This is a genomic window from Hymenobacter setariae, from assembly GCF_007713685.1.
GTDB lineage: Bacteria > Bacteroidota > Bacteroidia > Cytophagales > Hymenobacteraceae > Hymenobacter > Hymenobacter setariae.
The window spans coordinates 284,345-515,030 of sequence record NZ_VMRJ01000003.1 but is presented as its reverse complement, the minus strand read 5'-3'; the positions used below and the strand labels follow the sequence as shown (position 1 = coordinate 515,030).

General features: G+C 58.1%; 172 protein-coding genes and 2 tRNA genes (2 of these 174 cut by a window edge). 102 read left to right on the top strand and 72 right to left on the bottom strand.

Annotation, left to right across the window (positions count from 1 at the left end; translation table 11 throughout):
• Both FNT36_RS13155 and FNT36_RS13150 read left to right on the top strand, forming a co-directional pair.
• Window positions 1-177, top strand: partial view of a DnaJ C-terminal domain-containing protein gene (locus FNT36_RS13155; RefSeq protein WP_144848325.1) — the 3' portion only. The gene continues 774 nt to the left of window position 1, outside the view; the window shows 177 of its 951 coding nt (coding positions 775-951); the start codon falls outside the window, past its left edge; its stop codon occupies window positions 175-177.
• An 81-nt stretch (window positions 178-258) separates the two neighbouring features.
• Window positions 259-585, top strand: a complete 327-nt coding sequence (locus FNT36_RS13150) for a hypothetical protein (RefSeq protein WP_144848323.1) — start codon at window positions 259-261, stop codon at window positions 583-585.
• Window positions 586-600: 15 nt separating this feature from the next.
• Here FNT36_RS13150 and FNT36_RS13145 read toward each other — a convergent pair whose 3' ends face one another.
• The 5 genes from FNT36_RS13145 to FNT36_RS13125 all read right to left on the bottom strand — a co-directional run bounded on the left by FNT36_RS13145 (window position 601) and on the right by FNT36_RS13125 (window position 3,992).
• The gene (locus FNT36_RS13145; protein WP_144848321.1) at window positions 601-1,344 is read right to left on the bottom strand and encodes a ZIP family metal transporter; all 744 of its coding nucleotides are present in this window, start codon (window positions 1,342-1,344) and stop codon (window positions 601-603) included.
• A gap of 130 nt (window positions 1,345-1,474) precedes the next feature.
• Complete coding sequence (locus FNT36_RS13140) at window positions 1,475-1,834, bottom strand: hypothetical protein (protein WP_144848319.1); 360 nt, start codon at window positions 1,832-1,834, stop codon at window positions 1,475-1,477.
• A gap of 46 nt (window positions 1,835-1,880) precedes the next feature.
• Window positions 1,881-2,507, bottom strand: a complete 627-nt coding sequence (locus FNT36_RS13135; protein ID WP_144848317.1) for a YcxB family protein — start codon at window positions 2,505-2,507, stop codon at window positions 1,881-1,883.
• 101 nt (window positions 2,508-2,608) lie between these two features.
• Entirely contained in the window at window positions 2,609-3,478 is an 870-nt protein-coding gene (gene nadC / locus FNT36_RS13130; protein ID WP_144848315.1) for a carboxylating nicotinate-nucleotide diphosphorylase, read from the bottom strand.
• Between the two features lie 109 nt (window positions 3,479-3,587).
• On the bottom strand, window positions 3,588-3,992 hold the full coding sequence (locus tag FNT36_RS13125) for a DUF4783 domain-containing protein (RefSeq protein ID WP_144848313.1): 405 nt from the start codon (window positions 3,990-3,992) through the stop codon (window positions 3,588-3,590).
• Between the two features lie 150 nt (window positions 3,993-4,142).
• Here FNT36_RS13125 and gpmI point away from each other — a divergent pair, with 150 nt between their 5' ends.
• Together gpmI and FNT36_RS13115 are read left to right on the top strand one after the other, a co-directional pair.
• Window positions 4,143-5,678 carry a 2,3-bisphosphoglycerate-independent phosphoglycerate mutase gene (gene gpmI, locus FNT36_RS13120; protein ID WP_144848311.1) on the top strand — a complete coding sequence of 512 codons (1,536 nt, stop codon included), beginning with the start codon at window positions 4,143-4,145 and terminating at the stop codon, window positions 5,676-5,678.
• 80 nt (window positions 5,679-5,758) lie between these two features.
• Window positions 5,759-6,355: a hypothetical protein gene (locus tag FNT36_RS13115; protein ID WP_144848308.1), complete on the top strand. Its 597-nt coding sequence runs from the start codon at window positions 5,759-5,761 to the stop codon at window positions 6,353-6,355.
• A gap of 13 nt (window positions 6,356-6,368) precedes the next feature.
• Here the strand turns inward: FNT36_RS13115 and FNT36_RS13110 are convergent, their stop codons facing one another.
• From FNT36_RS13110 to prfA, 3 genes are all read right to left on the bottom strand, one after another.
• Window positions 6,369-6,791, bottom strand: a complete 423-nt coding sequence (locus FNT36_RS13110) for a secondary thiamine-phosphate synthase enzyme YjbQ (RefSeq protein WP_144848306.1) — start codon at window positions 6,789-6,791, stop codon at window positions 6,369-6,371.
• Window positions 6,792-6,875: 84 nt separating this feature from the next.
• Window positions 6,876-8,435 (bottom strand): hypothetical protein, encoded by a 1,560-nt coding sequence (locus tag FNT36_RS13105; protein WP_144848304.1) that lies wholly within the window; start codon window positions 8,433-8,435, stop codon window positions 6,876-6,878.
• 225 nt (window positions 8,436-8,660) lie between these two features.
• Window positions 8,661-9,731: a peptide chain release factor 1 gene (gene prfA, locus FNT36_RS13100; protein ID WP_144848302.1), complete on the bottom strand. Its 1,071-nt coding sequence runs from the start codon at window positions 9,729-9,731 to the stop codon at window positions 8,661-8,663.
• Between the two features lie 156 nt (window positions 9,732-9,887).
• Between prfA and thrA the strand changes: the two genes are divergently transcribed.
• The 5 genes from thrA (at window position 9,888) to FNT36_RS13075 (ending at window position 17,082) form a co-directional block, all read left to right on the top strand.
• Window positions 9,888-12,338, top strand: a complete 2,451-nt coding sequence (thrA, locus tag FNT36_RS13095) for a bifunctional aspartate kinase/homoserine dehydrogenase I (protein WP_144848300.1) — start codon at window positions 9,888-9,890, stop codon at window positions 12,336-12,338.
• A gap of 120 nt (window positions 12,339-12,458) precedes the next feature.
• Window positions 12,459-13,397: a homoserine kinase gene (locus FNT36_RS13090; RefSeq protein ID WP_144848298.1), complete on the top strand. Its 939-nt coding sequence runs from the start codon at window positions 12,459-12,461 to the stop codon at window positions 13,395-13,397.
• Window positions 13,398-13,519: 122 nt separating this feature from the next.
• Window positions 13,520-14,812 (top strand): threonine synthase, encoded by a 1,293-nt coding sequence (gene thrC / locus FNT36_RS13085; protein WP_144848296.1) that lies wholly within the window; start codon window positions 13,520-13,522, stop codon window positions 14,810-14,812.
• A gap of 86 nt (window positions 14,813-14,898) precedes the next feature.
• Window positions 14,899-15,594, top strand: a complete 696-nt coding sequence (locus tag FNT36_RS13080) for a c-type heme family protein (RefSeq protein WP_144848294.1) — start codon at window positions 14,899-14,901, stop codon at window positions 15,592-15,594.
• Between the two features lie 222 nt (window positions 15,595-15,816).
• Window positions 15,817-17,082 (top strand): protoporphyrinogen/coproporphyrinogen oxidase, encoded by a 1,266-nt coding sequence (locus FNT36_RS13075; protein WP_144848292.1) that lies wholly within the window; start codon window positions 15,817-15,819, stop codon window positions 17,080-17,082.
• A 118-nt stretch (window positions 17,083-17,200) separates the two neighbouring features.
• Here FNT36_RS13075 and FNT36_RS13070 read toward each other — a convergent pair whose 3' ends face one another.
• Window positions 17,201-17,686: a hypothetical protein gene (locus tag FNT36_RS13070; protein ID WP_233635889.1), complete on the bottom strand. Its 486-nt coding sequence runs from the start codon at window positions 17,684-17,686 to the stop codon at window positions 17,201-17,203.
• Window positions 17,687-17,898: 212 nt separating this feature from the next.
• Here FNT36_RS13070 and FNT36_RS13065 point away from each other — a divergent pair, with 212 nt between their 5' ends.
• The gene (locus tag FNT36_RS13065; RefSeq protein WP_144848288.1) at window positions 17,899-20,211 is read left to right on the top strand and encodes a patatin-like phospholipase family protein; all 2,313 of its coding nucleotides are present in this window, start codon (window positions 17,899-17,901) and stop codon (window positions 20,209-20,211) included.
• A gap of 44 nt (window positions 20,212-20,255) precedes the next feature.
• Here FNT36_RS13065 and FNT36_RS13060 read toward each other — a convergent pair whose 3' ends face one another.
• The gene (locus tag FNT36_RS13060) at window positions 20,256-21,203 is read right to left on the bottom strand and encodes a glycoside hydrolase family 43 protein (protein ID WP_144848286.1); all 948 of its coding nucleotides are present in this window, start codon (window positions 21,201-21,203) and stop codon (window positions 20,256-20,258) included.
• Window positions 21,200-21,922 (bottom strand): alpha/beta fold hydrolase, encoded by a 723-nt coding sequence (locus tag FNT36_RS13055; protein ID WP_233635888.1) that lies wholly within the window; start codon window positions 21,920-21,922, stop codon window positions 21,200-21,202. Before FNT36_RS13055 ends, FNT36_RS13060 begins: the two co-directional genes overlap by 4 nt.
• Before the next feature lie 443 nt (window positions 21,923-22,365).
• Here FNT36_RS13055 and FNT36_RS13050 point away from each other — a divergent pair, with 443 nt between their 5' ends.
• From FNT36_RS13050 to FNT36_RS13020, 6 genes are all read left to right on the top strand, one after another.
• On the top strand, window positions 22,366-23,001 hold the full coding sequence (locus tag FNT36_RS13050; protein ID WP_144848282.1) for an RNA polymerase sigma factor: 636 nt from the start codon (window positions 22,366-22,368) through the stop codon (window positions 22,999-23,001).
• Between the two features lie 278 nt (window positions 23,002-23,279).
• Window positions 23,280-23,936, top strand: coding sequence for an endonuclease III (gene nth, locus FNT36_RS13040; protein WP_144848280.1), 657 nt, complete (start codon window positions 23,280-23,282; stop codon window positions 23,934-23,936).
• Between the two features lie 230 nt (window positions 23,937-24,166).
• Window positions 24,167-24,913 carry a hypothetical protein gene (locus tag FNT36_RS13035; protein ID WP_144848278.1) on the top strand — a complete coding sequence of 249 codons (747 nt, stop codon included), beginning with the start codon at window positions 24,167-24,169 and terminating at the stop codon, window positions 24,911-24,913.
• A 78-nt stretch (window positions 24,914-24,991) separates the two neighbouring features.
• Window positions 24,992-27,784, top strand: a complete 2,793-nt coding sequence (locus FNT36_RS13030; RefSeq protein ID WP_144848276.1) for a TonB-dependent receptor — start codon at window positions 24,992-24,994, stop codon at window positions 27,782-27,784.
• On the top strand, window positions 27,784-28,977 hold the full coding sequence (locus FNT36_RS13025; protein ID WP_144848274.1) for a DUF4249 domain-containing protein: 1,194 nt from the start codon (window positions 27,784-27,786) through the stop codon (window positions 28,975-28,977). Before FNT36_RS13030 ends, FNT36_RS13025 begins: the two co-directional genes overlap by 1 nt.
• 46 nt (window positions 28,978-29,023) lie before the next feature.
• On the top strand, window positions 29,024-31,423 hold the full coding sequence (locus tag FNT36_RS13020) for a hypothetical protein (RefSeq protein ID WP_144848272.1): 2,400 nt from the start codon (window positions 29,024-29,026) through the stop codon (window positions 31,421-31,423).
• A gap of 131 nt (window positions 31,424-31,554) precedes the next feature.
• On the opposite strand, the gene FNT36_RS13015 is transcribed toward FNT36_RS13020, so the two are convergent.
• Complete coding sequence (locus tag FNT36_RS13015) at window positions 31,555-32,217, bottom strand: SOS response-associated peptidase (RefSeq protein WP_144848271.1); 663 nt, start codon at window positions 32,215-32,217, stop codon at window positions 31,555-31,557.
• Window positions 32,218-32,352: 135 nt separating this feature from the next.
• Complete coding sequence (gene glgP / locus FNT36_RS13010; protein WP_144848269.1) at window positions 32,353-33,996, bottom strand: alpha-glucan family phosphorylase; 1,644 nt, start codon at window positions 33,994-33,996, stop codon at window positions 32,353-32,355.
• Window positions 33,997-34,216: 220 nt separating this feature from the next.
• Between glgP and FNT36_RS13005 the strand changes: the two genes are divergently transcribed.
• The 3 genes from FNT36_RS13005 to FNT36_RS12995 all read left to right on the top strand — a co-directional run bounded on the left by FNT36_RS13005 (window position 34,217) and on the right by FNT36_RS12995 (window position 39,542).
• The gene (locus FNT36_RS13005; protein WP_144848267.1) at window positions 34,217-36,109 is read left to right on the top strand and encodes an alpha-amylase family glycosyl hydrolase; all 1,893 of its coding nucleotides are present in this window, start codon (window positions 34,217-34,219) and stop codon (window positions 36,107-36,109) included.
• A gap of 8 nt (window positions 36,110-36,117) precedes the next feature.
• Entirely contained in the window at window positions 36,118-37,911 is a 1,794-nt protein-coding gene (locus FNT36_RS13000) for an alpha-amylase family glycosyl hydrolase (protein ID WP_144848265.1), read from the top strand.
• 209 nt (window positions 37,912-38,120) lie between these two features.
• Window positions 38,121-39,542: an MFS transporter gene (locus FNT36_RS12995; RefSeq protein ID WP_233635887.1), complete on the top strand. Its 1,422-nt coding sequence runs from the start codon at window positions 38,121-38,123 to the stop codon at window positions 39,540-39,542.
• Between the two features lie 141 nt (window positions 39,543-39,683).
• Here FNT36_RS12995 and FNT36_RS12990 read toward each other — a convergent pair whose 3' ends face one another.
• From FNT36_RS12990 to ruvX, 3 genes are all read right to left on the bottom strand, one after another.
• Window positions 39,684-40,634 carry a zinc dependent phospholipase C family protein gene (locus tag FNT36_RS12990; protein ID WP_233635886.1) on the bottom strand — a complete coding sequence of 317 codons (951 nt, stop codon included), beginning with the start codon at window positions 40,632-40,634 and terminating at the stop codon, window positions 39,684-39,686.
• Window positions 40,635-40,830: 196 nt separating this feature from the next.
• Window positions 40,831-41,454: a peptide deformylase gene (locus FNT36_RS12985; RefSeq protein WP_144848261.1), complete on the bottom strand. Its 624-nt coding sequence runs from the start codon at window positions 41,452-41,454 to the stop codon at window positions 40,831-40,833.
• Window positions 41,451-41,870, bottom strand: coding sequence for a Holliday junction resolvase RuvX (ruvX, locus tag FNT36_RS12980; RefSeq protein ID WP_144848259.1), 420 nt, complete (start codon window positions 41,868-41,870; stop codon window positions 41,451-41,453). Before ruvX ends, FNT36_RS12985 begins: the two co-directional genes overlap by 4 nt.
• A gap of 442 nt (window positions 41,871-42,312) precedes the next feature.
• On the opposite strand from ruvX, the gene FNT36_RS12975 reads away from it, so the two are divergent.
• Complete coding sequence (locus FNT36_RS12975; protein WP_233635885.1) at window positions 42,313-43,983, top strand: S41 family peptidase; 1,671 nt, start codon at window positions 42,313-42,315, stop codon at window positions 43,981-43,983.
• Between the two features lie 79 nt (window positions 43,984-44,062).
• Here FNT36_RS12975 and FNT36_RS12970 read toward each other — a convergent pair whose 3' ends face one another.
• A complete protein-coding gene (locus FNT36_RS12970) occupies window positions 44,063-44,797 on the bottom strand; it encodes a hypothetical protein (RefSeq protein ID WP_144848255.1) in 735 nt (244 codons plus the stop codon).
• A gap of 285 nt (window positions 44,798-45,082) precedes the next feature.
• The gene (locus FNT36_RS12965; RefSeq protein ID WP_144848253.1) at window positions 45,083-46,639 is read right to left on the bottom strand and encodes a hydroxymethylglutaryl-CoA reductase; all 1,557 of its coding nucleotides are present in this window, start codon (window positions 46,637-46,639) and stop codon (window positions 45,083-45,085) included.
• A gap of 322 nt (window positions 46,640-46,961) precedes the next feature.
• On the opposite strand from FNT36_RS12965, the gene FNT36_RS12960 reads away from it, so the two are divergent.
• The 4 genes from FNT36_RS12960 (at window position 46,962) to FNT36_RS12945 (ending at window position 52,360) form a co-directional block, all read left to right on the top strand.
• Window positions 46,962-47,777: a phytanoyl-CoA dioxygenase family protein gene (locus FNT36_RS12960; RefSeq protein ID WP_144848251.1), complete on the top strand. Its 816-nt coding sequence runs from the start codon at window positions 46,962-46,964 to the stop codon at window positions 47,775-47,777.
• A gap of 94 nt (window positions 47,778-47,871) precedes the next feature.
• Complete coding sequence (locus FNT36_RS12955) at window positions 47,872-48,657, top strand: SDR family NAD(P)-dependent oxidoreductase (RefSeq protein ID WP_144848249.1); 786 nt, start codon at window positions 47,872-47,874, stop codon at window positions 48,655-48,657.
• A 645-nt stretch (window positions 48,658-49,302) separates the two neighbouring features.
• Window positions 49,303-49,845 carry a TetR/AcrR family transcriptional regulator gene (locus tag FNT36_RS12950; protein WP_144848247.1) on the top strand — a complete coding sequence of 181 codons (543 nt, stop codon included), beginning with the start codon at window positions 49,303-49,305 and terminating at the stop codon, window positions 49,843-49,845.
• Between the two features lie 331 nt (window positions 49,846-50,176).
• Window positions 50,177-52,360, top strand: a complete 2,184-nt coding sequence (locus FNT36_RS12945) for a bifunctional alpha,alpha-trehalose-phosphate synthase (UDP-forming)/trehalose-phosphatase (protein ID WP_144848245.1) — start codon at window positions 50,177-50,179, stop codon at window positions 52,358-52,360.
• Window positions 52,361-52,446: 86 nt separating this feature from the next.
• Here FNT36_RS12945 and FNT36_RS12940 read toward each other — a convergent pair whose 3' ends face one another.
• On the bottom strand, window positions 52,447-54,231 hold the full coding sequence (locus FNT36_RS12940; RefSeq protein ID WP_144848243.1) for a glycoside hydrolase family 15 protein: 1,785 nt from the start codon (window positions 54,229-54,231) through the stop codon (window positions 52,447-52,449).
• 184 nt (window positions 54,232-54,415) lie between these two features.
• On the opposite strand from FNT36_RS12940, the gene FNT36_RS12935 reads away from it, so the two are divergent.
• Window positions 54,416-55,816 (top strand): MATE family efflux transporter, encoded by a 1,401-nt coding sequence (locus FNT36_RS12935; protein ID WP_144848241.1) that lies wholly within the window; start codon window positions 54,416-54,418, stop codon window positions 55,814-55,816.
• A gap of 100 nt (window positions 55,817-55,916) precedes the next feature.
• Here FNT36_RS12935 and FNT36_RS12930 read toward each other — a convergent pair whose 3' ends face one another.
• Window positions 55,917-56,621 carry a phosphatase PAP2-related protein gene (locus tag FNT36_RS12930; RefSeq protein ID WP_144848239.1) on the bottom strand — a complete coding sequence of 235 codons (705 nt, stop codon included), beginning with the start codon at window positions 56,619-56,621 and terminating at the stop codon, window positions 55,917-55,919.
• 350 nt (window positions 56,622-56,971) lie between these two features.
• Between FNT36_RS12930 and FNT36_RS12925 the strand changes: the two genes are divergently transcribed.
• Window positions 56,972-58,282 (top strand): amidohydrolase, encoded by a 1,311-nt coding sequence (locus FNT36_RS12925; RefSeq protein WP_144848237.1) that lies wholly within the window; start codon window positions 56,972-56,974, stop codon window positions 58,280-58,282.
• Window positions 58,283-58,448: 166 nt separating this feature from the next.
• On the opposite strand, the gene FNT36_RS12920 is transcribed toward FNT36_RS12925, so the two are convergent.
• Entirely contained in the window at window positions 58,449-59,222 is a 774-nt protein-coding gene (locus FNT36_RS12920) for a hypothetical protein (protein WP_144848235.1), read from the bottom strand.
• A gap of 134 nt (window positions 59,223-59,356) precedes the next feature.
• Here FNT36_RS12920 and FNT36_RS12915 point away from each other — a divergent pair, with 134 nt between their 5' ends.
• From FNT36_RS12915 to FNT36_RS12905, 3 genes are all read left to right on the top strand, one after another.
• Complete coding sequence (locus FNT36_RS12915) at window positions 59,357-62,149, top strand: 4-alpha-glucanotransferase (RefSeq protein WP_144848233.1); 2,793 nt, start codon at window positions 59,357-59,359, stop codon at window positions 62,147-62,149.
• A 496-nt stretch (window positions 62,150-62,645) separates the two neighbouring features.
• Window positions 62,646-71,843 (top strand): beta strand repeat-containing protein, encoded by a 9,198-nt coding sequence (locus tag FNT36_RS12910; protein WP_144848231.1) that lies wholly within the window; start codon window positions 62,646-62,648, stop codon window positions 71,841-71,843.
• 437 nt (window positions 71,844-72,280) lie between these two features.
• Complete coding sequence (locus FNT36_RS12905) at window positions 72,281-80,830, top strand: Ig-like domain-containing protein (RefSeq protein WP_144848229.1); 8,550 nt, start codon at window positions 72,281-72,283, stop codon at window positions 80,828-80,830.
• 83 nt (window positions 80,831-80,913) lie between these two features.
• Here the strand turns inward: FNT36_RS12905 and FNT36_RS12900 are convergent, their stop codons facing one another.
• Window positions 80,914-81,399, bottom strand: coding sequence for a hypothetical protein (locus FNT36_RS12900; protein WP_144848227.1), 486 nt, complete (start codon window positions 81,397-81,399; stop codon window positions 80,914-80,916).
• 257 nt (window positions 81,400-81,656) lie between these two features.
• Here FNT36_RS12900 and FNT36_RS12895 point away from each other — a divergent pair, with 257 nt between their 5' ends.
• On the top strand, window positions 81,657-82,577 hold the full coding sequence (locus FNT36_RS12895; RefSeq protein ID WP_144848225.1) for an NAD(P)/FAD-dependent oxidoreductase: 921 nt from the start codon (window positions 81,657-81,659) through the stop codon (window positions 82,575-82,577).
• 9 nt (window positions 82,578-82,586) lie between these two features.
• On the opposite strand, the gene FNT36_RS12890 is transcribed toward FNT36_RS12895, so the two are convergent.
• A complete protein-coding gene (locus FNT36_RS12890) occupies window positions 82,587-84,140 on the bottom strand; it encodes a CotH kinase family protein (RefSeq protein ID WP_233635884.1) in 1,554 nt (517 codons plus the stop codon).
• A 381-nt stretch (window positions 84,141-84,521) separates the two neighbouring features.
• Between FNT36_RS12890 and FNT36_RS12885 the strand changes: the two genes are divergently transcribed.
• Window positions 84,522-85,649, top strand: a complete 1,128-nt coding sequence (locus tag FNT36_RS12885; protein WP_144848221.1) for a metallophosphoesterase — start codon at window positions 84,522-84,524, stop codon at window positions 85,647-85,649.
• 41 nt (window positions 85,650-85,690) lie between these two features.
• On the opposite strand, the gene FNT36_RS12880 is transcribed toward FNT36_RS12885, so the two are convergent.
• Window positions 85,691-86,074: a hypothetical protein gene (locus FNT36_RS12880; protein WP_144848219.1), complete on the bottom strand. Its 384-nt coding sequence runs from the start codon at window positions 86,072-86,074 to the stop codon at window positions 85,691-85,693.
• 122 nt (window positions 86,075-86,196) lie between these two features.
• Here FNT36_RS12880 and FNT36_RS12875 point away from each other — a divergent pair, with 122 nt between their 5' ends.
• Window positions 86,197-87,498 (top strand): MFS transporter, encoded by a 1,302-nt coding sequence (locus FNT36_RS12875; RefSeq protein ID WP_144848217.1) that lies wholly within the window; start codon window positions 86,197-86,199, stop codon window positions 87,496-87,498.
• Between the two features lie 69 nt (window positions 87,499-87,567).
• On the opposite strand, the gene FNT36_RS12870 is transcribed toward FNT36_RS12875, so the two are convergent.
• Window positions 87,568-88,608 carry a LacI family DNA-binding transcriptional regulator gene (locus FNT36_RS12870; RefSeq protein WP_144848215.1) on the bottom strand — a complete coding sequence of 347 codons (1,041 nt, stop codon included), beginning with the start codon at window positions 88,606-88,608 and terminating at the stop codon, window positions 87,568-87,570.
• A 225-nt stretch (window positions 88,609-88,833) separates the two neighbouring features.
• Between FNT36_RS12870 and FNT36_RS12865 the strand changes: the two genes are divergently transcribed.
• From FNT36_RS12865 to FNT36_RS12815, 11 genes are all read left to right on the top strand, one after another.
• The gene (locus tag FNT36_RS12865) at window positions 88,834-89,427 is read left to right on the top strand and encodes an RNA polymerase sigma-70 factor (protein ID WP_144848213.1); all 594 of its coding nucleotides are present in this window, start codon (window positions 88,834-88,836) and stop codon (window positions 89,425-89,427) included.
• Window positions 89,428-89,595: 168 nt separating this feature from the next.
• The gene (locus FNT36_RS12860) at window positions 89,596-90,927 is read left to right on the top strand and encodes a GDSL-type esterase/lipase family protein (protein WP_233635883.1); all 1,332 of its coding nucleotides are present in this window, start codon (window positions 89,596-89,598) and stop codon (window positions 90,925-90,927) included.
• Window positions 90,928-91,151: 224 nt separating this feature from the next.
• The gene (locus tag FNT36_RS12855; protein WP_144848209.1) at window positions 91,152-92,174 is read left to right on the top strand and encodes a FecR family protein; all 1,023 of its coding nucleotides are present in this window, start codon (window positions 91,152-91,154) and stop codon (window positions 92,172-92,174) included.
• A gap of 28 nt (window positions 92,175-92,202) precedes the next feature.
• Window positions 92,203-95,646 (top strand): SusC/RagA family TonB-linked outer membrane protein, encoded by a 3,444-nt coding sequence (locus FNT36_RS12850; protein ID WP_144848207.1) that lies wholly within the window; start codon window positions 92,203-92,205, stop codon window positions 95,644-95,646.
• A gap of 23 nt (window positions 95,647-95,669) precedes the next feature.
• Window positions 95,670-97,145 (top strand): RagB/SusD family nutrient uptake outer membrane protein, encoded by a 1,476-nt coding sequence (locus FNT36_RS12845; protein ID WP_144848206.1) that lies wholly within the window; start codon window positions 95,670-95,672, stop codon window positions 97,143-97,145.
• Window positions 97,146-97,372: 227 nt separating this feature from the next.
• Entirely contained in the window at window positions 97,373-98,797 is a 1,425-nt protein-coding gene (locus FNT36_RS12840; protein WP_144848204.1) for a glycoside hydrolase family 30 protein, read from the top strand.
• A 93-nt stretch (window positions 98,798-98,890) separates the two neighbouring features.
• On the top strand, window positions 98,891-100,381 hold the full coding sequence (locus FNT36_RS12835) for a glycoside hydrolase family 30 protein (protein ID WP_144848202.1): 1,491 nt from the start codon (window positions 98,891-98,893) through the stop codon (window positions 100,379-100,381).
• Between the two features lie 168 nt (window positions 100,382-100,549).
• Window positions 100,550-101,998 (top strand): glycoside hydrolase family 30 protein, encoded by a 1,449-nt coding sequence (locus FNT36_RS12830; protein WP_144848200.1) that lies wholly within the window; start codon window positions 100,550-100,552, stop codon window positions 101,996-101,998.
• Between the two features lie 137 nt (window positions 101,999-102,135).
• Complete coding sequence (locus tag FNT36_RS12825; RefSeq protein WP_144848197.1) at window positions 102,136-102,843, top strand: GDSL-type esterase/lipase family protein; 708 nt, start codon at window positions 102,136-102,138, stop codon at window positions 102,841-102,843.
• Window positions 102,844-102,966: 123 nt separating this feature from the next.
• Window positions 102,967-104,277, top strand: a complete 1,311-nt coding sequence (locus FNT36_RS12820) for a glycoside hydrolase family 5 protein (protein WP_233635882.1) — start codon at window positions 102,967-102,969, stop codon at window positions 104,275-104,277.
• A gap of 29 nt (window positions 104,278-104,306) precedes the next feature.
• A complete protein-coding gene (locus FNT36_RS12815) occupies window positions 104,307-105,353 on the top strand; it encodes an alpha/beta hydrolase (RefSeq protein WP_233635881.1) in 1,047 nt (348 codons plus the stop codon).
• 4 nt (window positions 105,354-105,357) lie between these two features.
• Here the strand turns inward: FNT36_RS12815 and FNT36_RS12810 are convergent, their stop codons facing one another.
• The 6 genes from FNT36_RS12810 to glmM form a co-directional block, all read right to left on the bottom strand.
• The gene (locus tag FNT36_RS12810) at window positions 105,358-106,398 is read right to left on the bottom strand and encodes a ComEA family DNA-binding protein (protein ID WP_144848190.1); all 1,041 of its coding nucleotides are present in this window, start codon (window positions 106,396-106,398) and stop codon (window positions 105,358-105,360) included.
• Between the two features lie 114 nt (window positions 106,399-106,512).
• A complete protein-coding gene (locus FNT36_RS12805; protein ID WP_144848188.1) occupies window positions 106,513-107,535 on the bottom strand; it encodes a hypothetical protein in 1,023 nt (340 codons plus the stop codon).
• Between the two features lie 51 nt (window positions 107,536-107,586).
• Complete coding sequence (locus tag FNT36_RS12800) at window positions 107,587-108,621, bottom strand: hypothetical protein (RefSeq protein WP_144848186.1); 1,035 nt, start codon at window positions 108,619-108,621, stop codon at window positions 107,587-107,589.
• A 217-nt stretch (window positions 108,622-108,838) separates the two neighbouring features.
• Complete coding sequence (locus FNT36_RS12795) at window positions 108,839-109,504, bottom strand: hypothetical protein (RefSeq protein WP_144848184.1); 666 nt, start codon at window positions 109,502-109,504, stop codon at window positions 108,839-108,841.
• A gap of 83 nt (window positions 109,505-109,587) precedes the next feature.
• A complete protein-coding gene (locus FNT36_RS12790) occupies window positions 109,588-110,730 on the bottom strand; it encodes a cysteine desulfurase family protein (protein WP_144848182.1) in 1,143 nt (380 codons plus the stop codon).
• Between the two features lie 87 nt (window positions 110,731-110,817).
• Entirely contained in the window at window positions 110,818-112,212 is a 1,395-nt protein-coding gene (gene glmM, locus FNT36_RS12785) for a phosphoglucosamine mutase (protein WP_144848180.1), read from the bottom strand.
• Between the two features lie 125 nt (window positions 112,213-112,337).
• Between glmM and mazG the strand changes: the two genes are divergently transcribed.
• The 9 genes from mazG (at window position 112,338) to FNT36_RS12740 (ending at window position 120,887) form a co-directional block, all read left to right on the top strand.
• A complete protein-coding gene (mazG, locus tag FNT36_RS12780; protein WP_144848178.1) occupies window positions 112,338-113,177 on the top strand; it encodes a nucleoside triphosphate pyrophosphohydrolase in 840 nt (279 codons plus the stop codon).
• 287 nt (window positions 113,178-113,464) lie between these two features.
• Window positions 113,465-114,352, top strand: a complete 888-nt coding sequence (locus FNT36_RS12775) for a MotA/TolQ/ExbB proton channel family protein (protein ID WP_144848176.1) — start codon at window positions 113,465-113,467, stop codon at window positions 114,350-114,352.
• A gap of 196 nt (window positions 114,353-114,548) precedes the next feature.
• Window positions 114,549-115,181: an ExbD/TolR family protein gene (locus FNT36_RS12770; protein WP_144848174.1), complete on the top strand. Its 633-nt coding sequence runs from the start codon at window positions 114,549-114,551 to the stop codon at window positions 115,179-115,181.
• A 75-nt stretch (window positions 115,182-115,256) separates the two neighbouring features.
• Window positions 115,257-115,745 (top strand): ExbD/TolR family protein, encoded by a 489-nt coding sequence (locus FNT36_RS12765; protein ID WP_233635880.1) that lies wholly within the window; start codon window positions 115,257-115,259, stop codon window positions 115,743-115,745.
• Entirely contained in the window at window positions 115,742-116,593 is an 852-nt protein-coding gene (locus FNT36_RS12760) for an energy transducer TonB (protein WP_233635879.1), read from the top strand. The genes FNT36_RS12765 and FNT36_RS12760 overlap by 4 nt, the downstream gene beginning before the upstream one ends.
• 317 nt (window positions 116,594-116,910) lie before the next feature.
• The gene (locus tag FNT36_RS12755; RefSeq protein ID WP_144848170.1) at window positions 116,911-117,762 is read left to right on the top strand and encodes an energy transducer TonB; all 852 of its coding nucleotides are present in this window, start codon (window positions 116,911-116,913) and stop codon (window positions 117,760-117,762) included.
• A gap of 151 nt (window positions 117,763-117,913) precedes the next feature.
• Entirely contained in the window at window positions 117,914-118,180 is a 267-nt protein-coding gene (locus tag FNT36_RS12750; protein WP_144848168.1) for a hypothetical protein, read from the top strand.
• Between the two features lie 58 nt (window positions 118,181-118,238).
• Window positions 118,239-119,183: a PstS family phosphate ABC transporter substrate-binding protein gene (locus tag FNT36_RS12745; protein ID WP_233635878.1), complete on the top strand. Its 945-nt coding sequence runs from the start codon at window positions 118,239-118,241 to the stop codon at window positions 119,181-119,183.
• A 72-nt stretch (window positions 119,184-119,255) separates the two neighbouring features.
• Window positions 119,256-120,887, top strand: a complete 1,632-nt coding sequence (locus FNT36_RS12740) for a tetratricopeptide repeat protein (RefSeq protein ID WP_144848164.1) — start codon at window positions 119,256-119,258, stop codon at window positions 120,885-120,887.
• A 58-nt stretch (window positions 120,888-120,945) separates the two neighbouring features.
• Here the strand turns inward: FNT36_RS12740 and FNT36_RS12735 are convergent, their stop codons facing one another.
• From FNT36_RS12735 to FNT36_RS12665, 15 genes are all read right to left on the bottom strand, one after another.
• Complete coding sequence (locus tag FNT36_RS12735; protein ID WP_144848162.1) at window positions 120,946-121,998, bottom strand: RluA family pseudouridine synthase; 1,053 nt, start codon at window positions 121,996-121,998, stop codon at window positions 120,946-120,948.
• Between the two features lie 107 nt (window positions 121,999-122,105).
• Window positions 122,106-124,733: an MGH1-like glycoside hydrolase domain-containing protein gene (locus FNT36_RS12730; protein ID WP_144848160.1), complete on the bottom strand. Its 2,628-nt coding sequence runs from the start codon at window positions 124,731-124,733 to the stop codon at window positions 122,106-122,108.
• A gap of 200 nt (window positions 124,734-124,933) precedes the next feature.
• A complete protein-coding gene (locus tag FNT36_RS12725; protein WP_144848158.1) occupies window positions 124,934-125,584 on the bottom strand; it encodes an OmpH family outer membrane protein in 651 nt (216 codons plus the stop codon).
• A gap of 56 nt (window positions 125,585-125,640) precedes the next feature.
• Complete coding sequence (locus FNT36_RS12720) at window positions 125,641-126,327, bottom strand: OmpH family outer membrane protein (RefSeq protein ID WP_144848155.1); 687 nt, start codon at window positions 126,325-126,327, stop codon at window positions 125,641-125,643.
• Between the two features lie 151 nt (window positions 126,328-126,478).
• A complete protein-coding gene (bamA, locus tag FNT36_RS12715) occupies window positions 126,479-128,995 on the bottom strand; it encodes an outer membrane protein assembly factor BamA (RefSeq protein ID WP_144848153.1) in 2,517 nt (838 codons plus the stop codon).
• Between the two features lie 16 nt (window positions 128,996-129,011).
• On the bottom strand, window positions 129,012-129,758 hold the full coding sequence (locus FNT36_RS12710; RefSeq protein WP_144848151.1) for an isoprenyl transferase: 747 nt from the start codon (window positions 129,756-129,758) through the stop codon (window positions 129,012-129,014).
• A gap of 95 nt (window positions 129,759-129,853) precedes the next feature.
• The gene (gene porG, locus FNT36_RS12705; protein ID WP_144848149.1) at window positions 129,854-130,618 is read right to left on the bottom strand and encodes a type IX secretion system protein PorG; all 765 of its coding nucleotides are present in this window, start codon (window positions 130,616-130,618) and stop codon (window positions 129,854-129,856) included.
• 35 nt (window positions 130,619-130,653) lie between these two features.
• Complete coding sequence (locus FNT36_RS12700; protein ID WP_144848147.1) at window positions 130,654-131,547, bottom strand: DUF6089 family protein; 894 nt, start codon at window positions 131,545-131,547, stop codon at window positions 130,654-130,656.
• Window positions 131,548-131,679: 132 nt separating this feature from the next.
• Window positions 131,680-132,582: an NAD kinase gene (locus tag FNT36_RS12695; RefSeq protein WP_144848145.1), complete on the bottom strand. Its 903-nt coding sequence runs from the start codon at window positions 132,580-132,582 to the stop codon at window positions 131,680-131,682.
• Window positions 132,583-132,618: 36 nt separating this feature from the next.
• Complete coding sequence (locus tag FNT36_RS12690; protein ID WP_144848143.1) at window positions 132,619-134,199, bottom strand: POTRA domain-containing protein; 1,581 nt, start codon at window positions 134,197-134,199, stop codon at window positions 132,619-132,621.
• Between the two features lie 9 nt (window positions 134,200-134,208).
• The gene (locus FNT36_RS12685) at window positions 134,209-134,886 is read right to left on the bottom strand and encodes a CBS domain-containing protein (protein ID WP_144848141.1); all 678 of its coding nucleotides are present in this window, start codon (window positions 134,884-134,886) and stop codon (window positions 134,209-134,211) included.
• A 121-nt stretch (window positions 134,887-135,007) separates the two neighbouring features.
• On the bottom strand, window positions 135,008-135,811 hold the full coding sequence (locus tag FNT36_RS12680; RefSeq protein ID WP_144848139.1) for an alpha/beta fold hydrolase: 804 nt from the start codon (window positions 135,809-135,811) through the stop codon (window positions 135,008-135,010).
• A 28-nt stretch (window positions 135,812-135,839) separates the two neighbouring features.
• Window positions 135,840-136,451 (bottom strand): anthranilate synthase component II, encoded by a 612-nt coding sequence (locus tag FNT36_RS12675; protein WP_144848137.1) that lies wholly within the window; start codon window positions 136,449-136,451, stop codon window positions 135,840-135,842.
• Between the two features lie 65 nt (window positions 136,452-136,516).
• Window positions 136,517-137,038: a CvpA family protein gene (locus FNT36_RS12670; RefSeq protein WP_144848135.1), complete on the bottom strand. Its 522-nt coding sequence runs from the start codon at window positions 137,036-137,038 to the stop codon at window positions 136,517-136,519.
• 84 nt (window positions 137,039-137,122) lie between these two features.
• The gene (locus tag FNT36_RS12665; RefSeq protein WP_144848133.1) at window positions 137,123-137,587 is read right to left on the bottom strand and encodes a GatB/YqeY domain-containing protein; all 465 of its coding nucleotides are present in this window, start codon (window positions 137,585-137,587) and stop codon (window positions 137,123-137,125) included.
• Between the two features lie 302 nt (window positions 137,588-137,889).
• Between FNT36_RS12665 and FNT36_RS12660 the strand changes: the two genes are divergently transcribed.
• Window positions 137,890-138,609: a pyridoxine 5'-phosphate synthase gene (locus FNT36_RS12660; protein WP_144848131.1), complete on the top strand. Its 720-nt coding sequence runs from the start codon at window positions 137,890-137,892 to the stop codon at window positions 138,607-138,609.
• Between the two features lie 230 nt (window positions 138,610-138,839).
• Window positions 138,840-139,859: a hypothetical protein gene (locus FNT36_RS12655; protein WP_233635877.1), complete on the top strand. Its 1,020-nt coding sequence runs from the start codon at window positions 138,840-138,842 to the stop codon at window positions 139,857-139,859.
• An 87-nt stretch (window positions 139,860-139,946) separates the two neighbouring features.
• Here FNT36_RS12655 and FNT36_RS12650 read toward each other — a convergent pair whose 3' ends face one another.
• From FNT36_RS12650 to FNT36_RS12620, 7 genes are all read right to left on the bottom strand, one after another.
• The gene (locus tag FNT36_RS12650; protein ID WP_144848129.1) at window positions 139,947-140,327 is read right to left on the bottom strand and encodes a hypothetical protein; all 381 of its coding nucleotides are present in this window, start codon (window positions 140,325-140,327) and stop codon (window positions 139,947-139,949) included.
• Between the two features lie 92 nt (window positions 140,328-140,419).
• Window positions 140,420-140,992 carry a hypothetical protein gene (locus FNT36_RS12645; protein WP_144848127.1) on the bottom strand — a complete coding sequence of 191 codons (573 nt, stop codon included), beginning with the start codon at window positions 140,990-140,992 and terminating at the stop codon, window positions 140,420-140,422.
• A 79-nt stretch (window positions 140,993-141,071) separates the two neighbouring features.
• Window positions 141,072-142,454: an OmpA family protein gene (locus FNT36_RS12640; protein ID WP_144848125.1), complete on the bottom strand. Its 1,383-nt coding sequence runs from the start codon at window positions 142,452-142,454 to the stop codon at window positions 141,072-141,074.
• 463 nt (window positions 142,455-142,917) lie between these two features.
• The gene (locus tag FNT36_RS12635) at window positions 142,918-144,489 is read right to left on the bottom strand and encodes a DHA2 family efflux MFS transporter permease subunit (RefSeq protein ID WP_144848123.1); all 1,572 of its coding nucleotides are present in this window, start codon (window positions 144,487-144,489) and stop codon (window positions 142,918-142,920) included.
• A 100-nt stretch (window positions 144,490-144,589) separates the two neighbouring features.
• On the bottom strand, window positions 144,590-145,720 hold the full coding sequence (locus tag FNT36_RS12630; protein ID WP_144848121.1) for an HlyD family secretion protein: 1,131 nt from the start codon (window positions 145,718-145,720) through the stop codon (window positions 144,590-144,592).
• Window positions 145,721-145,809: 89 nt separating this feature from the next.
• Window positions 145,810-146,199, bottom strand: a complete 390-nt coding sequence (locus tag FNT36_RS12625; RefSeq protein ID WP_144848119.1) for a universal stress protein — start codon at window positions 146,197-146,199, stop codon at window positions 145,810-145,812.
• Between the two features lie 101 nt (window positions 146,200-146,300).
• A complete protein-coding gene (locus FNT36_RS12620; RefSeq protein ID WP_144848117.1) occupies window positions 146,301-147,686 on the bottom strand; it encodes a TolC family protein in 1,386 nt (461 codons plus the stop codon).
• A gap of 193 nt (window positions 147,687-147,879) precedes the next feature.
• Between FNT36_RS12620 and FNT36_RS12615 the strand changes: the two genes are divergently transcribed.
• From FNT36_RS12615 to FNT36_RS12580, 8 genes are all read left to right on the top strand, one after another.
• Window positions 147,880-150,045: a sigma 54-interacting transcriptional regulator gene (locus FNT36_RS12615; RefSeq protein ID WP_144848115.1), complete on the top strand. Its 2,166-nt coding sequence runs from the start codon at window positions 147,880-147,882 to the stop codon at window positions 150,043-150,045.
• Window positions 150,046-150,096: 51 nt separating this feature from the next.
• Window positions 150,097-150,795, top strand: coding sequence for a hypothetical protein (locus tag FNT36_RS12610; RefSeq protein ID WP_144848113.1), 699 nt, complete (start codon window positions 150,097-150,099; stop codon window positions 150,793-150,795).
• Window positions 150,796-150,856: 61 nt separating this feature from the next.
• Window positions 150,857-152,065, top strand: a complete 1,209-nt coding sequence (locus tag FNT36_RS12605) for a PQQ-dependent sugar dehydrogenase (RefSeq protein WP_144848110.1) — start codon at window positions 150,857-150,859, stop codon at window positions 152,063-152,065.
• 157 nt (window positions 152,066-152,222) lie between these two features.
• Window positions 152,223-153,620 carry a DNA repair protein RadA gene (gene radA / locus FNT36_RS12600; RefSeq protein ID WP_144848108.1) on the top strand — a complete coding sequence of 466 codons (1,398 nt, stop codon included), beginning with the start codon at window positions 152,223-152,225 and terminating at the stop codon, window positions 153,618-153,620.
• A 187-nt stretch (window positions 153,621-153,807) separates the two neighbouring features.
• On the top strand, window positions 153,808-155,382 hold the full coding sequence (locus FNT36_RS12595) for a TlpA family protein disulfide reductase (protein WP_144848106.1): 1,575 nt from the start codon (window positions 153,808-153,810) through the stop codon (window positions 155,380-155,382).
• 127 nt (window positions 155,383-155,509) lie between these two features.
• Entirely contained in the window at window positions 155,510-156,535 is a 1,026-nt protein-coding gene (locus FNT36_RS12590) for an SPASM domain-containing protein (protein ID WP_144848104.1), read from the top strand.
• A gap of 124 nt (window positions 156,536-156,659) precedes the next feature.
• Window positions 156,660-157,256, top strand: coding sequence for a helix-turn-helix domain-containing protein (locus tag FNT36_RS12585; RefSeq protein ID WP_144848102.1), 597 nt, complete (start codon window positions 156,660-156,662; stop codon window positions 157,254-157,256).
• Window positions 157,257-157,391: 135 nt separating this feature from the next.
• On the top strand, window positions 157,392-158,366 hold the full coding sequence (locus FNT36_RS12580) for a hypothetical protein (RefSeq protein ID WP_144848100.1): 975 nt from the start codon (window positions 157,392-157,394) through the stop codon (window positions 158,364-158,366).
• A 105-nt stretch (window positions 158,367-158,471) separates the two neighbouring features.
• Here the strand turns inward: FNT36_RS12580 and FNT36_RS12575 are convergent, their stop codons facing one another.
• The 6 genes from FNT36_RS12575 to rsmI all read right to left on the bottom strand — a co-directional run bounded on the left by FNT36_RS12575 (window position 158,472) and on the right by rsmI (window position 163,633).
• On the bottom strand, window positions 158,472-158,813 hold the full coding sequence (locus tag FNT36_RS12575) for a hypothetical protein (RefSeq protein ID WP_144848098.1): 342 nt from the start codon (window positions 158,811-158,813) through the stop codon (window positions 158,472-158,474).
• Window positions 158,814-158,917: 104 nt separating this feature from the next.
• The gene (locus FNT36_RS25475) at window positions 158,918-159,109 is read right to left on the bottom strand and encodes a FeoB-associated Cys-rich membrane protein (protein WP_233635876.1); all 192 of its coding nucleotides are present in this window, start codon (window positions 159,107-159,109) and stop codon (window positions 158,918-158,920) included.
• A 64-nt stretch (window positions 159,110-159,173) separates the two neighbouring features.
• Window positions 159,174-160,232 (bottom strand): TlpA disulfide reductase family protein, encoded by a 1,059-nt coding sequence (locus FNT36_RS12565; protein WP_144848096.1) that lies wholly within the window; start codon window positions 160,230-160,232, stop codon window positions 159,174-159,176.
• 26 nt (window positions 160,233-160,258) lie between these two features.
• Window positions 160,259-161,077: an inositol monophosphatase family protein gene (locus tag FNT36_RS12560; RefSeq protein ID WP_144848094.1), complete on the bottom strand. Its 819-nt coding sequence runs from the start codon at window positions 161,075-161,077 to the stop codon at window positions 160,259-160,261.
• 128 nt (window positions 161,078-161,205) lie between these two features.
• A complete protein-coding gene (gene lnt, locus FNT36_RS12555; protein ID WP_144848092.1) occupies window positions 161,206-162,930 on the bottom strand; it encodes an apolipoprotein N-acyltransferase in 1,725 nt (574 codons plus the stop codon).
• Window positions 162,878-163,633: a 16S rRNA (cytidine(1402)-2'-O)-methyltransferase gene (rsmI, locus tag FNT36_RS12550; protein WP_144848090.1), complete on the bottom strand. Its 756-nt coding sequence runs from the start codon at window positions 163,631-163,633 to the stop codon at window positions 162,878-162,880. Before rsmI ends, lnt begins: the two co-directional genes overlap by 53 nt.
• A 168-nt stretch (window positions 163,634-163,801) precedes the next feature.
• Here rsmI and FNT36_RS12545 point away from each other — a divergent pair, with 168 nt between their 5' ends.
• From FNT36_RS12545 to tatC, 6 genes are all read left to right on the top strand, one after another.
• Window positions 163,802-164,323 carry a hypothetical protein gene (locus tag FNT36_RS12545; protein ID WP_144848088.1) on the top strand — a complete coding sequence of 174 codons (522 nt, stop codon included), beginning with the start codon at window positions 163,802-163,804 and terminating at the stop codon, window positions 164,321-164,323.
• A 91-nt stretch (window positions 164,324-164,414) separates the two neighbouring features.
• Window positions 164,415-164,585, top strand: a complete 171-nt coding sequence (locus FNT36_RS25470; protein WP_233635875.1) for a hypothetical protein — start codon at window positions 164,415-164,417, stop codon at window positions 164,583-164,585.
• Between the two features lie 52 nt (window positions 164,586-164,637).
• On the top strand, window positions 164,638-164,850 hold the full coding sequence (locus FNT36_RS12540; RefSeq protein WP_144848086.1) for a hypothetical protein: 213 nt from the start codon (window positions 164,638-164,640) through the stop codon (window positions 164,848-164,850).
• 97 nt (window positions 164,851-164,947) lie between these two features.
• Complete coding sequence (locus FNT36_RS12535) at window positions 164,948-165,655, top strand: metallophosphoesterase family protein (protein ID WP_144848084.1); 708 nt, start codon at window positions 164,948-164,950, stop codon at window positions 165,653-165,655.
• Between the two features lie 81 nt (window positions 165,656-165,736).
• Window positions 165,737-167,044, top strand: coding sequence for a serine hydroxymethyltransferase (locus FNT36_RS12530; protein WP_144848082.1), 1,308 nt, complete (start codon window positions 165,737-165,739; stop codon window positions 167,042-167,044).
• Between the two features lie 91 nt (window positions 167,045-167,135).
• Window positions 167,136-168,020, top strand: a complete 885-nt coding sequence (gene tatC, locus FNT36_RS12525; RefSeq protein ID WP_233635874.1) for a twin-arginine translocase subunit TatC — start codon at window positions 167,136-167,138, stop codon at window positions 168,018-168,020.
• A 112-nt stretch (window positions 168,021-168,132) separates the two neighbouring features.
• On the opposite strand, the gene FNT36_RS12520 is transcribed toward tatC, so the two are convergent.
• A complete protein-coding gene (locus FNT36_RS12520) occupies window positions 168,133-169,560 on the bottom strand; it encodes a hypothetical protein (RefSeq protein WP_144848080.1) in 1,428 nt (475 codons plus the stop codon).
• 187 nt (window positions 169,561-169,747) lie between these two features.
• On the opposite strand from FNT36_RS12520, the gene FNT36_RS12515 reads away from it, so the two are divergent.
• From FNT36_RS12515 to FNT36_RS12425, 19 genes are all read left to right on the top strand, one after another.
• Window positions 169,748-170,164 carry a ribosome-binding factor A gene (locus tag FNT36_RS12515; RefSeq protein WP_144848077.1) on the top strand — a complete coding sequence of 139 codons (417 nt, stop codon included), beginning with the start codon at window positions 169,748-169,750 and terminating at the stop codon, window positions 170,162-170,164.
• 76 nt (window positions 170,165-170,240) lie between these two features.
• Entirely contained in the window at window positions 170,241-171,050 is an 810-nt protein-coding gene (locus tag FNT36_RS12510) for a class I SAM-dependent methyltransferase (RefSeq protein WP_144848074.1), read from the top strand.
• Window positions 171,051-171,188: 138 nt separating this feature from the next.
• Window positions 171,189-172,421: an ABC transporter permease gene (locus FNT36_RS12505; RefSeq protein WP_144848072.1), complete on the top strand. Its 1,233-nt coding sequence runs from the start codon at window positions 171,189-171,191 to the stop codon at window positions 172,419-172,421.
• A gap of 109 nt (window positions 172,422-172,530) precedes the next feature.
• Window positions 172,531-175,530 carry a DEAD/DEAH box helicase gene (locus tag FNT36_RS12500; RefSeq protein WP_144848070.1) on the top strand — a complete coding sequence of 1,000 codons (3,000 nt, stop codon included), beginning with the start codon at window positions 172,531-172,533 and terminating at the stop codon, window positions 175,528-175,530.
• Window positions 175,531-175,538: 8 nt separating this feature from the next.
• Window positions 175,539-176,633 (top strand): AAA family ATPase, encoded by a 1,095-nt coding sequence (locus FNT36_RS12495; RefSeq protein ID WP_144848068.1) that lies wholly within the window; start codon window positions 175,539-175,541, stop codon window positions 176,631-176,633.
• The gene (locus tag FNT36_RS12490) at window positions 176,630-177,250 is read left to right on the top strand and encodes a hypothetical protein (protein WP_144848066.1); all 621 of its coding nucleotides are present in this window, start codon (window positions 176,630-176,632) and stop codon (window positions 177,248-177,250) included. The genes FNT36_RS12495 and FNT36_RS12490 overlap by 4 nt, the downstream gene beginning before the upstream one ends.
• Window positions 177,251-177,462: 212 nt before the next feature.
• Window positions 177,463-178,776, top strand: coding sequence for a hypothetical protein (locus FNT36_RS12485; RefSeq protein ID WP_144848064.1), 1,314 nt, complete (start codon window positions 177,463-177,465; stop codon window positions 178,774-178,776).
• Between the two features lie 15 nt (window positions 178,777-178,791).
• Window positions 178,792-179,202, top strand: coding sequence for a hypothetical protein (locus FNT36_RS12480; protein ID WP_144848062.1), 411 nt, complete (start codon window positions 178,792-178,794; stop codon window positions 179,200-179,202).
• Between the two features lie 100 nt (window positions 179,203-179,302).
• Window positions 179,303-180,787 (top strand): hypothetical protein, encoded by a 1,485-nt coding sequence (locus tag FNT36_RS12475; protein ID WP_144848060.1) that lies wholly within the window; start codon window positions 179,303-179,305, stop codon window positions 180,785-180,787.
• 175 nt (window positions 180,788-180,962) lie between these two features.
• Window positions 180,963-184,424: a hypothetical protein gene (locus FNT36_RS12470; RefSeq protein ID WP_144848058.1), complete on the top strand. Its 3,462-nt coding sequence runs from the start codon at window positions 180,963-180,965 to the stop codon at window positions 184,422-184,424.
• Between the two features lie 171 nt (window positions 184,425-184,595).
• On the top strand, window positions 184,596-185,975 hold the full coding sequence (locus FNT36_RS12465; protein WP_144848056.1) for a DUF5320 domain-containing protein: 1,380 nt from the start codon (window positions 184,596-184,598) through the stop codon (window positions 185,973-185,975).
• A 105-nt stretch (window positions 185,976-186,080) separates the two neighbouring features.
• Window positions 186,081-187,571 carry a hypothetical protein gene (locus FNT36_RS12460; RefSeq protein ID WP_144848054.1) on the top strand — a complete coding sequence of 497 codons (1,491 nt, stop codon included), beginning with the start codon at window positions 186,081-186,083 and terminating at the stop codon, window positions 187,569-187,571.
• A gap of 3 nt (window positions 187,572-187,574) precedes the next feature.
• A complete protein-coding gene (locus FNT36_RS12455) occupies window positions 187,575-188,276 on the top strand; it encodes an OmpA family protein (RefSeq protein ID WP_144848052.1) in 702 nt (233 codons plus the stop codon).
• A gap of 19 nt (window positions 188,277-188,295) precedes the next feature.
• Entirely contained in the window at window positions 188,296-188,736 is a 441-nt protein-coding gene (locus FNT36_RS12450) for an SRPBCC family protein (protein ID WP_144848050.1), read from the top strand.
• Window positions 188,737-188,823: 87 nt separating this feature from the next.
• Window positions 188,824-190,017, top strand: a complete 1,194-nt coding sequence (locus FNT36_RS12445; protein ID WP_144848048.1) for a class I SAM-dependent rRNA methyltransferase — start codon at window positions 188,824-188,826, stop codon at window positions 190,015-190,017.
• Window positions 190,018-190,056: 39 nt separating this feature from the next.
• Complete coding sequence (gene crtD / locus FNT36_RS12440) at window positions 190,057-191,559, top strand: 1-hydroxycarotenoid 3,4-desaturase CrtD (RefSeq protein WP_144848046.1); 1,503 nt, start codon at window positions 190,057-190,059, stop codon at window positions 191,557-191,559.
• An 81-nt stretch (window positions 191,560-191,640) separates the two neighbouring features.
• Entirely contained in the window at window positions 191,641-192,309 is a 669-nt protein-coding gene (locus tag FNT36_RS12435) for a carotenoid biosynthesis protein (RefSeq protein WP_144848044.1), read from the top strand.
• Window positions 192,310-192,562: 253 nt separating this feature from the next.
• Complete coding sequence (locus tag FNT36_RS12430; RefSeq protein ID WP_144848042.1) at window positions 192,563-193,147, top strand: arylesterase; 585 nt, start codon at window positions 192,563-192,565, stop codon at window positions 193,145-193,147.
• 181 nt (window positions 193,148-193,328) lie between these two features.
• The gene (locus FNT36_RS12425) at window positions 193,329-193,619 is read left to right on the top strand and encodes a circadian clock KaiB family protein (RefSeq protein WP_144848040.1); all 291 of its coding nucleotides are present in this window, start codon (window positions 193,329-193,331) and stop codon (window positions 193,617-193,619) included.
• Here FNT36_RS12425 and FNT36_RS12420 read toward each other — a convergent pair.
• Entirely contained in the window at window positions 193,616-193,912 is a 297-nt protein-coding gene (locus FNT36_RS12420) for a YidH family protein (RefSeq protein WP_144848038.1), read from the bottom strand. The genes FNT36_RS12425 and FNT36_RS12420 overlap by 4 nt on opposite strands.
• A 91-nt stretch (window positions 193,913-194,003) precedes the next feature.
• Window positions 194,004-195,746, bottom strand: a complete 1,743-nt coding sequence (locus tag FNT36_RS12415; RefSeq protein WP_144848036.1) for a sensor histidine kinase — start codon at window positions 195,744-195,746, stop codon at window positions 194,004-194,006.
• Window positions 195,747-196,194: 448 nt separating this feature from the next.
• On the opposite strand from FNT36_RS12415, the gene FNT36_RS12410 reads away from it, so the two are divergent.
• The 7 genes from FNT36_RS12410 to FNT36_RS12380 all read left to right on the top strand — a co-directional run bounded on the left by FNT36_RS12410 (window position 196,195) and on the right by FNT36_RS12380 (window position 207,063).
• A complete protein-coding gene (locus FNT36_RS12410) occupies window positions 196,195-196,764 on the top strand; it encodes an RNA polymerase sigma factor (protein ID WP_144848034.1) in 570 nt (189 codons plus the stop codon).
• A gap of 268 nt (window positions 196,765-197,032) precedes the next feature.
• Window positions 197,033-198,055, top strand: a complete 1,023-nt coding sequence (locus tag FNT36_RS12405) for a FecR family protein (protein WP_144848032.1) — start codon at window positions 197,033-197,035, stop codon at window positions 198,053-198,055.
• A gap of 36 nt (window positions 198,056-198,091) precedes the next feature.
• Window positions 198,092-201,571 (top strand): SusC/RagA family TonB-linked outer membrane protein, encoded by a 3,480-nt coding sequence (locus FNT36_RS12400; protein WP_144848030.1) that lies wholly within the window; start codon window positions 198,092-198,094, stop codon window positions 201,569-201,571.
• Between the two features lie 18 nt (window positions 201,572-201,589).
• Window positions 201,590-203,059, top strand: coding sequence for a SusD/RagB family nutrient-binding outer membrane lipoprotein (locus FNT36_RS12395; protein WP_144848028.1), 1,470 nt, complete (start codon window positions 201,590-201,592; stop codon window positions 203,057-203,059).
• Between the two features lie 160 nt (window positions 203,060-203,219).
• The gene (locus FNT36_RS12390) at window positions 203,220-204,506 is read left to right on the top strand and encodes a DUF5689 domain-containing protein (protein ID WP_144848027.1); all 1,287 of its coding nucleotides are present in this window, start codon (window positions 203,220-203,222) and stop codon (window positions 204,504-204,506) included.
• 114 nt (window positions 204,507-204,620) lie between these two features.
• Window positions 204,621-206,120 carry a calcineurin-like phosphoesterase C-terminal domain-containing protein gene (locus FNT36_RS12385; protein ID WP_144848025.1) on the top strand — a complete coding sequence of 500 codons (1,500 nt, stop codon included), beginning with the start codon at window positions 204,621-204,623 and terminating at the stop codon, window positions 206,118-206,120.
• A gap of 70 nt (window positions 206,121-206,190) precedes the next feature.
• Window positions 206,191-207,063, top strand: coding sequence for a glycerophosphodiester phosphodiesterase family protein (locus FNT36_RS12380; protein WP_233635873.1), 873 nt, complete (start codon window positions 206,191-206,193; stop codon window positions 207,061-207,063).
• A gap of 111 nt (window positions 207,064-207,174) precedes the next feature.
• Here the strand turns inward: FNT36_RS12380 and FNT36_RS12375 are convergent, their stop codons facing one another.
• The 7 genes from FNT36_RS12375 to FNT36_RS12345 all read right to left on the bottom strand — a co-directional run bounded on the left by FNT36_RS12375 (window position 207,175) and on the right by FNT36_RS12345 (window position 221,815).
• On the bottom strand, window positions 207,175-208,998 hold the full coding sequence (locus FNT36_RS12375) for a glycoside hydrolase family 13 protein (protein ID WP_144848021.1): 1,824 nt from the start codon (window positions 208,996-208,998) through the stop codon (window positions 207,175-207,177).
• 92 nt (window positions 208,999-209,090) lie between these two features.
• Window positions 209,091-210,479, bottom strand: coding sequence for an alpha-amylase family glycosyl hydrolase (locus FNT36_RS12370; protein ID WP_144848019.1), 1,389 nt, complete (start codon window positions 210,477-210,479; stop codon window positions 209,091-209,093).
• A gap of 22 nt (window positions 210,480-210,501) precedes the next feature.
• A complete protein-coding gene (locus tag FNT36_RS12365) occupies window positions 210,502-211,563 on the bottom strand; it encodes a SusE domain-containing protein (RefSeq protein ID WP_144848017.1) in 1,062 nt (353 codons plus the stop codon).
• 145 nt (window positions 211,564-211,708) lie between these two features.
• Entirely contained in the window at window positions 211,709-213,319 is a 1,611-nt protein-coding gene (locus FNT36_RS12360; RefSeq protein WP_144848015.1) for a RagB/SusD family nutrient uptake outer membrane protein, read from the bottom strand.
• Between the two features lie 21 nt (window positions 213,320-213,340).
• A complete protein-coding gene (locus FNT36_RS12355) occupies window positions 213,341-216,382 on the bottom strand; it encodes a SusC/RagA family TonB-linked outer membrane protein (RefSeq protein WP_144848013.1) in 3,042 nt (1,013 codons plus the stop codon).
• A gap of 459 nt (window positions 216,383-216,841) precedes the next feature.
• Window positions 216,842-218,314, bottom strand: a complete 1,473-nt coding sequence (locus FNT36_RS12350) for a DUF6377 domain-containing protein (RefSeq protein ID WP_144848010.1) — start codon at window positions 218,312-218,314, stop codon at window positions 216,842-216,844.
• 309 nt (window positions 218,315-218,623) lie between these two features.
• Window positions 218,624-221,815 (bottom strand): GH92 family glycosyl hydrolase, encoded by a 3,192-nt coding sequence (locus FNT36_RS12345; protein WP_233635872.1) that lies wholly within the window; start codon window positions 221,813-221,815, stop codon window positions 218,624-218,626.
• 513 nt (window positions 221,816-222,328) lie between these two features.
• Here FNT36_RS12345 and FNT36_RS12340 point away from each other — a divergent pair.
• Both FNT36_RS12340 and FNT36_RS12335 read left to right on the top strand, forming a co-directional pair.
• Complete coding sequence (locus tag FNT36_RS12340; protein ID WP_233635871.1) at window positions 222,329-224,488, top strand: PAS domain-containing sensor histidine kinase; 2,160 nt, start codon at window positions 222,329-222,331, stop codon at window positions 224,486-224,488.
• 43 nt (window positions 224,489-224,531) lie between these two features.
• Window positions 224,532-224,942: a response regulator gene (locus FNT36_RS12335; RefSeq protein ID WP_144848004.1), complete on the top strand. Its 411-nt coding sequence runs from the start codon at window positions 224,532-224,534 to the stop codon at window positions 224,940-224,942.
• A gap of 427 nt (window positions 224,943-225,369) precedes the next feature.
• Here FNT36_RS12335 and FNT36_RS12330 read toward each other — a convergent pair.
• Both FNT36_RS12330 and FNT36_RS12325 read right to left on the bottom strand, forming a co-directional pair.
• A tRNA-Leu gene (locus FNT36_RS12330) sits at window positions 225,370-225,452 on the bottom strand.
• Window positions 225,453-225,533: 81 nt separating this feature from the next.
• Window positions 225,534-225,609 (bottom strand) — tRNA-Gly (locus FNT36_RS12325).
• Window positions 225,610-225,860: 251 nt separating this feature from the next.
• On the opposite strand from FNT36_RS12325, the gene FNT36_RS12320 reads away from it, so the two are divergent.
• The 6 genes from FNT36_RS12320 to FNT36_RS12295 all read left to right on the top strand — a co-directional run bounded on the left by FNT36_RS12320 (window position 225,861) and on the right by FNT36_RS12295 (window position 230,185).
• On the top strand, window positions 225,861-226,862 hold the full coding sequence (locus tag FNT36_RS12320) for a fatty acid desaturase (protein ID WP_144848002.1): 1,002 nt from the start codon (window positions 225,861-225,863) through the stop codon (window positions 226,860-226,862).
• A gap of 96 nt (window positions 226,863-226,958) precedes the next feature.
• A complete protein-coding gene (locus tag FNT36_RS12315; protein WP_144848000.1) occupies window positions 226,959-227,522 on the top strand; it encodes a fasciclin domain-containing protein in 564 nt (187 codons plus the stop codon).
• Window positions 227,523-227,693: 171 nt separating this feature from the next.
• Window positions 227,694-228,281 (top strand): energy transducer TonB, encoded by a 588-nt coding sequence (locus FNT36_RS12310; protein ID WP_144847998.1) that lies wholly within the window; start codon window positions 227,694-227,696, stop codon window positions 228,279-228,281.
• A 27-nt stretch (window positions 228,282-228,308) separates the two neighbouring features.
• Window positions 228,309-228,851, top strand: coding sequence for a hypothetical protein (locus tag FNT36_RS12305; protein ID WP_144847996.1), 543 nt, complete (start codon window positions 228,309-228,311; stop codon window positions 228,849-228,851).
• A gap of 95 nt (window positions 228,852-228,946) precedes the next feature.
• Window positions 228,947-229,393: a putative signal transducing protein gene (locus FNT36_RS12300; protein ID WP_144847994.1), complete on the top strand. Its 447-nt coding sequence runs from the start codon at window positions 228,947-228,949 to the stop codon at window positions 229,391-229,393.
• 75 nt (window positions 229,394-229,468) lie between these two features.
• Entirely contained in the window at window positions 229,469-230,185 is a 717-nt protein-coding gene (locus FNT36_RS12295) for an SDR family oxidoreductase (protein ID WP_144847992.1), read from the top strand.
• 121 nt (window positions 230,186-230,306) lie between these two features.
• On the opposite strand, the gene FNT36_RS12290 is transcribed toward FNT36_RS12295, so the two are convergent.
• Window positions 230,307-230,686, bottom strand: partial view of an alpha/beta hydrolase family protein gene (locus tag FNT36_RS12290; RefSeq protein WP_144847990.1) — the 3' end only. Its footprint extends 1,129 nt past the window's final position; 380 of the gene's 1,509 nt are visible here — the last part of the coding sequence; its start codon lies off the right edge, out of view; the stop codon is at window positions 230,307-230,309.

Sequence of the window (230,686 nt, the reverse complement as noted above, 5' to 3'; positions counted from 1 at the left end):
GAAAGTGCCAATGGTACTCGGCTGCGACTACGCGGCAAAGGATTTCCAGTCTACCGCCAAGAAGGCAAATTTGGTGACCTATACCTGCGCCTCAATGTGCAGCTTCCGCAAAACCTGACCGAACAGGAAAAAGAACTTATCAAACAGCTGGCTCAGCTACGCGGCGAGGAGATTTAGCCTGAGCGACTAGCTATTCATTGTCAAGGCCTTGCACCGCAAGCTCAGTCATTAATAGCTACCAATTAATTAGTAGATGCTATGGAAACCCACGTATTAGTGCTCACTTTTCAGGAAGTGGATACCCGTTATGGGCTAGGCCGGGCCGAGCTAAGTCAGTTCTTAGAGCTAGGGCTACTGAGGCCCGCGCCCGCGCCCGACTCTATCGAGGTAGAAGAACCAGATGAACTGCTGCCACGCCTAGCACGTCTGCACCACGGCCTAGGGCTGGCCCCCGAGGCAATAGATGTAGTAATGCTGATGCGCCAGCGCGTGCTGAGCCTGCAGGCGGCCTTGGCGCGCGAAACGGCTCGGGCACGGCAGCTCGAGCGGTTTTTGCTAGGGGGCGGACCCCTACTCGACGAGTAGGCGCTGGCTAAACGCCTAGGCGCTGCTGACGCCTAGCGCCAGCAGCAGCCCTCCTAGGGTGGCCCCCAGCTTAGGCCAGTTGAGACGATGCTCGGGGCTGGTTTCGAAAAGGATGGTGGTCGAAACGTGCAGAAAAGTGCCGGCTACAAAGCCCAGCAGTGCTGCGTAGGCCTCGCCGCTCAATAGCTGGCGCAGCACCACGTAGTTACTGAAAAGCAGCCCCACTGGTGAGGCCAGCGCAAACAGCAGTAGCCACGGCCACACCCGCCCAAATGAGCCAAGCCGCAGGCGCAGCAACGTAGCCAGCGCCACAGCCGCCGGAATGTGGTGCAGCGCCACACCTAGCACTACAGCGTAGAAGTTGCGGCCGACCTCGCCGCTAGCTCCGCTTTTGACGAGGATGCTGCCTTCGAGCAGCGAATGAACCACCAGCGCTCCTAGCAAGAGCAGCGGCACGTGGCCCCGCTCTTGCGCGCCCGGTGCGTGCACGTGGCCGTGTTCGATGCCTTCAGAAAATACTTCTAGCAGGAGCTGCCCAAAGAACCCAGCCAGCACCCAGTGGCCTACCTGGTGCGGATGCGCAGGCAGCAACACCAAGGCTTCGGGCAGCAAATGCGTGATGGTAAGCGCAAATAAATAAGCCCCGCTAAAAGCAAGCATTGGCTTGAGCCACTGAGCAGTGCGCGTAGCAGGCACTACTCCTACCAGTGCGCCCGCCCCTAGCACCGTCGCGGTCAAGAGTAAAATAGCAACCCACATAAGTGACTAAACACACGAAAGTGCAACAATGTTGTGAGTCATTCTACAACACTGTTGCACTTTCAGTATCGGAACATACGGCATAAACTGCGGCTTGGGCCAGCAGGTTGCCCTAGGTACCCAAATCAGGCTATTCGCCGTGCTTCTCGTTGCTTTCAGCTTGCGATGACGTGCCGCTGTTCACGCTCTTCTCAGCGTTCTCGGGCTTGGTGTCAGCACTCATCACGGCACCAGCTTTGGGTGCGGCGCGGCGGGTCAAATTGCCTTGAAGCACTTTGCTGGCTGGTTCGCCAATAGGGTCGTGCTTAGGGTCTTTTGTTTCGCTGAGCGAGGGAGTCTTATCGTCGTCGTAGTCTTCGCTTACGCGGGTGCCGGGGGGCACCGTATCGAGCGACACTTTTTGCTCGGGGCGCCAGTCAGACGGCTCGCTGCTGCAAGAGGCGAGGAAAAGCAAGGCAGCGGGGGCCAGCAGGAGAAGCGGCTTTTTCATAAAGCAGGAAATAAACTTGAAACTCTAATCTAGGTCAGGAAATATTCTACGCAGCTGGTGCGCCATCGACCAACAAATTTTTGCGGCGTAGCAGGGCATCGAACAGTTTACGGTCGTTGTCGTTATTAAACAAACGCAAGGGCAAATGTAAAAACACTGGCACGTCGAACGTGCGCGCCAGCCATTGCCGCCAGGGGCTCAGTTCGGCAAATGCCTCCTCCGGCGTTTTGAGGTACAACAGATACGCATCGGGTTCGCGGCGCACCCGCGCAATTTGGTCCCAGGGCAGGGCCATGGCGCGCTGCTCACTTTGGCGCATAATGAGTTGGCGCTGGTCCATCTCATAGTTCATGCGCTCAAACAGGGGCTTGCTTTGCTCCATTTGGGTAATGCCTGTAATCTGGGCTGAGCGCAGCAGTACATAAATAACTGTGAGCACCACGCTCAGCAACAGCCACCACCACGAGTGCCAGATAATGGCCGGCAGCAGCCCTACCGCAAACGGAATAGTGGCGTACCACCACTCCTTGCGCCACACCTCACCCATCGCGATACGGGTGTAGACATTGGTATCAAACTGATATTTTTTGGTTTTAATGGTGCCGGGCGCGGGCTGCTGCACCTGCTGCTGGCGGTAGCCGCTGCCACCGCCACGTTGGTTGGGTTGGTTCATTTTTAATGGTTAAGTGTTAATGGTTAATTGTTAATGACTGCTAAAGTGCTTAATCGTCAAGATATTCATTGACAATTAACCATTAACACTTAACCATTACGCTAATAGGCTTTTAAACTTAAATCGAGGCTGCCGGCTGAGTGCGTGAGCGCCCCAACCGAAATAAAATCAACGCCCGTGGCGGCCACTTCCGCAATGGTTTGCTCGGTGATGCCGCCGCTGGCTTCGAGGGGCAGGCGACCAGCCACTAGGGCCACGGCCTCGCGCAGTTGCTCGGGGCTCATGTTGTCGAGCATGATGCGGTCGATGCCACCGGCGTCGAGGGCTTGCTGCACCTCGCCTAGGGTACGGGTTTCGACCACGATGGGCAGGTGGCGCCCCGTGTTTTGCAAGTAGGCATGCGTGGCCTGCACGGCCTGAGCGATACCACCAGCGTAATCGACGTGGTTATCCTTGAGCATAATCATGTCGAAGAGCCCATAGCGGTGGTTGACACCGCCACCGATAAGCACCGCCCACTTCTCGCAGATACGGAAGTTAGGCGTCGTTTTGCGGGTATCGAGCAGGCGGGCCTTGGTGCCGGCCAGCAGGCTGGTGAGGTGGGCCGTGTGGGTAGCAATGCCGCTCATACGCTGCATGCAGTTGAGCACCAGCCGCTCGGCGGTGAGGATGCTACGGGCCGGGCCTTCTACTGTAAATGCCTTATCGCCGTGGCGCACGCGGGCGCCATCTTCGAGTAGCACATTTACTTGCAGCGCGGGGGCTACTTCCTTGAAAATCAGCTGGGCCAGCGCTACGCCGGCCAGTACACCCTCGGCCTTCACCAGTAGGTGCGCCCGGTTGTAGGCAGTAGCTGGAATGGCAGCCAGCGACGAATGGTCGCCGTCGCCTACATCTTCAGCCAGCGCCGTGCGGATGAAGGTAGTCAGCGCCTCGGGCGTGAGATACGGAGCGGGAAAGGCAGTTTGCACACCGCAAAGGTACGCCTAGGCTACCCTGCAATACGAACCTCTACGAGACCTTCTAAAAGAGACTGGGAAGGAGCCCAAACATACCTGTTCGAGCTCCTTCCCAGCTGTATTACTCTTTGGTGAAGTCGATTTTGTCGATGGCCGGCGTGCTTTTATTGGCTTTGAGGCCGATAAATACCCGATAGGTGCCGTTGCGCCCAGTGTAGCGGCCTACGGCGTAGGGTGTACCATCGGGGCCGGCACCTTGGTGCACAATATCAAACTTGCCAGCCGCGTTCTTCGCAAAAAAGTTTTTGAGTACTAATTCGGTTTGGGTAGCGTTCATGTTTTGGCTGTCGCCATCGAAGCCAACCTCTACCGAGGGCGCTAAGTATTGCGCTAGGTCGTGCGAAGAACCGCTGGCGATAGCCGACCGCACAGCGTTCAGCTGGTCGCCGCCTTGGGCCTGGATAGTTGCCGTACCGGCCAGTAATAGCCAGCCGCACATCAATAATTTGGTAAAAATTAATCTCATAGTAACAAGCTCTGCCAAGGGGTCAAATGCCTGTGTCTTGGCATAAAGCCAAAACTATGCCAGCAAACGGCATTTTGTCGCATTTCCGAATAGAGCCGGGGCCTCGTACGCAGCGTAGGGCCTTCGGGGTGCGCCGCGTACTTTTGCGGCATGAACAAGCAGGTCTTACTAGTTATTTTAGACGGGTGGGGCATCGCCCCAAATACTAGCGCTTCGGCCGTTGACCAAGCGCAGACGCCATACTACCACGGGCTATTGCAACGCTTTCCGCACAGCACCCTTCAGGCCTCGGGCGAGGCCGTGGGGCTGCCCGATGGCCAAATGGGCAACTCGGAGGTAGGCCACATGAATATTGGAGCCGGCCGGGTGGTGTACCAAGAGCTGGTGCGCATTGGCAAGACCATTCAGGAGCGTAAGCTAGGCCAGATTCCGGCCCTGAAAAATGCGCTGGACTACGCCCGCGAAAACAATAAGCCTTTCCACCTCATCGGCCTGCTGTCGGATGGCGGGGTGCACTCGCACATCGACCACGTGAAGGCACTCTGCACCATCGCCCACGAGGCAGGCGTGCACAAGACCTTCGTGCATGCCTTCACCGATGGCCGCGACACTGACCCCAAGGGCGGTGTGCACTATGTAAACGAGCTAGAGCAACACGCCGAGCGCACGGGCGCCAAGATTGCCTCTATCGTGGGCCGCTACTACGCTATGGACCGCGACCAGCGCTGGGAGCGCGTGAAAGTGGCCTACGACCTGCTGGTGAACGGCGTGGGCACGCCCTCACAAAACCTGATTCAGAGCATTCAGGAGCAATACAAAGAGGGTGTGACGGACGAGTTTCTGAAGCCTATCGTGAAAATCGGGGCTGATGGCCAACCGCTAGCTACCATTAAGGATGGCGATGTGGTGCTGTGCTTCAACTTCCGCACCGACCGGGGCCGCGAAATCACGGAGGCGCTTACGCAGCAGGATTTCAACGCCTACCAGATGCACCGCCTCAACCTGCGCTACCTCACCATGACGACGTACGATGCGACGTTCCAGGGTGTGACAGCGATTTTTGAGAAAGACAACCTCGACAACACCCTAGGGCAGGTGCTGGCGGCACACGGCAAGACGCAGATTCGCATGGCCGAAACCGAGAAGTACCCGCACGTGACGTTCTTCTTCTCGGGGGGCCGTGAGCTGGAGTTTGAGGGTGAAAAGCGCATTCTGCGAGCTTCACCCAAAGTGGCGACCTACGACCTGGCGCCTGAGATGAGCGCCTACGAGCTGCGCGACGCCCTAGTGCCAGAATTGCAGCACAATACGGCTGACTTCGTGGTCGTCAACTTTGCCAACCCTGACATGGTAGGCCATACTGGCGTATTCGAGGCCGTAATAAAGGCAGTAGAAACGGCCGATGCCTGCGCCCGCGACGTGGTAGAGGCTGGCCTGGCCGCTGGCTATGCCTGCATCATCATCGCCGACCACGGCAATGCCGAGTACATGCGCAATGAAGATGGCTCGCCTAACACGGCGCACACGACTAACTTGGTACCTTGCATCTTGGCCGCCGATGGCTACATCGGCGGCTTGGCCAATGGTAAGCTCGGCGACATTGCCCCAACAGTATTGCAGCTGATGGGCGTGCCCCAGCCTGCTGAGATGACCGGCCAAAGCCTCCTGCGCCCCGCTGCCGACTAGGCCTTGAACAAAACAATGCGTTTTTGATTTTCCTGAGTGTCCCGCAATGTCGAAGCACAGTGCGGGACATTCTTTTAGCTATGAGTTGTAGAACTGGTCTTTTTTTATTTATTGGCGCCGCACTGGCCCTAGGTGGCTGTGGCGACGGCCCCACTGCCCCCGACCCGGCCGCGCCTGGGGCGCCCCGGCCGGCTGGCCCCTACTTCGATGTGCGGGGCCTGCTCGATGCTCAGGTGCAGCAGCTCACGGCCCGCCACCCCAGCGTAACTAAGCACGTAGCCCTGCGCGGTGGTACCCCCGAGACCGTGCAGGTGCCGCAGGTGAAGTGGTCCGACGAGCTCCAGATTTTTTACCAAGCCGACATTAACAAGGCCGCGTTGCGCGGGGCCTACCGCCTCGACTCGACCACCGAGGCCAGCGGCGCCACGCGCCGCACCTACACGGCCCAGCCCGGCCACCCCAATGCGTCGGTCACGCGCCTTTCGGTGCTGAGCGCGGGCGGCCAGCCGCAAGAGCTGGAGGCCACCCTGCGGCAAGACAACGTGTTGTTCTCGGGTCAGAAAGCCTTGCGCCTGAGCTTACAGCAGGGTCAACTGCGCTCCTACGAAGTACGCGGCACCCAAAAACTAATATTCTTCGACACCTTGCGCTACCAGACCCAAGCGCAGGTGCAGTAGCCGACCTAGGGCGCTATTCGCCCATGAGTGTGGCTACTACCCAGCGGCGGCCACCGTGGCGGCGGTGCTCGCCCAGACACAGACCCTGCCAGGTACCCAACAGCAGTTGCCCGTTGGCGATGGGCACCGTCACCGAATTGCCGAGCATGGCTGCTTTGAGGTGGGCCGTCATGTCGTCAGGCCCCTCTAGGGTATGTTGGAAGTACGGCGCATTGTCAGGCGCTAGGCGCTTAAAATATTCCTGAAAGTCACGCCGCACGGTGGGGTCGGCGTTTTCAGTGATGAACAGGCTAGCCGAGGTGTGCTGAATAAAGAAGTTAGCCGTGCCCGTGCGTAGGCCTTCGAGCTCAGGTAGCTCGGCTAGTAGTAGGTCGGTGATAAGGTGAAAGCCTTCGGCCACGGCGGGCAGCCGCAGGCGTTTTTGAATGTAGCGCATAGCTGAATAGGTAGTTGGCGTACTAGGTAATGAGCATGTTAGCATCCGGCAGGACGCTCATTACCTAGTACGCCAACTATCCAATTATTTAGTGGTTTGGTAAGCACCTAGGGCGGGCTGGGCATCTGGGCGCGGAAGGTTCAGCAGGTCGCGCGGGAGCAGGGGCTGTACCTTCTGAGCGCCACGATTAACACCGGGCGAAGTAATATCCAAGCGGTAATCGCTGCTGCGGCCGGCACTAACACTCTTGAACCTAGGGTAATTATAGGTATACGTGCCAATCAAGTTATTCAGGCTGGGCTGCGCCAGTCCTGGCTTATCGGGCGCATTGGTAGTAGCGGCGTAGAGCTGGGTAGCAAGCATAGTATTTTGAATGCTGACGCCTGCGCTATATTCATCGTAATTTTCCAGGGACAGTTCGTCGCGATTAGAGCCCCAGACTATGGAATTTTTTAGGCTTAGCGTCAGACCCAGAACTTTGGTTTTACCGTCGGCGGACGTGTTAGAAAAAGTGAGGGAGGCCGTATTGCGCACACTCGTGATGGCTGGGTAGTTCGCAATAGTGCAGTAGTTAAGTGAATACTCGCCGCCCCCGGTACCTAGCAGCGCATACTCGTAGCAATCGCTGAGCAGTGTATTTTCCATCGTTACCTTACCGCCTACGCTCAGCACGCCGGCCCCATATTCGAGGCTGCTCTTGCTACCGGCAAAGCTGACATCGGCGCCCGAGATGTAGCGGATAACCGAGTTTTGCAGCAGCACATCGGGCCGCGGGCTTGCATTAGTAGGGTTGTAAACTAGCACGCCCACTGCAGCATTCTGAATTTGCGCGTAGCGAATGATATTGCCGTGGCTGCTGGCATCCAGTACAATGCCCGTCCACTGGCCCGGAGCGGTGGCGTACAGCGCCTCGCCGCTGCGGTCGCCGCCGAAGCGCACAATATTAGCGTTAGTGGCTTTTACCGTATCGGTCGCTGCCGTGCCGGGCGCGTAGTCAGCAGGGCTATTCACGAGTAGCGTACCCCGCACAATGAGCGCCGCCCCGGCGTGGGCGTACACGCGGGTGCCGGGCTTGAGGCGCAGCGTACTACCTGCTGGTACTACCACACCTCTGTACAATACATGCGGGCGGTCGTTGGTCCACGTTAGGTTGCCGGTAAGCTGCGAGCCATCGTGCAGGTAAATATTCTGCCCAAACGAGCGCAGCAGCACCTGCTGGTCTTGGCCATTGGTGCGGAAATTCAGCTTTTCCTCTAGCACGTAGTCCTTTGGCGAACCATTCTGGCCGTTATCAGGCAATTTGGCGCGAACCAAAATCAGCAAGCTATCCTGCCCCCTGATAAAAAGATTGTTGGCTGTTTGCTTCAGGTCGCCGTTGATAAGCAACGTGTAGGCGGACGCGGCGGGCTTTTCGAGGCTAATAAGGTCCACGTTGACACCCTTAGGATTGCGGTTATATACCCACAGCCGCTTCGTAACGGTGCGCAGGGTGGTAAAAACCGTGTCAAACTTTACCGTATCAGCCGAAAACTCTAGCGCGCCGCTCATCTGCAACTCCTCCTCACGGGGCTTGCAGCCGGGCATCGTCAGGCTAAGGCCAGCGCTGAGTAATAGCAGGACGGGGAATAGTAGCTTTTTAAACATCAGAAACGCCTAGAGTAAAGGCCAGCAATCAAACGCCTCAAAGCCAACGATAGTGCTCGCACAAAAATGTCATGCTGAGCTTGCGAAGCACTTTCTCACTTCTAAGCCAGAAACTCAGCCGGGAGAAGATGCTTTGCAAGCTCAGCATGACAAACGTTAAAAAAGCCGACCTAAGCAGTCAGCCAGCGAAGCTGGCATATCTGCGCAATCCGCTAACTCTGTGATTTATTCGGCGCCCACTTTCAGGCGCTCGGCGCTTTCGGCGAGGCGCAGCTGCTCCACAAAGTCGTCGATGTTGCCGTCCATTACGCTAGGCAGGTTATACACGGTGTAGCCGATGCGGTGGTCGGTCACGCGGCCCTGCGGGTAGTTGTAGGTGCGGATTTTGTCCGAGCGGTCGCCGCTGCCAATCATACCCTTGCGGATGGCACCTTCGGCTTCGTTTTTCTTGGCTAGCTCTATCTCGAAGATGCGCGAGCGCAGTACTTGCAGCGCCTTGTCGAAGTTCTTGAGCTGCGATTTTTGGTCCTGGCACTGGGCCACGATGCCGGTCGGAATGTGCGTGAGGCGCACGGCCGAGTAGGTCGTGTTTACCGACTGGCCGCCGGGACCCGACGACATGAACAAATCCTTGCGGATATCATTCATATCCAGCTCGATATCAAACTCCTCCGCCTCGGGCATTACCACGATAGAAGCTACCGACGTGTGAATGCGGCCCTGGGTTTCGGTGGCTGGCACGCGCTGCACGCGATGCACACCCGACTCAAACTTGAGCTTGCCGTACACGTCCTCACCCTTCACGGCCAGCACGATTTCCTTGTAGCCGCCGGCGGTGCCTTCCATGGCGTCTACCAGCTCCATTTTCCAGCCTTGCTTTTCAGCGAAACGCAGGTACATACGCTGCAAGTCGCCAGCGAATAGTGAAGCTTCGTCGCCGCCCGCGCCGGCCCGAATTTCCATAATAACGTCTTTGGAATCGTTCGGGTCCTTCGGAATCAATAAATCTTTTATCACCCCTTCGAGGCGCTCGGCTTCGGGCTGAAGCTCGTCGAGCTCGGCCTTGGCCATCTCGCGGAAGTCCTCGTCTTTTTCGGTCGAAATAACTTGGCGTGCGCCCTCTATATTACTGAGCACCTGCTGGTAAGCGCGGTACTCCGTCACGATTTTGCCTAGTTCCTTATATTCTTTATTCAGGCTCTTGAAGCGCTTCATGTCGCTCATCACGTCGGGCTGCATGAGCTCGTGGTTCACGTTGTCGTAGCGCTCGCGGATGGCTTCGAGTTTATCCAGCATTTTGTGGTCGGAAAAAATAGTCAGTAGTTTGCAAAGATACGGCTCGGTAACAACGTCCTTTGCGGTCGGCGTTCCGCGCCAATTGTTTACGCTGGTTTAGCCTCGCGCTGAGCCTCTAGTGCCTGGCGGGCTACGGCCAATCGGGCGGTCGATTTTATGCAAGTTCTGAAGTTCGGCGGCACGTCGGTTGCCTCGGCCGAGAATATCGAGAAGGTAATTGCCATCGTGACCCGCGCGCTGGCCCACGGACCAGTGGTGCTGGTCGTATCGGCCCTAGGTGGCACAACCGACGCGCTCATTAGCGCCGGCCGCGCAGCCGCCAGCGGCGATGAAAGCTTTCGCCAAGCCCTGCGCCAGCTCGAAGCCCGCCACTTCACTGCTGCCGAGCAACTCCTCCCCTCTTTCGAGGCACAGGCCGAAATTCAACCCTGGCTCACGGCCCAGTTTACGGAGCTGGTACTGCTGGCCGACGGCATTTTTGCCCTAGGTGAACTCTCGCCGCGCACCCTAGACCGCCTGATGAGCTACGGCGAGCTGCTATCGTCGCGCCTCGTAGTAGCTGCCTTGCAAGCCCGCGGCGTGGCCGCCGCCTGGGCCGATAGCCGCCAACTCATCCGCACCAACTCGCGCTTTAGCATGGCCCTGCTCGAGGAGGTAGCCACCGAGCAGCTAGTAGCTGACTTCCAAGCCAAAACTACCGAAAACCTGTGGGTGGCACCCGGCTTCATTGCCGCCGATGCCGAAGGCCACACCACTACCCTAGGGCGGGGCGGCTCCGACTACACGGCCGCTATCCTGGCGGCGGCCCTAGGTGCCGAAAAGCTCGAAATCTGGACCGATGTGAGTGGCATGCTCACCGCCGACCCGCGCCTGGTGCGCTCGGCGCGGCCCATTGCGCGCATCAGCTATGAGGAGGCAATGGAACTGTCGCACTTCGGCGCCAAGGTGCTATACGCGCCCACGGTGCAGCCGGTGCGCCAGCGCGGCATCCCGATGTGGATTAAAAACACGTTTGCGCCCCAAGATTATGGTACGCTGGTGGAGGTGGCCCCGCCGCCGAGTATCGGCGTGGTGCGCGGCCTATCGAGCATCGGTAATCTGGCGCTGCTTAACCTAGAAGGCAGCGGCATGGTGGGCGTACCGGGCTTTTCGGCGCGGCTGTTTGCAGCGCTGGCGCGGGCCCGCATCAACGTGGTGCTCATCACGCAAAGCTCGTCGGAACATTCTATCTGCGTGGGTGTGAACGAGGGCGACGTGCCCGCCGCTCAAGCCGTGGTTGATGAGGAATTTGCCGCCGAAATCGCGGCCGACCGGCTAGAGCCATTGCGCCCCGAAACCGGCTTGGCCATTGTGGCCCTGGTGGGCGACATGATGCGCAACCACCCTGGCATCAGCGGACGCTTGTTTAGTGCCCTAGGGCACAATGGCGTGAACATCCGGGCTATTGCGCAGGGCGCGAGCGAGCGCAATATCTCGACCGTAATTCGGGCCGCCGACGTGCGCAAGGCCATTAATGTGCTGCATGAGGAGTTTTTCGAGGCCACGTACAAGCAGGTCAACCTTTTTATCCTAGGTCCCGGCAACGTAGGCGGCAAGCTGCTGAGCCAGCTGGCGCAACAGCAGGAATACCTGCGCGACAAGCTGGCCCTCGACCTGCGCGTGGTAGCCATCGCCAATAGCCGCCACTGCTTAGTGAGCGACGAGGGCGGCCTCGACCTCACCACTTGGCCCGAAGCACTGGATAAGGCGCCTGCCTTATCGCTGCCAGAGCTGACGCAGCTCATCATTGATAAAAATCTGCGCAACAGCGTATTCGTGGACGTGACGGCTAACCCGGCCGCCGCTGACCAGTATGCCCCGCTGCTGGCTAAGAGTGTGGCTGTGGTAGCCTGCAATAAGGTAGCGGCCTCGGCAGCCTACGCCTCGTACCGCCAGCTTAAGCAGCTAGCCCGCGACTTCAACACCAAGTACCTGTTCGAAACCAACGTGGGCGCTGGGCTGCCGGTTATCGGCACGCTGGCCGACCTCACCCGCAGTGGCGACGTGGTGCGCCGCATGCAGGCCGTGCTGTCGGGCACGCTCAATTTCGTGTTTAATAACTACGATGGTACCCGTCCCTTTGCCGAGGTGGTGGCGCAGGCCCAAGCTGAAGGCTACACTGAGCCCGACCCGCGTCTCGACCTCAACGGCTCAGACGTGGCCCGCAAAATTCTCATCCTAGCTCGCGAAGCCGGGCAGCAATTGGAAATGAGCGATGTAGCTAACGAAAGCTTCCTGCCGGCTTCTTGCCTCGAAGGCGACGTGGCGGCCTTCTATAAAGAGCTGGCCGTACACGAGCCGCATTTTCGGGCGCTCTACGATGCAGCGGCCAGCCAAGGCAAGCGCCTCAAGTTTGTGGCCCAGTACGCCGACGGCCAGGCTTCAGTGGGCTTGCAGCAGATAGCTCCTGGCCATGACCTCTACGAGCTACGCGGCAAAGACAACGTGGTACTTTTCTACACCGACCGCTACCCCGAACAGCCGCTGGTGGTAAAGGGCGCTGGTGCAGGTGCCGAGGTCACGGCCTCGGGTGTGTTTGCTGACATCATTCGGGCTGCCAGGCTGTAATCCGAAAACGCCTGTCATTGCGAGCGCAGCGAAGCAATCGCACCTAGCCAGTACTAGAACGGCTCGTCCTGATGCGATTGCTTCGCTGCGCTCGCAATGACAAACGTGCTTATTACGCTCATGTCTCTCCCCTCTTCCGTCACGGTGCACGCGCCGGCCACCATTGCCAACGTCGGCTGTGGCTTCGACGTGCTAGGCATCTGCCTCACGGCGCCGTATGACACGGTGCGCCTTACGCGGCGCGACCAGCCGGGTCTCGTTATCCGGCACCTCGACAACTACGACCTGCCCACCGACCCCTACCGCAACGTGGCCGGCGCCGCCTTGCTGGCGCTACTGCGCGAGGTGCCCGAGCCCATCGGGTTTGAGGTAGAGATTACGAAAGGCATTCGGCCGGGTAGCGGCATTGGTAGCAGTGCCGCCAGTGCCGCCGGTGCTGTAGTAGCCGCTAATGCCTTGCTGGGTAACCGCTTCGACAACAAGAAGCTGGTAGACCTAGCCATGTATGGCGAGGCCGTAGCCTCGGGCGTGCGCCACGCCGATAACATCGCGCCGGCCGTGTGCGGCGGCTTTACGCTGGTGCGAGCGGTGCAGCCGGTGCTCGATGTAGTGGCCCTGCCAGCCCCGCCGCTGTGGGTGGCGGTGGTGCACCCGCAGTTTGAGGTCAAAACTCGTGAAGCCCGCGCCGTACTACCGACCCAGGTGCCGCTCTCATTGGCTGTGCGCCAGTGGGCCAACGTGGGTGGCCTAGTAGCTGGCTTCCTCACGCATGATAGCGAGCTTATTAGCCGAGCCCTCGAAGACTACATTGTGGAGCCAGCGCGGGCGGCTCTCATCCCTGGCCTAGCCGATGCCAAGCAGCGGGCGCTGGCTGCAGGGGCCCTAGGGGGTGGCATTTCGGGCTCTGGCCCTTCCATCTTTATGCTAAACCAAAACGAAGCTACAGCACACGCCGCCGCCGAGGCCATGGGCCGCGTGTACCAGAAAATGGGAATCGAGTTCCACCTGCACGTGGGGCCCATTGCGAGCGAAGGCGCCCGGGTGGTGTCAGTTAATTAAAGCACAAACGTCATGCAGAGCGTAGCGAAGCATCTCGCGTGGCGCAGTAATTAATACATCAGTAACGGCGCGGGCGAGATGCTTCACTGCGCTCTACATGACTAACGCCTTTCTAAAGTACCATGCTTTACTATAGCCTCAACCGCCAGTCACCGCCCGTCGATTTTCGCACGGCTACCATTGCCGGGCAGGCACCGGATGGCGGCCTGTATTTTCCCGAAAATATTCCGAAGTTCTCGGCGGAGTTTCTGCGCGATTTGCCGCGCCTGTCGCAGGCCGATATTGCCTGCGAGGTGATGCGGCCCTACGTGGGCGATACCATCCCGGAGGCCGACTTACGCCGCATCTGCGCCGAAACGGTCAATTTTGAATTTCCGCTGGTGCCGGTGACCGAGCACATTAGCTCGCTGGAGCTGTTTCATGGGCCGACGCTGGCATTTAAGGACGTAGGCGCCCGGTTTATGAGCCGCTGCCTAGGGTACTTTTCGCAGGGCGAAACAGCCCCGGTAACGGTGCTGGTAGCTACCTCCGGCGATACGGGTGGGGCCGTAGCGCACGGCTTTTTGGGCGTGCTGGGTGTAGAGGTGGTTATTCTGTACCCTTCGGGCAAGGTGAGCCCGCTGCAAGAATTGCAGCTCACGACCCTAGGGCAGAATATTACGGCGCTGGAAGTCGAAGGCAACTTCGACGACTGCCAGCGCCTAGTGAAGCAAGCTTTTCTGGACGAAGGCCTGACCAGCCGCCGCACCCTCACGTCGGCTAACTCTATCAACGTGGCCCGTTGGCTGCCGCAGCAGCTGTATTATCTCTTTGCCATGCAGCAATGGGCGCCCGCCGCGCCGCCGGTGGTAGCAGTGCCCAGCGGCAACTTCGGCAACCTGTGCGCTGGGCTACTGGCCCACGCCTCGGGGCTGCCGGTGGGCCACTTCATTGCGGCGTGCAATGCCAATGACGCCGGCGCTGAGTACCTGCGCACAGCCATCTTCACTCCTAAAACGGCCGTAGCGACCATTTCCAATGCCATGGACGTGGGCCACCCCAGCAACTTTGTGCGCATCCTGGAGCTGTTCAAGCACGAGCACGCCACCATCAGCCAGCTACTGAGCGGCTATACCGTGAGCGATGCTGACACCAGCGCTACTATCCAGCGGGTGCAAGCTGAGCATGATTACCTGCTCGACCCGCACGGCGCGGTGGCGTTTTTTGCGCTTGAAAACTACTTGCGCGAGTACCCGGCTGCCGCCGGCTTCTTGCTAGCCACAGCGCACCCGGTCAAGTTTCCGGAAGTGGTTGAGCCGCTCATCGGCCGCAAGGTAGAGCTACCCTCCGCCCTGCATTACCTTCTAGAGAAGCCCAAGCAAAGCGTACCGCTAGCGCCGAGCTACGAGTCGCTGCGCGAGTGGCTGCTCCAATAACCCAATACGTGGCTTGGGCTACCAAGCCCGAGCTACTATTCTACTAATGCCGCAACCTTCGGGGGGCCTCAGCAGTTGGCAGCAGTATGATTTTGTCGAAAATCAATCTGACCTATGCCCTAGGGCTACTGCTGGCGCTGGCTTCCTGCCGGCCCGACCAAATAAACCATTTGCCTGGCACCAAGCAAATAGCTGAGGAAACGGCCAACTGGGAGGTTAAGCGCATCACACCTAACGACTTGCTGCACGCCACGCGCTGGGCCGGCGACTCGCTCACGGCATACGCTGACACGCTGCTGCGCCGCACCCTCGCCCGCGAACTGGCGGCCGGTGGCGTGGCCAAAGCCGCCAATTTCTGCCGCCCGCAGACTTACCCGGCCGTTGACTCGATGGCGCGCAAGTGGCGCACCAATCCGCGCCGGGTAGAGTGGCAGTCCGGGGCCGCCGGACCCACTTCGGCAGCCGTGACGGCGGCGGGCTTGCAGCCCGATACGCTGCGCCTCATCGGCCGCCCGGCCGCCGATACCTTTTACTACCAGCGGCCAATTGTGCTGCGCAATAACCTGTGCCTGCGCTGCCACGGCCAGCCGGGCCGCGACCTCACCGCTGCCGAGGCCAAGCTGCTGCAAGCCCAGCACCCTGGCCTACGCGCCGTAGGCCGGCAAACCGGCCAGGTCCTAGGTGCCTGGCAAGTGACGCTGGAGCGCGATGGGGTGGCTGAGTTTTACACCTTGAAAACGCGCAAGAAGTGGAAGGAACACAAGATGCCTAAGCTTTTTTAAAAGCTGCAAGGATTATCTCGCTCCCCCAAGTGCCCCACGTAGCTGTGCTAGTGCAGCCCTGGCCTATACTACGCCCACTAAGCAACGTTGCTATTGGTGTACCGCACTTGTGTAGAACTGTTTTTTTCGTCCTAGGTAGCGCTTTTTGCGTAGGTAGGCCACCGGCAGTAGTAGCTGGCCGCCAGTTGGTGTGTGTTTGTTGGTGAATTTGTTTTTAAGCTGATGCCTGAAGAGTACCCTGTTATCATCATTGGCGCCGGGATGGCGGGCCTGGCCTGTGCCAATTGGCTGCACCGCGCGGGGCGCTCGTCGGTGGTGCTCGAAGCGGCTGATGCCGTGGGTGGGCGTGTACGTACCGACGTGACGCCGGATGGCTTTCGGCTCGACCGCGGTTTTCAAATTTTGCTAACTGACTACCCCGAGGCGCGGCGCATGTTCGACTACGGCTCGCTGCGGCTCAAAAATTACGAATCGGGCGCAGTAATTCGGCTCGCCAATGGCAAGGAAACTGTACTGGAAAACCCTATGCGCGTACCGCTGGCTGCTTTTGCGGCCCTAGGCTCGCCCATTGGCACCTTTTCAGACAAAATGCTCATTGCCAAATTTGTGGCTCAGCTGCAAGGCCAATCGCCTGAGCAGTTACTAGCTCGCCCTTCCGAAACGACGCTGAGCTTTTTACGACATTATGGGTGGAGCGAGCAGATTATTGATAGCTTCTTTCGGCCCTTCTTCGGTGGGGTATACCTCGCCCGCGACCTAGGCACGGCCAGCAATTTCTTTGCTTTCGTGTTTCAACAGTTTTCGCGCGGTAATGCCGCCGTGCCAGCCCTAGGTATGCAGCAGTTACCCGAGCAGTTGGCTGCCCGCCTACCGGCCGGTACCGTGCGCCTGCATACGCCCGTGGCGGCAGTACTGGAAGGCGGCCGCGCTGTGCGCCTCGCCTCGGGCGAAACCCTGCGCGCGGCTGCTACCGTGCTAGCTACCGATGGGCCAGCGGCCGCGCAGTTGCTCGGCGAAGAGGCTGGAACCGCCCCGGCAGCCCGGGCCACCACCTGCACGTATTTTACCACGGCGGGGGCGGCACCCAGCCACGGGCGCCGGCTGCTTCACCTAAACGCCGCCCCTAATACGCTGGTGCACAACGTAGCCTTTCCGACCGAAGTCAGTCCCGAGGTGGCACCTAGTGGCCAAGGGCTTATCTCGGTGAGTACCCATGGCGAGCACGGCCTCAGCGACGAAGACCTCACGGCCCGGCTCCGCACCGAGTTGGCCGCGTGGTTTGGGCCCACGGCGGCGCTATGGCAGCATGTGCGCACCTACCATATTCCGCAGGCTTTGCCCGTGTATGGCCCCGGCCAGCCACCGCAGCAGCCGCTGCGCCTGGGTGAGACGCTGCTGCGCTGTGGCGACTGGGTGTCTTATCCTTCGCTCAATGCGGCCCTAGGCACAGGCCGGCAAGCTGCCGAAATGCTGTTGAGCCAAGCATAGCCACACGGCTTTCTTCTGCCCGCAGCACGCGGGCAGGAGTTGTTTGCTGGTTGAGAGTGCAAAGCAGACAGTAGTGGTTTGCCTCAAGGCTGCGTGTAAGGCACGACCTAGGCGAAGGCTACTCGGCTTTCTTGCGGGCCTTCTTGGCGGCGGTCGTGTTGGCTACTACGTGCTCGCCGGCTTTGGAGCCTGCTTTCTTCTTATCATTGGTTGCCTTTTTCTCTGCATCACTTAGTTCATCCCAGGCTTTGTTGGGTAGGTAGCGGGTGGTGCCACTGGCACGCCGAGCGGGCTTGCCGTCGGCCGTTTTCCAGTCTTGCTTGGTCCACTCCTTCAGGTCTTTTTGCTTGGAGTTAGGGTGGCGATTGATGTAACCACCACCAGCTTTTTGGTAAGCCAGCGTAAGGAGCTGCGACTTGCGCGCGCTCCAAGTACCGGGCTCTCCACCCTTGGAGGCGGCGCGAATTTCATCTTTTAGCCGCTCGCGAAGGGCGGGGTCGGAGTACGTATTTTCGAGGGTGCGCCGGCGGGCTGCGGGCCGAGTTTTGGTACGTTTGCGGGCCGGAGTGCTACTGGCGTCATCGGCAGGGGTTGGAGTCTTCATCAGGGAGGCCATTAGAGTAGAACGTATAAAGAACGCAGCTTAAGCTGAGGAGTTGCTTCTAGCTGATACTTTTGCCTAGATGTTTAACTCTAATTATCAATTTGTTAAACAAATACTCGATATAGTAGCTCCTGCAACTGGCCTCGCGAGCAACTACCCTTTCGGTTCCGGCGTAAGGCGCGAGGGCCACTAATATACTAATAAATTACTATATGATAAAAGTACTACATTTCACCTTTTGCGTACTGCTGTTGCTACTAGGTTGCCCGACCTCGCTACGCGCCCAAAAAGTGGGCCTAGTGCTGAGCGGTGGCGGTGCCAAGGGGCTGGCCCACATTGGGGTGCTCAAGCAGCTTGAGGCGAATGGCATCCCGATAGATTACATTATTGGCACGAGCATGGGGGCTGTAGTAGGCGCCATGTACTCGGCAGGCTACTCGCCACGCGAGATTGAGCAAATTGTGCTTTCGCCCCAGTTTCAGTACTGGGTATCGGGCAAGCAGCTTCAAGACAAAACCTTCAACTACCTCACTGCCGAACCCGACCCTTCGGCGCTGCGGCTGGGTGTGGCTATCGACTCGGCGCTGCGCGCCCGTGTGGTGCCCAACCTAGTCAATGACATCAACCTCAACCTAGCCCTGGCCCGGCTGCTAGCCCCCGCCGGCGCCACCTGTGGCTACAATTTTGACAAGCTCTTTGTGCCTTACCGCTGCTTGGCAGCTGAGATTTTTACGCGCACGCAAGTGGTGCAGAAGGGTGGCAACCTAGCCGATGCCGTGCGCAACTCCATGGCTGTGCCGCTGGCCTTCCGCCCCATTCGCAACCCCGACGGGCGCTACCTCTTCGATGGCGGCATCTACAACAACTTTCCCACCGATGTAATGCGCCGCGAGTTTCAGCCCGATATCATTATTGGGGTTAATGTGGGCGATGTGGCGTTCGAAAAATACCCTTTTAAGAAGGACGACGAGCTACTAACCAATGCCTTGGTATTCCTAGGCGCCAACGTGGCCGACACCACCAGCGTAGGTCGCAATGGTATTTTTATTCAGCCCAACCTAGAGGGTATCGGGGCCACCGACTTTGACCGAGCGCGCACGCTCATCGGGCGGGGCGACACGGCCACCCAGCGCAAGCTGGCCCTGATTCGCCAGCGCATCGGCCGCCGGGTCGATACCTTGGAGTTGCAACGCCGCCGCCTGGCTTTTCAGCAGGCGGCGCCCACGCCGCGCTTCGTGCAGGTGCGGGTGCAGGGCCTGCGGGCTGACCAGAATGGCTACGCCGAACGGTTTTTTCGGCGCAGTGGCTCCACCTATAACCTAGACGACCTAGAAGAGGGCTACTATCGCCTGGCCGCCGACGACTACTTCCGCAACATCTACCCGCGCATACGCTACGATGCGGCGCAGCAGGGCTACGTGTTTTCGGTCGATGCGCAGCAGAACAACAATGTGGCCGCTGAGGTGGGCTTTGCGCTCAGCACGCGGCCCATCGACAATCTATACTTTGGTATCGAGTTTAAGTACTTGCGCAGCCTGCTCTACTCGGTGGGCGCCAACGTGAGCCTAGGGCGCTTTTACAACGGCGCGCAAGGCAATTTCCGCATCAATGTGCCGGGGCGCGTGCCCTTCTTTGTGCAGCCCCAAATCACCTACAACCAGTGGGACTACCAGAACACGGGCGGCTTGCTGGGGCGCGACGTGCTGAACACCCAAGTGCGGCAGCAAGACACCAAGGTAGGCGGCCAGATTGGCATTTCGCCTCGCTACCGCGCTCGCGTGGCACTCGACCTAGGGGCGTTTTACAACGTTGATAACTATTCGAATACCGCGGAAATCAACTCGACCGACGTGCTAGCACGCACCTCCTTTAAAGGTGGCACGGCGGCCGTACGCTTTGCCCGCAACTCGCTCAATCGCAAGCAGTACGCCGTAGCGGGTCGCCGCTATGTGGTCAGTCTGCGTGGCGTAACGGGCACCGAAGCTTACACGCCGGGTACTACCTCGCTGCTGCAAACCGAGGCCAGCCGCCACCACGACTGGCTACAACTGCGGGCAGCCTACGAGCGCTACGTGCCACTGCGGGGTGAAAAGCAAGCTTGGGGCTACTTTGGTGAGCTAGTAGCCAGCAGCCAGGGGCGCTTTCTCAATTACCGCTCGTCGCTGACTAGCGCGCCAGTATTTACGCCGCTGGTCGATTCGCGCACGCTGTTTCTGGACCACTACCGCGCGCCGCGCTATGTGGCTGTGGGCCTCCGCTACAACCAGCCCATATTCGGCAACTTCGAGTGGCGCTCAGAGATTTATACGCACGTCAACTTCAACCCCTTTGAAGATGTAGACCAATTGGCCGAGTTGCGCCGTGGCTTCAGCCGCCCCTACCTCACTGGCTCGACGGGCCTCATCTTCACTACGCCCGTGGGCCCGCTGGCCGTGCACGCCACCTACTACGACGACCCGCACCACCGCTTTGCCGTGTATGGGCACCTAGGGTACATTTTATTCCGCAGCCGCTCGCTAGAGTAAGGATGTTCACCGGCAGTGATTACTCTCATCACCGGCTACCCTAATTACCCATTAACAAATGGCCAGCCGTCTTCGGTATAGTCTACTTTGCTCAGCAGCATTACGCGCCGTGAGTAGCCTTGCTCATCATTAATGGCGTCGAAAGTGGGCTGCTGGCGGTCGATGGCGTGGTAGAGCAGCCAGTCCTGGCCGCTAGGGTCCGTAATGAGCGAGTTGTGGCCCGGCGCCTGCCACCGCTCGTTTTCGGTGAGAATAGTACCCGCGGTGCCCGTGGCTTGAGCCAGCGTTTGATAGGGGCCGGTGGCGTGGCGGGCCCGGGCCACCAGCACGGCGTAGCGAGCATCGGGGCCACAGCAGTTATCGCCTGAATAGAACAGGTAGTACCAGCCTTCACGGTAATGCACCCAGCTACCCTCGATGAGGTGGCCATAGAGCGCCGGGTCGCCGGGCGAGCGGGTTTCTACTATCACTTGCGCCACCGAGTTTTCGGCGAAGCCTAGGCCATCGGCGGCCAACTCTTGTACCCGGAGCGGCCCAAAACCGGAGCCCCAAAACAGCAGTTGCCGCCCATCGGCGGGGTCCACGAAGCGCATGGGGTCGATATTTTCGAAGCCCGGCCCACCTGCCAGCAGCGGCTGCCCACTATCTACAAAGGGGCCTTCGGGTCGGTCGGCCACGGCTACGCCTAGGCACAGGCCAGCGGCCGGGTCATTAGGCTGCGCCGAGTAGTACATCAGGTAGCGGCCATCGGGGTGGCGGCTCACATCGGGCGCCCAAAAGCGCTGGCTGGTGGCGGCCCAGTCGGGCTTGGTGGGCATAGCCTCACCTAGGTACTCCCAAGTAATAAGGTCGAGCGAACGCGCTACCTGGAAGTTTAGAATCTGGCCCGCGCGCTTGGTTTGGGTAGCGTAAGCATAGTAGTAGCCATCGGGCGCCCGCAGCACGCTGGGGTCTGGGAAATCGGCATCGAGGACCGGGTTGTGGTAAGTCATGCGAGAGCGAGCTTTAGTATAGCGTCCCGAACCACATCAGGAGCTTCGAGGGGTAACAAGTGGCCGGCTTCCGGCACCACCACCAGCGGCGAGCCAGCGGGCAGCAGCGGTAGCGTTTGTTGCTGCTGCGCGGCCAGCGGAATGGCATGGTCGGCATCGCCCACCAGCAAGCAGCACGGCACCTGAATAGCGGGCATGAGGGCCGAAATATCTTCTTTCGAGCCGTGCTCTAGCCAAGCATCCCAGGCCGCCTGGCTGGTGCGGAGGTTATCAGCGATAACCTCTTGCCGCACGGCCGCCGATACTGGACGAATCATGATTTTGGTCGCCGTCTTTTCGGCTTCGTGGCGTTGACCATAGGCTGCCAGGCTCGCCTTTCGGTCTTCGTCGCTGATGGGCTCGGGCGTAGGTGGCGAGGGTGACAGTAGCACTAGGCCACGCAGTCCTACCGGCTGGCGCGCGGCCAAAGCCAGCGCGATTTTACCGCCCATGCTGTGCCCAATCAGTACGTACTCTTCTAGGTTGTGCGCCGCTACTAAGCTGGCTACCCAGTCGGTATAAGCGCCCACCGAGTAGTCAAAGCCTGCGGGCGCTGCCTGTGCTCCAAAGCCCGGCAGGTCGGGCGCTACTAGCGAAGTGCCAGCTGGCAACTGGCTTTGTAAGTGGTTGAATTCGTGGCCGGCGCCGGCCCAGTAGTGAAGCGCGAGGTACGTAAGCAAAGCTAATGCAGCTCCTAGGCTCCCGACCTGCCGGGGCCTGGGCCTACTGTCTATACGCGAGCTTAGGGCAAGCGGCTATTTAGGTTAAAATAGGCATTGTAATTAGCGACAGAGTGCTTAACTTGCACTAGCTATGCCTAGGCACCTAGGTAATAGCGGAAGCGATTACCTATTGACTACTAAGCCAACCGAGCAGTGCGCTCCGGGCTGGCCGCTGGCCCCACTGGGGCAAGTAGTTAATGCTTCGAGTAGCTTTGCCGCTACCGCCGCTTTCAAAAAGAATATTTTTTGCCTGCAAACTACCGCCCTTGCATAACTCGCGGCTAGGCTGCTACATTTGGCTCGATTATCGCGGGCTTCATCTCCTGCTCACTCCCTTCTTTTTTACCCTTAGCTGCATACTATCGACCTAAGCTCTACGTTCTCCTAACCCGTAGTCCTTTATGGAACCCATGCAGCCGAGCGATTCCGCGCTCATCGCCCTTTATTTGGCTGGCCACGAGTCGGCCTTTGCCCAGCTGCTCCAGCGCCATCAGGCGCGGGTCTTCACGACTATACACCTCGTCGTGCGTGACCAGGACGTCGCCGATGACCTCACCCAGGATACCTTCATTAAGGCCATCCACACCCTCAAAAGCGGGCGCTACCAAGACGAAGGCAAGTTTGCCTCGTGGCTCTGCCGCATTGCCCATAACTTAGCCATCGATGCCTTCCGGCGCGCAAAAAGAGCGCCCCAAACGAGCCTCGATGACAACATCGGGCTAGCTAATTCGTTACACCTATCAGAAGAGCCGGCCGACGATATACTCGGCCGCGAGGAAAGCCATGCGCAACTGCGTCAGCTCATTCAAGAGCTACCAGCGGCGCAAAAGGAAGTGCTACTCATGCGCCATTATGGCGATATGAGCTTTCAGGAAATTGCCGACGCAACCGGCGTCAGCATCAACACGGCCCTAGGCCGGATGCGCTATGCGCTAATCAATTTGCGGAAGAAAATGGCCGCACATTCCCTTTTGTATGATACAAACATTACCCCACCCGACGCTGCTTCGCTACGTGTACAACGAATTGCCAGCTGACGAACAACATGAAGTCGAAGACGCGCTGCTGCACGACCCCGAGTTGGCAGTAGCGTGTGCCGATTTACTCCTTGCGCAACAAGCGCTTAACGGCCTAGCCCGCGAACCTAAAGCATCTACCACCGCTAACATTCTCCAATATTCGCGAACATTTTTACGCTAAATCACTTACGGGAAGTGCGCTAATTACGGCCTCGCAACTACGAGTGCCTACCTGCTTGGCAGCGTAGGCATCGTATGTTGGCGTGCGTGTAGTTTGCGCACTTTTTGCATTAGGTATGACTCGCCCCGAACGGTTTCGCCGGTTTCTCGACTATTTCACCACGCATTACCCCGAGCCGCGCACCGAGCTGGCCTACCGCAACCCCTACGAGCTCATTGTGGCCGTAGTACTAAGCGCCCAGTGCACCGACAAGCGCGTGAACCAGGTGATGCCCGCGCTGCTAGAGCAGTTTCCGACTGCGGCCGAGCTAGGTGCGGCCTCGGCCGAGGATATTTTTCCGTTTATCCGCAGCGTTTCGTACCCTAATAACAAAGCCAAGCACTTGGCCGGCTTAGGTAAGCTGCTCACCGAAGAATTTGGGGGAGAGGTACCCAGCACTATTGGGGAGCTACAGCGCCTGCCGGGCGTGGGCCGCAAAACGGCCAACGTGGTAGTGTCAGTTATCTACAACCAGCCCGCCATGGCCGTAGATACCCATGTATTTCGGGTATCGCACCGCCTAGGGCTGGTGCCCAAAACGGCCACCACGCCGCTAGCCGTGGAGAAAGGCTTGGTGAAGTACACGCCGCAGGAGCTGATACCCAAGGCCCACCACTGGCTGATTTTGCATGGCCGCTACATCTGTGTGGCGCGCACGCCCAAGTGCAGCGTGTGCCCGTTCACCGATTTTTGCGCCTACTATCAGAAGCTTGCGCAGGCACAACCCATGTAGCCAAGCTAAGCCAATAGCATAGGTACCCACTAGCTATCAATGCAATTGCTAATTAGGTAATTGTGGCAGAAGCTTTTTACTTGGTCATAACCCTAGTAAGACCTAGGACATGCATAGCGGCTACGTACTAACCGTGAGCTTTCTGTGAATATATTGCGCAGTCAGTTTTAGGAGGCCGCCCTAACTGGGCAAAGCTAAAACATGGCAATCCAGCCTTTTTTAGCTTTTGCATGATGCACCGATTACTGTGTATGGTCGCCTGCTGCCTCGCTTTGGCTTGCCCCTATCATACGCGGGCGCAGGCCCCAGCCACCGCCGACTCGATGGCCCTAGCCGCCGCGGTGGAGGCCGCTACGCAGCACTACACAAAGGCTACGCAAGCGGAATCGGTATTATTCAGCGGTCCTGAGTACGTAGACCCTACCAAGCCGGGCGCAATTGGGCACCAGTTCTTTGAGAGCGCTGAGCCGCGGCTTGGTACCGTTACGTATCGCAACGCTTACTTTCAGCAAGTGCCGCTGCGCTACGACTTGGTGCTCGACCGGGTGGTGCTCACCTACCCTAACCAGGTGGCCAACATCATGCTGGTTCCGGAAGCGCTCACTGACTTCTCTATTCAAGACCGGCACTTCATTCATGTGCTAGGCGACTCCTCGGCGAGCGCCCTGCTGCGCACTGGCTTTTATGAGCTGCTACAACCAGGGCCGGTGAACCTGCTGGCCCGCCACGTCAAATACCTGCAGCAAACCACCGACAACCAGAGCCTGGTCTTCAAGTTCAGACAGATTGATAAGCTTATTGCCCGCTCGGGTAGCACCGCGGTAGAAGTAGGGCGCCTGAAAGACCTGCTAGCCCTGCTGCCAGCCCATCGAACTGAGGTGCAGCGCTACGCCCGCCAGCAAAAACTACGCTTTTCGGCTGCACAGCGCGAGGCGTCGGCCCTGAAAGCCCTCCGCTACTACTACACCCTGCCCTAGGCACCAGCCCTCGGCCGCCCCTGCGCGGGCAGCCGAGGGCTGGTGCCTGTGGTTTTCTGCTCTTCCTGTTTGCTTGCTATGACCCGACTTTACTTTGGCATTTTGCTGGCTGGACTACTGGCTAGTAGCTACCCTACTCTCGCTCAGCAAGGCTCGCCGTCTATTAGCGGTGACTTTCGCAACCTGCGCTTCGAGCAGTTTGCGCAGCGTGTGGAGGCCCAGACGCCTTATCGCTTCTACTTCAACCCAGCAGCGCTAGACAGTGTAACGGTGCAGGTGCAGGCCAACGAGTTGCCGCTAGTAGCGGTGCTGCGGCAAATTTTCGAGCATTCTTCGTTACGTTTCGCCATCGACGAGGCTACCAATCGGGTATTCATTACGCCTGAGTACCCGCTGCAAACGCGCCTGCCAGATGAGTTTTTTCAGGCGGCGCCGGTCAGTGGCAGCCCGCCGCCTGCTATTGCCGGAGGAGGCCAGGCGCCAGCGCGCACCGGGCGGCCCGCCGAAATGGGCACGTCTGAATTTAGAATATATGAGATAGGACCGCGGCAGGCGGCACCTCCTGGCAACCGAGCTACGATAACGGGTGTGGTACGCACCAGCAAGGAGCCCGTGCCGGGCGTAGCGGTATTTATAGATTCCCCGAACATCGGCACGGCAACCGATAAGGAAGGGGCATACTCGCTTACGCTGCCGGTGGGCCGTTATAATCTCAACATCCGTGGCCTAGGTATTCGCCCCACGCGCCGGCAAATCTGGGTGCACGCCAGCGGTCGCCTCGACCTAGAGGTGCTATCTGACGTGACTTCGCTACGTGAAGTAGTAGTGCAGGGTCAGAAAGAGGGCAATGTGCGCGGCATGCAAATGGGCGTGCAAAAGCTAGATATTAAGGTTATCAAGCAAGTGCCGACGGTATTCGGCGAGGCTGATATCCTGCGCGTGGTTACGGCGCTGCCCGGCGTAAAAACTATTGGCGAGGGCAGTACGGGCTTTAGTGTGCGCGGCGGCGGCACCGACCAAAATCTGGTGCTATTTAACGGCGCCACCATCTATAACCCGGCCCACTTATTCGGTTTCTTTTCGGCCTTCAACCCCGATGCGGTGCAGTCGGCCGAACTGTACAAAAGTGCCATTCCGGTGCGTTACGGCGGGCGCCTAGCTTCGGTGCTAGAGATTGAGGGGCGTGAGGGCAACCGCAAAAAGTTTGGCGGCTCGGGTGGCATTGGCCTGCTCACTAGTCGCCTGGAACTGGAGGGGCCGCTGGGCCCACGCACTCAGGAAGACGCGCCTGCCAAAGGTTCGTTTTTGGTTAGTGGCCGCACTTCGTATTCTGATTGGCTGCTGCACCAAGTACCTAGCCCTACCCTCAAAAACAGCGCGGCTTCCTTCTACGACCTGAGCGCTTACCTCACCTACGACCTAGACGACAAAAACTCGCTTTCAGCTACTGGTTACTTCAGCCACGACCGGTTTCGACTGGCCAGTGATACCATTTATGAGTATCGCAACACGGCCGCCGCGCTTAAGTGGAAGCATACCTTTAGTCCACAATTGGCGGGCACGCTTACGGGCACCTACAGTCGCTACGGCTTCAACCTGAAGACGACGCGCAACGAATATGCAGCTTCCACCTTCGACTATAGTATCAACCAAGCGGCGGTGCAGGCTGATGCCAGCTATCTGTGGCACGCTAAGCATACGCTGGACTTCGGGGCCAGCACGCTGCTTTATAACACCGCCCCCGGCAACCAGCAACCCCTAGGTAGCTCGTCACTGCTACTGCCGACCATCATTCAGCATGAGCGGGCCTTGGAAAGCGCCGTATATGCGGCCGACCGTTTCGACATCAGTCCTCGCTTTGCAGTCGTGCTGGGGCTGCGGTATTCCTTTTTCCAAGCCCTAGGGCCCCGCCAAGTACGAGATTACATTGCAGGCCTGTCGCGCAGCGAAAGCACCGTCACCGGCACTACCGACTACAGCGGTGGCCAGGTACTGGCCAACTACGGAGGCCCCGAGTGGCGCTTCTCGGCCAAGTACGAGCTAACGGCTACTTCGTCGGTAAAGGTCAGCTACAACCGCACTCGGCAATATGTGCATCAGCTTACCAATACTACCGTGGTATCGCCCACCGATAGCTGGAAGCTGAGCGACAAATATATCCGGCCGCAAGTGGGCGACCAGGTAGCCCTAGGGTACTATCACAACTTCAAGCGCAACACCGTCGAGTTTTCGGTAGAGGGCTACTACAAACGCATCCAAGACTTTCTGGATTATAAAGGCGGTGCCGTGCTGCTGCTAAACCCGCACCTCGAAACCGATGTGCTCAATGCCAACGGCCGCGCCTACGGGGTGGAAGTGCTGCTACGCAAGAATGTAGGCAAGATAAATGGCTGGCTCAGCTACACCTACGCCCGCTCGCTGGTACAGGTAAACACGGCTACCGACCAAGTGAATGGCGGCAACTGGTACCCGAGCAACTATGATAAGCCGCACGATGTGACGCTGGTAGGTAATTACCGCTTTTCGCGACGCTTCAATACCTCGCTCAATTTTAACTACAGCACGGGCCGCCCCATTACGCTACCGCTAGCCAAGTACTACATCGATGACGCCTACCGGGTGTATTACTCAGACCGCAATGCCTATCGGGTGCCCGACTACTACCGCGTCGATTTCGCCGTCAACTTCGAGAGCAATCACCGCATCAAGAAGCTGGCGCATAGCTCTTGGACTGTTTCCATCTATAACCTGACGGGCAGGCGCAATCCGTACTCGGTTTATTTCCAATCGACGGGCGGACAGATTAAGGGCTACAAGCTTTCCATTTTTGGGCAGCCCATCCCTACGCTCACTTATAACTTCCGCTTCTAATGCGTATTGCGCCTGCTTCTGCCCTGCCTATTCGCTTAGCCACTAGCCTACTGCTGCTAGCCCTAGGTAGCTGCATCGACTCCTATACTCCCGATGTCATTAGCGCGCCCACGAGTTACTTAGTAGTGGATGGCTTCATTAATGGCAATGGGGCTACCCGTATCAAACTTTCACGCACGCAGAACATCGCTACCACGGCCGCCCCGACGCCCGAAGCCAAGGCTACGGTCTACATACAGAGCGCGGCGGGCGCCCGCTACACCATGCGCGAGCGTAGCCCCGGCTTCTACCAGTCCGACAGCCTCACACTTAGCCCAGGTCAGTACCAAGTGCGTATCAGCACGGCTGGCACCAGCCCCGCCACTTACGAGTCGGCGCTGGTGCCACTTAAGGTTACGCCGCCTATCGACAACCTAGGGTGGCGGCGCACGGATAATGAAGTGCGGGTGCTGCTAAATACCCACGATGCTACCCAGCAGACGCGCTACTACCGCTGGAAATTTGCCGAGACTTGGGAGTTTAACGCTGCTTATAAGTCTTCGTTAGAATACTATCCTGATATAGATGAAATTGGTGGGCGCACTACGCCAATTTACACGTGTTGGCGCACTGAGCAGCCAACAACCATCAAGCAAGCCACCTCCCTACAGCTCAGCCAAGATGCGCTGGTCGACCACATCTTGCTAAGCTTTTCCGACCGAGCCGAGCGCATCAGGATTCGTTACAGCGTGCTCGTCATGCAGTATGCCCAGACGGCCGACGAGTTTGCTTATTACGAGCAGCTGCGCAAGAACACCGAGGCCATTGGCACCGTCAACGACCCCTTACCCGTACAGCTTACTGGCAATGTACACCGCACTGGCACCGCCACTACTGAGCCCGTGCTAGGATATGTAGGAGCCCACACGGTGCAGCAACAGCGACTTTTTATCAATCGGGCTGAGCTATCCCTTCCCAGTGATTGGGCCTTCGACTCACCTTATGCCAGCTGCAAGCTCGAACCAGAAGTTCTAAGTCAGTACAGGCCACCCCTTTCGTATCCTCATACTTTTACTTTTGCCGATTCCAACTACGTCCCTGTTTATCCCTACGTTAACCCAGAAACTGGGGCGTTGGATGGCTACTATGGTTCTACACGTGAGTGCGCAGACTGCCGGGCGCGCGGCAGCATCACGAAGCCCAGCTTTTGGTAGTTGACCTTGAGCTTGCTACTTACTCCACTTTCTTTTTCGTGAACTAGTGCGCTTCTCTTCTATCTCGCGATTGCTCAAAGCCAGTGGCTTTGCGTTGGTGCTGCACCTAGGAGCTGCCGCGCTTGGCTACGCCCAGCCGGCTGACCCGATAACTGACCTGAGCCAGCGCTTTCAGCAGTATAGCCGCCAAGCGCTGACTGAGCAGCTGTATCTGCACCTCGACCGCCCCGCCTATGTGGCCGGCGAGACGCTGTGGTTCAAGGCCTATGCGGTAGATGGTACCTACCACCGGCCGCTGTCTTTGAGCAAAGTGGCGTACGTAGAAGTGCTGGATGCTGCTCAGCGGCCGGTGCTGCAAGCTAAAATCGGGTTGGTGCAGGCTATGGGTCAGGGTTCATTTGAGCTACCAGCCGAGCTAGCTACGGGGCGCTACGTAGTGCGCGCCTACACCAATTGGATGAAGAACGCCGGGCCTGATTTCTACTTTCAATGCCCCATCACGGTCGTAAACACCCAGCAAGCGTGGCCAACAACGGCCCCCATGGCCGGCCCGGCTTATGATGTGCAATTCTTCCCCGAAGGTGGGCAGCTGGTGCAGGACTTGCAGGGGCGGGTAGGCTTTAAAATCACCGACCGGCAGGGCCGCAGTGTGGCTGCTAGCGGCACCGTAGCCACAGCCAGCGGGGCCACGGTCGCTACCTTTCAAACGCTGCGCAATGGCCTAGGTAGCTTTTTGCTTACTCCTAGCGCCGCGGGCGGGGCCTACACGGCTACAGTACGGCTGCCAGGCGGGGCAGTCATCACCAGCAAGCTGCCCGCCGTGGCCGAGCAAGGCTTTGCGCTGCGCGTGACCGACAAAAGCCACACCGAGCTCTCGGTGGCAGTGCAGGCCAAGCAAACCCGACCTGCCGAGCCGCTGCGGCTGCTGGCCCATACGGACCAGCAAGTGGCAGTAGCCGCCGAAGCAAATCTGCTCAATGGTCGGGCCACCTTCACCATCAACAAGCGGCAGCTGCGACCGGGCATCACGCACCTTACACTATTCAGTGGCCGGCAGCCAGTGGCCGAGCGGCTATACTTTCGGCGTCCTACTCCATCTCAATTGCTAGCGGTACAGGGCAGTGCTTCTACCCAAGTAGCTGGCTTGCGCAGCCAAGTGCAGCTAAAAGTGAGCACCGCCCGACCAGCCGCACTCTCGCTGGCCGTGTATCGCCTCGATTCGCTGGCCACCAGCACACCGGCCGACATTAGTAGCTACTTGCTGCTGGCCGCTGACCTAAGGGGCTTCATCGAAGATGCCGGCTACTATTTGCGCGACTCGAGTGCGGTAGCCGACCAAGCGGCCGATAACCTGATGCTGACGCAGGGCTGGCGACGCTTTCGCTGGGATGACGTACTCGCTGGCAAGGTCCCCGCTGTAGCCTACCCGCCCGAGGTTAACGGCTACCTGCTACAAGGGCGAGTGCGCCAGAGCACGGGAGCCCCCGCGCCGGGCATTCCCGCTTACCTATCGCTGCCAGGCCACTCGTTCTGGTTTAGCAGTGCCACCAGCCATGCCGATGGGCTAGTGCAGTATGAGCTACCCCAAGCCTATGGACTGCGCAAGCTGGTGCTCCAAACCAATCCGGCCCTCGACAGCACTGTTCGCGTCGAGCTGCTAAGTCCCTTCACGGTGGGAGGTGGCCCGGCTGCACCCGGCCTGCCACCGCTCACGCGCCGCTGGGCTACCTCACTCAATGAGCGCCTATTGCAGGCGCAAGTGCAGCAAGCTTTTCCGACGTCGCCACGCTACACAGCCGTTCCGCTCGATACGGTAGCCTTCTATGGCCGCGCCACCGAACATTATCGCCTCGACGACTATACGCGCTTTCCTACGCTCGAAGACGTGATGCGCGAGTACGTGCCCGGCGTGCTGGTGCGCAAGCGCAAGGATGGCTTTCACTTCCTGGTAACAGACCGGCTACGCCACTTGATATTGCAGGAAAATCCGCTTACACTGCTCGATGGCTTACCGGTTTTTGACCTCAATCAATTACTGGCCTTCGACCCGCTCAAAATAAAAACCCTTGATGTGGTAGATAGCCGCTACCTCAGCGGGCAGCAGATGTTTGAAGGCGTCGTAAGCTTTAGAACATATAAAGGCGACCTAGCGGGCTACCCCCTCAATTCGCGCGCCTTACTCGAAGAATACGAATTGCTACAGGTACCTCGCGAATTTTATGCCCCGCGCTACGATACCGAGGCCCTGCGGCGCAGCCGCCTGCCCGACCTGCGCAACTTGCTCTACTGGAACCCAGCCGTGAACCTAACGGCCAACAACCCGCAAACGCTGGATTTTTTCACCTCCGACCAAGCTGGCCGCTACCTAGTGGTAGCGCAGGGCATGACTCCTGATGGGCACCTAGGTAGCACCAGCTTTGCCATTGAGGTGAAACCCGCTCTATAAGAAATTAAAAAACATCTGTCATGCTGAGCTTGCCGAAGCATCTCTACCGCTTCCTCCAACGGTGCGGTAAGGATGCTTCGGCAAGCTCAGCATGACAGACGTTTTGATTATACTTCAAAGCTTTCGTTATCCTAGGCCGCTACCAATACCTCCGCATCATTGTGGGCCGGCGAGTTTACTCGGGTGGTAATGGCGTATTCGCGCATCAAATTCGTGTTGTAGGGCACTAGCAATTGCTGGTGTTGTGCCGCGCTCAGGTCGTCGGCCAGCCAGGCGTGCTCGGCTTCAGGGCCGGGCAAAATAACGGGCATGCGGTTGTGGAGCTTGGCCATCAGTTCATTGGGCTCGGTGGTGACGATGGTAAACGTCGGGTGCACCTCGCCTGAGGCTTTATCGACCCACTCGTCCCACAGCCCGGCGAAGGCGAAAGGCTCCTCACTTTTCAGCAGAATGCGGTGCGGAATCTTACCCCGCTCGGTGGCCTGCCACTCGTAAAACGAATCGGCCAGCACTAGACAGCGCCGCCGCGCCAGCAGCTGCCGGAAGCTGGGCTTTTCGCCTAGGGTCTCGGCGCGGGCGTTGATAGGCTTGGGGCCGCCAGCCGGGTCGCGGCTCCAGCCCGGCACCAAGCCCCAGCTCACGAGCTGAATCTGGCCGGGGGCGGCGTTGGTAATAATGGGCAGCGCCTGCGCAGGCGCGGCATTATAGTTGGGCGCGGGCGCAGCGGCTTCTTTCGCGTTGAAGCGCTTAGCTAACCCAGGCGCGGGGGTAATAACGGTGTAACGGCCACACATAAAATTGTCATGCTGAGCCTGCAAAGCATCTTGTCACGCTTTCAACGGCATCGATTAGTTTTTCTAACGTTTGCCTGGCGTGACGAGATGCTTTGCAAGCTCAGCATGACAGTTTTTGAGCACTAGCTCAGCTACTTATTTATAGAGCTGCTCGTAGTACTCCTTGGCCATGCGGCCGCTCTCGAAGGTGGGTTCTACATCCTTCATCGCCGCTTTGCGGATTTTGGTGAACTGCTCGGGCTTGTCATAGTAGAGCGCCACGGCCTTTTCGAGCACGTTATACAGTGTGTTGGCCTCGATGGTGTCCTTCTCGTTTTCGGGCAGCTTTTCGTCGGCGTGCTCGATGATAAAGCAGTTCTCGCCGTCCTTGGCAAACTCCGGAATCCAGCCGTCAGCAATGCTCACACTCACGCAGGCGTTCATGGCGGCGGTCATGCCGCTGGTGCCGCTGGCCTCGCGGGGGTAGCGCGGGGTATTTAGCCACAGGTCGGAGCCTTTTTTGAGCTCGGCGCTCAGGCCTAGCTCGTAGCCGACCAGCACGGCGCAGCGCTTCAAATCCTTAGTGGTCTTGATGATATTGTTGAAAATATCAATCGCGCCGAAATCCTTCGGGTAGGGCTTGCCGGCCCAGATGACCTGCACGGGGCGCTCGTCGTTAGTCACGAGCCGCTCAAATTTCTCAAAATCACGCAGGATGAGGTCGGCGCGCTTGTAGGCGGCAAAGCGGCGGGCCCACACGATGGTGAGTACCTCGGGGTCGAGCAGCGTGCCGGTCTGGTCGGCCACGGTCTTGAACAACTCCTTTTTCAACTCCTTTTTGCGAGCCAGCAGGGCGGTATCATCCTTGCCCTTGGCAGCGGCGGCCAGCTGTGGGTCGCGCCAGTAGGTGCCATTTTGGGCGTTGGTGATGGAGATGATGGGGCAAATGCCTTCGTAATGGCCCCACATTTCGTTGGCCACGCGGCCGTGGACCTTGCTCACGCCGTTGGCTTTCTTAGCAAAGCGCAGTGCGGTGAGGGTGTAGTTGAGCGAGTCGCCCTCTACGCGGGCGGCCTGGCGCACCTCTTGCTCGGGCACGCCGCAGAAGAATGACATCTTCTGGAGCAGCGCCATCGGGTGCTCCTCGTTGCCGGCCAGCTCGGGCGTGTGGGTTGTGAAAACCAGGCGCTTCTGCACCTCCTCTAGGTTGCGGCCGTGCTTCTCGTAGAGGTAAAACGCCAGCGGCAGGCCGTGGCCCTCGTTGAGGTGGTAGATGTCAGTTTGGCGACCTAGGACGTCGAGCAGCTTGCCACCGCCGATGCCCAGCAGCATGCTTTGGGCCACGCGAGCGGCCGTGTCCGGGTCGTAGAGGTGGTGCGAAATGGTGCGCGAAATGAAGTCATTCTCCTCAATATCAGTGGTGAGGAAGAACATGGGCGCCGTGCCAAACGTCTCGGGCGCCAAGTACAGCGCCTTCACGTGCACCTCGGCGTCGTGGATGATGATGGGGAACACGATGCCCGTGTCTTGCAGAAAAGAGTAGTTCTTCTCGATAAAGGCCGGCTTCATGGTCTGGTCGGCATCGCGCACCTGGTCGTAGTAGCCGTAGGTCCACAAAATGCCGATGCCGATGAGGTTTTGCTTGAGCTCGTAGGCCGAGCGCATGTGCGAGCCGGCCAAGAAGCCTAGGCCGCCCGAGTAGCTTTTGAGGGCTTGGTCGAGGGCAAACTCCATCGAGAAGTACGCAACGGGCGTTTTGTACTTGGCGGCCGGTGCAGGGGCCTTAAACTGAAATGCCATAGGGAAAGAATGAAGCAGGTAGCAGCCTGCCGGTTAGGGGTGTTGAAGGATGCAAAGGAAAGCTTTGGGCAAGCTTCTGCGCCTACGTATAGATTGGGTTTGGCGACGCAAGTACGGGCAAAAGTTGTTTTCCGAAAACGATTCCGAAGCGGCTTGACGTACTTTGCCGGGCGGCTAGCTGCCTGGCCGATTATCTTTTGCTTCTCTATTTCCCTACCCCATGTCCCAGCTTTCTTCCTTGTTGCGCACGGCTGCCCTGGCCGCCTGCCTGCTGCCCACCCTGGCGCTGGCCAGCGCCCCGGCCCCTAGCCCCACTGCTGCCCCCACCCGCCCCGCCGCTAAGGCCGCGCCCATCACCCGCATTGACCCTACCAACTGGTTCGTGGGCATGAAAAACCCTAAGCTTCAGCTACTGGTGAACGCGCCCGGCATCGCCAGCAATCAGGTGAGCTTAGCCACTTATCCCGGCGTCACGCTCGATGGGTTTGAGAAGCTCGAAAGCCCCAACTATTTGGTGGTAAACCTTACCATTGCGCCGCAGGCGCAGCCCGGCCAGCTCAAGCTTCAGTTTAAGGGTAACAAAAGCTTTACCTATAACTATGAGCTTCGCTCGCGCAACCAAGACCCGGCGCGCGTGCAGGGCCTCACGCAGGCCGATTTTATTTACTTCCTGATGCCCGACCGTTTCTCGAACGGCAACCCCAAAAATGACGTGGTGAAGGGCACTCGCGCCCCGCGCATGAGCCGCGACTCAATGTACGCCCGCCATGGCGGCGACCTCAAGGGCATCGAAAATCACTTTGCGTACATTAAGCAGCTGGGCGCCACGGCCATCTGGCCTACGCCTATCATCGAGAATGATATGCCCAAGGCGAGCTACCACGGCTACGCAGTGACCGACTGCTACAAGGTGGACCCACGCTACGGCACCAACCAAGAGTACGTGCAGTTTGTAAAAAATGCGCACAACCAGGGGCTTAAGGTGATACAGGACATCGTGCTTAACCACTGGGGCAGCTACCACCATTTGTTCTTGGACAAGCCGGCGGCCGACTGGTTTCACGCTTTCCCCTCTTTCACGCGCTCGAACTATAACGCCTACCCCCTCAACGACCCTTACGGCTCGCAGCGCGACCGCCTGCTCGAAAACGACGGCTGGTTTGACACCACCATGCCCGACGTCAACCAGAGCAACCCGCTTGTAGCTACATACCTCACGCAGAACTTCTTGTGGTGGGTCGAAACGACGGGGCTCGACGGCTACCGCATTGATACCTATCCTTACTCGGAGCCTAAGTTCTTGATGGAATGGGGCAAGGCTATTCAGGATGAATACCCTAAGCTAGCGCTGTTTGGCGAGGCTTGGGAGGGCACGGAGGCCGAGCAGGCCTACTTTGCCCAGAACATTTTTCCGCCCGTCAATGGCTTCAAGTCGAACTTGCCGGGCGTGCTTGACTTTCAAATATGCTTCGGCATTAGCGATGCGCTGAATAGTGGTGACCTCACCAAGCTCTACCGCTCCTTGCAAGGCGACTGGATGTACGTGGACGCCACGCGCAACGTGCCCTTCCTCGACAACCACGACATGAGCCGCTTCTACTCGGTGATTGGCGAAGACTTTGCCAAGTTCAAGATGGGCATTGCTTGGCTACTGACCCTGCGCGGCACGCCGCAGCTCTACTACGGCACCGAGGTGCTGATGAAAAACTTCTCGGACCCCGATGGCAAGGTGCGCGAGGACTTCCCCGGCGGCTGGGCTGGCGATAAGAAGAACTACTTTGTGTCGCGGCCAGGCCAGGCGGGCGAGGCCTTCGACTACGTGAGCAAGCTAGCGAACTACCGTAAATCGCACCCGGTGCTATCGAGCGGCAAGCTCATGCAGTTTCTGCCGCAGGATGGCGTGTACACCTATTTCCGGTACAATGACGGGGAGTGCGTAATGGTTATCGCCAACAATACCAAGGAGGAGAAAACGGTGGACGGCACACGCTACGCAGAACGTACGCAGGGCTTTTCGACGGGCACCGAAGTGGTGAGCGGGGCCGTTATTTCCGATTTGAAGACCTTGAAGGTGCCGGCACACACGGCTTGGGTGGTAGAATTGCGTAAGTAGACCCTACTATGAGATTTTTCACCTTGGCGGCCGGCTTACTGCTGGCCGCTTCAGCCTCTCCGCTCGTGGCCCAAACTCCTAACAACCCGAATACCACCGACGAAACCCCAGTAGATAATAAACTCATTATCTACCAGATGTTACCGCGGCTTTTCGGCAACAAGGTAGCCCTCAACAAAACCTACGGCACTATTCAGGAAAACGGCTGCGGCAAGTTCAACGACATCAACGACCTGGCGCTGACCAAAATCAAGGACCTAGGCGTGTCGCACGTGTGGTATACCGGCGTGCTCGAACACGCCACCATGACGCCCTACCCCGGCCTACCCGCCGACGATGCTGATGTGGTGAAAGGCCGCGCCGGCTCGCCCTACGCCATCCGCGACTACTACAACGTGGACCCCGACCTGGCTACCACGCCCCAAACCCGCCTCGCCGAGTTTGAGGCCCTCGTGAAGCGCACCCACGCCCACGGCCTCAAGGTGATTATTGACTTCATCCCCAACCACGTAGCTCGCTCCTATAAGTCTACTTCCAAGCCGGCTGGCGTGGTAGACCTAGGCGCAAAAGACGACAATACCAAGGCCTTCGCGCCTAACAACAACTTCTATTACGTGCCTGGCAAGCGCTTTGGAGTGCCGGCTGGCTACCAGCCCCTAGGTCCCCTGCAAGGCCCGCGCGAGGATGGCAAGTACAATGAGTTTCCGGCCAAAGCCACCGGCAATGATGTATTTACGGCCACGCCCACCGTCGATGACTGGTTCGAAACTATCAAGCTCAACTACGGCGTCGATTACCAGAATGGCCGCAAAACCTACTTCGAGCCGGTGCCCGATACCTGGCTCAAGATGAAAGACATCCTAGTATTCTGGGCCAAGAAGAATGTTGATGGCTTCCGTTGCGACATGGCCGAGATGGTCCCCGTCGAGTTTTGGGCCTGGGTTATTCCGCAGCTAAAGCAGGTACGGCCCGGCATCGTCTTCATCGGTGAGGCCTATAATCCCAGGGAATACGGCACTTACTTCACTAAGGGCCACTTCGATTTTCTCTACGACAAGGTGGGCCTCTACGACGGCCTGCGCCGCCTGATGCGCCAGGAAGGCACTACCGAGGACATCACTCACGTCTGGAAAACCGAAAGCCGCGGCTACGGCTCGCAGATGCTGCGCTTTCTGGAAAACCATGACGAGCAGCGCATTGCCTCCAAGGAATTTGCTACCGACCCGCGCCGCGCTGTCCCGGCCATGACGGTGTCGGCCACGCTAGGCTCGGGCCCGGTGATGCTCTACATGGGCCAGGACGTGGCCGAGCCCGCCCATGGTGTACCCGGCTTTAACACCGGCGACGGCCGCACCACGCTCTTCGACTATTGGGGTATGCCCGAACACCAGAAATGGATGAATCAGGGCAAGTTTGACGGCGCTAAGCTCAGCCCCGCTCAGAAGCAGTTGCATGACTTCTACAAGCGTCTGCTCACGCTGGCGGGCAGCAGCGAGGCCATCCGTGAGGGTCAGTTCTACGAGCTGCAGGATGCCAATAACCTCAGCAAGGAGTACGACCAGCACAAACTCTACGCCTTCGTGCGCTACACGTCGGGCCAAAAGGTGTTGGTAGTGGTCAATTTCAGCGATACCCAGACCTACCACCCCACCCTGCTACTCCCCGATGAGGTGCAGCAGCGCCTAGGCCTCGACCCCAAGCACTCACACACCTACCGTGACTTGCTGAATGGCGGCGAACCCAAAACCGACCTCAAGCTGAGCTTGGCTCCGCTGGCGGCTATGGTGTTAGAAATCAAGTAATATCTGTCATGCTGAGCGCAGCGCAGCGGAGTCGAAGCATCTTGTGTGGTGTAGCAAAATCAAACGAAAGGGTTTACCGCACCACGCAAGATGCTTAGACTCCGCTGCGCTGCGCTCAGCATGACAGATACCGTTAAGGCCATTTTCTGAATCGATTTCGGTGCTTACCTTTCTAGACTAAATATCCCACCCTACCCCCGTTTTTTCCAATGGCAGGCTCCGGCGTCACCATCGATAACCCTCATTTGCGGGCTAAGCCGCGCCTCAGCTTCTGGCAAATCTGGAACATGAGCTTCGGCTTCCTAGGTATCCAGTTTGGCTTTGCGCTGCAAAACGGCAATATGAGCCGCATCTTCGAAACGATGGGTGCGCAGGAAGACAAGCTAGCCTTTCTCTGGATAGCGGCTCCCACCACCGGCCTGCTAGTGCAGCCCATCATCGGCTACCTCTCCGACCGTACTTGGAGCCCGCGCTGGGGTCGGCGCCGGCCATTCTTCTTGATTGGAGCCATCCTTGCCTCGTTGGCGCTCATTGTGATGCCGCACGTTTCGGCGCTGTGGATGGCGGCCGGCATGCTCTGGATTATGGACTCCAGCATCAACATTTCAATGGAGCCTTTTCGAGCGTTAGTGGGCGACTTGCTACCTAGCAATCAGCGCACGGCAGGCTTTGGCTTCCAAACGTTTTTCATTGGTATTGGCGCAGTAGTAGGCTCGTTGCTGCCTTATATCTACACCAACTGGCTACACTTCTCCAACGTCGCGCCCGCCGGCCAAATCGCGCCCTCGCTTAAATACGCTTTCTACACTGGCGGCATCGTGTACTTCATCGCCGTAGCTTGGACGGTCTTCACCACCAAGGAATACCCGCCGGTAGACATGGCTGAGTTTGAAGCCGAAAAGCGTCGCACAGCCGGTTTCTGGAATGGGGTGAAAGAATCGTTTGCTGGTATTGCCGATATGCCCCGTACGATGCGTCAGCTAGCTGTCGTGCAGTTCTTTAGCTGGCTGGCTTTGTTTTCGATGTGGATTTATGCCACGCCTGCCATTACCAGCCACATTTACCACACCAGCGATACCACCTCCAAGCTGTATAACGAAGGCGCCGACTGGGTAAACGTCTGCTTCTCGGTCTATAACGGTGTTTCGGCCCTGGCCGCGTTAGCGCTGCCCGCGGTGGCCCGCGCCACCAGCCGTCGCGTCACGCACCTCATTTGCCTCACGGCGGGCGGCCTAGGGCTGATTTCGATTTACTTCATTCAAAACCCGCAAATGCTGCTGGTTTCAATGATTGGAGTCGGTATCGCCTGGGCTAGCATCCTCTCGATTCCCTACGCCATGCTGGCCGGCGCGCTGCCCTCTAATAAGATGGGTTACTATATGGGGGTGTTCAACTTCTTTATCGTACTGCCCCAGATGCTGGCCAGCGTCACCTTAGGCTTCTTTACCAAGCAGGTTTTTGGCGGTAACTCGGCCCTTACGCTCGTCCTAGGTGGCTGCTCGATGATACTTTCGGGTCTACTCACTCTGCGCGTACACGACGCTGATGACATCCGCCTGCCCAACAACCTAACGCCCGCCGAGAACCTCGCTTACGAAGCTTCGCTAGCCGACGCCAATCCGAACGTATAAAACTATTGTCATGCAGAGCGTAGCGAAGCATCTCGCGTGGTGCAGTAATCAACAATGTTTGCAGACGTCGGCACGCGAGATGCTTCACTAGCTCAGTATAACAATCACACAAAAAGCGCTGGCCCACTGGCCAGCGCTTTTTTATTCCTCGTGGCCTGGAATGGCAATCACCGGCGCGGCCGCCGCTTCCCGGCGTTCCTGCTCTATCGCCAATTGCTCAGCCTCCGAGGGCTGCTGGTCCATTTCGGTCAGGTCGGGTTGGCCGGCATCGACCCAGCAGGTATACCAGAAGGCCCCAATGAGCCGCGCCGCGTAGCGCAACTGCCGCTCTACCTGCCCATTGAGCCGCTGATGATACGCCTGGCTAAACTCGCGCGAGTAAGTACGGATGGTCTGCCGTCCGCGCTGCTCGTAGCCATATTTACGGTCCTCGGTGAGTTCGGTCGTAAGCTGACGCTCTATCGTAAACACCGAGTCGAGGGCCGCGTGGGCGCGCTCTATGGCTAGCCAAGCGGCTTCGGTAGGATTGTCGAGGTAAGGCGCCGGGCCGGTCAGCAGGTCGTAATTCATCCCATTTAGCTCGGGTAGGCGTGACTCCCAAAGCGCATGGATACCGCGCTGATTGGTAAATTGGCCGTTATAATTACGAGTAGTATGCAGGGGCACGCAGGCATCGGCCACATAGTGCCCTAGGTCGGCCGACAGGTGCAAAATACGGTCAGTGTCGCGGTCACGAAAGGCGGCCGTGAGTTGGCCTTTCATACGGGCCACCTGCCAGGGCACGATGCCGTGACGCAGCAGCGAGTCTTCGCCACCCACCAGCGCCACCGCGTCGGCATAGGCGCGCGGCAGGCCGCGGCCGTGGCGCGTGAGGGCGCTATCGCCGTAGGCATCCACGTCCAAGAAGTGGCGCGGGGCCTCAGTGGGCACCACCGTACGGCGCGAGTCGGGTCGCGTGGCATTGTTGGTCAGGTAATCGATGTTAGCTTTAAAAAACGGCAGCATCTCGGGCGGCAGCGTGTACACCGCCAGCCGGTTGAGCAGCCGGTGCCCGTAGAAGCCCCAAGCGCGGACCGGGCGAGGCAAGCTCAAAAACAATCCTAATAATAAAAGCCAGTGGTAGCGGTTCTTCACGCTACTAAATTACGCGCAGCACTCAGGCTTACAATGCGTTTCTCAGTCTTACTCCTACTTGCTACTTCGCAAGCCGCGTAACCGGTAAAACGCAAAAAACTGGCATACCCCGAAGGATATGCCAGTTTTGCTGACCTAGGAGCTTGCAGGGCGCTTAGCGCCGTCCGCTGGCCGGAAATTTCATACGGTAGTCGTGCCGCACATCTCCCTTGCTGATACGAGCGAGCTTGCCCTTCAGTAATTGCTTTTTAAAGGCCGACAGCTTGTCGGTGAATAATATACCTTCTAGGTGGTCGTACTCGTGCTGGATGATGCGGGCGGCCATGCCGCTGAAAGCCTCCTCATGCAATTGGCGGTTCTCGTCTTCGTAGCGCAGCACGATGTCGGGGCAGCGCATTACATTTTCGCGCACGCCTGGTATGCTCAGGCAGCCTTCCTCGAAGCCCCACTGCTCGCCGGTTTCGCTCAGCATTTGGGGGTTGATAAATGCGCGCTTCACGGGTACCTCGGCTGGGGCAGCCTGGGTAGCGGCATCAAGCGGCTCGGTAGTCGATTCGTCATCATCTTCGGGCTCTACCATGGGGGTCGAGTCCATCACGAACAACCGAATGCCCTTGCCAATCTGGGGTGCGGCCAGGCCCACGCCGCTGGCCGAGTACATTGTTTCAAACATATCCTGCACTAGCTGGCTCAGTTCTGCAGCAGGCAGGTCAGTGGGCAGGTCTTTGGCGCGGGTCTTTAGTACCTGGTCGCCCACGGCAACAATTGGATAAATCATTGGCTTAAAGGTGATTCTAGAAAAGACTGAAGAATAATGGTCGCGCTCACTTTATCGACCATGGCTTTGTCTTGGCGGGCTTTACGGCCGAGACCACCCGCTAGCATAGCCTGCTTAGCTAGTCGTGAAGTAAAACGCTCGTCCATTTCGTGCACGGGCACATCGGGCAGCTCGCGGCGCAAGCGGCGCAGCAGCCCTACCACGGCGCTGGTCGAGTCGGTAGGCTCGTTGAGTAGCGTGCGCGGCATGCCTACCACAATGGCCCGCAGCGGCTCGCGCTGATGGTAGGCCAGCACAAATGCCACCAAGTCCTTGCTGTGTATGGTGTCGAGCGGCGTGGCAATCATGCCAAGCGGGTCCGTGACGGCGAGACCCACACGCTTGTGGCCGTAATCAATGGCGAGGGTGCGGGCCATGCCGAAAAGAGCAAAAATAGAAAATTGCGGCTACTACTAGCCTCTTGCAAAGATACGGCGGCTGGCTGCCCTAAGCGCCGACGGTAACTCTATGGCCAAGGTAAATGCACAACAATTTGCGCCTTTTAATCCAGCAAGAAAAAGGCTGTGACATTGATTGACCACAGACTGCACATTATCCATTTTTTATAATTAAAATCATATAATAAGCAGTCAAATTCTTCAATACATTACAGCACTTGAATTGAATTTTTAGCCAATAATTAAGTGTAAATTGCCACTTACCCAGAAAATCATATCACTAATCACATAAACAAGTATAACACCAATCACACCTATAGTAAGGCCTTAAAAATTATATTAGTTTTGATATCAGGCTCGTCCCAACTGATTGATTTAACACTACAATTTCACCCTTCTCATGGCCGCTTTGCCGCCAGTTTTGCCTCCTTCGCAGCGCTCAGCTACGGCGCCATCCCTACGTCCTTTTGGCGTACGGTGGCGCTGGGCACTGCTGCTGATGCTGGCATTTGGCAGCGGTCTGCTGGTGGCTAGCAATCCATTTAGGCCCTCGTCGGAAAACCCGGCAGGCACGGCACGAGCCTACCTGCGCTTCAAGGAAATTTTGAGCTATGTAGACCGCGACTACGTGGACTCGGCCGACACGGAGGGCCTCACGGACTACGCCGTAGCGCGCATGCTCGAAAAGCTTGACCCCCACTCGGTCTACTTGCCCGCCAACGAACGGGAAAAGGCCGATGCTTTTCTGAAAAGCAGCTTCGAGGGGGTAGGACTAGACTTCTATTTTTTCCGCGATACGGCCACTGTGTCATCGACCTTGCGCAGCGGCCCAGCCGAAGAAGCTGGCGTGCGCCTAGGTGACCAACTTCTACGTGTGGGTACCAAAGAAGTAGCCGGCGCGCACCTCACCAGTAGCCAGCTCACAGCGCTGCTGCGCGGCGCTCGCAGCAGCGCCGTAGTATTGACCGTGCAACGCCCCGGCCAGCCCGAGCCACTGAGCTTTACCGTGATGCGCCGCCGCTTACCCAACCCCTCAGTGGAGCCTGGCACTGTGCTAGCCGACCAGCAGACGGGCTACCTCAAGATTAATCGCTTCGCGGGCAGCACGTACGATGAATTCAAAAAGGAACTTGATGGCCTCCGTCGCCAGGGCATGACGCGCTTGGTGCTTGACCTGCGTGGCAACCCCGGTGGCTACCTAGACCGGGCCACGCGCATGGCTGATGAGTTTATTGCGGGTTCGCGCAAGCTGGTGTATACCGATGGCAAGGGCGAGCAATATGACACCCAGACCTATGCCCACGTGCCTGGCGACTGGGAGCAGGGCCCGCTAGTTGTACTAGTAGACGAGAATAGCGCTTCGGCCGCCGAGGTGCTGGCCGGTGCCCTGCAAGACCACGACCGTGCTTTGCTGGTGGGTCGCCGCACCTTCGGTAAGGGCTTGGTGCAGCAGCCCATCGCGCTGCAAGATGGCGGCGAGCTGCGCCTCACCATTGCCCGTTACTATACGCCCGCTGGCCGCTGCATCCAAAAGCCCTATGGCCGCGATGCTGCTGCCTATCAGCACGAGTTGGCCGAGCGCGAGCGGCGGGGCGAGCTTACCTCGGCCGATAGCATACCAGTAGCCAAGGAGCTGCGCTTTCTTACCGACCACGGCCGGGCAGTGTACGGCGGCGGCGGTATTGTGCCCGATGTATTTGTGGCGCGCGATACGGTGCAGAACTCTGCTTATTTCACGCATCTCTGCCGCCGCGGCGTGCTGCGTGCCTATGCACTGGCCTACTACCAGCATCACAAGGCTGCACTAGCCGCGTTGCGCCCAGCACAGTACCAAGCCTCTTTTCAGCTTGCCGATGCCGAGCTAGCAGGCGTGGGGCGCCTAGGCCAACTGGCAGGCTTGCCAGCGGGCGGAGCGGCCCTGCGGCGCTGTGCCCCGCTAGTGCGACACTTCATCAAGGCCTACGTGGCTCAGAGTGTCTATGGCTCCGAAGCGGCCCGCGCTGTGTTGCGCGAAGACGATGCCGAGCTGCAGCAAGCGCTGCAAGCCGTGAAGGACGACACTGCGCTTGTAGCTATTCTACAGCAATCCTAATAGCTACTTCTATTGATAGCTGCTAGTGGTACCTAAGGCATGCTACTCAGCGCATTGCACTGAGAAGTCTAGGTCACCTTTATTCTTGCACCACGGCGATGCGGTTATAGTAATCGAGTAGCCGGGCTACATCATCTGCTTGCTCAAAATGCAGGTTGTAGAGCATAGCGTAGGCTCGCACCTGAGAAGCACGCTCGCCACACAGTCGCAACACAGCCGTCTGGTTTAGCTCGAGCGGACGGAGCGGCGCGGCCTGGTCGTAGCCAGGACCGGCCAACAACTGAGCGGGGGTGGTAGCTGTGGCGGGTAGCAGCGCCAGTACCAGCGGGCCAGTATCAGTGCAAGTCAAGCTTTCTACGGCCTCGCGGCGAGCGCCCCAGTAGCCCATGCGTACTAGCCGCGTTCGAAAGCGACGCTTACCTAATGGGGCTGCCGGGCGACGTAGCGCAAGAGCTAAGTCAGCAGGCAAGTCAGCTGTTTCGGGGTATAACTCCCGAATTTCGCGGCGCGTTGCCATCTCAGTGCTGTCTGCCTGTGCAAAAAGCTCAGCAACTAGCGAATCCTGATGGGCTTGGTCAGCTTGCTGGGCAGCTAGCTGGTAGTCACCTACCAAGCGCAAGCTTCCTAGCTCACGCACGTGTAGCGTGATGCCGCCCTGCGGCTTGCTAGTAGGAGCTTTTACCGGACGGGCAGGAGACGCACTGATTTTAGAAGTGCTACGCCCAGTTTTGGTCTGCTTGGGGTGTTCGCTGGCTGCGCTTGCCTGCAAGCCTACCCCGAGCGTCAGCAGACCAGCAAGTAGAAATCGAAGCATAACAGCCAATAAAGTGAAGCACAGTGCGACAGAGTGCTTCAAAATTAGGCAGTTAATAGCAATTTTTTGCGATAAATAATAAGATTTACAATAGAATTATATCTAAACCTACTTGTCCTAAATTTAGGAAAGAGAGTTAAAATATTGATTAGGCACCTACTAACTGCGCCTTATCCAGCATGCGTTAGCCTTATGTATATCAAATTAATGCTATGAAAAAATTAGCTGCCATTTAAGCAGTTAGCGTGCTTTGGCAGTGCATGGCTCGCTTACCTAAGCCTAGGCCTATCGGTTACGCCCGTACTGCTCGTGGCTGCTTACCCAATCGCTGCTCGAAATAGCGGCTCCTAAACTCAGCTCACCAGCTAGCACTACGCCGGCCACTATCTCAGCGAATTTATTTACTGTGCCTTGACCTACGCAGCCTAACATGCGCAAGCATTCGTTTTGGGTAGCGAGGCCCGTGCCGCCGCCGTAGGTCGCTACAATGAGCGAGGGAATAGTGATGTTCAGATACAAGTCCCCCTCCGGAGTTACTTCAGAATACAGCACCCCCGCCGACGACTCGCTGACGTTGGCCACGTCTTGACCAGTGGCGATGAAAAGGGCCGTGATGCCATTGGCCGAATGCGCTCCGTTGTTGTTAGCCCCCGACAAAAACGCCCCTACGTTGCTAACCTGCCCGTGATAGGCTAGTTGCTCAGGCGTCACGCGCAGGCGCTGCTGTAAAATGTCGCGCTTCACGGTTGCCTCCGCCACTACGCGTTTACCCCGGGTGCGCATTACGTTGATTTGCGAGGCCTTTTTGTCGGTAGCGAAATTTGACTCAAGGTAAAAGTGCCGAATGGGCGCCCCTGGGTAGTGCTCCAGAATCCAGGAGCAGGCGGCAAAGGTTGCGCGCCCTACCATGTTTTGTCCCGCCGCATCGCCGGTCGAGAAGTTAAAGCGTAGGTAGGCAAACTTGTTACTTAGGTACGTATCAATGTATTGAAGCTTGGCAATGCGCGAGGTGCTTTCTGCTTCGGGCCGAATCTGCGGCAGGCTCTCGGCCACCCAACGCCCAAAGTCACGCGCGCCGCGGGCATCGTCAAACACGAATACGGGCGCCCGCTGCATAGCATCGCCAATGACGGTGCATTTCACGCCCCCGCACAGATTGAGGGCTTGCATGCCGCGGTTATAGCTCGCCACTAGGGTGCCCTCTGTGGTAGCCAGCGGAATCAAGAACTCGCCTTGCGCGTGCTCGCCATTTACCAGCAGCGGGCCGGCTAGGCCTACTGGAACCTGGGCCACTCCTACAAAGCTCTCGCAGTTGCCCTGCAAGTCATGCGGGTCAAAGGAATACTGTTTTAAATGTTTGTACTTCTGACCTGTAAAATCTTCCGCAAACTGCTGCCGGGCCTGAATAGCCGCGGCCGCATAGTCATCGCCTTCGACTCGCGGAATACGCACGCGGCCATCTTGGCTTGCAATGGCATCTTCCACTTCTACGCTCAGCTCGCCAAATGCATCAGTGCTGAATTGCACCCGCAGGCGGTGCATGCCTGCCGCCAAGGGCGGCGTAGCCAGCGAAAACGTTAGCACCTGCCCTACTGGTAGGTTGAGCGACCCATCAGCACCTAGGTCAGTGGCCGGGCGAATATCGCCCCCGCCTAGGTCAAGGCGAATATTAGCCGCGGGCACTACTGTATCATCTAGCCGTACCTGCTCCACCTTCATTAAGCGCACCGTATCGAGCCGGTTTTTGATGCTAAAGGCTACCCCGGCGCCATCGGGCTGATTGTGCAAGCTACCGCGAGTATATAATAGCTTCAAAAGCATCGGGCTTGGCGTGAATACCATAGGTGCAGAGGAGTAAGCGGGACTGGAGAAAAAGGCAGATGAAAGACGAACCTAGTGGCCTAGTTGGCCAGACTAAGTCGGTCAACTACGCAATTTTTAGCGATACAGACCAGCTAATGAAAGGTGAATACTAAAAGATAGCAGTTTTTACTCAAAATAAAGGGGCCACTGACGCAACTCTGGCGACCCCTCACGGTTAATAGGCATCTTATGTAGCATTCATTGGCTTTCACTTCACCCGCTAGCCACTAGTCGGGCCGTATCTTTGCCTTTTCAATTGACTTTTTCGACGGCGAACTACTCGCTGGCGGCATGTCCCCATATGGCGTCTTTATCCGATTATCCCCGCTTCACCCTCGGTGCCGAATTAACCCAGGAGCAACGGGCTTTTTTTGCTAAATACGGGTTTTTGCACTTCCGCCCGTTTGCTTCGCCCGACCAGGTGCAAGCCTATCTAAAAGCTACCCAGGATGTGCAGCAAAACTGGCTGACTAACAAGGTAGAGAAGGTAAACGGCGTGCCCATCAAGTATGGCAAAGACGTGGATGGCTCGCCCATTGTACAGCGCTTCGCTTTTGCATCGCAGCACAGCGCCGTGCTGCACGAGCTGCTACAAGACAAGCGTTTTGAAGCTCTGTTTCCGCTGCTCGAAACTCCTGGGGGCCGAGTAGGTGAGAACGAGCGCGACGGCTTGGTGGTCAACCACTATGTTAACGTCGAAGGCTCTGAGTTTTCGCAAATGGGTTGGCACACCGACTCGCTGCGCGATGTATTCTATGGCAAGCGCATTCGGCCCATGCTCAACGTTGGCCTGCACCTAGATGGCACCAAAGCCACCAATGGTGGCCTGCGCGTCATTCCGGGTACGCACCGCCAAGGCATTGGCAAGATGCTCTTCCGCAAGAAGTATTACAAGGACGTGTACTACGACCCCAATGAAGTGGCGGTAGAAACCGAGCCCGGCGACCTCACCGTGCACGACGGCCGCATGTGGCACCGCGTGGCGCAGTCACCGCTGGTAGGCCCCGAGTCGCGCCGCCGCGTTATGTATGTACCTATTATTGGTGGCAAATACCAGCCCAAGAGCGAGGAAAGCCCCACCCCCTTCTATTTGCGTTTTTTACACCTAGTAAAATAAGAAGCAGGTCTAACAAGGAGTGGGCGTAATGCTGTTCAGCTAACCAGAACAGCGTTACGCCCACTCCTTGTTAAACCTGCTTCTATTATCTCTTATGCCTACTGCTCTTATCACCGGCGCGTCGCGCGGCATTGGCCGCGAACTGGCCCTAGGTCTAGCCCAACGGGGCTATGACCTGCTGTTGGTGGCTCGCTCCGAAAATCAACTGCAAGCACTGGCCCAAGAGGTGCAGGCCACCCACCAGCGGCAAGCCCATATACTAGCCCTCGACCTAACTGAGCCCACTGCCGCGAGCCAAGTAGCTTCTTGGACTAGCGAACATGCTCCTGGCGGGCTTGCTGTGCTGGTAAACAATGCGGGCTACGGCCTATGGGGCCGCTTCGAGCAGCTAAAGCTGGAAGAGCAACTCAATATGTTGCAACTCAACCTCACGCTGCCAGTGCAACTTACTTATGCACTGCTGCCCTACTTGCGGCAGGCATCTCGCGCATACATTCTCAATGTGGCGAGCACGGCTGCTTATCAAGCGGTGCCCTCACTTACGGTGTATGCAGCTAGCAAGGCATTCGTACTAAGCTTTAGTCGGGGGCTGCGCTATGAACTGAAAGACACAAGTGTTTCTGTTACGTGCCTGAGCCCAGGGGCTACTACTACCGACTTCACTAGCCGTGCAGGCATGGGCGCCGAGCTGCAAGCCGTGGCTAATAAAGTATCAATGACGCCAAACGCTGTGGCAACAGCTGGCCTGCAAGCGCTTTTTGCCGGCGAGGCCGAGTTTATTCCTGGTGTGCTCAATAAGGTATCGGCGGGCCTCACAGGGGTAGTACCGAAAGGTATTGTAGAAAAAATAGCAGCAGGTATCTACGAAAAATATTTGTAAGCCCTCGCTCACTAGCTTAAAGCCCAGCGCGTATCTCACATGAGATATGCGCTGGGCTTTGTTATGAATTATTTTCTTTGCAATATGACAAAATTTTATACGTAAAATTATTTATTTGATTTACAATTACTTAATGTTAAAAATAATTAGTGAGTATCCACTTACTAAAAAATAGTAAGCTAACACTTACCCATATCCCAATTTCAGTCGTAATATTGCTCCCACTAACGGCTAGGGCCTCCCACCCAGCTAGCCGACACACTCTCTTCTACACTCTACCGGTCGTTGTTCCCACCCCGCCCGGACACACTTCTCACACTGATTTATTCGGTCGTTGCTCCCACCCCGCCCGAATGCGATTTTTTGCACACTCTCTGTTCTAGTCATCCGGCCGTTGTTCCCACCCCGCCCGGACGCACAACTTCTGCACTGGCACCTAGCTGCTAGCAGACACTGAAAGTTGCTCAGCCGGCCGATTTGGTTTATCCAAATCGGCCGGTTTCCGTTTAAGCTCTCTCGCCTAAGAAACGCGGCATGCCGCCTACTTTAAGCACATCTGCGTATTCTTGCCGAACTTGCACCCGAATTACTAAGTTTTGAGAGTTAGCTAGGTATTCACCAGCGCTCTTCTCTAGCATTATCCCCATGATTACCCGCCGCCAACACATTGCCAACGTGGCGTTGCAGCTGTTTGGGGAGAAGGGTTTTGACAATACTTCGACCCAGGCCGTTGCAAAAGCAGCCGCCGTATCGGAGGCCCTGATTTTCAAACATTTTGGTTCTAAAGACCAGCTCTTAGATTTCATCATCAAGAGCGGTTACCAGCGTATTATCGAGCACAACCGGGGCGGTATGCTCGAAACCGACCCGCTCGCCTTTATTCACAGCGTTATCGACCTGCCCTATAAGATGGTGCAGGAAGAGCCTTACTTCTGGAAGCTGCAATACCGCCTCGCCGACTACGAAACCGCGCGCCAGCAGCACGAGCGCTTTATGCGGCCCGTGCCAGCCCGCTTGAAAGCAGCCTTTGCGCAACTCGGCTACGCCGACCCGGAAAAAGAAACGCAGCTACTGCTGCTACTCATCGAAGCGCTTTGGAAAATAGAGGCTAATAAAACGGACGAGCATGTGCGCGACATGCTGGAGTTCATTAAGCGCAAATACCAGACGCAAGTATCTGCTAGCTAGCAATTCGGCTGGTTGAAGCAGTAATGCTGGGTTAGACGCTCTGTGCTGATTGACTTAAGCCGTTTACTTGGTTGGTAAACAACCTAGGGCTTCGCTTCTTGCGAAGTGTCGAGAAGGAGCTATTTGAGAGGTGGATTAGGTAAATACATGCTGTGAAAACAGCTTGAATTAGTGCGTTTGGGATTGAGGTCAAAAAGTAGGTTTTACCTCTTTTAGCGAGCTGCTTACTAGCAGCTCGCAGCGGTAGGCATAGGAAGTAGGGGTAAGATAAAAATGCCTTTTTGGTGAATTATCCCGTAGACCCAGGGGTTTACTATCCTTTGCCTTACTTATGTCGCGTACCTTAATTGTCTCTAATCGCCTTCCTACCAAAGTCCTGCGCACCGATGAGGGCCTCACGTTTCAGCCCAGCGAAGGTGGGTTGGCCACGGGGCTAGGTTCTATTTACCGCCAGGGCGACAACTTATGGATAGGCTGGCCGGGGCTATTTGTGCAGGACGAGTCAGAAGAAGAACACATTCGCACCGAGCTACGGGCTGACAACATGGCCCCGGTGTTCTTAACCGAAAATGAAATTCGGGATTTTTACGAGGGCTTCAGTAATTCTACGCTCTGGCCTACCTTCCACTACTTCAGCGAGTTTGCCACCTACGAGCAGAGCCACTGGGAAGCCTATGTAGCCGTAAACGAGAAGTTTTGCGAGGCTGTGCTAGCCGAAGCTGGCCCAGAAGACACTATCTGGGTGCACGATTACCAGCTGCTATTGCTGCCCGAAATGCTGCGCAAGGCGCGGCCTGAGGCGGCTATCGGCTTCTTTTTGCACATCCCTTTTCCCTCTCAGGAAATTATTCGGGTGTTGCCTTGGCGTAGTGAGCTACTACGCGGCATGCTCGGGGCCGACCTCATTGGCTTTCATACCTTTGGCTATCTGCGGCACTTTTTAAGTGCGGTATCGCACCTCCTAGGGCTATCGGCCCAGAACGGACAGATTGATACGCCCACCCGCTCGGTGCGTGTCGACGCCTTCCCAATGGGCATTGACTACCAACGCTATGCCTTAGCGGCAGCTTCAGAGGAAGCCAAAAAGCACGTAGAAGAATATAAGGAGGCGATGCGCGACACTCGTGTCATTCTCTCCATCGACCGGCTCGACTACACCAAAGGCATTGCCCAGCGCCTACGGGCTTTTGAATTGCTGCTACAGCGCTACCCCGAGTGGCGTGGGCAAGTGAGCCTCGTGATGCTGGTAGTGCCCTCGCGCGACCAAGTACCACAATATGCTTCTCTTAAAGAGGAGATTGACGAACTGGTAGGCCGCATCAACTCGCAGTACCGCACTATTGGGTGGAACCCAATTCTGTACTTCTACCGCTCGCTGCCGCTGGAGGAGTTGGCCGCACTCTACCGCTTGGCCGAAGTAGCTCTGGTAACGCCCATGCGCGATGGCATGAACCTAGTGGCTAAAGAGTTTATTGCCAGCAAACTTGACCAGCATGGAGTGCTCATTTTGAGCGAACGCGCCGGCGCCGCCCGCGAGCTGTCGGATGCCATTCTTATCAACCCTACCGACATCAACCAGTTGGTCGAGGCCCTACACGATGCCCTCGTGATGCCTGAGGAAGAGCAAGCTACTCGCCTCAAGGCGATGCAAGCGCTAGTGAAGCGCTACAACGTATTCTCCTGGACCAAGCTGTTTATGAACCAGCTGGCTTACACTAAAATGAAGCAACACACCCTCGCCACCGAAATGCTGACGGCCAGCGCCACTACCCAACTCCTAGCTGACTTTAAGGCGGCGGCCGGCCAGCAACGATTGCTGTTGCTCGACTACGATGGCACACTGGTACCATTCCACCCCAACCCGCAGTTGGCCCGGCCCGGCGAAGAGTTGCGCCTGTTGCTACGCGCCTTGAGCGAGCTGCCTGACACGCGGGTGGTCATCATCAGCGGGCGCGACCGCACTACGCTCACTAATTGGCTCGGCGATTTACCCCTCGATTTTATTGCTGAACACGGCGTATGGCTGCGCACAGCGGGCGAAGACTGGCAGCTCTTCCAGCCCCTGCGCAACGACTGGAAGCGCGAGATGCGCCCGGTGCTGGAGCTATATGTGGCCCGTACCGCCGGCTCCTTTATTGAAGAGAAGGACTACTCGCTGGTGTGGCACTACCGCCGCGCCGATGCCGACCTAGGCGAGGTGCGCGCCCGCGAGATGATGAGCCACCTTTCGTTCATGACCGCCAATACCGACTTGCAAGTACTAGAAGGCAATAAGGTAGTCGAAATTAAAAACGCGGGCCTCAACAAAGGCACTGCCGCTGCCCGCTGGATTGAGCGCTATGCCCCAGCCTTTGCGCTGGCCCTGGGCGACGACCGCACCGACGAGGACACTTTCCGGGCTATGCCATCAGAGGCATACACGGTGCGCGTGGGTACCGATGCCCGCTCGCTGGCGCGCTTCCACTTGGCCGCGCCCAGCGATGTGCGGCAGTTGCTGCGCAAGCTGCTAAGCTAGCCCTGCCCTAGGTAGGCAATACACAAAAAAGCCGTGCGAAATCTATTTCGCACGGCTTTTTTGATGAAAGCTGGTGGCTTGGGTTTTTAGCTCACGAAGTTGGGACGGTCTAGCTTTTTGGCAATGCGGTAGGCGGCGTTTACCAAGCCCACGTGGCTGTAGGCTTGCGGGAAGTTGCCCCATTGCGAGCCAGTTTTGGCGTCCACGTCTTCTGAAAGCAGCCCTAGGTGGTTGGCGTAGGAGATGAGGTGCTCAAACTCCCGAATAGCATCGTCGAGGCGACCCACGCAGGCTAGGGCCTCTACGTACCAGAACGAGCAGATGAGGAAGGTTGTCTCGGGCGTGCCAAAGTCGTCGGGGTGGCGGTAGCGGTAGAAAAGGCCTTCGGGCGTTTTCAGCTCTTTTTCTAGCTCCACGAGGTGGTGCTTGGCTTTTTCGGAAGCCGGGTCGAGGTAGCCCATCGTAATGAGCTGGATGGTGCTAGCATCGAAGTCGGTCGAGCCGATGGCGTTGGCGTAGGCACCACGCTCAGCGTAAAAGCACTGCTCGATGCGGCTTTCGGCCTCTTGCAGCAGGCGCGTGGCAAACTCTTCTAGGAGTACGTCGCCGTGCTGGCGGGCCACCTGGCGGGCAGCGTGGCTGCCGGCCCAGTGAAAGAGGTACGTGTAGCAGTGCTTCTGGGCAATGTGCCGGAACTCCCACAGGCCTGCATCGGGCTGGTCCATAGTGGCCTCGATGAGGCGCAGGCACTCTTCCACCAAGCTCAGTGGCACGGCCCGCTCGGGGTCGCGAAAGCGGCAGTCGGTGTACAGCGGCAGCAAGGCCACTAGCACCTGGCCATATACGTCGTTTTGGATGTGGGTGTAGGCATCGTTACCGATGCGCACGGGCTGGTTGCCTAAGTAGCCGGCCAGCGGCAGTTCGGTTTCGGTGAGCGTGGCCTGCCCCCCAATGCCGTACAGCGGCTGGTACTTGCCCACCACCTTGGTCGAAATGTTGGCGATGTATTGGAAATACCGCTCAATCTCCTCAAAGTGGCCGATGTTGTTGAAGGCCGTGAGGGTGTAGTACGTGTCACGCATCCAGCAGTAGCGGTAGTCCCAATTGCGGGTGCTGCCGGGAGCTTCAGGTAGGCTGGTAGTGCTGGCCGCAATGATGGCGCCGGTGTCTTCGTACTGGTGAATCTTGAGAGCCAGCGCCGAGCGGATAACTTGGGTCTGGTGGAAATTGCCAATACTAGTGCTCTTCACCCAGTTGCGCCAATAGCCTTCGGTATTGAGCAAGAAGCGCTCGGCTGTGCTTTCGAGGGGCGCTTCGAGGGGTGCGCCATAGGTGAGCACTAGGTACTTGGTTTCGTTGAGGGCGAAGTCTTCCTCATCGAGCACGTAGGTGAGCGGAATATTAGTGGTGAGGCGAATTTCCTCTTCCAGCCCCAAAAAGGCGATGTGGTTGGAGCTGCGGCGGCGCGTCAGCTCTTGCTCGCCGTACTGGCCCACCGGGCGGCAGGCCACCCGCACGCGGGGGGCGCCGGTCAGTGGCTCCACTTTACGAATGAGCATCAGCGGTTTATAATACCGCTCGTATTGCAAAAAGCGCGGGGCAAAATCAGTAACGCGGTAGCTGCCCTCGGGCGTAGTAATCGTCGTGCTGAGCACGTTGGTGTTGGTGAGGTAGCGCTGCTCAGACGTAAAGTTTGCGTCTACTGGCTTGATGCTGTATTCGCCACCTTTCTGCTCGTCGAGCAGCGGGCCAAATACAAAGCTGCTGTCGAAGCGGGGCCAGCAAAGCCAGCGCACGGCCGTGTCGGTGCCGATGAGAGCTAGAAAGGCGCAGTTGCCAATCACGCCCATGTCATAAGTGTGCTTTATCATACGAAAGGAGGAGCCCCGGCTACGCACCGGGCTGGTAGTAGCGGGGTGTACCCCATTCAGGCGGCCGGGGTTATACCTAGGGCTCACTAGCGCGAAGCAAAATTCCGCTGCTCAGCGCGCCAGCTCTATCCAGCCTTTGCTCCGAGGCAGCCTGGCCGGGGCGTATACCGTAGTAAGAGGGCTTATGAATCCTACCGCCGCTCGCCCCAGTCTTACCGAAGGCCCCATTCTAAAATCGCTGCTCACGCTGGCCCTGCCCATTGTGTTTGGCAACCTGCTCCAAACCGGCTACCAGCTCGTAGATGCCTACTGGGTGGGCCGACTGGGGGCCAATGCAGTAGCCGCCGTGGCGGTGTGCTTTCCCATCAACTTCCTGCTGGTGGCCCTAGGCTCGGGGTTTTCGGTGGCCGGCTCGGTGCTAGTAGCCCAAAACTTTGGAGCGCGTAACCTGAAAATGGTCAACCACGTGGCAGCGCAGTCGCTGGTGCTGGAAACGGCGCTGGCGCTGGTACTTACGGTGGGTGCCTACGCGGCATCGCCGCTCATTCTGCGCCTTTTCGGGGTGGGCAACGATATTTTTGATTTGGCCAATTCGTTTCAGCGAGTGCTGATGCTGGGGCTGGTGTTCAACTTCGGCTTCCTCATGTTTCAGGCCCTGATGCGAGGCGTGGGCGAGGTGCGCATTCCGCTCTACATCAACATCGGCACGCTAGCGCTCAATTTCGGGCTCGACCCGCTCTTTATTGATGGTTGGGGGCCAGTGCCCGCCTTCGGCGTGGCCGGGGCAGCATGGGCCACGCTTACGACTCAGGTGCTGAGCTTTGGCATCGGCCTAGCGGTATTGCTGCGTGGCAAGTCGGGCATTCAACTCAGCTTTCGCGGTTTTCAACCCGACTGGGCGCTTATGAGCCGCTCGGTGCGGCTAGGCCTACCCTCGTCGGTCGACCTCTCGGCCCGCGCCCTCGGGCTGTCGATGATGACGGGGCTGGCCGCGGCCTTCGGCACTACCGTGCTGGCTACGTATGGCATCGGCTCGCGCATTCTGGCCCTAGGTATCATTCCGGCGCTGGGCATCTCGCTGGCGTGCTCTACGCTGGTGGCCCAAAACATCGGGGCCCGCAACCTGCCTCGAGCCCGCCAAACGGCCAACTATGCCATTGGGCTCAGCTTTACGGGCCTGCTGCTGGTGGGGGCGGCCGGGTGGCTGGCCGCCGAGCCGCTGGTGCGCTTCTTCTTGAAGGGCGATGAAGCCGTGACGCGCGACGCTGTAGAGTTTGTGCGCATTGCGGTGGGTAGTCTGTGCTTTACGGGGGTGCAGCAGTGCATCTCGGGTGCGCTGCGCGGAGCTGGCAACACCCTAGGGGCCATGGTACTGACTATTATTGGGGTGTGGGGCCTACAGTTTCCGGTGGCATGGTATCTATCACGGCATACGGCACTGGGCTTCCACGGCCTCTGGTGGTCGTTTGTGGTAGCCAATGTGCTGTCGGCGCTGCTAGCCGCCGTGTGGTATCTACGCGGCCAGTGGCTACGCGAAAACCTCACTCCCGCCCCGGCCCCCGCACCCGTAGCGGAACCGGCCTAGGGAAGCTGGCATCATTGAGTCGCGTTAAAAAAAGAACCGCCGGATAGCAGTGCTATTCGGCGGTTCTTTTTTTTCGTCTTTCACGCTGCCTAGGTACTACCTAAGCGCGGGTTTCTGCAGCGGGCCGCACTACAAACCCAGCCGCCCAGTAGGCCAGCCAGGCAAAGAAGGGCGCGGCCAGAACATCGTAGCTGTAGTGTACGCGCTGCACCAGCACCAACAAGCCCACTAGCACGGCCGCCACAGCTAACGCCCCACGCCACCAGCGCCCGCGCACGGCCAAGGCCAGCAACACTACCGTGGAAGTGTGCCCCGAGAAAAATAAGTCTTTGGTGATGGCCTCACTGGCATTAGTATGGAACACGAGCGCCAGGAAGGGGTCAGGCATGGGCAGCAAGTCGAGTGGCGGAACCAGCGGCACCAGCCAGATAGTGGACATGCGCAGCACCAATAGAAAGAGATAACCCCACAAGCCCCGTAAAAACAGGTGCGGCTGGCGCGTTAGCCAGCCCATGGCGGCCAGCACGCTGCCATACATAAGCGCGAACACCGGCACGGCCACGTCGTGGCGCGGCACCAGGGCCAGCAGTGGGTCGGTAGCCACCGCCCCAGGCCTCTGCTGAATATAGAGAAAGAAGCCTGGCACTAGCGACAGCAGCACCACAAACAGCAAGGCTAGCACTAGCCAGCTGCGCCGAAACGCGGGCTGCGCCAGGGCCTGCCCCCAGTGGCCGTCGTCTACCGCCGGCGAGCCAGCTGGAGTGCGAGCGAGCGAACGAGTAGAAACGAGCGGAAAAACACGCATAACGCTGTCGATAAAAAGAGCCGAACCTCTATTGAGCCTGCAAAAATAAGCACCATCCTAGCCCCGATGGCAGCCAGGGTATAACAAGCCGCTGCAAAAGCAATGTTCCGGCCAAGTTATTTTTTAGTTAGGCTTACGAAGCTATAAGGCTAGCTGCGTGGCAGCTACCAGCTTTTTGCACTAAGTGCCTAATAATGCATTGCGATTTCTAGAATAGACCTGGCGCCCCTTGGAAGAGCTGGCTGGTACGCCACCCAGCGCCAAGGTTAAGCTGCACTAAGCACGACGCGGCTGGACCCAAAATTCGCTACCCATTTTTACCCTAGGCGGCTAGCCGTACCTTGGGAGCCATGAAACACGCGTTACCTACTCTGCTAGCTGGCCTAGGGCTACTAGCCACTGCCCCCGCCGCCCGCGCTCAGCGCGCGCCTCTCGATGCCCGCATTGCCCAGCTGGCCGCCGCCGAGCAGGCCAAGGTGGTGGGCTGGCGCCGCGACCTGCACGAGCACCCCGAGCTCGGCAATGAAGAAAACCGCACGGCCGCCCTCATCGCGGCTCAGCTCAAAGCCCTAGGTATAGAAGTGCAAACTGGCGTGGGCCGCACCGGCGTAGTGGGCATTTTGAAGGGCGGCAAGCCCGGCCCCGTAGTGGCCCTACGCGCCGATATGGATGGCCTGCCCATCACGGAAAGCACCGGCCTGCCTTTTGCCAGCACCGTCAAGACTACCTACCTAGGGCAGCCCGTGGGCGTGATGCACGCCTGCGGCCACGACACGCACGTGGCCATGCTGCTGGGCGCTGCCGAGGTGCTGAGCCAGCTCAAAAAAGACCTACCCGGCACGGTCAAATTTATTTTCCAGCCCGCTGAGGAGGGCTCGCTGCCCGGCGTGGTAGGTGGGGCCAAGCTGATGGTGCAAGAGGGTGTGCTCGAAAACCCCAAGGTGGAGGCCATCTTCGGGCTGCACATCTGGGCGTCGGCGCCGGTAGGGCAGCTGCAATACCGCCCCAGGGGCGAAATGGCCAGCTCTGACCGCTTCAGCATCAAGGTTATTGGCAAGGGCAGCCACGGCGCCAAGCCTTGGAGCAGCATCGACCCGGTAGTAACGGCCGCCGAGATTATCACGGCTCTGCAAACCATCGTGAGCCGCCAAACCGACCTTACCCAAGACGCCGCCGTGGTCACGGTGGGCACCGTGCAGGCGGGCGTGCGCTACAACATCATTCCGCCCGATGCCACGCTCAGCGGCACCATCCGGGCCTTTAGCCCCGACACGCAGCAGCGCATCTGGGCCGCCATCAAGCGCACTGCCAACGGCATTGCGGCGGCCAACGGCGCCACTGCCGAGGTCGGCATCGAGCCCTACGTGCCCGTCACTTTCAATGACCCGGCCCTCACGGCCCGCATGCTGCCCACCATGCAGCGCGTGGCGGGGGCCAAGAACGTGGTCGAGATAAAGGCCGTGACCGGCGCCGAGGACTTTGCCTGCTATCAGGAAAAAATACCCGGCCTATTTGTGTTCCTAGGTGGCACCGCACCCGGCACCGACCCCGCTACCGTAGCCGACCACCATACCGCCGGCTTCAAGGTCGACGAGAGCGCTTTCCCGCTAGGCGTAAAAACGTTGGCTACGCTGGCCGTAGACTACTTGACCAAAAAGTAGCGCAGTCCTTGTTGCCTAGGTTAGGCAGCCGCAATGGTTAATAAAACCGAAGCTCCGTCGGGGCGACCCACATATTTAGTGGGGTCGCTCCGACAGAGCTTCGGTTTTATCTGTAACTAACTGCCGCTATGCAGCTATCCTGCCAGCTGAGCTTAGGCTAGTCTTTTTAATCAAAGTGCACAAGCGGCTTACCCTTCTTTTTGTAGAAAGCATACTCAATTTTGAGCGCGCCGGTCATGAAGCTATCAACCGAGTTGGGGTTGCCACGCTGGCTGATACCGTCAAGCAAGTCGGAACTGGTGAAGTAGTACAAGCCTTCTAGCGTAAAGTAGAGCGAGCGGCTGGCACGTAGCGTAATCCCAGCGCCCACAGGCAGCACAGCTGCCACGCCCGAGAACGTAGCTGTGTTGTTGCCCTCGGCGACTAGCGGCACCGTGCTACCGAGCACCACTTGCGCCGGGGTGGGGTTGTAGACCATACCTCCTACGCCCGCCTGCAAGAAGGGCTGCCACGTGGTGGAGCGACGGTTGGGCCCTAGGTACATGCTCTTGTCGGCTAAGATATTATAGCGCAAGAATGTCGTCAGCAACGCATTAGTACCCTCAAAGCGATAGCCGCGGTCGGGGTATTGGTCTACGGCCTTGAACTTGACATACCCTAGGTCGGCCCCGAAGGTGAGGTGTGGGCTGAGCGTGCGCACCAGTCCTAGGCTCAAACCCAGGCGCAGGGTATTGTCGCGTAGCCGGCCGGTGAGGTCGCCGTTGTAATTGGCTAGGTTGAAACCGAACGCCAAGCGCGTGGGCAGCCGGCGGTAGGGCTGGTGGCTGGGCGTGTAGAAGTGGCGGGGCGGACGGTAGTCGGCCGGCGCGGCCTGGGCCGGGGCCGATAGCCCCGCCGCTAGGCTGCCGCTCAGCAGCGTGGCAAGTACAAGACGAATCATATACAAAAGTAGGAGGATAGACCCCGCAGCCAGTGGCTACGTAGGCAACTTGCTGCCCCATACGGCGCGCCCGCTCTGGTAGTTGGGCCCCGGGCTGGGGCAGTATCTTGCGCTCCTTACTCTGGTTTGCCTCAATGACTGTTCACTTTTCTCTCCCTTACCGCACTACCTACGGCCAGCGCATGGTGCTGTGCGGCTCGCTGCCTGCGCTGGGCCACTGGGAGTTAGCCCAGGCTCTACCCCTGCACTACGACGAAACTACTACTCGCTGGAGCGCCGAGGTAGAGGTACCCGCCGAGGCGGCCGCGGCCCCTATTTCGTATAAGTATGTGCTACTATTTGAGGGCGGTGGCGCCGTGTGGGAGTGGGGCGATAACCGCACCCTAGCCCTGCCTGCGGCCGGCTACGAGCACCTAGACGTGCGCGACTACTGGCGCGCGCCCGCCCAAGACGACAATGAGCTGTTTACCTCCGCCTTTACCAAAGCGCTCTTTCGCCGCCCCGCCCCTACTGCGCCGGCCGCCAAAATAGCCGCTACTAAGGTTGCTAAGGGCAAAAAGAAAGCCGACCCTATTCTAGCAGTGGCCGCCGCCCCAGCCACCAGTTTGCGTTTGCGCCTAGCCGCGCCGCGCGTGGCTACGGGGCACCAAGTATGCGTGCTAGGCTCTGACCCCGCCCTAGGGGCCTGGGACCAAGGCCCGGCCCTGGTACTGTCGGATGCCGACTACCCTTACTGGCAGGCCGACGTAACCCTACAACACCCTGAAGCTGAGCTGCAGTATAAGTACGGCATTTGGGACCCGACCACCCAAACCGTAGTGCAACTCGAAACCGGCGACAACCGCGTGCTGCCTGCCGGCAGTGCTGCCCCCGGTACCCTGCACGTGGCCGATGATGAGGGCTTCCGCTACGCTGCTGGGCCTTGGCGCGGGGCAGGCGTGGCGCTGCCTGTATTCTCGCTGCGCAGCGAGCAGGGCCTAGGCGTAGGCGAGTTTCCCGACCTGAAGCTGCTCATGGACTGGGCTGCCAAAACCGGCATGAGCGTGGTGCAGGTGCTGCCTATCAACGACACTACGGCTACCCATACCTGGGTCGATTCGTACCCTTACGCGGCCATTTCGGTGTTTGCGCTGCACCCGCAGTACCTGCACCTCGAAGGCATTGCTAAGCTCAAAGACAAGAAGGCGGCCGCCGAGCTAGCTCAGTTGCGCCAAGAGTTTAATGCTAAAGACTTCGTGGACTACGAGCCAGTGATGAACGCCAAATGGAAGTTCTTGAAGCTGCTCTACCAACAGGAAAAAGCCAAGTTCTTGGCCGACCCGGCTTTCCACAAGTTTAAGGTAGAGCAGGGCTCGTGGCTGATTCCGTACGCAGCCTTCTCAGGCCTGCGCGACCGGTTTGGCACCGCCGACTTCCACGAGTGGCCGCAGGAGTTCCGGGCACCCCACGGCCTAGAGCAACTGGTAGATGAACACGGGCCGGACTTTGATGAATTTGGCCTGCACTTCTTCACGCAGTTCCACCTCGACCGGCAGCTGACCGACGCCGTGAACTACGGCCGCGAGCGCCACGTGGTGCTGAAGGGCGACTTACCCATCGGCATCTACCGCCACTCGGTCGATGCTTGGACGCAGCCCGAGCTCTACCACATGGACCAGCAGGCCGGCGCCCCGCCCGACGATTTCTCGACCACCGGCCAAAACTGGCGCTTCCCCACCTACAACTGGGAGCGCATGGCCGAGGACAACTACGCCTGGTGGAAGCAGCGCCTAAGCCACCTGGCGCGCTACTTCGACATGCTGCGCATCGACCATATCCTGGGTTTCTTCCGCATTTGGGAAATGCCGGCCAACTCGGTCGAGGGGCTCCTGGGTCACTTCTCGCCCGCCCTGCCGCTGCACCGCGACGAGATTGAGCGCCGCCTAGGGTGGTTCAACTATGGCCGCCTGTGCGAGCCCTACATCCGGTGGCACCTGCTGGAGCGCACCTTTGGCGGCGATGCCCAAGCGGTGTTTGACGAGTTTATGGTAGCCGACGAGTACGGCGCCATTCAGCTGCGCCCGCACGTGGCCAGCCAGCGCCAAATAGAGACCTACATCGATGAGGAAATCAAGCTGCACTTTGAGCGCGAAGATTTCTTGTTGCGCGTGCGGCCGGGCTTGTATCACTTCGTCAATGAGGTGCTCTTCTTGCCGGCTGGCAATGACTATTTCCACCCGCGCATCACGCTCCACAAGTCGGATAGCTTCCGGGAGCTCGACGGTGACGAAGCACGCCGCCGGCTCTACGATGACATCTATGTTGACTTTTTCTTCCGCCGCCACGAAGAGTTTTGGCGCGAGCAGGGGCTGGTAAAGCTGCCACCCGTGCGCTACGCTACTAACATGCTCATCGCGGGCGAAGACCTAGGGATGGTACCCGCCTCGGTGCCCGGCGTAATGAAGCAACTCGGCATGCTGGGCCTCAACATCCAGCGCATGCCTTCCAACCCCGAAACGGAGTTTGGCCACCCTGCCGATGCACCCTACCTATCGGTAGTGAGCCCCGGCAGCCACGATATGAGCACCCTGCGCGGCTGGTGGGAAGAAGACCGGGTGCGCACGCAGCGCTTTTTCGAAACTACCCTAGGGCACTGGCGCCAGTTAGCGCCCTACTACGCCGAGCCGTGGGTCATTCGCGAAATCATCGCGCAGCACCTTGCCTCACCGGCTATGTGGGCCATCTTCCCGCTGCAAGACCTGCTAGCCATGGACAACCACCTGCGCCGCGCTAACCCCCACGATGAGCAAATCAACGTGCCTAGCAATCCCCAGCACTTTTGGAAGTACCGCCTGCACATTACCCTTGAAGAGCTTAATGATGCAGCTGGCCTCAATGAACCCCTACGAGCGTTAGTGGCCGAGAGCGGCCGTAGTCACACCTACTAGTTCCTCGCTGCTCCTTCTTGTAAAGAGGCTACCCCCTAGGGGGTAGCCTCTTTTTTTATGGTATAAGCCATGGGCAGCATTTCTTATAAGATGCTCGTCTGCTTAATTAGAAGTTTTTATAAAAATAATTATAATCATTGCCCTCTTCACATATCATTCCAATTTTTTTCTGTTTTATTGCTTTTCTTGTATTATGCTGAAATAATATTCACTAAATAAAATATGACAAAAGTCATTTATGCATTTTAACTTCATCATTAACACATAATCATTTTACTGATTTACAAATATTTGTTATACATTATTTCATTAGCCATGAATTAATAATTTAATTAATAGAGTAAAATTCCAGATTCTGTACTCAACATATTTTATCACTTATTAGGACACAAGCGTTTAATTTTGCTTTACTTACTGGGCATTATAAGCGCAGCACCTGACTAGCAATACTCCATTTTATACATTTTCCAATTCTACCCTGTCCTAACGCATATTTATGAGACCAGTCCTACGAATAGGCGCCTTGCTGCTCGGCTGGGTGGCCTTTAGGCCACCCACCGCACAGGCCCAAACATGCACCACTGCGGCGGTCAACTTAGACTACCGCCTTTCTGCCTCCACGAACACCTATATAAGCGGCGATTGGCGCAACCGAGCCAGTGCGCCCGCACCAGACGCCACATCGGCTACGCGGGTGAGCACGACCTACACCTCCAACGATAACAATAGCATGCTGACCACAGACCTAGTCAATGGTCAGACGCTAAGCTGGAGCACGCAGTATACCTCCTCAACCAATAACACCTCTACCGTAACGTATACATTCTCGCGCCCTGTAACCAACGTTACCGTGCGGGTGCAAGACATTGATGCGGTCTTCAACCCTGCTTCGGGGTTTCTTATCGTCACACCGAGCAGCGGCTTCACTGATGAGGTACAGTTTACGGGAGCTAATGGCACAACGCCGGTAGTACCTACCCTAGCCAAGGCTAACACAAGCACCAAGTACACTGCCATTGCGGGTAATACTGCCACGGGTATTGTCGCCGACGGTAATAACGCTACCACCGACGATGCTACAGTTATTGCTACCTATTCCTCAGCGGTTACGTCTATCACGCTGCGCTACCGCAACCTGACAACGGCGTCCACCATCAGCGGCCAGGCAGTGGGCATAGATAATATTAGCTGGTGCCGCATCACGCCTACGGCCAGCCCAGTAACGACGACTACAGTAGCCAGTTCGGCTACGCAGTCGAGCATCCGCAGCCTAAATGGCACTGCCGATGGGACGCTGTCCTACCAGGTAACTTCGCTGCCTGCTAACGGTACGCTATTTTACAATTCTACGGGTACGACCTACGTTCCCGTGACTGTAAACCAGACCTTGACGGCGGCCCAGGCTGCCTCGCTGCGTTATACGCCTAACCCAAACTTTACGGGCACTGCTACTACTTTCAACTATCGGGCTAAGGACGACGCGAACCTGACTTCGTCCACGGCAACTTACACCATTCCGCTGCAGTACGTAGCACCTTGTGGCACGACAACCAACACGCTAGACTTCACCTCACGCGCTGCTGGCGAAGACTGGAAAACTCACACGGCGCTGGCCGTGCCTACCGGCGCGACCACGACCATCAGCTCGGGTAACTACACCAGCGCTAACACCACGACTTCGACGCTACAAACTGGCAACGCCAACTCGGCCAGCCTAGCCTGGAACAACGACTTCTCGACCACCAGCGGCACTTCGTCGGTGACCTTCACCTTCTCGCGTGAAGTGTCCAACTTCACGACTCAGGTGCAAGATATTGACGCGGCAGCTGGCTCTTTTGTCGACGTAGTAACCTTTGCCGGTGCCAACACAGCGGGTACTAACGTAACCCCCTTCCTATCGGTAGCCAACCCCAGTGCGGGCGTGGTGACGGTGAGCGGTGCCACGGCTACCGGCCAGACTGCCACTAACAGCACCGTCGACGGCACGGTGACGGCTTATTTCCCAAGCCCCATCAAGACGTTGACTATTACCTACGCCAGTGGTACAGGCGCTGCTGCAAACCCCGCCGCGCAGCTTATCGGCATCGATAACATGAGCTGGTGCCGCCTCCCCCCGACGGCTGTTGGCGTGACCACAGCCACGGTATCCAGCACCGCTACGCAGGCCAGCATCAGCAGCCTAAACGGCTTGGCCTCCGACGGCGGCACTATCACCTCGTATCTCGTTACGAGCTTACCCGCCAATGGCTCGTTGCTATATCTCACTGCAGGTGGCACCTATGCTCCCGTGACTGCGAACCAAACGCTGACGGCTGCTCAAGCTAGCTCGCTGCGTTACACGGCTAACCAGGCCTTCACTGGCGCTAGCACCACCTTCACATTTAAAGCAATCGACGAAGCCGGCGCTAGTTCAACCAATACGGCTACTTACACCATTCCGCTGCAATACGTAGCGCCTTGTGGCACGGCAACCAATACGTTTGCCTTCGGCTCGCGTCCTACTAATGAGGACTGGAAAAACCACGCGGCCCTAGCAGTACCCACCGGTGCCACTACTACGATTAGCTCGGGTAGCTACACGACTAGCGCTACCACTACCTCGGTGCTGCAAGTAGGTACAGTCAACACTGTTGCTACCCTAGGGTGGAACAACGACTACTCAGGCACAGGGCGCACCTCGTCGGTAACCTTCACCTTCTCGCGTGAAATATCTAACTTCACTACGCGCGTGGTGGACATCGACGGCGCGGCCGGCAGCTTTATCGACGTAGTAACTTTCGCCGGCGCTAACGCAGCGGGCACTAACGTAACCCCCTTCTTGTCGGTAGCTAACCCTGACGCGGGCGTGGTAACCATTAATGGTGCCACGGCTACCGGCCAGACGGCTACTGAAAGCCCAGTAGATGGCACGGTGACGGCTTATTTCCCAAGCCCCATCAAGACACTGACCATCACCTACGCCAACGGCGTGCCGACCTCCGTGGCAGACCCTGGCAACCAGATTATTGGCATTGAGAACATGAGCTGGTGCCGCCTCGCCCCGACGGCTGCACCAGTGACTGTAGCTAATATCTCGAACGGCACTACTACTCCGGTGCCCATCAGCAGCCTAAGCGGCTCAGCACCCGATGGCACGATAAAGTCGTACACCATTGGTGCCCTACCCCCAGCTACCCAAGGCGTTTTGTACCTGAATGGTAACCCGCTGAGCGCGAATAGCACGCTGACACCGGCACAGGCTTCCCAATTGGCATTCCTGCCCAATGCTGCGTACGCAGGCCAAGTCACGTTTACTTACCTAGCTACCGACGACGCTAACATCGCGTCAAACAACGCCACTTATACCATTCAGGTGGTGGCAAGCCCACCTCCTGCAGCTTGCGCTAGCCCTGGCAAAGACCTAACGACCTTCTCGGCCGTGCCGAACACCTACTATCCTGGGGTAACGGCCACGGCTGGCAGCACCCAGCTAAGCGTAGGCGGGCTACGCAACGGCGGCAACACCACGACGATTGCCGCCAACGACCTGCTGCTGGTTATTCAAATGCAGGGCGCTGACATCAACAACAGCAACTCGGACAGCTACGGCGACGGCGTAGCCGGCGGCGGCGCTAGCGGCAACCTGACGACCAACTTCACGGCTGGCCAGTATGAGTACGTAGTGGCTACCGGCCCAGTAAGCGGTGGCATAGTCAACATTGCCTCGAAGCTGGTGAACAGCTACACCACCTCGGCGGCTGGCACTGCTACGCAACGAAGCTTCCAGGTAATACGCATTCCGCAGTATTCCAACCTGACCTTAACGGCTAACGTGGCCCCCCCGGCTTGGGACGGCAGCACTGGCGGTATTGTAGCTCTCGACGTAGCCGGCACCCTGAACTTTGGCGGCAAAACCATCGACGTTTCTGGCCTAGGCTTCCGCGGCGGTGGAGGACGCACGCAGGCTACGGCAGCGGGTAACAATACCGACTACGTAACCATAACGACTGCCAACGCCCACGCCCAGAAAGGGGAAGGTATAGCTGGTACTCCACGCTATGTGAACGTACCGACCACTCCTAACAATGCGAACACCAATGCCACTATTGACACTGGTATCGAAGGCTATGCGGGCGGCCCTAGCGGCCGTGGTGCGCCAGGCAATGCCGGCGGCGGTGGCAATAACAATATAGACAACAGCGGCGGCGGCGGCGGTGCCAATGGTGGCACTGGCGGCCGTGGTGGCAACAACTTCGCCGGTAACCAGGCTATCGGTGGTGAGCCAGGTGCTAGCTTTAGCGCAGCCGCTAGCTCGCGCCTAGTAATGGGCGGCGGCGGCGGCGCTGGCACCACTAATAACGCTACTGGCACGCCCGGCAATGGCTTCGCTAGCAGTGGAGCAGCGGGTGGTGGCATTGTGCTATTGCGCGCAGGTACTATCACGGGCACGGGTAGCATCCTGGCCAATGGCGGCAATGCCAACAACAACACGGTCGACGACGGCGGTGGCGGTGGTGGGGCTGGTGGGGCCATCCTCCTCACAGCCCGTAGCACTAGTTCGCTCAGCCTGAGCGCTAATGGTGGCGCTGGTGGCAACACTAACCCGGCTACCAACTCGGGCCCCCACGGCCCAGGTGGTGGTGGTGGTGGTGGCATTATTTTCACCACCAGCGGCGTAACTGGTACACTTAGCGCCACTGGTGGCGCCAACGGCACTACAGTGGACACGAACGGCAACCGCATTGCCTTCGGTGCGGCCACTGGCCTAGGTGGTATTACCAACACGGGTATTAGCAACAGCATTGCAAGCAGCACGGCAGGTGCCGACTGCGTAGCCGACGTATCGACGACCATCACTGGCCCCACTACCCTCACGGCAGGCCAGGCTACTGCTCCCTTCACGGTTACGTTTGCCAACAATGGCACGGGCCCGGCTAGCACCGTGACCCAGCGCGTGACTCTACCCACGGGCGCCGGCCTCACGGCAGCGCAGCGCGCTACTATCGTGGCGGCTTATCCCAATGCAACCTTCTCCACGACTGGTACGGGCGTTACTGCTGCTACAATCATCGACTTTGGCACGCTGAATCAGCTGGCGAGCGGGGCTTCGTTCTCGTACTCGTTCGCTTATACTGCACCGGCCACTGCTACCACCACGGGCTCGATTGCGACTATTAGCAACACCACAACGACCACTCCAGAGCTTGGCTTGACGGCCAACAACACGTCGTCGACCTCTTCGACTGTGGCGCCTGCTGCCGACGTAACGGTGGCCCTTGCCGGCCCTACTACGCTCAATGCGGGCCAGCCCACTGGTACCTTCACGGCTACCTTCACCAACCAAGGCCCGAGTACTGCATCTACTGTTACCCGCATCGTGACGCTGCCTAGCGGCGCTACGGTTTCGGCCACGCAGCAGACAACTATCAAGGCGGCTTACCCGAATGCTTCTTTTGCTACGCCGGGCACCATTGATTTCGGCTCGGTCAGCTCGCTAGCCAGCGATGCTAGCAGCGTCGTTTCGTTTGCCTTCACGGCGCCCTCCGCTACGGGGGCCTCGACCCTAGGTGGCAGCACCAGCACTACCACCTCTGAAGGTGCTAACAACGCTCCAAACTCGACTTCTCTGGCACTGAACACGGTAGCGACTGCGGATGTAGTGGCTGCCATCGGGGCCAGCGCTACTGCCACGACGGGCACGTTCACGGTGACCTTCAGCAACAACGGCCCGCAGACGGCAACCGGCATAGTTCGCACTGTGCAGCTGCCCGCCGGCCTCACCGACGTGACGCTCTCGGACAACAACGCTTCTTACAACCCAGCTACCGGCCTAGTGACTTATGCTTCTTCGCCAGACCTAGCAACGGGTACCTCGCAAGCTACGACCATCACTTATACGCTGACGAGCAGTGCTACGCCAGCCGCCGCTACGGCAAACATCAGCACTACGACCAACGAGGCCGGCCTAACCGCCAACAACACGACTACGGCCGTAATGCCCGCCCAGTTTGACCTAGCTACGACCCTCACCGGGCCTGTCACGACCATTGCGGGCTCGCCCACTGTGCTGTACGTAACCACGACCAACAATGGCCCCAACAGCGCGCCATCGGCTTCGCAGACTATCAGCATTCCCTCTGATGCGCCCCTCACCAACGTGTATATCACCAACGGCGGCACTTACGTCTACAACGCTACGTCGAAGGTTGGTACTGTCACGTTCCCCGCGCTGACCAACCTGCCCGGTGGTGAAACGGTTACCAATAGCATCAGCTTTGGGGCCCCAGCCAGCAACTTTGCACCCTCGGCACAGGTAGCCATCGCGACTGGTGACGCTAACACGGCCAACAACACGGCCTACCTCAACGGTAGCGCTACCAGCTCGTCGGTAACCGTAACGGGAGCTACGCTGGCTAAAACCAACGAGACCACGACCATCACGGCCGATGCTACCATCGTGAGCGCAGGCTCCGTGGTTACCTACACGGTGCAGTCGTTCAACAACGGCTTCCTCAATACTCCGTCGGTGAACAACGTGGCAGAGCAGGTACAATTGCTGCCTGGCCTCACGCCTACTACGCTCACAGTAGGAGGCGTCAACGGGACGCTGCTCAACAACATCATCACGTTTGCAGCACCTCAAGGCACAACTACCTATAACACGCTAACGGGCTTGCTCACTTACCCAGTGCTAGCCACGCAAGCCAGCGGCAGCTCGTTTACTTACGACAAAATTGCCGTGACGGTACCCGCCCATGTTGGCAACAACGGCCAGATGATGGCTACTGCCTCGGTAAGCACCGCTAGCAGCGACCCCGTACCGGCCGACAACACCTCGTCGGTAGTGGTAAAAGTGCTGACGCCAGCTGACCTCACGTCGAGCCTCTCAGGCCCCAGCGTTACTGTTGCCGGCCAGACAGCTAGCTACACGGCTACGTTTAGCAACCTAGGTACGGGCTCGGCTACTTCGGTAGTGGAGACGGCTCAGCTACCCGCTGGCCTCACCAACGTGCTCGTGCAGGATGCCAACGGCAACGTAATTACCAACGCCTATGACCCAACTACGGGCCTGGTTACCTTCCCAGCCGTGGTTAACGCCCCTGCTGGCAGCAGCCAGGTATACAGGGTCTCGTTTGCGGCACCAGCCCAAAACTTCTCGGTGAGCAGCTACATCAGCAGCGGCAATACCGATAATGCGACAAACAACAACACGTCGCTGGTGCGCACTATGGTGAGCCCCACTTCCGATGTTGCCGTGTACCTGAGTGGCCCAGCCACAGCCGTAGCCGGCAATGCCGTGACCTACGCCGTGACGGCCATTAACAACGGCCCCAACACAGCCAGTGCCGTGCAAACGACGTTGCAGCTACCCGCCGGCCTCACTGGTACGGGCACAGTTGTCACCAATCCTGATGGCAGCAGCAACAACGGGGTTATGCTGAGCGGCGGTAGCACCTATAATGCCACTACTGGCCTAGTAACCTTCGGCAGCATTACTACGCTACCCGCTGGTGACAGCCGCGTGAACTTGGTGACCTTCCTCATGCCTAGCAACCCGACCAATGGGCAAATAGGCGGTACGGCCTCGATTTCGACCAGCAGCACGGACATTGTAGCGAGCAATAATACCTCGGCTATCACAACCGATGTAGCCCCCGCTACTTCCGATGCCGCTGACCTCGTAACGAACATCATTCCTCCGACTTCGCCTGCTACGGCCGGCACGACGGTCTCTTATGAACTACGCTTCCGCAACAACAGCTCGACGACACCGGCTATCAAAGTAGCACCGACTGCCTACCTGCCCGCCGGCCTGAACAACGTAGTGGTGACCACTGTAGTCAACGGCGCTACGGTAGTAGTACCCAACGCGTACAACAGCGCTACTGGCCAAGTAGTACTGCCCGTCATCGACAGCCAGGCACCAAGCAACCTGACCTCCTATTTCGTTAGCTTGACGGCTCCGGCCAATTCCTTCGTGATTTCGGCATCGGCGGTGTCATCTAACACCTCTGACCCCAACCCTGCCAACAACATCCAGAGCAACCAGGTGAATATCACCCCGGCTTACGATGTGGTAACGACGGTAGCTGGTCCTGCTTCGGCGCAGCCGGGCAGCATCAACACCTACACGGTGACTACGACCAACAATGGCCCTTCGACTTCGTCGACCACGGCCAACAGCACTACCCAGACGGTGACGGTGCCCGCCAACTCGGTTGTGGACGGCCTACCCACTGGGGCGACCTATGACAAGAGCACGGGTGTAATTACCTTCCCAGCCATCAGCGGCCAAGCTGCCGGGGCCAACGGAGCCGTGACCAATACGTTCACGGTAGTGATGCCCGCCACGGGTAGCCTGCCGCTCACGGCCAAGGTTACTGCCGTCGGCGAGACCGACCCTACCAACAACAGCTTCACCCTGACTACCGCCCCAGCCAACCAGGCCCCGGTGGCGCAGAACGTGTGGAACACGCTGCAAAGCGCCCGCGGCAACACTGCCAACCAGCAGGCGCCGGCTGGCCTGCTCATCTCGCCGCTCAATGCAACGGATGCTGATGGCACCATCAGCAAGTACACGCTGGTGAGCCTACCCGACCCAACGCAGGGTGTGCTTTACCTCAGCAATGGTACTCGCGCTTCTGTGGGTGATGTGCCAGCCAATGGCTTGTACTTCGCGCCTTTCGCTGGTTACGTGGGCAATGCCACCTTCACCTTCCAAGCCGTCGATAACGGCTCGGCTGTGAGCAACATTGCGCTGTACACCATTCCGGTAGCACAAGACCAAGCTTCGACCTACGCCACGTATAACTCGGGCAAGAGCACCTACGCCGCTGGCGAAGTACTGGCCCAAGCCATTGACCCCAACGCGGCTGTGTACAACAGCAATGGAGCCATGTACGATGCAGCAGGTGTGCAGCAAGCTGGCGCCAGCAATGGTGTATCGAAAGCCGTACTCACCTCGGGCACGCTGCCCTCGGGCGTAGTGCTCGATGCCAACACTGGCCGTATCTACGTGGGCGACGTCACTTTGCTGCCGCAGCTAACGCAAGCCACCAGCTACGCGCTGCAGGTAACGACGACTGACGCCAACGGCGGCAACACGGTGGTACCCGTAACCCTCGTGCTCGGGGCCACTCCGCTACCCGTAACGCTGGTTGACTTTACGGCTAAAGCAGTGAGTAACCGCGATGCCCTACTCAACTGGGCTACCGCTTCGGAAACGCGCAACGACCACTTCGAAGTAGAGCGTAGCTTCGACGGCACGCACTTCATCAAGATTGGCCAAGTAGCCGGCCACGGCACTACTACCGCAGCTAGCACTTACTCTTTCACCGATGCTAACGTAGCTACCCAAGCTACTGGGGCCGTGTACTATCGCCTGCGCCAAGTAGATATCGATGGAATGGCTACCTACTCGCCGCAACGCACGGTTAGCTTCTCCAAAGCAGTACTGGCTAAGCTTACACTGTTCCCCAACCCAGTGCAGAGCCGCACTACCCTCGACCTGAGTGCGCTGGCAACTACTACCTCGGTAAACGTCCAACTGCTCGACGCTACTGGCCGCCAGGTACGCACCTGGACGCTCCTAGGTGGCGTAGCCCAGCCCTTAGAGCTAGCCGATGTGGCCAGCGGTAGCTACCTGCTTGTAGTTACCGGCCAGCAGCCCGACGGGTCTGTGTTCAAGCAGACGCTGCGCCTGACTAAGGAATAGGGTTTTCCAACAACTAGAAAAGGTCCTTCTCTTTTGGGAAGGACCTTTTTTTTAGGCTTTGCGTGGCTTGGTGCTCAGCCCCAACCTAGGCGGTATTACGCCAGCCTTTACTGCTAGCCTGACATGGGAATAACCTAACAGATGCCGGTACGCTGTCCGCTAATGGCGAGCAGCGCTACGAAGAACAAGCCATATTACTAAATTATAAATTTCATCAGAAAAATACACAAAAAATTATTTAAAATATTTATTAATAAAATACAAAATAAAAAGTTTATAAATTAAACTTAGATACCTATATACAGAGTAAAATAGTGTTTTTACAGCGTTTTTAGCACTACTCGAGGAAATTGAGTTGGTAATTGTTCAATTGCCAACCTACTTTTGCTAAAGTGACATTAATCATATTCTATTCTTTTAATCCAGTTTAGCCCCTTATGACACCACTCCTACAACGCTGGTCTTGGGCCCTAGGGCTGTTGACCGTAGCCTGGGTAAAGCCCGATGTGGGCTGGGCCCAGCAGTACCTTGGCAATAACCTGGTAACAAATGGTAATTTCAGTGCGCAGTCTGCGGGCACCAACATTGCGGCTGGCAATGATTTAGGTGGCTGGCGAAGCTCACGCGTATATTCCGGCAGCGGGCGCGATGCGGCCGAAAATCAGCCAGCAGGTCAAACTGGCACGGCTACTTACCGCACGGGCAGCACGCTGCTGCAAAGACCATTTCCGGGCGACGCGGCTAATGGCATAGCCGCTAGTAATTCGTGGCTGCTGTATAATGGCAACCTAGGGGTAACTACCGCTACTGCTACCACTACGGCCATTGTGTCGAGCTTCATCTGGTACCAAGACATCCAGCTTGTGGCCGGCTACTCGTACGTCTTTTCTTATTACGCATCGAATGCACTGAACCCTACTTTATCGGGTAAGGCGCTGCCGACGGTGAACTTCCGCATTCGCAATGCGGCTAACAACGCTAATCTAGCCAATTTTGGGGGTACTACCTTCAGCGAAGAAGCAACTACCAACGGTCAGGCTGATACCTGGCAGCGAGTGCAGTATGTTATTAGCGGAACTGCTACTGCCACCTACGCTAATACGGCAGGTTCTAACACGCTTCGCTTTGTGCTAAGCGACGGCAGCACGACGGCTGCCACCGACGGGGGAGATGTTGGCCTTACGGGCCTCTCTGTGCGCCGCATCAACCAGCTGCCTAGGGGACAGCAAACAGCCCCTACAGTATTTAGCCGACAGGGTATTGTGCAGTTGCCCACCCTACGCGCCGACGACCCCGACCCCGACGGCTCGGTGGTGTCGTATAAAATAAAAGCGCTGCCGCCGGCTTCGCAGGGCGTATTGCTGCTAAATGGCTCGCCGGTGCGCACCAACCAAGTGCTGACGACTGCCGAGGCGGCTGCCCTAAGCTTTAATCCCAATCAGAATTTCTCGGGCAACGCGCTGTTTACCTATACAGCCACTGACAACGTAGGCGACGAGAGCCTCGACCTGAACTATGGCATTCCGATGGATGCCAACGCCTGCAACACGCAGTCGGTATTCAGCTTTGCGAGCCGCCCGCTAACCGAAAACTGGTCTGCGGCACAAGCGGCCACGATTGATGGCATCACTATCAGCAGCGCTTATACGGGCCCTAGTCTTGCTCCTACTGCCTTGTCATTGGTTATTTCGGATGAAACCGGCAATGACCCTGCCACGGCGCAGCCGGGCAAAGGCCTAGTGTGGACGGCTGACTACGCCAACGATGCCACACGCGCAGCAGCCAACCGTCAGTCGAGCCTGAAATTTACTTTCACGGATGCTGTAACGAATACCTCGCGGTTCCTGAACAACTTTACCATCGTCGTGGGTGACCTCGACCGCGCTTCTGCTGCTGGGGCTACCACGGTATCTGGCTTCGTTGACCAAGCTATTTTTAGCGGCACCAAGGCCGACGGCACTATCGTAACGCTTACGGCTGCCGACGTAACCGCTGCCCCTAATGTCAACGCCCTCACCGGCACTAATACTGTCACTGGTATTGGCAACTCAGGCAGCCCGGCGGGCAACCTAGTACTGGCATTTCCGGTGCCAGTACGCGACGTAACTATCACTTACACCAACGCGCAAGCGGTTGACGACCCCGCCAATCAGGCTATCACCCTGCTGAATCTGTCGTGGTGCGGCGAGGCCGACCTGGCCACTACTCTCAGCGGTCCGACCACAGCAGCTGCCGGCCAAACGGTATTTTACTATGTTACTACTACCAACACTGGCCCGCGCACGACCAGCAGCGCCAGTACCACCATTACGCTGCCTGGCAAGCCTGCCGCCTCTACGGTGAATGTGCCCAACGGCACCTACGACGCCAGCACTGGCATCGTCACGTTTAATACCACGACCCTAGCTCCTGGCAATTCGTCGGTCAACTACGTGAGCTTCGTGATGCCTGCGGGTGTTACATCCTTCACGGGCAAGGCACAAAGCAGCGCCCTCGAAATCGACAACACGGCCGCCAACAACGACGGCTCGGCCGCCAATGCCAACGTGACTACCACTGTGGGCGCTACCGGCGCACCTGGCACAGTTCTAAGCTGCCCCCCTAGCCCAGGCAAGGACGGCACGGTGGCCTCGCTTACGGCGGCACCCAATACATATTTCCTGCCTAGCGGTAACGCAGCAGCAAATCAGAAAACCATCGGCATCAGCGCGACGACCCTAAGCGGCACGGGCGTGGCCAATGGCGGCTCGCCGCTGGCACCAGGCGACCTGGTGCTCATCATACAGATGCAGGGGGCGGCCATCTCGGCAGCCAATGATGATACCTATGGCGACGGCGTGGCCGGCCCCTCGGCCAACGGCAACACGCCAGGCACCACCTTCACAGCAGGGCGCTACGAGTACGGCGTAGTGGCAGGTACTACCACCATTACACCCGGTACTGCCGGCACCCTCACGCTGCGTGATAACCTGACCTATGACTACACTCAAGCCAATGCCACGGCTACGCAGGGACAGCAGCGCTACCAGGTTATCCGCATTCCGCAGTACACGGCCCTTACCCTAGGCAGCAACATCGCCCCCCCGGCCTGGAATGGCCAGCTAGGTGGCGTGCTGGCTCTTGATGTAGCTGGCCCCATGAACTTCAACAACCGCACACTCGATGCTTCGGGCGCAGGCTTCCGCGGCGGCGCAGGCCGCAGACTGGGCGGCACGGCCGGCCTGAGCAGCGCTGACTATCGCTCCGTTAACACCTCGAATGGTGGCAAAGGTGAAGGTACAGCTGGCACCCCCAATTATGTAGCTACTTACAGCGCCAACGGCGCAGCTGGCACGCTCATAACCACGGGTAGCAGCTACCCTAGCGGCGACAACGGCCGTGGTGCCCCCGGCAATGCGGGTGGTGGCGGCACCGATGGCCAGCCCACGGTTAATGACCAAAACACTGGCGGTGGCGGTGGCGCCAACGGTGGCCGTGGTGGCCGCGGTGGCAACTCCTGGGCTAGCAACTTGGCTGTGGGCGGCGAGCCTGGCGCGGCCTTCCCATTAGCTAGCAGCTCGCGCCTAGTACTGGGTGGCGGCGGCGGCGCAGGCGGCACCAATGATGGCACCGGCAACGACGGCACCGGCAATGCCTTTGATGGCCTGGCCAGCAGCGGCGCCCCCGGCGGCGGCATCGTGCTAGTGCGCACCGGCTCGGTAACGGGTGCGGGTAGCATCGTAGCCAACGGCTACAATGCTGACAATAGCGTGGCCAACGACGGCAGCGGCGGCGGCGGCGCGGGCGGCACTATTTTGCTAACGGCTCAAAACCCGAACACCCTAGGTAGCATAAACCTGACTGCTACGGGCGGCACTGGCGGCACCAACTCTGGTGGCGGCGTGGCCCACGGCCCTGGCGGCGGCGGAGGCGGCGGCTTCATCGTTACCAACGGCCCAACGGCTAGTGCCACGGCAGTGGCTGGCACTAGCGGTATCACGTTTGGCAATGTTCCTTTCGGCGCCGAAACTGGCACTGTAGGCGTGGGCAACTCGGCTATTAGCAACAGCATCGCTGGCTCGGCAGCCAATGCCAGCTGCGTGGCCGATGTAGTTAGCGTCATTACAGGCCCAGCTACGGCTACAGCCGGTAGCACGGTAAACCTGAGCGTTAACTTCTCGAACTACGGTGGCATCACGGCTACGGGACTTTCAGCACGAGTGTCACTACCTGCTTCCCTGCTGCTGGCCAACATCACCGCACCAGGGGCTACCATCACGGGGGGAGGCACGGGTCCTTATATTCTTTCCTACTCGGCGCTCACCTCGCTAGCAGTGGGGGCTAGTCAGTCGTTCCCAATTTCTTATACAGTACCGCTTACCGGCTCAGCCAATATTACGGCTACGTCAAATATCACGACGGCTTCTCCCGAGCCTTACACAGCTAACAACCCGTCTTCTATCGTGACGAACATCGGCAACTACGCCGATGTAACGACGACCATCACTGGCCCGGCCTCGGTAAACCCTGGCCTACCCACAGGCGACTTCACAGTGAATTTCACCAACACTGGCCCGAACGTAGCCCAAGGTATCACGCAGTCAGTAACGCTGCCCAGCGGGGCTAGCATCACGCCGACACAGCTCTCGGCATTGCAGGCCAAATACGCTAGTTCGCCAGTTACAATTGCCTATAACACCAACACGCGAGTCCTGTCGTTCACGCTCAACACTACTCCTCTAGGCAACACTTCACTAGCTGCTGGTTCTACTAACTCGTACAGCTTCCCTATCACGGCATCGACTACGCCGGGTAGTGCAGGCATCACGAGCAACGTAGGCACTTCTACAACGCAAACTACCACTGGCGCCGCTGGGGCTGGCGCGCAACCTGATGCCGCTACGTACAACTTCAGCGTTGCACCGCTGGCTGACCTAGTGGCTACCATCACCAACAATGGCACGGCTACCGTGGCAGCTGGCGGCACGGGCACCTTCGTGGCCACCTTCACCAATAGTGGCCCAAGCGCAGCCGACAACGTGACCCCAACCGTACAATTGCCCGCTGGCCTCGCCAATGTGACTTTCGCCGGCCTAGTTGGCAGCTATGACGCTACGACTGGCGTAGTCACCTACCCCACCACGACCACCTTGGCGTCGGGCAGTAACCTGGCTTCGACCATCCGCTTTACCATGCCCAGCAGCCCGGTAGTGGCCGCCGCCTCGGTAAATACGGCTTCCAACGAAGGTCCCTATACGGCCAACAACACGGCAACTGCTACTATCAGCAGCTCATCGAACTTCGACGTGACTACGACTATCACCGGGCCGTCTTCGGCCGCGCCCGGCACGTCGGTTACGCTGAGCGTATTGACCCAGAACGTCGGCCCCGGCGTGGCACCCAGCACTACTCAGACGGTCGTGATTCCGGGTGTGTACACTAGCCTCTACGTAAGCAACGGCGGTACCTTCTCGAACAACGGCACGAACACGACGGTCACCTTCCCGCCGGTGCTCGGCTTGGCCAGCGGCGCCAACGTGAACAACACCATCACGCTGACTATGCCCGCTGCACCGGTTAATAACATCACGGCCAGCGTGGTGGCAGCAGGCGAAACCAACTCTCTGTCTAACTCAGCTTCGGCCAGCATTGGCTCCACAGCCGCGGCCACGGGCAATGTGAACCTGTATGCTACCATTGCGGCAGCTACGGCCGATGCCCCCACCACGACCCTCACGGGCCCAGTGGCACCCGGCACCACGCTGCAGCTCAACATCATGACTGGCAACTACGGCCCGACCGTAGCCGCTAACTCGGTAACTCAGGTAGCCCTGCCCGCCGGCCTAAGCGGCGTAGTACCTAGCAACGAAGGCACGTACAATGCCACCACTGGTATTGTCACCTTCCCAGCCATGGGCAGCCTGGCCCAAGGCGCTTCGATGAACTACACCATCCAGCTGCCAGCTCCGACCAGCGGTCCGCTGGTGCCGGTAGTGAGCATTACCTCAACTGCCCCCGAAACGGTAGTAGCCGACAACGTAGCCTCGACTAAGGTTGATATCTTCTCCCTCACCGATATGGCTACGTCGATAAGCGGCCCGATTGCTCCCACGGCCGGCCAATCGGCCACCTACGCTGTGACGACCACCAACAATGGCCCCACGCAGGCCGCAGGTGTAGTGCAAACTGTAGAACTGCCTGCTGGCTTGTCGTCGGTAACCTTAACGAATGCCAACGGCGCAGCCATTACGCTGCCCGCCGGTGCCTACAACGCTACTACTGGCTTGCTCACGCTACCCACGGCGGCCGTAGCCGCTACCCAGCCGGCCGGTGCTTCGGTGCTTACCTATGTGACATTCACGGTACCCACCAGCATGGGCTTCCCCGTGACGGCGGCCGTATCGACGACCTCGCAGGAAACCGTTGCGACCAATAACGTGGCTACCCTCACGACTACCCCAGCCCCAGCGGCCGATGTAAACGTAGCCCTGAGCGGCCCGAGCACCACGGCACAAGGCAATGTGGTAACCTACACCGTAGCTACTACCAATGCTGGCCCTTCGGTGAACCCTAGCTCGACTACCACGGTGCAGCTGCCCTTAGGTCTAAGCAACGTGCAGGTGAGCGGCGGTGGCTCGTATAACAGCAGCACCGGCGTGGTGACCTTCCCAGCCCTGACCGACCAAGCCGCGGGCGCTGCAGGTGCTGTCAGCAACACCATCTCGTTTGTAGCCCCTACGACTACGCCCCTCACCGTGACGGCCCAAGTGGCCGTGACGCCTGCCGGCAACGACCCGAACCTGAACAACAACTCGGCTACCGTGAACACCACGGTTAACCCTTCGAACACCAACCTGCTCGATGAGTCGACGACCATTGCGGCTACTGTGGGAGGTGCGGCGGTAAGCACTTCTAACCCAGTAGTAGCTGGTGGCGCTGTCACCTTCACTGCTACGGCTACTAACACCAACTTGGCGGGCACGCCGAGCACAGCTGCTACCAATGTAGCCGTGCGCTTGCAGCTACCAGCTGGCCTCAACCCAGCCAATGTGATACTAAGCAATGGCAGCTACGACCCGGCCACCGGAGTAGCCACTTTTAACACCCTAGGCAGCCAAGCAGCGGGTGCAAGCAACAGCTTCACGGCCACCATCAACAACGTACCCGGCAACGCTACTTCGCTCGTGGCAGCCTCCTATGTGAGCACTACGAACAGCGACTCGAATCCGAATAACAACGTGGCCCCCATTACGCTGCCCTTTGCGCCGCGTGCCGATGTGACCACGACCCTCAGTGGCCCGAGCACCATTGCACCCAACTCGTCGGCTACGTACTTCGTGACGACCCGCAACGTAGGCCCTTCGGCGGCCAGTGCCGTGAATACCACGGTGCAGCTTCCCGCTGGCCTGGTTGGGGTGGTAGTGAGCGGTGGCGGCAGCTACGATGCCAATACTGGCCTCATTACCTTCCCCACCGTAGCTAGCTTGCCTGGCTACTCGGGCTCGGCTGCCGCTAACACGGCTGCCCAAGCGCTGGAGTACACTATTACGATGACGGCCCCAAGCACCATCACGAGCTCGGCAGGGTACACTATCACGAGCACAGTGAGCACGGCCACCACCGAGCTTGCTACTCAGGCACCGAACACGGCTAGCCTCACAACCACGGCTGCCAACCAGCCGCCCGTAGCCAGCAATATTGTGAACTCGCTACAAACGCCCGAAGGCAACACCGCACAGCAGGCACTTATTTCGCCGCTGCAAGCCACTGACCCCGATGGCAGCGTAAACAGCTATACGCTCACTAGCCTGCCCACGAGCGGCACGCTGTACTACAACAGCGGCAGCACGTACACGGCTATCACTAGCGCCAACCTACTCGGTGGCACCTCGCAGCTCAACCTGACGCCCACCCAGGCGCAGACGCTGAAGTACACGCCGGCCACCGGTTTTGCAGGCAACGCCTTCTTCAACTACTTGGCTACCGACAATGGCACCCCAGCGCTGGCCAGCACGCCGGCTCTTTATACCATTCCGGTTGGAGCCGACAACGCAGCTGTGTACGCTAATACGCCTGTGAAGGCATCGGCCGCCACCTATGCTGCCAACGATGTCATCTCTTTTGTAACGGACAACAACGGCGCGCTGTACAACGCTAGCGCACAAGTGTACAACACCACCAGCGGCAACCTGCAAACCGGGGCTGCCAATGGGATAGCCGCCGCTACTTCGACCGGGGTATTCACCAGCTCGCAGTACAACTACATCACCAACCTCTCGCAGCTGGGCCTGGTGCTGAACGCTACTACAGGCCAGATACAGGTGCAGACGCCCAGCAGCCTGCTCCCTGGCACGTACACCCTGAACATCACGACCACCGACCAATACAATGGCATCACCACACAGCCAGTTACCTTCACCATCGGCGGCACGCCGCTGCCAGTAGTATTGGTTGATTTTGGGGCACGGGCCGTGCAGCAGCGCGATGCACTGCTCAGCTGGTCTACCGCTTCAGAGGTTAACAGCGCTTACTTCGAAGTAGAGCGCAGCTTCGATGGCACCACCTTCGCGGCCATTGGCCGGGTAACGGCGCAAGGCACCAAAGCGGCGGCCAGCACCTATACCCTCACCGATGCGGGCGTAGCTGCCAAAGCTACTGGCGCAGTGTACTACCGCCTGCGCCAAGTAGACCTCGACGGCACGGCCACCTATTCGCCCCAGCGCACGGTGAGCTTCGCCAAAGTAGCCACTGTGAGCCTGAATGTGTACCCCAACCCCGTGGTTGACCGCACGACCCTAGACCTGAGCCAGCTGCCCGCCGCAGGCACTTTCCAGGTACAGCTGCTCGATGCTACCGGCCGCGCAGTGCGCACTTGGGCCCTAGGTGGTGGCCAGCTTCAACCTCTGGAACTAACCGGCCTAGCCAGTGGCTCTTACCTGCTCGTGGTAGCAGGCACGCAGCCCGACGGCTCACCCCTACGCCAGGCCCTGCGTCTGACCAAGGAGTAAGCTACCGGCAACGACCTAGGTACTAAAAAAGGCCCTTCCCGCTCGGGAAGGGCCTTTTTTGTTTAGGCGGGTAGCAGTATGAGCTATTCGGTCTCGTCGAAGCGCTGCGCCATCATAGTAGAGTTGCGCCGCTGGCGGTGCTTGCCCTTAGCCAAGTTATCGGGGTTGGTAGGCAGCAAGGCCATGCTACCTAGGTAGGCTTGTGCCTGAGGTGTCTGCTCCAGCTTGCGGTAGTCGCGCAGCTGACTCGCTGATAACAGCTTGCCTAGCACTTGGTCGAGCTGCTGGGCCTCGGTAGCAGTCAAGTTGGGCGTTTCGGTAGCAATGCCATTCACCGCCAACACATTCAAGTAGTTTACTTCCTGGTCGAGGTAGGTGCGTAACAACGATGACTGCTCGGGGGCGAGCTTTAGCTTGGTCTGGCACAGCTCCGTGAAGCGTTCAGCGCTGGCCTGGGCGTTGGGGGCGGGTGTAGCCGCGCGGCCAGCTTGCGCTAGGGCGGGCGTAGCCCACGCCGATGCACTCACCAACAAGCCCGCCAGCAAACGGCGGTACAGTATACTGCTCATATTTCGTAGGATTTAGAGTGGGAGGGTTAGGCTTGAACTGGCCACATGAGCAATAAGTTGCCTGCTTCCTATTCCTCCTCCAATAAGTACCAGTGCGCCCCTGCCACCTAGTGCAGCCCACGTCGATAACCTAGGCTGCTCTGTGAGCTAGTGCCAGGCGGCCAATGAGTTTTTTAGCACGCTTCGCAACCCCCGGCCGGCGTTTGCCAGTTTAACGAAGCAACTACTTACTTAGCTCTAAATAATTATACCCACTTATGCATAGTGACTATGACGTGCTCGTCATCGGTGCGGGCAGCGCCGGGCTGAGCGCGGCCCTCACCCTCGGGCGCTGCCGCCGCCGGGTGTTGGTAGCCGATGGCGGCCCCACTCGCAATGCGCCATCGGGCGCCGTGCACAGCTTTTTCTCTCGCGATGGCATTCGGCCGGCCGCATTGCTGCATATTGGGCGCGAGCAGCTGGCGCCATACCCTACCGTCGAGGTGCGCGAGTTCAAAATCACGGCCCTTACTAAACTGGCCCAAGGGTTTGAAGCTACTGGTCAAAATGGCCAGGGGCACCCTACCAAGGCTACGGCGCGGCGGGTACTGCTAGCTACCGGCGTCGACGACGTACTGCCGCCGCTACCGGGCTTTCGCGAGCTGTGGGGCAGTAGCGTGCTGCACTGCCCCTACTGCCATGGCTATGAAGTGCGCGACCAGCCGCTGGCCGTATATGGCCAGGGCAAAGCGGTAGCGGGCCTTGCGTTACTCATCAGCCGCTGGAGCGCCGATGTGATAATTGTCACCAATGGCCCCGGCCACCTTACCGATTATGCCCGGCAGCGGCTGCGCCGCCAGGGTATTGTAGTACGCGAAGAACCCATTGCACGGCTGGTAGGCACGGCCCGCGGCGGCCTGCGCTGCGTCGAGTTTACCGATGGTAGCTACATCGAGCGCAGCGCTTTGTTTCTGCACCCGCCGCAGGAGCAACGCAGCACGTTGGCCGCCGACCTAGGGGCGCGCCTTACTGGCAAGGGCGCCGTCTGGGTCGATAAAAATGCACAAACCACGGTGCCCGGCCTCTATGCTGCCGGTGACATGGTACCCGGCCAGCAGCAAGCGCTACTGGCGGCCGCTAGCGGTAGCAAAGCCGCCATTTGCCTCAACGAAGGCCTAACCCGCGCCGAGGTAACCTAGGCCAAGCACCTAGTTGCGCACCAGCTTCTCGGTGGCCACAAAGTTTTCACCCTTCACCAGCACCAAGTACAAGCCCTTGGGCATCCGACTGATATCTAGCCGGCTTACCGGAGTGCGGGCAGTGGTTTGCAGGGCCACGCGGCCGCTCACGTCTTGAATGCTAATCTCGTAAGTGGCGGCGCGGGCTTCTATTGTCAGGTAGTCATTAGCCGGATTAGGATAGCACTGCACAGCGGGGGGCGCTTGCTTGCTCGGCGCAGCGCTCAGTAGGGCACATTGCTGGCTAAAGACCCCATCTAGGTAGTCTAGCCGCCGAGTAAGCCAGTCAGCAGTATAAGCTAGTTGCTTATCATCGTAGTTATAGCCCGACCACACCGCGTGCTCGCGCTGATACACACCGTTGGTACGCAGGTAGGTATTATTGGCCACAAACTTGGCCATAATGTAGTCGGACGTGAGAATGGTAGTGCGCAACTCGGCCCACCGGCGGGCCAGCACGCTACGAAAGCCCGAGGGCGAGCAATCCTGATTTAGGCGCTTGTAAAAGCCATTTGTTACGATATCGTTGGTCGTGTTGTCGTTCAAACCCATCCAGTTATTCCCAAATACGCCATCCAAATCCCACGGCACGTAGAAGTAAGGCTCGCCAGCATTGTACTTGGCAATGTACAAATTTTTGCCATAATTATCAGTTGCCCGTAGTACATTCATAAAAATGTAGTAGTCAACGGCATTCTGCAAATCAAATTTGCCTTGATACTGCTTCACAAAGTCAGCATCTGAGCTTTTTTCAACGAAGCGAACAAAATCATACAAATTCTTCCAATCTGTATACTCTTCGGGATGCTTATATTCAAAACCGCCCCAGTTAGGACTGTTATTATCAAAATCTGGCAGTGAGGTAAAAAGAACAGCGCCATCCCAATATGCGCCCTTATATAATTCCCCTTTAATTGTGTTTGTATATTTTTTTAGCTTTAATTGCTTTTTATCAATACGCTCTCCTATTGTATAAATACCTTTATACTCATCGTTCACAAATAATTCAACGTAAGCCATCGCTATGCCATTCTTAGCGGCAGGCTCTTTGTCTTTGTAGTACAGCTGGCTCATTTCCTGCCACAGCTCGTTGGCTACCTTGCTGTTAGCGCGCATGGGCTCATTGAATAGCGCTTGCATGTTCCACTTGTTGTCGGTGCGCATGCCCAGAAGCTGCATGTCCCGATTAGTATTGCCCACTGTATCGGCCCAGAAGCTGAGCTCATACGATTTTTTGGGATAGTTCTGCGAATTGCCACCTCGCACTTCAATACCTAGGTTGGAGCTGGTTATAGTTCCGTTTGCTTCCGACATCGTGAACGTGGCGTACACGCTAGGAGCATCCACAATGGCATATTTAGTAGTTATAGTCACAACGGGCAGCTTGGTGAAATACACCGTGTAGGCCGTGTTGGCATACTCAACTACATAGGAGTTCTCTGTGCTTGTTATTGGGCTATTATCTACTAGGCTATATTTCTTATCTAGAATAAGCTCGCTGCTGCCTTCGGTGCCAGCAGCCAAAATTTCGTCGACAGGCTTGTTTATTACTATCAAGTGGTGCTGCTCATCTACATGATAGAAGCTCGGAGCTACTACTATCTGAGTGCCACTACATTTATTAATCGTTTTAGCTACACTACCTAAGGCTGACCCAAGAAAAAGGAAAGAAACTATTGTACATTTGAAAGTAAATGAATGCTGCATGTTTGTTTTCGATAATGATTAAGTAGGAGAATTCGAACGACTTATATTTCAGATTATTTATTATTTTTATTCTAAATAAGTATTTACTCTTAGAGTAACAAATTATAATTCGGCTTCAAAATTCGGCTTTAATTGCGAGCTCAACTAATTTATTTTGTTAATACTAGCCGATTTACCTAATTTCATTTGCAAATCATAATGCGCTATACATTATATCCTATTTTCGCGAAACTTATAGGGACACTTTGCCTGAGTCTAATAGCTACTGCAGGCTACGGGCAGCGCTTTGCCGCTATTGGCGATTACGGGTTGGCTGGTCCAGCCGAGCGCGATGTGGCCGACCTAGTAAAGAGCTGGAACCCGGATTTCATTATCACGCTGGGTGACAACAACTATGACTTTGGTGACTCGACTACCATCGACCGCAACATTGGCCAGTATTACCACGCCTATATCTATAAGTATCGGGGCCGCTATGGGCCAAGTGCCTCTACTAATCGCTTTTTCCCGTCGCTCGGCAACCACGACTACTACACTCGCAACGGCGAGGCCTACCGCGACTACTTCACGCTGCCCGGCAATGGCCGCTACTATGACTTTGTGCGGGGCGACGTACATTTCTTTGCCCTCAATAGCGACCCGAAGGAGCCCGACGGCATCAGCGCTACATCGGGGCAAGCACAGTGGCTACGTGCCGGACTGGCAGCCTCCACTGCTCGCTGGAAGGTGGTGTATTTTCACCATGCGCCCTATTCGTCGGGGCCACATGGCAATACGGTGGCCCTGCAGTGGCCCTTCCAGGACTGGGGCGCCTCGGTAGTACTGACAGGCCACGAACACATCTATGAGCGCCTATTGGTAGACGGATTTCCATACATTATTAACGGCCTAGGGGGGCGTAGCATCTACCCTAAAGGCCCCAAGCAGCTACCCGAGAGCCAGCGGTTATTTAATGGTGACTATGGCGCCATGCTCCTCGCGGCCACGCCCGACAGCCTGACCATGCAGTTTTTTACCCGCAAGCAGGTGTTGGTTGATACCTACGTGCTGCACCGCACCATTAGCACTAGCCCCCAACTCTACACGGCCACCCCCAATCCCTTCCTGGATTTTACGAGGCTGGAATACTCGCTGCCCAGCCCTACCCAGGTACAACTGCGAGTGCTGAATATGCTGGGGCAGGAGGTGGCACGCTTGCACCAGGGCCTGATGCCCGCCGGCTGGCACCGGCTGGAGTGGCAGCGCAATGGGCTCGCGCCGGGCTTGTACTATGTGCAGCTGCTAGGCCCTGGTTTTTCGCAGGTAACGCGCGTAGTAGCCTTGTAGCACTATAGTAAAGTAGTCGCGGCCGAGCCCTAGGTGGCAGTCTAGCTAGCCAGCCACGCATAGGCGGCGGCTTCGTCCATGAATGTAGCCCGCTGGCAATCGGCCTCGGCGGCCGACACCATCGCCGTGACAGGCTGCTGCGCTCGCAGCGGCGACACCAGAAAGGCCAGCCGCACGGGGGCCGCGTAGCGCCCGCGCAGCGAGGGCGCAAACTCGCGGCTAAACCAGGCATTGACTACGGGCTCGATGACGTCTTCGCGGCGGCGCAGGTCGAGCAGCCACTGACTGCAATGCACTTCGTCGGCCGCTGCCCTGATGGCGAGGTAGCCGCTCTGCAGCTCGGCGGGCGTAACCTCGCGCTGCCAGCGCGCAATCACTAGCCCTAGGTCGGGGCGATACACGAGGGTGAGGCCAGGAGCTAACATAGGCGGAACAGTAATGCGCCGCGTGGCGGCTACTGCGCAAGATAAGTGGCCGGCGGGCTTGGCAGGTGCATACTTTTGCTCGGGAAGGTGGTTTACTTTTTTTGCCTTCTGCTTTGCTGCCCATGAGCCCGACCACACCGGACCCTACCCCACACGACCCCTACGCCGCGCTGCGCATTCCTGATTTTCGCCGCTACATATCCGCCCGCGCCCTATTTTCGGTGGCCACTCAAATTCAGGGGGTGGTCGTGAGCTGGCAGATTTTTAAGCTCACCAACGACCCACTGGCCCTAGGTCTCATTGGGTTGGCCGAAGCCATCCCGAGCATCACCGTTTCGCTTTATGCTGGGCACGTGGCCGATTCGGTGCGGCGCAAGCGCATCGTAGTGCCAGCGGTGCTAGTGCTCTTTTTGTGCGCCGTCACGTTGTGGTGGCTGGCGCACCCGGCGCTAGCGGGCGTGCTCGCAGGCGGCCGCCTGCACCTCGATGCGCTGCACGCCACGGTGGTGTGGCCGCTATACTTAGTCATTTTTGTGAGCGGCATTGCGCGGGGCTTTATGGGGCCGGCGCTATTTTCATTTATGCCGCAACTGCTACCTAGCCGCGACGTGCTGGCCAATGCCGTAACCTGGAGCTCGACTACCTGGCAGGCGTCGGCGGTGCTAGGGCCGGCCATTGGAGGGCTACTGCTGCACCGCAGTGTCGAGTTTGCCTATGGCGTCGATATGGTCATGGAGGGCTTGGCGCTGCTGTTCTTTATCAGCATTGCCAGCCGCGAGTTGCCGCCCATCGAGGGCGAAAAGCTGAGCATGGGCGAAAGCATTACTAGCGGTATCAAGTTTATTTTCAACAACCAGCTAGTACTAGCTGCCCTGTCGCTCGACATGTTTGCAGTGCTATTTGGCGGAGCGGTGGCGCTGCTGCCTTTCTTTGCCGAAAACATCCTGCATGGCGGCCCCGACGCATTTGGCTACCTGCGTGCAGCCCCGGCAGTGGGCTCGGTGCTGATGGCCATCTTCCTCACTTTCTCGCCCCTCAAAAAAGGCGCCGGTCGCAAGATGCTGTGGGCCGTGGCAGGCTTTGGGGCGGCCACGGTGGCCTTCGCGCTGTCTACCAACTTCTACTTCTCGATGTTCCTGCTCTTCTTGACCGGGGTGTTTGATTCGGTGTCAGTTATTGTGCGTCAGACGCTGGTGCACACCTACACGCCCGAGTACATGAAGGGCCGCGTGTCGGCCGTGAACAGCATATTCATCGGCTCGAGCAACGAAATTGGCGCCTTCGAGAGCGGCACGGCGGCCAAGCTCATCGGCACCGTGCCGAGCGTTGTCTTTGGCGGGCTCATGACCATGCTGGTGGTGGCTATCACGAGTTGGAAGGCCGACCAGCTACGCAAGCTGGAAATGGGCGCGGGGAAGAAATAGGTTTTTCAAGGAGCCATTAACAAGGAGCAGCGAGCAGCCTAGGTATTATAGGCGGCTCGTTGCTCCTTGTTAATTATTTACTTTTTTCGACGACTCGCGCACCAGCAGCTTGGGCTTGAGCACTACGCTGGCGGCGGGGGCGGCGCGCCTAGGTTCACGCTGTATCATTTGGAGCAGCAGGCGCACGGCGGTTTGGCCCATTTGGCCGCAGCACTGGTCTACGGAGCTGAGCTGTGGCTCGGTAAGCTCGGTGAAAGCTTCGTTGCTGAAGCCTACTAGGGCTACGTCTTGGGGCACGCGGCGCTTGTGCTTTTTCAGTACTTGCAGCGCCCCCACCACGGCCAGGTCGTTGGAGGAGAAGATGGCATCAAAGGGCACGCCGCTTTTGAGCAGCTGGCGCGTGGCCTGGGTACCGCCGCGCTGGTTCATCTCGCAGATAATAGAGAGGGCTTCGTCGGGCACCAAGCCGTGGGCCTGCAAGGCATCGAGGTAGCCTTGGTGGCGGTTTTTGTGAATGCCTAGGTGTTGCTCGCCACCTAGGTGTGCAATGCGGCGGCAGCCCTGCTCTATGAGGTGCGTTACGGCTTGGTAGGCGCCTTGGTAGTCATCGAGCACCACGGCCCGCACCTGCTCGCCCTCGAAACCCTCCACTGCCCGGTCGAAAAAAACTAAGGGTACCTGCTGCGCCCGCACCTGCTCGAAATGCCCAAAATCTTGCGTTGTCTTGGCCAGCGACACTAGAATGCCTTCGACCTGCGCATTCATAAAAAGGTCGAGGTGCTGGCGCTCTTGGTTTACGTCTTCGTTCGACTGGCAGATGAGCACTTGGTAGCCGGCTTTGCTGGCCGCTACCGTGATGCCGTGCACCACTTCGGGGAAAAAGTGTCCTTGAATGTGCGGCACCACCACGCCCAGCATGCGGCTGCGGCCCCGGCGCAGAGCGGCGGCCAGTTGGTTAGGCTGGTAGTGCAGCTCGGCCGCTAGGGCGCGCACGCGCTCTTTGGTAGCTTCACTTACGTCTTTGTGATTAGATAAAGCCCGCGAAATAGTAGACGGCGATAGCTTCAGCGCAGCCGCTAAGTCGGTGATAGATGCCCGGCGGTTAGCCATGAGATAGGAGTAATAAGCGGAACAGCCACGTGCTCAGTTCACAAGCGGGGGTAGCCAGCGGCCGCCGCCCAGGCCCAACTGGCTAGTATACGCAAGCTACTGGTAAGGGCGGCAATTTAGCCCGGGTAGCGGTCCGACCAGCAGGTTTTTAATGTCCTGGTCAGTACCTTTCGGATACTTTTTGGTTAAGAAAATACGTCTTTTTGGTATTTCCAAACCTTCCCGGTGGAACTAGCGCGCGATTTTGCTGAGTCAGACTATCTGCGCCGTCTCAAGCAAGACGACGAGCGGGCGTTTGACGCGCTTTTTCGGCACTACAGCGCCCTAGTTTATCGCTTTGCCTACAGCTACCTCAAGTCGCGCCCGGCTGCCGAAGAGATTGTGCAGGAGTGTTTTATCAAAATATGGGAAAAGCGGGCGCAGCTCCGCGACGACTTGCCGCTGAAGGGCTACCTCTTCACCACGGCCCACCACGCGGTGCTCAATGAGCTGCGCCGCGACCAGCACCACCTACGCCTGCACGGCCAAGTAGCGGCCGCCGCGGGCCCAGCTAGCGTCGCCAACGAGGTCGAGTATCAGGAGATGGAAGCGCTCTACCAGGCAGCCCTCGAACGCCTACCACCCAAGCAGCGCGAGGCATTTTTGCTAAGCCGGCAGCAGGGGCTTTCCTACCCTGAGATAGCTGAGCGCCAAGGCGTATCAGTAAAGACGGTAGAAGCCCACATGATGCAGGCGCTCAAAACCATGCGCTCGTATTTCCGGCTGCACGGCGGCGGTATCCTAGGTCTGCTGCTAACGCTAGCGGTGGGCAGCCGGTAGTAGCTAGTGTAGCTTGGGCCCTGCGCGTTCGAGTGCAAGTCCAGCAAGCAGCCTCGTGGACACAGCCTTTGTCAATGTACCTAGGCGCGCCATGTCCGCGCGCTTGTGCTCACAGCGCCGCGCCAGCACTGCCACTTAGCTACCTTGCCTTACCAGATGCCTTTCTCTATGCCCAAACTCCTGCCACTTCTTCTGCTCGCCCTAGGTACCCAAGTGAGCCACGCTCAGGCGCCAAGCCCAACCACTCCCGCTACGACATTAGCGCCCAGCGACTTGAAGATAGTGTATTTTGGCTCGTCGGTGCCATTTGGGCAGGGTGCTACTGGCAAGTATGGCTACCCCAGCCGCTACAGCGCCCTGCTGGCGCAACGCGCCAAAGCAGGCCTAGGGGCACCCTGGACCACAGCCAACATCAGCATTCCGGGCGACAACACCCCTAAGGTGCTGGCGCGCTGGGAGCGCGACCTGCCTCCGCAGCAGGGGCGCTACGTGGTGTACGCCCTCGCCCTTGGCAACGAAGGCATTCACGAAGGGGGCCAACCCAAGTTCGACCAGTTTAAGGCCAACATGCAGGTGCTCCTAGCGAAAGCGCGTGCGCAAGGCATGGTGCCGGTTGTGACCAATAGCTATACCCGCAACGACTACACCGCTGAGGACTACGCCTTTATTCAGCAAATGAACCTGCTGCTGCACAGCTGGGCCGTGCCCACCGTGAACCTGCTTGGGGCCGTAGACGACGGCCACGGCCGCTGGGCCGCCGGCTACTTCGACGATGGCCTGCACCCCAACGACCTAGGCCACGCCGAGCTCTTCCACGCCTGGGTGCCCTCGCTCTTTGATGCCCTGCGGGCAGGCAAACCGCTACCTAAGCGGCAAGCTACGGCGGGTCTGTCGCTGGCGGGGGGCGCGCTGCGCTTGGTGCCCGAGGCACTGGTGCATCCGTTCACGCAGGTTGTCAGCTTTCGCGCCAAAGCGCCTGGCACCCTGCTTACGCTACAAGACAGCACCAATACGGGCCGCCTCAGCCTAGGTGCGCAGGGGCAGCTTATCTATACCTCGGCTAAGGCTGGCCGGCTCACTAGCACTGCGCACGTGGCTGATGACAAGTGGCACCAAGTGGCCCTGACGCACTATTTCGCCCGCGGCGAAACCTTGCTGTACCTTGATGGCAAGCTGGTGGGCCACCTGCCCGAGCAACTCCGCACGCGCCAGCTCACCCTAGGGGGCAGCCAAGCCCCGGCCGGCGCCCAGTATCGCAACTGGCTCTTTTACCGCTCGGGAATGAACGAGGCCGAGGTGCGCGCCCTCGCTGCCGACTCGTTGCTTAAATCGAGCTTGGAGCTGTACGCTCCCCTCAATGGCCGGGCTGCCCTGCCCGCGCAGCTCGCCAACTTGGCCCAAAGCACCAATGTGCTGGTGCGAGTACCTAGCCCGGCCGCAAGCCCGGCACGACGTATTAACACCCGGCGCACGGCCCCGGCCAAAACGACTACACGTTAAAAAGCGGAACCGCATACAGACCGGACGCATATTTTAATGCGTTGATAGCTACACGCTTAATAAAAATTTAATTTTTTTATGGGTTCAGACTAAGGGGGGAGGCCGGGCGGCAGTGTAGTACTGCAAACGATTGTTGCCTTGGGGCATAGCCCTAGGCAGGTAAAAAGTGTAGCTGCACCGAGCAGCGCTGCCTTTTGCTTGCTTGCCGCCCCGCCAAACTGCCTATGAGCCCAGCCATTACGCAAGAGCTATTTACTGCCTACGTGCAAGGCACCGCCTCGGCGGCCGATGCGGCCACCGTGCGCGCCTGGTTGGCCCAGCCTGCTAACCAGCTGCTGGCGCAGTACTGGATGAGCCAGCACTGGGAAGAGCTAGATGCTCAGCCCACAGCATTAGCCGATGAGCCCAACTTTGAAGCCCTGCTCGGCCAAGTGCACGGGCGGCTGGGCCTGGGTCAGTCGCGTCGCCTACCCGTGGCGGCACCAGCCTGGCGGCGCTGGGCGGCGGCGGCCGCTGTGGCTGGCACTGTGCTCGGTGGCGGAAGCTGGTGGCTCTATAACCAGCGCCCAGCTGCGGCCCCAGCTCAGCAAATTGCCACGGCCTATGGCCAAACCCGCACAGTGCAGCTGCCCGACGGCTCGAGCGTAGTACTCAACGGGCACTCGACGCTGCGCTACCCCGCTACCTGGGCCGCCGGCAAGCCTCGCGAGGTATGGCTCGATGGCGAAGCCTACTTTTCGGTGCAGCACCAGGCTGACAACCAGCGCTTTTTGGTGCACACCACGGCGGGTTTCAAGGTAGAGGTTCTAGGTACCAAATTCACCGTATCGCGGCGCCGTGACCAAGGCCGGGTGGTGCTACTATCGGGCAAGGTGCGCGTGCACTTCGATAACCGCCAGCAACCCGACGTGATTCTGAAGCCCGGCGAGTTGGTCGAAACCCGTGAGGTACAGCCGGCCCAGCCCGTGGTGACGGCCTACCGCGCCGTGCACACCGCCCCCTACGCCAGCTGGAAAGACGCGCAGCTGGTGCTCGACGAAACCTCCATTGCGGAATTGGCGACCCGTCTGCAAGACACCTACGGCCTCGAAGTAGTGGTGGCCACGCCCGAACTCAACCAGCGCCGCGTGACGGGCACCGTGCCCGTGCGCGACCTCACCGTGCTGCTGCAATCGCTAGAAGAAATTTTCCACCTACAAGCCACCCGGCAAGGCAACCGCCTGACCTTGACCGAACAAGCGAAGTAATTAAGACCTTTTTCCCCACCCTTCCCTTATGAACAAACCCCTTACCTACCTCGGGTGGCCAGTGGCACGCCCGGCGTGCCTAGCGGCTAGCGTAGCGGTGCTCCAGTTGCTGAACACCCCAGCGCACGCCCAGTTTTTGGCCGTGAACTCGATGCACCAGAGCGAGCCCACCGAGGCGCCCACTACTGCTAAGTCGGTACCCCTCAAGTCGCTGCTCAAGCAGTGGGAGAGCGAGTACCACGCCACCATTTTCTACGAAAGCGAGGTGGTAGACAACAAGCGCGTGGTAGCCCAGCCCACCGCTGGCTCGCTGGCCGAGAAGCTGGCTGCTGTGCTGCCCCAGGTATCGCTTCAGTTTAAGGAGCTGCGCGACAACTACTTTGTGGTGACTAGCCGGCCTGAGCAGGCACCTAGTGCTACGGCGGCAGCTACTATGGCACCGCAAAACGTGCCCGTATCGGGCCGCGTGACCGACCCCAAGGGCGAACCCCTGCCCGGTGTTACGGTGCTCGTAAAAGGCACCACCACTGGCACCTCGACGGGTCCCGACGGCAGCTTCTCGCTGAGCGTGCCTGAGAATAGCACATTGGTATTTAGCTCGGTGGGCTTTAAAACCCAGGAGCTACCCATCACAGGAGCTACTAGCACCATCGCTATTCGCCTCAGCGACGACCAGCAGGCCCTCAATGAAGTAGTAGTAGTGGGCTACGGTACCCAGACCCGCCAGGACCTGTCGACCTCGGTGGCCTCGGTAGGCAGCCAGGCGCTGGCCCGCCAGCCGGTAGCCGGCTTCGACCAGGCCTTGCAGGGCCAGGCACCGGGCGTACAGGTAGCGGCGCCCTCGGGGGCACCGGGGGCTGGTATTTCGGTGCGCGTGCGCGGCAACGCTTCGCTGAACCTAAACGGCTCGCCGCTGTACGTGATAGATGGTGTGCCGGTACTGCCTGACTACCAGCAGGAAATATCGGTAGGCAACCAGCGCCTCAACCCGCTGAACTCGCTTAACCCCAATGACATTGAGAGCATCGACGTGCTGAAGGATGGCGCCGCGGCGGCCATCTACGGCGTGCGGGCGGCCAACGGTGTAGTAGTAATTACGACCAAGCGCGGCAAGGTGGGCCAAGCACAAGTAGGCCTGAGCGTATACTACGGCGTGCAGAAGCTGCGCAAGAAGCTCGACGTGCTGAACTCGCAGCAGTTCATCCAAGAATACAACGAGATACAAACCAATGCCGGCCTGGCTCCGGTGAGCGCCACCGACCCACGCCTGCAAAGCAACACCGACTGGCAGGATGAGGTGTACCGCACGGCCAGCCTCCAAAACTACCAGCTCAACGTGAGCGGCGGCACCGAGAAAACCCGCTACTACGTGGCCGGCGGCTACTTCAACCAGCAGGGTATCAGCCAGAACTCGGGCTTCGACCGCTATAACTTCAAGATTAACCTAGAGCAAACGGTAAGCGAGCGCTTCCGCATTGGCACCAACCTCAACTTGAGCCGCACCCATACCAACGGCAGCGTGCGCTCGGAGCTGGCCCTAGGTAACTCGGGCACGGTGCTGGGGGCGCTATCGCAGATTCCGAACATTCCGGTGCGCAACGCCGACGGAACGTACGGCGTGAACCCGCTCAACCAGTCGGACAACCCAATAGGCAACCTGCTTGAAACTAACAATCAGGCTATTGTTTACCAAGCTATTGGTAACATCTACGGCGAGTTTGACATCCTGAAAAACCTGCGCGTGCGCTCGTCGCTGGGTATTGACTTCCGCACCCAGAACGAAAACCAGTTTATCAGCCGCAACTACCCCGGCACCACTAACGCCGACGCCTCGACGCGCGGCTCGGCCCGCACGGCAAGTAACCAACAAGTTATCTGGCTGAACGAGAATACGGTAACCTATACACCTAACCTTGGCGACAAGCACCACCTGACACTGTTGGCCGGTGAGTCGATGCAGGCTTCGAACCGCTTTACGTCGGGGGCCGAAACGCGCGGCTTCGTGTCGAATGCTGTGCCATACCTCAGTTCGGGGGCCACGGTTGTAGGCATTCCGGGCAGCTACGCCGATGAGTGGGCACTACTGAGCGTCTTTGGCCGCGCCAACTATGACTACGATGGTAAGTACTTGTTTTCGGCCAGCTTGCGTGGCGACGGTACCAGCCGCTTCATCGACAAGTATAAGTTTGGGTACTTCCCGGCTGTGAGCGCCGCTTGGCGCATTTCGAAGGAAAGTTTCTTTCCGCAGAGCGGCCCCGTATCGGACCTGAAACTGCGTGCCAGCTTCGGCGCCAACGGTAACCAAGAGATCTATACCTACCAGCGCTTTTCGCGCTACACGACTTCGGGCGTAAACTACCAGGGCGGCGGCTCGGCCATTGTGGGCGGCGTAACCCAAAGCGATATCGGCAACAATGACCTGCGCTGGGAAACTACCTACCAGTACAACGCGGGCGTGGATTTCAGCATGTTCGACAATCGCCTGACGCTGACTGTAGACCTCTACAACAAGCAAACTAGGGACCTGCTGCTCGCCGTGCCAATTCCGGTGAGCACGGGTGTTGGTAACTTGAGCGTGACGCAGAACATCGGGAAGATTCAGAACCGCGGCCTCGAAATCGGGCTGGTGACGACTAACGTGCAGGCGCAGAACAACGGCTTTGGCTGGACCACGAACTTCAACGTGAGCGGCAACCGCAACAAGATTCTGGACCTAGGCACGCAGGTGACGGGGGCAGGCGAGACATCAGCACGCAACATCATTTACGGGTCGAGCATTTCGCAGACGGGCCAACCGCTGGGCGCATTCTACGGCTACGTGATGCAGGGCCTAGTGCAATCAAATGCTGAAGGCCAGAACCTACCTACCCAAAACGGCAACCGGCCGGTGGCGGGTGATGTACGCTTTGCGGACCTCAACGGCGACGGGGTAATTAATGACCAAGACCGCGCTATCATTGGCAACCCCAACCCTAAGGCGTTTGCGGGTGTCACCAACAACTTCTCGTATAAGGGCGTCGAGCTAAGCGTGTTCTTCCAAGGGCAGTTTGGCAACCAGATTTACAACCAGACGCGCCAGATTCTGGAGTCGCAGTCGGACCCGCTGAACCAGAGCACCCGCGTGCTGAACCACTGGACAGCCACTAATACGAACACCGACATTCCGCGCCCGGTGCGCAACGACCCGCAGGGCAACAACCGCTTCTCGACGCGCTGGCTGGAAGATGGCTCCTACGTACGCCTCAAGAACGTGACAATAGCCTACAACTTCCCCACTAGCCTGAGCAAGCGCGCTTCTATTCAGAACCTGCGCCTCTATGTTACGGCCCAGAACCTCATCACCTGGACTGACTACCTAGGCTATGACCCCGAGGTGAACGCCGACCCCTACAACCAAACCGGTTTTGGCCGCGACTACGGCGTGTATCCCCAGTCGCGCACGTTCACGGTCGGTCTCAACGCTAATTTTTAAGCTGCCGCTAGCTCAGAATTCCCATGAAAAAGCTACTTATCCCGGCGCTCGGCGCCCTCAGCCTACTAGCCAGCTGCGACTTTCTTAAGAAAGAGCCCCTAGGCAGCATTACCCCCGAAAACTTCTTCCAAACCTCGGATGACGCCGAGGCCAGCCTCACGGCCACCTACGACGCTATGCAGGGCACCGGTGCCTACGGCCAGGACCTGAACGTGATGGGCGAAATGCCCAGCGACAACTGCAGCAGCACCAACGGCGACGTGAACGCGATGGACAAAATCATCTGGACGCCCACGACCAGCCAGGTTGGCAACGTGTACAACCAGTTTTACCAGGGTGTGAACCGGGCCAACATCGTGCTCAAGTACGTGCCCACCGTGACGATGGACACGGCCCGCCGCAGCCAGATTCAGGGCGAGGCGCGCTTCATTCGGGCGCTCAGCTACTTCAATCTGGCGCGCGTGTATGGCGGCGTACCCCTGCGCCTGACGCCCACCGAAAGCGGCGCCCCTGCCGACGTGAACCTGGCCCGCGCTACCACCGACCAAGTGTATGACCAGGTAGTGGCCGATTTGCAGCGCGCTGCCATCCAGATGCCTGCCAGCAACACCAACCGCGCTACCAAAAACTCGGCAAACGCCTTGCTGGCCCGCGTGCAGCTGACGCGCCGCAACTGGGCCGCCGCCCAGGCCGCTGCTGCTAAGGTGCTGGCTAGCAACATCACTCTAGGGTCATTCAACGCCCTGTACCCAGCCGAGAACAAGAGCGCCGAGTCGCTCTTCGAAATTCAGTACGCTGGCAGTGCCGATGGGGGCAACATCTTGCCCGACTTGCTGCTGCCCTCGCCGCTGGCCACGTATTCCTTCCCCAAGTTTAACATTCCGACGGCCGAGCTGCTGGCTTACGCTGACACGGTGAATGATACCCGTTGGGCCTTTGCGGGCATCGTAAACTCGGCGGCCGGCAAGGTCATTGGCCGTAACCACGCTAGCTACATCGACGGCAAGCCCGGCAACGGTGGCAATAGCAACGACGTGGGTCCTTTTGTGTACAAGTGGCGCGGCATCGGCAACAACTTCAGCTCGGCCGACAACACCTATGTACTGCGCTACGCCGAGGTGCTGCTGGCTTACGCTGAAGCTGTAAATGAGCAAACCGGCCCCAGCGCCGACGTGCTGGCCAAGCTAAATCCCGTGCGCCAGCGCGCTGGCTTAGCGGCCCTCAGCCTGGCCTCGCCTCAGGCCCTCACCAAGCAAGCTATGCGCAACGAAATCGACCGCCAGCGCCGCCTAGAGCTGGCCTTCGAAGGTGAGCGTTGGTTTGACTTGCTGCGCTATGCCCGCCACAACGCAGTGGAGGCTGGTGCCCATACTGTCACGGCACTCGACATCATTGCCCAGCAGCGCCAAGGCAACCGCGATGTGAACTATCTGCTGTTCCCGTTGCCGCAAGGCGAAATCAACACGAACCCCCTGGTTACTCAAAACCCAGGGTACTAGCCAAAGCTGTCGTTTCGGGGCCTGGACTGGGAAAAAGTGGATAAAGAACTATCTGGCCCCGGAGCGGCATGCTAGTAGCAGTTTGCTACTAGCTACGCACCAAATTATTACGCTTGTCATTACGCGAAGGAACGACGAAGCAATCGCACCTAGGCGAGCTGTTCGGGTGTGGTTGCTTCATCGTTTTCCAGCCATGACAAGCGTTTTTTATTCCCATCCCCCTTCTTATGCTATCTGTTTCTGTTTGCCGCTTAGGCCTAGGTGCTGTATTAGCCCTCACACTAGTGCCAAGCTATGGCCAGCGCGCCAAGACCAACGCCAAAGCGGGCGTGGCCTCCTGGATTACTACCCCCGACCAAACCCAGCGCTTGCAGCCGCAAGCCGCGCGCCTGGCTTTCAGCAAAGCGGCCCCTACGGGCACGGTGATTGAAATCGACGATAGCCAGCGCTTTCAGACCATGGATGGCTTTGGCTACTGCCTCACCGGGGGCAGCGCCGAACTGCTGCACGCCATGAGCGCCCCGGCGCGAACTAAACTGCTGCGCGAACTGTTCGGCACCGATGCCAACGGCATCGGCGTGAGCTACCTGCGCCTGAGCATCGGGGCCTCGGACCTCGATGCCCAGGTATTTAGCTACGACGACCGGCCGGCCGGTGAAACCGACCCGACGCTGGCGCACTTCAGCCTGGCGCCCGACGAGGCGCACCTCATTCCGGTACTAAAGGAAATTCTGGCTATCAACCCGGCTATCAAGCTCATGGGGTCACCCTGGAGCCCGCCGACCTGGATGAAAACCAACGGCGAAAGCAAGGGCGGCTCGCTCAAGCCGGAGTTTTACGGGGCCTACGCGCAGTACTTCGTGAAGTACCTGCAAGGCATGCAGAAGCACGGTATTCGCCTCGACGCCATCACGGTGCAGAATGAGCCACTGCACCCGGGCAACAACCCCAGTCTGCTGATGACTGCCGAGCCGCAGGCCGAGTTTATTGGCCAGCACCTAGGGCCGGCTTTCAAGGCGGCGGGGCTCAAGACCAAAATCGTCTGCTACGACCACAACGCTGACAAGCCCGACTACCCCCTCACGGTGCTCGGCAATGCCACCGCCAACCCCTACGTCGATGGCTCAGCGTTTCACCTCTACGCTGGCCCCATCGAGGCCCTGAGCAAGGTGCACGATGCATATCCGACTAAAAACGTGTATTTCACCGAGCAGTGGACGGGGTCGAAAACCACCTTTGAAAGCAACCTAGGGTGGCACGTGAAAAACCTCGAAATAGGCGCGCCGCGCAACTGGGCCCGCACCGTGCTAGAGTGGAACCTGGCCGCCGACCCGCAGCAGAATCCGCACACGCCGGGCGGTTGCACCGAGTGCCTAGGCGCCATTACGCTGGCCCCCGGCGACGCCGTGACTCGCAACGTGGCCTACTACACCGTGGCCCACGCCAGCAAGTTCGTGCGCCCCGGCTCGGTGCGTGTGGGCTCGACCACTGCGGCGGGGCTATCCAACGTGGCCTACCGCACACCTAGCGGTGGCCACGTGCTGCTGGTAGTTAATGACCAGGCTACGCCCCAAACCTTTAGCCTGCACTACCTAGGGCAGGCGGCCCAGGCTACGCTACCGGCTGGCGCCGTGGCCACCTACGTGTGGTAGTAGCACCGTTTAGTCCGCGAGCTAGCCCACGTGGCACTCGCGGACTAAACCGCGCTACAGCCGCAGATATTCCACCTTTTACGAATCCTCTCCATGGCTTTTCCCACCCGTTTTCGTTATTCGGCAAGCTTCTTACTCGCTGCTACCCTGCTATTCGGCGGCTGCAAGAAGGACGAGTCGCCGGCTACACCCACGCCCACCCCTACCCCACCGACGCCCACACCGGCTGCGCCGGCGCAGATAGCCGTGTGGCTGACCACGCCCGACAAGGCGGCGCTGTTTTATAACCAGCCCGCGGGCCTAAGCTTTGGGGCCACGGCCAACTCGAACCCGACCATCGCGGTCGATACGACGCAGACCTTTCAGACCATGGATGGCTTTGGCTACACCCTCACCGGGGGCAGCGCCTTCGTGCTGAGCCAGATGACGGCTGCCAATCGGGCGGCGCTGCTCAAAGAGCTATTTGCCACGGATGAGAACAACATCGGGGTGAGCTACTTGCGAGTGAGCATTGGGGCGTCTGACCTCAACGCCTCAGTGTATACCTACGACGATGCCAGCAGCCCCGACCCTACACTGGCTAGCTTTAGCCTAGCGCCCGACGAGGCGTATTTCATTCCGGTGCTCAAGGAAATTGTGGCTATCAACCCGGCCATCAAAATCCTAGGGTCGCCTTGGACGGCGCCCACCTGGATGAAGAACGGCCCGACCTCACCCACCAACCCCGACCCCAGCCCCGTGGGTGGCTCGCTCAAGCCAGAGTACTACGACGCCTACGCGCAGTACTTCGTGAAGTACATCCAGGGCATGAAGGCGCAGGGTATTACCATCGACGCCGTAACGCTGCAAAACGAGCCGCTGAACCCCTACAACAACCCGAGCATGGTGATGACAGGCGCCGAGCAGGCGGCGTTTATCAAGAATAATGTAGGGCCGGCTTTCAAAGCCGCGGGCCTTACCACCAAGATTATTGCCTACGACCACAACCCCGACGCCGACGGCCTGGATTTTGTGCGCACCGTGCTTAGCAATGCAGGCGCCAGCACCTACCTCGATGGTTCGGCGTTTCACCTCTACGCCGGGTCGATGGAAGCCTTGAGCCAAATCCACGACGCCTACCCCACTAAGAACGTGTACTTTACGGAGCAGTACACAAAAGCACCCGGCAACTTTGCCGGCGACCTCACCTGGCACGCTAACAACCTAGTAGTGGCTGCGCCTCGCAACTGGAGCCGCAACGTGCTTGAGTGGAACCTCGCCAGCGATGCCACCTACAGCCCGCACACGCCGGGCGGCTGCTCGGAGTGCCTAGGTGCTCTCACCATCAGCGGCAATACCGTAACCCGCAACTCAGCCTACTACACTATCGGCCACGCCGCCAAGTTTGTGCGGCCCGGCTCGGTGCGCGTGGGTACCAACGCCCCCGATGGCCTGCCCAATGTGGCCTACAAAACGCCCGCCGGCAAACGCGTGCTCTTGGTAGTAAACACTGGCTCGACGCTCCGCAATTTCAATATTCAGTACAAAGGCAAGCTGGCTAGCGCCTCACTCTACGGCGGCGCCGTGGCCACCTACGTGTGGTAGAGCGCTCTAGCGTGTAACCCCACCCCCAGCGCCTCCCCTCTGGGAGAGGGGAGCCTGACGTTGTTCAACGACTGTTTGCGTTTAGCTCCCCTCTCCCGGAGGGGAGGGGCTGGGGGTGGGATAAGGCGTCTGACGCGCCGCTTGCATCATTACCCTTCTGCTTCTTTTATGACCTACAAGTTTCTTTCCCTAGCGCTGCTTTCGGCGCTGGGCCTAGGCCACGCGGCCGCTCAATCCACCTACTCGGCCGCGGGCAAAAAAGTCCAGGTATTCACTACCGCGCAGGGCACCAGCCAGCGCCTGGCGGCGGGCGCGGCGCTTAGCTTTCAGCCAGCCCCGCAGCCGGTCGAGACGCAGGTATGCGTGTTTGTAGACCCGGCTCATTCGTACCAAACGCTCCTAGGTATAGGCGGGGCGCTTACTGATGCTTCGGCCGAAACCTTTGCCAAGCTGCCTAAGGCGCAACAGCAGGAGTTTTTGCAAGCCTACTATAGTCCTTCGGCGGGCATTGGCTACACGCTGGCACGCACCCACATCGGCAGCTGCGACTTTTCGAGCGCGAGCTATACCTATATTAAGGAAGGCGACAAGAGCCTCAAAAGCTTCAGTGTGAAGCCTGATGAGAAGTATCGCATCCCGTTCATCAAGCAGGCCATAGCGGCGGCGGGCGGCAAGCTCACGATGTTCGTGAGCCCCTGGACGCCGCCAGCGTTCATGAAAACCAACCACGACTTGCTGCACGGCGGCAAGCTGCTGCCCGAGTTTCGGCAGTCGTGGGCCGACCACTATGTTAAGTTTATTGATGCCTACCAGAAACAGGGTATTCCTATTTGGGGCCTCTCGGTGCAAAATGAGGAAATGGCAACCCAGAAGTGGGAATCGTGCTTGTACACGGCCGAGGAGGAGCGCGACTTCATCAAGGAATACCTAGGGCCAACGCTGCAAAAAGGCGGCCTAGGTGACAAAAAACTCATCGCCTGGGACCATAACCGCGACCTGCTGTACCAGCGCGCCAGCACCGTGCTCGACGACCCCGAGGCCGCCAAGTATATATGGGGCATCGGCTACCACTGGTACGAAACCTGGACCACCAGCGGGCCGCTTTTCGACAATGAGCGCCGCGTGCACGAAACCTACCCTAATACCAACCTCATCTTCACCGAAGGCTGCGTCGAGAACTTCAAGTTTGACCAAGTGAACGACTGGAAGCTGGGCGAGCGCTACGGCAACTCGATGATAAATGACTTCAACGCCGGCACTGTAGGCTGGACCGACTGGAACGTGCTGCTCGACGAAAAAGGCGGCCCCAACCATGTGGGCAACTACTGCTTCGCACCCGTCATCGCCGACACGCGCACCGGCAAGCTCATTTACACCAACGCTTACTACTACATCGGGCACTTCTCGAAATTTATTCGCCCCGGCGCCAAACGCGTAGCCACCACTACCAACCGCGACTGGCTGCAAGCCACATCGTTTGTGAACCCCGATGGCAAAGTGGCCGTGGTCGTGATGAATAGTGGCGACAAGCCCCAGGAGTTTCAGCTGTGGGTGAAAGGGCAGGCGGCCAGCACCACTAGCCCTGCGCACTCCATCGCTACTTATGTGATTGACTGATTTTTGCAACCTAGGTGCGACAGCCCACTCCTGGCCCCCGTGCGCCTTCCCCTCCGGCATAGGGGCGGGCCTACGAGCGATGAGCGGGCAGTAGTAGCTTGCGTCGCCCGCCACGGGCATCACTTCAATCAATCCCCATGTCTCTTTTACAAAATCTTAATGCGCTCGCAGTAGCTGTCGCGCTGCTCATGCCCCTGGGCGGCTGGGCCCAAACTACCGACTGGGCCAACCTAGGGCGCTACGCGCCGGCCAACCAGCAGCTGCCCCCGCCCACCGCCAAGCGGCCGCGGGTGGTGCTGATGGGCAACTCCATCACCGACGCTTGGCCCAAGGCCGACACGGCGTTCTTTGCCAGCAAAACCTACGAGTACATCGGCCGGGGCATTAGCGGGCAGGTATCGGGGCAGATGCTGCTGCGCTTGTGGCCCGATGTGCTGGCCTTGCAGCCCAAGGTGGTAGCCATCCTGAGCGGCATCAATGACATTGCCGAAAACGCTGGCCCCTATAACCCGGAGGCTACGTTCCACAACATTACGTCGATGGCCGAGCTGGCGCAGGCCCACGGGGTACGGGTAATTATATGCTCGGTGCTGCCAGCTTACAACTTCCCGTGGCGGCCCGGCCGCGAGCCTGCTCCCAAGGTCATTGCCCTCAACCAGCAACTGAAAGCCTACGCGGCCCAGCATCACATCACCTACGTCGACTACCACACCGCGATGGCCGACGAGCGCCAGGGCCTGTCTGCTGCCCTAGCCAGCGATGGCGTGCACCCCACCCTGGCCGGCTACCGCATCATGGGGCCGTTGCTCCAGCAAGGCGTAGCCCAAGCGCTCAAACGCAAATAATCCGCATAAACTGTCATGCAGCGCGTAGCGAAGCATCTCGCGTGGTGCAGTAGCTAATAATGCTCACAGACGTCAGCACGCGAGATGCCGCGCTGCGCGCTGCATGACAATTCTTTACCTCCCATGACTCGTCTTTTTCCACTGCTAGTCACTGCCTTGGCCCTAGGGTCGGCTACCGCCCACGCCCAGTCACAGAGCGCGCCGCTACTGCGCGCCGACGGTCCCAAAATAGTGGACGCCCAGAAGCACGAAGTCCTGCTGCAAGGCATGAACCTAGGCGGCTGGCTGTTGCAAGAAGGCTACATGATGAAGCCCGGCTACGGCGGCACCCAGGGCTCGGTGAAGAAGGTGCTCTACCAAGCCGGCCTAAGCGACGCGGCCGTGGAAAAGTTTTACCAGCAGTGGCGCGACAACTTTATCACGAAGACCGATATTGATTTTATTGCGCAGCAAGGCTTTAACTGCATTCGCCTACCGCTGCACTACGACCTGTTTTTGACGCCTGCTCAGCGGGAGGTGCGCAACGGCGTCATCCGCGGCACTGTGCCCTACGCCGACTACGTAGCCAAGCTGAAGGAGTGGCAGCAAAAGGGCGAGCTATTCAAGGAGCCGCAGCAGCTCGAAGCCATCAAACTCATCGACAAGACCCTAGGGTGGTGCGCGGCTAATAAACTCTACGTAGTGCTCGACCTGCACGCCGCGCCCGGTGCCCAGGGCACCGACACTAACATCGCCGACGCCTTGCAGCCCAACGATTTCTGGAAGGAGCCCATCTACCAGGATATCACGAACGGCTTGTGGGCCACGCTGGCCAAACGCTATAAGAACGACGGCCGCATCGCGATGTACGACCTCGTAAACGAGCCCAACAACGTGCCCGGCGGCAACGCGGCCATCCACACCATGTTTGAGCGGCTCATTAATACAGTGCGCGCCCAGGGCGACCAGCACCTGCTGCTACTAGAAGGCAACGGCTTTGGCAACAACTACAACGAGATGCTGAGAAGCAGCTTTACGCACCAAGAAAACCTGGTGTATAATGCCCACCGCTACAACTTAGAGAAGTACCCCCTAAGCAACGACCTAGGCGCCACCAACCCCGACGCCAACCAGCTCGGTACCATCGGCAACCTACAAGCCTTCCGCACCGCCCAAAATGTGCCGGTGTGGATAGGCGAAACCGGCGAAAACACCTCGCAGTGGATGGGCGAAGCCGCCCGCAACCTCGCCAGCGTAGGCATCGGCTGGTGCCACTGGACTTATAAGCGCTTCAGCGACAAACCCATCGCCGCCCTGCTGCGCATCAAGCCGCCCTACCTAGTCGATGTGAAGAGCGCGTCCGACTTAGGTCCCATTCTGGAGAATATTAAGTTTAAAAGCTGCGTGCCGAATACGGACGTCATCAACGCGCTTAAGGCCGAAATCAAGAAGTAACCGGCGCGCCCAAGCTTATTATGCTGCTTATGAAGAAGCTAGCCCTTCTCCTGTTCCTATTCAACGCCTTCGGGCTGGCGGCGCAAACCCCTGCCCCACCTGCCGGGCGTGTCGCCGTCACGTACCTCGACTCGAAGCTACTGCGCGGCAACCTAGGGGGCGAAAACCCGCGCCGCCGCGTGAGCGTGTACTTGCCCCCAGGCTACGAGGCCAACCCCAAGCAGCGCTACCCGGTGGTGTATTATCTGCACGGCTTTACTTGGAGTGATAGCCTAATTTTCAACCAGGATGGGATGAAGGCACTGCTCGACCAAGCCATTGCTGACAAGCAAATTAGGCCCTTCATCATGGTGGTGCCCAACGAGCAAACGCGCTACGGCGGCAGTTGGTACGCTAACTCGGCCACCAACGGCCCCTGGGCCGACTTCACCGCCCGCGAGCTAGTGCAGTTCATTGACAAAAACTACCGCACCCTGGCGCGGCCGGGCAGCCGCGGCTTGGCCGGCCACTCCATGGGCGGGGGCGGCACTCTGCGGCTAGCCCTGAACTATCCCGGCACCTGGGCAGCTGCTTATGCGCTGAGCCCGGCCCTGGTGGGGCCGCACCCCAGCTATTTGCCCGGCCCCGGCCTGCCCAGTGCGCTCCGGGCCACCAGCCTAGCCCAGGTAGACCGCCGTGCTCTCTCGACGGTGGCCGTATCCCGCGCCTACTCCCCCAATCCTAAGTCTCAGCCCTTCGGCGCCGACCTGCCCGGTTCATTAACAGCCGATAGCCTAACCCGGCGCGACGCTGCGCTAATGCGCTGGGTAGCGGCCACGCCTACCTACCTGCTCCCCACGCACCTAGCCAGCCTGCGGCAACTGCGGGGCCTTGCCTTCGACTGGGGCGCGCAAGATGAAGTGTTGCACATCCCGCCTACCTGCCGCACGTTCGACCAGTGGCTCAGCGCTTTCAGCATTCCGCACACAGCCAAGGAGTACGAAGGCACACATGGCAGCCGCATCATGGGCCGCACCGGGCGCGTGTACCAGCATGTACTACCCTTCTTTAATAAACACCTAGATTTTGCACCCTAGGACCTTACTCGCAGCGCACATAGGGTCGCAGCTTGGCGAAGCTTTCTTCTTTTAGAATCTTGATTTGGCGCAAGTCTTCGGGCGTTTTGTAGGGCCCATGCTGCTTGCGAAAGGCCACGATGAGGCGAGCCAGCGGCTTGCCTACGTAGGGGTGCGGCCACAGCTCATCGAAAGTGCCAGAGTTGATATTCACCGTTTGGGGCATGAAGCCGGGCGCCACAAACGTGTACTTGCGCAAGCTGTCTACCAGGTCGGGTGCGTCGCGCAGCACGAACACGTCGGCCAGTTGGGCTTCATCCACGTAGCCGCCCAGCTCGTTGCGGCGAATTACTATCCACTTAGCCCGTCCGCGACCAATGCCTTTGATTTGCTGGAGCTGCGTAGTATCGGCTAGGTTAAGGTCGAAGGGCTGCAAGTGCGCGGGCTTGCGCGGAAAGCGGCTTGGCGCGGCGCTGGCAAAGGGCGCATTGGCGCCGCGCGCCGCGTAGTCGGGCCGGCCGGGCAGTGCGTCGGGTAGCTGCATAAACGGCGCCAGCCGCTGGTACACCGAGTCGGGCAGGCCATAGATGCGCTGCACCTGCGCCTTGGCCCGAAAGCCGCCCGCTTTCTGCCCATAATTCACAATGCGCCCCGCCACGAAGTGCGGCACACCGCGTGCCTCCCAATCGAGAGCCGTGAGGGCATTAGGGTCGAAGGGCGTCAGCTTAACTTGTGCCACAGCTGGGTAGCGGCTGTTATGCTCTTCGGCACCGTAGCTGCGCCGCCCGGCGTAGCGCTGCCGCTCTACCGAGTCAGATATGGCAAGCTGCTTCGATAGGTCGTCGGCCCAAGTATCGAGCTGCTGCTGGTCGGCGGCGGGCAAGTAAGTAGGGTCAGCGGGGCGCAGCAGCACGGGCAGCACCGCCACTGCCAGCATCAGCAAGAGCAGCACAACGAAGCCCCGCGTTTCGACCCGCGAAAAGCCAAAATGACGCCGCAACCAGCGGGCAACAATAGCCGGCCTCCTAGGCTGACGAGGGGATGGCGGCGCAGGCGTAACGGGCATAGCAGCAGGCAAAACCGGCGCGCCTTTTAGTGACAACGCCAAAAAACGAGGAAATATAAGCTCCCCGCTAGGCACTAGCTACTGCTATTTCCCTAGGTCCTTACTTAAGTGCAGCTACTGCGGCAGCGTGAGCAAATAGCCAATGGTGAAGTTGGCGTCCCAGTCAAATACAAACTGCTTGCAGCCAGTGGCTTCGGCTACCGAGCGGTAGATATTCAGGCCCGCTTTGCCTTTGGCGTTGTCGAGCTGGTAGGCGCTAGCGGCGTCGAGTACGGTGTAGCGCTCCTTACCCTGGCGCACTTTTTTGGCCATCTCAAATGGCACACCGCCGATGATGAAGCAGGTTTGGCGCAGGCCGGCGGGTACTTGTTCAGCCTTAGCTTTTACATCGGCCGCCACAGTGGCATCGTCGATGTTTTGCCCAAAGTACTTGGCGCCATAGGTTTCTACCGACTTGGGAGCGCCGTCGGCCAGCCACGAAATCTTGGTATTGCCCGAGCCGATATCCACTACGAAGGCTTTGTTAGCGTAGGCCGGGGGCAGCACCGAACGCAGACCTAGGACGCCCTCTTTCTCGGGCGTCACGGTATTTACCACGTACTTAAGCTTGGCCAGCTGCTTGATAATCTTCTGCGTGCCCGGTGCTTTCAGCGCGCCCGAGCTTACCACAAAGTGAATATCGCGACCTGCTACCCCGTTGTCAAGCATTTTGCCGATGTATGATTTCAGGCCTGAGCGCACGTCGTCGTCGGTGGCCATGTTTTCCAGCACTAGGCTATTGCCAAACTCTGCTTTTTCGAGCTTCCAGTTGTGCTGGGCATCGGTGCGCACTACGAAGGAATTGAAGCCGCTGGCCCCAAGCTCCACCACGCCGCGAAGCCGCCCACCCGTGGGCTCGGGCGCCGTGTAGGTGAAGGGTACCCGCTCGCTGGTGCTGGTGGCAGCAGGCGGCGTGGTATTAGCAGGCGCTACGGCTTCGCCACTGGCGGCGCTGCTTGTGCCAGATGGAGCTGTGGTCGTAGTGGCCGTAGCGGGGGCCGGCATCCGGTCGCCCACGAAGTAGCGGATGCCGAAATAAATACCAAGCAGCACGATGGCCGTAATCAGGAGGCGGCCAGCGACGGTGAGGTTTTGCATGAGTCTAGAGTAGAAGGTGTCAGGTAGTAGTAAGGTGTATAGCGGCCACTATTATTCGAGCAGGCTGCGGTAGCCGGCGTCTTTGGCCGGCGCGGGGTCGTAGCCACTGGGGCGCGGGGCGGGCGTTAGGCTGTCGGCGCGCCCTTCGAGCTGCACTAGCTTGAATTCGCCCTTGTTGTAGGCTTCCAGCATGGCTTCACCCTTATCAGATAAGATGCCGTTTTGCACATCCACCGAGTTGATGAAGTCCATTGACAAGTCCATGGCGCGCTTCATTTCGCCCAGCTTCTGGCTCATGTCGTCTTGGATGTACTCCATCGACTCGTCGAAGTAAAACTTCTTGTCGGGGTCGCCCTTAAAGATGCTCACTGCCGTGCGTAGGGCGCTGGAGCTTTCCTTCACAATCTTGTATTCGGCTTCTTTCAGGCGCACTTTTATCTCGGTCTCTTTGATGATGTAGTCGGCACTCTGGTTGACCTTTTCCATGAAAGCCAGCACCGTCTTGATATTGCGCTGCAATGGCAGCAGCTTCTCATTCATCTCCTGCAAGCCAGCCCCTTCGATAGTGGCTAGCGAGGCAGTTTCCTTCATACCAGGCCGGTCGAGCATGGTGCTAGCCTTGTTAGCCTCGGCAAATTTCTGCTTGATTTCGACGTTGTTATCGGCTATTTTCTTATTCAGCTTCACCAGTTGGCCGGCCAAGGTATCTATCTGGCCCTGCATTTTCTGGCGCTTATTTTTAAGGTCGCTGATGTAGATTTTGAGAATCGCAATCGGGTCGAGCTGAATAACAACGCCCGTAAGCTTGCGCATCAGGGTTTTGAATAAAAAGAAGAGCCCAGTGCGAATATCTCGGCTCGTGACCAAGAACACCAGCACGCCCAACGCCCCCAGTAGAAAGGCTAGGTGCAGGGTGTTGCTGGCCACCTCAATCAGAAATTTGACAATCTCATTGAAGTAGAAGAGCCCGGTGCCGGCCAGGCCAGCCAGCACCACCAGCCCCAAAATGCCTTCGGGCCGCGACCAAAACGAGCGTTTTTCAGCGTCAGCGGTACCGCCCAGCTGCGAAAAATCGGGAGTAGCCATGAGGAGAGAAGGAGTTAGGAATAAAGCAACTCGTTAGCATTCTGAAAATGTCTGTCATTGCGAGCGTAGCGAAGCAATCGCACTTATTTAGCAGCTTTAGTAGCGCCGCTTAGGTTCCTTTCAGGTGCGATTGCTTCGCTACGCTCGCAATGACAATCGCTTCGTATATCGACACCCATACAAGAGCATTACACTTACCGAGCTAAAGCTATACTGCCTATTTCAAATATTGGGCGATTTTGGCGAGGTCAGCGCGAATCTGACTGGTGAAATGGCCGTAGGTGGCCTCATAATTATGGCGGTTTTGGTTGAGGCGGCCGCTTTGCTCGGCCACCTCGCCACCGATGGCTGCTAGCCGCGTCGCGTTGGCCGCCAGCTTCTGCTGTATCTCGGCCAGTTGCCGAGTCAATGCCTCCGAGTCGGCCTGAAGCTGCTGCTGCTCACGCTGCAAGCCACCCACACGCTCGGCAATGGCCGCCTCCACGCTCTGGCCAAAGGCCTCCCGGTCCTTACCCAAGATGGCGAGGTATTGATTGGCCGTGCTCGTGAGGCGAGCCACGTCAGGTGCACCACCTAGGGCCTTAAAACTAGCCCAAGCAGCTTGGTACTGCTGGTCTTCGCTTAGCCCGAGGCTGGCCAGACTACGCAGCGTTTCCCTGAATTCAAAGTAGTCGGGGCCCGGCAAGTTGTTCTTAGCTAGCACGCCCGCGAAGTGCTCCGCAAACTTGGCATCGACGGTGCCGGTGGGCGCTGGGGCCGCACTAGTCGGAGCCGCACTGCTGCCCGCGGGCGCCGGGCTGGCCGGAGCCGGCTTACCCGACAGGCTTTCCTCCTTGATGAAAAAGCTCAGGATTTTGTGGCCGAGGTTGTCAGAATCAGGCATGGCGGGCACGGGCTAAGGGTTAGGTGCCGCAATACTAGCGCGCAATGCGGGTTCTGTCTTCCTTGCCGACCTAGGGCCCCGCTTTATTTCAGTACGGGCTGATACAGCTTCACGAGCTGCGCCACGGCGTAGTCTACTTCAGCTTCGGTATTCATCTTGCTCATCGACAAGCGCACAGTGGGCCGGTTGGGGTCTGCCCCTAGGGCCTCTAGCACGTGCGAGCCGAGCTGCGCCCCGCTAGTGCAGGCTGAGCCGCCCGACGCTGCTACCTTACTGATATCGAGGCTGAATAGCAGCATCTCGCTGATTGCCGACGGGGGCAAGCTCACGCTCAGCACCGTGTATAGGCTCTGGTCAGCCTCGGCTGACAGGCCGTTAAATTGCACCCCGTCGATGCCGGCCTGCAACTGCTCGATGAAGCGATTTTTCAAACCTTGCACATGCTGCCGGTGGGCAGCCATATCGCGGCAGGCTATTTCTAGGGCCGTGGCCAAGCCCACGATGCCGTACACATTCTCGGTGCCCGAGCGCACGTTGCGCTCTTGCGAGCCGCCGTGGATGAGTGGCGCCACCTCCACACCCCCGCGCCGGTACAGAAATCCAACACCCTTGGGCCCGTGAAACTTATGAGCCGAGCCTACCAAAAAATGGTTTTGCAACTGCTGCACATCGTGTGAGTAGTGCCCCATCGTCTGCACCGTATCGGTGTGGAAGATGGCGTCGTGGCGCGCACAAATCTCCCCGATAGCCTTGATGTCGTTCAGGTTACCGATTTCATTGTTGCCGTGCATGAGGCTCACAAAGCTGCGTGGCTTGGTGGCCAGCAGTTCCTCCAGGTGCTCTAGGTCGAGGCGACCTAACTCGTCGTGGCGCAGGTAGCTCAGCTCGGTTTCGCCTTTCTTAGCCAATGCCTGCAAGGGGTGCAGCACGGCGTGGTGCTCCAGAGGCGACGTGATGGCGTGGCGCAGCCCGAGGGTGCACACGCTCCCAAAAATGGCGTAGTTGTCAGCTTCCGTGCCGCCCGAGGTAAAGGTTATTTCGCTCGGGGCGGCGTTTATCAACTGGGCCACCATTTTGCGCGCTTGCTCGATGGCCGACCGCACCTGTCGCCCCGGCCCGTGCAGCGAGCTAGGGTTGCCATAGTGCTGCCCTAGGTAGGGTAACATGGCTTCTAGCACGGTAGGGTCAAGGGGAGTGGTAGCGGCGTTGTCGAAGTAAGCGTACATGGTTGTTGAGACTTAGTGCGTGGGGCTCAGTGCCTAGCTACTGGCTTAACACCAAATAGCTAGGCACTGAGCCCCAAGTATTAAGCACTATTTAGACGAAATAATTTCTTTGATATCGGCGATAATCTTCTGAGCCAAATGGTCAGCCGTCGCGTTCGAATCCGACTCGGCGTAGATGCGGATAATAGGCTCGGTGTTCGACTTGCGCAGGTGCACCCACTCCTTCCCAAACTCGATTTTCACGCCATCAATCGTATTTACCGGCTGCTTGGCGTAGCGCTGCTGCATCTGCACCAGCACCTGGTCGGTGTCGATATCAGGCGTGAGCTCGATTTTGTTTTTAGAGATAAAGTAACTCGGATACGAATTGCGCAAACGGCTCATAGCGAGGCCCGTCTTGGCTAGGTGCGTCAAAAACAGTGCGATGCCTACTAGCGCATCGCGGCCATAGTGCAGCTCGGGCAAGATGATGCCCCCATTGCCTTCACCACCGATGATGGCGTTGGTTTCCTTCATTTTGGTCACCACATTCACCTCGCCTACGGCGGCGGCAGTGTAGGTACCGCCGTGCTTTTCGGTCACGTCGCGCAGGGCACGGGTGCTGCTGAGATTGCTCACGGTGTTGCCGCCGCCATTTTCCTTCAGCACGTAGTCGGCTACGGCCACCAGCGTGTACTCTTCGCCAAACATCTCGCCGTTTTCGCTCACCAGCGCTAGGCGGTCTACGTCGGGGTCCACCACGATGCCGAGGTCAAAGCCACCTTTTTCGAGCACCTTGGCAATGTCACGCAGGTTTTCGGGCAGTGGCTCGGGGTTGTGAGCAAAGTCGCCGGTAGGCTCGCAATGCAACTTTTCCACCGTTTCGACCCCTAGGGCCGCCAGCAGCTGCGGCACGGCTAGGCCACCCGTCGAATTAACGGCATCGACCACCACACGAAAATTCTTGGCCCGAATGGCGTCCACATCCACCAGCGGCAAGGCCAGGATGGCGTCGATGTGGGCCGTCAGCGTCGTGTCGTCGGTGGTATAGCTGCCTAGCTTCGTTACCGGCGCAAAGTCGAAGCCCTCGCTATCGGCCAATGCCAGCACTTGCTGCCCGTCGCTGTCCGAAATAAACTCGCCCTGCGCGTTCAGCAGTTTGAGCGCATTCCACTGCTTGGGATTGTGCGAAGCCGTGAGAATGATGCCGCCCGCCGCTTGGCGCGCGGGCACTACTAGCTCCACCGTAGGCGTGGTCGAAAGCCCTAGGTCCAGCACATCCAGGCCGAGGCCTTGCAACGTGGCCGATACCAGCCGGCTCACCATCTCGCCCGACAAGCGTGCGTCGCGGCCAATCACAATCAGCTTGCTGGCCGACTTCTGGTTGATTACCCAGGTACCGTAGGCGGCAGCGTATTTCACCACGTCGAGCGGCGTTAGTCCTTGCCCGGCCGGCCCGCCAATGGTGCCGCGGATACCGGAAATAGATTTTATGAGCGTCACGGTTCGTTTCTTTAGCCTACAAAAGTAGTTCCGCCCTCGTTCTTTCACACGCCAGCCTGGGCTAGTGCTCTGCTTGGCGGCGGCCTGCGCACCCCGTAGCCAGCAGGTTATTTTTACGTTAGCTTATGACCGAAAATCCTCTTCTATCCCCCGGCCGCCGGCCCGAGCAGCTAGCCGCATTTGGCCGCCTGCTCGACGTGCTCGACCGCCTACGCCTCGAATGCCCCTGGGACAAAAAACAGACCCTAGAGAGCCTGCGCCACCTCACCATCGAGGAAACCTACGAGATAAGCGATGCCATCTTGCGCCAAGACCTGCCTGACCTCAAAAAGGAGCTTGGTGATGTGATGCTGCACCTCGTCTTCTACGCCCGTATCGCGGCCGAGCAAGGAGCCTTCGACATTGCTGATGCGCTTAACGCACAGTGCGACAAGCTTATCTACCGCCACCCCCACATCTACGGTGACGTGCAGGCCGACGACGAAGACGCTGTGAAGCGCAACTGGGAGCAGCTCAAACTGAAGGAAAAAGGCAACACTGGCGGCGTCCTAGGTGGCGTACCCACCTCCCTACCGGCCCTAGTGAAAGCCATGCGCATTCAAGAAAAAGCCCGCGGCGCGGGCTTCGACTGGGAAGACCCGTCTCAGGTGTGGCTGAAAGTGCAGGAAGAACTAGCCGAGTTTGGAGCCGAGTACGGCCACGGCCAGCCCCCGGCCGATGAGGCTCAGGCCACCCGCGCCACCCAGGAGTTTGGTGACTTATTATTTTCGCTAGTCAACTTTGCCCGCTTCGCCGGCATCAACCCCGAAGAAGCTTTGGAGCGTACCAACCGTAAGTTTATCGGCCGCTTTCAATATTTGGAAGCTGCTGCCGCTCGTGCAGGCAAGCCGCTGGCTTCTTTAACACTGGCTCAGATGGATGAGTATTGGGAAGAAGCCAAGAAAAGTGTGTCCTCACTATCCTAGCTAAACTTTCTGTCATTACTCCCCGTTGGCGTCTTCATGAAAAGCATAGCTGGCCTAAGGCGCTAAAATCAAGCCTGCTTTTGACTATTTTGCCCGCCGATACAGCGCGTCATCCTCAAAAAAAAAGTTGACTAAGCAATGATTTTCGTGGCTTAGGCGTAGATTCGGCCCCGAAAGTTGCTTTGACCCACTAGGTACTAATTACCCAGACCTAGAAGTCAAGTTATTTCTTCGCCTCATTTTTATCCCCCTCAAACCAACCCCCACCTCCTACACCTCCCGGACACATGGAACAGAAAAATGCTGTAAACCCGAGCGCACGGCCTGCCACTTCGGCCGCCGCTTCCAAGGCTGCTGCCCCCGCTCCTAGCAGCGGCGGTGCCTCGCTGTTCTCGGTTATCGCTATCATCGTTGCCTTCGTTCTTGCCGAGTTGATTTTCAACTTCGTAATGGGCGCTGGCAGCCGCTTCAAAGGTGGCGTGAACACCAACGACCCCCTGCCCGGCGACTACCTGGCTACTATGTACAAAGGCGGGGTTATCGTACCCTTCCTGATAACCATGTTCTTGTGCGTTATCATTTTCGCTGTTGAGCGGGCACTGACCATCTCGAAAGCAAAAGGCAGCAAAAGCATCGAGTCGTTTGTACGCTCGGTACGCCAGAAGCTGAACAGCAACGACATCAGCGGCGCCATCGCCCTCTGCGACCAGCAGAAAGGTTCGGTTGCTAACGTTGTTCGTGCTGGCCTGAAAAAATACCAAGAAATGGGTGCTGAGCACACCATGAACACCGACCAGCGTGTGCTGGCCATCCAGAAAGAAATTGAAGAAAGCACCGCGCTGGAACTGCCGATGCTCGAAAAGAACCTGGTTATCATCTCGACCATTGCTTCGGTAGCTACCCTGACCGGTCTGCTCGGCACGGTATTCGGCATGATTAAGGCCTTCGCCGCTCTGGCACAGGCTGGTAACCCTGACGCTACTGCCCTGGCTTCGGGTATCTCGGAAGCTCTTATCAACACGGCCCTAGGTATCGGTACCTCGGCCCTGGCCATCATTGGCTACAACTACTTCACGAGCAAAATTGACGAGTTGACTTACAGCATCGATGAAGCTGGCTTCAGCATCATCCAAACCTTCGCCGCTCAGCACGGCTCTAAAGGGCAGGAGTCGTAGGTCAAAGGCACAAAAAGCGGGGTAGCGGCGTTCGCCTGCCGTTACCCCAACTTTTTTTTAGCCAAGCGTGTGGAATTTGTGGAGTAGCGGCATCAGTACCACTGAGCGGCTCCCGCCCCCGGCGGCCCGCTGATGGTTTCATCCCGCAGCCTTTTAGTTCTTATGCCTGGCCCGCCACCTTTAACATCTTCTGGCAATGCCTAAAGTAAAACCGCACCGCACCTCACCATCGCTCGACATGACGCCGATGGTAGACCTGGCCTTTCTGCTGGTTACATTCTTTATGTTGACCACGCAGTTTCGTCCTGAGGATGCCGTAATTGTGGACCCCCCGTCCTCGACTTCGGACCTCCGCAACCCCGACAGCGATGTGCTGACCCTGACTATTGACGATAAGAAGCGCGTATTTTTTGGCTTCGACAAAGCGTCTGTAAAAGAGGAAGCACTGAAGTCGATGGGTATCAAATACAACGTAAGCTTTACCAAGCAGCAGTTGGCTCAGTTTCGTAACATCAACAGCATCGGGGTGCCGATTAAGCAGTTGGGTTCGTACCTGAGCATGAGCACCGAGGAGCGCAAAGAATTAAACCCGCGTCTGCCCGGTATCCCATATGACTCGCTCAACAACCAGTTGATTGACTGGGTGCAGGGCGCTCGCCAAGCCAACCTCAACCTCTTTAGTAAGCAAAGCTTTGTATCTATCAAGGGCGACGGCGCGGCCGACGTACAGACGGTACAAAAGATTATTAGCGAGTTGCAGAAGGCTAAAATCAATCGTTTTAACCTAGTGACCAGCCTAGAGGGAAAACCCACTGCAGCTGCTCAATAACCCGCTGACCCAATGGCAGAAATCCAACAAAAAGGCGGCGACTCCGGTAAGGGAGGCAAGAAACGGGCGAAAAAAATGTCGACTAAAATCGACATGACGCCTATGGTGGACCTTGCCTTCCTATTGCTGACCTTCTTCATGCTCACCACCACTTTTGCCAAGCCTAACGTGCTGCAATTGCAGATGCCGGCGAAAGTGAAAGACGATTTAGAAAAAACGAAAATCAAAGAGTCGGAAGCCATGACGGTTATTCTGGCCCCCGACGACAAGGTTTTCTATTACTTCGGCCTGAACTCGCCTAACGACCCTTCGGTGGCAGTACCTAAAATCGAAGTAACCGACTTCTCCGCCAACGGTATCCGCAAGGTGCTCCTTATTCGCAAGCAGCAAGTGCCGAAGCTCACTATCCTCATCAAAACCTACGAGGATGGCGACCAGCACGCTAAGTATAAGGACCTAGTGGACATTCTGGATGAGATGAACATCACCGACCAAAAGCGCTATGCGCTGGTGGAAATGGGTAAAGAAGACTTAGACCTCATCAAAAAGCAGAAACTGTTATGATGGATAACGCTCAGCTGGCTAATGCCAGCTTAAACGACATCGTATTTGAGGGGCGCAACAAGGCTTACGGGGCTTATCACCTACGTCGCATCTACGGTCGGCACGTCACGCGGGCACTTATCATTGGGGCTTTCTTTTTGGGCCTACTGGTAATAATTCCTGCCGTAGCTAAATTCCTAGAAGAGCGCAAGCCGAAGGAAGAGCTCAACCTCAAGACGAATGAACTAATGGAGGCTCCGCCGCTGGATAACACCCAGCCGCCGCCCCCACCGCCGCCGCCGGCAAGCACCCCCCCCCCACCCCCGCCGCCCGACCCGCCCAAGGTAAACGCAATTAAGTTTACCCCACCCGTGGTAGCCAAGGATAAGGAAGTACGCCAGGAGGACGATGTACCCGATGTTAAAGAAATCAAAGAACAAAACATCGGTACCAAGACTGTAAAAGGCGGTCTTGATGAGGCTCCGGACTTGAGCGGCTTGAGCGGTGAAGGCAAAGCTGCCGCCCCTGTGGCGGAGGTAGTAGAAGACAAAGTCTACACCTACGTAGAGCAAATGCCCGAACTGCCAGGTGGTGGTGGCCAACAAGCTATCGTAAATGCTATCCAAAAAGCATTCCGTTACCCTGCAGTTGACTTGCGCAACCAAGTAGAAGGCCGGGTATTCGCTAAGTTTACGGTAGACGAAAATGGTGGCCTCACCGACGTATCAGTAGTAAAAGGCCTCAGTGGTACGATTGATGCTGAAACTATCCGCGCCATCAAAACGTTGCCCAAGTTTATTCCGGGCAAGCAAAATGGTCGGGCTGTGAAAGTATCGTTCACCGTGCCAATTTCGCTGAAGATTCAATAGCCTGCGCAAGCAGTACACTTACAAGCCCTCTGTGCTATGCACGGAGGGCTTGTTTCGTTTTATGAGTTTGCTAGCAACCTAGGCGGCACATATAATTAGTTGTTTTAGAAAATAGAAAAAGAAAAATTTCTCGCTAACCCAGAGCCATATCAACCCAATTATGTGTGTTTGGTAGGATTACTCTAGGTCCGAAACTCAGTCCCCTTGGGATTTACCTAGGCAAACTGTAGTAAGCCGTGTGGAAAAGCAGTTAGATGAGCATCAGATAAAAGCTTAGTGGCCGCTAGCGCTTTATTCACCTCATTCGCTTACTGTTCATGTCTTTGCTCACTAGTTTTCTTTCGCCTTCACTCGATACGATTGTTTTTGAGGGCCGCAACCAGGCGTATGGCGCCTACCAGCTACGCCAGTCATACAATAGCCATGTGCGTAAGGCGCTAGCCACAGTTTTTGGGCTGTGCATCTTGCTATTACTGACTAGCATTGCATGGCAACAACTACACCCTAAGGCTACTGCTAAAGCCGAAATGAAAGCTACGCCGCTCACGCCCATAGAGCCTCCTACCTACGTGGCGGAGCAACCCAAGCCTGTTGCGCCACCAGCTGCACCTAGCCAGCCGCACGTAGCTACTGCTACGCCTCATGCTACGGCCACTATTCCTACCAAAGTTGTCAAAGATGAGTTAGTGCCTACCAAGCCCGAGGAAACGGAGCCGGTGACCATACCCTCTGATTTAGCATCTTCCGAGTTGAGTACCACCGACGCCAGCAACGCGGGCGTGCCGGGTGGCACTGGCACTGCCGAAACTGGGCCTGCTACCGAAACTGGCTCGGCCACGGCCCCAGCCGTGACGGGTCCTTACATAGTAGTTGAGAAGATGCCTGAGTTTGCGGGGGGCACCGAAGCCCTGATGCGCTACCTCCGTAGCCATCTGCGCTACCCCAGCGAAGCCCTGCGGGCGCAGGCCGAGGGCCGCGTGTACGTCAGTTTTGTAGTCCAAGCTGACGGTACCATCGCCGACATCAGCGTGCCCAAGGGCCTAGGGTACGGACTCGATGAAGAGGCGCAGCGCGTAGTGCGCCAGATGCCCGCCTGGACGCCTGGCCAGCAATCGCACCACGCTGTACCCGTGCGCTTTACGCTGCCCATCACGTTTCATATTCAATAGAAGAGCCACTGCGTAATTGGATTAAAAGCTGGCTCATTATGAAAAGCCGGCTTTTTTTCCCTCCTTTGCAGTTACGTTACTTCTCAACAATAGCCTCTCCGAACAATTTTGTTATCGGACTCTGTTGTAAAAGTAACCTTATTTTCTTTCTATGCTCGATACTTCCACCGAAGAGCGGCTAGGCCCTTCTCAGCAGCCAGTCCGCTTCTTTGACTTGTTGCGGGCCCTGGGCTACTTGGCCCTTGGTGGTTGGCTAGCTTACACCGCCGACCGCCCTATGGCGGCGGGGGCACTGCTGCCGCTGAGTCATAAGACTCGTTTGGTATTAGGAGGCATCCTAATATTATATGGTGTGGTACGCCTAGTGCGGGCGTTGCCTTTTCAATTTCGTAAATCCCGGCGTGATGATTTTCGCTGATTTTTTAGACCCTAGGGGCCGTACTTTTTTGGGAGCGCTGCTACTAGCGGCGAGCCTATTGCCTGCTTGTAGCAGCCAAAGCGGCTCGGGCACTGATGAGCCCACCGACACGCCTACGAGCGGTAAAGTATCGATTAGCGTCGACGAAACGTTTGCGCCTATACTAGAATCGCAGGTTGATACGTTTCAGAAGCTTTACCCAGATGCCCACATCAAAGCTTCTTATCAGCCCGAAGACAGCGTGATGCTAGATTTCCTCAATGATAAGGTGAAACTAGCTGTTGTATCGCGTGACTTGAATGCTGCTGAGAAGGCAGAATTAGCCAAGCAAACCATGACGCCGATTGCTACGCACATTGGTATCGATGGCCTTGCTATTATACTGCATCCATCTAACCCTGATTCGCTGCTGACAGTGACCCAGCTACGTAGCATCTTCAGTGGTCAAACTGCTGGTTGGAAGCAGGTGAGTGGCAAAACGAAACTCGGCGATATCAACGTCGTGTTTGACGCTAACCGCAGCAGTACGTTGCGTTTTGTGCGCGACTCGCTGCTACGTGGGCAGCCATTGACCAAACGGGTCTTTGCGGCTAAGTCTAATACTGAAGCGCTTACCTACGTGGCTACTCACCCCGCATCTATTGGGGTGGTGGGTGTCAACTGGGTCTCGGACCACGACGACCCCACTGTACAGAGCTTTTTGCGCTCGGTGCGGGTAGCTGCTATCACAGCCCGGCCCAATCCGGGCAAAGACGATTACATTAAGCCCTTTCAACGGTACTTGGCGCCGTATACGGCCGAGCAATTAAAGGCCGACCAAAATCTGCAGCGCTACCCATTGCAGCGCAATATTTACGTTATTAGCCGCGAGGCGCGTACCGGACTTGGCTCAGGTTTTGCATCCTTTGTAGCAGGCCAAAAAGGACAGCTTATCTTTTATAAATCAGGTCTGCTACCGGCTAAAATGCAGGTGCGCATCGTTACTACATCGAAGGCCGATTGAACTACTACGACATTTACCGCGTAGTTTAACCAGATTTTCACACTCACCCTGACCCCTCTTTTTCTTTCGCTTATGAGTTTCAAGCCCTGGAAACCGCTGTTGCTGACTGCCGTTACCTTGGGGGCCGGCGCTACGGCCGCCACCGCCCAAGACATTGCTGCCGCCCAAAAGGCCATCGAGCTAGAGCGCTATAACGAAGCGCGTGGCTTGCTGCGTAATGCCAGCTCACCCGAAGCTAACTACGAGATGGGACGCCTCTATCAGATGCGCGACCTAGATGACTCGGCTGCCATCTACTTCAACAAAGCAGCTGGCCCTACGCCCTTTGGGCAAGTAGCCGCTGGCCGCGCTGCGCTGGTAAAAGGCCAAGCCGATGCCGCTGCTACCTCGTTTGACGCTGCCGCTAAGGCCACGAAGAACAAGGATGCAAAGGTTCTGACCATGATTGCGCAGGCCTATGGCGAGTCTGATGTTAAAAACATTGATAAGGCGCTAACCTATGTAAATGCAGCTCAGACTGCAAACAAGGGTAAAGATGAGCCAGCGCTAATGGTAGCACGCGGCGAAGTTTATCTGCACAGCGACACGGGCGGTGGCGAGGCCATGACCAGCTTCGACCGTGCTACAATGGCTAACCCGAACTACGCGCAAGCCTACTATAAGAAGGGCGAGCTGAATGTGCGTAGCCGTAACGCTCAAGAGGCCATCACAAACCTCGAGAAGGCCATTCAGCTAGAGCCTAAGTATGCTCCTGCCTATAAGGAACTAGCCGAGATGTATTACTACGCGCAGCAGTACCCGAAGGCACTAAGCACTTTTGAGCAGTACCGCCAAGTAGCTGAGCGCTCGACTAGCACGGACGCTGAATACGCTTCGTTCCTGTACCTGACCAAGAAGTTTCCAGAAGCTTTGACAGAGGTCAACAATGTATTGGCTAAAGAGCCTAACAACGTGACCATGAACCGCCTGAAGGCTTACACGCTGTATGAAACCGGTGACTACGCTGGTGCCGCTACGGCCATGGAAAACTATCTGCGCACTGCCCCAGCCGAGAAAGTCATTGCTGATGACTATGCATATCAGAGCCGGATTTTGGGCAAAAACAAGAAGCCCCAGGAAGCGCTAGCTGCTATCAACAAGGCTATCGAGCTAGCCCCAGCTAGCAAGAAGCCCGATTTTGAAGCTGAGAAAACTAAGCTTCAAATGATGGGGGGAGACTATTCTAGCGCGCTTGGGGCACTGAAGGACAAAGCTAAAAATGGTGACTTGGCTGACCAGTACCGTTTGGCAGCTGCTTATGCTTCGGCTAAGCAGTATCCACAGGCCGATAGTGTATTTGGCATCATCAATACAGCTAAGGCTGACTACGCCCCGGCTTACATAGCCCGTGCTAAGGTGAACGTTGCCCTTGACCCCGATGCCGACAAAGGTTTGGCTAAGCCTTACTATGAGAAGTATATCGAGCTTGGCAACGCTGACCCAGCTAAGTATAAAGCTGGCATGGTAGAGGCCTACGACTACCTAGGTGCTTACAACGCGCACAAGAACAATAAGGCTGCCGCTAAAGAGAATTTCGAAAAAGCAGTAGCTCTCGACCCAACCGATGACTTTGCCGTTAAGTCGCTGAAGATTATCAATGGTGCCTCAGCTCCGGCTCGCAAGCCGGCTGCTAAGCCAGCAGCTAAAGCTGCCGCCAAGAAATAAGCTAGCAGTAGTTATAAAAAAGCCCCGCTACAGAATATGTAGCGGGGCTTTTTTGTGGCTATTGACTTTCACTCCACGCTTGCCATTTGGCTAAAGCTGTGCTAAAATCTTCGGGCAGTTCAGCCTCAAAAAACATGTTCTCGCCAGTGCGGGGGTGCACGAAACCCAGCGACCGAGCGTGCAACGCTTGCCTAGGTAATACAGCAAACACGTTTTCGACGAAAGCTTTATAGGCCCCAGTGGCCTGGCCCGACCGAATGCGGTCGCCACCATAGGTAACATCCGAAAATAGCGGATGGCTGATGAACTGCATGTGCGCTCGAATCTGGTGGGTGCGGCCGGTTTCGAGGCGGCATTCGAGCAGCGTAACGGGGCCGTAGCGCTGAAGCACGCGATAATGCGTCACGGCAGGCTTGCCTTGCTCGCCACCGGGGTACACGGCCTGCACCTTGCGGTCGCGCAAACTGCGGCCAATATGGCCGCGCACCGTGCCTTGGTCTTCCTCAAACTTGCCCCAGGCCAGGGCTAGGTAGCTCCGCTCGATGGTGTGGTAAAAAAACTGCTGCGAAAGGTGCGTCATGGCCGCTTCCGTTTTGCCAATAACCAGCAGGCCCGACGTGTCTTTGTCGATGCGGTGCACCAAGCCCGGCCGGATTTCGCCATTGCGGCCCGTGGGAAGATTGGCAAGGTGGTAGGCCAAGCCGTTGACGAGCGTACCTTCCCAGTTGCCATAGGCCGGGTGCACCACGAGGCCAGCGGGCTTATTTACGATAAGTAGCTCGGCGTCCTCGTAGCGGATGTCGAGGTCCATCTGTTCAGGCTCTACTTTACCCGTACGCGGCGGTTCGGGCAGCGTGATGGTGATGACATCAGCCGGCCGAATGCGATAGCTTGCCTTAGTGGGGCGGCCATTTACCTGCACCGTTTCGGCCTCGATGGCCGCCTGAATCTTGGTGCGCGAGGCATTGGCCAAGCGGTTAAGCAAGAATTTATCAACGCGCAGCAACTCCTGCCCCCGGTCGACCACTATGCGGTGGTGCTCATAGAGCTCATCGCCCTCGCCAGCTTCGTCTTCGTGAGGGTCCTGAGCTTCGGCAAACGGGGGTAACATAGCGGGGCTAAGCAGATGAAAGCGCAAAAATACGGCGCGCACGCGCCGCGATACCTAGGGCGGCCACCCCGCGTTGCGGTATAGCGCTGGCCGCCCTAGGTAACTCGTTATTCTTGCCGCGGCTGCAAGAGCTTGGCGATAAGCCCAGTCCAACCCGTTTGGTGAGTGGCGCCGAGGCCGTGACCATCATCGCCGTGGAAGTACTCGTGAAACAGCAAGTAATCGCGGAAATGCGGGTCAGTCTGTAGTGTTTCATTGTCACCGAAGGCGGGGCGGCGGCCTTCGGCGTCTTTAAGCAACAGCTTGTTGAGGCGGCCAGCTAGAGCATCAGCTACCTCGTTTAGCGTGAGCAGCTTGCCCGACCGGGTCGGATATTCCACTTTAAAGGAATCGCCATAGTAGCTATGAAAACGCTGTAACGACTCCACTATCAAGAAGTTGATGGGAAACCACACCGGCCCACGCCAGTTGCTATTGCCGCCAAACATACCTGAGTCAGACTCGCCAGGCAGGTACTGCACCACGAAGTCTGTTTTGCCAGCGCGGTACACGTAGGGGTGCTCATGGTGGTAACGCGAGAGTGCCCGAATACCATACTCTGATAAGAATTCCGTCTCGTCGAGCATGCGGCGCAGCAAGGCTTTGAGACGGCTGCGCCGCATCAAGCTCAAAAGGTGACGGGCACCCTTGCCAGGCTCTTGCCAGCGCGATACGAGTTGGGCTAGGTGCGGCCGGTTGGTGACCAACCACCACGCACGCCGCGCAAACAGCGGCATGGCATTTAGCAGCTCCTCATCTACAATTTCTACAGCGAACAACGGAATCAGACCCACAATGGAGCGCACCTTGAGCTTGGTGCGCATATTATCGGGCGTGTGTAGCACGTCGTAGTAGAACTGGTCTTCGTCGTCCCAAAGGTTGAATTTGCCATCGCCTCCGCGGGTCATGGCATCAGCGATGTAGAGGAAGTGCTCGAAAAACTTGCCGGCCATTTCCTGGTATACCGGGTTCTCCTTAGCTAGCTCTAGCGCCATGCGCATAAGGTTGAGCGCGTACATGGCCATCCAACTGGTGCCATCGCTCTGCTCAATCTTGCCGCCGGTAGGCAGCGGCGCCGAGCGGTCAAATACCCCGATGTTATCGAGACCTAGGAAACCACCTTCGAAAATGTTGCGCTCGTCGCGGTCCTTGCGGTTGACCCACCACGTAAAGTTGAGCACCAGCTTATGGAAGAGGCGCTCCAGAAAATCGCGGTCACCTTGGCCATTATTCCGCTTTTTATCCATCTGGTACACGCGCCAGGTGGCCCAAGCGTGTACCGGCGGGTTCACATCGCTAAAATTCCACTCGTAGGCCGGCAGCTGGCCACTCGGGTGCAAGTAGCGGTCCTTGATGAGCAAGCGCAGCTGGTTTTTGGCAAAGCCCGAATCGACCATCGCCAGCGGCAGGCAGTGGAAGGCTAGGTCCCAGGCCGCATACCACGGATATTCCCACTTATCGGGCATCGATACGAGGTCCTGGTTGTGCAGGTGGCGCCAGTTGGCGTTGCGGCTAGCACGGCGTTGGGGCGAGGGCGGTGGCATAGCTGGGTCGCCATCGAGCCACTGCGCCACATCGTAGTAATAAAATTGCTTGCTCCAAAGCATGCCGGCAAATGCCTGGCGCTGCACATTACGCGCATCTAGATTGGTAAGGCGCTCTTGCACGCAGTTGTAGAAGTCATCCGACTCTTGCTGGCGCACTGCTATTAGCTCCTCAAAATCGGCAAATGGGGCAGCCAGCTCTGCTTTGCTAAGGCGCACCCGCACCGCTTGCGACTGCCCGCCCGGCACAGTCAACTCGTATTGGGCGCCGACTTTAGTACCTTGCTTCTTGGGGTTAACGGCGTGTTTGCGCCCCTCTACCACATAGTCGTTGATACCATCTTTGAAGTACAGTCCCTCACCGGGCAGGCCGTAGAGACGCGGCCCATTGCTGTCGTTTTCGCAGAATAGCAGGTTGGGCTCACCGTCGCAGTAGAAATGGTAGCGCCCTAGGTCACGGTGCTCGGCCTGCACGGTTCCGGGTGCCACTTGCACGAGCGTGGGTCGGTAGTCGTCGTAGCCCCAGCCCCAGGTGTTACGAAACCACAGCTGCGGCAGCACCTGCACGGTGCTTTTGTGTTTGCTGCGGTTGTGGACTGTTATCTGCAACAGCAAGTCATCGGGCCCCGCCTTGGCGTACTCAATGAAAACGTCGAAATAACGGTTTTTAGCAAAGATGTCTGTATCTAGCAACTCGTACTCAGGCTCTAAGCGCGTGCGGCGAGCGTTGTGCTTGAGTAGCTTGCCGTACGGAAACTTGTGCTGCGGATACTTATACAGCATCTTCTGGTACGAGTGCGTGGGGGTGCAGTCGAGGTAGTAGTACAGTTCCTTAACGTCCTCGCCATGGTTGCCCTGGCCATTGGTCAAGCCAAACAGCCGCTCTTTCAGCTGGTTGTCTTTGCTGTTCCAAAGTCCCACATTCAGGCACAGCAGCTGCTGGTCGTCGCTGAAGCCACCTAGGCCCTCCTCACCCCAGCGGTAGGCATACGAGCGGGCAATATCATGGGTGATGTGGTTCCAGGCGTTGCCGTCGTGGCTGTAGTCTTCGCGAACTGTGCCCCACTGGCGTTCCGTGAGGTAAGGACCAAACTTCTTCCAATTAACTGTCTGCGCATCGGCCTCGGCCAAGCGTACTTGTTCTTGTGTCATGCGTTATTTAAAACCCGCGCGCAAAGCAGCAGCGGCCATCCAATACGCAATTTCCTCGAAGAAAGGGGTTATCCCTATTCAATGACCTTACAATAACGATTTCGGCTAATATCGTACACGGGTTAACTAGCTGTTAGTCACTAAAAAAGCCGAGACCCAAGGGCCTCGGCTTTTTTTACAAGTCGATAGTCGATAATCGCTTACTTCTTGCCTTTTGCTTTGGTAGGCGCAGTAGCAGGGGCTGCTGGCGTCTTAGTTGCGGGCGACTGCGTAGCCGGCTTAGCATCTGGCGTCGGGGCAGGCGCCGTCGGCGTGATGCCCATTTTCTTTAGAATCAAGTCCGAGATATCACCATCCTTCGGGCCGTGTAGCAGGATGGGGCTCGAGCCAGCATCCGAGTTCAGCACGTAGGTGTAGCCGTTCTCGTTAGCTACTAGGTCGATGTTTTTCTGAATCTTATCTAGAGCCGGGCTCAGCAGCTGTTGCTGCTTCTGCTGGAGCGACTGCTGAGCAGTCGAAGAAAACTCCTGAAGACCTTGCTGAAGAGTTTGCAATTCTTTTTCTCTGTCAGCTTTTACAACGGCAGTCATCGGTGTACCGCCTTGTGTAGCTTTCTGATACGCATCTAGCTTGGTTTGAAAGTCAGTTTGCTTGGCTTTCATCTGTGATTCCAGCTGGCTGCTGTAGGTTTTCAGGTCCGATTCAATCTGCTTGCGCTCGGGCATCTGGCTCAGCACGTACTCCACGCTGGTGTAGCCGATTTTGAGCGGAGCCTGGGCGTGCGCGGCGGGGGCAAAGAACGAGCCGACAACGAGCAAAGCGGCGGCGAAGGTCAGGTGAACGGTTTTCACGCGGTTAACGAAGGAAATCAAGGTTCTGAAAAAAGTTAAATGCAAAGTTAAGAGAATTATGGCTTCGTGCCAGTTCTCGTTTTGGTGCCGGCTGGCGCCTCGGGCGGCCCCGAATCTGACTCAAATTGCGAGTCGGTAGTGGCTTTAGTAGCGGCGTTAGCGGCAGGCGTTTTAGGCGGTGTTACGGTCCTTACCGGGCCTTTGGGTCCGGGCTGGTTGCGGTCGGGCGAGGCCAAGCCCAGTTCCTCCAGTACATACTCGGTGTAGTCGAAAGTCGGGTTAGTGTAAATCATGGTCAAGTCGCTAGCCTTGTCAAGCACAATATCCAGCTTCTTGGCCTTCACCACTTTTTCAACGGCTTCAAATATTTTATCCTGCACCGGCTTGTTCAACTCTTGGCGCTTCTTAAAGATTTGCCCCTCGTAGCCAAACTGCTTGGTGCGATACGCCTTAAGTTCCTGCTCCTTCTTGAGCATTTCGTCTTGGCGTTTCTTCTTCATAGGCTCGGTTAGCACCACTTCCTCGGCTTGGTAGGTGCGGTACATCTTATCGATGTCCTTCTGCTGCGCCTCGATTTCCTTTTGCCAGGTATCCGAAAGCTTATTCAGCTCGGTCTGGGCCTGGGCATACTCCGGCATCTTGCTCATAATGAACTCGGTGTCGATGTAACCTAGGCGCTGTGCCTGCGCCGGCCCAGCGGTCAGCAGCCCCAAGAAAGCAAATGCACAGAAAAATCGTTTCATACCGTAGTAGCGCTGCCAGCAGCTAGGTCCGTGGCAAGGTGCCCTTAACGCACAGCGTGCTATACTATTGCAACACGCCCTCTCCAGGCCGACCGTACCCGCTAAACTACCAGAAGCGTGCCAAACGTTCCCGATTGGCACGCGCCCGGGCTTAGCGAATCTGCTGGCCGATAATAAAGTGGAAGTGGTTGAAGTCTTGCTTGTTGGTAGTACCCGGAGCCGGTATCACCGAGTCGAAGGCACGGCCGTAGTCAAAGCCTAGCAAACCAAATGCCGACATGAAAATACGGGCACCAAAGCCAGCCGAGCGGTACAGCTTATAAGGGTTGTACTCTTGGTACGAGTTAACCGAGTTACCAGCTTCCGCGAAGCTCAGCACATACACCGTAGCGGCCGGGTTGAGGCTGACGGGGTAACGCAGTTCCACTACATACTTGTTGTAAGCTAAACCACCGCTCTGGCCGCTCTGAGCCGTCGGAATGGCGTAAGCAGCGTTGGGGTCGTCGTAGCCACGCAGGCCGATGTATTCGGTACCTACTAGGAAAGAACCGCCACCGCCGTAGCCTAGGCCAGCGCCGCCCATTTTGAAGCGCTCAAACGGCCCCACATTGCGCCCACCGTACGAGCCGATAAAGCCAAAGTGTGCGCGGGTGTTTAGCACCAGTTTGCCCACTACCGGCGTGAAGAAAGAGGCATCAAACATCCATTTGTGCAGCTCAATCCACTGGTTCTCGTTGGGGTGCGCGCCAGGGAATACCGAGTATGGGGGCGTGGCCGACACCGAGAGCGACAGCGACGAACCGCGACGCGTGTAGGTCGGGTTATCGATGCTATTACGCGCCAGCGTGGTGTTTATCGTGAAGTTGTTGAACGTACCAGTTGCCGCCGCATTTGAAATCAGCGTGTAGTTCTGCGTTTGGTACTGGCTGAACGAGAGTGAGTTGCTCAGCGTGAAGTAGTCATCAGGCACTCGCAACTGGCGGCCTAGGCCCACTGTCACGGTGTTTACTTTGATGAACTGCCCACTCGACGCGTCAAATACCCCACCGTAGGACAATCGCGAAATGCTACGGTTCAAGCTTACACTGAGCGAGTTGGGCTTGCGACCACCTAGCCAGGGCTCCGTGAAGCTGAGTGAGTAAGCCTGGTACTGCAAGCCGTTGGCTTGCACGTTGAGGGCAAGGCGCTGGCCATCACCACCCGGTACGGGCGTCCAGTTGTGCCAATCACCCGCCTTGCGCAGCGAGAAGTTGTTGAACACTAGGCCCACCGTACCAATGAAGCCCGCATAGCCACCCCAGCCGCCCGAAAGCGTAATCTGGTCCGACGGCTTCTCAACTACTGTGTAGTTGATATCTACGGTGCCGTCGTTCTGGTTCGGCACGGGGTTGATACCAATTTTTTCCGGGTCGAAGTACCCTAGGGTCGCAATTTCACGCTGCGAGCGAATGAGCAGCTCGCGGTTGAATTTGTCGCCGGGCAGTGTGCGCAGGGTGCGGCGCAATACATGGTCTGAGGTCTTAGTATTGCCAGCGATGTTGATTTCCTTCACTCGAGCCTGCACGCCCTCCGAGATGCGCATCTCGATATCGATGGAGTCGCCCTGCACCTTGGTTTCGACGGGGTCAATCTGGAAGAACAAGTAGCCATCGTTCATGTAGAGCGATGTTACGTCTTGGCCAGTGGGGTTATAGCTCAGGCGCTTATCTAGCGTCTCCTTGCTATAAGGCGTGCCCGACTTGATACCTAGGACCGACGACAGCGTTTTGCTGTCATACAAGTAGTTGCCCGTCCACGTGATATTACGGAAATAGTACTTCGGACCCGCATCAACCTTGATGCGCAATGCCAAGCCTTTGTCATCGCGTATCAGCGTATCCGACACGATGCTGGCGTCGCGATAGCCTTCGTTGTTGTAGAAGTCAACGAGCTTCTTCTTGTCTTCTTCAAATTCCGAGGCTTGGTACTTGCCTGGCGTCAGGAACTTGTATGGTTTACGTTCCTTAGTTTTCTTAAACTGCTTCTTCAGCTTACTGTCTTTGAAGGCTTTATTACCTTCAAATGCAATGTCGTGAATGCGGATTTTGCTACCCTTATCTACGTCAATCTTAAGCGCTACGCTGTTCGACAGAGCCGAGTCAGCCACTTGGCGAATGACTACTTTGGTATCTAGGAAGCCCTTATTGGTGTAGAACTTACGCACCTGCGTGCGGGTGTTCGACAGCAAAGCATCGGTCACCACCTTGCCGCGGATAAGCTTGATTTTCTTTTCTAGGTCTTCGGCTTGGCCTTTACTGATACCCGTAAAGTTGAACTTCGACAAGCGGGGCCGCTCGCGTAGGTTAAAGTCTAGGAATATCTTATCGCCTTCGGTGCGCGCAATACTCACCGACACATCGGCCACGAGACCCTGCGTCCAGATGCGACGAATGGCTTTGCCAATTTCTTCGCCCGGGATATTGATTTGGTCGCCTATTCGTAAACCCGAGAGCCCAATCAGCGTATTAGGGTCTAGGGAGCGCGCCCCGCTCACCGTGATACCCCCAAGCGTGTACTTGCGGGGCTCATCGACGGTAGCCGCGACTTGCTGAGCATGAGCCGGAGCGGCTACCAAGCCAGTAGCCAGCAGTAGCAGTCCAAAGACAGAGCTACGTAAGTAAGTGCGCATTAATAAGATAACTAAATCAAGAGACGGAAAGCTGCTCGCTGGTTTTGCCAAACCGGCGCTCGCGGCGCTGGTAGGCCACCAAGGCGGCTCGCAAGTGGCTGCGCCGAAAATCGGGCCACAGCACGGGGGTTATATACAACTCGGTATAGGCTAACTGCCAAAGCAGAAAGTTGCTGATGCGCTGCTCGCCGCTGGTACGAATGAGCAGTTCGGGGTCGGGCATACCAGCCGTAGCTAGGTAGCTCGTCACCGTGGCTTCCGTCACGGCGTCGGGCTGCACGCGGCCAGCTGCTACATCGGCTGCCAAGCGCTTCGTAGCCTGGGTGAGGTCCCAGCGGCCGCTATAGCTCAGAGCCAGTACCAGCGTCATGCGGGTGCCACCTTTAGTGAGCTCTATCGACTCGGCTAACTCGCGCTGGCAGCTTTTGGGCAGCGTAGCTAGGTCGCCAATGGCTTGTAGCCGCACACTGTTTTTGAGGAGTGTTGGTGTTTCCTGCCGAATGGTGTGCACCAGCAGTTGCATCAACGCGCTCACTTCCAGCGCGGGGCGGTTCCAGTTCTCGGTTGAGAAAGCGTAAAGCGTGAGGTATTTAACCCCTAGCTCGGCAGCTTCTTCCACCGTATCGCGCACCGCCGTAATGGCGCTTTGGTGCCCGAAGACGCGCAGCCCCCCCCGCTGCTTGGCCCAGCGTCCGTTACCATCCATGATAACGGCGATATGGGCAGGAATATTGGAGAGGTCAATTTCGGACCGTTCGGCCATCGTTGCGGTTTGCGTATAAGAGGCCGCAAGTTACGCAAATGGTTGCAGATGCGCGGGCAAAACAAAAGGCGAGCCGCCGAAGCAGCTCGCCTTTACTACTTGAGTAGGCCCTTATTGCGCTTATAAGGCGGTGGGCAATTGATTTTATAGAACGTGTACGATACGCTGATACCGTTGTAGTAATACCAGTCTTTATCGTGAGGATTCACCAGTAGAGGGTCTTGGTCGCCTAGGTGGTCGAGCTGGTCGCTAAAAGTTTTACGCGCTCCTATTTCGGCTCCTACGTTCCAACGAGGCGATAGCGCTACTTTAATACCTGCTCCGGCCGGAATAGCCACGCTAAACTGCCCGCCCTTGCGATTAAAGTCTGGCTGCAAGGCTTGGTTCTGGCTTTCGGTAGTGGTGTGAGCAAAGTAAGGCGCCAACCCTATGAATAAATAAGGGCTCAGGTGCACCCGGCTCTGGTCGTGCCGGTCGTGGTAGTCTAGAAAATTATATTCCACTACCCCGGATAACTCTACCACGGTACCGCGCATACTTGCTTGGCGGTAGCTCTGCAATGGGGGTACGCCGCCATTTGCACCTTCCACATTGCTATCGCGGGCTCGTAGCCCGCCCACCGTGAGCCCTCCACGCAAGGTAATGGGTGCCGAAATATCGCGGCGGTAGAAGACCGTGATGGCCGGCCGATTGTTTTGGAACTGGTACTGCGGCGATATCTCGCCTTTGTAATTGGTACCACCTAGGCCAATGCCTAGTTCACTCGTGCTTTGGGCCCACGCTGGGGCGGCCCCTAAAAACGAACTCCCCGCTAGCACCAAGCCAGCGAGGAGTACGGATGAAAACCAGGTCTTGGGCATTCAGCAAAGATAAGAGCTCGGCCGGCAGTGGTGGCCTAGCGGAACTTTGGGTTTTTGATGCGAGGCGTCAGGATGTAGTTCAGCGAGAAGCCTGATACGGTATACCAGTCGTCATGGCCTTCGCCACGCTTAGCACCCGGCACAAAACCACCGGCCACACCTGTGCTCGTATTGGTGATGCCTTTGCCACCCGCACCACCGGCATAGCCGCCGAAGTACTGTGACTCTGCGCTCTTACCCGATAGGTCAGCATAATTGCTGTTCACATCGTCGAGGTAGCCAGTAAAGGTTTTGCGCAGGCCAATCTCAAATGAGGCATCTAGGTTGCGGTTGATGCGGTAGCGCACACCTGCTCCGAAGGGAATGGCGAAGCTTACTTTGCTGTAGTCCTTACCTTCCGTCTGAAGCGGTTGCAGCGGTACATAATTCCCGTTTTGGTCTTTACCCTTAGGGTTATGATAGAAGCCCGCCAGACCAGCAAAGAGGTAAGGCACAAAGTCAGGGCGCTTGAGGTAATTATTGCGGTTTTCGATGAGGTCGACAATCATGACAGCCGAAGCTTCAGCGATGTCGTTACGAAAATTCATATTTCTAGTATAACGATACCGGGCATTGTTATCGTCACGGTTTGCATTATCACCATCCTCAGCCGTGATGCGACCATAGGCTAGACCGAAGCGACCTGACACCCGCGGAAAGAAGCGGTGGGTGATGGAAATACCTAGGTTAGGCCGGGTATCAGCGAACTTAAACGATGCAAAATTGGTGTTCGGGTTCAAATCCCCGAAGTAGTTCATTGCATTCAGATTCACCCCGATAGAAGTGTACTGCTTGCGCTTACTAAACTGTTGTGCATCTGCCTGCTGCGTCGAGCCGAGCAGGGCAAGCCCCGCTATTAGGGCCGTTGAGTAGGTGAAAAACTTGGTCATAAGGCGCAGGTAGAAATAAACAATTCGAAAAAAATCAGTTCAATAGCTGTCGAACAACTGTAACAGTGAAGACAAAAGTACGCAATGACTGGAACTAAAAAAATTTATAGTGCGTTTTTTGCGGCGTTGTTCCTATTTGGTAGTCAGAGCCGAACCGGGATTACGACGGTCCAAGCCCCAGTTGAGCTTATTGCGTAAGGTGCTGAGAAAATTGACGTGGTTAAGCTTCACTAAGCGGGCATTAAACGTTTCGCGACGCACAGCCATTTGCACAGTCGCTTCGATAGGTACCGAGCGCGAATCGAGCGCGAGCAAATAGCTGGTTCCACGGCCTTCTATTTCAAATGATATTACGCTTTGGTCAGATACTACAAGGGGCCGCACATTTAAATTGTGGGGGCATACGGGAGCAATAATGAAATTGTTGGTTTGGGGCAGCATTACGGGCCCACCGCAGCTAAGTGAATAGCCTGTCGAGCCCGTAGGCGTGGAAACAATGAGGCCATCGGCCCAATAAGAATTCAGGTATTCGCCATCGATGTAAGTATGGACGGCAATCATTGACGAGGTATCGCGCTTTAGAATGCTGAATTCGTTTAAGCCAAAGTTCAAACTACCAAATACATCGGGGTCAGTTTCAACTCGCAACAGACTGCGCTCTTCCAGCGTGAAATGCCCCCGGTATAAAGCGTCGATAGCCTGCGGAATGTAGCTAGGTGGCGTAGGTGCCAAGAAGCCCAAGCGCCCTGTGTTAATACCTAGGATGGGAAGTTGTAACGCCCCTACATAGGTGACCGTGTCGAGCAGCGTGCCATCGCCACCTATGCTAATGACAAACTGCACACCGCGCAGTGAGTCGCCACGCCGAAAGGTGGCGCAGTCTTGGGGCAGCCGAGTACCACGCTGCTCTAAGAAAGTGCGAAATGACTCTACTAGTAGCACTTGTGCCTGACGAGCCGACAGTTCATCAAAGAGCGCCTGCACAAAGGGGGCTGCGGCCTCATCGAAAGGCTTACCAAGGATTGCAAATTTCATAACAAAAAGATAACAATCGGCCTATGAGTGCCGGCACTAGATAGGGAAAGTAGACCGAATAAAGAAACCTGTCTGGTGGTGTGCGGTGCGCGCCAGCTCAAGGCAAAACACGCGGTCGTAGTACGTAACTACGTGCAGACCCAACCCTAGGGAGGCGAGTAGCTGCCCTGGCAGCTGATTAGTAGCCAGCTCGGGCCGACCTAGGTTGCCACTGGCCAAGCCCGCATCGGCGAAGATATTGAGGTAGACAGCGAGTGGCAGGGTATTGATTTTGGGATTGGCTACGAAGGGCAGGCGCAAGGGCGGCGGAGCCCAAGCGCGAAAGCTAAGCCCTTGCTGCACTAGGCCATAGGAGCGCCCATCGATGATGTAGGCATCATAGCCTCGCACCAGCGCTTCGTACCCGAGGGCGCGCGAGTCGGCATAGGCGTAGCGCGAGGCGAGCAGGCGTGTTTGGCCCCACAAGCCAAGCGCATAATAAAATTGATGCCCTAGGCTGAAATATTGGGCATAGCGCAGCCGCACCGTGGCAAAAGCTGGCGCCACGGCCGGGCCGCTCACCCCGCCTACAAACTGCCGGAAGCTAACGGCCGCCTGCATAAACCGTCCCGTAAGGGGGTAAGCAAAAGTGTTACGCTGGTTGTTGGTTGTCAGCAGGCTAAACTCTAAATATTCGCGCTGGGTACGACCTAGGAAGTAGTCAGGATTGAGGCGATAAATAGAATCGCTAATGCTTTCGCGATGGTAGGCCACATCGAGCGCCGTGATAAACTGCACCGTGTGGCGTAGCCGCAGCCCGCCCGACACATAGAAGCGCTGAATGGGAAAAGCATCTTCCTCAGGTTGAGGCAGTGGCTTGGGCCGGTCGTAGTCGGTGATGTAGTCGAGATTGCGGCTTTGGTAATACGAAATACCGAAGCCCATGCCCACGCGGCGACGCCGCCCAAAGCCGGGCACTTCGTAAAACAGCTCATACTTGCGGTTAAAGCCGAGCTGTAGGTTAGCTATCAGTTGCTCGGCCCGCCCCCGGAAGTTGGTGTGGGTGAGATGCACCCCATAGTCGAGGCGCTGCCAGCGCTCGCGCCCTGAGCGGTCGAGCCAGCGTTTAAGATTGGGGTCGGCGATGGAGAGAATTGGAGTCGGAATGACGTACCACCGCTCCTGCACGCTGAATAGCAACGTGATTTGGCCCGAGCCGCCGCAAGTGGCCTGCACCAGTACCGAATGAAAAATCTGAAGATTGTAAAGGCGCCGGCGATTGGCCTCTAAGCGAGCGGGCAAGTCAGCTAGAGTCAGCGTGTCACCCTCCCGGATGTTAAGCTCAGCCCGCAGAATACGTTCCTTTGTTTTGCTGTTGCCCACAAACAAGATGGCAAAGACGCGGGCCCTAGGTCCCGCGTTGGGACAAGCCCCAATTTGCACCAACGTATCGGTAGGCACCACTACGGGCGGCAACACAGGCGCGGGCTTTTCCTCACTAAGCCGGCGCAGGCTATCAGCAGAAGCGGGCAGGCCTACTGCTTGGCCTAGGGCCGGGCCAGCAGTGCTCAGAAGCCCGACCAGCGCAGCTAGTAGTAAAAAGCAAAAATTGAAATACGACCGGGGTTGAGGGTTCACCTCGCAAAGTTAGACGCTGAGATAGCGCAGCAGGGCGTCAAAGCGGTCTTGCTCGTCTTCGCTTACGGCGGCCGTGCCACTAAATTGCGCCGACACAAGGTAACCGAAGCGCTCGAGCGTAGCCGTGATGCGCGCCATGTTGTCGGTATTCAGCCGCAACGTCAGGCGGATACGGAAGGGGTCGTGCTCGTCGGTAACGACGTGGGCTGATAATATTTTGGCGTTGTTCTCTTCTACGTAGCGGCTTATCTGCGATAGTGAGTAGTCGCGCTCTTCCATCGTGAGCACCAAAATGCTACCCTGGCCGGCCGGGCCGGGTACGGGGCCAAAGGCGGCTAGCGCGTCGCTCACCGTCACCACCCCCGCATACTCTTGCTGCTCGTCGAGCACGGGCACTAGCTGAATGCGGTTTTGAATGGCTAGCTCCATTACCCGGTAAAAATGCTGGTCGTGCTGCACGTGGGCATCAGCATAACGCAGGGGTAACTCAGCCAGCTGGGTATCAGGGTTTTCGTAGTCAGCCAGGTCATTACCAGTGATAAGACCCCGGTAGTTACGGCCCACCAGCACGGGCAATTGGTTGACGTGAAATTCCTCCAGCCACCGGGCCGCTTTGGCCGTGGTGTCAGTGCTTTTGAGCGGCGGAATCATTTGATTAAGTAAGTCTTCGGCAAGCAGAGCAGACATGACGGCGCAGACTAAAAGGCGGGAAGGAAAGCCCTCCTCCGAGAGTAGGACTATAATACCCGGTGAAAGGTTACCAAGAAGTGGCAAAAACCAAGCCGGTACTCGGCGAGGGGGCGCTTTGTCAGGCCGAAACCACCGTGGTGGCTGCCCAACCCGAAGGCGCTGATACTGAACGTTCGAGGAACTGTTTCAAGTATCGGTTAAAGGCCAGTGGGCGCTCCATCATAGGGGCGTGGCCACAGTGGTCAAGAAAACACAACGTGGCCTGTGGTAGCAGCCGAGCAAAGTCGTGCGCGACGGAGGGCGGCGTAATCGTGTCGTTCAGCCCCCACACCAATAGCACGGGCACTGCCACACAGTGCAGCTCGCGGGCCAGGTTGTGGCGCTGTGCCGAGCGCGCAATGCTAATCATGCGCAAACACTTGGCGTTGGAGTTGGTAACGGCAAACACCTCATCGACCAGCTCGGCAGTAGCTACTGCGGGGTCGTAAAACGTGTAGCCGACCCGCTCGCGCACAAAGTTGTAATCGCCGCGCTTAGGAAATGAGCCGCCCATGCCATCCTCAAACAAGCCACTGCTGCCCGTGAGAATGAGCTGGCTTACGCGACTAGGGTTGTGCAGGGTATATACCAGCGCAATGTGGCCACCTAGAGAATTGCCGAGCAGGGTGAAGGTGGGCGGCAACGCCAGCTTTTCCACAAAGTTTTCCACATACGCCTGCAGGCCGGGCACCGTGGCTTGCAGCAACGGCATGTCATAGACGGGCAGCACCGGGATAACGACCCGGTAGTGGGGCGAGAACTCTTCTACCACCTGCTGCCAGTTGCTGAGCGCACCAAATAGCCCGTGCAGCAGTAGCAACACCGGCCCCTGGCCTTCGTCGACGTACTCGAACCCGTGCTGATGCTGGCGGCGTAGCTCCACGTGTTTACTGACTGCTGGGTGATAGATGCTAGCTCGCCTCGGCAAAGGGAGCACTAGATGCAATGTTACAACAGCGCATCCAATTGCGCAGCCACGCTAGGCCGTGCGTGGTGAGCAGCGCCTCGGGGTGAAACTGCACGCCGTAGAGCGGCAGCGTAGCGTGGCGCAGCGCCATAAGCTCGCAGTCAGCATCGGCCGTAACGGCCAGCGGAAGCAGGCTAGCCGGTAAGGTACTGGCATCTAGCGCCAGCGAATGATAGCGCGTGACCGGCTGCCGACGCGGCAAATCTGCCAGCCAAGGGTCATTGCCAAGCAGCTCGATGTCGGATACCTTGCCGTGCATGGGCCGGGCGGCACGCCGTAGCCGCGCCCCAAAAAACTCACCAAGGGCTTGCTGGCCCAGGCATACGCCCAGCATAGGCAGGCGCTGATGGTACTCGGCAATGACGGCCCACAGTTGGCCCGCTGCCGCCGGCTCGCCGGGGCCCGGCGACAACACGATACCTTCGATAGCTAACTCGCGCAGTTCGGCCAGAGGTACGTCGTTGCGCCGCACTAGCACCTCAGCCCCCAGCTGGTGCAAGTAGTCAGCCAGGGTGTAGGTAAAGGAATCGAAGTTGTCGAGCAGCAAAAGAGCCATGGGCTAAACTAGACAGCTATACTTCAGCGGTTGTTCCGGGTGTGCGCTGGGCACCTAGGCCCAGGTTACATAGCGGCTTTTAGTCGGGCTAGCAGGTTATGGGCAAATGGCAACGCGTAGCCTGTCAGCTGCAAAGCCAATGGCGTGGCTTTCTGCACCCAAGGCAGCACCACCGAGCCCGCCGTGAGGCTAGGCGCCAATAGGTGCACACCCGCTAACGTAGTGCCATGCAGTAGCAAACTCAGGCCGAGCAGCCACTTGAGGGCGCCGGCTGCGCCACCAAGCAAGTGGTCGAGCACGCCAAGGGGGGTGAGGTGCACGGCGGTTTTTACCAGCCCGCCCAGTAAGTGTACGCCCCACATAATACCCACCAGCACCAGCAGAAACGACACTAGCGGCAGCAGCCCAAGCACCTCGCCTAGATACGACCGCACCACCGGAATGGCCGCGCTTAGCAGGCTAAGCCCGCCTACTACGCCCAGCACAAACGCCAGCAGCGATACGGCCTCTAGCACGAGTCCCCGCCGATAGCCCTTCACGGTACCTACCGCTAGGGGCAACAGCAGTAATAAGTCGAGCGGCGTCACTTTTGATGATAAGTTGTTAATGGTTAATTGCCGATAACTACTTTCTAAGTAGCTAGTACATCAGCAATTAACCATTACTCATTACTAGAAATCAGTATTATTCAGCAGCATGTTTACCACGTCCGAAATGCGCTTGCCATCGGCCTTGCCGCTTAGCTCGCGGGCGGCCACGCCCATCACCTTGCCTAGGTCGGAAGGGCCCTTGGCACCCACGCGCTGAATGATGCCAACTAGCGTCTCTACCAATTCGCCCTCGGAGAGCTGCTGCGGCAAAAACTCTTCGATAATGGCTAGCTCAGCTAGCTCGGTCTCTTCAAGGTCAGAGCGGAATTGCTCCTTATAGGTAGCGGCCGATTCGCGACGCTGCTTGGCAGCTTTGTTGAGCAGCTTCAGCTCCTGGTCAGCGCTGAGGCCGGTGGCGCTAGCGCCTTCGGCCGTTTCGGCCAGCAAAATCTGCGATTTGATAGAGCGCAAAGCCGTGAGGCGCACTTTATCTTTAGCCAGCATAGCTTGCTTGATGCCGGCGTCGATGGTGTCTTTGAGAGCCATTGGAATAATGGGGGTGAGATAGAACTGTGTTGTGAACAGCGGAGCGCTTAAACCAGCCGGGCGGGCGCCGGTTTCGTAGTACTGCACCAGTAAACCGAAACACGCAGCCTCGCTGCCACCCGGCAAATGTACCTTGCACCGCCCGCCCACACAGTCGGCACCTCGGCTACCTCTTCCTCATCACCCAGCTGGGCACCCGTTTGGCGCCGCTATAAGTAGCTGCCGACTCTACATTCGCTATATAGGCTAGTCAGCCTGCCATGCAGGCGTATCTAAGAATCCGTTAAACTCCGTTTGAATCTGTGGTCAAGCTAAGCGTCAATATCAACAAAATTGCCACCCTGCGCAATGCCCGCGGGCTGCACGCCCGTCCCGACCTGCTGCAAGCCGCTCGGGATATCGAGCGTTTTGGGGCTGAAGGCATTACAGTACACCCGCGCCCCGACGAGCGCCATATCCGCTACGACGACGTACGCAACCTTAAAAGCATCGTCACCACCGAGCTGAACGTAGAGGGCAATCCCACCCCCGACTTTCTGGCCCTATGCCGCGAAGTACGCCCTGAGCAGGTGACCCTAGTACCCGATGCGCCCGATGCCATTACTTCCAACGCTGGCTGGAACGTGGTGCAGCACCAAGGCTACCTGCGCGATGTAGTGGCAGAACTCAAAAGCTACGGCGCTCGCGTGAGCATCTTTCTCGACCCCGACCCGACACTAATTGATGCCGCCGCTAGCACTGGCACCGACCGCATCGAGCTTTACACCGAAGCATACGCCCGCTACTACCCCCAGGACCGCGCCGCCGCTGTACTCCCCTACCGTGACACCGCCAAGGCAGCCGTAGCCGCAGGTCTAGGCCTCAACGCTGGCCACGACCTAGACCTTGAGAACCTAGCCTACCTCGCCCAAGAGCTACCTGGTTTGCAAGAAGTCAGCATTGGGCACGCCCTCGTAGCCGACGCCCTATATCTGGGGCTGGAAAACACCGTGCAGCTGTATAAGCGTCAACTCAAGTTTTAGGGGCACCTAGGCGCAAGCCCGCGCCACATTCTGGCTGCGCGCAGCTAACCGACACACCAAGAGCCAGCACCTTTAGCGAGCGGCCCTGCTTAGCAGGGTCGCTCGCATGCGTTAGGGCCTGTTAGGCAGCTAGGCCCAGTCAAAATATCGGGTAAGAGAAATTTAAGCCGGTGGCTGGTTGCCTTATATTTGCCCGCTTCCTATTTTCCTTCAACAGCTTTTTATTTCTAGTGTCGTTTATTTTTAAGCCGGGTACCGCATTGGCGGCCCTGGCCTTGCTAGTGGGGCTCGCTGCCTGCCAGAAGCGAGCTGACCAGGGTGGAACTGCCACCGTACAAAACACCGATTCTCTAGCCGCTCAGACTGCGGGCCAAGATACGCTTCGGCTTAAACGCTTGGCCTTGCAGCGTGATTCGCTAAAAGCAGATAGCATTGGTCGCAAAAACGGCCAACTGCCGGGCGCATTACTACCAGGCCATCGCATTGTGGCCTTCTATGGCAATATTCGCTCGAAGGGCATGGGTATTCTAGGCCGCGAACCCAAAGAGCAGATGATGGTCAAGTTTGACCAAGTACTGAAAGAGTGGCAGGCGGCTGACCCTAGCATCCCCGTACTGCCGGCACTGCACAGCGTCACCATTACGGCGCAAAGCGCGGCTGGTGCCGATGGCAAGTATCGCCTTATGAACTCGGCGTCTACTATTGCCGAAACCCGTGCCTGGGCCAAGGAAAAGAACGCCATCCTGTTTTTGGATGTGCAAGTAGGCTTGAGTGACCTAGAGCACGAGCTGCCCAAGCTTACTGAATATCTCAAAGACCCGACTATTCACCTAGGCATAGACCCCGAGTTTGCAATGGTGACCAAGAAGGTGCGCCCCGGCAAAAAAATCGGCACCTACGACGCCAAGGATGTCAACTTTGCTATCAACTTCTTGGCACGCATCGTGAGCGAAAACCACTTGCCGCCCAAGATTTTAATGGTGCACCGCTTCACCAAGGGCATGCTCACTAACTATAAGGACATCAAGCTCGACCCGCGGGTGCAAGTGATTATGGACATGGACGGCTGGGGCGACCCCATCCTGAAAAAGGACTCCTATAAAGCTTATATCAAGAAGGAACCGGTGCAGTACACTGGCTTCAAGCTTTTTTACGAGTACGACATCAAGCGCAAGCCCTACCACATGATGACGCCCAAGGAGGTACTAACTGAGCTAGACCCAGTACCGCTGTATGTGCAATACCAATAAGCGAGCTATAGTTACCTAATCAAAAAAGGCCTCCCAAGCAGGGAGGCCTTTTTTGATTAGGTAACTAGATGAACAAGCAACTACTAATTAAGCCGAGAGCAACTCGTTTTGCGCACGCAGTACTTCGCGGGCAATAGCTAGGTTGGTATCGCGTGAGTTCACTACCAGATAGATAAATTTCTTGCTATCAGCTACGAGCTTAATGAGGTGCAGTTGGTTGGTGAGGCTGATGAGGATATCATCGATAGTTTCGCCTTGCAACTTTAGTGCATTCATAGCCTTTAGCTTTTGCTTCACCACTTCAGTGTTGTAGGCAGCAGCGGTTTCGGGGTTGATGCCCGAGTTGGAGTGCGATGCCAGGCTCATGCCAGAGCTGATATCAACAATGGCTACGGCCAATAGACTGGGTAGGTCGTTGATGATGTTTTGAACGGCTTGGCCAGCGGGAGTTGAGGTAGAATATGCCATGACTTGTGTATATAGAAAATGAAAGGAAAAAGAAATTTTTTTTATTGAATTAACTTATTGATTTTTAATATATTTATCAAAGCAATCTACAATTAGCCGGCCTCGATAGTCATGTTGCGCAGCACGGCACGGGCTAGGGCTAGGTTGGTATCCTGGGTGCGCACAGCTAAATACAGCAGCCAGTTTTGAGTAGGCAGCACGCGTAATAGATGTAGCTGGCGGCGCAGCGTAATCAGGATGTCTTCTAACATTTCTTCGGGCCCTAGCTGCATCGCCTCTATAGCAAGCCGGGTCTGCTGCACAATTTCGGCGTTGGCGGCAGCCACTTCCACGGCTCCACCGCTGTGCCCAGCCCACTGCCCAGCCAGAATGCGCCCGTTGGCACCATCGACAATGGCTACCGTTATAAAATCGGGCAGCTCTTGCACTACGCGGCGCACTACAGCTTCAGCTTGGGCTCGCGTTTCGCTACTAATGGCCGGCTCTGGCGGAGCGGGAGCAGCTACCGCATCCGATACTGCTGGAGCTGGGACTTCAGCTACCGGCTCGGAAGCAGCTTCAGCGAGCGTTGGCGTTGGCGTGGCTTCTGCCGCTAGAGTAGCAGGCTGGGGAGCTACCTCGGCCTGGCTACGTTTGAGAAAAGGTAAGTTAGAGAAAAGCCCCATAGTATAGCTAGTGGCAGCTAGGCAAGCAGGAGCGCCTAGCTACATCGTTTAAGTAAAAGAGCGAAACAATTACCTTCAGTTACAGCCTACTCATTTTCAAGCTTATACCCTGTAGCATCGCTTGCTTCTCAGGCGAATCGTTATCGGTAGGCAGCTCGGTTGAGAGCACGCCTTGCGCTTGCAGTCGGCTGGCGCTGATGCCTTGCTTTACTAGCTCATCGACAGCTACTGTGGCCCGCTGCAACCCTAGGCGCATGGCCTGAGCTTCTTGGTTATTGGCGTGGCCCACCACTACGAGGTGCGCCTTTGGGAAGGTCTTGAGAATGCTGGCTACGCTACCAAGCTGCTGAGCTCCTTCGGCACCGAGGCGCGCTTGGCCTAGGTCAAACGTCAGGCGGTCGAGCACGATATCATTGGGCCGGGGCAAGTTGGTTTTTGATAACCGCTTGTAAAGCAAGCTTTCGGTAGAGTTAATGCCTACCGTGAGGGTAGCACGATTGATGAGCTTCACAATAAGCGGCTGGCCTTCGCCCTTGGTATAGCGCCCTAGGGCCACATTAAACTTGCCACCTATTTGGCGGGCCAGCGCGGCATTGCCTACGGTGTCGCGCAGTACTGCGCCAGCCACCGCTGGGCGAGCCGCTGCGGCAGCCGGCGCCGCGACCAATGGCGACGCGGCTACCGGGGCCACTACTTCGGGAGTGGCCGGCGCCTCAGTGGCTGGTGCAGCAGCGGGCTCGCTGGCAGGGGCCGGGGTTGCGGCCGTGGCGGCTACTTCGGTAGTTGGGGTTTCCTGTTGCGTGGCATTGGCGGGCGTGCCAAGCAGGAAGTAACCACCCGCCAGCGCCACTACCAACAGGGTACCTACCACTGACAGCATTTTTACATTCTTGCCTCCGCTCACCGTAGGCGTGGCGGCTGGCTGCGGCGGACTAGCTGCCGCACTAGCAGCTTTGGGCTTGGCAGGGGTTGGGGCGGTGGCTGGGCGGCTCACTTCTGAGGCTACTAGCGCAGCCTGCTCGCCTAGCCACTTACTTAGCGCAGCGGGCTCCAGGTCGGCTTCGTGGGCATGCTCGCCCACCGCTGCCAGGGTCATAATAGTCAGAAACCCCAGCAGTGTAACAGCTTGGGCAGGCTGAGCCGTCGATTCGGTGAGAGAGCTTACTTGGGCGGCACCTAGTATTTTTTGGGCAAGGTAACGGCGCCGGTCAGGCCAGCCAATGTCCGTGCGCAGCAGCTCATCCTTATCGGTGAGCAGGCGACTCAAAAACAACTGACGACACATATCCCAGCGAGCATCGGCCTCGCTGGCGTCGATGGGCGCCGCCAACTGGTGCACCAAAGCAGGCAGCGCCAGCTTGCAGTAGGCCTCGGTAGCAGCCCGCGGCAGGACAGAAGCCTGCGCCAACTGGGTCAGCAACTCATCGCTTAAATACTGATTAACAATACTATCTAATCGCATATACCTCGAAAGGCTAGTAAGTAATTTTTGCTTGCTGGTGTCCGGCAGTTTGGGCTGCGCTAATTCGTTTGATTCAGTAAATGCGACGTCGTAATCCTATAAATATACCTTGATAATTAACTAGCTACATCAATAACTGATAAGCTAATAATTTCTACTTCGCAATACTCTTGAGGCCATGTTTAGATGTTGCCAACAAGTTTGTTAGCAGCTACTTTAGACTATGGCCTTGCTGTCAAAAGTACAAATCTATACACTGCAAAATAAAGAAGCTAGCGTTTTGTAGCAAACGTCTTGTAAGACTGGTCGAACCATTGCAAAATGCCGCTGAGCAGCTAGAAAAGCTATTTGTATGTTTTGGACATAAAAAATCCCTTCGCCTACCGCTAAGGCAGACGAAGGGATTTCGTATTATCTATTGTTACTAAAATACCATTCGGAGAAACCTATTACCGATGGCCACCTAGTGGGCGGCATTGAGGTCAATGGCCTCGCCAGGTTTAGCACGCTTCACGAGCAGGATGAGTGGCACGCAGGCCAGGAAGAAGTACCCTAGGGCGTAGAAAATCTGCGTGTACGTGATGAGCGATACCTGCTTCATCAGGGTGCCGTCGAGGGCGGCGTAGGCAGCCTGCTTGGCTTGGTCGAGCGAAAGGCCTTTGTTAATGAAGCTTTGAGTGAAGGCTTGTACGCGCTGGGCGGTCTCGCTGTTGTAGAGCGAAATATTGGGCAGCAGCGCTACACGGTTGTTCTGGATGCTACGCTCGAGATAGGTACCCACAATAGCCACCCCGAAAGAACCGCCGAGCTGGCGAATCATACCGGTGAGGCCGGCCGCTTGGCCCGCATCGCGCCCTTGCAGACCCGCCAGACTCATGGTCGTGATGGGCATAAAGATGAGACCTAGGCCTACCCCACGCGTGATGAGCGGCCAGAAGAAGTCGCTTTCGCCGGCAGTAGGCGAAATCTTGCTACCCATCCAGAATGTGAAGCCGAAGAAGATGGCAAAGCCTACCGGCAACATGGCCTTTTGGGGCACGCCGGCCATCAGCATGCGGCCTACGATGGGCATCATGAAGCCCGAGGCCAGTGCGCCAGGCAGCAGCAAGTAGCCCGTTTGCTCGGCCGAGAAGCCTAGGATGCGCTGGGTGAAAATGGGGAACACAAACACCGATGCAAACAGACCGAAGCCCAGCACGAATGACAGGAACGCTCCCACTGCCAGGTTGCGGCTTTTGGTAAGCACGCGCAAATCCACGATGGGGGCCTTGGCTGTAAGCTCGCGCCACAGGAAGCCGACAACCCCCACTACGGCAAGGCCGGTGAAGAGACGGATAATTCCATCATCAAACCAGTCATTGGTTTCACCTTGCTCCAGCACGTACTGCATCGAGCCCACGCCCAGAATGAGGAAGCCAATGCCTGCCCAGTCAATCTCGCGCAACGGCCGCGGAATAGCGTTCTTAATACGCTCGGGGTCGCGGATGAACAGGATGGTAAAGATGCTGGCCAGGATACCTACCGGCACGTTCACGTAGAAAATCCAGGGCCAGTCGTAGTTTTCTACAATGTAGCCACCTAGGGTCGGGCCGATGGTAGGCCCGATAATTACGCCCATGCCAAACAATGCTTGGCCCAGCGGTAGCTGCTTGGGCGGAAACGTATCAACCAGAATGGCTTGCGAAGTAGCCATCAGTGCCCCGCCCCCAATGCCCTGGATGAAGCGGAAAGCTACCAGTTCCCACAGGTTGGTGCTTTGGCCGCAAGCCATAGAGGCCAGGGTGAAGAGTATTACCGATACGAGGTAGTAGTTTTTGCGCCCGAACTGCTCGGCCAAGAAGCCGGTCATCGGGATGACGATTACGTTGGCAATGGCGTAGGAGGCGATAACCCAGCTTACTTCCTGCTGCGTGGCCGAGAGGTTACCCATCATCTGGGTCAAGGCTACGTTTACAATGCTGGTGTCAATCAGCTCTAGCAGGCAGCAAAACACCACCGTCACAACGATAATCCACTTTCTAAATCCGGTTTCCATATCAAGTATAAGTTGCTAGTTGGTGGTTGTCAGGTAGCGACGAAGCTGCCAGCTGCCAGGCCTGGTGGGGCACTGCCAGCTGGCAACCGCGAACCAGCAACTATTTGCCCGTTGACACGATGGCGTTCACGCTCATGCCAGTGCGCAGGGGGTGCTCGGGGTCTTCTTTGTTGAGCACGATTTTAACCGGGATGCGCTGGGTCACCTTCACGAAGTTGCCGGTCGAGTTGTCGGGGGGCAGCAAGGCAAAGCGAGCACCCGTAGCGGCCGACAGTGACTCGATGTGGCCTTCAAAATCTTCGTTGGGGTAGGCGTCTATTTCCAGCTTCACGGGCTGGCCCACCTTCATGTTCTCAAGCTGGGTTTCCTTGAAGTTGGCAACTACCCAAGTGCGGGCGCTGCTCACGAGGCCGATGAGCTGCTGGCCGGGGCTTACTACCTGGCCAGGCTGCACGCTCTTGCGGCTCACGATGCCGTTGGCCGGTGCCACGATGGTCGTGTAGCTAAGCTGGAGCTTGGCGTTGTCTAGGTCAGTCTGGCGCTGCTTCACCACGGCTTGCGCCACAGCTACTTGCTGCTTGGCTTGGGCCACTTGCTGCTGTGCGGCCGTCACTTGGTTGCGGGCCACACTCACTTGGTCTTGAGCGGTGCTTTGCTGAGCGCTAGTAGCCTTCAGGTTAGCTGATACGGCATCGTACTCGCTCTGCGGAATGATGTCTTGGTTGCGCAGCTTGGTGCTACGGGCTAGGTCTTGCTGCAAGCGGGTGCGGTTAGCTGCACTCACCCCGATGGTGGTTTGGGCAGTGCGCACGTTGGCTTGGGCGGTACCCACACCAGCTTGGGCAGAGCCAACTCCGGCGCGAGCAGCTGTTACCTGGGCCTGGGCGGCGAGCAAGGCAGCTTCAGCCGCGTTTACACGCTGGATATAGTCGGCTTTGTCGATGGTAACGAGCGTGTCACCTTTCTTCACTACTTGGTTGTCATCAACATACACCTTTAGTACGGGGCCCGATACGCGGGGCAGCACGGGGTATACATCGCCTTCTACCTGGGCGTCATCAGTGCTTTCGTGCACTTTGGCAAACTGATAGCGCGTCCAGCCATAGAAGCCGCCGGCCAACAGAATAACGGCCAGAATAATAAACGCCAGCGGATTGCGCTTTTTGGGTTCTTCGAGCGGCTCGGCCACGGCGGTGGGAGGAGCGTCTTGGAGGGTTGATTGAGTAGCCATTGGTAAACGGAGTATTGCTGGTTGGTTTTTGCAAAAAGAAACTGCTAATCAAGACCTAGGAAAAGCAGTCAACACGTATTCTTAAAAAACTATTCTCTTACGAGCATGGTGGGGCAAGGGGCAGTGCGCACCACTACTTCGGCGGTGTTGCCCATCAGGAAGCGGCTAAGGCCCGTTTGGCCATGCGCACCAATCACGATGAGGTCGGCCTGCTGGCGGCGGGCTTCGGCCACTATCTGGGGGGCAGCCTCACCACGCAGTGTATTAACGCTGACGCGGTTGGCTCCAGCGGCCTGGGCGGCGGCCCGGTGGGCACTCAGCTCCGCCTCTACCCCGACCGCGGCCGGGGTGGCTGCCTCCTGCACGTAGAGCAGCCGTAGCTCGGCCCCAGTGCCCACGGCCAGGGCGGCGGCATAGGCCACCAGCGCCGTGGAGGCTGCCGAGAAGTCGAGTGGACAGAGGATGGTGGTGAGAGTCATTTTCAGTGATTAACAGTTAGTGATTAGTGATTAATGCACAGTGAAACAAAGCTTATAATACCTGTTACTCACTGATTACTAACCGTCAATTACTACTTGAGCTACTTCCAAATCTGCTCGCCAGTGGCCCGGCGCAGCTGGTATTGCCCTAGGGTGTAGTTGTACATGGCTTGGGCACGAGCCAAGCGGGCCTGGGCCAACTGGGTCTCGGCGTCGAGCACGTCAAGGTTTTGGCCTACGCCGTAGCGGTAGCGGCCCTGGGCGCGGTTGAGCGCGTCGGTGGCTTGATTTACTTGCTGGATGGCGTTGTCGTAGCGCGATTGGCTGAACGTCATGTTATTGACGGCTTGGCGCACATCGGCTCGAATTTGCTCTTGTGTATCCTCCGTTTTAGACTGAGCAGCGCGGTAGTTAGCGGCGGCTTCCGTTTTCTTCTTGCGGTTGAGGCCCCCATCGTAGATAGGTACGCTCAACTGAGCCACCCCTACCGTGTTGAACCGGATACGCTGGAGGGCGTCGGCCGGCGCCACGCCAGGAATCAGGTAGCCGTTTTTGCCGCCGGCCTGCACGCCTACCCCTAGCACGGGCAGGTTGCTGCGATCAACGAGCTTGGCTTGCAAGTTGGCCGTGGTTTCGGCATCCTTGGCCAGCTTGGCTTCAGGGCGGTTTTCAGCGGCTTTGGCCAGCTCGGCAGCTAGGTTCACGGGCTGCGGGTCGTAGCTCAGGCGGCCTTTCACCGGAATGTCGGCTTGCTGTGGCTTGTGCAGCAGGCGGGCCAATTGCACCTGCTGGTTGAGCAGTTGGTTTTGCTGGTCAAGCTTCTGATTTTGAGCCTGCGTGATGCGCACATCGGTGGTCGTCACGTCAAACTTGGTGCTCACACCAGCGTCCACGCGCTTCTGCATTTCGTCGCGGTGAGCCACCAGCGAGGCAATCTGCTGGTCTTGCACCCGAATGCTTTCGCGAGCGAACAAGATGTTGAAGTACGTTTGAGCAGCGCTGAAAGCCAGGTCACGGCGGGCTACCAACACATTGTCCTGTGCGGTTTGCACCTGCGAGCGCGACAGGTTGGTATTAGCCGCACGCTTACCAAAGTCATATAGCTCGTACTGCGCCGTCACGTGCGCATCGAAGTTATTATTGGGTGCAAAGGCGAGTGTTTCGGCGCCAGGCGCAATCGCAAACTGCGATACTGGGTCAATGCGGGTGTAAGTAGCAGTACCCGTTACCTGCGGCAAGAAGCCGGCCTGGGTTTGCGAGAGACGGCTAGAAGCTGCATTTGCCAACTCGGTGAGGTTGGTGACACCAGGGTTAGCGTCCAGTACAGCTTGCACGGTGGAACCTAGGGTGAGCGAGTCGCTAGCCAACCCGATAGCTTGGTTGGATGCCGGAACGCTCGGCTGGCTCTGAGCCAGCACAGGCTGAGTCAGCAGCGCACCGGCCAATGACAGCCCCGCGAAACCGACCAATTTATATCTTGAAAACATAAGCCCAATGGCGTAGTAGTGTGCCAACTGCTTACCGAATGTTGTGCCAATTGGTTATAGCCGAGTTAACTATTCACAACTCACTGATACACCACACAATAAAACTATTATCAGCTTACCCAGGAAGGCTGAAAACATTATCTCAAAAATAGGGTTTCCTCAAATAGCAGGAATTATCCCTTCTTGTATAGGCATGCCTACCCCAGCTACCGACGATGTTTTGCTGTTGCACCTCAATGAGGCCATCGCTACGATTCGTGATAAGGAAGAGCTATTCCAAATCATTGCGCGCAAGCTGCGCCTAATTTTCCCCTTTGACATGATGGGTGTCAGCATTTTTGATGAGCAGCTGCTCAATAAGCGGCTGTTTTTCAAGAACTATACTACCATCAATCCGCCTGAGCCAACACCGGCCAACATATCTGTTTTCACGCCTATTGCGGGCTCACCGGTCGAGCTACTGCTCGAGAATCCACGCATCCAGCACATTGAACTGCGCGAGTACGTGCGCCAGTACGCTGACTTTGAGCCTTTTCAGCGAATGATGCGCCTAGGTCTGCGCTATATGACAATGGTGCCGATGAGGCTAAATGGCTACCTCACGGGGTACCTCATTCTGGCTACCATCCGGCCACCCGCTTACTCAGCGGCCGACGAGCAACTGCTCGAAAAAATCACTTCATTGGTAGCTGTGGCCGTGCGCAACTCGCTTGATTTTGAGGAAGTAGCTATGCGCGAGCAGCAGCGCACCCTACAGCTCAATATTACCAATGCGCTGCTCAGCATCAAGCAGCGCGAGCCTCTGTTCCGGGCCATTGCCGACGAACTGGGGCGCGTGGTGCCCTTCGACTACTTTGGCATTCGGGTGCAGCGGGCTGGTCAACGCGAGGCTTTTGAGGGCTTTGCCGAGTTCACGCGGCCCGACGATGAGCCCGAAAGTAAGCTAGTGGCCCTCGACCCCAACCGCCACCAGGGCCAACACCAAGAGGATGTTGACGCCATGTACCGGCAGGTAGGCGGCTTGCTGCAAGGTCCGGGCCTGTACGCTGGCGACGACTTTCGGCAGTTGGCGGTGCGCTACCCCGCCATGCGCTACGCCTACGACGAGCACCACGTGCGTGCCATGCTCATTGTGCCCATCTGGCAGCGAGCCGACAGCGCAGCGGTGCTACTGCTAGCTTCTCCTAAACCTAATGGCTTCACGCCCGACAGCCTGACTACGGTGCAGGCGTTGGTGCCGCAGGTAGCCCTAGCCCTCGAAAACCTGTTCGCCTTCGAGCAGATTGAGAAGCTCAAAGCCCAAGTCGAGCAAGAGCGTACCTATTTGATAGACGAAATCAATACGGACCGGCCGGCCGCCGACGGCCTCATTGGCGTCAGCCCGGCTCTGCAGCAGGTGCGCCAGCGCATTGCCCAGGTAGCGGGCACCGATGCCACCGTGCTGATAACCGGCGAAACCGGCACCGGCAAAGAAGTGGTAGCCCGCGCTTTGCACCAAGCCTCACCACGTGCAGGCCGGGCGCTCGTCAAAATCAACTGCGCGGCCCTACCGGCTCAGCTTATTGAGAGCGAATTGTTTGGGCATGAGAAAGGAGCTTTTACCGGCGCCGTAGAGCGGCGCATTGGCAAGTTTGAGTTGGCCGATGGGGGCACCATCTTCCTCGATGAGGTGGGCGAATTACCCCTCGACCTGCAAGCCAAGCTCCTGCGCGTGCTGCAAGAGAAAGAATTTGAGCGCCTAGGTGGCAACCGCGTGCTGCACACCGATGCCCGCGTGCTGGCAGCTACCAACCGCGTGCTCGAAGACGAGGTGCGTGCTGGCCGCTTCCGAGCCGACCTCTACTACCGGCTCAACGTGTTTCCGATTCACTTGCTGCCCTTGCGCGAGCGCCCGCAAGACATTGCGCCGCTGGTGCAGCACTACCTAGGTAGCCTTAGCAAGCGCTTTGCTCGACCAGCCCGGCCCATTCGGCCCGCTGACATGGCCGCCCTGCTGGCCTACCCGTGGCCCGGCAATATTCGGGAGTTGGAGCACGTGCTGGAGCAGGCCATCATTGTAAGCCAGGGCGCGTGGCTGGAGTTTGGCGGCTTTGCGGCAGCGGGAAGGCTACTAACGCTACCACCCAGCCAGGCTGGCCCCGAAGCCCCTGCCCCACCTGCCCCCGCCGAAGCAGCCAGCGATGCGCCCATCAAAACGCTGCGCGAGCAAGAGCGCGACCACATTCTAGCAGCCCTGCGCCGCACCGACGGACGCGTGAGTGGCCAGCAAGGAGCGGCGGTGTTATTAGATATAAATCCGAAAACTTTGGAAGCTAGAATGAAAAAACTCGGCATCCGGCGCACGGTAGTAGCCGGGTAGGTAAGCATCTGTATTTTAGACGCGTTTTTAGTCTTTATACAGCAGCTTTCGATGCGTTTCCTTTTAGTAGTAGCACTATTCACTAGCGGCGGATTATTCAGCAGCACTAGCCAAGCAGTGGCTCAAACCGCCGAGCCTCGCAACCTAGCTACGGATACCTTACAGCCGGCCAACGCGGCTTATTACCGGCCGGTCAGCCGCCTAGGCACCGTGGGCGGCAAGCAGCTGTACGTGTTTATTACCAGCGTGAGCGAGCGCGGCACGGGTATTGAGTTTACTTGGCGTAATCCGCTGACTATGCCTCTCCCCAAGCCAGTGTTTATTACCAGCGAGCAGTTGCAGTGGGCTCGCTTTGATGGCCATTATTACGAGCCCGTTCGCACAGCCAATACTGCTGCCCACGGCCTGGCTCTACGCCTGGCAGCCGGCCCTAGGGTCGAAGTATTCGACGTGGCAACGCCCAAGAAAGGCGTTCCCATTCCCTTACCGGCTCCTGGCATAACCTCGCTGTTTTGGACAGGCACTTTTAGTAATAAGTACAACCACACTTGGTACTTGCGCCGCTCCAGTGAGAAAACGATGACGCAAATACCCTACGGCAAGCAGTTCGCTCCTTTTTTGGCTGACTACCTAGCCGATGCGCCCGACTTGGTAGCAGCCATCCAAGCGGGGGCCGAGGGCTACCGCTACGAAGATGTGCCAGCGCTGCTGAATACTTACAACCAACTCCCCTCCGCTGGCACTCCCTAGCCGGGGCGCAACCCTACTGGTTTAATAGCAGTTGAATGGCTCAGTTAATCAATCAGCTGCTATGCTTCCCCTACCCCGCCTGCTATCGGCCGCCGCACTCCTCACGGCCTTCACGGCCGCAGCCCAAAATGTGCCGCCACCCGCCACGCCCTTCCACATGACGGGCAATATCTACCTGCCCAATAAGCTACCCGCCACCGATGCCCGCGTGGCTGCCCTTAAAGTGCCCACCGGCTTCACCGTCACCAAGTTTGCCGAGGGCCTCGACATGCCCCGCATGCTGGCCGTGATGCCCAACGGTGACCTCTATGTAAGTAACCGCGTGAAGGGGACTATCACGCTAGTGCGCGATGCCAACCACGACGGCAAGGCCGAGGTGATGCGCCAGGTAGCCCAAAAGCCGCACCTGCACGGCGTGGCATTGCAAGGCAATAAGCTTTACATCAGCGCTATCCGGGAGGTATATGTGGCCGACGTGCTGCCCGATGGCAACCTAGGCGAGCTTAAAGAGCTGTACCACGACCTGCCCGACGCCGGCCAGCACGCCAACCGGGTGCTGCGCTTCGGGCCCGATGGCAAGCTCTACCTCTCGGTGGGCAGCACCTGCAATGCCTGCGACGAAGACAACCCCGAAAACGCGACGATTTTGCAGCTCAACACCGACGGCTCGGGCCGCCAGGTGATGGCCCGCGGCCTGCGCAATACCATCGGCTTCGACTGGCACCCCGCCACCAAAGAACTCTTTGGCATGGACCACGGCATCGATTGGCTCGGCGACGAAGACCAGCAGGAAGAGCTGAACCAAATAAAGCCCGGCGCCGGCTACGGCTGGCCATCCATCATCGCCGATGGCAAGCACTACCCCGCCAACAAGCCCAAAAGCGGCGAAAGCTACGAGGCCTTCGATGCCAAGAACCAGCGTCCACTGCTGTTATATAAAGCACACTCGGCTCCCCTAGGGCTGGTATTCAACCGGGCCGCGCAGTTCCCGAAGGAGTATCAAAATGACGCCTTCGTAACCATGCACGGCTCTTGGAATCGCGCACAGCCCTCGGGCTACAAGCTAGTACGGGTGCACTTCAACGCGCAGGGCCAACCCGAACGTTTTGAAGACTTCATCACGGGCTTCTTGGTCGATAATGATAAGTCGGAGTTTGGCCGGCCATGCGGCTTAGTCCAAGCTCCCGATGGCTCGCTGCTGATGGGCGATGACGACAACGGCGTGATTTATCGGGTAGCCTACACCGGCGGTGGAAAAAAGAAGAGCTAAGGCCAACACCCACTAGATGTAACTTGGGCCTTGCGGGTTCGCGCGCTTGAGTAGCAAGCAGCCACTACATGCAGGTCCGTAGGGTCCATAGTACACCTACCTAGGGCGCAACTTTTTCGCCGTTTTTCGCCTTATTCTTGCGAATAATTTTAGCAAAATGGCGAAGGCAAGAACGATTTTTTTCTGTCAGAACTGCGGCGCGCAGTCGGCAAAATGGATAGGGCGCTGCCCCTCGTGCGGGGAATGGAACACCTATGTCGAAGAAGTTGTGCAAAAAGAAACGGCACCGGCTGCCGGTTCTTGGAAGCCCGCTAGCACAGTGCCCGGCGGCAACATGCAGAAGGCCGCCAAGTCGCGACCGCTCGCCGATATTCAGCACGAAGAAGAACCACGTATTTTGACGCCTGATGGCGAGCTCAATCGCGTCTTAGGTGGTGGCCTAGTGCCAGGCTCGCTGGTGCTCATTGGGGGCGAGCCGGGCATTGGCAAAAGTACCCTGATGCTGCAAATAGCGCTGGCGCTCAAGAAGCTTAAGGTATTGTACGTAAGCGGTGAGGAAAGCGAAGCCCAGATAAAAATGCGTGCTGAGCGATTAGCCGATGGCCAACACCCCGGCTGCTACATTCTTACCGAGACCAGCACTCAAAATATATTCCGCCAGATAGACCAGGTGCAGCCTAACGTGGTAGTCATCGACTCTATCCAGACTATGCACTCGACGCTAGTGGAAAGCGGTGCCGGCTCGGTGAGCCAGGTGCGCGAGTGCACCGCCGAGCTGCTCAAATACGCCAAGGAAACCAGCACGCCAGTACTGCTCATCGGCCACATCACCAAGGATGGTAGCATTGCGGGACCTAAGATATTGGAGCACATGGTTGATACAGTGCTACAGTTTGAGGGCGACCGGCACCTGAGCTATCGCATCCTGCGCACCATTAAAAATCGCTTTGGTTCTACCTCAGAGCTAGGCATTTATGAGATGCAAGGCACCGGCCTGCGCCAAGTATCTAACCCGTCCGAAATCCTGCTCTCGCAGCGCGCCGAAAGCCTAAGTGGCATGGCCATCGGGGCCACCCTAGAGGGCAACCGCCCGCTACTAGTAGAGGTGCAAGCACTGGTGACGCCCGCTACCTACGGCACGCCCCAGCGCAGCAGCACAGGCTTCGATAGCAAGCGCTTGCAGATGCTACTGGCGGTGCTGGAGAAGCGCGCTGGCCTGCGCCTAGGGCAGCACGATGTGTTCCTGAACATCGCAGGTGGCCTGCGCCTCGACGACCCCGCGCTCGATGCCGCGGTGTGCGCGGCGGTAGTTTCTTCTCTAAATGATTTACCAATTCCTGGCGATGTATGCCTCGCAGCCGAGGTAGGCCTGAGCGGTGAGATGCGCGCGGTACCACGGCTCGACCAACGCCTCGCAGAAGCCGAAAAATTGGGTTTTAAGGAGATGTATGTGTCACAATTCAATGGCCGCAACCTCGGCGAACAGGTTCGCACGAGTATGCGCGTGCAGGCCGTAGGCCGCTTAGATGAAGTTTTGAATAGCCTCTTTGGGTAAAATACTAGACTGGCTCTCGCGAAAAAATGCGGGAGCCAGTCTAGTATTATTCGTAGCGCTTGCAGTTTAGTAACCGTCATCTGCTATCTTCGAACCGGAAATTGAATTTTCCCGCGGAATCGGTTTGCTAATTACTTTATTTTTTTAGGGGGTTGGACATCTTTAGTACCGACCTGTTTAGTGCGCTATGAACCTAAAATTTACTTCTATTCTTACGTGGGCCACGGGGTTGGTCCTGGCCTGTGGTGCTAGTTCAGCAGCCCAGGCCCAAGCCCCAGCTGGCAAGGCTATTATTATCGGTCATATCAGCAATCCGGTAAATGACACTATCGCGGTATCTATTCGCGATAACCCTTTCGATGCGAAAGAGCGCACGAGCTATGCGCGTGTCGATGAGAAAGGGGAGTTTAAGCTAGTAGTACCTGTAACTTCTTCTACCAAAGCAGATTTAGTATATGGAGACGACGTAGCTGACTTGTATCTAGACCCCGGCACTGACCTCGACGTGCGCTTTAAAGGGGCTGATATGGCGAGCACTGTGAAGTTTAAAGCCAACGATGTACCCACTGGCTTTGGCACAAAGCTTCGCAATGGCGGCAACCTGACCGATGAGCAGCGCCACCGCCAGCAGATGGCAAATGCCAATAATTACCTTGCTGAATTTGACGACCAGTTCGTGTCTAACGACGGTTTTCAGGTTCTACCCGATAACATTCAGCTCTACGAGGCTCCCTTCCTTTCCTTCATTGAATACCGCCTCAAGCACGAGCAAAACTTCTTGGAAGACCGCGCTGCCAAGCAGTCTTTTACCATTGATTTTTATAACTATGCCAAGGCAGAGGTAACTTATTCCAATGCTAACGATAAACTAACCTTTCAAGACCTGCGCGAGCAGGTAGTGAACACGGAAGGGCGCCTCACTATGACGCCCACTTACTATGACTTCTTGCGCAACCCGCTACTCTACAACGACCCTACCGCAGGCCAGAATGAGCAGTTCCAGGAATTTCTGTTAAACTTTGTTCACCACACGGCTGCGCAGCAAAAGCACTTGCGCTCCGACCCAGATTTCTATCCTTTCTGCTATGCGCTAGCGAGCAAGCGCTTCCAGGGCGTGCCGCGCCTCATTACCCTAGGGCGCATTTTGCAGGAATCGTTTCGCTTTGGGCATATCCGGCAGTCGGAAGCCATGCTGGCCGATTTCCGTAACCTAGACACCAAGCACCGGTTCCTGCCCACGCTGGAAAACGATTTTAATAGCCACCGGGCACTAGCCATCGGGGCCCCCGCCCCAGATTTCCGCCTCGTAACAGCCAAAGGCGATACTACTAGCCTAAGCAGCTTCCAGGGCAAGCTCGTGTATCTCAACTTCTGGAAGACCACCAACGGCTTGTGCTTGCGCGACTTGGCCTACGCCCAAGACCTAGCCAAGCGTTTTGAAGGCAAGAACATTGTATTTGTAAACGTGGCGCTGGACGATGCTGAATTGCCTTGGAAGCAGCTGGTAATGGTAAAGAAATTGCCTGGTGTGCACATGCGGGCAGCGGGTGGCTACACCTCGGCCATGGCCCGGGCCTACAGCCTGCAAGAAGTGCCTACTTACCTGTTGATTGGCGAAGATGGTACTATCCTCAATCCCAAGCCCAAGCGCATGAGCAGCCGGGCAGCCGTGGATGAAATCAATCAATCATTTGGCAAAGCCAGTACTTATAGCGCTGCTCTCACGCAGCTAACAAGTGGCGGGGCCGCTGGGCCTAAGTAGGTCGCCCACCCCTCACCTAGGGAAGCCGGAATGCAGCAGCTTGCATTCCGGCTTTTTTTGTGGCTCACCCCTACTGCTAGCTAAAACATTCGTTGCTCGCTACGGCTTACCGACCTTTACGCCTATTATGCGCTCTTCCTCTCTACGCGACGCTCGCTCCTTTATGCGCAAGGCCACGCCACGCCGCGTGGCCAATGGCTTGCAAGTAGTGGCTAGCTACGTGGTGAGCCGCCTCACGGGGCGCGCCCGCGCCTGGGGGCTGCCAGTGGCCATGTCGTTTGAGCCGACCACTAGCTGTAACCTGCGCTGCCCCGAGTGCCCGAGCGGCCTGCGTTCGTTTACGCGGCCCACTGGCATGCTCCCAGCCGAGCTATTTAAGCGCACAATGGACGAGGTAGCTAGCCGGTTGTGGTACCTCATTTTTTACTTTCAGGGCGAGCCTTACCTGCACCCCGAGTTTCTGGACTTGGTGGCGTATGCGCATAAGAAGGGCCTCTACACAGCCACCAGCACCAACGCGCACTTCCTAAACGACGACAACGCCCGGCGCACTGTAGAGAGCGGCCTCGACCGCCTCATCATCTCGCTCGATGGCACCACCCAGGAGGTGTACCAACAGTACCGCGTGGGCGGCAAGCTCGAAAAGGTGCTGGCAGGCACCCGCAACGTAGTAAAGTGGCGCAAGGAGCTACGGAGCAGCACGCCGCGTATCATCTTCCAGTTTTTGGTAGTGCGCCCCAACGAGCACCAGATTGAGGATGCCCAACAGCTGGCCGACGCCCTAGGTGTCGATGATGTGTGGTTTAAAACCGCCCAGATTTACGACTACCAGCAGGGGTCTCCGCTCATCCCGACCATCGACTACTACTCGCGCTACCAGAACAACGGCAACGGCACCTTCAGCCTAAAAAACAAGCTGGTGAACGGCTGCTGGAAAATGTGGCATTCGTGCGTCGTGACCTGGGACGGCAAAGTCGTACCCTGCTGCTTTGACAAAGACGCGGAGTACCGGCTAGGCGACAGTCAGCACGAAAGCTTCCAAACGCTTTGGCACGGCCAAAAATACCAGGGTTTCCGGCAGGCCTTGCTAAAGGGACGCGACCAGATAGAGATGTGCCGCAATTGCACCGAGGGCACTAAAGTGTGGGGCTAACCTGCAGATTTAAACAGGTTAAACAAACTACGCAGCTATCCTCGCTGGCGCCTGGCTGACTAGTGCTACCTTCGCTCGCCGGTGGCAGTCGTTTGGGCCAACCGGCTTATTCTGCACCTGCTTTATGTTTTCCGCTACCCACATCCAGGCCGTTCGCAAAAGCAAGGGGCTGTCGCAGGAAGCTTTGGCAGAAGAAGCTGGCGTGAGTTTACGCACCATTCAACGGGTAGAGCAGGGCGACACTGTACCGCGCGGCCACACCCTACAAGCCTTAGCCGCCGCCCTAGGTGTGCCGCTAGAAGCATTGCGGGAAGAGACCGCGCCAGCGCTAGCGGCGGTACAGGCCCCCGCCCATACTCTCCGAGAAGACCACAACCTTCTGCAACTGCTCAACCTAAGTGCGCTCGGATTTTTGCTGTTTCCTTTCCTGAACTTGATTGGGCCGTGGCTGCTGTGGCGAGCTCGCCGGCACGACACCGAGCATGTGGCAGAGCTAGGCCGACGGGTGCTTGGGTTTCAGATTCTGTGGCAGGTGGGGTGCTTTTTCCTGTACCTGCTAGCAGTGCTGGTGCAGCTGGCAGCCCGTACTTACCAAGTAAGGCTACCGGGCTTATTCCTAGGTGTGCTGGTGCTTACGTACGCGCTCAATGCTGGTGTAGTCTGCTACTACGCCTTCCGGCTTCGGCAGGGTGACCTAGATGTTTACCGGTGGCGGCTTTAAACAAGCCGCCGCACAAGATTCTAGCAACTAATACCTTATCTAAAATGGCGGTGAAATGACGGGAAAATGACGCATGGGGTGGTCGTGCTACCGGCCTAGGTTTGGCTTGTTGTTCACTTGCTCCTCAGCCCTCCCATGAAACCCCTTCTCAAAGCCCTAGCGGGCCTGCTTTTGCTCTTGCTTATTAGCGGCCTAGGTGGGTATTTCTACGTACAGCATAAGTTTCGGCCGGCTCCCAACCAGTTGGTGGTTACAGGTCTACCGCTCAGTAGCCCTTTTGTATGGCAGGCCGATAGCGGGGCGCGGCCCGTGGTGCCACAGGCAGGGCTGCTGCTGCCCATCGTGCTGCCCGGCTGCCCACGCCGCTGCTACGTCCAGTTCGACACCGGGGCACCTAGCTCGGTGTTTTATGCGCACCCACTGGCCGCACTAGCTGCCCGCTATCCCAGCGCCCGCCCGGCGCTGCAGCCCCAGGCCGATACGCTGCGCAACCTGCACTTTGCGCTGGGCAATGGGCAGGTGCAAGCCCGCAGCCTGCGCGTCATTGCCTATGGCAGTCGGCAGCTACCGGCCGATACAGCGGCCCCGCTACTTGTGGGTACGCTGGGGGCCGATGTGCTCGAAAGTCAAGTCCTCGTGCTCGACTATAGTCGGCAGCGCCTTAGCCTGCTGGCGCAGGTGCCCGATAGCCTAGCCCGGCGAGCGGCTTTTGTACCGCTCTCTTTCATGGGGCGCCGGCTGGTACTCAGCGCATCTATAGGCGGCGAGCCCCAACAGTTGCTGTTCGACTCGGGTAGTAGCGCCTTTTCCTTGCTTACCAGCACGGCCACTTGGCAGCAGATGGCCAGCCCCGGGGCGCCGGCCCACATAGCCGCCGTTAACTCGCTCGGCCGCACTCTTACTTCTCATACAGTAGCCACAGCCGCGGCACTACAGTTGGGCCGACTAGCTGTGCCTTTGCAGACAGTTACTTATATGGAAGGCACTACGCTACTCCAGCGCTCGCTCATGCGTTTTTCCGGCATGGGTGGAATGCTCGGCAACCGGCCTTTCAACCAGCACACCCTCCTAGTAGATGTAGCGCACCAGCGCTTTGGCCTTATACCCTAGGTGTGCCTAGGGTAGCCAGGGCTAGTAGGAAGCGGAGTAATAAACCCCACAAAAAATCCTTCCTGCAACTAGTGCAGAAAGGATTAAATGCGTCAGCGAAGCGGCTTATTTTGTGCCCTTTACCAAGTTTTTGCCTAGCGACTCTACTTTCAGGATGAATTGGTCTACGTCCTCGTTGGCGTAAGTGCCATAGGCCGACGAGATGGTGCCTTTCGTGCCATCTGCCGTTTCGATAACGTAGAGAATAGCCATATCATCGGGGTCGCTCTCGCCCTCAAAGCGGAAATAATCGACGATGGTAGTTTCCTCGGGGTCGAAGGTCCGGGCGCTATCGTTGTCCATGGTAGTCAGACGGCCGTCTTGCACGTTAAAATCGTGGGTGTAGCCTTGGCCTTTCAGCTTTTTCTCGACGGTGGTCATCGAGGTCATTTCTTCTTTGTCCTGCATGGCGGTAGGTGATTTCTAAGGGTGTTGGGAAAAGGGGCCAAAAGCAGGCCGCCCCGGCTATACGGAGCCGGGGCGGAGCTGGGTTATGGTTGAAGTTAAGTTTATCAGCGGCGGGCGGCTTGGGCCTCGATTGTGCGCTGCAGTGCGTCGACATCAAGCGCCGCACCGCAGGCGCCGCCGCAGCCTTTAGCGCAGCCGGCTTGGCCTTTGGCAGCAAAGGTCAGCCACACGCGCCGCCCTAGGTAAAACGCCGCTGCGGCACACAGGGCAAGGATGATAAGCAGTTGAATGTCCATAACTGAGGTAGAACTACAGGCGCTGCGGGAAAGTTTAGGAGCGAGTTAGCCTTAGTTGCTAACACTACAATGCCCCTAGGGCCGCTAGTTTTTTGGTGATATCGTCTACGCTGCTGGTACGCATTACGAGCGCGCCTTTGGGGTCGAGCAGCATGTAGGTCGGGAATGCATTGATGTTATAGCCCGAAATAACTGGCCCCTCATCAGTCTGCAATTCTGATAGTTGCAAGCCTACTATTTGATGCTGGCGAATAGCTTTTTTCCATAACGGTGCGGAGTTGGGACTCTCCATCGCAATTCCAATAACAGCCAACTTATCAGGATACTGCTGGTGTAGGGCATTCACCTTGGGCATGGCCCGGATGCACGGGCCGCACCAGTGTCCCCAGAAGTCTAGCAGCACATACTTGCCTCGGTAGGTAGCCAGCGAATGCTTTACCCCCATCGTGTCGGCCATGCTAAAATCAGCTACGTGCTTGCCCACCGTTGGCTGGTTATGCAGCACTATTATGCGCTTGGCAGTTTGCTGCCCATACCAGCTCTGGCGCACGGCAGGCTTGAGAGCCTGTAGCAGCTTCTCATAGTCGGCTGCCGGGTGCTCGGGTTGCATCATCGTTTGCCCGTAGAGCAAATAGGCGCTGGTGCGGGCAGCCGCATGGGCCTGAATAAACTGTCGGGTCTGCTGGCCCTGCTTGGCCTGTAAGGCGCGGTATTCTGCTTCGCTCTTGGTAGGCGGGGCGTCCTGCCACAGCACAGCACGGTTATACGCAGTCAACAGGTTGTTCTCGGGCGTGCCCGTCACCTCTATCCGGTCTAGGTGCTGCTTAGTGCCCTGCAAACGCACCGTTCCTGGCTCAGTCCACACGTTTACGATAACAATACCCCCATCCTCACCGGTGCGAATTTCCAGGTTTGCCATTCCATCGTCGCCGTAGTTTATCGCCTGGGCAAGCTGGTCGTTTACGATGCGCAGGGTATCGATGCGACGCTGCCCCTCGCGGGTGTAGTGGCAGATGGCCTTCTGGCTACCTAGGCCAGCGATGGTGCCCACTACCTGGCAGGTTTGAGCAAAGCAAGGGCTAGCCACGTTGCTGGCTAGCCCTACGGTCAGCAATGTTTTCATAAGGCGCAGATTAAGTGCGCCCTAAGCTACATCTGAAACCCCTCTTGCCAGTGTTTCTTCATCACGGTCTGCATTTGGTCGTGCACCAGGCCGTTGGTGGCTAGTGTTTCGCGGCTGAAAACGGGGTCGCCGTCTTTGAGCCATTGCGTGACGCGGCCGCCTGCCTCGCGCACTAGCAGGATGCCCGCCGCTACGTCGTAGGCATTGATGTTGAATTCGAAGTAGCTGTCGAAGCGCCCGCAGGCCACGTAGGCCAGGTCGGTAGCCGCCGAGCCCCAGCGCCGAATACCCCGTGAGTGCTGCGCATACTCTTTGAGGATGGCCATGTAGGCATCCATGTGGTCGAACTTGTAGAAGGGCAAGCCGGTGGCAATCAGCGTATCCTCGGTGCTAGCAGCAGTGCTCACGCGGATGGGCTTGTCGTTCAGGAAAGCACCCAGACCTTCGGCGCCACGAAAGCACTCATCGCGGCTCACCTCGTACACTACACCCAGCACGGGCACCACGCCCCGCGCCAAGGCCACGCTCACGGCGAAGCACGGCAGGCCGTGAATGAAATTGGTGGTGCCGTCGAGCGGGTCGATTATCCAGCGGTACTCGGTGCTTTCATCGGAGTTGGCCACTGTGCCTTCCTCAGTCACAAAGCCAGCTTCAGGAAACAGCTTTTGCAGGCCCTCTACCAGCATTTTTTCCGACTCTTTATCGACGTAGGAAACGAGGTCGTGCAGGCCTTTGGTCACGATTTTCGACTGGTCGAAGCTGCTTACTTGCTCACGGATAAAGGCGCCGGCTTGGCGGCAGAGGTCGGCTACGGACTGTGAAAGTTGGAGAAGGTCGGGGGTCATGTAAAAGGGGTATTCAGTTGAAAAGAAGGTCGTTGGTCATGCAGCGAAGCATTTTGCTCGCTTCGTTATTGACGCAGGAGATTGCTGCGCTACGCGAGATGCTTCGCTGTGCGCTGCATGACAGTTAATTACTGCTTGCGCACCAGGGGCCCTACTACCGCACCTAGCAACAGTAGTACGGCCAATCCCTGCGCTCCGCGCCCGATGAGCTCGCCGTAGCGCACATAAAAGGTGGGCTCGTCGTTGAGGTGCACGGTGGCACGGCTGGCGGCGCCCACCCACCAGCCGGTGCGCTGGGTGATGTCGCCATGCTGATTTATAAAACCCGAAATGCCAGTATTGGCCGAGCGGGCCACGTCGCGGCGGGTTTCGATGGCACGCAGAGCCCCGTACACGAGGTGCTGCTCGTGGCCGGGCGAGTCGCTCCACCAGCCATCATTGGTGATGATGCCCAGCAGGTTAGCTCCATTTTTGGCATACTGGCTAATGAAGTCGCCATAAATGCTTTCGTAGCAAATGATGGGCGCAACCCGGATGGCCGGTGTGGTAGGAGCCTGAAAAACAGTGCGCTCATCTTGCGAGCCATAAGAGCCCACAATGCCTCCTAGGTCAATATTAGCCAGCAAACCCGCCAGTGCGGGCGGAATCTTTTCGACGCCCGGCACCAGGCGCGACTTGTGGTAAAACTGCGCTGGGGTGGTAGCATCGGCAAAGAACGCGGCCGTATTGAACACGTCGTAGTAACCCGTGTCGTCGCGGTAGCGAGCCGTGGGGGAAGCGTGTTCTTTGTCGGGGTAGCGCCCAATGGTCGTGACGCCCGTGAGCAAACTCAGGCCGGGGTGCCGCGCCAACAGCTCGCGCCTGATGCGCTGTATCTGAGGCTGTAGCTCAAAAGAGGTTTCGAAGAGCGCCTCTTCTAGCGTGGTTTCGGGCCACAGCACCAGCTTGGTTTGGGGCGTCAGGTTTTGCTCGGTGCGTTCGAGCAAGCGACGCAGCTGCTCTTCGCGAGGAATGAATTTCGGGTTTTCGGGAAATTTCTCTTGGTAAGGGTCAATATTGGGCTGAATCACTAGGACCTCAGCGGCAGGACCTTTTTCCTGGTACACGCTGCCTTGTAGGTATGACAGCCCAATGGGAACGACAACAGCTAGTAGTGGCCACAGCCAAAACAAGCCCCAGTATTTGGGCGCACGTCCGTAAGAATTGACGATAGAGAAACCTGGCTGCCGCATTACCCAAGCCACGGCTGCAGCTTTTTCTAAGGCGAAGAATAACAGAATATTCACAACCCATACCCATACCGAGCCACCTAGAAAGCCGGTGTACTCATACCATTGCACCCAGCCAGGCACACTGGCGAAGCCGTTGCCAAGCGTCAGCCAGGGCCAGGTGAGGTCCCAGTGCAGGTGCAGTTGCTCGAAGGCTATCCAGTAGATGGGCAGCGACAAATAGCCGATTAGTGAACCTAGGCGCTCTTTGGTACGACGAAACGCCATAAGCGGCAAGCACATAAGCGCGGCATTGAGCACCACGGCCGCGATGCCGCCACCTAGGGTACTGTAACTGACCCACCACGTGGTAAAGGCGTTCCAGAGCACCAAGAATAGGTACGTCATGGCGAACACCCGCCCGCGCCGGGCGCCCTGCTGGGTCAGCACCTGCTCGAGGCGCAGGTAGGGCACAAAGCCAAGGAACAACAGCAGCGTGAGCGGCGCCGGATGAATGGGCCAGCCCGCCCATAGTAGCGCGGCCCCCAGCAAGGCCAGCAGCGGCGGCGACTGCCCCAGCCGACCTAGGGCGCTAGTCGGCGTCGTCAGGGTCGGGGGCGTCGGCTGCGTCGTCGTCGGAGTCATCGTATTTGCTGCGTTTCTCGAGTTTGGCACCTTCTATTACCAGTACAATTTCGCCCTTAATGGCGGGGCGAGCAGCCAGGGTGGCTGCTAGTTCGCCGAGCGGGGCGGTAAGCGTTTCTTCAAAAAGCTTGGTCAGCTCGCGGCTAACGGAGGCCGGGCGCTCGGGGCCGAAAACTTCGGCCAGCTGCGTAAGGGTTTTCACGATGCGGTGCGGCGACTCATAAAAAATCAACGTGCGCGTCTCGCGGGCTAGTTCACGCAAACGGGTCTGGCGGCCCTTTTTAGCGGGCAAAAATCCTTCAAACGAGAAGCGCTCGGCCCCAAAACCCGACTTGAGCAGGGCGGGCACAAAGGCTGTGGGGCCGGGCAGGCACTCGACCCGCAGCCCTTGGGCCAAGCACTCGCGCACCAGTAAAAAGCCAGGGTCGGAAATGCCCGGCGTACCGGCGTCGCTGACGAGCGCCATGCGCTCGCCCTTGGCCAGGCGTTCGAGTAGGCGGGGCACGACCTGGTGCTCATTGTGCAAGTGGTAGGCTTGCAGAGGCTTTTTGATTTCGAGGTGCTGCAAGAGCCGGCCGCTGGTGCGGGTGTCTTCGCAGAGGATGAGGTCGGCTTCGCCTAGCACCCGAATGGCCCGCAACGTAATGTCTTCGAGGTTGCCAATGGGCGTGGGCACAAGGGTAAGGGCAGCGGCGTCGGGCATGGGGCAAAGGTAGGGAGGCTGGTGCTTAGTGCTTGGGGCCTAGTGCTTAGGCATTTTCTGCGGTTTTACCACTACGCACTAAGCACCAAGTACTAAGCACCAACTCAACAACCCAAACGGCCGAACCTAAGTAAACCCTATTACCAATTTGCTAAGCCCTCCCCTATCATGTCTGTTGACCCTAACAACCGTCCCATCCGCGTCATCAACGACGATACGACTGAAGAAGAATTTGCCGCTGGTCTGCGCATCCCTAATGCCGACCCGCCCAAGAATGAAGCTGCCCGCGGTGGCTTCGGAAACCGCGAGGGCAAGGAAGGCTACGGCACCGACAGCAGCGAAGGCGTAACGGCCACGGCCATGAACGCCCGCACCGATGCACCCGATGACCAGCAGCCCGGCGACAACATGCGCCGCGCCGACGAAGGCGCCGACCAGCGCCGCAACCAAGACCTGCCGAGCCCCGACGACGAACGCGACGAAGAGGGCCGCCGCCCCCGCCGCGGCCCCGTCGATGAGCTGGAGGCCGACGACTTGCGCCAAGGCCCCGACGAAATGGAAGATGCCAACTCGCACGTAGGCATGGGCCAGATGGCCCCCAAAACGCCTAAGCCCATCACCGGAACCGATACCAACGCCGAGCTCACCGACCCCGGTGCGCAAGATTCGGCTATCGACCAAGGTTTTTAAGGTAATGGTCAATGGTTAGTTGTTAATGGTTAGTTAACCAGTGGCAGCCTATCATTAATCACTAACAATTCACCACTAATAGTTAATCATCATGGCAGACCATAAATCAAACAAGCAGGGCGAGTCGCACCAGGGCGGCCCCAACGTAGCTCAGCAAGCCGCCGGTACTGGCGAAGACAACGATAAAGGGCGCGACGAGCAGACCGAAAAGCGTCTGCGCGACGAAGCGCAGGATGCGCCACACACGCACCCCAATCGCTAGCGCTGGCCCTAGTGGCATTGCGCATCGTTTTTAACCTTTAACTACAACTCCCATGGCTACCCACCACACTGAGCAGAACCAAGAGTCGCAGACCAACAAAAACCAAGCTGGTATGCCCGAGCAGCACAAAGCCGACGCGCTGCCTGCTGGTAACCTCGACGAAGCCACCGAAGAGCGTCTTGCCGACGAGGCCGAAGACGCGGGCGTTCGCCACCCCAACCGCGGCCACAACAAGCCCGACAACGGCAAAGGCAGCTACGCCTAGGTCAGCTGGTTTTTCCAATAATGAATGAAGCCCCGTGCCTTTGGCCGGGGCTTTTTCGTATCCTTTCTCCATCCTTAGGCCCCAAACTCAGCAACACATGGCTCGTCGCTTTGCTGCTACCGACCTGCACGGCTGCCTGCACACCTTTCGCTACCTAGTAGAACACGAGCTGCGCCTGCGCCCCACCGACACGCTATATCTGCTGGGTGACTATGTGAACAAGGGCCCCGACAGCTGCGGCGTGCTCGACTACCTGATGCAGCTGCAAGGCCTAGGGTACCAAGTGCAGTGCCTGCGTGGCAACCACGAGAAAGAGTTGCTCGACACCATCCACGGCACGCCCAATGCCAACCACATGTGGAAGCTCGAAGCCGAGCGCGACATGGTGCTCGCTAGCTTTGGCGTGGCACAGGCCACCGACATCCCGGCCCACTACGTGGCCTGGATGCAGGCCTTGCCGCTAGAGTTGGAGCTACCCGATTTCGTACTGGTGCACGCGGGCTACAACTTTGCTTTGCCACCAGCCGAAATGCGCCACGATGCGCATAGTATACTTTATACCAAGCATTTTGTGTTTGACCCCTCACGCCTAGGTGGTAAGCGCCTGCTGCATGGCCACGTGCCGACGCCCGTAGCCGATATAAAAGTCAGTGTAGCAGCTAAGGCCGGAGCCATTGGTTTGGATGCGGGCGGCGTGTACCGACACAACCCTGAGCTGCGCCACCTAGCCGCACTAAACCTCGACAGCTGGGAGCTGCACCTAGTAGAAAACCTGGAAGAATTGTACCCTATCGCCAAGCGCTAAAGTCTGGGCCTACCTAGGTGGCTGCTATTATTAGCGGGCGGGCTACGGCATCCCGCACGAGGCGGTTGTACTTTTGGGGCCATGCAAGCCACTGCCCCAACCCTCGCCCCCGCTGCCGTGCACGACACGGCTATCTTCGCTCTCATCGAGCAGGAACGCCAGCGCCAAACCCACGGCCTTGAGCTCATTGCCTCCGAAAACTACGTTTCCGACCAAGTAATGGCGGCGCAGGGCTCGGTGCTCACCAATAAGTACGCCGAAGGCCTACCCGGCAAACGCTACTATGGTGGCTGCGAAGTAGTCGACCAAGTAGAGCAGTTGGCTATCGACCGCATCAAGGAGCTATTTGGGGTGGCCTGGGCCAACGTGCAGCCTCACTCGGGCGCGCAGGCCAATGCGGCCGTAATGCTAGCCTGCCTGCAGCCCGGCGATAAAATTCTGGGCTTCGACCTCAGCCACGGCGGCCACCTCACCCACGGCTCGCCCGTCAACTTCTCGGGCAAGCTCTACCAGCCTAGCTTCTATGGCGTAGAAAAAGAGACTGGTCTCATCGACTGGGACAAAGTAGTAGACACCGCCCGCCGCGAGCGCCCCAAGCTCATCATCTGCGGCGCGTCGGCCTACTCGCGCGACTGGAACTACGAGGCCCTGCGCCGCGCCGCCGACGAAGTAGGCGCCCTGCTGCTAGCCGATATTTCGCACCCCAGCGGCCTCATCGCCAAGGGTTTGCTCAACAATCCCTTCCAGCACTGCCACATCGTGACTACCACCACGCACAAAACGCTGCGTGGCCCCCGCGGTGGCCTCATCATGCTGGGCCAAGACTTCGACAACCCCTATGGCCTGAAGACGCCTAAGGGCGAAACGCGTCCCATGTCGGCCCTGCTCGACTCGGCTGTGTTCCCTGGCACTCAGGGCGGCCCGCTCGAGCACGTTATTGCAGCTAAGGCTGTTGCCTTCGGCGAGGCCCTAGGTGAGGGCTACACTAAGTACGCTCACCAAGTGCAGAAGAATGCTCAGGCGCTGGCCAAGGAATTCCTGAACCGCGGCTATGACATCATTTCGGGCGGCACCGACAACCACTTGATGCTCATTGACCTGCGCTCGAAGGGCTTGACGGGCAAACTGGCCGAAAACACCTTGGTGCAGGCCGATATCACCATCAACAAGAACATGGTACCGTTCGACGACAAGTCGCCGTTCGTGACCAGCGGCATCCGGATTGGCTCGGCTGCCGTAACTACCCGCGGCCTGGTCGAAACTGACATGGCGCGCATTGTGGAGCTCATTGACGAGGCCCTCATGCACCACGCCGACGCTGGCCGCCTAGCTGGCGTGCGCACCCAGGTCAACGAGTGGCTGCAAGGCTACCCGCTGTTTCAAGCCTAAGCTGACTGGTAAGAAAGTAGCGTAGTGCCGAACGCATTATGCTACTTCTTCCTTCTCAACTTACGCTCATTACCTATTACTCGAACTACTCTTGGCTTCCCCCACTCAAAAGTTTCAGCAGAACCGCGCCATCGCCGAGGGCGAAGCGGAGATGTCTTTCATCGACCACCTGGAAGCGCTGCGCTGGCACATTATCAGGTCGGCTATCGCGGTAATAGTGTTTTCGTTGATTGCCTTCTTCTCGAAGGAATTTTTGTTTCATGACCTCATCCTAGGGCCGTCGCGCAACGACTTCTGGACCTACCGCATGCTGTGCAAGCTGGGTAACCTAGTCGGCTCGCAAGACCCCTGCGAGAATCAAGTCAACTTCATCATCCAGAACCGGGAGATGAGCGGACAGCTCGCCATGCACATTAGCACGTCGTTTATGGCGGGCATCTGCATGACGTTTCCGTACCTGTTTTGGGAGCTGTGGCGGTTTGTGAAGCCTGGCTTGTATCCGCATGAGCGTAAGAATTCGCGGGGGGCTGTGTTTTTTGTGTCGGTGCTGTTCGTCCTAGGTCTCTTTTTCGGCTATTACATCGCCGCGCCGCTGAGCATCAACTTCCTGGCCTCGTACACTGTCGATTCGACCATCGAAAACCAGATTGACTTGCAGAGCTACCTAAGCACGCTCACTACCATGACGCTCTCATGCGCCTTCGTGTTTGAGCTGCCCATGATAGTCTTCTTCCTAGCTAAGGCAGGCCTCGTTACGCCCGAGCTGATGATACTCTACCGCAAGCACGCCATTGTGGTCATTCTCATCATCGCAGCCATCATCACGCCGCCCGATATCTCGGCCCAGATTATCGTTACGATTCCGATTCTGCTACTCTACGAGCTTAGTATCTACATTGCCCGCGCCGTGCGCCGCGAGCGCACCGCCGAGCTAAATGCCGAGCTGGCTCGCCAGCAAGGCACCGGGGCCGCCTAGGTCCTAGCTAGCCATCAAAAAAGGGACCTGCTTCACATGGAAGCAGGTCCCTTTTTCTTTTACTCAAACGCACCATAACATATTGCTATGTCACCTAGGTACGTCTCTGACCCTAGCGGCGCTGATACACGCCCGGCTGGTTGGCTACTGCCTCGTAGCGGCCAAAAACGCCCGGCAGCAGGTAGCGTAGCGAAGGCATCAGGCCGCGCTGGTCAATGACATAGGCCGGCAGCTGGCCATCGAAGCTAGCCGCAATGCGCACCACTGCCGCGTACTCGTTGAGGTGGCCAAAGTCCTCCTCGGCCAGCGGCCAGTCGAGGTACGGCCGCGCGGCGGGATGCGAAAGGTAGGGCCGGCGGTCGGGGCCGAGTACCAGCACTGGGCCAGCGGCACCTAGGCGGCTGTAGGCGGGCGCAGGCTGAGGCGCAAAGCGGCTTTCGGCGGGCAGGCGCAGTAACCCTTGCAGACCGGGCACCAGCTCGCGGTAACGTAGGGCCCACACGCTGCCCAGCACCACCAGAAAAAGCAATTCGGGGGCCCAGCCAGCCCGGCCAGGCAGCTTTTGCCACAAAAACAACCCGAAATACGTGAGCGGCGGCAGCAGCAGCACCAGCGAACCAGGCGCCAGCCCGCGGCCCACTGCCAGCACTGCCAGGGCTACTAACAGCCATACCAGCATCAACTGCCGAAACTTAGCTTGAAACACCAGCCCTAGGGCGGTGCTGCCCGTACGCACTAGCGCTAGCAGCAGCAGCACGGCCGGGCCCACCAACAACGGCAACGCCACGGCGGGCGGCAAACCATCAACGCTGGCCACGCTAAAGTTTAGTCCACGTTTAAGGTGTAGTTGCATGAAGCTTGGCAGCGCTCCCACGTACAAAAACACTGTGGCTACCAGCGCATAAGGCGACAAAAATCCACACACCAGCAGCAAGGCGCTCCGAAAAGAATTGGCGGCGAAAATAAGCACCGCAAATAGCCCTAGAGCCACAAACAGCCCCAGCGGCAGGTAACACAGCGCCGCCAGTCCAATCAAGAACCCCGCCCGAAACAGGCGCCGGTTGTCGTAGCCCTCGCGCGAGGTGGGCAACAAGGCACTGAGTGCGAAGATGATAAAGGTATGCCCGATGAGCAGTGGCGATAGCTCATCGAGCTGCGTGCTAAGGCTGCCCACCACTAGATAGGTAAGCGCCGCCAGGTAGCCACGCTCGGGGTGCACGTCGGCCCGGTTCAGCACGTTGTTGAGGCGCAGGGCTTGAATGAGCAGGATGGCCAGCGCCCCGGCCCGGTACAGCAGCACGGGGCGGTTCCAGGCTAGCTCTAGGGCGCCGGCGGCGGCGGCGGCCAGCGGGGCAGTGCTATCGTAGAGGTCGCGGTAGGGCCAGGCACCGGCCCCTACGCCCTCGCCCAGCAGCAGCAGGCGCAGCTCGGCGGCCGACACGGGCAGGCCCAGCCACAGCAGCGGCAGCCGCAGGGCCAGCACCAGCACGAGCAGCACGAGCAATTGGGCCGGGAGGGTGCTTTTAAAAAAACGCAGCATTCGTTACTAGTGCTTGGGGCCTGGTGCTTGGTGCCTAGGCTAGCCAAGTAAGGTGCAAAGGTCGTTTTAGGGAATCCAAATTCGATACTGTACCCTAGGTGGCCCAGCGGCCGCAGGCAGGTTTTGGACACTAACAGCCAAGCACCAAGCACCAACCCCTAACGAAGAGTACCTTTGCAGCTTTAGTATGGAAAGCAAACGACAACAAAAAATGGCCAGCTTGCTGCAGCAGGAGCTGGCCCAAGTGCTGCAGCGCGACCTGCCGCACCTGTTTGGCGGTGGGCTGGTGCCCAGCATTAGCGCCGTGCACGTGACGCCCGACCTAGCCGTGGCCCGCGTGTACTTGAGCCTACTTCTCGGCAACGACGCTGCCGAGCGTATCGAAACCATTCGCGAGAACACCAAAGAAATTCGACACGCCCTAGGTAAGCGCATTCGCAACCAGGCTCGCGTAGTGCCCGAGCTCACTTTCTTCCACGACGACAGCGCCGCCTACGCCGCCCACATGGACCAGGTGCTGAGCAAGCTCGACATTCCGCCCGCTCCGCCCGAAGACGAGGACGACTCGGATACTACCGACGAACGGCCGCGTTTATTTCGGTAAGGGCGGCCTGTAGCCGCCCGTTTGCTAGTTCGTTTTATAGCCATTTCACCCCGGGCGCGTGCGACGCGCCCCTCCTATGTATTACGACCCGATTAAGCGCAGCCTCGGTAATGTGTTCAACCGCTCGCCGTGGCTGCGGCGCTTGTTTTATAATCTGCTCGACCTCTTGCTACTGCGCACTTGGCACGTGCACCGCGAGCTGCGCCAGTGGGCTAAGGGCCGCACCCGCGAGCCACTCGACATCCTGGATGCTGGCGCGGGCTATGGTCAGTACACCTACTGGCTCAGTGGCCTTAGCAACTTATGGCGCATCTTGGCCGTGGATGTGAAAGAAGAGCAGGTGCAGGACTCCAACAACTTTTTTCGGGCCATTGGCCGCCCACAGGTGCAGTTTGCGGTGCAGGACTTGGTGCTATATCAAGAGCCCAACTCATTTGACCTAGCGCTGTCGGTCGATGTAATGGAGCATATTCTGGAAGATGTGGAGGTGTTTCGCAACATCCACGCCTCGCTTAAGGATGGCGGTATGCTACTCATTTCGACCCCGAGCGACCAGGGTGGCTCTGACGTGCACGCTGACTCCGAAACTAGCTTTATCGAGGAGCACGTGCGCGATGGCTACAACATCCACGAGATTCAGCAGAAGCTGCGCACCGCTGGCTTCGAGCGCATCGAGGCCCGCTACAGCTACGGCGAGCCCGGCCAGATTTCGTGGCGCCTGAGCATGAAGTATCCCATTTTGATGCTGGGCAAGTCGCGGCTTTTCTTCTTTTTCCTCCCTTTTTACTACGCGGTTACGTTTCCTTTCTGCCTGCTGCTTAACTGGCTTGATGCTAGAGGCAAGCATGACTCGGGCACGGGCCTCATCGTGAAAGCGTGGAAGTAGAGCCACAGATGTAACGGAGAAAACGAGTGCGGTGCATGCTCGCTCGTTCAGAATCAGGCTCTAGAAATCAACAGTTAATAGGAGGCAGAACCGCATAATATCCATTTTATCCGTTAAGTCAGTTAAATCTGCGGTCTCGTGAACGTTCCCTTGCTCATTGCCAAGCGCTACTTTCTTTCCAAGAAAAAGCGTAACATCATCACCATCATCTCCAATATTTCGATGGTGGGGGTGGCAGTGGGCACCATGGCGCTCATCGTGGTGCTGTCGGTGTTTAATGGCCTAGAAGACTTGGTACGCTCGCTCTACGGCAAGTCGGACCCCAACCTGGCCATTACGGCCGTGCAGGGCAAATCTTTTGAGATGACACCCGCACTGCTGGCCAAGGTGCAGAACACGCCCGGCGTGGCCCTGCTCACCGAAGTCATCGAAGACAACGCCCTGCTGCAATATCACGACCGCCAGATGGTAGTGAAAATGCGCGGCCTGTCGGAAAACTACTTCGGTCAAAGCCCCATCGACTCTAGCATCAAGGCCGGCGACCACCGCCTACGGCGCGGCGACCTCGAATATGCTCTCGTGGGTGAAGGCGTGCAACACGAGCTCAGCATCACGCTCGACAACCGCCTAGCCCCGCTCAAGCTCCTGTACCCGCGCCAGGTGCCGGGCCGCAAAACACTATCTATCAATCCCGACCAGGCCTTTAATGAAGAAAACATCCTGGCGGGTGGTATTTTTCAAATTGAGCAGCACCTCGATGATAGCTACCTCTTTGTGCCCTTGAGCTTTGCACAGCGGCTGCTCAACTATGGCAATCGCCGCACTGCGCTCTACGTGCGGGTAGGCAACAGCTTTAAGCTCGACAATGTAAAGGAAGAGTTGCGCGAGAGCCTAGGTAGTGGCTTTGTGGTACAGGACTCGGATGAGCAGCACGTTAGCTTGTTAAAAGCCATTAAGATTGAAAAGTTATTCGTCTTTATCACGTTTGCATTCATTCTGCTTATCGCCTCGCTCAACATCTTTTTCTCGCTCTCGATGCTGGTTATCGATAAGCGCAAGGACATTGCCGTGCTGCTAGCCATGGGCGCGAGCGAGCAGACGGTTCGCCGGTCGTTTTTGCTAGTAGGGGCCATCGTGGCGCTGGTAGGGGCAGTGTCGGGGCTGGTGCTGGGCGTCACAATTTGCTGGGCGCAGCAAACCTTTCACATTGTGAGCATGGGCATGGCCACCAGTATTGTGGACTCATACCCAGTAAAAATGCAAGCCGCCGACATTTTCTTTATTTGCTTGGCTATCATTGCCATTACTTTGGCCGTTTCTATACGCCCAGCGCTGAATGCAGGACGCATGGACGTGAAGGAAAACCTCTAGGCTAGTTTACTAGCCAAAACGGGCGAACACAACCTTGCTTTATTGAGTAAGCTGAGCAGATGTGCAATTTTGGCTTTGAGGGCTAACTTGCACGTTCTCGTGTTCGGCTATGACTGTTTCTACTGCGCTTCCTTTTCAACTCGTTTATTCGTTGTTTGCTCACGAATACCTAGGTCACCTGTTTTCGGCGCATGTCGTGCAACTGGGGCCCCGGGGGCAGCTCACGCTGCAACACCAAATGGTATCGAGCAAGAACGCACCCGAGTTTGCCGACGGCCTAGAAGACGACGACTACGAGCTGATTAAGCTTTGCGATGAGCTGCAGCAGGAAGCGGTAATCAAAGAATTTTGGCCGCGCAAAATCACGACGGCCGAGTTCTTTCTAAAAACCTACCACCCCGAAAAAGGCGATAAGCCTTTGCAGGAAGCCATAGCCCGCTACATCCAAACGCGGCTGGCCAAGCTGCTAACCGGGCTGCAAGAAAAGCAGGTATTCATCATGGGCCGCGACGGCGAGCCTACCTGGCGTGAGCTGAAACTGGCACCAGTTCCTGCTTCTGTTCTATTTCACTTTCGGCGCAACGAGGAAGGCACGCACTATTTCCCTACGATTCAGTACCAGAATCAAAAACTTGACTTTCAGTTTAAAAACGCCGTACTCGTGTGCCAGCAGCCAGCTTGGCTAATGGTGGACAACGTGCTCTATCACTTCCGCCACGACGTGGATGGACGCAAGCTGCTGCCGTTTCTGAACAAGAAGTTTATCGTGGTGCCGCGGGCCGTGGAGAAGAACTACTTCCAGAAGTTCGTGGCCCCACTCATGGAGTCGTTTGACGTGCACGCGCGCGGCTTCGACATTCGCACCGAGCGCTACCTAGCCCGGCCCCAGCTCACGTTTTCGGACGTGCCGCCCGCACCCGCCGCGGGCACGCCTGTGGTGCCCGTGCGCCCGCCCGGCCCACCTAGGCGTGGCCGGGTGCCGCTGCCCAAGCCCGTGGTAGTACCCGGCGCCGGCACCGATGAAGCTCCGTTGTTTTTCAACCTCACCTTTCGCTATGGCGCCTACGACCTGCCCCTGACGCCGCCGCGCCCCATGAGCGTGCAGCTGGAAGAAGACGCGGACTCGTACATTTTTCGCCGCCTGCTGCGCTCGGCTAAGGAAGAAAACGACCGCGCCGACGAACTGCGCCAGCGCGGCCTACCCCTCGACGCCGAGGGCCACGCCTCGCTGCCCAAGGCTGAGGCCTTCCGCTGGCTGCACGACAACGCGCCGGCCCTAGGTGAGCTCGGCTTTCAGGTGCAGGGCAGCGAAACGGCTAGCCAGGACTATTTCATTGGCCCTGTGCGGGTTGAGGTGGGCATCGAGGAGCGTGGTGATTGGTTTGACGTGCGCGGCACGGTGTGGTTTGGCGAGTTTGCCGTGCCGTTTATCCGGCTGCGGCCCTACATCTTGCAGCGCCGCCGCGAGTACCGGTTGCCCAACGGGCAAGTCGCGTTCATCCCTGATGAGTGGTTTACTGACTACCTAGAGCTGTTCGCCTTTGCTGAAGAAACCGAGGGCCAGCCGCTGGCCTTACGCCGGCACCACCTGTCGTTAATCAATGACTTAGAGCAGGATAACCTTGCTACCGTCACCCTCACGCGCCGCCTTGAAAAGCTGCGTGACTTTGCGGCGGTAGAAGACCGGCCGCTGCCAGTGGGCTTCCGGGGCACGCTGCGGCCCTACCAGCAGGCGGGCTACAACTGGCTGCGCTTTGTGCAAGACTACCACCTCGGCGGCTGCCTGGCCGACGACATGGGCCTGGGCAAGAGTGTACAAACGCTGGTAATGCTACTCGAGCGTCAAGAAAGCGGCGCAAGCCAGGGCGCCGCCTCGCTGCTCGTGCTACCTACTTCACTGGTTTATAACTGGATGGCGGAGGCGCGTAAGTTCACGCCTAGCCTACGCCTGCTGGTATACACCGGCACCTACCGCGACAAAAACGTGGCCCAGTTTGCCGACTACGACATCGTGCTGACCAGCTACGGTATCGTGCGGCTCGACACCGAGCTGCTGGCGAGCTACCAATTTGACTACGTGATACTAGACGAGTCACAGGCCATTAAAAACCCCTCTTCGACTACGGCACAGGCCGTGCGGCAGCTGCGAGCGCGGCACCGGCTCATCCTCACCGGCACGCCAGTTGAGAACAGCACGATGGACCTGTGGTCGCAAATGACCTTTATTAATCCCGGTCTGCTGGGCACGCAAGCGTTCTTCCGCAAGGAGTTCGTGAAGCCCATCGAGAAGAACCAGGACGAGAGCCGCACTAAGAAGCTGCACGCGCTCATCAAGCCCTTTGTGCTGCGCCGACATAAAGCCCAAGTAGCCAGCGAGCTGCCCGAGAAAACCGAGCATCTCAGCTATTGCCCCCTCACGGAGGAACAAGCGCAGTTTTACGAGGAAACCAAAAGCTTTTACCGCAATAAAATCCTCGAAAGCCTGGAGGGCCACGCGCCTACACCGGCCGGCGGCACTCAGCTACTGCTGCTGCAAGGCCTCACGCGCCTGCGCCAGATAGCCAACCACCCGCGCCTCGCCGACGACAAATACGAAGGCGAATCGGGCAAGATGCGCGAGATACTGCGGATGCTCCGCAGCGTTATTGCCGAGGGACACAAAGTACTGGTATTTAGCCAGTTTGTTCAGCACTTGGCTCTAGTACGTGCGGGCCTCGACGAGCGCCAGCTCAGCTACGCCTACCTAGACGGTCACACCCGCGACCGCCAGGCCGAAGTAGAGCGCTTTCAGCACGATAAGAACCTTAAAATCTTCCTTATCAGCCTCAAAGCGGGCGGCGTGGGCCTCAACCTTACGGCCGCCGACTATGTCTTCATCCTCGACCCCTGGTGGAACCCCGCTGTGGAAGCCCAGGCCATTGACCGCGCCCACCGCATCGGGCAGCAGCGACCCGTCTTCGTCTACAAGTTCATCAGCCAGAATACAGTAGAGGAAAAAATCCTAGCCCTGCAACGCCGCAAGCTGCAATTGGTGAGCGACTTGATAACAACCGATGAGGCCGTGATAAAGTCGCTGACGCGGGAGGATATTGAGGAATTACTAGGATAACTTTAGCCATGCTTACTTCCATCCGCATCCAAAACTTCCGCAGCATCCGCGACGCCTCGGTGAAGCTGGGGCAGGTGAATCTGTTTATTGGGCCGAACAATTCGGGGAAGTCGAATTTTTTGAAGGGAATAGAATTTTTAAATTATGCAATAGATAACGTCTTCCATCGTCATAAAGAGGCGAGAGACATTTTTGCATCAATAATAACTAGGAGCAAAGAGTTTATTCCACCTGAGATAAGAAGTATCAACTACGGTATTAATTTCGAACGCGAGGATATCGACCCAATTCATTTTGCTGTAGGACAAGGAGGAATAGTAGGGCTTCTTGACACCAACCTAAGTAAGGTTACCCAAATTCTTGCATCTAATGAAGAAATGCCAGGATTCTATCCTAAAAAAAACAGGTCAATATTAGCTCTTCGACATTATCTAAAAGATAGTTACATCTTTAAACCAGACCCAGCAAAGTTTCAAAATTCTTCCACTATAGTTTATGAATATAAAGTAGCTGCTGACGGTTCAAATTTGGTTTCTTTCATTTTCGATTTAAGCCAGAATCATAAATCAAGATTTAGGAGATTAGAGCAGGACTTATCACAATGTAATGAGGAATTAGTTTCTATTTCAACACCTGCGGACCCTAATGAGTCGGGCAGGTTCAAACTAAAGTTTTTTGACAAGAAGGAAATAGGATATTGGGCAGAGGAAGTGTCAGAGGGAGTATTATATTTCTTAGCACTTTTATGCATTATTCACCAGCCCGACCCACCGAAAATACTTTTACTAGAAGAGCCGGAGAAAGGTATTCATCCCCGCCGCATCAAAGAAGTAATAGATTTTATATTTGAACTAGCTCGACTGCGCGATATTCAAATAATCCTCACCTCACACAGCCCCTACGTAGTAGACCATTTCGCTGATATACCTGAATGCATTTCAGTATTTGACCGGGAGAATGGTGAAACGGTAATTCACAACGCTGCTGACCTCATCGCGAAAACTAATGAGGAATACGCTGCACAAGGGTTACCGCCAACCAGCTACAAAGATTCACTAGGTGAATATTGGTTGTCAGGGTTCTTAGGAGGCGTGCCGCTATGACACTGACCTATGGCTTCTTTGGAGAAGATGAAGGGCAAGCTCGGTTTCTGGAACAATACCTTTTGAAAGTGGCCGCCCTGTATCCGGTGGAGTTTCAAGCTCACGCTTGGTACAGTAAGAAGTTTAAAGGCATCAATAATAAAGGAGTCGACAAAGGATTCTGCGAAGCTTGGCTAGCTGGTTTTGGCCAAGCTCAATACCGGCTGGACTGCTTATTTATCGGCCGCGATTTAGATGCTGCTACCTCTTCAATCCGAGTTGAGCGCTTAGGCTGGTTTGCAGACCAAATTGTTGGTATTGACCGCAGCGATTGGAAAGCAAGCACAATATTTATACTACCCATGCAGTGCCTAGAGCATTGGTTACTAGCCTTGCAACGTCATGCTGATGGGAAACTTGCCAAAGACTGCCGAGGCCTAGAATCTATTGTGAATGAAGCCGTAAAGCGAGAGGTGTATGAGGAGCATCCTCGCTTACCTGCTGAGCAAACTAAGGATGAGCTAGTAGCAGAACTAGCGGCGGGATTAGATATAGCTTGGCTGGCCAATGTATCTGAAAGCTTCCGATTGTTTCATCAAGACGTAAGCAATTATCTATCTGCTCGCTTATCTATTTAGCCCGCCCTGCCTATCTATATCGCTGACGCGGGAGGATATTTGAGGAGCTGCTAGGCTAAGCTAAAATAAGAAGGCAGGCCTTTAGGGCGTTAGGAAGCGGAATAGCTCGTTTCCTAACGCCCGTTTTTTTGGCGCGTATGTTGTAAATCCGTCGCTTGTCGTTACTTGCGGCCTCAACGGTAGTTGTTACTACCAAGTAGCTGGTTTTACCTATGCACACTGCACTTACGAAAGCACTATTGATGGGCGCGCTTGGCGGCGTCTTGCTCAGTAGTTGCGGGGAAGTTGACGATACGAAAACAACGACTGACACGGCAGCCGCCCCAGCTAAGCCAGCGGCAGCCACTACCAAGGCCGACGCCGCGGCTCCCATCCAAGCCAATATTTTTCTGGAGTTATCGGGCGGCATGCGCGGCTTCATGCCCGCCAACACCACGGCTACCGAGCCCACGGCGTTTCAACAGCGCGTGAGCTTGCTGGCCTCGCGTACCAATAGCAGCCCGGCTGTGGCCGATACTAAGTTTTGGTTATCGCTGAACAAGGCACCGCAGGCTAGCACCTATGCACACTTTCGAGAGATAGTGCAGGGCGACACTCACGAGGCCGCCCTAGGTACTGAGCTGCCCACGATGCTTGAAAATATCCTGGCCCTGCCCCAGGCGGCCGACAAGGTGAACGTGGTCGTTTCCGACTTCATCTACGGCCCCAAAAACCAGGCGACCAGCGCCTTGATGAACGTCAATATCACCGACGCGCTAGCGACTGTCACGAAGAAAGGGCTGGCCGTGGCCGTGCTGGGCGAGACGTCGAAGTTTTATGGCACCTACCATCCGGCCGTGAAAACGCCGCTCAAGCAGCGGCCCCTGAAGGGCGAGACTCTGCCCTATTATATCTGGGTAATCGGGCCGCCTGCGGCCGTGGCGCGCTACGTTAATGAGGTAGTGCCGGCTACGGGCGCCACCACGCAGCAGGCGTATTTTGGGCTGACGTTCCCTAGGGTGCCCTACGCGGCGGTGCTCACGCAAGTGCCGGCCAGCAACCCACTCGCACCCGGTGGCAATGGGTCGATTTCCTACGGTGGAGCTGGCGTAAGTACGAATCTAGAGGTAAGCGACGTTAAGGAGGGTGTGGATTTCACCGTGGCCCTCGACCTGCGCCAACTGCCCGCCGCGTGGCGCGAGCCCGCCTTTCTGGCGCGCAACTTGCAAGCCCAGGTGCCCAACGGCACCGTGAAGCTGTTGCCCAATTCCATTAAGCCGACCACCAGCGTGCCCGAATTGCAAGCCTACACCCACACCCTACGCCTGCATCTCAGCGACTTCCCCAAGGCGGGCGGCCAGCTCACCCTGACGCTACCTGCCCCTGGCATTCCGGGCTGGGTAGCCCAGCGCAGCACCGAAAACGACAACCAGCCCACTGCCGAGCCGCACACCTACCGCCTCACCGAAATCATGAACGGCGTGCGCGAGGCCTTTCCGCAAACCATGCCGCCTGTCTTTACCGCCACTTTCGCCCTCTCCCAATAAAAACGCCTCCTTTCCATGCAGCAATTTTTCAATAGCCTGTACACTAGTGGCATCGGGCTTTTCTACGACCGCAAATCGCCGATGTACGGGCTGTATAAGGCCGAGATTTTCAACACCGCCGGCTTCTACACCCTGCTCACAGCGCTGGCGCTGGTAGTCGTTTTTTACTACATCTTCAATCACGCCATTCCAGCGCTTACGCACCAAGGCTTGTACAAGCCCACGCACTGGCTATTGGTGCTGCTATTAGTAGCGGGCCTAGGTGCCCTGCTGGCCTACCGCGTGAGCATAGGCGCGGGCGCAGTGCGCGACCCGTACATGCGCTACTTCATCATTACCAATACGTTGGTAGCGCCGCTGTGGTTCATCCTCTTTTCGGTGATATTGAAGTGGGGCTCGAATCACGCCCGCCGCACGCCATTTTAGGGGCCTGTAAAACGGAGTGGCACTTCGTTTCCGCGTAAGCAACGATAACAACGATAAACGGAGTGCCACTCCGTTTTACAGTTTATTCTTTTCCTTCTTAATGGCTCGTTTATTCATATTTGCCGTGGGCGGCACCGGCGCGCGGGTGCTACGCTCGCTTACCATGCTGCTGGCCGCCGGCATGCGCCTACCCGACTGCGACCAAGTTATCCCCGTCCTAGTTGACCCCGACACGCAGAACGGCGACGTGACGCGCACCGTGGACCTGCTCAAGCGCTATAAGCGCATCCACGACGCCCTATACCAGGATGGCCAGCATCCGAAAAACGAGGGCTTTTTTGGCCAGGACCTGACCACGCTGGCCCAACTCAACACCTCCGGCGTGGAGGGGCTACGCGACTCATTTGTGTACGACTTTGGCGGCATCAATCAGTCGTTCAAAGACTTCATGCACTACAACGAGGCGAGTGTGGAAACGCGGGGCTTGCTCGATTTACTTTTCACGCCCGACAGCCTCAACGCCAGCCTCGACCTAGGTTTCCGGGGCTCGCCCAACGTAGGCAGCGTGGTGCTCAACTCGCTGGTGCAGGCCAAGGAAATGCGCTACCTCGCCCAAAGCCTCAACTCCGACGACCGGGTCTTTTTCATCAGCAGCATCTTCGGCGGCACGGGCGCGGCCGGCTTCCCGCTGCTGGTCAAGAACCTGCGCGACCCCGGCGTGGATTTGCCGCAGCCTTCGGTGCGTGCCGCCGTACCGGCTGGGGCGCTGGTGCTGCTTCCCTACTTCAAGTTGCAGCAACCCTCGGCCGAGGAGAAGAAAAACGGTCAGGACTTTATTGACTCCAATACCTTCATTACCAAGACGAAGACGGCACTCAGCTACTACGCCGAGCACTTGGAAGGCATTGAGTCTATGTACTACCTAGGCGACCAGGCCGGCCAGCCGCTGCCCAACAACCCCGGCCGCGCCGAGCAGCGCAACCAGGCGCACCTCATGGAGGTGCTAGGCGCGCTCGCCATCCAGCATTTCCTAGGTCAGCCCGCCAGCCAGCTCGACCGCGGCAACCCGGCCTACCACGAGTTTGGCCTGAAAAGTGACGCCCCGACGGTAGACTTTGGGCAGCTCTCGCCGGCCCAGCGCCGCGAGGTAGCCCGGCCGATGATACAGTTTCACTACTTCGCGCGGTATTTCCGGCAGCACTTGCTGGAAGAAAAGAGCGCCCCGCTCTACAAGGGTGGCAAGCTGGGCCAGCACCTGCCCGCCAGCACCGGCCCGCTGGCCGACCTTACCGATTTCTTCACCGAGTACGAAAGCTGGCTGCGCGAACTCGGCGTGAACGAGCGGCGTTTCGCCGCCCTGCACCCCGACGAAATGGACTTTAACAAGATGGTAGCCGATAAGATTATCAGCACCGGCTTCTTCAATAAAGGCCTGACAGATGACGTGTTGCGCGCTGAGCTAAATGACGCGGTGGGCAAGACGAACCTCGATAACCCCGATTCTGCGCGGGCGTTGCGCTGGCTGGTGGAGGCCTTCAATACGGCTACCGAGAAGGTGGTCGATAGCAAGTTGCAGTACTCATAAGGAGGCAGTTGCGCGGACTTTGTAGTTCGCGAGCGAGCAACGCGAGCGGCTGGCGTGAATATTCTCGCAGGCGCTACTAGCTAGCTCATATGCGGACTACAAAGTCCGCGCAACAAAAGCCCCGAAACCCATTAAAAAACAGCTACTAGCCACCGGCTACCAGCTTCAGAATAACATGGCTAAAATCCTCCGCCTGCACCGCACGGGCTCCAGCACCCACGAGGGCTGGGGCCGCACCGGCAAAATTGGCAAAAATGAAATTGACGGCCCCAGCGGCATCCAGGACCCCGAGGGCGGCCGGGCCGAGCGCGTGGCGGTGGCCATCCCGTCGCCCTTCGCGCGCATGCACTTGGTCGAAACTGCCCTAGCCTACGTGGGCAGCAACCCCGGCCAAACTGATTCGGTGCACCACCGGCTGGTGGGGCAGTTTTGGGACTTGTGGGAGCTGGTATTCAACTACTACCAGCGGCGGCAAGCCAGCCAGCGCCTCAGCGTGCGCACCTGGAACCGCACCGACGAGCTGGCCCGCCTCGAAGCCAATCCGCAGACCCGGCCGCTGGCCCAGGCACTGGCGTTGTACTTGAATGACAAGCGATTTAACAACATCACCGACCTGAATCTGCTGTACTTCCCCGGCGCCACGCCGCAGGAGGCCCCGCAGCTGCTGGGGGGTACCTCGCCGCTCACAGTGTTTTTCCCGGCGCCGGCCGTACGGGCCTTGGCGGTGCAGCGGCCTGAGGGCGGTGGGCACTATTTCGATGGGCGCTACGTGGCCCTAGGTCAGCGCGAGCAGGCGTTTCAGGATTACATCTACCAGCAGTTTGTAGCCGACCCGGCGCTGGGCCGGCTAGCCCCAGCGGTGCGCAATGCGCTTGACCCCAACATTTTGAATAAGTGGGGCTTGGATGGCAATGCGCAGCTCGCCGACTACCCCTACCTCGCCGACCAAGCCGGCAACCCGGTGGCAGTGGCGGGCGTGGCCGTGCGCGTGCGTCCCGACGAGGGCATCTTGCGCAATTCCGATTTCACCATCCGGCCCGACCGGGTGCCGGTGCCGGGCTGGCCGCTGCCGAATCCGCTGCCACTGGTGCTGCGCCCCGGCCTGCAAGCGCCAGGCAAGTTTTACTACAACAACTCGCTGCTCGGCGACAGCGGCAACAAGGTGCCCGCCAGCGACCCCCGCGCCCTGGCCGACCGCACGCTGCCCGGCCCCGACTTAGCCTACCCCTATCTCACTCTCAACGACTTACTCGAAGAAACGCTGCTTACCGTGCCCTACGAGGTCGATGGCAGCCGCTTCGTGACCGGGCAGCTCAAAATTGCGCCCGGCTACAAGCCCACGTGCTGGCCGCTGCTGCCGGTAAAGCCGCTGTATTTCGACTACTTCACGGCTGCCGAGCTGGCGACCCAGCTCACGATGGAGCTCGACCCAGCCTGCGTGCGGGTGCGCCTGCGCATCCCGGTGGCGGGCGGATTCACCGTTGATTATGAGCGCGCTTACTACCCCAACCCGCGCACCGAGGGCCTAGGTCGCCTGCTGGTGACCAACGTGGGCTTGTCGGTTTTCCCATTCGTTAAAATCGCTGATGCGCCGCAGCTCAACGACTTCTACAAGGTGATGCTGGTCGATGCTAACAACATCGACCCCAGCCTGGTGCACAAGCCGGTGGAGCTACAATTTGGCGTGCAGGGCCGAGTGCTGTCGCCCACCGGCACCGAGCAGAGCGCCACGGCCTACCCCCGCACCCGCAAGAGCAGCACCGACGAGGGCAGCACGTACTACGAAATCAAGGGCACGCCCTTCGACTACGTGGTGGTGGCGAGCCCCGCGCCGGCCGCTGGGCAGGCGCTGGTGGTACCTAGGTGGCGCGAAGTGCGCCAGGGCACCAAGGAGTTCCGCTTTGCCATCGACTTTGGCACCACCAACACCCATGTGGCCTACCACGACGGGCCCAGCCAGCCGCCCCAGCCCTTCAATTTTGGGCCGGAGGATACGGCCGTAGCCTTGCTCAAGAAATCTTCGGAAGAAACTGATTACCAGGCGTACGAGCAGTTGTACCGGGGCATTGAGGAAGACCCGGCGCACGGCATTCAGCTGCGGCGCTGGCAGCGCTACCAGCAGCGTGAGTTCGTGCCCTCGTTTGTGGGCGCGGGCGGGTCGCCGTACCAGTTCCCGATTCGCACGGCCACGAGCGAGGCCGCTAGCTTCTCCATCGAGCCGCCGCGCTTGCTGGCCAATGTCAACGTGGGCTTCGGCATCAACACCGAGGAAGAAACTAACGACTCGTACCACACCAACCTGAAGTGGGGCGAAACCGGCGAGGCCGCCCGCCACCGCGTGCGGATGTTCTTCCGCGAGATGTTGCTGCTGTTCAAGTACAAAGCGGCGCTGCACGGCGGCAATGTGTCGGCCACGCAGGTGGTATGGTTTGCGCCGCTCAGCTTCTCGGCCTTCAGCCGCGACTTGTACCAGCGTGAGTGGGACACGCTGTTTAAAGAGATTTTCCACACCAGCCGCGGCACTACCTACCTACCCGAATCGTCGGCCCCGTACTTCTTCCTGACCCGGCGCGGCCTCGTGACACCCGGTCCCGGCGAGAATGCGGCCTTTATTGACATCGGCGGCGGCACATCCGACGTGCTGTTTTACTCCGACCAGCAGGCCAATCCCAGCGGCCCGCGCAAGCATCACCCGGCGTTCAGCACCTCATTCCGCTTTGCGGGCAATGAGCTGTGGGGCGACGGTGCGGCCGACGTGCGCGGCACCAAAGACAACGGCCTCGTCCGCTTCGGCCTCGACAGCATTCGGGCGCACCCGCTGCCGCACACCAAGGCCGCCGAGTTGGCCGTGAAGTGCCTGGCGGTGGTCGAAGCCAATCCGGCTTTTGGCTCGGAAGAAGTTGCCAGTCTGTTGTTTAACTATGAGCGCGAGTTCCAGTTTGGCGAGCGGCTGCTGATGGCGCAGCACCTGCGCGTGCTGTTCTACCTGCACTTCGGGGCCATCGTGTACCACCTAGGGCAGGTGACAGCCGCGCGCGGGCTCACGGCGCCACGCTACCTGTGCTTCACGGGCCGCGGTAGCTTGTACCTGCGCCTGCTGTGCCCCAGCAACTTGCGCCCCCTGGAGCAGGTAGCTAGCCTCATCCTGACCAAGGTAATGGGCACGCCCGCACCGGCCAATTTCAAAATTGTGCTGGCCGACGACCCCAAGCAAACTACTGCCAACGGCGGCGTGCTAGCCACCGGCGTCGATGCCGAAAGCACCGCCGAGGTACCGCCCATTGTGCAGCCCATCGGCACTGGCACCGAGGACGCGGCCGAAAACCGCCCCCTCTACCCCAGCGACATCACGGAGGAGGTCAAAAACGCCGTTATCGCCAACGTAGAGAAATGCCTCACGCTGCTGCTCACCGATGCCGACCTAGTGGCCGCCATGCACAACCTAGGCATCAAAAACCCGCCCGGCCTGGTGCTGCGCGAGCTCACGGGCGCCCTAGCCGACTCGTTCAACCTAGGCCGTCAGCGTTACGCCAATACACTGCCCGCCGGCGAGCCTATTCCCGAAACGCTGTTCTTCCTGCCCCTCAAGCACGCGCTGTATGTACTGTCGCAGGTGCTGCATGGTTCCGCTCACTAAGCTCGTATCATGCGCATTAACCTATTGTCATTCCGCTGTAGCGTGGACTCTGTGAGTCCGCGAGTGAGCGCAGCGAACAACTTGCGTCAGAAGTCACCCAGCGCAGTCTGCTCGCTACGCTCGCTCGCGGACTCGCAGCGTCCACGCTACAGCAAGCTTGTGTACTTAGCAATGTTACTGAGTCTGAGCCGGGTTGGGCTGGGGCAAACCGCCTCGGCTCCCACCCGCGAAGACAGCGTGAAAGGTCAGATTTGGACGGCCACAGCTCGACGCGTCTGGACCGATGAGAAGGCGACGCCGCCCGCCACGAAATGGGCCACAGGCTCGGATTTTAGTAAATGGGTGCTCACCCAGCAAAACGACAAAGCCGAGCTAGGGTCGCTATGGAAAGCCGTGCTTACCCGCGTCGGCAAGGGCCAGCCAGCCACGCCGACGCAAGTAGTGCAAGCAATTATAGCTGAAGTCAGCCAGCGTAAAGACCAAAAAACCGGCGCTTTAGCCAAAGTAAATCTGCAATCCTTGCAGGTAGACCTAGAACCGTTTGTGCCCGCCGGTAGCACTTCCTCGGCGGTAGTAGCCGCCGCCGACTCAAGTACGCCTGCCGCGGCCCAGTCCGCTAGCACCTCTCGCACGGTAGCCGAGGATGAAAACCCGGCCCCAGAAGTACGAGCGCTGCCCGCCGCCGCTACCTACACGTCGCAGCCGCTAGAGCCGCGTTATTTCGGCATGCCCCCGGCCCTGGCCGGAACGGTGCTCATGCTGCTAGGGGCGGCGCTAGGGTATGGCATTGCATCTAATCGCTCGAAAAGCAAGCGGCGGCATCGGCACCATTCCTCTTCGCCGTCGTTGGCTGAACCTGAAACTTCTCCTGATATGAATCCTGTAGAATTCCGCAAGCTAGAGAATCAGAATAAGCTACTTCGCAATGAGCTTCAGCAGATTAAAAAGCAACTAGCTGATTTGCAAAAGCAGTTTTCTGGCGCCCCTGCTACGCCTGCGGCCCCGGCGCCAGCAGCGGCGGCGCACATTTCTGCAACTTCACTGGCGGCAGCGGCCGCCGCTGCACAGGCAGCCGAAAATCCGCCAACCCCAAACACGAGTGTTGCCGCGCCACCCGAAATCACCAAGGAAGCTGACGACGAGTTGTTTTCGGTTACTTTGACCGTGCCGAAAGGTATTTCCAAGCCAGCTACGCCCGCGCTAACTTCGACACAGCCCGCCGCTCCCCAATCCGCTGCCACGCGCTACGGCCCCGTGCAGGAATCAGCCTTTTTGGAGGAACGCAAAATCGTGGATGCGCCTCTCCCCCAACTGGCTCTGATGCTAACGGTAAATCCGCACAACCCCGACCAGGCGAGCTTCACCCTCAATCCTAATGTGGACCAGGCCCGCCTCATCGGCGATGGCCTGACGCGCCTGCAAAAATTTTTCGACTACGACCCGCCCCTAGGTGGCCGCATTACGTTGGTGACCGCGGCGGCGCCGGGCCAGCTCCAGCGTCAGGCAGATGGCTGGCAAGTAGTGCAACGCGCGCGACTGAACATTAGCTAATGCCATTTGGTGTACCGTGGACCCTGCGGGTCCGCGCGTTGGGCGGCCTACCCACGCGCGGACCCGCAGGGTCCACGGTACATTCGTTATCTATCCGCTTCTATCATGTTCTTACAGATACTTGAAGTAGTCCTGATTCTGGGGCTTATTGCCTGGCAGGTGTTCGTTTTTCTGGCGAATCGCCGCCTCATTGCGCGGGTGCAGGCCATGTACCCCGAGGTGGCCCAACTCGGCGTGCAGGCCGTAGATGCCAACGCCGAGCTGCGCTACACCGACAGCTACGTGCCGCAGGAGTACGACGCGCTCACCGTCAGCCGGTCCAGCCCCGAGTTCGCTCAGATTCTCACAGATACCAATGACTACCTGCGGGCCAACAAAGGCGCAGCGGCCGACTTCAACACCCTACGCGACATCTCGGAGCGCGAAGCCTCTTTGCTGGACCAGGAGATTGAGGCCCAAATCTCTACGCCGCTTTACCTAGGATTGCTAGGCACGTTCCTAGGTGCCATTTTGGGCTTGATAGCGTTGGTAAACCCTTTTGGGGACGAGACTTCGGCGGCGGGCGGCGCGTCGTTCAACAACTCAGATGTGACACACTTTTTGGGCGGCATCCTCATCGCTATGAGCGGCAGCTTCATCGGCTTGCTGCTGACTCTAGGTGGCAACCAGCTGCTAAAATCGGCTCGTGCCCAGCGCGACCGGTACAAGAACGGATACTACAACTTCCTGCAAAAAGCGCTGCTGCCCCGCCTCAACTCGGATATGCAGGCCAGCATGAGCAATTTGAAGTCGGTGCTGGATACATTTAATCAGGACTTTTTCTCGAAGATTCAGGCTGACTTTTTCTCAAAAATTGCGGAGTTCACGCCGCTCATCAGCCGCATCACAGAGAATATCAGCATCCAGAAAAACTTCCTCGAAAAGCTGCAACAGATAGGCTACACCGAGTTGGCCAACGCGACCATCAAGGTGTTTGACCGGGTCGATGAGAGCGCGGCGTCGTTTGAGAAGTTCCTAGGATACCAGCAGAGCCTGAACGTGGCCGTGAGCAAGGGTGCCGACACGGCCCAGACTATAACGAGCCTGCTCGACCGCCTCAGCAGCCTAGAGTCGGCCTTGAAGCAAGTACCGGGCTACCTAGAGCAGCACGACGCCCGTATTCGGGAACAGGCGCGGTTTTATGGCGAGCACCAGGCGCTGCTGTCGCAGATTAGCCAGGGCGTGACGCAGGCCCTGAGCGAGGACGCCCACAAAATGAACGAGGTGCTCGAAAAGCGCCGCGACGAGTTTGTGGCCCAGGCACAGTCGGCCCACGTGCAGTGGGATGCCTATTTCCGGCAGCTCAACAAGGACAACGTGTACCAGAAGATAGTCGAGTACCTGAACCCGTTTCAGCAGCTACCCGCGCAGCAGCAGGCCCTCAATCAGCTGCAAGAAACCCAGGCCCGTCGCAGCGCCGAGGCGCTGCAAGCCTTGCAACAGCCGTTGGAGCAAAACCGCCGCATTCAGGAAGAGCTGCTACGCCAGACCGAGCGCACCAACGCCGTACTCGAAAAGCTCACCAACCGCAACTGGCTCCAACGGATGGTCGGCTAACCCATGAAGCAGAGCAAAGACTTTTTTTGGCCCAGCTACGTCGATTTGATGACGGCCTTGTTTCTGACGATGCTGGTGCTCTTTGTGCTGAGCTACAAGCTGTTTCAGGACAAGCAGCAGGGACTCGTAACGGCCAACGCGCAGCTGAAAGTGCAGCTCAAGGAGAAGAAGAAAATCGACGAGATAAAGCAGGCCTTGAAGCGCCTGGAGAACCCGAAGTACTTCATTTACAACAAGGATTTCAAGCGCTACGAGCTGAGCTTCGACGTCATTTTTGACCCTAGCAGCCCGGTTTTGAAAGAGGCTTACAAGCCCAAACTGATTCAGGCTGGCCGGTTTTTGGTTAGTCAGCTTAGCTCGCTCAACGAGCGGGATAATATTCAATACCTGGTAGTTATTGAAGGGCGCACGGCTCGCTACGCCACTCGCCAGGCCGATGGCACTTACTCTTACAACTCGCCTCAGAACTACGATGGGCCGGCCACGCGCCAGCTCAGCTACTTGCGGGCGCTGGCCGTGTACCAGCTGTGGCGCGAGGCGGGCATTGTCTTTCCGGCCCCGCGCTACGAAGTCGTGCCGGCGGGCAGCGGCTTCGGGGGCGTAAACCGCTACCGCGACGCGCAAGAAGAACTTAATAAGCGCTTTATTATCCAGATTCAGCCCAAAATCGGCTCGCTCGATGCGGCGGTCTTACCCGCCCGCTAGCCCGGCCGTATAGCGGGGTATGCACCTCGTTCTCCGTTTCCCAGTGGCCCAGCCGCCGGCCGTGGTTATCGCCGGCTTCACCCAGGAGCTTTTTGTGGCCCTAGCCCCGCCGTTCCCGAAGTTTCACCTCATTCGCTACGACGGCAGCAACACCGGCGACACCGTTATTATCGAGTTGCAAGTCGGCCCCAAGCGCTGGCGCTGGACCTCGCTCATCACCGACAACGGCGTGCTACCCGACGGCACGCACTACTTTGTAGATGAGGGCCAACTAGTGCCCGCGCCGCTACGACAGTGGCGGCACCGCCACCTCATCGAGCCCGCGCCGGGTGGCGGTAGCGTCATCGTGGAGGATATCACTTTCAGCACCGGCCGCCGCTGGCTCGACTGGCTAATTCGGCCCGCCATGTGGGCGCAGTTCAAGTTGCGCGGGCCGGTGTACCGCCGTTGGTTCAAGTAGGGCGAACTTTGTAGTTCGCGTTTCTGCTTTTTAGTGCCTATCACTCAGAAACGCCCTTTACCCAACTCGCGCCTTCGCGCCCCTGCCATGCCCGCCACCATCGTCCTCAAAAACGGAAAAGACCACTCCCTGCGCCGCCGCCACCCTTGGGTATTTTCGGGCGCCATTGCCCGCGTGCAGGGCGAGCCTACGGAGGGCGAAGCCGTGCGCGTCGAAACCCAGGCCGGCGAACTCTTGGGCGTGGGCCACTACTCCAGCGGCGGCTCCATCGCGATGCGCATGCTCGATTTTGGGCCGACAGCCGAACTCCCTACCCCCGACTTTTGGGTGAAGAAACTGGCCAACGCCTATGCCCTGCGCCAGCGCCTAGCCCTCACGGGCACGGCCGACACCAACGTTTTCCGCCTTGTGCACGCCGAGGGCGACGGCCTGCCGGGCCTCATCATCGACGTATATGGCGATGTGGCCGTAGTGCAGGCGCACAGCGTGGGTATGTACCGCGCCCGCCCCGAAATAGCTAGTGCCCTACAAGTTGTATTTGGCGATAAGCTGCGCTCCATCTACGATAAGAGCTCGGAAACGGTGCCCGGCAACGCCGTAGGCAACGCCAAAAACGGCTACCTTTTCGGCGAAAGCACCGGCGCCGAGCACATCGTGAGCGAAAACGGCCACCAGTTTGCCGTGGATTGGGAGACGGGCCAGAAAACCGGCTTCTTCATCGACCAGCGCGACAACCGTGCCCTGTTAGCTCGCTACTCGCCCGGCCGCCGCGTACTCAATACCTTCTGCTACACCGGCGGCTTCTCGGTTTACGCCCTCGAAGCGGGCGCCGAGCTGGTGCACTCCGTCGATAGCAGCAAAAAAGCCATCGCCCTCACCGAGCGCAACGCCGAGCTGTCGAGCCACGCCGACCGCCACGCCGCTTACCCCGAGGACGTGCTCACTTTCCTCAAAAATCACTCGGCCGAGTACGACTTGCTTGTGCTCGACCCGCCCGCGTTTGCCAAGCACATGGGCGCCCGCCATGCCGCCCTCATGGGCTACAAGCGCCTCAATGCGTCGGGCATCGCCCACCTCGCGCCGGGCGGGTTACTCTTCACGTTTTCGTGCTCCCAAGTTGTTAGCCCCGAGCTATTTGAAGGTGCGGTGCTCGCCGCCGCCATCGAAGCTGGGCGGCCAGCGCGCATCCTGCATCGCCTCACCCAGCCCGCCGACCACCCGGTAAGCTTGTTTCACCCCGAAGGCGCTTATTTGAAGGGCTTGGTGCTAGCGGTGGAGTAAGCGCCGAACTTTCGCAGCCCCTTCTTCGGTACTACAAGCGTGTTTACTAAAAAACAAAAATCTCCGCCCTCTCGCCAACCGGTTGCCGTCATTGGCGCGGGGGTGGCGGGGCTCGCCGCCGCCGCTCGCTTGGCGGTGGCGGGGCACCCCGTCACGGTATTTGAGGCCAGCGGCTCGTTTGGGGGCAAGATGCACCAGTTTGAGCTGCCGGGTGGCTACCGCTTCGACGCGGGGCCGTCGCTATTCACGCTGCCGAAGCTGGTGGACGATGTTTTTTGGCTGGCCCACCGCGAGCCGAGCGAGTACTTCCGCTACGAGCGGCTCGACCCGATTACCAATTATTTTTTTGCCGATGGCACGCGGCTTACGGCCTGGGCCGATAGCCAGCAGTTTGCCACGGAGGTCGAGCAGAAGCTGGGCACTTCGGCGGCGGCGGTTACGCAGTTCCTAGGTCGGAGCGGGCGGGCGTATGATGCTACGGCAGGCACTTTCCTACACAAGTCGCTGCACAAAGCCGGCACCTACTTCAGCCCCGAAACACTGAAGGCGGTGGCCGCGCTACCTTCCCTAGGTCTTACGGGCACCATGCACGCCCGCCACGAAAAGGCGTTTGCCAACGACCCGCGCCTAGTGCAGCTTTTCGACCGCTACGCTACGTATAACGGCTCCGACCCGTATCAGGCACCGGCTACGCTCTCGCTCATTCCGCATTTGGAGCACGGTATTGGAGCGTTTTACCCCGAGGGCGGCATCTACGCCATTGCCCAAAGCTTGCACCGCCTAGGGGAGGAATTTGGTGTGAAATTTCGCTTCAACGAACCAGTACGCGAGATTCTGACGGCCGGCGACCTCGTCACGGGCCTGCGCACCGACCAGGATATCTACGACTTTGGCGTAGTGGTGAGCAACATGGATGTGGTGCCCACCTACCGCAAGCTACTGCCGCAGCAGCCTGCGCCCGAGCGCACCCTAGGGCAGCCGCGCTCATCATCTGCCCTCATTTTTTATTGGGGCATCGCCCGCGAGTTTCCCGAGTTGGATTTGCACAACATCTTCTTCTCGGCCGATTATAAGCGCGAATTCGACGCCATTTTTCAGGAAAAAACCGTGGCCGATGATGTGACGGTCTACGTCAACATCACTTCCAAGAAGACGCCCACCGACGCCCCCGCCGGCCAAGAAAACTGGTTTGTGATGGTGAACGTGCCCCACGATGAAGGCCAGGATTGGGCCGCCCTCACTGCCAAAATCCGCGGCATCGTGATAGCTAAGCTCAGCCGCTCGCTGGGCGTTGACCTAGAGCCGCTTATCAAGGCCGAAAAAACCTGGACGCCGCCCGGCATCGCGGCCGACACCTCGTCGTTTGGGGGCGCTCTTTACGGTAGCTCTAGCAATAATACGCTGGCCGCTTTTTTGCGGCACCCCAACTTTTCAAGCCGACTTCACGGACTGTACTTTTGCGGCGGCTCGGTGCATCCGGGTGGCGGCATCCCGCTGTGTTTACTCTCGGCCAAAATAGTAGCCGAACTCATTGATAATTAAGTTTTGAGCGTTGTGTGCTGTGTGTTGAGTCAGCTTAAAGTGGCTCAATACCCAACGCACGACGCTCAAAACTCCAACTTTATGGAGTTTTCGAATTCACCGACGCCTTTGGCTGCGCCTAATTCGCGGCTGCGTGTGGCGCAAGGACTGGTTTTGCTATTTCACCTCACAGGCTTTGTGGGGCTGGCTTTTGCCCAGGATAAGTCCTTTTACCTGAAGTATACGCCTCTAACGCTGCTGCTCACGGCGGGCTTGCTAGGAGCGTTTCAGCCCGAGCGCAATTGGTCGTTCTGGCTGTTTGTGATGCAAACTTTCCTGCTGGGGTTCACGGCCGAGTTTGTGGGCGTCCATACCGGGGCCATTTTTGGTAGCTACCACTACGGTGCCACCCTAGGCCCAAAGTACCAGGAAGTGCCGTGGCTGATTGGCCTTAATTGGGTGATTGTTACGTACTGCGCGGGTATCCTGACATCCTATCTACCGCTACCAATGCTGTTTCGGGTGCTGGTAGGCGCAGCACTTATGGTGGGCTTTGACCTATGCCTCGAGCCCATGGCCAGCCGCTACGACTTTTGGCATTGGACTGGCAACGTGATTCCGCTGCGCAATTTCCGCGACTGGTTTCTGCTGTCGTTGGTAACGCAGTTGCTATTTCAGCGCAGCGTCTTTCTCAAACGCAACCCACTCGTACCGCTGGTGTATTTGGTGCAACTGCTGTTCTTCTTTGTGCTTGGTTTGCTTCATCCTTAGGAGGTATGCGCTAGGTATGTTTTGCTTGTTACAAGCGCTAAATAGCCCCATAAGCCAACGGTCGCTTATGGGGCTATTTAGCGCCAGGCGAGTGCTTTCGAGAAGAAATTTTTCAGCCCATTTTTTTGTAGTATAGCTGGGGACGCGTGTTTGCGCAGGTCCTACGTGCACTGGTTTTCTAGGCCAGCTATTTCTTTCTATACGATAATCTGCGCTTGGTTTTAGCTACTAGGTAGTGAGTCTATTTACTTAAATGAAAAATATAATTTTCTTTGGCGACAGCCTTACGGCGGGCTACGGCCTGCCGGCGGCTGACAGCTTTCCGGCGCGCATCCAGGAAAAGCTCGACGCAGCTGGCCTTGCCTACCGCGCCCTCAACTACGGCGTAAGCGGCGAAACCAGTGCGGGCGGACGGCAGCGTCTGCCCAGCGTGCTAGCCCGGCAAGCGCCTGACATCTTTGTGCTGGCTCTAGGGGCCAATGATGGCCTGCGCGGTATTGCGGCGCGCGAAACGGTGGCAAACCTGCGCTATATCCTGACTGAAGTGCGGCGGCAATTTCCACAGGCTCAGCTGGTGCTAGCGGGCCTAGAGTTTCCGTTTGACCTAGGGCCGCTGGGCGTGCCCGGCTTGGCGCGCTATGCCCAAGAGTTTGCGGGCCTTTTTCGCACCCTGGCCGAAGCAGAGGGTATAGCCTTTATTCCATCACTGCTGGCAGGCGTGCTAGGCCGCCCGCAGCTAAACCTGGCCGACCGCGTGCATCCCAATGCCGCTGGCCAACGCTTGCTGGCCGCTAACGTGTGGGCTGTACTCGAGCCGCTGCTGCAAGTGGCGGCATAGCACACGTAAGGTCTCAGGGCGAGTGGTATAGTTTCCCCTTTGCCCTAGCTAGGCTAGCACCGTATTTTTGGGGTTCGCATAGTACCTAGGGCCAACTGCTAGCTCGGCAGCTGGCCCTAAGTGCTGCATTTAAAAAGACGAAACCCGGTGCTTAGTCTGTGCAACGCAGCGCCACGCCTGTATGCCGCCTCTATTTTCTGAGCCTGAGTACGACCTCTATCTTTTTGTGGCGGGCTCCACTGCCAAATCACAGGATGCTGAGCGCAATATTCGCGCTATCTGTACGCAGTATTTGAGTGGACGTTATTCGCTGGAAGTGGTAGATATTCAGCAGCATCCCGAGCGTGCCCTGCAAGAGGAACTGCTCGGCCTGCCTTGCCTTATTAAGAAGCGGCCAGGCTTAGTGCGGCGGCTGGTGGGCGACCTCTCGGACCGGCCGCGGGTGCTGAAGGCGCTAGGAATAGTGTCTTAATTGACCAAGCCCTGCTTGGTGGGGTTGGGGCCAAACTCGCAGGCGGCGAGCTGGCGGCGATGCACCCGAAACCGCAGCAAGCCTACCAGCAGCACCACCCCAGCCCCAGCCAGCGCCGTGTAGCCAATCCGCCCGCCTCGCTCGGGGTGAAACTGAACGAGCGCTAGCCCAAAGCCCACTAGCGCTAGTGCCGTGCGCACATACGTTAGCAAGGTGCGCTCATTGGCGAGGCGCGTGCGCTGCAAGGCCAGTCGGTCAGAAAGCGAAAGTGGGTCGGTGAAAGCGGTGGGCATAGGCGGGGGCGTCGGCAAAAGAACTGTGCCCCTGCAATACGCAAAGTGGCTGACTAGTGGGCAGCGCCTGGTGGGGCCCGCATAGCTTTACCTAGTCGGCCGGCGCATCGGGCAGCGTAACTGTGAAGGTGGTGCCCGCCCCCAGCTTACTGCTCACATCGAGCGTACCCCCGCGGTTCTGCACTATAGTTTGTATCATGTGCAGGCCTAGGCCGGCGCCTTCGCCATCGGCCGTGAGGCGGGTAAAGGGCTGAAATAGTCGCTGTCGGTCGCGGCTTAGGTCGATGCCGCGTCCATTATCGGTCACTGTGAGCAGCACGGCCGTGCCCTGCCGGCGAGTTTGCACCTGAATGACCGGGGGCCGCTCGGCCGACCGGTATTTGAGGGCGTTGTGCACCAGGTTTTTCAGAATGCTTTCGAGATAGAGACGTGCGTACCGGACGCTGGGCGCCGCCTGAAAATTAGCAGTAAGCTGCCCCCGCTGCTGATGCACGAGGTCAGCTAGTTCGGCCTGCACCGTGGCATACACCTCGGCGAAAGGCACTAGCTCGAGGGCCGGAACAGCAGCTCCGTGCTGCGTGTATAGCACCTGCAGCATGCCTTGCATAGTGCCCGCTAGCCGGTTTACTTCTTGGCCCAGTAGGGTTAGCACGTGGTCCTGAATTGGGCCCGGGGCTTCTTCGTGGTACACATCTAGTAGGCTGCGCAGGTTCGTGACCGGGCCTTTCAGGTCGTGAGCCACAATGTGCACAAAAGAATCTAGCGAGGCATTGGCTTCGCGCAGCGCTTGGTTTAGGCGCTGGGCTTCGTGGGTGGCAGCGGCGCGGGCCAGCGCCCGGCCAGCGTAGTCGGCCACTAGGTTGAAAAAATCGCGGTACGCCGCATCTAGCGGCCGCCGAACGCTCAAGCCCACAATAAGCACGTGCCGAATGCTGATGCTGCCCACGCCTGCTTGCAGCGGCAGCACTAGTGCCTGCGTGGGGGGCGCGGGCCACTCCCCATCGGGCCACGGAGCAAAACGCTCGGCCAAGTTGTCTACCAACAGCGGCGCTTCGGCTGCGAGGGCTTCGGCCAGCGGCCACACCGTTTTACCAGACTGGGCCGCATTCAGTACTACGGTGGCGGGGGCAGCAGGCTCGCCAGCTGGCAGCCCAAACCACGCCCGCAGCTCGGCCTCGGGGGCGGCAGCGGTGCGGGTGTAGAGCAGGGCAAACGGAATGTCGTCTGTGTTGGTGGCTAGAGCTGCCATCAGGTGCTGGGCTGCCTCAACGGGCCGCGCCGACAGGGCAGTTTGAGACGTGAGGTGGCTGAGCAGCGCTAGCCGCCGCTGCTGCAGCACGGTAGTAGTGGTTTCGAGCGCCGTAACATAAATGCCGCCCACGGCCCCGGCCTCGTCATAAATAGGGCTGTGCGAAAACGTGAAGTAAGTTTCTTCTACAAACCCCTGCCGGTTGGGCAGCACCAGGCTATTTTCAAAAAACGTGGTTTCGCCCCGCAGCACTGGCTCGAAGATGGTATCCAGAAAGGGCCACATTTCGCGCCACCAAGGCTCGGCGGGCTGCCCTAGGGCGCCAGGGTGCTTAGCTTTCAAAATGGTGGCGTATCCATCATTGTAGAAGTGCACGAGCTCGGGGCCCCAGTGCACCATCATCGGAAAGCGAGAGCCCAGCATGATGCTCACCGCTGTGCGCAGGCTCAGCGGCCAGGTGCGCATTGGACCCACCCGCGTCTGCGACCAGTCCAGCGCCCTGATTTGGCTGCCCATCTCGCCGCCATCCGGAAATAGACGTGCCGCCAGGGCAGCGTCAGTTAGTTTGTCTTCGGAGAAAGGCATAAGAGCGTGTGCAGTCGTACCGTGAGGCTTTTCAGTAAGACATGCAGAGGGATAGTACGCAAGAAAAGCACGAATCAGTTGATTTATAAGCCGCTTTTGCACCAGTGCTGCCGTTTTTTCACCCTAGGTGGTCTATAAAGGCTGTATTATCAAAGAAGCAGCACGCAGAGCCAAGGCTGCTTCGGAGCTAGGCACCCAACGGTCACCTTACAATCAGCACTTAATTTCATCTTTCTATTTATCAATAATTTACCTCATCAAACTCCTGAGTACTTGCGCAATGATTTTAAGAGCAGCTCATGGCCTTCATATAATCTATTATTGCTAGGCCGCGACCACCTCACATTAGCTGGTCAATTGCCTAAATTCTATTCAAACAACTTTTAATCATACCATAACGCGCCGGTAATCTGGTGGCCTCACCGGCCCGATAGCTTTGTTGGCTGGTATGACGTTTTCAATCAGCTCTTCCGACAAGCAGTTTCTGGCTGCCTTAGCCCTGAGCAATGAGGCGGCTTTCGGGGCCTTGTTCACCCGCTACTACCCCGGCCTATTGCGCTACGCGCAAACGCTGCTGCGCTACCCCACCGATGCCGCTGAGGATGCGGTGGCCGAAGTCTTTTGCACCCTGTGGGCACAACGCACGCAGCTAGCCGTGCAGGGCTCGCTAGCCGCCTACCTCTACACGGCCGTGAAGCACCGCGCCTTCGACCGCCTGCGCGAGCAGCGCCGCGCCCCGCTCGACGCGGCCGACGAACTGCCCACGACCGAGCCCGACGCCATGCATTTGCAGCCCGACCAACTACTAGCTTTCCAAGAGCTTAGCGAGCAGGTGGGCCACCTCATTGGGCAGCTGCCCGAGCGCACGCGCCAGGTGTTTCAGCTGCATCGCGATGGCGGCCTCACCTATGAGGAGATAGCTGGGCTACTGGCGATTTCGATTAATTCGGTAAAGACGCACATGTTTCGAGCGCTGCGCTTCTTGAAGACCACGCTCTATGCCTCGGGCGTGCAGTAAGATTTCAACTAGCTGCTAGCAATTGCTGGTCATGCAGAGCGCAGCGAAGCATCTCGCGTGGCGCAGTAAACTCAAACGTTCGCAAACGTCAGCACGCGAGATGCTGCGCTACACTCTGCATGACCTTCTAACTCGGATGGCTTTTACTTCTATTACGCCTAGGTTACGGCTGTTACCATTTGGTTAAGAGTCAATTCGCGTGTCACGAGGTGGGCGGGCGGTGGCGTCATAACAGCAGCGACGGCATTCAGCGCCGGCCGCTGGCCCCTTGCAACAAGAAGAACTGTACCTGCTCATTGCTCGCTACCTCGCCCGCCAAACTTCGTCGGATGAGAATGAGCAGCTCGCCACTTGGGTTGCCCAGTCGCCCGACCACGAGCGCACCTTTGAGCAGCTGAAAACCGTGTGGCAGGCCAGCCAACTAGCTACCGCTCCGGCCGAGACCGCGGCGGCCCTAGGTCGGCTAAAAGCCCGGCTGGCGCAGCCTACCCCAGTAGCCGCGCCGGCCGCTGTGCCCGTGCGCCGCTGGCGGCTGCGGCTGGCGCGACCCTACCAGCTAGCCGCGGCCGTAGTGCTGCTGCTGAGTGCCCTAGGTGGCGCCTACTTCTATAGCCGGCCGGCACCGGCGCTGGCCTACCGCGTGTACCGTGCGGCAGCCGGCCAGCCCCAGCGCCTGCACCTGGCCGATGGCTCGGTGGTGACGCTGGCCCCGCAAAGCCAGCTGCGCTACCCGGCGCAGTTTGCGGCCACCTCGCGCGAGGTGTACCTAGAGGGCGAGGCGTTTTTTGAAGTGAGCAAGGACCCTAGGCGGCCGTTTCGGGTGCACAGCGGGGCGTGGGTCACGCAGGTGCTCGGCACCAAGTTTAACGTGAGTGCTATGCCGGGTGCCCGCCAGTTGGCGGTGTCGCTGGTGGAGGGCAAAGTAGAAGTGCTTGACAAACAAGACAAATACTTGCTCACACCCGGCCAGCAGCTGCGCACCGAAGTAGCTACTGGTCGCATCTACCGGCAAGCCTTCGACCGGCACCAGGTGCTGGCGTGGCGCCGCAACCAATTGGTTTTCAAGAATGAGAAACTGGCCGATGTGGCCACCCAGCTAGAGCGTCGCTACGGCGTAAAGCTGGTATTTGCTGACACGGCCACGGCCGAGGTGCGCCTCTGGGCCACCTTCGACAATGAGCCCTTGCCGCGCGTGCTTGAGGCGCTGCGGCAGGCCGGGGGCCTCGCCTACCACCGCGAGGGCCAAGTGATTTACCTGAGACGAGCAGCGGCCGAAGCGGCCCTTAAGTAGTGCTTTTTAGTTCATAACCAGCTCACGAGCAACCTCATGAAGAAATCGATACACCCCCGCCCAGCGCGGGCTTGGCGAAGCGCGCTCGCTTGCCTAGGGCTGCTGGCGCTGAGCCCGGCCCCAGCCGCCCTCGCCGCTCCTGGGCAGGCGCTTACCCAGGAGCCGGCCGCCACGCCCTGCGCCCTCTCGGTGCGGCAGCAGCCGCTGGCCGAGGTGCTGGCCAGCATCGAGCAGCAAACGGGCTACCGGTTTCTGGTGGTAGACCAGGCCAGCCGGCTCAGCCGCCGCATTACGGTAGAGGCGCCGCACAGCAACCTCAAAACCGTGCTGGCGCTGGTGGCGGCACAGGCCGGCGTGCAGTTTACGGTGCAGGAAAAGCGCATCGTGGTGAAGGCCGTGGAGCGCAGCACGGCCGCCGCTGGCGCCACCGACCCAGTGCTAGTGCGGGGCCGCGTGGTAGACGCCAAGGGTGAGGGCCTGCCCGGCGTTTCCATCCGCATAAAAGACAGCAACGCCGGCACTACCAGCGGCAACGATGGCAGCTACCAGCTGCATGTGGAGCCGGGCAATACCTTGGTATTTAGCTTTATCGGCTACGCGGCCGAGCAGCTGACGGTGGGCGACAAAACCACCTACGATGTGGTGCTGCAGGAAGACGCCACCAGCCTGGGCGAAGTGGTAGTGACGCAGCTGGGCATCAAGCGCGAGGACCGGGAGCTGGGCTACTCGGCCCCCACCGTCAGCAACGAGCAGCTGACCGAAGCCAAATCGAACAACTGGACCGACGCGCTGGCCGGCAAGGTGGCGGGCCTGAACCTAGTGAAGTCGGGCGGCGGCCCGGCCGGTTCTAACCGCATTATTCTGCGGGGCGAAAACTCGCTGGCCGGCGACAACGACGCCCTCATCGTGGTGGATGGCGTGGTGCTGGGCGGCAGCAACCGCGCCACCGGCACCGGCAGCTCGGCCTACTTGCAAAGCGAGTCGCCGGTGGACTTTGGCACTAGCCTCAATGACATCAACCCCGAAGACATCGAGTCGGTGACGGTGCTGAAGGGGCCGGCAGCCACTGCCCTCTACGGCGCCCGCGGCGGCAACGGAGCCGTGATTATTACCACCAAGTCGGGCAAGGCCAAGAAGGGCATCGGCGTCACGTTCAACTCAAACTCGGCCTTTGACCAGATTTCGCGTTGGCCTGATTATCAGTATGAGTACGGCCAGGGCACGGCGGGCGAAAATTACTATTCGTTTGGCGCCACGGCCGATGGGGTCAGCACCCGCAGCACTAGCTCAGCCTGGGGCCCTAGGTTCGAGGGGCAGTCGTTTTTTCAGTACGACGTAGCCACCAACACGGGCGGCACCGAGCGCACGCCCTGGGTGGCCTACCCCGACAATCGCAAAGGCTTTTTCCAAACCGGCCGCACGTTCACCAACACGCTGGTGCTGGATGGCGGCACCGACCGTACAGCCGTGCGCCTGTCGCTCACCAACTTGCAAAACCAGTGGATTATCCCGAACACAGGCTACGACCGCAACACCATTGCGCTGTCGGCCAGCCAGAAAATCACGGATAAGCTGCGAGTATCGACGAAGGTCAACTACACCAACCGCTTCAGCGACAACCTGCCTTCGACTGGCTACAACAACCAGACTATCATGTACTGGGCCATCTTGCAGGTGCCCAACAACAGCCTAGATTGGCTGAAAGACTACTGGCTGCCGGGCGCAACAGGGATTACGCAGCGCTACCCCTTCAGCAGCCTGATAGACAACCCCTATCTCATTGCCAATGAGATGCTCAACAAGGCCAATCGCCACCAGCTGACGGGCAACGTGCAGATTAACTACGCCTTTGCCAAGGGCTTTAATCTGATGCTGCGCTCGACGCTGGACTACTCTTACGAGGCCCGCTCGCAGCAGCGCCCCAAGGACACGGAGAAGTACAAGGAGGGCATGTTTCGGACGCAAAACGTATTCTCGCAGGAGATTAACCACGACTTTTTGCTGCAGTACGCCCACCAGTTTAACAAGCTGGAAACGAGCTTGTCGGTGGGTGGCAGCCGCCTGCGCAACCGCTACAATAAGGATGAGCTGCGGGCCGAGCGCCTGCTCTACCCCGGCGTGTTCACCTTCGCCAATAGCCGCGACCTACCCATTGCGCTGCCCTACCGCGCCGAGTACGCGCTGAATGGCTTGTACGCCCTAGGTTCGATTTCTTATAACAAGCTGATGTACCTCGACTTGACGGCCCGCAAGGACTGGTCGAGCACCTTGTCGAGCGCCAGTGGCATCACGGCTATTCCGCTCTACCCCTCGGCCAGCCTGAGCACGATAGTATCGGACATCGTGCCGCTGCCAAAGGCTATTTCGTTTGCCAAGCTGCGGGCCTCGTGGGCGCGGGTGGGCAGCGGCGGCACGTCGCCCTACCTCACCTCCTACACCTACGCCGTGGCCACGGGCTACGCCTCGGGCCTGAGCAACCCGAGCTCCATTGCCAACGCCGGCCTGAAGCCCCGCAGCACCGAAAGCGTGGAGCTGGGCGCCGACGTGCGCTTCTGGCAAAACCGCATTGGGCTAGACGTGACGGTGTACCGCAACAACACCTCAAACCAGATTTTGAGCGTGCCCGTGGACCGGGCCTCGGGCTACAACACGGCCGTGCTCAACGCTGGCCTGGTGCGCAACAAGGGCATCGAAATCACCGCCAATGCCCGCCTGCTGAACAATGCCCGCGGCCTGGGCTGGCGCGTGTATGGCACCTACACTGCCAACCGCAACCAGGTAGTGGAGCTGGCCGACAGCGTACTTACCTACCAGCTACAGCGCGGCCCCGGCGGCCGGGGCTCGGTGGAGGCGCGGCCGGGCGGCAGCATGGGCGCCATCTACGGCCGCGGCTACGAGCGCGCTCCCGATGGCCAGATTGTGTACCAAAATGGCTACCCCATCTTGGCCGATGGCGTGAAGTACCTAGGCAGCGCCCTGCCCCTGTGGAAGGCTAGCGCGGGCACCGAGTTCACGTACCGGCAGTTCCGGCTGAATGTGCTGTTCGACAGCCAGTTTGGGGCCAAGGCCTACTCTATGACCAACGCCGTGCTGGCCGAGCAGGGCAAAACCAAGCTCACGCTGCCCGGCCGCTACAACGGCATTGTGGGCCAGGGCGTGATTAGCAACGGCGACGGCACCTACCGCCCAAATGACGTGGTGGCCGAAAACCTACCTACCTACTACACCGCCCACTACGGCCGCGACAATGTGGAAGCCAACCTCTTCCGCACCGACTTTATCAAGCTGCGCGAGCTGCGCCTCGACTACGCTCTGCCGCCCACGCTACTCAGCAAGCTGCACCTCACGCAGGCCTCCATTGGCCTCTACGGGCGCGACTTGTTCATCCTCACCAACTGGCCGGCCTTCGACCCGGAGTTTGGCACCCTCAACGACGGGACTATCGACCTAGGGTTTGAGCTGGGGCAGTTTCCGAGCACCCGCACGATGGGCATTAATCTGACGGTAGGGATTTAACTGAACGCTATACCTGACATGAAAATCCTGAAACGCTTTGCTGTTGCCTTTTTTGCCGCAGCTACCCTAGGTACCGTTTCGTCGTGCACCAAGGGCTTTGAGGAACTGAATATCAACCCTAACCAGAACCCTAACGTCATTCCGGAAACGCTATTGGCCCCGGCCCTGACCGACCTAGTGAAGCGCAACATGGACCGCGCTATGCGCATCACCAACGAGCTGATGCAGGTGCACGTGACGCGGGACAATACCGACGAGTTTCACCGCTACGTTATCCGCTCGGCTGAGGCCGACTACATGTGGAACGGCTGGTACACGCAGCTCACCGACTTCCGGGACATGTACAACAGCGCGGTAGCCGTGAAGAGCCCCACCTTCATGGCCATTGCCCGCATCTGCGAGGTCTGGACGTTTTCGCTGCTCACCGACACCTTCGGCGACGTGCCGTATTCGGAGGCCTTGCAGGGCCGGGCGGGCAACTTGCAGCCCAAGTTTGATAAACAGGAGGACATCTACCGCGACCTGTTTGTGAAGCTGGAGGAGGCCAACGACTTGCTGAAGGCCAACACCAACCTAGGAGCCGACCAAGCCCAGCTCGACCCACTGTTTCAGGGCAACGCTTTGAAGTGGCGCAAGTTTGGCAACTCGCTCTACCTGCGCCTGCTCATGCGCGTGTCCAACCGCACCGACGCCATTGCGCCAGGCAATATGAGCCCGCAGGCCAAGCTGCGCGACATGGTGAACACTCGCCCCGCTGACTACCCGCTTATTGCTAACAACTCGGAATCGGCCATTATGCGCTGGTCGGGCACCGCGCCCTACCAGTCGCCCTTCCAGACCTGGCGCACGGCCGACTTCGTGTCGTCGAGCTCCATGAGCGAGTTCTTCATCAACAACTTGGCCGAATGGAACGACCCACGCCTGCCCAAGTGGGCCACGCTAGCGGGCGGCATTTACAAGGGCGTGCAAAGTGGCTACGTGCCGGGCCAAATTCCGGCGCCCCAATCGACCTACCCCGCCGCCCTCATGACCGAGCCGCTGCTCGGCAACATCCTCAACTACCCCGAAGTGCAGCTGCTGCTGGCCGAGGCCGCCCTGCGCGGCTGGATAACCGGCGACGCCAAGGCCTACTATGAAACCGGCGCCACCAACGGCATCACGCTCTGGGGCCTTACGCCACCCACTACCTTCCTAAGCAGCCCCGACGTGAAATGGGAAGCTACCAGCCCCACGGCCACCAAGCTCGACCAGATTCATTTGCAGAAGTACTACGCGCTGTTTTTCACCGACTTTCAGCAGTGGTTTGAGTACCGCCGCACCGGTCACCCAGTGCTGCCCATCGGCCCCGGCGTGCGCAACAACGGCCAGATGCCAGCCCGCATCAACTACCCCGTGTATGTGCAGAGTCTCAACCAGGTAAACTACCAAGCCGCCGTAGCCGACCAGGGCGCGGATGACATTAATACCAAGGTGTGGTGGCAGCTGTAGAGCCGTGTACCCCACCCCCGGCCCCTCCCCTCCGGGAGAGGGGAGCCTTTCGTCAGTGCACGCTAGCAAGCGTGCGGCACCCCTCTCCCGGAGGGGAGGGGCCGGGGGTGGGGTCTCATGACCGGCGAGCTAAACACGCTTCAAAGCAAAAACTTCTATCATGAAACTCCGAATACTCTCCCATCTTTCCGCGCTATTGCTGACCATAGGCACCGCGGGGTGCCTGGAGAAAAACCTCGACTACGCGGCTGGTGCGCCTAGCCCCAATGTGTCGCTCGAAGACCTGCGCCGCCTCTACCAGGGCAGCAATGTGGTGCTGGAGCCAGGCCAACTTTCGGGCGCGCACCAAGTGGTGGGCCTCGTCATTTCGGATGCGGCGGGCGGCAACGTGCCCGGCGGCCCCAATACCATTGTGGTGCAGAACAAGCGGCGCGGCGTGATACGCGGCATCGTTATCCCGCTCAGCGGGGGTACCGCGCCAGCCTTGGCTGTGGGCGACTCGGTGGTAGTAGATATCAAAGGCGCTACGCTGGCCAAAAGCGCGGGCGCGCTACGCTTGGAAGGCATCTCGGCCGACCGCGTGCGCAAGGTGAACAGCGGCAATGCCGTAACGGCTCGCGATATCAACATCAGCACACTGCTGGCTGATATGAATGCTTACGACGGCACGCTGGTGCGCATCACAGGCGCTAGCATCACGCCACTACCAGTCTCGGGCACCACCTACGCCGGCGACAAGACGCTGGCTGATGGGGCCAACAACAAGCTCGCGCTGCACACCGAAAGCGCCGCGGCCTTTGCCACCCGGCGCCTGCCGGCCAGTGCCACGTTTGTAGGTATTGCGGTAGCCGGGCTCGACGCCAGCCTAGCCCCTGCCCCGCAGCTATGGCTGCGCACTGCTGCCGATGCCGTAGACCCCAGCGGCCCTATTTACACGGGCTTTCCCGAGAGCTTCGAAGCTGTGCCGCAGACAACTAAGGGTAGCTACGATATGAACACGGCCCCCGTGCCCGACAACACCGTGCAGTTTGGTACTGGCCGCTGGAAGCTCTACCAAGCCATCCTAGGTAACACTTCGGGACGCGACCGCTACACTGGCGCTCAGGGCATCCGGCTGCAGCAGGGCTTGAGCGTGCCGGCCGTGGTAGAAATGAAATTTGACCTGCCCAACGGTGCTACCAAAGTCACGCTGCTCTACGGGGCTTACTATACCGACGCCGCCAGCTCCTGGAAGCTAGAATACTCGCAAGACCAGGGCGCCACCTGGAAGCAAACCGGCCCCACCATCACCGACGCCGGCAATTGGCAGCGCACCATCACTTTCCTGATGAATATCAGCGGCCCGGTGCGCTTCCGCATCAACAAGCTGGGCTTAGGTGCAAGCAGCCCGCCCACCGTGCTCAACGGCCGGTTGGGGCTCGATGACATTGCCGTTTACGAGAATTAATCCCTTGTCATGCAGCGCGCGGCGAAGCATCTCACGTGGCGCAGTAATTCAGTGACGCTAACAACGGAGCGAGATGCTTCGCTGCGCGCTGCATGACCCTTCAGATATTCTTCCATGTTCCGCCGAAAATTTCTCCAAAGCCTGAGTTTCGTGGGTGCTGGTCTCAGCCTGCCGCTAGCCCCGGCTGTCCTCGCCGCCGAAGCTGAGCCAACGCCAGCTGCCGGCCAAAAGCTTAACCTAAGGCCGCTCACCATCCGGGGCAAGGTGCACCACAATGGCGCTGGCCTTGCGGGTGTGGCCGTGACCGATGGCTACAACATCGTACTAACTGATAAGGCGGGCAAATACACCCTCGAAAGCAACGCCACGGCTGAGTACGTGCACATTTCGGTGCCGCGCGGCTATGCCTTCCCACACGAGAAGGGCGTGGCACGGTTCTACCAAGCCATCAAGCCGGGCACGACGAAAATGAACGCCGATTTTGCCCTGCAAAAGCTGGCCGGCGACGATACCAAACACACCTTCGTAGTGTGGGCCGACCCGCAGATGATTAATAAGAAGGATTGCCGCGAGCTGCTAACCAGCTCGGCGCCCGACCTCCAGAAGCTGGCCGCGCAGTACGACGCCAATACCTTCGCCATCGGTTGCGGCGACTTGGTATGGGACAAGCACGAGCTGTTTGAAGACTACAAAAAGGCGGTCGAAATCAGCGGCATTCCGTTCTTTCAAGTTATCGGCAACCACGACCTTGACCTCACGGCGCGGGCCGACGATGGCTCGGCGCGCACGTTCAAAAACCACTTCGGACCCACGTACTATTCCTTCAACCGGGGCGAGATTCACTACGTAGTGCTCGATAACGTCTTCTTCATCGGCCCGCCTAAGAAGTACATCGGCTACCTGCCCGAGCAGCAATTGCAGTGGCTAGAGCAGGACCTGAGCCACGTGAAGCCCGGCACCACGGTAGTGGTGGCGCTGCACATCCCGGTCAACAGTGGCGACCAGCGCCGCAACAAGCTCAAGGAGGAGTCTCTAGGTGGGGTGGTGTCGAACCGGGCCGAGCTCTACCGCATTCTGAAGCCCTACACGGCGCACATCATGTCGGGCCACACGCACGTGTGCGAAAAGATTTTCCACGAAAACACCATCGAGCATACCCACGGCGCGGTGTGCGGCGCGTGGTGGACCGGCCCCATCTGCACCGATGGCACGCCCAGCGGCTACGGCGTGTATGAGGTCAGCGGCCCCGACATCAAGTGGTACTACAAATCGGTGGGCCACGACAGCCAGCACCAATTCCGCACCTACCCCAAGGGTAGCGCGCCCGACCACCCTACCGACGTGGTGGCCAACGTCTGGAACTGGGACCCGCAGTGGAAGGTGACTTGGTTTGAGAATGGCGTACGCCAGGGCGAGATGCGCCAGCAAACCGGCCTCGACCCGCTAGCCGTGCAGCTGCAAGCCGGCGACCAGTTGCCCGCCAAGCACAAGTGGGTTGACCCGAGCATGACCGACCACTTATTCTACGCTACGCCTTCGGCCGGGGCCAAGGAAATCCGTATTGAAGTCACCGACCGCTTTGGGCAAGTGTACAGCGAGACAGTAGCCGTGTAGCGTAAAAACGTTTGTCATTGCGAACGCAGCAATGACAATTAGCTTAACAAGCTGTATTCTTATATCCTCTGTGAAATACCTCGCTTTCCTAGCTTTACTCACTGTTTCGGCCGCCCAGGCCCAGCAGCGCCCGCTCGATATTCAGGGCCACCGGGGATGCCGGGGGTTAATGCCTGAGAACACCATCCCGGCCATGCGCCGCGCGCTCGACCTAGGCGTGACAACACTGGAAATGGACGCTGCCATCAGCCAGGACGGGCAGGTACTGCTTTCGCACGACCCGTATTTGAACGCCGATTTTGCGTACCGCCCCGATGGCCAGCCCCTGACCAAAGAAGAAGGCAAAGCGTTGCGCCTATATAGCCTGCCCTACGCCGAGATTCGGCGCTACGACGTAGGCAGTCACGGCAATCCCAAGTTCCCGCAGCAGCAAAAGCTACTGACGTACAAGCCCCTGCTGGCCGAGGTTATCGACTCGGCCGAAGCCTACGCCAAGCGCACGCATCGACCTGCGCCCTACTACAACATCGAAACCAAAACCACTCCGGCCGGCGATGGCCTCAACCATCCCGCGCCGGAGGAGTTTGTGCGTTTGCTGCTGGCTGTCGTCAAGGCGAAGGGCATCCAGGACCGAGTCATCATTCAGTCGTTTGACCCACGCACGCTCAATGTCGTGCACCGCACCCAGCGCCGGCTCCGTACTGCGTTGCTGGTAGAAAACCAGGATGGCCTAGAAAAAAACTTACAGCGCCTGAGCTTTCGGCCCAGTATCTATAGCCCACACTACAAGCTGGTAACGCCGGACCTGGTGCAAGCCTGCCACCAACAACGCATGCAAGTCATTCCGTGGACCGTAAACACGCCCGCTGAGGCGGCTCAGCTACTTCAGCAACAAGTCGATGGATTGATTACCGATTACCCTGACCTAGTGCCTGGGCACTAGGTTGCTGGCAACTTGTTATTTAGCACCACACGACCCTTAGCTATACCGAGCATTTTCGTTTAGCCGGCATTCCTTTGGGCGAGCAGTCACGAATTATCATTCCGCACCTGCTTATTGGACCCGCAGCACCACTACATCGCGAGCGGGTACCGTCACATTAGCGATGGCTTTTTGGGTAAAGGCATCGCGGTACTTGCGTGTAGCCAGCACAGGATTGGTGAAAGTGGCTGGTTGGTTGCCCCGGTTGAGGACGACCAGTACATCTTCCTTGCCTAGGGTGCGGCGAAAGGCGTAGAGTTGCCGGGCATCGTCGGTGGCCACGGTGGTGTAGCTGCCCAGCCGAATGGCCGCCGAGCGCTGGCGCAGACCAATAAACTTCTGGTACCAGGCAAACAGGGCTGGGTCGTAGGCTACCTGGTCGGCTGAGTGCAGGCTTTGGTCAGGGTTGTGAGTTTCGGGAGCGTAGGCCTGCCCATTCCAGAGCATGGGCTTGCGGCAGTCGGGGTCATTGCCGCCCCAGAGGCCCGCCTCGTCGCCGTAGAAAATCATGGGCGAGCCTAGGTACAGTACTTGAAAGGCGGCGATGAGCTTTTGCATCTGCCGCTGCTCGGCAGTGGGCCTGCGGGCGTTGTAGCTGGGGTTGTTGCCCTTCTGGCTCCAGTTAAAGTAGGCGCCCCAGTCGGCCATCTTTTTACCGTCGGGGTTGGCCACGGCACTGGCAATGCGGGTGGCATCGTGGCTGTCCACTAGGTTCATCATGTTCAGGGCCACGCCGGGGCCGAAGGCCTCGCGCAGCTCGCGCAGTTGCTTATCGAACTGCGTGACGGTGGCCGCCGTTTTCTCCTGCACAAAAAAGTCGTGCACCGCGAAGGTGAAATTATAGTTCATGGTGGCGTCGAACTCGTCGCCGCGCAGGTAGGGCCGGGTCTTCTCGATGGGGTACACCAGCTCGGCCGTCATATAGGCCTGCGGATTGAGGGTGCGCACCCACTTGCGCCAGCTTTTCCAGAAGGGGTGACCCACATCGTATGCTACGTCGAGCCGCCAGCCGTCGATGCCGTGGGCCGCGCCCTTGTTCATGGGGTTCATCCAGCGCTGGGTAGCGTTGAAAATGTACTGCTTGGGGCCGGCCACGATGCCGGTGCTGTCTTCTTTCAGCTCGGGCAGGGTCTTTACTCCAAACCAGCCGTTGTAGTCAAACTTGGTCCCCTTCTGCGCATCGCGCCAGCTTTTTATCATAAACCAGTTGGCATAGGGCGAGGCCTGCTGGTTCTTTTCTACATCCTGAAATGCGAAGCTGCGCGCCCCCAGGTGGTTAAACACGCCATCGAAGATAATGTGCATCTTGTGCTTATGCACTTCGTCGATGAGCTTGAGGGCCAATAGGTCGGCTTTGGTCCACACCCACGTTTCCATTTTCAGCGGGTCTTCAGTGGCCATCAGCTTCTTGTCGCCCGCCGGGTCGGGTCCGAAGGTGGGGTCTACGTGGTGATAGCACAACGCATCGTACTTGTGCGAGGACGGCGACCAGAAAATAGGCGTCAGATACAGCGCATTCACGCCCAGCGTTTGCAGGTAGTCGAGCTTATCTAGAATGCCTTGCAGGTCGCCCCCGTAGCGGCGGCGCTGGATGTTATAGCCCACGTTGCGGCCGTTTTGCTGCTCGTAGGGCTGTAGTTGGTACCAGTCGCTGCCCCAGGGATGAATTTGAAACGCCGACGAGTCGTTGAACGGGAAGGCGCCCTGCTGGTCGCGTGCGGTAGGGTCGTTGCTCGGGTCGCCGTTGCGGAAGCGCTCGGGAAAAATCTGGTACCATACCACACCCTTGCTCCAGGTAGGAGTAAAATCGGGCTGGGTTTGAGCGCGAGCGGCTAGGCTGGCGGTGAATATGAGGGCCGCGGCCGCCAGCCAGGTTTTGGAAAAGGGAAAGGGCATTATAGCTAAACTGTTTCTCTAAATCGTCAAAAACAACGTTGGTCATGCAGCGCTGCGCGCTGCATGACCTTATCACGCTATCTAACAAGCTACTATTTCTGCAGTACTAGGTACTGATAAGGCTGCAAGCTCACTTGGCTGCCTACCGTCACCGGCTGCCCAGTGAGGCCATTGCGGTAGCTGCTGGCCAACGCAGCTGGCACCGTGTAGGTCACGGCCCGATTGCGTAGGTTGATAAGCGTGAGCACCTGCTCGTTGTCGGCCGTTTTGGTGAAGGCACACACGTCGTCGCTGCTGTAAGAGGCGAGCGCGCCGTTGCGCAGGGCATTGCTAGCGCTGCGAAAGCGTAAAATACGTTTGTAAGCCAACACCATGTCGGGGTTCAGCGACCAGTCAATTACCTGTCGACCCTGGAAGAACGGTAGGCGCTGGGGCGTGCCTACTTCCTGGCCATTATACACCATTGGGGTGCCATTCATGTAGGCGGCTACCACGAAGGCGGCCAGCGAGCCAGCCTTGCCCCCGAAGAGGTCCAGTGGCGTGCCGTCGCTCACATTCACATCGTGGTTGGAGGTGTAACGCAGCATGCGGGCGGTGGGCGGCAGGGCGCGGTAGCTGGCGTAGTTGGCCACGTTCAGCGAATCCAGAATTTTTGCGCTTTTCTGGCCCCCAAAAATGCGCTTTTCCATGATGCTGAAGAAGTCGAAGCCGTATTGCAGGTTGAAGCCCGACTTGAAGAAATAGTCGCGCTGACTGCCTTCGGCAATGAGCAGCAGCTTATGCCCAGCGATAGACTTGAGGCTGGTATTGGCTTCGGTGAAGAACTGGTAGGTGGGCCCGTCGGCGTAGTCGAAGCGGTAGCCATCTACGTTGGCGGCCAGCACCCAGTAGCGCATGGCCGCAATGAGGGCGGCGCGCATATCGGGCTTGGCAAAGTTGAGTTGCAGTACGTCGCTGAAGCCGGCGGGCGGGTTGCGCAGCGTGCCATTGGCATCTTGCTGATACCAGTCGCGGTGCTCATTCACCCAGGGGTGGTCCCAGGAGGTGTGGTTGCCCACCCAGTCAAGGATGACGGCCATGCCCCGGGCGTGGGCACCATCTACCACGGCGCGCAGGTCGGTGAGAGTACCTAGGGTGGGGTTTACGGCTTGGTAGTCGCGCACAGCGTAGGGCGAGCCAATGCCCTTGAGCTGCCCAATCGGGTAGATTGGCATCAAGTACAAGGTATTTACGCCCAAGGCTTTTATCGAATCGAGGCGAGGCAATACGCCTTGCAGCGTGCCTGCTTGGCTAAAGGCGCTGAAATTGACTTGGTACACCGCGGCATCGGCGGGCTCGGGCACGCTCGCAAAGGGGGTGCCGTACTGCGCCGGGTCATTGGCAGTGCCCACGATGGGTGCGGAGCCCTCGCTCTTTTTGCAGGCTGCCAGCGTCAGCAAAGCGCTGCCCAGCACCGCTAGTTTTTTGATGGTAAGTAGCATACGAATGAAGAATGCGCTGGCGCTAGCGGATAGAATAGGTGTAATTATTGGGCGTGTTCAGGTCGAGGCTCACGGTGTAGGTGCCGGGGCCGGGCGTGGTGAGGTTGCCGCCGCCGTAGAGCAAAGGCAGCGCACTGCTGGTGTTGCTACCTAGGTTGATGGCCCAGTCGTTGTTGGCCCGGAATTTGAAATCGGCATTGCCACCGGCGGTACCGTTGTTGCCGGGCAGCGGCATGGTAACCGTCCACAGCTTGGTGGTGGTGTTGTAGGTCATGGGCACCGACTGGTTCCAGCCCGCGCCGCTATTGGTGGTAGCCGCCCCAATGATGCCCCAGGTGGTGGCCGTGGCCACATAGGTGCGGGCCGTTAGGTTCACTTGTAGGCGGTACATGCGCGGGCCAGCCAGGCTGATATCGGCGCCCGGCGATACCAATGAGCCCGCCGCGCCCCCGCCACCGTAAGTTGTGCCGTTGGAGAAGCGGATGGTGTTGGTAGCCGCTGGCAGGTACACGTAGCCTTCGTACTGGCTGGGGCTGCCTGCTACCTCACCAAGCTTGGGCGAGGTGGCCGACAGGGCACCTAGGGTATTGCCATACACGTAAAACTGGCTGGCATAGGTAGTGACCGCTAGCGACTGCACGGCGCTGCGCACCACGCTTTGGTTGCTAGCATAGGTGGCCCGCAGGCGCACCTCGTAGGCATTGGGGCCACCCACAGCCAGGCCTAGGCCACTGGTGAAGAGCGTATTTAGCTCGCCCGCCGTGAAGCCGCGGCGGTTAGTATTCACACCCGCGTCGATGGTGGTGACGTTCAAGAATTGATTGCCCGCCGCAGCCAATTCCAAGGTGTAAGTCACGGGTAGCACGGCTATGCCGCTACCGTCCGAAAGACCAAACTGGAGCGGATTCCAGCGGAGGCGCAGCACCGTGTCGGCGGGGCCAGCGCTGGCCAGCGTAAGGGTGTTGGCGCTAGCCGTGAAGTTGAGGTCGGCCGTGGGCGTGGCCTGCACATTGTCAATGTCGCGCTTGCAGGCACCTAGGAGGCTAGCCAGCAATAGGGTGAGAATAAGGGTATAGCGTTGCATCGGGGAGTAGAAATTGAGTTGTGGGTGGCTCGCCGGGCGTTTGCCCCCACCCCCTAGCCCCCTCCCCTCTGGGGAAGGGGGAACTAGCTCCTAGTTTCAGTCCTAGGTGCTAGCATTTCAACGGCTAGGGGGTGAGGCTCCTGACCTAATAGCCAGGATTCTGCTTCAGGTTAGGATTAGCGGCCAAGTCCGTCGCGGGTATCGGGAACAGCGTGCGGAAGGCGGCAATGTCGCGGCCGGTGGCCAGCCCGCCCTTTTGCGGCCAGTTGTTGCCGGTGGCGAAGCGACCGAAGCGGATGAGGTCGGTGCGGCGGTGGGCCTCCCAGTACAGCTCGCGGCCGCGCTCGTCGAGGATGTCGCTGAGCTGCACGCCGGCCAGCGGGGTAGCGCCAGAGCGGCGGCGCACCTCGTTTACCTGCTCAAGGGCGGTGCCAGCGGTGCCACCGCTGCCACCGCGTAGCAGCGCCTCGGCATACATCAGCTTCACGTCGGCCAGCCGAAACAGGGGGTAGTCGATATCCACAAAGTTGCCGTCGCCGCCGTTGGCTTGCGCCGACGAGCCTGGCCGGCCCGTCGAGGTTACGTTCTTGTACTTCGTGACGAGGTAGCCCTGCGAGAAATTAAATAAGTCGCTGATAGTCCGCGTCTGGCCGGTGGTGTAGAAGGTAGCCCGCGCATCGGAAGTATTGCCCGGAAAGCCTTGAAACAAGTCCACGATATTGGGCTTGATGCGCAGCCCCGACCAGCCGCCGTTCACGCCGTAGTCGGCGGCCGGAACGCTACCCCCTAGGCTGGCGTGCAAGATGAAGGGCATGCCACCGAAGGTGCGCGTGCGGTTGCCATCAAAGGGCACCGTAAAAATCACTTCCCGGTTGGCGGCCGTCGCGTCATTATCGGCCAAGAACAGCAGGCGGTACTCCGGAGCTAGCACGTAGCTAGCACCCAGCACCTTGTTGGCGTAGGTTACGGCATCAGTGTTGCGCGCAGTGCCGGTATACACTTCCGCATTCAGGTACAGCTTAGTTAGCAGCGCCCAGCATGCGCCTTGGTCGGCGCGGGCGTAGGCTGTGCGGGCGGGCACTAGCGTGGGCTCAATAGCCTTCAGTTCATCCTCTAGGTAAGTAAATAGCGCCGCCCGCGTTATCTGCGGTGGTGGGGTGCCGCCTAGGCTTGACGATTCGTCGGCAAACGGCACGTTGCCAAACATATCCAGCGCGTGCCAGTAGCTCAGGGCCCGCAAGAAGCGCGCCTCGGCCCGGTACTGCCGGATGGTGCCGGCCGCGTTGGCATCGGTGATGCCCCGGCTAGCTAGTTTGTCATCCGAGGTCTGGCGAATGAACTCGTTGCACAGCCCAATCTGGTAGAAAATCCGGTCGTAGATGGCGCGAATAAATTCGTTGTTCGCGTTCCAGGTATTGCGGCTGATATCGGATAGGTTGCCATCGTTCCAGGCAATAATGCCCTCATCCGAAGCCAGTTCCTGCATCGACCAATACTGGCGCAAGTACTGGCTGAAGTCCTCGCCAATGCCCGAAATGTCGGGTTGGCCGTCGGGGCCGCTCTGCCCGCTCACGGCTAGCGTGGCGTAGAGGCGCACCAGCGATTGCTGAATCTGCACCGGGTCGCGGTAGACGACCTCGGCATTGGCGGTGTAAGAAGGCACTTGGTCGAGCTGGCTGGTGCAGGCCGACGAAGCCAGCCCTAGGCCGGCAGCCAGGGCAAATGCGCGCAGAGGGCGGCGAAATATAAACGACATAGCTAGGTGGGATATAAGCGTTTAGAAGCCGTAGGTGAGGCCCAGGGTGAAGGTGCGCGGCCGGGGGTAGATGTTGCTGTCGTAGCCGCTGCTGATTTCGGGGTCAATGCCCGAGTAGTTGGTCAGCAGAAAGAGGTTTTGGGCGGCGGCCGTGAGGTTCAGGGTCGAGTTTTTGCCCAGCACACTGCCAAACTGGTAGCCCAGCGTCACGTTTTCGAGGCGCGCAAACGAGCCATTTTCTAGGAAGTAGTCTGACTGCGCCGTGAGGCTGTTGAAGTTGGCCAGGCGCGAGGCCAGAATCTCGGTCGAAAGGTTGCCCAGCGTGCCGTTGGTGCTGGGCGCGAAGTAGGCGCCCGAGCGCACCCCGTTGAAGATGTATCCCCCTAGGTTGGCGCGCAGCGTGAAAGCCAGGTTGAGCTTGCCATAATTGGCCGTGCTGCCAAAGCCCAGGATGGTCGTGGGCCGGGGCGACTTGCTGATGTAGCGGTCCGAGCCATTGAGCACGCCATCGGCCTCTAGGTCAGCTACAGCGTTCTGAATGGGTTGGCCTTCTGCATTATACAGCTGCTTGTACACGTAGAATGAGCCGGCCGGCGCACCCACGGCGTTGATTTGCGAGCCGTTTATCTGGCCCACGTAGTTGGCATCGTCCACCAGCGTCAGCTTGGTGATGCGATTGCGGTTGAAGGTGGCATTGGCATTCACTGCCACGTTGAGCTTCTTGCCGCGCACCACATCGAGGTTGGCCGTTAGCTCCACACCCCGGTTGGTGAGCGAGCCAATGTTGAGAAAGCCCGCGTTGGAAAGGTTGGAGAGCGCCGATACATTGCTGAAGAACAGCAGGTTCTTGGTATCGCGTTGGTACACTTCTACCGCGCCAGTCAGGCGCCCGTCGAAGAAGCCATAGTCGAGGCCCACGTTGTAGGTCGTGGTGGTTTCCCAGGTTAGCTCGGGGTTGTAGAAGCTGGGGCGCAGCGTGCGGTAGTACTGCCCGCCCACCAGCTGCTGGGCCGTGTTGGTGCTGAGCGTAGAGATGGGCAGGTAGCCCGAGTTGATGCCGATGTCCTGCTGCCCGGTTTGGCCGTAGCCTAGGCGCAGCTTCAATTCCGATACCGTGGCGTTTTCTTTCAGGAAATCTTCGCCCTTGAGCCGCCATGCAAATGCCCCCGAGGGGAAGTAGCCCGTGCGCCGTGAGGGTGCAAAATTAGACGTTTGATCGATGCGGAACGTGCCCGTAAAGAGGTACTTATCCGCCACGTTGTAGTTCAGGCGGCTGTAGTACGAGAGCAGCACCAGGTTATTAGTGAACTGCGTCTGGTTGTCGTAGGTCGGCGTGAGGGGCGTGTACACGCTGCCATCGGCGCGGCGGTCATCGAAGATGTAATTGGTATTGCCAAACTTCTGAAACGAATAGCCGGCCAGCAGCTCTAGGCGCTGGCCCAGCACGCGGCCCTCGTACTTGGCGTAGGCTTCGAGCAGGTGGTTGTCGAGGTTCTGGCTGTACTGGTTGTTGATGCCCTGGCGGTTGTATTGCGAGGCCGAGCTAGGCGCCACAAACACGGTGCCGCGGCCGCGCTGCACGTCGTAGCCCACGTTTAGGTTGGCCGAGAGGCCCGGCACGAAGGGCAGCTTATAGTCGAGGCGCACGTTGCCTAGGCTGCGCTTGACGGTGCTACGGTCGCGGCGCTGGTTGATGAGGCTCAGTGGGTTGCGCGCCGACAAGTTGACCAACTGCCCATTGCCCTGCAAAAACTCATAATAGCCGCCGAAGGGCGCGTAGCGCGGGTCGTCGGAAGTGATGGGCTGGCTAGGGTCGAAGCCCACGGCTGTACCCACCGCGCTCTGGTCTGAGAAGTTATTATCAATCCATGAGCCTTTCAGGTTCAGCTCTATGCGCAGGTTGCCATCCAGCAGCACCGGCGTCAGGCTTAGGTTGCCGGTATAACGCTTCAGGTCGTTGCGCTTCAGCAGCCCTTGCTGGTCTAGGTAGCCCACCGATGCCCGAAACGGCACCTTGCCCAGCGCGCCCAGCACGCTGGCGGTATTATCGGTGGTGTAAGCCGGGCGGTAAATGGCGCGCTGCCAGTCGGTGTTTTCGGTACCTAGTAGGGCTTGCTGCTGGTAGTTACCATAATTCAGCACTAGGTCGCGAAACTGGTCGCCCGTGAGTACCGGCACGTACTTGGCCACCGTGGCAACGGAGTGCTGCGTCGAAACATTCACCCGCACCGCCTCGCCGGCCAAGCCCTTTTTGGTGGTCACGATGATTACCCCGTTCGAGGCGCGCACCCCGTAAATGGCTGTAGCTGAGGCATCCTTGAGCACCGTAACACTCTCGATATCATTTGGGTTAATGAGTGAGAGTGGATTGCCCGCACCGGCCAACCCATCGTTGGTCACCGGCACGCCATCAATCACGAACAAAGGCCGATTGCTGGCGCTCAGCGACGAGCCGCCCCGAATGATAATCTGGCTGCCCGCGCCCGGCGCACCACCGGCGGTGGTTATCTGCACGCCGGCCACTTTACCCTGCACTAGCTGCTCGGGGCTAGTTACCTGACCCTTCACAAACTGCTTGCTATCGACGGTTGTGATGGAGCCAGTTACGTCTTGGCGGCGCTGAGTGCCGTAGCCCACTACCACCGCTTCGCTCAGGGCCTGGGCATTTTCGCCTAGGGTAGTGAGGGGGGCCTGCACGGGCTTGCCATCTAGCACCGTCACCGAGACCCGAGCCGTTGCGAAGCCCACCGACGAATATATCAGCGTGTGCTGGCCGGCCGGCACATTTGGGATGGTAAACACGCCATCCTCATTGGTAGTGGCGCCGAGCGTGGTGCCCTCCACTATCACCGTCACGCCCGGCAGGGGTGCACTCTTGGCATCGACCACACGCCCACTCACTACCCCACTTGCCACCGGCGCAATAGTGGTCATCGGCCGGTGCCGACTTGGCTTCAGGGGCCCGGCCACCGCCGGGCTAGCCGCTAGAATGCCGATAACCGGCGTAGACAGAAAAGCTAGGCCCGCGCCAACTGGGCGCAGCCAACGTAAGGGTGGCATCATGGGTGGGACTGGGGAATAGTGAGTACAGCCTCCCAGTGTGGAAGGCTGCTAAACCAGCGCTAGAAGTCGTAGACTTTGCCTGAAGAGCGCTGAAAGCAAGGCAAAGGAATACTAGCCCAATCCCGGAGAAAACTAGTCAAACACAGGTATGAAAAATATAGATTAGTATAATATTAACTCTTTATATTTCATTGCTTTATCCTTCCAAAAAGTTTATGAAATATGAAGTAGATATTAAGGCCTAAGTTGACATTTGCCCTCAGAAATTGCCTCTTAGCCCCTGTCGCAAGCAGCGATACAGATGGCCTGCTATGAGTGCCGCAACCACACTGCCGCATATAGAGGCGGGCGGTGTTCTCGCGGCACGTGTGACTGCTGAAAGCAATGCACACACACGCGCACCGCCGGCCGAAACAGGTAGCTACGCGTGTCCCATATGTGTCAATTGCCCCCCTGCGGTTAGGTCGCATCCAGAACCCGCACCTGCGCTTCAAACTCCTCGTTGGGGAGTATAGACCGGTTTTTCACTCGCGTCTTATAGGTGTAAATGGTATTGATGGAGTAGCCTAGGATGCGGCTGATGCGCTCGCTGTCATCGATACCTAGGCGCACGAGCGCGAAGATGCGCAGCTCGGCCGTGAGCAGTTGGTCCTCGGCCAGCTGCACGTGGTCTTCGGCCCGAAACAGCGTGTTGAACGCGGAAATGAATCGGGGGAAAAGCTTTAGAAAAACCTGGTCAAAGTTCTTAAACAGGGCCGTGCGCTCGTGCTTGATATTGACTCCGTCGAGCAGCCGCTGCAAGCCGGTGTACTGCTTGCTATCGAGCAGGGCCACGAGCGACTTTTTCAAGGCTTCAAGCTTGTCGAGATACTGCGAATTTGAATTGAGGTAATACCCGATGTATTCATCCTTAATGCGGTTGGCTTCATTTAGCCGCCCATTCAATTGATGCAGCTGTCCAATCGCAGCTCGCAGCTCTTCATTAGAAGCCAGCACGCGTTTGTCGGCCCGCTGCAACCGGCGTAGCTGCAAAAAAATGACAAGCGTACACACCGCCCCAAAAGCTGCCAACCCGGCCAGCACCCACGAATTACGCTGCAGCGTTTGGCGCTGCTGCTCGATGATGCCCACCTTCTCGCCTTCGATAATCGACGAAATGTGACTGATTTCGACTTGCCGCTGCCGGGCTTTGTAAAATGCCGCTTCATCGCGCGCCTCCCGTATAAAGCGGTAGGCATTCTGCAAGTCGCCCCGCCGGTAGCAATAGTCCGATACCTTAAAAATCGCCAGTGTTTCCTTCGTAGCCGACTGCACATCGGCAATGGCGGCCACCAGCAGCAGCTCAAAAGCGGCTTCTTCCTGATGGCTCATTTCGTAGATATTGGCTAGCGTGCTGGCGCTAACGGCCAGTTGGTGGGGCGTAAGGCCCGGCAGCCGGCGCATCGCCTGGTAAGACTGAATGCCTGCTGGCAGGTCCACCTTCTTCTGCGCGATAAAGCCCGCAATGGTGAGGCACTGGTACGAAACGTCACGGCACAATTGCTGGGCTGTATCGGCATAGGCCAGTGACTTCGCGTAGTTTATAGGCCGGTAATAATCATCCTGGTCAAACGTACCTAGGTCGCTATAAGCCCGTGCTTTTAAGAAGTAATAGTCTATGCGGTCGGGCACCGAAAGCTGCTGCGCCTTGAGGTCAGCCAGCGCGTCAAACGTTTCCTTAAACATGCCCGACGACAGCAGGATAAACGATAGCTTGAGCTTAGCAAGCGCTATCTTCTTTGCATCACCCGATTTTTCGGCCAGTCGGTTTATGCGCAGGCAGTAAGCAAAAGCCGAGTCGTATTTGTAGGCCTTGTATTCGTCGTAAATACGCAGACCTAGGTTAAATTGAGTGTTGGGGTCGCTGTCGCTGGCCGCATATTCGGTACGCAAAAAGCCAATGCGATTTAATCGCTGCGCATCGTAATACGGGCGCTGGGCGAGCGCTTTGTTCAGGGCTAAGAGTAGACTATCTGCCTTACTCGCTTTGGCACAAGTTCTGAAGCCGAGAACGAGTAATAGAACAAAGCTTAGAAATAGTCTTGCCTGCATTTGTTCACGCAATATACAGACTACCGTGAACCTAGGAGGCTCTGTTTATAATAGATAGGTTGCCCCAGTGAAAAGGGAGCTACCTACCTCAATATGTTCGGCCTTGTAGCAGCCCATACTATGTTCTAGCACGTTTCCCCAAAGGGAATGTCAATCAACTTTGAGCTTTGCTACTCCCCACGCTTTATTGGGTTGCGGCCCCATAGTGAGCACTAGGGAGCCCCCCTGTAGCAGCTCCGAGGCGGGGAAGTCGAATGAGCGTAATACCTTGCCATTCAGCGTGGCGCTCTGCACATAAAGGTTGGTGCGCGAGGCGTGGTGGGCGATAATCGTGAATTTTTTGCCGCGCCCAAAGCGCTGCCCTAGGTCGATTTCTACTTTTTGATACAACGGACTACCTATTTCATAGCGCGGCGTGGCACTGGTGCCGCCATCTGTTTGAAACAGACCTAGGGAGGCCATAATCAGCCACGCACTCATCTGCCCCTGGTCTTCGTCGCCTAGGTAGGCGTTGGACACCCCGTAGCCATAGTACCGCTCCAAGATGGAACGACTCCACTTTTGAGTAGCCCAGGGTTTACCAGCCCAGTTAAACAAGAAAGCGAAGTGCATCGACTGCTGATTGCCCTGCACCACGGGGTAGTTCCAGTACTGGTCGTTCATGCCGTTGTAGCGCCAGGGCTCGCTGGCTCGAAAGCCCCATTCCAGCCGGTCAATGAACGTCTGGGAACCTATCTTATTGACCAACGCCGGCACATCCTGCGGCACAAAAAACGTCAATTGCCAAGCGTTACCCTCCACATACTCCTCGTTGGCGCCGCTCTTGAACGGGTCGAAGCCGGCGGTCCAGCGACCATTGCTTAGTTTCAAGTGACTGAAGCCGGTGCTGTCCAGGGTGTGCTGCCACCATGCGCCACGCGCATTAAACTTCGTGTACACGTCTTGCTGACCTAGGGCTTTGGCCAATTGCCCCACCGTCCAGTCATCAAACGAATATTCCATCGAATTGGAGAACCGCCCCTTGTCGGCGGGCACATACTGGTACTGCTCGTAGGCCACGAGGTCGCGGTTGCCCGCAAAGCCATTAAATACTTTCTGTGCGGGCGTGGTCTGCATTTTGACAGCCGCGGCCAGCACTTTCTGCGCGTCAAAGTCGCGAATGCCCATCTGGTACGCGGCAACCATCTGTGGTATTTCGTGCTCGGCCACCATCACCGGCACGTAGTTCATGCCGGCCGGGCCTTTGGCTAGCCAGCCGTAGGCATCGTAGAGGGCCAATTGCGAGTTTACCCAGCGGTTGCTCCACTCCGGCAACACGAGGTTCCAGACCTGGTTCAGGTTCCAGAAGGTATTCCAAAAGGCATCGCAGCCCAGTGCTACATCATCAGGGCGGGCTAGCTTCTGCACGCGGCCATCGGTGCCGCGCCACTCGCCGTTGGTGTCGCTCCAGGTGTTGCGACTGCAAATGGAGCGGTACAGCGCGTTGTAGAAACGCACTTTTTCGAGCCGGTTGGTAGTCGTTATTCTCACTCGGTCGAAGAGCGCATTCCAAGTTTGCAGCTGGTGCTGGCGCACCGCGTCGAAGCGCCAGCCAAACGGCTTGGTTATTTCGGTTTCCAGGTTTTGCCGGGCATTGGCTAGGCTCACGAGCGAGATGCCCGACCGGACCTGCACCACCGGGGTTTGCTGGGCGTCAAATTCAGCGAACAGCCCAGCTTCTTGCACGTCCTTCGCGGCCAGCACATCGCCGTACTGCACGCGCTTGTTCAGCCAGCCTCCTAGGCGCTTGATGGGCTGGTCAAACTCTACTACAAAGTGCAAGGTGTAGTCTTGCGCCGCATCGTTGCTCCACACTGCGGGCGAAAACTGGTGCACTACCCCTTCTATCCGGTACGCACTCACCTTCGTGAGGTTCACCTTCTTAAGCTGATAGTCGTATTCGGCCGGGATGTGCAAGTCAAGCAGGATGCGGGCACTGTCGCGATTGGCCGGAAAGGTGAAGCGCTCAAAGCCGCACCGCGTGGTCGCGGTTACTTCCGCCTTGATGTCGTAGTCGGCCAGCTGCACTTTGTAGTAGCCAATGGGCGCCTCTTCCGTTTTTTTATCGATGCGCGAGCGGTAGCCCGCCGCGGGTCGAAACTCATCACCAATAGTGGTTTTGAGCCTGCCATTGGTTGCAAATACACCTAGGCCAGCCAGGGTCCACTCGTGAAGATGACTGAATGTGCCAATGCTTTCCCGCGTGGGCTCGTATCCAGCCTGCCACCCGCTATTCTGGTTGTCGGGGCTCATCTTCACCATACTAAAAGGCATCCAGGGTCCTGGGGCTATCATCCAGCGCGAGTGGGCCGTGCCTAAGCGCGTGTCCACGTAGTCGGCCAAGGTCTGCGCCGGCTGCGCCGCGCGGGTTATGCTGCCCGCTTGAATCACGTGGCCGTTTTCCAGCAGTTCGTACCGGCTGCGCGTCGGCTTAGTAACAGCCGGCATCAGGGCCTCAAACTCGTAGGCGTCCTTTTCTACTACCTCACTAAAAATTAATTTCTTATCCAGGCGCACCTGCAATATAGGCGCACCGCGTAGGTGATCGACCTTCACGAGCAAGGGCTGCCGGCGCCGACCGTCGGCGACCAGCTCGTAGGGTGCTGGCGCTACGTTCCGAACCACTAGCTGATTGGGTTGCTGCACCGTTGTCGCGGCCGGACCTAGGAGCTGCACTTGGTCAAATAGTATCCAGGAACCCTCCAGGATGGTGATGGTGACGCTGTTGCCCCCTTTGCGCAGCACGTTGTGGCCAATAGGTACCTGGATAAGGTAGGGCGTGGCCGCCGCCAAGTTGCCGCTCAGCGCCGCTGTGTCACCGACGGCTTCCGTCAGGGTGGGCCGCAGCTGGGTGGGCGCCGCCCCAGCCGTAGCCAGCTGGATTTTCTTGTCCTGCCCGTTGATGCTGATTTTCACCAAGGGCGGAAACTTCTTCGCATAGTCGGCCAAGCGCACCACTAGCTGGTAGCCGGTGGCGGCGGGCGCCTGCGAGAGGGCAAAAACCAAGGTTACTTGATTGGTACGCCAGCCGGCGGTGCTCCAGGTGCCGCCCCATGTATCGGCCGGGCCGGGGAGCACGTAGGGAAAATCCGTTTTCTCTTTCGAAAAGCCGATGACAAAGCGCTTGTCTTCGTAGCCAAAATCGTGCGCCACAAATTGGCGGAAGCCGGCGGGCGCCAGCGCAAACTCAGTGCCGGAATGGTCTGCTCGGCCTACCTGCCAGATAGTTTTTTTGGGCTGTTGCGCGTGGCTTCTACCGCTTATTCCGAGGCTAAGTAAGACAAGCAGGAAAAGCGCTTTCATCGTTCTCATACAGGTAGCAGCGAAATGGAAGCAAAAGATAAGCGCCGTGCGGGTTGCAGTACCCTAGAGAAGTAGTCGTGGAGCGTGGAGCTGAGCTAGTTGAGTTGAGAGGGAAAAGCCAGCTACTTACCGCCTGACGAAAAAGCGAGGCTACCATCATCCCCCCTATTGCAGAACTCGTGTTGTGGGGAGCTGAGCATTACTCCATTATCGCTAACCCGAACTTACTGGCAGAGCTTTAGGCTAAGGCAGATGCAGCCGTGGGAAAGCAAAAGCAGGACAACAAGCTAGCTGCTAAAAATCCTCCGGTTGAGCAGCTACAACTAATGTTTAAAGTTAAGTAGCTAGATAATAAGGTTTTTCGCAAACATAGCTGACTTGCGCATGCTTGCAGAAAATTAGGTTGAGCCTATATGCCAGACTGCGCTGCCTACTCTACTGGGAGCCTAGCTCTTTAGGGCCGTAGCTAGTATGTTTAAGGTCTTCTCCCCGCATGTTCGCCCTTGTCCCACTGTGGCTACCCCTTTTGAAACCTACTTCGACCTCTCCTTTACGGGCGCCATTCTCTATGAGCCCGTACACAACGCAGCGGGCGAGCTGGTCGATTTTGCGTTTTACCGCGTCAATCCGGCGGCCCAGCGCCTACTCAACCTGCCCGCACAGCCCGGTGGCACCTACCTAGGCACTTTCCCAGCAGTCGCAAGCGTCGGCTTCAACCACCAGCGCCAGGCATTTGTAGAGGAGGTGCCCGCCGAGTGGGAAGGCAGCTACCAAGCCGACGGCTTCGACTACTTCTTCCGCACGCGGGCACAGCGCACCGACAACTACCTGCTAGTCAGCTTTAGCACCCTTACCGAGCAGTCTCAACAGCAGGCCGACGAGGCCCTGCGCCAGCGTCAGGCCCGCGAGCAGGCGGCCAGCGCCGAGGCCGAAGCTCAACGGGCAGAGCTGCATCACACCCTAATGCAGGCCCCTTTTGCGGTAGCTATCTTCCGGGGGCCAGACTTTGTGGTGGAATTGGCCAACGCGGGGCAGAGCGAGCTGTGGGGCTGCCCGCCCGAGCAGGTGCTGGGCCGCCCGCTATTCGAAGCGCTACCCAGCCTAGCCGGGCAGGGGCTGGAAGAAATATTCCAGCAGGTGCTGCATACGGGTCAGCCGCTCACGCGTAGCGAGATACCCGTCCGCATTGCCCGCGCGAACACCAGCCTGCCCGAGCAGGGCTACTTCACCTTCATTTACCAGCCACTACGCGACGCGCAAGGCCAGCTCACTGGCCTGATGCCTATGGGCGTAGAAGTGACAGGGCAAGTGCTGGCCCGCCAACAGGTGCAGCAGCTCAATGAGGAACTGGCGGCCATCAACGAGGAGCTGCGGGCCAGCAACGAAGAATACCTGCTCGCCAACACCGCGCTGAGCGAAGCGCAGCAGCAGTTACAACAGCTCAACCAGGAGCTAGAAACCCGCGTGCAGCAGCGTACCCACGAGGCCCAGGCCGCCCGCGCCGAGGCCGAGCGCCAGCGCCTGCGCCTCGAGCAGTTGGTTATGCAAGCCCCGTTGGCCATCTGTGTATTCGACGGGCCCGAGTGGGTGTACGAGCTGGTGAACCCCAGCTACCAGCGCATGTTTTACGGGCGCGAGCTGATGGGCAAGCGGCTGGTCGACGCCCTGCCCGAGGTGGCCGACCAGCCACTCATGGACATCTTACACGCCGTATACGACACCGGCGTGCCCTTCGAAAGCCGCGAGGTGCTTGTGCCGCTGGCCCGCACGGCGGAGGGCCCTATAGAAGACATTTTCTTCAACCTTACCTATCAGGCGCGCTTCACCGAGCGGGGTCAAGTAGATGGCTTCGTGACCTATGCCCAAGATGTAACCGAAGAAGTGCTGGCCCGCCAACAGGTGCAGGTGCTCAACCAAGAATTAGCCGCTATTAATGAGGAATTGACGTCTACCAACGAGGAGCTGCACGCGAGTAACACCAGCCTCACGCGCACCAACGTCGACCTAGACAACTTCATTTATACGGCCAGCCACGACCTAAAAACACCCATCAGCAACATCGAGGGCCTGCTGCAACTACTCGCCGAACTGCTGCCCGATACCGGGGAGCCCCACGAGTTGTTGCTGCCCATTTTGCACCGCATGCAGGAATCGGTGGAGCGCTTTAAGCGCACCATTTTCCACCTTACCGACGTGAGCAAGCTGCAAGCCGAGTTTGCCCAGCCCGCCGTCACCCTTAGTCTAGCCGCCGTGGTCGAGGACGTGCGCCAAGATTTGCTGCCGCAGCTCACGGCCACTCATGCGCAGCTGGCCGTAGCCGTAGCCGGGTACGAAACGACCGTTTTCTCGGCCAAGAATCTGCGCAGCCTTGTGTTCAATCTGCTCAGCAATGCGCTCAAGTATCGCCACCCTGCCCGCGTGCCTTGGGTCCGCGTTGCCTGCGCCTGCCAGGGCAGAGACTTAGTGTTGACGGTACAGGATAATGGCTTGGGAATAGGTGAACAGCAGCAGAAGCGGCTGTTTCAACTCTTTCAGCGCCTGCACACCCACGTAGAGGGCACGGGCGTGGGCCTGTACACGGTGAAAAAAATCGTGGAAAATGCCGGCGGCACGATTTCAGTACAAAGCCAGGAAGGCATCGGCACCACCTTTACCCTAGTTTTTCCGGCCTAGGTAGTACTGTTTTTCGCTATCATACTTATCCAGTTACATTTTTATGCTTTCCAGTATCCTGCTGGTCGATGATGACCCGACCACTAATTTCCTTAATCAAACGCTGGTGCGGCGTGCCCAAGTAGCCGACAACGTGCTGGTAGCTGAAAATGGCCGCGTGGCCTTACAGATGCTCGAAACCACCTGCACGCCAGACAATACGAAGTGCCCGACCCTGATATTACTTGATGTGAACATGCCTGTGATGAACGGCATCGAGTTTCTGGAAGCGTACCAGCAGCGGCCCCAAACCCAGCAGCAGGCCACCATTATTATCCTGCTCACCACCACCGTGCTCGCCCGCGACCTAGACCGCCTCCAGCAGTTGCCTATCCACGGCGTACTCGACAAGCCCCTAACAACCGCTAAGCTGCAGATGGTCATCGACCAGTATTTTGCCCATGCCAAGACCTAGTGCCTTGCTTCTTTGAATTTCGCCCAGTATTTGACCCGTCGTTTAGCTAGGCACTAGCCTTCACCATCATGCAATTGCTCGCCAGCAACCACCCTCTGCTATTTACGCTGCTTGGCATAGCAACATAGTTATCTCATTGAGTAAGACTAACAAGGGCACTGTGTCAACTATAAAGTAAAACAGCCACTCAGGTTATTACCTAGGCGGCTGTTTTTTTATAATGGTAACCGATAAAGGTTTCTAACTAATGACCTCCTGCTTGCAAGGCAAATAGATTAGCCAAATTAGTTAGGCGACGTATCTTTTTGCTTTTAACTTATCACTTAATTATCTAATATTAAATTAGTTAGTTAGGACATACTTACTGCACTCTGCTCTGTAACTCAAATAAAAAAACCCGTTTCTAAATCAGAAACGGGTTTTTTAGTACCAGAGACGGGACTCGAACCCGTACGTCCGTGAAGACAAGGGATTTTAAGTCCCTCGTGGCTACCATTACACCACTCTGGCTCAGGCGCTTACGGCTGCTAGCTAGGCAACCGAATAGTCATCAAACAAAAAAGACGCTGCCTGTTAGCAACGTCTTCTTTATGGAGCGGGAGACGAGGTTCGAACTCGCGACCTCGACCTTGGCAAGGTCGCGCTCTACCAACTGAGCTACTCTCGCTTGAGGTTTTCGCTGCCGTGGCGGCGAATGGTGATACAAAGGTAGGCAAAAGGCCGTGCAATGCAAGTAATGGCCTAAAAAAGATTTAACCCTGGAACGTTTTTGCTTCATTCTCAAGGCAAAAAAAATTTTATCTCGCCTTCTATTTAGTGTCAAACCGAACTATCGGGCATCGGATGCTGTGTAGGCGGGCGTAGCTTTGCTAGGCATAGCTTGTGGCCTACGGGTCGATATTTTTTTCCTCCCCTCTTATGGCTGCTCCCAGCTCCTTCACCGTCACGGCGGCGTCCGAACCGCACCGCGTGCGCACTCGCCAGATTATCCGCGCTCACCCCGAGGTGAAGCAGCTCATGACCCGTACACCAGTTACCTTCTGGATTGGGCTAGGCTGTGTACTGGCCCAAGTAGGCTTGGCTGCCGCGCTGCGCCACCAGGCGTGGTACTGGTCGGTACTGGTAGCGTATGCCGCGGGGGCTTTCCTGTCGCATACGCTCTTCGTAGTTATCCACGAGGCCGCGCACAACTTAATTTTCCGAACCTTGAAAGCCAACGTGGCTACGGGCATCTTGGCCAATTTCCCATCTGTTTTTCCAACGGCCATTAGCTTCAAGAATTTTCACATCAAGCACCATGTTTTTCAGGGGGTGCACGAGCTCGATGCCGACCTGCCCGATTGGTACGAGGCCAAGCTGATTCAAAACTATAGCCTAGGCAAAGCCGTGTGGCTATTCTTCTTTCCGCTATTCCAAGTCATTCGCACGCTGCGCTGCCGCGAAGTCATCAGCATCGACCGCTATGTGGTGGCCAATTTTGTGGCGCAGCTGGCCTTCAATGTGGCTGTAGTTTACTTCCTAGGTTGGATGGCGCTAGGCTACCTGTTTCTAAGCTTCTGGTTTTCGGTGGGGCTACACCCGCTAGGCGCACGCTGGATTCAGGAGCACTACCTCACCCTGAGCCCCGAGCAGGAAACGTATTCGTACTACGGCCGCCTCAACGGCATTAACCTCAATGTAGGCTTTCATAATGAGCACCACGATATGCCTAGCATCCCGTGGAATAATTTGCCCAAGCTCAAACAGCTAGCCCCCGAGTTCTATGAGCCACTGCTAGCACATAAAAGCTATACCAAGCTGTTTTTTCAATTCTTATTTGACCAAGAAATAAGCCTCTACTCGCGTATTACACGCCGCGAACGAGGTACGGCCACACTGCGTGACCAAAGCGTGCCCGACCGCGAATTAGTAAGCAACTAATTTTTTTAAGAAAATTTCAGACTGGGAAAATCCAACCGAAGAAGCGGAACCGTAGGTGCCTGCACACTTATTCCAACTTTTCTTTTTCCTAGTTTCATGAAACTCTCGTTTGCTTCGCTGGCTTTAGTAGCCCTGCTCGGTGCTGGCACCATCCAATCGGCCTCGGCCCAAAAGGCTAAAACAGTAATGGTAGGCGGCGCTCCAATGTACCCCACCAAAAACATTGTCGAGAACGCTGTTAACTCGAAAGACCACACCACCCTCGTAGCCGCCGTGAAGGCTGCCGGCCTCGTAGAGACCCTACAGGGCCCCGGTCCTTTCACCGTATTTGCGCCTACTAATGAAGCATTTGCCGCACTACCTGCCGGTACGGTAGAGTCGCTAGTGAAGCCTGAAAATAAAGAAACGCTCACCAAAATTCTGACTTACCACGTGGTAGCAGGCCGCATGACTTCGGCCGACCTGATGAAAGCCATCAAGGCTGGCGGTGGCAAAGCCGAGCTGAAAACAGTGAGCGGCGGCACGCTGACGGCCATGATGAAAGGTCCCAAAACTATCGAGTTGAAGGACGAAAAAGGCGGCATCTCGACCGTTACTATTGCCGACGTAATGCAAAGCAATGGGGTCATCCATGTGGTGAATAAAGTACTGATGCCCTAGTCGTTAACTTATTGTTATGTAGCAAAACCGTTGGCCTTGTCTGGCCAACGGTTTTTTTGTGAAAATTGGCTAAAAACAAGAGCACTTCATTTTAGTATGCAAGCGCCGTCTATATCTTAGCCGTTGAATAGTCGAGGTTTAATGATTTAGTTTATAATCAATTGTATTCTTATGACACGCACCTGTACTTTACTAACTAGTGGGCTACTATTAGGGCTTTTAGCCAGTAGACCGGCGCTGGGGCAAGCGCCCCAATTAGCCAAGTACCAGAAGGGAACAACAGAAAAAGGACAGAAAGTGGGCGTGTGGGAATATTATGGCTACACCACGACTGGGCAGCAGGTAGTCGTGCAGCGCTACGACCACGACAAAAACAAACTAGTTTTTTTTCGGGAGGTGCCTTATGCCACTTATTTCACAGAAGTAAAGCCGGGCGAGTGGCGCTACGTACAGCCCGACCAGCCCCCCATGTTTGTGGGTGGGGCCGGGGTGTTGAGCTACCACATGGCACAGCTCGAATATCCGCAGGAAGCTCAAGAGCGGTTGCTGCAAGGCAAGGTAACGGTGACTATCAAAATTGATACCCTAGGGCGGGTGGCGGGCTACCGCCTCACGCAACGCGTGGGCCGCTCGTGCGATGAAGAGGCTATGCGCGTGGCCCGAATTATTCCGCAGACCTGGGTGCCGGCTCGCATTGGCTCGCACGCGGTGGCGGTGGAGTATGAGCTGCCTTTCAATTTTGCCATGAAAAAGCATTAACTGGAAGCCAGGCCGTATGTTGGCGGTATGAATCATCTCTCTTTTACTGGCCGGCTAGGTCTGGTAGCCCTGGCGCTACTGGAGCTAGCTGGCTGCGACTCGACCCCGCGCGAGCGCCAAGCTGCCGTGCGCCAAGAGCTGACCAAGCTAGACACGGCGGCACGGGCCTCGGGGCGCACGCTACGGCGGGTGGGCCGGCAGGTGGCGCGCTTCGACTCGGCCAACCATGCCCGGCGGGCCGTACCGCTGGATGCCAGCCGCCAAAAGCGTGTAGACCAAGAGCTGCTTGGTAGCTACGCTAGCAAAGTAAGTACTCTCACGCCTGCTACCATTGCTGGGGCCTACGGGCAGCTGCTGCGGGCCACGCGGGCGCACCGCGCCACCTGGCAGCTGCGCGACTGGGACTATGCCCAGGCCGCTTACCAGCGCCTCAATGCCCAGCTAGCTCGCGTGCGTCTCGACTTGCCGGCCCGCGAGGAAGTGCGCATCCGGGCTTGGCAGGCCGAGTTTACGGCCCTGCGCGCTAGCCGTACCGCTAAAGACCTGCGCACTGCCACTAAAAAGCCCTAGGTGTTGTTTTAAGTACCTAGGTCGCTTAAGCCACTGGCAGCAGTGTGCAGTCGGCCCTGTTATTACTTCTTAGCTAGCTGCTCACAGCTATCCTTATGTCTACCGGCTCTAGCTCCTCGCGGCAGGAGAATATTATTGTGCTCGACTCGTACTACGAGCCCGTGGCGGCTCATTTGGCGCGCACCAAGCTGGAGGCGGCAGGTATTCCGTGTTTTTTGACCAACGAGAACCTGGTGTCGCTCAACCGGATGTACAGCCCGGTAGCGGGTGGGGTACGCTTGCACGTGTACCAGCGCGATGCAGCCCAGGCCACTGAAGTACTGCGCGAGCTGCCCGTGATGCAGGCCGTAGCTGGCGGCTTAGCCGAGCCTACCAAGCAGGCAGTAACCTGCCCGCGCTGCGGCTCGCACGATGTGGCCTTTGATGTACCGGCCGAGCCCGCCAATGCCGCCTCTTGGCTGGCAACGCTGCTCGCGCGCCTGCGGCACTACTTTGCGCAGGGCCAAACGCATCACTGCTTTAACTGCGGGCTTGACTACTAAATGCCTAGGTGTGCCCTTAGGCCTTTGTAAGACCTAGCTGATAACCTTTGGGGGCACCAGCCTCTTTAGCTTGTCATGGAAAACCATTCGAAAAAAGTAGCCCTTATTACGGGAGCCAATAAGGGCTTAGGCCTCGAAATAGCCCGCCAGCTAGCACAGCAGGGCGTGGCGGTAGTGCTTGGTGCCCGGCAGGGCAAGGCAGAGGAGCCGGCTGCCGCACTGCGGGGCCAGGGCCTCGACGCGCGGGCGGTAGAACTAGATGTGACTAATGATGCCGACATCGCGGCGCTGCCAGGCTTCTTGCAGGACACCTTTGGCCGGCTCGACATCCTGATAAATAATGCTGGGGTGCAGCTTGATACAGGCTTTGAAACCAGCCCCGACACCCTGCGCCAGACTTACGAGGCCAACGTAATCGGGCCTTATGCCATTACGCAGGCCTTGCTGCCGCTGCTGCACCAAGCACCGGCTGGACGCATTGTTAACCAAAGCAGCATCCTAGGGTCGCTGGCTACCATCAGCGCGGGGCAGGGCGGCAGCTGGGCCACGCCGGGCTATACCTCTTCGAAGGCCGCATTGAATATGCTGACCGTAGTACTGGCCCAGCACCTCGCCGACTCGCCCATTAAAGTTAATGCGGCCCATCCGGGCTGGGTCAAAACTGACCTAGGCGGCGCAGGTGCGCCTCTCGATGTGCGTGAAGGCGCCCGCACGGCCGTACGGCTGGCCCTGCTCCCGGCCGACGGCCCCACGGGCGGCTACTTCCACAACGAAGAGCAGCTGCCTTGGTAATAGCCAAGCAGAAGCTAAAAGGGGCACGTTAAAAACCAAGTCATCTGGTTTTTAACGTGCCCCTTTTAGCTTCTGCTTGGCTGTCTTTCAGCGCGCCATTTTAAAAGCAGCTCTAAGCCGTTTACGCTTTGGCGGTGCTACGCTTTAGCGGCCGCGACATGGCGCGGGTGCGGGCGGCGGGTTTGGGCTGGGCAGCCGGGCGCTGCACCGTTACGGGTAGGGGCGCTTTCGCAAGTTTAGAACGCTCAAGCAGCCACAGGCGCAGGTAGTCGAGCCCCTCGGGCGAGAAAGCTGCCTGGCGCTCACCCGCCACAATGGGCCAGTCGGCTTGGTCGGGCTGAAACCAATGGTTGACGCCCGGTAGGCGGTGTGCCTCTACGGTGGCGGTGCCTTGGTGCAAGCCTTTTTGCAGCACGCCTAGGTGGCGGCCGGCGGCCACTTGCAAGTCGGCCGTGCCATTGAGTAGCAGCACTGGGCACTGCACTTGGGGCAGGCGAGTAG

Excerpts from the sequence above, each read along its gene's own strand:
- FNT36_RS12490 (WP_144848066.1), top strand. The coding sequence starts at position 176,630 with ATGACACTGACCTATGGCTTCTTTGGAGAAGATGAAGGGCAAGCTCGG.
- FNT36_RS12375 (WP_144848021.1), bottom strand. The coding sequence starts at position 208,998 with ATGCCCTTTCCCTTTTCCAAAACCTGGCTGGCGGCCGCGGCCCTCATA.
- FNT36_RS12500 (WP_144848070.1), top strand. The coding sequence starts at position 172,531 with ATGACTGTTTCTACTGCGCTTCCTTTTCAACTCGTTTATTCGTTGTTT.
- FNT36_RS12695 (WP_144848145.1), bottom strand. The coding sequence starts at position 132,582 with ATGAAATTTGCAATCCTTGGTAAGCCTTTCGATGAGGCCGCAGCCCCC.
- FNT36_RS12610 (WP_144848113.1), top strand. The coding sequence starts at position 150,097 with ATGCGTTTCCTTTTAGTAGTAGCACTATTCACTAGCGGCGGATTATTC.
- FNT36_RS12800 (WP_144848186.1), bottom strand. The coding sequence starts at position 108,621 with ATGGCTACTCCCGATTTTTCGCAGCTGGGCGGTACCGCTGACGCTGAA.
- FNT36_RS12320 (WP_144848002.1), top strand. The coding sequence starts at position 225,861 with ATGGCTGCTCCCAGCTCCTTCACCGTCACGGCGGCGTCCGAACCGCAC.
- FNT36_RS13090 (WP_144848298.1), top strand. The coding sequence starts at position 12,459 with ATGTCTCTCCCCTCTTCCGTCACGGTGCACGCGCCGGCCACCATTGCC.
- FNT36_RS12575 (WP_144848098.1), bottom strand. The coding sequence starts at position 158,813 with ATGCAGGACAAAGAAGAAATGACCTCGATGACCACCGTCGAGAAAAAG.
- FNT36_RS12835 (WP_144848202.1), top strand. The coding sequence starts at position 98,891 with ATGGCTTTTCCCACCCGTTTTCGTTATTCGGCAAGCTTCTTACTCGCT.
- FNT36_RS12355 (WP_144848013.1), bottom strand. The coding sequence starts at position 216,382 with ATGATGCCACCCTTACGTTGGCTGCGCCCAGTTGGCGCGGGCCTAGCT.
- FNT36_RS12590 (WP_144848104.1), top strand. The coding sequence starts at position 155,510 with ATGCGCTCTTCCTCTCTACGCGACGCTCGCTCCTTTATGCGCAAGGCC.
- FNT36_RS12920 (WP_144848235.1), bottom strand. The coding sequence starts at position 59,222 with ATGATTCGTCTTGTACTTGCCACGCTGCTGAGCGGCAGCCTAGCGGCG.
- FNT36_RS12750 (WP_144848168.1), top strand. The coding sequence starts at position 117,914 with ATGCTCGATACTTCCACCGAAGAGCGGCTAGGCCCTTCTCAGCAGCCA.
- FNT36_RS13030 (WP_144848276.1), top strand. The coding sequence starts at position 24,992 with ATGACCCGACTTTACTTTGGCATTTTGCTGGCTGGACTACTGGCTAGT.
- FNT36_RS12730 (WP_144848160.1), bottom strand. The coding sequence starts at position 124,733 with ATGACACAAGAACAAGTACGCTTGGCCGAGGCCGATGCGCAGACAGTT.
- FNT36_RS12585 (WP_144848102.1), top strand. The coding sequence starts at position 156,660 with ATGTTTTCCGCTACCCACATCCAGGCCGTTCGCAAAAGCAAGGGGCTG.
- FNT36_RS13025 (WP_144848274.1), top strand. The coding sequence starts at position 27,784 with ATGCGTATTGCGCCTGCTTCTGCCCTGCCTATTCGCTTAGCCACTAGC.
- FNT36_RS12995 (WP_233635887.1), top strand. The coding sequence starts at position 38,121 with ATGGCAGGCTCCGGCGTCACCATCGATAACCCTCATTTGCGGGCTAAG.
- FNT36_RS12515 (WP_144848077.1), top strand. The coding sequence starts at position 169,748 with ATGGAAAGCAAACGACAACAAAAAATGGCCAGCTTGCTGCAGCAGGAG.
- FNT36_RS12840 (WP_144848204.1), top strand. The coding sequence starts at position 97,373 with ATGCTATCTGTTTCTGTTTGCCGCTTAGGCCTAGGTGCTGTATTAGCC.
- FNT36_RS13110 (WP_144848306.1), bottom strand. The coding sequence starts at position 6,791 with ATGCGCTACATTCAAAAACGCCTGCGGCTGCCCGCCGTGGCCGAAGGC.
- FNT36_RS13075 (WP_144848292.1), top strand. The coding sequence starts at position 15,817 with ATGCCTGAAGAGTACCCTGTTATCATCATTGGCGCCGGGATGGCGGGC.
- FNT36_RS12735 (WP_144848162.1), bottom strand. The coding sequence starts at position 121,998 with ATGTTACCCCCGTTTGCCGAAGCTCAGGACCCTCACGAAGACGAAGCT.
- mazG (WP_144848178.1), top strand. The coding sequence starts at position 112,338 with ATGACCGAAAATCCTCTTCTATCCCCCGGCCGCCGGCCCGAGCAGCTA.
- FNT36_RS12985 (WP_144848261.1), bottom strand. The coding sequence starts at position 41,454 with ATGATTTATCCAATTGTTGCCGTGGGCGACCAGGTACTAAAGACCCGC.
- FNT36_RS12365 (WP_144848017.1), bottom strand. The coding sequence starts at position 211,563 with ATGCAACGCTATACCCTTATTCTCACCCTATTGCTGGCTAGCCTCCTA.
- gpmI (WP_144848311.1), top strand. The coding sequence starts at position 4,143 with ATGAACAAGCAGGTCTTACTAGTTATTTTAGACGGGTGGGGCATCGCC.
- FNT36_RS12815 (WP_233635881.1), top strand. The coding sequence starts at position 104,307 with ATGAAGAAGCTAGCCCTTCTCCTGTTCCTATTCAACGCCTTCGGGCTG.
- bamA (WP_144848153.1), bottom strand. The coding sequence starts at position 128,995 with ATGCGCACTTACTTACGTAGCTCTGTCTTTGGACTGCTACTGCTGGCT.
- lnt (WP_144848092.1), bottom strand. The coding sequence starts at position 162,930 with ATGACTCCGACGACGACGCAGCCGACGCCCCCGACCCTGACGACGCCG.
- FNT36_RS12935 (WP_144848241.1), top strand. The coding sequence starts at position 54,416 with ATGAATCCTACCGCCGCTCGCCCCAGTCTTACCGAAGGCCCCATTCTA.
- FNT36_RS13060 (WP_144848286.1), bottom strand. The coding sequence starts at position 21,203 with ATGACTTACCACAACCCGGTCCTCGATGCCGATTTCCCAGACCCCAGC.
- FNT36_RS12700 (WP_144848147.1), bottom strand. The coding sequence starts at position 131,547 with ATGACCAAGTTTTTCACCTACTCAACGGCCCTAATAGCGGGGCTTGCC.
- FNT36_RS12335 (WP_144848004.1), top strand. The coding sequence starts at position 224,532 with ATGCTTTCCAGTATCCTGCTGGTCGATGATGACCCGACCACTAATTTC.
- FNT36_RS12530 (WP_144848082.1), top strand. The coding sequence starts at position 165,737 with ATGCAAGCCACTGCCCCAACCCTCGCCCCCGCTGCCGTGCACGACACG.
- FNT36_RS12370 (WP_144848019.1), bottom strand. The coding sequence starts at position 210,479 with ATGCTACTTACCATCAAAAAACTAGCGGTGCTGGGCAGCGCTTTGCTG.
- FNT36_RS13145 (WP_144848321.1), bottom strand. The coding sequence starts at position 1,344 with ATGTGGGTTGCTATTTTACTCTTGACCGCGACGGTGCTAGGGGCGGGC.
- FNT36_RS12910 (WP_144848231.1), top strand. The coding sequence starts at position 62,646 with ATGAGACCAGTCCTACGAATAGGCGCCTTGCTGCTCGGCTGGGTGGCC.
- FNT36_RS12425 (WP_144848040.1), top strand. The coding sequence starts at position 193,329 with ATGCCGCCTCTATTTTCTGAGCCTGAGTACGACCTCTATCTTTTTGTG.
- thrC (WP_144848296.1), top strand. The coding sequence starts at position 13,520 with ATGCTTTACTATAGCCTCAACCGCCAGTCACCGCCCGTCGATTTTCGC.
- FNT36_RS12540 (WP_144848086.1), top strand. The coding sequence starts at position 164,638 with ATGGCTACCCACCACACTGAGCAGAACCAAGAGTCGCAGACCAACAAA.
- FNT36_RS12805 (WP_144848188.1), bottom strand. The coding sequence starts at position 107,535 with ATGCAAAACCTCACCGTCGCTGGCCGCCTCCTGATTACGGCCATCGTG.
- FNT36_RS12480 (WP_144848062.1), top strand. The coding sequence starts at position 178,792 with ATGCAGCAATTTTTCAATAGCCTGTACACTAGTGGCATCGGGCTTTTC.
- FNT36_RS12580 (WP_144848100.1), top strand. The coding sequence starts at position 157,392 with ATGAAACCCCTTCTCAAAGCCCTAGCGGGCCTGCTTTTGCTCTTGCTT.
- FNT36_RS12825 (WP_144848197.1), top strand. The coding sequence starts at position 102,136 with ATGTCTCTTTTACAAAATCTTAATGCGCTCGCAGTAGCTGTCGCGCTG.
- FNT36_RS12400 (WP_144848030.1), top strand. The coding sequence starts at position 198,092 with ATGAAGAAATCGATACACCCCCGCCCAGCGCGGGCTTGGCGAAGCGCG.
- FNT36_RS12625 (WP_144848119.1), bottom strand. The coding sequence starts at position 146,199 with ATGACTCTCACCACCATCCTCTGTCCACTCGACTTCTCGGCAGCCTCC.
- FNT36_RS12720 (WP_144848155.1), bottom strand. The coding sequence starts at position 126,327 with ATGAAACGATTTTTCTGTGCATTTGCTTTCTTGGGGCTGCTGACCGCT.
- FNT36_RS12415 (WP_144848036.1), bottom strand. The coding sequence starts at position 195,746 with ATGCCTTTCTCCGAAGACAAACTAACTGACGCTGCCCTGGCGGCACGT.
- glgP (WP_144848269.1), bottom strand. The coding sequence starts at position 33,996 with ATGGCATTTCAGTTTAAGGCCCCTGCACCGGCCGCCAAGTACAAAACG.
- FNT36_RS12850 (WP_144848207.1), top strand. The coding sequence starts at position 92,203 with ATGAACAAACCCCTTACCTACCTCGGGTGGCCAGTGGCACGCCCGGCG.
- FNT36_RS12595 (WP_144848106.1), top strand. The coding sequence starts at position 153,808 with ATGAACCTAAAATTTACTTCTATTCTTACGTGGGCCACGGGGTTGGTC.
- FNT36_RS13135 (WP_144848317.1), bottom strand. The coding sequence starts at position 2,507 with ATGAACCAACCCAACCAACGTGGCGGTGGCAGCGGCTACCGCCAGCAG.
- FNT36_RS13125 (WP_144848313.1), bottom strand. The coding sequence starts at position 3,992 with ATGAGATTAATTTTTACCAAATTATTGATGTGCGGCTGGCTATTACTG.
- FNT36_RS12410 (WP_144848034.1), top strand. The coding sequence starts at position 196,195 with ATGACGTTTTCAATCAGCTCTTCCGACAAGCAGTTTCTGGCTGCCTTA.
- FNT36_RS12460 (WP_144848054.1), top strand. The coding sequence starts at position 186,081 with ATGTTCTTACAGATACTTGAAGTAGTCCTGATTCTGGGGCTTATTGCC.
- prfA (WP_144848302.1), bottom strand. The coding sequence starts at position 9,731 with ATGCTGGATAAACTCGAAGCCATCCGCGAGCGCTACGACAACGTGAAC.
- rsmI (WP_144848090.1), bottom strand. The coding sequence starts at position 163,633 with ATGCCCGACGCCGCTGCCCTTACCCTTGTGCCCACGCCCATTGGCAAC.
- FNT36_RS12315 (WP_144848000.1), top strand. The coding sequence starts at position 226,959 with ATGAAACTCTCGTTTGCTTCGCTGGCTTTAGTAGCCCTGCTCGGTGCT.
- FNT36_RS12880 (WP_144848219.1), bottom strand. The coding sequence starts at position 86,074 with ATGTTAGCTCCTGGCCTCACCCTCGTGTATCGCCCCGACCTAGGGCTA.
- FNT36_RS12535 (WP_144848084.1), top strand. The coding sequence starts at position 164,948 with ATGGCTCGTCGCTTTGCTGCTACCGACCTGCACGGCTGCCTGCACACC.
- FNT36_RS12925 (WP_144848237.1), top strand. The coding sequence starts at position 56,972 with ATGAAACACGCGTTACCTACTCTGCTAGCTGGCCTAGGGCTACTAGCC.
- FNT36_RS12565 (WP_144848096.1), bottom strand. The coding sequence starts at position 160,232 with ATGAAAACATTGCTGACCGTAGGGCTAGCCAGCAACGTGGCTAGCCCT.
- FNT36_RS12930 (WP_144848239.1), bottom strand. The coding sequence starts at position 56,621 with ATGCGTGTTTTTCCGCTCGTTTCTACTCGTTCGCTCGCTCGCACTCCA.
- FNT36_RS12510 (WP_144848074.1), top strand. The coding sequence starts at position 170,241 with ATGTATTACGACCCGATTAAGCGCAGCCTCGGTAATGTGTTCAACCGC.
- FNT36_RS12560 (WP_144848094.1), bottom strand. The coding sequence starts at position 161,077 with ATGACCCCCGACCTTCTCCAACTTTCACAGTCCGTAGCCGACCTCTGC.
- FNT36_RS13105 (WP_144848304.1), bottom strand. The coding sequence starts at position 8,435 with ATGTTTAAAAAGCTACTATTCCCCGTCCTGCTATTACTCAGCGCTGGC.
- FNT36_RS12545 (WP_144848088.1), top strand. The coding sequence starts at position 163,802 with ATGTCTGTTGACCCTAACAACCGTCCCATCCGCGTCATCAACGACGAT.
- FNT36_RS13070 (WP_233635889.1), bottom strand. The coding sequence starts at position 17,686 with ATGAAGACTCCAACCCCTGCCGATGACGCCAGTAGCACTCCGGCCCGC.
- FNT36_RS12385 (WP_144848025.1), top strand. The coding sequence starts at position 204,621 with ATGTTCCGCCGAAAATTTCTCCAAAGCCTGAGTTTCGTGGGTGCTGGT.
- FNT36_RS12810 (WP_144848190.1), bottom strand. The coding sequence starts at position 106,398 with ATGCCCGTTACGCCTGCGCCGCCATCCCCTCGTCAGCCTAGGAGGCCG.
- FNT36_RS12970 (WP_144848255.1), bottom strand. The coding sequence starts at position 44,797 with ATGCTTCGATTTCTACTTGCTGGTCTGCTGACGCTCGGGGTAGGCTTG.
- FNT36_RS12450 (WP_144848050.1), top strand. The coding sequence starts at position 188,296 with ATGCACCTCGTTCTCCGTTTCCCAGTGGCCCAGCCGCCGGCCGTGGTT.
- FNT36_RS12645 (WP_144848127.1), bottom strand. The coding sequence starts at position 140,992 with ATGGGGCTTTTCTCTAACTTACCTTTTCTCAAACGTAGCCAGGCCGAG.
- FNT36_RS13080 (WP_144848294.1), top strand. The coding sequence starts at position 14,899 with ATGATTTTGTCGAAAATCAATCTGACCTATGCCCTAGGGCTACTGCTG.
- FNT36_RS12900 (WP_144848227.1), bottom strand. The coding sequence starts at position 81,399 with ATGAGCAGTATACTGTACCGCCGTTTGCTGGCGGGCTTGTTGGTGAGT.
- FNT36_RS12495 (WP_144848068.1), top strand. The coding sequence starts at position 175,539 with ATGCTTACTTCCATCCGCATCCAAAACTTCCGCAGCATCCGCGACGCC.
- FNT36_RS12965 (WP_144848253.1), bottom strand. The coding sequence starts at position 46,639 with ATGGTATTCACGCCAAGCCCGATGCTTTTGAAGCTATTATATACTCGC.
- FNT36_RS12305 (WP_144847996.1), top strand. The coding sequence starts at position 228,309 with ATGAATCATCTCTCTTTTACTGGCCGGCTAGGTCTGGTAGCCCTGGCG.
- FNT36_RS12635 (WP_144848123.1), bottom strand. The coding sequence starts at position 144,489 with ATGGAAACCGGATTTAGAAAGTGGATTATCGTTGTGACGGTGGTGTTT.
- FNT36_RS12940 (WP_144848243.1), bottom strand. The coding sequence starts at position 54,231 with ATGATAAAGCACACTTATGACATGGGCGTGATTGGCAACTGCGCCTTT.
- FNT36_RS12955 (WP_144848249.1), top strand. The coding sequence starts at position 47,872 with ATGCCTACTGCTCTTATCACCGGCGCGTCGCGCGGCATTGGCCGCGAA.
- FNT36_RS12870 (WP_144848215.1), bottom strand. The coding sequence starts at position 88,608 with ATGGCTAACCGCCGGGCATCTATCACCGACTTAGCGGCTGCGCTGAAG.
- FNT36_RS12765 (WP_233635880.1), top strand. The coding sequence starts at position 115,257 with ATGTCGACTAAAATCGACATGACGCCTATGGTGGACCTTGCCTTCCTA.
- FNT36_RS12465 (WP_144848056.1), top strand. The coding sequence starts at position 184,596 with ATGTTACTGAGTCTGAGCCGGGTTGGGCTGGGGCAAACCGCCTCGGCT.
- FNT36_RS12665 (WP_144848133.1), bottom strand. The coding sequence starts at position 137,587 with ATGGCTCTCAAAGACACCATCGACGCCGGCATCAAGCAAGCTATGCTG.
- FNT36_RS12615 (WP_144848115.1), top strand. The coding sequence starts at position 147,880 with ATGCCTACCCCAGCTACCGACGATGTTTTGCTGTTGCACCTCAATGAG.
- FNT36_RS12420 (WP_144848038.1), bottom strand. The coding sequence starts at position 193,912 with ATGCCCACCGCTTTCACCGACCCACTTTCGCTTTCTGACCGACTGGCC.
- FNT36_RS12770 (WP_144848174.1), top strand. The coding sequence starts at position 114,549 with ATGCCTAAAGTAAAACCGCACCGCACCTCACCATCGCTCGACATGACG.
- FNT36_RS12790 (WP_144848182.1), bottom strand. The coding sequence starts at position 110,730 with ATGTACGCTTACTTCGACAACGCCGCTACCACTCCCCTTGACCCTACC.
- FNT36_RS12860 (WP_233635883.1), top strand. The coding sequence starts at position 89,596 with ATGCCCAAACTCCTGCCACTTCTTCTGCTCGCCCTAGGTACCCAAGTG.
- FNT36_RS12455 (WP_144848052.1), top strand. The coding sequence starts at position 187,575 with ATGAAGCAGAGCAAAGACTTTTTTTGGCCCAGCTACGTCGATTTGATG.
- FNT36_RS12605 (WP_144848110.1), top strand. The coding sequence starts at position 150,857 with ATGCTTCCCCTACCCCGCCTGCTATCGGCCGCCGCACTCCTCACGGCC.
- FNT36_RS12435 (WP_144848044.1), top strand. The coding sequence starts at position 191,641 with ATGGAGTTTTCGAATTCACCGACGCCTTTGGCTGCGCCTAATTCGCGG.
- FNT36_RS12475 (WP_144848060.1), top strand. The coding sequence starts at position 179,303 with ATGGCTCGTTTATTCATATTTGCCGTGGGCGGCACCGGCGCGCGGGTG.
- FNT36_RS12740 (WP_144848164.1), top strand. The coding sequence starts at position 119,256 with ATGAGTTTCAAGCCCTGGAAACCGCTGTTGCTGACTGCCGTTACCTTG.
- FNT36_RS12640 (WP_144848125.1), bottom strand. The coding sequence starts at position 142,454 with ATGCGATTAGATAGTATTGTTAATCAGTATTTAAGCGATGAGTTGCTG.
- FNT36_RS12445 (WP_144848048.1), top strand. The coding sequence starts at position 188,824 with ATGCCCGCCACCATCGTCCTCAAAAACGGAAAAGACCACTCCCTGCGC.
- FNT36_RS12650 (WP_144848129.1), bottom strand. The coding sequence starts at position 140,327 with ATGGCATATTCTACCTCAACTCCCGCTGGCCAAGCCGTTCAAAACATC.
- FNT36_RS12360 (WP_144848015.1), bottom strand. The coding sequence starts at position 213,319 with ATGTCGTTTATATTTCGCCGCCCTCTGCGCGCATTTGCCCTGGCTGCC.
- porG (WP_144848149.1), bottom strand. The coding sequence starts at position 130,618 with ATGCCCAAGACCTGGTTTTCATCCGTACTCCTCGCTGGCTTGGTGCTA.
- FNT36_RS13050 (WP_144848282.1), top strand. The coding sequence starts at position 22,366 with ATGGAACCCATGCAGCCGAGCGATTCCGCGCTCATCGCCCTTTATTTG.
- FNT36_RS12960 (WP_144848251.1), top strand. The coding sequence starts at position 46,962 with ATGGCGTCTTTATCCGATTATCCCCGCTTCACCCTCGGTGCCGAATTA.
- FNT36_RS13140 (WP_144848319.1), bottom strand. The coding sequence starts at position 1,834 with ATGAAAAAGCCGCTTCTCCTGCTGGCCCCCGCTGCCTTGCTTTTCCTC.
- FNT36_RS13115 (WP_144848308.1), top strand. The coding sequence starts at position 5,759 with ATGAGTTGTAGAACTGGTCTTTTTTTATTTATTGGCGCCGCACTGGCC.
- FNT36_RS13150 (WP_144848323.1), top strand. The coding sequence starts at position 259 with ATGGAAACCCACGTATTAGTGCTCACTTTTCAGGAAGTGGATACCCGT.
- FNT36_RS12755 (WP_144848170.1), top strand. The coding sequence starts at position 116,911 with ATGTCTTTGCTCACTAGTTTTCTTTCGCCTTCACTCGATACGATTGTT.
- FNT36_RS12760 (WP_233635879.1), top strand. The coding sequence starts at position 115,742 with ATGATGGATAACGCTCAGCTGGCTAATGCCAGCTTAAACGACATCGTA.
- FNT36_RS12895 (WP_144848225.1), top strand. The coding sequence starts at position 81,657 with ATGCATAGTGACTATGACGTGCTCGTCATCGGTGCGGGCAGCGCCGGG.
- FNT36_RS12675 (WP_144848137.1), bottom strand. The coding sequence starts at position 136,451 with ATGGCTCTTTTGCTGCTCGACAACTTCGATTCCTTTACCTACACCCTG.
- FNT36_RS12855 (WP_144848209.1), top strand. The coding sequence starts at position 91,152 with ATGAGCCCAGCCATTACGCAAGAGCTATTTACTGCCTACGTGCAAGGC.
- FNT36_RS12775 (WP_144848176.1), top strand. The coding sequence starts at position 113,465 with ATGGAACAGAAAAATGCTGTAAACCCGAGCGCACGGCCTGCCACTTCG.
- FNT36_RS12395 (WP_144848028.1), top strand. The coding sequence starts at position 201,590 with ATGAAAATCCTGAAACGCTTTGCTGTTGCCTTTTTTGCCGCAGCTACC.
- FNT36_RS12430 (WP_144848042.1), top strand. The coding sequence starts at position 192,563 with ATGAAAAATATAATTTTCTTTGGCGACAGCCTTACGGCGGGCTACGGC.
- FNT36_RS12820 (WP_233635882.1), top strand. The coding sequence starts at position 102,967 with ATGACTCGTCTTTTTCCACTGCTAGTCACTGCCTTGGCCCTAGGGTCG.
- FNT36_RS13065 (WP_144848288.1), top strand. The coding sequence starts at position 17,899 with ATGATAAAAGTACTACATTTCACCTTTTGCGTACTGCTGTTGCTACTA.
- FNT36_RS12830 (WP_144848200.1), top strand. The coding sequence starts at position 100,550 with ATGACCTACAAGTTTCTTTCCCTAGCGCTGCTTTCGGCGCTGGGCCTA.
- FNT36_RS13000 (WP_144848265.1), top strand. The coding sequence starts at position 36,118 with ATGAGATTTTTCACCTTGGCGGCCGGCTTACTGCTGGCCGCTTCAGCC.
- FNT36_RS12485 (WP_144848064.1), top strand. The coding sequence starts at position 177,463 with ATGCACACTGCACTTACGAAAGCACTATTGATGGGCGCGCTTGGCGGC.
- FNT36_RS13005 (WP_144848267.1), top strand. The coding sequence starts at position 34,217 with ATGTCCCAGCTTTCTTCCTTGTTGCGCACGGCTGCCCTGGCCGCCTGC.
- FNT36_RS13035 (WP_144848278.1), top strand. The coding sequence starts at position 24,167 with ATGATGCACCGATTACTGTGTATGGTCGCCTGCTGCCTCGCTTTGGCT.
- FNT36_RS12300 (WP_144847994.1), top strand. The coding sequence starts at position 228,947 with ATGTCTACCGGCTCTAGCTCCTCGCGGCAGGAGAATATTATTGTGCTC.
- FNT36_RS12945 (WP_144848245.1), top strand. The coding sequence starts at position 50,177 with ATGTCGCGTACCTTAATTGTCTCTAATCGCCTTCCTACCAAAGTCCTG.
- FNT36_RS25475 (WP_233635876.1), bottom strand. The coding sequence starts at position 159,109 with ATGGACATTCAACTGCTTATCATCCTTGCCCTGTGTGCCGCAGCGGCG.
- FNT36_RS12685 (WP_144848141.1), bottom strand. The coding sequence starts at position 134,886 with ATGTCTGCTCTGCTTGCCGAAGACTTACTTAATCAAATGATTCCGCCG.
- FNT36_RS12905 (WP_144848229.1), top strand. The coding sequence starts at position 72,281 with ATGACACCACTCCTACAACGCTGGTCTTGGGCCCTAGGGCTGTTGACC.
- FNT36_RS12710 (WP_144848151.1), bottom strand. The coding sequence starts at position 129,758 with ATGGCCGAACGGTCCGAAATTGACCTCTCCAATATTCCTGCCCATATC.
- FNT36_RS12470 (WP_144848058.1), top strand. The coding sequence starts at position 180,963 with ATGGCTAAAATCCTCCGCCTGCACCGCACGGGCTCCAGCACCCACGAG.
- FNT36_RS12885 (WP_144848221.1), top strand. The coding sequence starts at position 84,522 with ATGCGCTATACATTATATCCTATTTTCGCGAAACTTATAGGGACACTT.
- ruvX (WP_144848259.1), bottom strand. The coding sequence starts at position 41,870 with ATGGCCCGCACCCTCGCCATTGATTACGGCCACAAGCGTGTGGGTCTC.
- thrA (WP_144848300.1), top strand. The coding sequence starts at position 9,888 with ATGCAAGTTCTGAAGTTCGGCGGCACGTCGGTTGCCTCGGCCGAGAAT.
- FNT36_RS12345 (WP_233635872.1), bottom strand. The coding sequence starts at position 221,815 with ATGAAAGCGCTTTTCCTGCTTGTCTTACTTAGCCTCGGAATAAGCGGT.
- FNT36_RS12310 (WP_144847998.1), top strand. The coding sequence starts at position 227,694 with ATGACACGCACCTGTACTTTACTAACTAGTGGGCTACTATTAGGGCTT.
- FNT36_RS13015 (WP_144848271.1), bottom strand. The coding sequence starts at position 32,217 with ATGTGTGGCCGTTACACCGTTATTACCCCCGCGCCTGGGTTAGCTAAG.
- FNT36_RS12630 (WP_144848121.1), bottom strand. The coding sequence starts at position 145,720 with ATGGCTACTCAATCAACCCTCCAAGACGCTCCTCCCACCGCCGTGGCC.
- FNT36_RS12875 (WP_144848217.1), top strand. The coding sequence starts at position 86,197 with ATGAGCCCGACCACACCGGACCCTACCCCACACGACCCCTACGCCGCG.
- radA (WP_144848108.1), top strand. The coding sequence starts at position 152,223 with ATGGCGAAGGCAAGAACGATTTTTTTCTGTCAGAACTGCGGCGCGCAG.
- FNT36_RS12845 (WP_144848206.1), top strand. The coding sequence starts at position 95,670 with ATGAAAAAGCTACTTATCCCGGCGCTCGGCGCCCTCAGCCTACTAGCC.
- FNT36_RS12950 (WP_144848247.1), top strand. The coding sequence starts at position 49,303 with ATGATTACCCGCCGCCAACACATTGCCAACGTGGCGTTGCAGCTGTTT.
- nth (WP_144848280.1), top strand. The coding sequence starts at position 23,280 with ATGACTCGCCCCGAACGGTTTCGCCGGTTTCTCGACTATTTCACCACG.
- FNT36_RS25470 (WP_233635875.1), top strand. The coding sequence starts at position 164,415 with ATGGCAGACCATAAATCAAACAAGCAGGGCGAGTCGCACCAGGGCGGC.
- FNT36_RS12390 (WP_144848027.1), top strand. The coding sequence starts at position 203,220 with ATGAAACTCCGAATACTCTCCCATCTTTCCGCGCTATTGCTGACCATA.
- FNT36_RS12915 (WP_144848233.1), top strand. The coding sequence starts at position 59,357 with ATGACTGTTCACTTTTCTCTCCCTTACCGCACTACCTACGGCCAGCGC.
- FNT36_RS12520 (WP_144848080.1), bottom strand. The coding sequence starts at position 169,560 with ATGCTGCGTTTTTTTAAAAGCACCCTCCCGGCCCAATTGCTCGTGCTG.
- FNT36_RS12620 (WP_144848117.1), bottom strand. The coding sequence starts at position 147,686 with ATGTTTTCAAGATATAAATTGGTCGGTTTCGCGGGGCTGTCATTGGCC.
- FNT36_RS12295 (WP_144847992.1), top strand. The coding sequence starts at position 229,469 with ATGGAAAACCATTCGAAAAAAGTAGCCCTTATTACGGGAGCCAATAAG.
- FNT36_RS12795 (WP_144848184.1), bottom strand. The coding sequence starts at position 109,504 with ATGCCTGATTCTGACAACCTCGGCCACAAAATCCTGAGCTTTTTCATC.